Below are 229,571 nucleotides of genomic sequence, written 5' to 3'. Positions count from 1 at the left end.
GCTGCGCCCCCAGGCCGCCTGGCCCAGTCCTGGCCCGACCACCCAGACATCGGCCCGCGCCCCCAGGGCCCGCAACTGATTGGCCGACGCCACGCCGGCGGCCATCACCTCGGGTAGCCGGGCCTGGGCCGCCGCCAGGTGTTCGCCGCGGGTGGCCAGGCTCACCAGCCCGGCACCCGCCCGCAGCGCACTCTGCGCCGCCAGCAGGCCGGCCCCGGCAAAACCGCGGTCGCCGGCCACCACCAGCACATGGCCCAACTGGCCCTTGTGCACGCTGCGCGGGCGTGGCGGTAACCGCGGCACATTGCCCCCGGCCAGGCGCTGGGCGCTAAAGGGTTGCGCGGCAACCAGCTGCGCATCGACCTGCAGGTCAGCGAACTGCAACTCGCCCACCCAGTCGGCGGCAACCCCGGTGAACAGGCCCAGCTTCAGGCCGATCAGGGTCACCGTCAGCTGCGCCCGCACCGCCACGCCCAGCACCTGGCCGCTGTCGGCGCACAGCCCGGAAGGGATATCCACCGCCAGCACCGGCAGGTCGCTGGCGTTGAGCAGGGCAATGGCCTGGGCATAGGGTTCGCGCACCGCACCGCTAAGCCCCGTACCCAGCAACGCATCGACCACCACCCCGCTCAGCGCCGCGCACTCGCTCCAGGGTTGAATGCGCACGCCGGCCGCCAGCGCCTCGTCACGCGCCCGGGCCGCATCGCCCTGCAGCTGCGCCGGGTCGCCCACCGCCAGCACCTGCACCTGCCAGCCGGCACGCAGGGCCAGCGCCGCGACCAGGTAGCCGTCGCCGGCATTATTGCCGCGCCCGGCCAATACCGTAATCGCCCCCGCGGCCGGCCAGCGCCGGCGCAAGGCACGCCAGATGGCGTGGGCGGCGCGCGTCATCAGCTCGAAGCCGGGGGTGCCGGCGGCGATCAGCCGGGCATCCAGCGCGCGCACTTGCGCCGCGCTGTACAGGGCCAAAGGAAGATTGTCGGGAGAATGCGGCATGCGTGAGCTCCGTTGTCTGGCAGAATTATACGCACCCCAGCCCAGGTTGCCCGCCCAGTATGTCCAGCGCCTCACTCGATCTTGCCGCCCTCGCCCAGTCGATCAAGGACTGGGGCCGCGAGCTGGGCTTTCAGCAGGTCGGCATCGCCGATGTGCAACTGGGCGAGCACGAGGCGCACCTGCAACGCTGGCTGGACGCCGGCTACCAGGGTGAGATGGACTATATGGCCGCCCACGGCAGCAAGCGCTCGCACCCGGAGCAACTGGTACCCGGCACCCTGAGGGTGGTGTCGCTGCGCATGGACTACCTGCCCGGCGACACCCAGATGGCCCAGCGCCTCGCTCAGCCCGAGAAGGCCTATGTGTCGCGCTACGCCCTGGGCCGCGACTACCACAAGCTGATCCGCAAGCGCCTGCAGCAGCTGGCCGAGCGCATCCAGACGCAGATCGGCCCGTTCGGCTACCGCGCCTTCGTCGACAGCGCGCCGGTATTAGAGAAGGCCATCGCCGAACAGGCGGGCCTGGGCTGGATCGGCAAGAACACCCTGGTGCTCAACCGCAAGGCCGGCAGCTACTTCTTTCTCGGCGAGCTGTTCGTCGATTTGCCGCTGCCGGTGGACCCGCCCCATGCCAGCGAACATTGCGGGCGCTGCACGGCCTGCATGGACATCTGCCCCACCGCCGCCTTCGTCGGCCCCTATGTGCTGGATGCGCGGCGCTGCATCTCCTATCTGACCATCGAGCTCAAGGGCGCGATCCCCGAAGAGTTGCGCGCGCCGATCGGCAACCGGGTGTTCGGCTGCGACGATTGTCAGCTGGTCTGCCCCTGGAATCGCTTCGCCAAAGCCACCGAACAGGGCGACTTCCAGCCACGCCACAACCTGGACAACGCCGAACTGGCCGCCCTGTTTCGCTGGAGTGAAGAGGAATTTCTCAGCCGCACCGAAGGTTCGCCACTGCGACGTGCCGGCTATGAGCGCTGGCTGCGCAACCTCGCGGTAGGGCTGGGCAATGCTCCCTCGAGCATCCCGGTACTGGAGGCCCTGCAGGCGCGCCGCGAACACCCCTCGGCACTGGTACGCGAGCATGTCGAGTGGGCGCTGGCGCAGCATAAACGCCGGCGACCGCTCTAACCTGCAGCTTACGACCCGCCCCTCAAACCTTGAGGAAATGCTCGCGGTAATACTTGAGCTCGGCAATCGACTCGCGGATATCGTCCAGGGCCAGGTGCGTCCCCTTCTTCTGGAAACCTTCCTTGATCTGCGGTGCCCAGCGATCGGCGAGGATCTTCAAGGTCGAGACATCCAGGTAGCGGTAGTGGAAGTAGGCTTCCAGCGTTGGCATATAGCGATAGAGGAAGCGCCGGTCCTGACCGATGCTGTTGCCACAGATCGGCGACTGACCCTTGGGCACCCACTGCTCGAGAAAGGCGATGGTCTGCGCCTCGGCTTCGGCCGGACCGACCTTGCTCTCCCGTACGCGCCGGGTCAGGCCGCTCTCGCCATGGGTGCGGGTGCACCACTCGTCCATGCCGGCGAGCAGCTCATCGCTCTGGTGCACAGCAATCACCGGTCCCTCGGCGAGGATGTTCAGGTCGCTATCGGTGACGATGGTGGCCATCTCGATGATCACGTCCTTCTCGGGCTCCAGGCCGGTCATTTCCAGATCGATCCAGATCAAATTCTGCGGATTTTGCATCTACGGCTCCTCGGCTAAGGCGGCCAGTTTAGCAGCCTGGCATCTGCCACAAGAGTAATCGTGAATTGCGCCAGTCATGCAGCTCGACCTGCCGGTCGGCCGGCACCCCCGGCACCTCGAAGGTATTGCTGACCAAGTGGCTGCCCGCCGGCATCTGGGCCAAGGCCTTGGCCCATAGCCGGGGCATGGGTGCGGGCGAGAGAAAGCAATAGACCACATCGAACTGCGCCAGGTCGGTGCGCCAGAGATTCTCGTAGCGAATCAGGCAGTTGCTGCGCGGCAGGGCCCGCAACCAGGCGATGGCGAAGGACAGCGGCGCGGTTTCCACGCCGACGAACTGCGCCTGGGGAAACTGCCGCGCCAGACCGAGCAGATTGCCGGCAGGGCCGCAGCCGAGATCGATAAAGCGAAAATCCGCCGATTGCTGCGCCAGTATGGCCGCCAGCTGCCGACGGGTCTGCGCACCGGTCAGGTACAGCGGTACCCGCTCGCCGATGCTATTCCAGTTGAGCAGCAACAACAGGGCAAAACCGGCCAGAAACACCCAGGACGGCAGGGCCGCGCCACTGGCGAGTACCAGTCCCGGGACAAAGCCCAGGTTCAGCCAGCCCCACCAGCGCGACAACCCCAGGGCGCGCGCCAGGCCGGCGGCCAATAGCCCCTGCAGCAGTGCGGCCGGCAAGGCACCGGGTCGCCAGGCCGACAGCTGCGCGCCCAGATATAGCAGCACCGCGACGCTCAGGCACGCACCCAGTTGCGCCACCAGCGCCAGCACTAGCGGATACCGCCCAGCCAAGTGCCGCACCATCCACCTCTCCCGTCACAGCGCCATGATCGGCCGCAGTTTAGCTCCACGACGAGCCGAACGGGTCGCCCGTGCTAAACTCGCGAGCGCCTTAAGCGCACTTCAGCCTCGAAACACTCTCTCGGAAGCCCCATGGCCAAACGCCAACTCAACCGCCGGCAAAACTGGCGTATCGAAAAGATCCAGGGCGAGCGCGCCGCCCGCGCCGCCAAGCGCGAGTCCCAGGCCGTGCAGATTCTCGAAGGCGGCGACCTGGGCCCCGAGCAGACCGGCCTGGTCATCGCCCACTTCGGCGTCCAGATCGAAGTCGAGGCGCTGGATGGCGAACTGGCCGGCCAGGTGTTCCGCTGCCACCTGCGTGCCAACCTGCCGACCCTGGTCACCGGCGACCAGGTAGTATGGCGCGCGGGCAACCAGGGCATCGGCGTTATCGTCGCGCAGCTGCCGCGCAGCACCGAACTGTGCCGCCCGGATACCCGTGGCCAGCTCAAGCCGGTGGCGGCCAACGTCGACCTGATCGTGATCGTTTTCGCCCCGCTGCCCGAGCCCCACGCCAACCTGATCGACCGCTACCTGGTGGCGGCCGAACACGCTGGCATTCGCCCGCTGCTGCTGCTGAACAAGGCCGACCTGATCGACGAGCAGAACGCCGTGGCGCTCAACGCCATGCTCGCTGTCTACCGCCAGCTCGGCTACCCCTTACTGGAGGTTTCCGCTCATCAGGGCGACGGTATGGAGCAGTTGCAACAACAACTGGATGGGCACGTCAGCGTATTCGTCGGCCAGTCCGGGGTCGGCAAGTCTTCGCTGGTCAACAGCCTGCTGCCGGAAGTCGATACCCGGGTGGGACCGCTCTCCGAGCTGACCGGCAAGGGTACCCACACCACCACCACCGCGCGGCTGTTCCACTTTCCGCGCGGCGGCGAACTGATCGACTCCCCCGGGATTCGCGAATTCGGCCTGGTGCATGTCAGCCGCGAAGATGTCGAAGCCGGTTTTATCGAATTCAATGAGCTGATCGGTCAGTGCCGCTTTCGCGACTGCAAGCATGATCGCGAGCCCGGCTGCGCCCTGCTCAAGGCCCTGGAGGAAGGCCGCGTGCACCCCCAGCGCATGGCCAGCTACCGGCATATCCTGGCCAGCCTGCCGGAAACCGAGTACTGAGGACAGCACAAGGCCGCGAGCGATCGCGGCCTTGGCCATGCCTCGAGCGGGTTATCCGCCCTACTGATCGAAGCGCAGCACACCCTCCTCGAAGATATTCAAGCGCTCGCGCAACTGCTCCGACTGGATCGGCTCGTCCGCCGCGGGCGGCTGCGCCGCATCGGGTGCGCCTGGCGCGTCCGCTGCATCCCCAGCCGCATCGCCCTGCGCGCCCTCGATGGCACGCTGGGCCTTCTTCGTCAGCACCACGATATCGATGCGCCGATTGACCGGGTTCAAGGGATCGTCGCGATCGAACAACGCCGACGAGGCATAGCCGACCACCCGCGCCACCTGCGTTTCGTCGTAGCCGCCGGCGATCAGCACGCGCCGCGCCGCATTGGCGCGGTCGGCGGACAACTCCCAGTTGCCGAAATCGCCGCGCCCCACAAAGGGTTTGGCGTCGGTATGACCACTGATGCTGATCTTGTTCGGCACCGCCGCGATGGTGTCGGTCAGGGCCAGCAGGATGTCCTCGAAATAGGGCTGCAAACGCGCACTGCCCGACGCGAACATGGGCCGGTTCTCGGCATCCATGATCTGGATGCGCAGGCCGTCCTGGGTGATCTCGAACAGTATCTGGTCCTTGAAGCGCTGCAACTGCGGGTTCTCGTCGACCTTGTTCTGCAACTCCTGCAGCAACAGCTCGAGGCGCTCGCGCTCGACTTCTTCAGCTATCGACTCGGCCTGCTCCAGGTCGACTTCCGCGTCAGCCGCATCCACCGCGTCAGCGGGGTCCTGCTCTTGCTGATTGAGGGTGCGGTCGGGGGCCGGCGTCGGCGAGCCGCCGAGGTCGATCACATAGGGGCTGGCGCTTTCGGAAAAGCCGATAGGGTCCTTGAAATACCCCGAGATCAGCTTCTTCTGCTCCGGCGTGGCCACCGACATCAGCCACATCACCAGGAAGAACGCCATCATCGCCGTGGCGAAGTCGGCAAAAGCGATCTTCCAGGCACCGCCATGATGGCCACCGGCAACCTTCTTGACCCGCTTGACGATAATCGGCTGATTGTTTTCCATGCCTGGCTTTAGCTCCCGCGCATGGCCTGTTCAAGCTCGATAAAGCTCGGACGGTGCGCCGGATACAGCACCTTGCGCGCGAACTCCACCGCCAGCGAAGGCGGCATGCCGGAGGCCGAAGCCACCAGACCGGCCTTGATCGCCTCGTAGACGTTCAGCTCTTCCTTGGCATCGTGCTCCAGGGCACCCGCGAGGGGGCCGAAGAAACCGTAGGAAGCCAGAATTCCGAGAAAGGTACCGACCAGCGCGGTACCGACCTTCTGGCCGATTTGGGCGTTGTCCGCCTCCGCGAGAATCGACATGGTGATCACGATACCCAGTACCGCCGCGACGATACCCATGGCCGGCATACCGTCGGCCACCTTGGCCACGGCATGTGCCGGGTGCTCGAGGTCTTCCTTGAGGCTGGCGATCTCCATATCGAACAGCCCTTCCAGCTCGTGGGGGGCCATATTGCCGGACGACATGATGCGCAGGTAATCGCAGATAAAGGCGGTCATCCGCTCATCCTTGAGGATGCCCGGGTATTTGCTGAAAATCGGACTGGCCGCGGGGTCTTCGACATCCGCCTCGATGGCCATCATGCCTTCGCGGCGGCTCTTGTTGAGAATCTCGTAGATCAGTTTCAGCACATCCAGGTAGTAGCCATGGCTGAAGCGCGAGCTGAACATACTCAGCGACTTCTTCGACACATGGACAAAGGCACTACCCGGGTTGGCCTGGAGAAAGGCCCCCAAGGCCGCGCCACCGATGATCAAGACCTCGAAGGGGTGCACCAGGGCCATAAACTGGCCGCCGGAGAGCATAAAGCCGCCCAGCACACTGGCGAGCACAACGATGATGCCGATGATTTTTACCATAGAGAAAACATGCCAAAGCCAAGGGGAGACGGGGCCGAAAAAAACAACCCTTCTATTTATCGGAAGATTTGCGCGAGACTATAGCCAGTTAAGGTCAAAAGCCAGCTTGGCTCAACCCGAATGCCCATACCCCTACCGCCCCCGCGCACCCTCCCGAACTGGCTGAAGCTGCTGGATGGGCAGTCGTTGCCCGTGTCCAGCGAAAGCCAGCAACGCTTGCGCCGCGGCCTGGCCAACAACAACAGTTCGATACGCGAGATTGCCGAGCTGATGCAGCACTGCCCGGCGCTGGCGCTCAGCGTGCTGCGCGAGGCCAACCGCCAGGGCGCGACCAGCAAAGAGCCGACGGAAAGCCTGGAAGGAGCGATCAGCCGCCTGGGCCTGAAACGCACGGAAACCCTCCTGGAGCAGCAACCCGCCCTGGCCGAACAGCAGCTGCCCAAAGCCCTGCGGCAGATCCAGCTGATCAGCCTGCACGCCAGCCAGCAGGCCAACGGCCTGTTTGCCGGCCGCCTGGCGCGCCTGTGGCATGAGGTGCACTGGGGCAGCCTGCTGTTCCTGGCCCCCATCTGGGCACTGCTGACCGCTCACCCCGAGCTGTTCGAAGTCTGGGAACAGCGCGTACTGGTCAAGGGCGAACCGGCGACGCGGGTCGAACAGGACGTCCTCGGCGTCCCCCTGCTGCAACTCTGTCTGGCCCTGAGCGAGCGCTGGCGCTTGCCCGAGTGGATCACCCAGGGCTACCGCCTGCTGCTCAACGACCGCCGCCTGCTGGTCAAGGCCCTGCATATTGCCCGCAATAACCAACACCCCTTGCAACAGCAGCAATGCCTGGACGCGGACAGCAACCTGCAGCGCTGGCTGACCCACCCTGCCAACAGCATCCTGCTGGCCAACGGCCTGGCCCTGTCCGCCCATTACGCCTGGAACAGCCAGCACAGCCTACGCTGGCAACGCCTCGCCGGCCTGTTTCTCCAGCTGCCCCTGGCCGAGGTGCAGCAGGCCCTGCACCAGCAGGCCGTGAACAGCGCACGCCAGCACTCGCACGCAGGCCTTTGGCACCCGGCCGAAGCCCTACTCTGGCCTTGGCAGGCGCGCCACCTGCAGGCCGCCGTCGAGCCACCCAAGACGCCGCCGCCCAGCGCCTGGCGTCAGCACTGTGCCCAGTTACTGGCCCAGCCCAGCCCATTCAGCAACGTGCTGCAGCTCACCGCCTGCGCCAACCAGGCTCTGCAGGCCTGCGGCATGCAACGTGTGCTGGTACTCCTCAGCGACCGCAACCACAGCCGCCTGGTGGCGCAACAACACAGCGGCCTGGACCCGGCGGCCAGTCAACTGAGCCTCGACCCGCAACAGAGCCAGGTCTTGCGCCGACTGCTCAGCGCCCCGGCGCAGCTGCGCCTGAGCCCCGCCAACGTCGCGCAGTTCTCGGCACTGCTGCCCGGCTCGCTGAAAAGCCTGTTCCCCAGCGAACACCTGCTGATCCGCTCGATCGCCAGCAACAACCGCGTGGTCATGCTGGTGTTCGCCGACCAGAATGGTCGCCCCCTCGGCGACGCTCTGGTACAGGGCTTCGGCAAAACCGTGCAATGCATCGAGCGCGCCCTGGCCAGCTTTGCCAGCCGCACACGCTAGACACGCTAGAGTCCATTGACGTTTCGCAACAACAGCGCGCGCGGCGAAACGGCAACAGACCCTCGGCTTCCGCTACAATCCGTCCTTTTCCCGTCAAAAGAGGCCCGGCATGACCGCCTTCGCTGAGTTGCCCTTGCTGATCGAACCGGCCCAACTGGCCAGTCGCCTGGATGCACCCGAGCTGATTCTGGTCGACCTGACCAGCAGCGCACGCTACGCCGCCGGGCATATCCCTGGCGCACGCTTTGTCGACCCCAAGCGCACCCAGCTGGGCCAACCGCCGGCACCCGGCCTGCTGCCCGAACAGGCGCAGCTTGAGCAACTGTTCGGCGAACTGGAGCATAACCCCGATGCCGTCTACGTGGTGTATGACGATGAGGGTGGCGGCTGGGCCGGGCGCTTTATCTGGCTGCTGGACGTGATCGGCCACCCGCGTTACCACTACCTGGACGGCGGCCTGCATGCCTGGCTGGCGGAAGACCTGCCCCTCAGTACGGAACAACCCGCCGCCGTGCAGCAGGCGCTCAGCCTGACCCTGAGCGAGGAACCCACGGCCAGCCGCGAGTACCTGCAAAGCCGCCTCGGCGCTCCCGACCTGGCCATCTGGGATGCCCGTTCGGCCGCCGAATACCGGGGCGAGAAGGTACTGGCGCAGAGAGGCGGACATATCCCCGGCGCAGTCAACCTCGAATGGACCGCCTCCATGGACCAGGCCCGCGCCCTGCGTATCCGCCAGGACATGTCCGAGATTCTCAGTGCGCTGGGCATCAGCCCCGACAAGGAACTGATCACCCACTGCCAGACCCATCACCGCTCAGGCCTCACCTACCTGATCGCCAAGGCGCTGGGCTACCCGCGGGTCAAGGCCTATGCCGGCTCCTGGGGCGAGTGGGGCAACCATCCGGACACGCCGATCGAGCAATAAAGCGCTACCCGCTTTCCACTTAAAGGAACACCGATGAAAGACCGCCTGTTTATCCTCAGCCAGTACCTGCTGCCCCATCACCTGCTGTCGCGCCTGATCGGCTGTGCGGCCGAATGCCGGGCCGGCTGGTTCAAGAATCGACTGATCGGCTGGTTCGCCAAGCACTACCAGGTCAACATGGCCGAGGCGCAGGTCGAAGACCTGCAGGCCTTCGAACACTTCAACGCATTTTTCACCCGTGCCCTCAAGGAGGACGCGCGCCCTCTGGACCCGACCCCCGGCGCGGTGCTGTGCCCGGCCGACGGCGCGGTCAGCCAGCTGGGTAAGATCGAGCACGGGCGGATCTTCCAGGCCAAGGGCCACAGCTTCAGCCTGGTCGAACTGCTCGGTGGCGACAGCCCGCGTGCCGCCCCCTTTATGGGCGGCGAGTTTGCCACCATCTACCTGTCGCCCAAGGACTACCACCGCGTGCATATGCCACTGGCCGGCACCCTGCGCGAGATGGTCTATGTGCCGGGCCGCCTGTTCTCGGTCAACCAGAACACCGCAGAAAACGTCCCCGAACTCTTCGCCCGCAACGAACGCGTAGTCTGCCTGTTCGACACCGAGCGCGGCCCCATGGCCGTGGTGCTGGTCGGCGCGATGATAGTCGCCTCCATCGAAACCGTCTGGGCCGGCCTGGTCACCCCGCCCAAACGCGCCCTGAAAAGTTTCAGCTACGACGAGGCCGCCCGCGCGCCCATCGTCCTGGACAAGGGGGCCGAACTGGGCCGCTTCAAGCTCGGTTCCACGGCCATCGTCCTGTTCGGCCCGCAGCAGGTGCAGTGGGCCGAACAACTGGCGGCCAACAGCGGTGTGCAGATGGGCCAGCGCCTGGGCGGTGCCAGCGCCAGCTGACGCGCAGACGGTGAACCCCCGCCGGCATCCGGGGGTCCAACGCTCAGCCCGCAAACCCACAGGACATACGCCAATCCTGTGGCCGCGGGCCCTGCGCCCGACCTTCTGCTGGCTGCTACAGCGGCGAGATGCTGCTAGAGTCGGAACACCATGCATAAGAACGCCCGCCCTGGCGGCGCGCCGGAGTAGCCGAGCTAGATGGATAAACAGAATTCTCACCTGATGCTCCGCGTCACCACACCGGAAAAACAGAGTCTGTCATTCAGCAATGCCAGCCCGCGCGACCTGAAAACCTGGATCGCCGGCCTGCCCAAGGCCAATATCGGCGAGACCGCCCGCCAGCTGTACCAGGCACTGGTGGAGATCAACCAGCTGCTGACGCCCTCGGACAACCGCCTGCAACTCCTGGAGATCCTGCGCCCCGAAGTCTATTTCGTCTGCAAGCAACTGGAGCGCCACTTCCTCAACCAGGCCATCGTCCTCGACGAACGCCCGCGCAAGGTCGCCAACCTGTGCCAGGCGCTGCAAAACCACCTGGCCATCGGCTACAAGCTGATCGTCACCCGCCTCGTCAGCCAGACCGGCCGCGAGCGCAACCAGCTGCTCAATATTGCCCTGCAACGTGCCAGCCACAGCCTGTGCGGCCCGCTGATTCGCGCCAGCCAGCTGTACTGCCCGGTCCCCGAAGGCCTGTGGCTGGAACTGCACCAGCTCTACCAGATCGCCCGCCAGCGCGGCCTGCAGAAAAACCTGATCCGCGACCCGCTGGCCTCGCACGCCCAGGGTCTGAGCGTCGAGCAGAGCTATCTGGTCGCCCTGCTTCTGGGCTGCGCGCGCTGCAACCAGATGCGCCAGAATGCCATTGCCCGCCTTGCCGAAGTTCTCGAACCCTGGAGCACCCTGGTCACCCTGCAGGCCGGCGAGAGCCCATCCAGCCTGTTCGCCATCGCTCCCCAGCAAGACGGGCCGCCTCGTTACACCTCCCTGTTTCAAGACAAGGAACTGTCCAGCACCCTCGGCATAGACCCCAGCCACCTGGTCGACGCGATCAAGGAGCACCTGCTGCTGCCCGCGGAGAGCCTGGACAAGTCACGCCTCGTCGCCCCCGAAGGCTTCAGCCAGGACATGCTGCAACACCTGGCCGCCGCCTGGGGCGATATCGCCGAGCGCACCTTTCAGCGCAGCCAGGCCAGCGGCCAGCTGACGATCTGTATCGGCATGAGCGCCCTGCATTTCTTCCTCGCCGGACAGCGCCCCTTCCATGACGTACTGAAACTGCCGAGCCAGAAAACCGCCCCGGTGTTCAAGGTGGATAGCGGAGCGCCGGACATCTGGTCGAAGGCCTTCGATGTGCAGAAGGTCGGCGAGTGGGAGCAGCGCCTGCCCATGGAGGAAATCCAGTACAGCAAGCCGACGCAGGCACTGCAATCGAGCGAGAACAGCGACCCGGAAAGCTACCCCACCTATCCGCTGTCGATCGTCAATATCAGCCCAGGCGGCTACTGCCTGTCCTGGCCCAAGGACGTTCCCAACCAGCTCCAGGCCGGCGAACTGCTCGGCATCCAGGGCCTGCCGCAGCAAGGCTGGAGCGTGGCGGTGGTGCGCTGGATCCGCCAGGTACGCGGTGGCGGCACGCAGATGGGCATCGAACTGATCGCCCCGCACGCCCAGCCCTGCGGCCTGCAACTGCTGCGCAAGGCCGAACAGAACAGCCACTACCTGCGCGCCCTGCTGCTGCCGGAAATCAGCGCCATCTCGCGCCCGGCCAGCCTGATTACCGCCCGCCTGCCCTTCCAGGAAGGCAACAAGGTGCTGATCAATAGCAACGGTCAAGAGACGCACGCCATTCTCAGCCATCGGCAAACCAGCACCGGCAGTTTCAACCAGTTCGAATACCGCAGCGTCAAGCAACCGCCCAGCGACCACGGGAAGCCCGTCACAGCGGCGAAAAGCCACGACGCAGGCGGGGAGGAAGACTTTGACTCACTCTGGAAGTCGCTGTAGATTGCCCTCGCACCCCCTTTTGTCGCCTTTTCGCGCCCGTTCGGCGCAGACTTGATCTAAGCCATGGCCATCGAAAAAAAAACTATTCGGCTACTGATTCTCGAGGACTCGCAGAACGAGGCCGAGCGCCTGGTCAGCCTGTTCCGTAATTCGGGCCGGGCAACCCGCGTGCATCGCCTGAGTTCCAGCGATGACCTGCTCGACATCCTGCAGCAAACCTGGGACCTGCTGATCTGTGCCCCGAGCAGCGAACAGCTGCCGCCCAGCGAGGCCATCGGCTGCATTCGCCGCCTGGCCAAAGACATTCCGGTGATCCAGCTGCTGGCCGACAACGACTCCGACAGCGTCACCGAAGCCCTGCTGCTCGGGGCCCAGGACGCCTTGCCGCAAGGCGAGGATGAGCGCCTGGTGCTGGTGGCCAAGCGCGAGCTGAGCAACCTGGAGGAACGCCGCGCCCGCCGCGCCTCCGAAGTCGCCCTGCGCGAAGCGGAGAAACGCTGCCAGCTGCTGCTCGACAGCTCCGTCGATGCCATCACCTACGTGCACGACGGCATGCATATCTACGCCAACCGCGCCTACCTTGAGCTCTTCGCCTATGAAGATGCCGACGAGCTGGAAGGCATGCCGATGATCGATCTGATTGGCAGCAGCGATCAGGCCAGCTTCAAGGACTTCCTGAAAAACTACCAGGACGTCGAAGGCCACGACGAACTGGCTTGCACCGGAATCAAGGCCAACGGCCAGGGCTTCCCGGCGCAGATGAGCTTCTCCCCAGCTACCTACGATGGCGAACCCTGCATTCAGGTGGTGATTCGCGCGCAAAGCGGCAACGCCGAGCTGGAAGAGAAACTGCGCGAGATCAGCAGCCAGGACCTGGTGACCGGCCTGTTTAACCGCATCCACTTCCTCGAACTGATGGACTCGGCGGCAGAACGCGCGGTCAACGCCGGCCAGCCGGCCTGCCTGGCCTATATCCAGGTCGACCGCTACGCCACCCTGCTGGCCGATATCGGTCTGGCGGGCATTGACCTGCTGCTCACCGACCTGGCCAATCTGCTGCGCGCGCACTTCAACGGCGAGGCCCAGATCGCCCGCTTTGGCGACGACGTGTTTGCCGTGCTGCAGCCGGGCCAGGCACCGGAGAAGTGCCAGGAACACCTCGCTGCGCTGCTGAAGAAGGTCGAAGGCCATCTGTTCGATGTCAGCGGCCGCACCGTGCAGACCAGCCTGTCGATTGGCGTCGCCGGACTCAACGAGAAGACCGCCAAGGCCCAGGAAGTCGTCGACCGCGCCCACCGTTGCGCCGACGAACTGAAAGAAGGCAACGCGCTGAAACTATTCAACCCGGCCGACGAACTGGCGGCGGCCGCCAGCCGCGGCAATATCATCGCGATGATTCAGCAGGCCCTGGAAAACAACAGTTTCCGCCTGCTGTTCCAGCCGATCATCAGCCTGCGCGGCGACAGTTACGAACATTACGAGGCGCTGCTGCGCCTGGTCAGCCCGCAAGGCGAAGATATCCCTCCCCTAGAGCTGTTCGCCGCAGCCATGGGGGCCGGCATGGCGGAAAAGATCGATCGCTGGGTCATTCTCAACTCGATCAAGCTGCTGGCCGACCACCGCAGCAAAGGCCACAACACCCGCCTGTTCGTGCATCTGTCGAGCGCCAGCCTGCAGGACCAGACCCTGCTGCCCTGGCTCAGCGTCGCCCTGAAAGCCGCCCGCCTGCCGTCCGACTCGCTGGTCTTCCAGTTCAGCGAACCGGATGCCATCGCTTACCTGAAGCAGGCCAAGAGCCTGACCCAGGGTCTCAACGAACTGCATTGCAAGGTGGCCCTGAGCCAGTTCGGCTGCTCGCTCAACCCGTTCAACACCCTGAAGCACCTGCATATCGATTTCGTCAAGATCGACAGCTCCTTCTCCCAGGACCTGGGCAATGCAGAGAATCAGGAGGCGCTGAAAACCCTACTGGCCAGCCTGCACTCCCAGGCCAAGCTGACCATTGTGCCCTTCGTCGAGACGGCCAGCGTGCTGGCCACCCTCTGGCAGGCCGGGGTCAACTATATCCAGGGCCATTATCTGCAAGGCCCGAGCCAGTCGATGGATTACGACTTCTCGGCCGGCGACGAGTAAGGCCGCGCAGCTACAAAAAATGGCCGTGAGCCATTTTTGCCGTTGCCCAGCGACGCCCCCGAAGGGGTGGCCGCCAGGACAGCAGGCACAAAGAAGCCGCCCTCGGGCGGCTTCTTTGTGCCTGTACGCCTACTCCAGGCCGTCGCGGTCGCGAAAGCCGAGCAGGTACAGAATGCCGTCCAGGCCCAGGGTCGAAATCGCCTGCTTGGCCGACTGCTTGACCAATGGCTTGGCCCGGAACGCCACGCCCAGGCCGGCAATCGCCAGCATCGGCAGATCGTTGGCCCCATCACCCACGGCGATGGTCTGCTCCAGGCGCAGTCCTTCCTTGGCGGCCAGTTCGCGCAGCAGGTCGGCCTTGCGCTGGGCATCGACGATGGGCTCCACCGCCACGCCGGTGACCAGGCCATCGACTGTCTGCAGCTCGTTGGCGAACACATAGTCGATGCCAAGCTTGGCCTGCAGCTGCCTGGCAAAGTAGGTGAAGCCACCGGAGAGGATCGCGGTCTTGTAACCCAGGCGGCGCAGCTCGCTGAACAGGGTCTCCGCCCCCTCGGTCAGGCGCAAGGAGTCGCCGATATCGGCCAGCACGGTTTCCGGCAAGCCCTTGAGCAGCGCCAGGCGCTCGCGGAAGCTGGCGGCAAAATCCAGCTCGCCGCGCATGGCCCGCTCGGTGATTTCCGCCACCTGCTCGCCGACCCCGGCGGCCTTGGCCAGCTCGTCGATCACTTCCGCCTCGATCAGCGTGGAGTCCATGTCGAACACCGCCAGGCGGCGGTTGCGGCGGAACAACGAGTCGCGCTGGAAGGCGATATCGACGTTCAGCTCCTGGGCCACGCTGAGGAACTCGGCGCGCAGGGCGGCCGGATCGGCGGGCTCGCCACGCACCGAGAACTCGATGCAGCCCTTGCCCTGCTCGGCCGGCATATCCAGCGGCATACGCCCGGACAGGCGATCGATATGGTCGATATTGAGGTCATAGCGCGCGGTGATCGCGCTGACCCGCTGCAACTGCTCGGCGGTCACCTTGCGCGTCAGCAGGGTGACGATATGCCGGGCCTTGCCCTGGCCGCCGACCCACTGCTGATAGTCCGCCTCGGAGACCGGGGTGAAGCGCACCTGCTGATCGAGCTTGTAGGCGGTAAACAGAATGTCCTTGAGCACCGAGGAGGCGCGCTCGGTATCGGGAATTTCCACCAGAATGCCGAAGGACAGGGTGTCGTGGATAACAGCCTGGCCAATGTCGAGGATATTGACCCCGCCGTGGGCCAGCACCCCAGTGATGGCGGCGGTCAGGCCGGGACGGTCTTCACCGGTGATATTGATCAGGACGATTTCGCGCAAGGCGCACCCTCCGGGGCATGATGGATGGCTGACGGCCCGCTGAACACTCAGCAAACCGGGGAAAGGGCGCACATTCTACCCATTTTCGCCGCCAACGCAGCGCTTTGCCCGCCGCTGGGCGGCCGCTATACTGCGCGCCAACTCCAGTCGACAAGAGCCGAGCCCCGTGAACCGGCCCGCCCCCGTTAAACCCGATAATTTCTTCCTGTTGCTGTTCCAGGCCCTGCGTCAGCGGCGTATCCCCCTGGCGCTGCGCATCGTCAGCCATAGTTTGCTGCTGGTGGCCCTGGCCCTGGTGATCTACGGCTGGGTGATCGGCATGCAGTTCAAGCACGCCATGCAACAGCAGGCCGAAGCCCTGGGCACCAGCCTGATCACCCAGACGGCGACCTCGGCCACCGAGCTGCTGGTATCCAACGATATCCTCAGCCTCAACGTGCTGCTCAACAACCTGGTGAAAAACCCGCTGGTGGCCCACGCCGCCATCTACAGCGTGGACAACCGTATCCTCGCCGAGGCCGGCGCACGCCCAAGCAAAAGCATGCTGGGGGAGACCGAGGGGCTATATTCGACCCCCATCACCTTCCAGGAGGTGATCGCCGGGCAATTGCGCATCAGCCTGGATATGCAGCAATTCCAGCAGCCGATGACCATCAGCCTGCAGAGCATGGGCATTCTCAGCGTGATCCTGCTGGCCCTGACCCTGTCCTTGAGCATGCGCCTGGGCCGGCATATCTCCACCCCGCTGCTGCAACTGCGGGTCTGGCTACGCGACCCGGACGACCCCGCCCCTGGCGCGGGACGTCAGGACGAAATCGGCGACCTGGCGCGCCAGCTGCAAGCCCGCCTGGTCCCGGAAAAGCCAGAGCCTCAGGCCTTCGACGACGAGCCGTACGCGGACGACAGCGACGACTACCAGGACGAACCGTTCGACGAGGCCCCCGACTTCCAGGTGCCCGACCTGCGCGAGCAGGATTTCGACGAGCTCGATGAGCAGGAGCCCGTGTCTGCCGGGCCGAATGCGGACGGCGTGCTTGAGGAAGACGAAGACCCCTTTGCCGAGTTGCGTGTCGAGGACGAGGACGATTTCGACGAGGCCCCCGCCCCTGTCAGTGTCCCCGTTGCCAGCAACGAGCCGCAGCCCAGTGCCGTCCTGGCCATTCAGCTGGGTGCCCAGGAGCAACTGCGCCGCCTGCCACGGGCGCGCCTGCTGGAACTGCTGCAGCATTACCGCGACTGCCTGGACCAGGCCGCGTCACTCTATCAGGCCGAACTGCACACCCTCAGCGACGGCAGCAGCCTGATGCTGTTCCATCGCCAGGACAGCGGCGAAGACTACCTGACCCACGCCCTCTGCTGCGGCGAACTGATGCGCGCCCTGGGCCATGCCCTGCAGATCGAAGTGGCCGACAGCGGCATCACCCTGCAATTGCAGCTGGGCCTGACCCTGGGCGAAGACCTGCTCGAGCTGAGCCAGGGTGACCTGCTGCTCAGCGAAACCGCCCAGAATGCCCTGGCCCTGTCGCAGCACAGCCGCAACCTGCTACTGGTCGAGCGCAGCGTCGCCGACGACCCGCTGGTACGCCAGTGCGCGCGCATTCGCGCCATCGCCAGCCCACAAGGGGCGTGCTGTGTGGAGCGTCTACTGGAGCCCTACCCCTCGCTGCTGGAGCGGCAACTGGCGCGCATGCACGAGAGCCACTGAGCCGACGGGCCCGCCTGACGGCTGGCCCGACTCAAGCGCTCTTACTCAGAAACGAAAGACTTCGCCTTCGATACGCTGCGGCTCGGCCACCGGAATCTGCGGGGTCGGCGGTTGCGGCGCAGGCTTGGCCGGCTTGCGCTTGGGCGCAGGCTGTGCCGCCACCGGGGCCGGCACGGCGTACTCCTCGACGGCCAGAGCCAGTTGCTCGACCAACTGCTGCACCACCAGGCTCTGGGCCCGTACCTGATCGGCGATGGACCCCTGATGGGCCTCCTCCAGGCGTACCAGACGACCATCGAGCAGCTTGCCGTCGGCCGCCGAAAGACGCCATTGCGCCTCCAGCACCGCCGGGCGTAGCGGCCCCGAATCGAGCCGGGTAATCGACAGGGCAACCTTTACCTGGGGCTTGAAGCCCGGGGCCGCGGGGGCCGCGACCAGGCGCTGGCTATTGAGCCGCGAAGCCAGCTGGCGGAGTAACTGCTGATCCAGCTCGGCGGCCAGATTACCAGCCCAGCGGGCACTCTCGGCCGAGGTCAGGCTGCCGTCCTGCTGGCGCTGCAGCAGGGACTCGCGCTGCAGATAATCGGCGATCGAAACCGGCCCGAGCAGCACCGCCAGCCCCTGATTGGCCGTCGGCACACTCAGGTTGCCGCCATCGAGCTGGTACAACGCCGTTTGCTGGTAGCGCGCACAGCCCGCCAGGCCAAGCACCCCCGCCAGCAGCAGGACAACAGGAAAACGCATTACAGTCATGACCTACACCCAGCCGGCAAACGCGCCGGCATGTCTAAATAAAATGGCAGATGCGCATAAACGGATCGGCGCACCACACGGCCGCCTATCATCCGCCAAAGCGGCGCTCGACTCCAGTACGGTACATCAGGGCCCGGCGAGCCGCACTCCGGCAGCGGGCTCGCCTGACACTCAGGCCGGCACCTCGACCAGCAGGCTGTCGACGCGCTGGAAGCCGCGCGGCAGCTTGTTGCCACGCCGGCCGCGCTCGCCCTTGTAGTGCTCCAGGTCATCGGCCTTGAGCGACAGGGTGCGTTTGCCGGCCTGCAGCACCAGGGTCGCGCCCAGGGGCAGCACGGCCAGGTCGGTGAGGTATTCCTCGCGGGTCGCCACGCGCTCGCCGGGGATGCCGATGATCTTGTTGCCCTTGCCCTTGCCCAGCTGCGGCAGGTCGCGCACGGGGAACAGCAGCAGACGGCCTTCGGTGGTCACCGCCGCCAGCCAGTCGTCTTCACGATTGCCCAGGGGTTTGGGCGGCACCACCAGCGCGCCGGCGGGCAGGCTGAGCAAGGCCTTGCCAGCCTTGTTCTTGGCCTGCAGGTCTTCGCCCTTGACCACAAAGCCGTAGCCGGCATCGGAGGCAATCACATACAGGGCGCTGTCGTCCGGCAGCAGCACGCACTCGAAGGTGGCCCCCGGCGGCGGCTGCAGGCGTCCGGTCAGCGGCTCGCCCTGGCCACGGGCCGAGGGCAGCGAATGGGCGGCCAGCGAGTAGCTCCGTCCGCTGGAGTCGATAAACACCGCGTACTGGTTGGAACGGCCTGGCGCGCAGGTTTTGAAGCCGTCGCCAGCCTTGTAGGACAATCCAGTGGCGTCGATATCGTGACCCTTGGCGCAGCGCACCCAGCCCTTTTCCGAAATCACCACGGTGACCGGCTCGGTCGGCATCAGCTCGGTCTCGCTCAACGCGCGGGCTTCGGCGCGGGCGACGATCGGCGAGCGCCGGTCATCGCCATAGGTCTCGGCGTCCTTGATGATTTCGTCGCGCACCAGCTTCTTCAGCTTGGCCTCGCTGCCGAGCAGGGCCAGCAGCTTGGCGCGCTCCTTGGCCAGCTCGTCCTGCTCGCCGCGGATCTTCATTTCCTCGAGGCGGGCGAGCTGGCGCAGGCGGGTGTCGAGGATATAGTCGGCCTGAATATCGGTCAGGCCGAAGCGCGCCATCAGCACCGGCTTGGGCTGATCCTCGGTGCGGATGATATGGATCACTTCATCCAGATTGAGGAAGGCCACCAGCAAGCCTTCCAACAGGTGCAGGCGCTTCTCGACCTTGTCCAGGCGGAACTGCAGGCGGCGGCGCACGGTGTTGACCCGGTACTGCAGCCACTCGGTCAGCAGGGTGCGCAGGTCCTTGACCGAGGGCTTGCCGTCCAGGCCGATCACGTTGGTGTTGACCCGGTAACTGGACTCCAGCTCGGTGGTGGCGAACAGGTGCTGCATCAGCTCATCGGCATCGACCCGGTTGGAACGCGGAATGATGACGATGCGACAGGGGTGCTCATGGTCCGACTCGTCGCGCAGGTCGGCGACCATCGGCAGCTTCTTCGCCTGCATCTGTGCGGCGATCTGCTCCAGCACCTTGGCCCCGGAGACCTGATGCGGCAACGCGGTGACCACGATATCGCCGTCCTCGACGCGGTACACCGCGCGCATGCGCACCGAGCCCTTGCCGGTCTGGTAGATCTTCAGCAGATCGGCGCGGGGGGTGATGATTTCCGCCTCGGTCGGGTAATCCGGGCCGAGCACGTGCTCGCAGAGCTGCTCGACCGTGGCACTTGGCTGATCGAGCAGACGTACGCAGGCCGCGGCGACTTCGCGCAGGTTATGCGGCGGCACGTCGGTGGCCATGCCCACGGCGATGCCGGTGGTGCCGTTCAGCAGGATATTGGGCAGGCGCGCCGGCAGGGTGGCCGGTTCGTTGAGGGTGCCGTCGAAGTTCGGCACCCAGTCCACGGTGCCCTGACCCAGTTCGGTGAGCAGCACCTCGGAGTAGCGCGACAGGCGCGCCTCGGTGTAGCGCATGGCGGCGAATGACTTGGGATCATCCGGCGCACCCCAGTTGCCCTGACCGTCGACCAGGGTGTAGCGGTAGCTGAACGGCTGGGCCATCAGCACCATGGCTTCGTAGCAGGCGCTGTCGCCATGGGGGTGGAATTTGCCGAGCACGTCGCCGACGGTACGCGCCGACTTCTTGTGCTTGGAGTCGGCGTCCAGGCCCAGTTCGCTCATGGCGTAGACGATGCGCCGCTGCACGGGTTTCAAGCCGTCGCCGATATGCGGCAGGGCGCGATCCATGATCACGTACATGGAGTAGTTGAGGTAAGCCTGCTCGGTAAAGTCGGCAAGGGAACGGCGTTCCACGCCGTCCAGGCTCAAATCGAGGGATTCGCTCATGCGTGCCTCATTGCAAGGTGGATTGGCGCAGCATCAGGGTGCCGCCGCGCTGGGTAAATTCGAGTTGTTTCAGGGCACTCATGCCCAGCAATACGTCATCGCCGCCCATACCCGGAGCGATCAGGGCGTCCACGTCGGTCAAGAGGATATCGCCCAGCTGCAGGCGCTCGAGCCGGGTGCGATGGGCCGTGGCGCGGCCATTGGCGGTGCTGATAACGATCGCCGCGCCGGCCTGCAGGCCCAGGCGTTGCGCCACCTGAGTGGGAATCGCCACCTGGGTCGCACCGGTATCGAGGAGAAAGGTCACCGCTTCACCGTTGATCTTGCCGCCCGCCAGATAGTGGCCCTGACGACTGCTGGCCAAGTGCACCTCCACATAGCCCTTGCCATGCAGCGATTCGGGGCTGGCATTGGGGTTGCGCCGGCCCTCCTCCCAGTCGCCGAAGAACTTGGTCGCCAGCAGCAAGGCCGCGCCCCAGGCCAGCACCAGCATCACGCGCCCGGCGCGCTTGCCCGCAGGTTGTTCGCTCACGGCTTGCCGTCCCAGCCGCCTTCGGGGGCGGCGAAGCGCCAGACAATCGGCCTGGCCTCGCCATCGGCGCGGCTGAAGCGACCATTGTCGACGCCCAGCCAGGCCCCCTCGGCGTCGATCCACAGGGCCTCCGTCAGGCCATGGGACGGCGGATAGCGGCGCTCATCGGTCAGCGCAGCGGCGGCGAACGACCAGCAACTCTCGACCTCGCCATTGTTCAAGGTGCGCCGGCAGATGCGGTGGGCCTGACGCTCGAGGGTGAAGAGTTTTTCGTTGTAGAAGGCCAGCCCGGAAAAGTCCCGCGGCTCGCCGCCCAGCTCCCCCAGCTGCGCCGGCCCGGCCTCGCTGCCCGCCTCGCTGAACAGCACGCAACCGCCGGTACAGCGCCAGCCCAGACGCTGCCGGTGCACCACCAGCACGCCGCGGCGCATGCGCTCGGCTGCCAGCCACAGGCGCTCGCCGGCCGGATCAATGGCAACCCCTTCGAGCAGCGAGTTGTAATGCAACATCATGCCGCTGGCCCGCGCCTGACGCAGCAAACCGCTGGGCAAGGCCAGCCATTGCGGCTCGCCCACCAGGGGCAGCTGCAACACCGCGGCGCGGGCTTCGCTGACCAGGTAGCGATTGCCCATGGCATCGCAACTCAGGCCTTCAAAATCCAGCTTGCCGCCGCGCAGCATACCGGCCACCCAGCCGCGCATACGCAGCCCCCAGGGCATGCGCGCCTCGGGGGCCGACGGGGCGATAAACGACTCGGCTTCGGCGCGCATCAGCCCCGCCTCGGGCTCCAGCCGGTACAAGCGGTCGTCCTCGCGGTCCGATACCGCCCAGAGTCCGTCGTTGCACCAGGCCAGCCCGGAGAGGTTGCCGCCGGCAATGCCTGCGACCGGATACTCGTCGAGCAGTTGCAGCTCGTCCAGCTCAGGCTCCGCGGCCAGGGCTGAGGAACCGCAGAGCAACAGGGCGGCGCATAGCCGCCGCATCAGAGCAGCACCTCGGCCAGGTTGCCCTTGGACTCCAGCCAGGACTTGCGGTCGCCGGCGCGCTTCTTCGCCAGCAGCATGTCCATGATTTCCTGGGTGCCGGGGTAATCGTCCAGAGTCAGCTGCACCAGACGCCGGGTGTTGGGGTCCATGGTGGTTTCGCGCAGCTGCGGCGGGTTCATTTCGCCGAGGCCCTTGAAGCGGGTGACCTGCGGCTTGCCGCGACGCTTCTCGGCCACCAGGCGGTCGAGGATGCCGTCACGCTCGGCCTCGTCCAGGGCATAGAAAATCTCCTTGCCCAGATCGATGCGGTACAGCGGCGGCATGGCCACGTAGACATGCCCGGCATCCACCAGCGGGCGGAAATGCTGGACGAACAGGGCGCAGAGCAAGGTGGCGATATGCAGGCCGTCGGAGTCGGCGTCGGCGAGGATGCAGATCTTGCCGTAACGCAGCTGCGCCAGGTCGCTGGAGCCGGGGTCGATGCCGATGGCCACGGCGATGTTATGCACCTCCTGGCTGGCCAGCACTTCGCCGACATCCACTTCCCAGGTGTTGAGGATCTTGCCGCGCAGCGGCAGGATCGCCTGGAACTCCTTGTCCCGCGCCTGCTTGGCCGAGCCACCGGCGGAATCGCCCTCGACCAGGAACAGTTCGGAGCGCATCGGGTCCTGCCCTGCGCAGTCTGCCAGCTTGCCGGGCAGCGCCGGGCCCTGGGTGATGCGTTTGCGCTCAACCTTCTTGCCGGCCTTGAGGCGCCGGTTGGCGTTGCTGATCGCCAGTTCAGCGAGCTGCTGGCCCAGTTCGGGATGGGCGTTGAGCCACAGGCTAAAGGCATCTTTAACCACACCGGAGACGAAGGCGGCCGCCTCGCGAGACGACAGCCGTTCCTTGGTCTGTCCGGAGAACTGTGCATCCTGCATCTTCATCGAGAGGACGAAGGCGATGCGCTCCCAGATATCTTCCGGGGCCAGCTTGACCCCGCGCGGCAGCAGGCTGCGGAACTCGCAGAACTCGCGCATGGCGTCCAGCAGGCCCTGGCGCAGACCGTTGACATGGGTACCGCCCTGGGCCGTGGGAATCAGGTTGACGTAGCTTTCCTGCACCGTGTCGCCGCCCTCCGGCAGCCACAGCAGGGCCCAGTCCACCGCCTCCTTGTTGCCGCTGAAGCTGCCGACAAAGGCCTCGTTGGGCAGGCGCTCGAATTCGCTGACCGCGTCCATCAGGTAGGAACGCAGGCCGTCTTCGTACAGCCACTCGACCCGCTCGCCGCTGGCCTTGTCCTCGAAGCTGACGTTCAGCCCCGGACAGAGCACGGCCTTGGCCTTGAGTACGTGCTTGAGGCGGCTGACCGAGAACTTGAATGAGTCGAAATACTTGCCGTCCGGCCAGAAGTGCACGCTGGTTCCGGTATTGCGCTTACCCACCGTACCGACCACGGCCAGATCGCTGGCCTTGTGGCCGTCGGCGAAACTCATCTGGTATTCATTGCCGTCACGCTTGACCTTGACGATCACGCTGGTCGACAAGGCGTTGACCACGGAAATGCCGACGCCATGCAGACCGCCAGAGAACTGGTAGTTCTTGTTGCTGAACTTGCCGCCGGCGTGCAGTTTGGTGAGGATCAGCTCGACCCCGGGCACCCCCTCTTCGGGGTGAATGTCCACCGGCATGCCGCGCCCGTCGTCGAGCACTTCCAGGGAGTTGTCCTCGTGCAGGATCACCTGGATCGCGCGGGCGTGGCCGGCCAGGGCTTCGTCGACGCTGTTGTCGATGACTTCCTGGGCCAGGTGGTTGGGGCGGCTGGTGTCGGTGTACATGCCCGGGCGCTTGCGCACCGGGTCGAGGCCGGAAAGGACTTCGATGGCGTCTGCGTTGTAAGAGCTAGAACCTTGCTGGGCCATGGGGTCTCTTGTTCGTCAATTGAGAGCGGAAAAGTCGATATCCTGCCATAGCGGGCGAGGAATACCGGCGAAAGCGAAAAGCATCGGCAGGCGCTCGGCAAAGCCCTGAAAACCATGGTCGCCGCCGGCCTGGATGCGCAGCGCGCAGCCACGGTAGTAGCGCTGGGCCTGGCGGTAGTCGAGGGTTTCGTCGGCGGTCTGCAACCACACCTGGTAACGCGCGGGGTCCTGCAGCGCTGTCACATCAAGCTCGGCCAGCGCCGTCACGTGCTCGGCGGTCAGTTCCCAGGTCTCGTCGCTGTAATGATTCTTCTGCGGGCCCAGGTAGCCATCGAACAGCAGGTGCGGGCGTACCGCCGGATTGATCAGCAGCGCCCGCAGCCCATGCCGCTCGGCCAGGTGGGTGGCATAGTAGCCGCCCAGGGAACTGCCGACCAGCAGCGGCCGCCCCAACTCGGTGATCAATGCGTCGAGCTGGGCAAGCGCCTGGCGTGGGTGATGATGCAGGGCCGGGACACGCAACTGCCCGGCCAGGCCCAGCTGTGCCATGGCGCGCGACAACTGGCTGGCCTTGAGCGATGCCGGCGAGCTGTTAAGCCCGTGGATATAGAGGATGGTGTGAGTCATAGGGCGCGAGGCTACTAGGTCATAACGGCAAGCTGCAAGCGACAAGCCATAAGCCGGGAACAGTTGCTTTCCCTGGCCGCCTCAGGCGTGCAGCTTGCGGCAGAGCTCAATAGCCCTTGACGCTGTAATCGACTTCGAACGTGATGCCGGTGACCCGCGACACACCGGTATCCAGGCGACCGTCGTCGTACAGGCGCAGCCAGCGATAGCCGGGTGCCGTGCTGTCGACCTGGAACTCTTCGCTGCCGGGCGCGAACTGCACGCAGGTGGACGGCGAGGCGAGCAGGCGGATAGCGCCGCGCGCCTGGTCGAGTTCCTGGTGGATATGCCCCCAGAGCAATGCGCGCACCTGATCGAAGCGCTCCAGCACGGCGAACAGGGCCTCCGGGTTGCGCAGACCGATGGGCTCCATCCACCTGCAACCGATGGACACCGGGTGGTGATGCAGGCAGATCAGGTGATGGCGTTCCGGGGCCTCGCTCAAGGCGCGCTCGAGCAGACCCAGTTGCTGATCGCTGAGGTAGCCGGGCACGGCCCCCGGGATCGAGGAATCGAGCAGAATGACTCGCCAGTTACCCAGGTCGATCACCGGTTCGAGCAGATCGCTGCCGGCGCACACGGCCTGCATCGCCGGGACTTCGTCATGGTTGCCGGGAAACCAGCGCGCCGGCGCGGGGATGACCGCGGTCATGTCGCGAAAACGCTGGTAGGAGGCCTCGCTGCCGTCCTGCGACAGGTCGCCGCTGGCCAGCATCAGGTCGATCTGCGGCTGCTCCTGCAGCACCCGCTCGATCACCCGCTGCAGGCTGTCCTGGGTATCCATGCCCAGCAATCTACCCGCCGCTTCGGCAAATAGATGGCTGTCGGACAGCTGCACCAGCAGCACCGACGGATCAACAGTGGCAGTCATAACGGTAGGCTTGCTCGGCAAGACCGTCTCCTTGAGCGCAATGCGTGAATTATGCTGGCTAGCCCCGTCGGCGGTAAACCTGCGAAATGGGAATAGATCACAGAACGCCCGCAGTAATTCAAGCGCCCGCCTTAAGGCTAGCCCGTACGCCGCACCCGCGCGCGCTTGCGCGGCGACAACACAAGCCTAGCGAACCGGCTCCAGTTCATGGCCACAGGCCAGGCAGTGACTGAGCCACTCACCGAGAAACAGGTTGAGCTGGGTTTTCTCGTCGGGCTGGTGCATGTCCGCATTGGGGTAGGGGTAGATGCCACGAAAACGCCGGGCGCTCTGTGCGCCGATGACTTCGGCCATGCGCGCATCGTGATAGACCCGTACTTCCAGTTGCGGCACCGGTAGCCAGGCCAGGCTGTGCTCCTGGCGCACCCTGATGGTCGAGGTATAGGGGCAGCTTTCCAGCACTTCCAGGGCCAGCACGCCCAGTTGGTGCTCGCCCTGACTGAGGGCCACGCGGCGCGCCTGCGGCTGCTCGCGCATGGCCGGCAACAGTTGCATCAGACGCGCATAGTTGAGCTCGCAAGCCGCCTGCAGCTCGACCAGGTCGACCCGATAGCGCTCGCGCAGCAGGTTCATGACCACAGCCCCCGGACTTCGGCACGGTTCAGCGCCAGCCATTGCAGGGCGATAATGCTCGCGGCATTGTCGATACGCCCATCCTTGACCGCATCCAGGGCATCTTCCAGGGGCCAGACGTGCACCCGGATATCCTCGCCCTCTTCCGCCAGGCCATGCACACCGCCCGCGCCTTCACTGTCGCAGCGTCCGACAAACAGGTGCACGCGCTCGTCGGAACCGCCCGGCGAGGGGTAGTACTGGGTGATTGGCCACAGCGAGGTCAGCGGTAGGTTGGCCTCCTCGATGGCTTCGCGGCGCGCGACCTCTTCGGGCTCTTCGTCCTTGTCGATCAAGCCGGCGACCAGTTCCAGCAGCCAGGGATTGGTGCTTTTCTCCATCGCGCCGACGCGGAACTGTTCGATCAACACCACGCAATCGCGCTGCGGGTCGTAGGGCAACACGCATACGGCATCATGGCGCACGAAAAGCTCGCGGCTCAGCTCAGGCCCCATGCCACCGGCAAACTGACGATGGCGCAAACGCAGCCGATCGAGCTTGTAGAAGCCGCTAAAGCAGGCCTCGCGCTCGATCACTTCGACATCTTCTCGTTGCATAACGCCCCCTGATTAACAGAAACGGGCCCGAAGGCCCGTCCTGATTACACCCTATGCTGCACCGAAACATGGCGCAGCAAAAGCCCTATCAGACCTTGTGGTAGAGCTGCGCACCTTGCGCCTTAAACTCCGCCGCCTTGGCCTGCATGCCGGCCTCGGCATCCAGGTCGAGTGCGGCAATGCGTTGTTCCTCAGCATAGACCCGAACTTCCTGGGTGATCTTCATCGAGCAGAATTTCGGCCCGCACATGGAGCAGAAGTGTGCCACCTTGGCCGAGTCCTTGGGCAGCGTTTCGTCGTGATAGCTGCGCGCAGTGTCCGGGTCCAGGCCAAGGTTAAACTGATCTTCCCAGCGGAACTCGAAGCGCGCCTTGCTCAGTGCGTTGTCGCGAATCTGCGCGCCGGGGTGACCTTTGGCCAAATCCGCAGCATGGGCGGCGATCTTGTAGGTGATGATACCGGTCTTGACGTCATCCTTGTTCGGCAGACCCAGGTGCTCCTTGGGCGTGACATAGCAGAGCATGGCGCAGCCGAACCAACCGATCATCGCCGCACCGATGCCCGAGGTGATGTGGTCGTAGCCCGGGGCGATGTCGGTGGTCAGCGGACCGAGGGTGTAGAACGGGGCCTCGTCGCAGCACTCCAGCTGCTTGTCCATGTTCTCCTTGATCAGTTGCATCGGCACGTGGCCCGGGCCCTCGATCATGCACTGCACGTCGTGTTTCCAGGCGATCTTGGTCAACTCACCGAGGGTCTCCAGCTCGCCGAACTGCGCTTCGTCGTTGGCGTCGGCAATCGAGCCCGGGCGCAGGCCGTCGCCCAGCGAGAAACTGACGTCGTAGGCCTTCATGATTTCGCAGATGTCTTCGAAATGGGTGTAGAGGAAGTTCTCTTTATGGTGCGCCAGGCACCACTTGGCCATGATCGAACCACCGCGCGAGACGATGCCGGTGACCCGCTTGGCGGTCATCGGCACATAGCGCAGCAACACGCCGGCGTGGATGGTGAAGTAGTCGACGCCCTGCTCGGCCTGTTCGATCAGGGTGTCGCGGAACAGCTCCCAGGTCAGTTCTTCGGCCGCACCGCCGACCTTTTCCAGGGCCTGGTAGATCGGCACGGTGCCGATCGGCACCGGCGAGTTGCGGATGATCCACTCGCGGGTTTCGTGAATGTGCTTGCCGGTGGACAGGTCCATGACCGTGTCCGACCCCCAGCGAATGCCCCAGGTCAGCTTGGCCACTTCTTCCTCGATGGAAGAACCCAGGGCCGAGTTGCCGATATTGCCGTTGATCTTCACCAGGAAGTTACGGCCGATGATCATCGGCTCCAGCTCGGTGTGGTTGATGTTGGCCGGGATGATCGCGCGGCCACGGGCGATCTCGTCACGCACGAATTCCGGGGTGATGACCTTCGGTACGCTGGCACCGAAGCTGTGGCCGGCGTGTTGCTGATCGAGCAGGCCGGCGGCGCGAGCCACTTCCAGCTTCATGTTTTCGCGGATGGCGACGTATTCCATCTCGGCGGTGATGATGCCTTTGCGCGCGTAGTGCATCTGGCTGACGTTGGCCCCGGCCTTGGCCCGGCGCGGGTTGTTGACGTGGGCGAAACGCAGCTTGGTCAGCTCGGCATCGGCGAGGCGCTGCTGGCCGAAATTCGAGCTCAGGCCGGGCAGGCGCTCGGTGTCGCCACGCGCCTCGATCCACGGCGAACGTACATCGGCCAGGCCCTTGCGCACGTCGATAATGACGTTAGGGTCGGTGTACGGGCCGGAGGTGTCGTAGACCACCACGGGGGCGTTGATCTCGCCGCCAAAATCGGTGGGGGTGACGTCCAGACTGATTTCACGCATTGGCACCAGGATGTCCGGGCGCGAACCCTGCACATAGACTTTCTGCGACCGGGTGAAGGGTTGGATCGACTGTTGGTCGACCTGGGCGGACTCACTCAGGATCGGATTGAGGTTTTTTTCTTGTGTGCTCATCGGCGGCTCTCCAGGGCTGAATGTCGGAGCGAACCTGGCGGATGAGCGGCGTGAGGCGCACCTGGGGCGGTGCCAGAGGGCTCGCGAGGGCAGCGAGCACATCTTGTTCCCTACGCAGGCCTTAACCTGATCAGGTTCAACGGGATCCGGCAGCTGCCAATCTCAGCCCCGCAATTGGGGCACCCCGACAAGAACGCGGCCAGTCTAATCAACCGCGACCAATAAAACCAACCCGCGAGTCAATTTCTCATGACCCATGCGTCGGAAAGTGACGTGACACGGAAAACCCGGCGCTGCACGCCATGGCTTGTTGCAAACTACACTCGCTGCGCTTCAGACAAATCTTGACCCTCCAGGCAGCGCCCCTTAGCCTTGCCGATTACCGCCAAATTCAGGATCTCCCTAATGTTGCGCAGACTCTCTCTGGCTTTAGCCGTGGCCGCCGCCTCCAGCGGATTTGCCTGGGCCGAACAAGCCCCCGCATCGAGCAAAACCGACCTGGTCACGGTTTACCAGGAAGCCGCCGCCAACAATGCCGACCTGGCCGCTGCCCGCGCCGACTATGCAGCACGCCGCGAAGTGGTACCCCAGGCCCGCGCCGGCCTGCTGCCGAACCTGTCCGCCGGGGCCAACCTGAGCGACACCCGCACCGATGTGGACACCTCGCTCGGTTCGCAGTCCATCTCGCGCAGCGGCACGGTGTACCAAGCCAACCTCAGCCAGCCGCTGTTCCGTGCCGACCGCTGGTTCCAGCTGCAGGCCGCCGAAGCCACCGATGAGCAGGCCGCCCTGGAGCTCTCGGCCACCGAACAGGGCCTGATTCTGCAGAGCGCCGAAACCTACTTCGCGGTGCTGCGCGCCCAGGACAACCTGGCCTCGACCAAGGCCGAGGAAGCGGCGTTCAAGCGCCAGCTGGACCAGGCCAACGAGCGTTTCGATGTCGGCCTGTCGGATAAAACCGACGTGCTCGAAGCCCAGGCCGGTTTCGACACCGCTCGCGCCAACCGGATCATCGCCCTGCAGCAGGTGGAAGACGCCTTCCAGGCCCTGATCACCCTGACCAACCGCGACTTCGCCGCCCTGGAAGGCATCGAACACAGCCTGCCGATCCTCGCGCCGACGCCGAATGACGCCAAGGCCTGGGTCGACACCGCCGCGGCGCAGAACCTCAATCTGCAAGCCAGCAACTACGCGGTAAGCGCCGCCGAAGAAACCCTGCGCCAGCGTAAAGCCGGTCACGCACCGACCCTGGATGCGGTGGCCAGCTTCCAGAAGGGCGACAACGACAGCCTCGGCTTCAGCAACTCGGGCACCCCGCCGCGCTTTAGCGACGATGTCGAGCAGCGCTCCATTGGCCTGCAACTGAATATCCCGCTGTACAGCGGCGGCCTGACCAGCTCCCAGGTGCGCGAGGCCTACCAGCGGGTCAACCAGAGCGAACAGTTGCGCGAAAGCCTGCGCCGCCAGGTGGTGCAGAACACCCGTAACCTGCACCGCGCGATCAACACCGACGTGGAAACCGTGCAGGCACGCAAGCAGTCGATCATCTCCAGCCAGAGCGCTCTGGAAGCCACCGAAATCGGCTATCAGGTCGGTACCCGCAATATCGTCGACGTGCTGGATGCCCAGCGCCAGCTGTACAGCTCGGTGCGCATCTACAACAACGCCCGCTACGACTACATCATCAACAACCTGCGCCTCAAGCAGGCCGCCGGCACCCTTAGCCCGGCCGACCTGGAAGCCCTGGAGCAGTACCTGAAAGCGGACTACGACCCGGACCGCGACTTCCTCCCGCCGGACCTGGCCAAGGCCGCCGAAGCCCAGCTGCGCGGCAACCCGCAGTACTGAGCAGGCAAGACGAAAAAGCCCGCTGAATTCAGCGGGCTTTTTTATGGAACAACTCTTTGCAGGAGCGGGCCATGCCCGCGAAACCGCAATCGCGGGCATGGGTTGGGCACCCCCGCCGCTCCTACGCCCTCTACCGCTTGCTCTTTACCAGGCGCTCCAGCCCCGCCAGCAAGCGCGCCAGCGCGCCCTGATTGCGCTGCAGCACAGCCAGCCCCGCCTCGCGCATGGCCTGCGCCGCCTCGGGCGCGCGCCATAGCTGCTCGATCTGCTGCGCCAGGTCGTCGGCATCCGCCACTTCGCGCAACGCCCCGGCCTCGCGCAACTGCGCGGCAATCTCCAGGAAGTTGAACAGGTGCGGGCCGCTGAGTACCGGCTTGCCCAGGGCCGCTGGCTCCAGCAGGTTATGCCCGCCGTTGGCCACCAGGCTGCCGCCGACGAAGGCCAGATCGGCCAGGGCGTAGAGAAACAGCAGCTCGCCCATGGTGTCGCCCAGCAGCACCTGATCGCCCGCCGCCAGCGGCGCGCCACTGGAGCGCCGCTGCGTGCTAAAGCCCTGGCGCTGGCACAGCTCGAACACCGAGCCGAAGCGCTCGGGATGGCGCGGCACCAGGATCAACAGCGCGTCGGGGTTCAGCTTGAGTAGCTGGCGATGAGCGGCGAGGACGATCTCATCCTCGCCGGCATGGGTGCTGGCGGCTATCCACACCAGGCGCGACTCGGCCTGCCACCGCCCACGCAGTGCCGCCGCGCGGTCGAGCAGCTCAGGGTCGATACGCAGGTCGAACTTGATCGAACCGGTCACCTCGACACACTCGGGCCGCGCGCCCAGGCTGCGAAAACGCTCGGCCTCGGCGGCGGTCTGCACCGCAATCAGGCTCAGCTCGGCGAGCATCGGCGCGGTCAGCTTGGCGAAACGCGCATAACCGCGGGCCGAGCGCTCGGACAACCGCGCATTGGCCAGCGCCACGGGAATCCCGCGCCGGGCGCACTGGTGGATATGGTTGGGCCACAGCTCGGTTTCCATGATCACCGCCAGCCGCGGTTGCACCCGGTCGAGAAAACGCGCCGCCGCCCAGGGCAGGTCGTAAGGCAGGTAGCAGTGTTGCACCCGGCCGGCGTATTCGGGGCCACCGAACAGGGCCTGGATGCGCTCGGAACCGGTCGGCGTCATGCAGCTGATGGTGATCGGCAGCTGCGGATAGCGCGCCAGCAGCTCACGCACCAGTGGCGCAGCGGCGATGCTCTCGCCCACCGACACCGCATGCAGCCAGATCCCGCCCGGCTTGAGGGTTGGCAGGCCAAGGGCGAAGCGCTCGCCAATACGCCGGGAATAAGCAGGTGCCCGCCAGGCACGCCAGGCCAGACGCCCGGCCACCAGCGGCAGACCGAGATGAAACAGCAAGGTGTAGAGGCTTCTATTCATGGGGGCGCAGCTTAGCAAGCTGCCCGTTCGAACGCAGCTACTCCAAGTTCACAGATGACTTACAAAAATCCAAAACATAAAAAACCGCCGTATCTCACGGCGGTCTTGGTGGTTGCTGCGGCAAACTCAGTCTGCCTGGCGTACTGGCGTTTGTGGTTCCACTGGCTGCGCTTTGATTTGCAACGGTGCCTGCACAGGTGGCCTCGGCTGCGCTTGAATGTTAGCCGGCGTAACCGGTGGCCGTGGGCTGCTTGGCTGCGCCTTGATTTGCAACGGTGCCTGCACGGGTGGCGTCGGTTGCGCTTGCACGTTAGCCGGCGCAACCGGTGGCTGTGGGCTGCTTGGCTGAGCCTTGATCTGCATCCCGGGCTTAGGGGTGTTCGGCGCATAGATGACTCCGCCCTGCCCCATTGGCACTGCAACTTTGGCTTTACAGGTATGCGACCAGTTCAGCCCCTGGAAGTTACCCGTCGGAACCCAGTTGAAAGCATTGCCATCCTGATCTCTGACGCGGAAGGACAAGCTGAATTTGCGCTGCACCTTGCTGTTCATGTTCTGTGGGCTTGCCGGCACATTAACCTTGAAGTTCTTCTGCACCCAGCCATCGGCCGCCTCATATTCGGATGGTGCCGACTCATAGACGGTCTGATTGTTCTCGATCACATGGAATACCACCCGCCCCTTGCCCACGCCTTTGTATTTCACCGAGAAGTCCAGATTGGCCGGGCAGTTCAGGTTGCTGTAGTTCAACGAGTTGGTGAGGATGTTGCCATCGGTAACCTTGAGGTTGATTTTGCCTTGCTGAAAGCCTGGTTTTGGCTTGGCCGGTGCCTGCAAGCCCAGAACTGGCGTCTCTTTCACGTTCGGATCGCCCTGGTACTGCACCATAAAGCTGACGTTTTTCTCACTGATTTCCCAGCCCATGGCGGCCTGGGTGTTATTGCCATAGCAACGCCCAGCCAGCGTCACCTTGCGCTTGACTTCAAACAGGCGGTCCTGCTTGAGGAAGTCGACCTCACTCATACCCTGATTCTTGGCCTTGGCCAGCTCATCCTTGACCACTTGCACCGGGTCAAAAATCTGTTTGCTGACTTGGGCCAGATTGATATCAAAGCGTAAACCCTGAGGATTCGCTTCAGTCACGGCCTGATTGCCGACATAGGTCGTTTCCGTAACGAGGACATTGCTGTCAACAAAAGCACCGTTGTCGGCAATGCTGTTATTCACATACCAGGGCGAGCCGAGATACAGCTTGGCCCCGCCAAAAGCCGTGTGCTTTTCGCAGCTCACATGCCCATCGCCAAGTTTCATGACTACCGATGGGGTCAGGGATTGATAGTTGCCGTTGCTGTATTTCACCTGAAACTTGGTTTCCTTGGCCTTGCTGCTGCTATAGCCAAAGGTCACCGACTTCACTTCCGGCGCGGCCTGGAGTGCCGCCAGTGGCAGCATGGCCAGCAAACCAATGCTGGCCATCTTCTTGGCGTTTACTTGCATATCCATTTGTCCATCCTCTTGAGTAGCGTACAGAAGCGCTGGCCGAAGCGATGACCGCGCCTTTCATCCTTCTGTCGTCAGTCACCCAGCAAGCGGTTCAAAGTTTTTTGCAATTACTCAGGAGCAAAGCACACACAAGCCTCATCGGCAGCCCGGCAGCTGCACCAAACCAGCACCATACCAGTGGTCCTCACCCGCCGGGCCGAGATCCTTGGTCCGCATCCGTAACTGCTCAAGCGAGCCATTCAGGGCCAAGGCGGCACTGACAAAAGGCGCGGCCAATGACGTGCCGCTGGCAAAGTAGCCCTGACCCTGCTCATCCAAGGTCCAGATATCCTCACCGGGGGCGACCAGACTCAGACCGGCCCCGAAGTTGGATTGGCGCAGGCGCTGCAAGCGAGCATCCACTGCCCCCACCGCGACCACGCCGGGATAGGCCGCCGGGTAACGCAAACTCTCGGCCCCATCATTCCCTGCCGCAGCGACAAACTGCATACGGGACTGCAGACGCTGAACAATGCTTTCCAGAAGGCGACTGTAACCACCGCCAAAACTGAGATTGACCACCTGCACCGGTGCCGGCAACGCCAGTAAGCGATCCAGCCCGCTCAACAACCAGTCGGTACGCGTATGCAAACCGACTTCGGCATCGTCACCAAACACCCCCAGCGCATATACGCTCGCGCCTGGGATTAACCCACGCACCTGTTGTTGGCCCACCAGCAAGGCGGCAATCCCATTGCCATGCCGATCAGCAGCCAGGCTGCGCGGACGAAAGGCTTCACTGACCACACTTTGATAGCTCAGTGCAGCCCCCGCGAACGCTGCCAGGTTCGGGTTAACCGGCCCATCCAGCATGGCCACCACCAACCCCGCGCTGCAATTGGCTGGCGATAGTTGCGTTTGCCCGACGGCGTGTTGCCCCCAGCGTTCCAGCGGATCGTCATTGCCGTCTTCAAGCGCGTCACTCAGGGGCAGGTAGCGTAAATTCAGCTCTTGCAGCCAATCCGGAAACTGTTGGCGCAAGCGCGTCTCCAGCTGTTGCAGATCGACACTGTCAGGAATTCGATAAACGCTGATCACCCGCCCCAGCTCACCCAGCTGCTGCCGGCGCAAGATGCTCAATGCAAAAGGCTGCAAGGCCTGCCGCTGACTCTGCGCCTCAGCCAGGTTACGACTGAAGACCAACCACTCACGTAAGGGTGCCTGCGCGTCAGTTGCCGGTTGTTTAATACCGCGCCATTGCTTGGGCGGCAGCGACTGATCAAGCAAGCGCCCCCTCTCATCACTCGCCCTGCGGATGGTTGGCGCACCGGAACCTGGCTCTCGTGGCGCGGGTAGCTTTTCGCTATCCGGCAGCCGCTCAGCAGGCACCGGTGAACCGGACAACCCAGTCGGATCAGTGTTACGTGGGCCTGGCTCGCGTTGCGCTGGCAGCTTTTCGCTACCCGGCAGCCGCTCGGCAGGTGCCGGCGCGCCGGGCAACCCTGCCGGATCAGTGGCGCGAAGGCTTGGCTCACGCACCACCGGCAGTACCACGCGCGCGGGTACCTGCTCGGCAGGCGGCGGTGTACCGGGCGCCCCCGTAGACTGCGTAGCGGCGTGCAGCGGCATCGCCACCTGTAGCGCCAGCCAGCAGCCCAACCAGCGCCGCCCCCTCACTAGCGCCCCTGACCGAGCAAGGCGGCGTACTGCACCACCGACTGCTGTTGCACATAGCTCAGCATGGCCTGAGCATCTGCAAAGCGGCGATTGGCCGGCACATAAACCTGCATGACACCCAGTGCCGAGGGTCCATCCACCAACACGCCGTCGATGTCCAACAGCAAGGCGCGCACGTGCTGCCACTGTGCGTGATCGACAAAGCGCACTTGCACTCTATAGCCACCGGTTAGCTGCTGCACCGCGCCGCCGCTTTGCAAGCGCCAATCGGACTCGAGACTGGTCGGCCGCGCCAGAATACCAATCTGCAAGGCCACGACCAACGCCGCAGCCGCCGCCAGCGAAGGCCGCCACCAGTCTCGCCGGGGCTTAGCCACTGCTGCCGACTGGGCCAGACTGCGCTGCAATCGCGCCCAGCCCAGTTCCGTGGGAACTGTGTGCTGACGATTATGCTCAGCCTCTTCTGTTCGCACCGCCTGCGCAAGTTTCCGCAAAGTCTCCAGCTCGTCACGAGCGCTCTCAGAACGCGCTAACAAGGCTTCGACCTGGGTCTTTTCGGCGGTTTCCAACTGTCCATTGAGGTACCACGGCAGTAACGCCAGCAGGGCCTCATCACTCTGTTCATTGCTCATTTAACACCTCCGCAACCTGTGCCACTAGGTCGGCTGCAGCCGGACTGCGGTTCACTATTTCGGGCTAGGAACAGAGCGTTATCCGCGTATTTCACGCGTCCATCCTCAGCAGCCGTCCCAGGCACTGCAACAATTGCTGCTTGGCGTGCAGCATGCGGGTTTTTACCGTCCCCAAGGGAATGCTCATTACCTCGGCGATATCGGGGTAGGCCATGTCTTCGAAGAACGTCAGGTACACCACCTGGCGATGGCTGTCCTTGAGCTTGTCCAGGCAGTGGCGCACCTGAGCGCCCTGCTGCTTTAGCTGCAAGCCTGCAAAATGCTCACAAAAGCTTTCAGCATCGGCTTCCAGCACGGCCTCATCAAATGGCTCGCTGGGGCGCTTGCGCCGGAGCAGATCGACCGACTTGTTGCGGGTAATACTGAACAACCAGGTGCGCACCTGCGACTGCCCAGCAAAACTGCCCGCCTTCTGCCACACCTCCAACATCACCAAGTTGAGCACGTCAGCAGCATCGGCGGCGTTGTTCAGGGTACGCAGGGAAAACTGATAAACCGCGCCATGGAAACGCTCATAGAACACGTGCAACGCCGCCTGATCGCCCCCAGCTATGCGTTGCAGCAATTGCTCATCGGTTTCTTCAGTCACGCCATATCCTCAGGGCTGATAGCGCACGCGCCATTCACGACTGCGACCAATCAAGCTGCCGCTCTGATCGTGGGCGGTCACCCGCCACAGGTAACTCTGCCCAGGTTCAAGCTTACTCAGCAGCCAGCTAGACCAGGTGGTTTCAGTCACCCCGGCTGGCAGCAACATACCGGCAATAAAGTTCGGTGCCTGATCGAGGTTATTGCCTTCACTAGCAGGTGCTGCGCTACTGGTAAACACCTGCAGTTGATAGACCACAGCACCTGGCACCGCGCGCCATTGAAATGGACTTGCCGCCGTCACTGTGCCGCTCTGGGGGCTGGCCTCTATTAATGCCTCGGACTCAGCGCTACCGAGCACTTGATACACCGTTTCCACTGTCAACGCCTCACTCGGGCAACCGGCATCCAGAACTAACTGATCCGCTGCAACCATCTCTCTATTAGTGACGCAAAAGCGCACCAGGTATTTGCCCGCGGCATTACTCGGCAACAGCGGGCTGGTCAGTACGGTCTGCTGCGCTGCACCCAAGTACTGGCTGACCAGGGTCAAGGTGCGGTACACCGGTGCCCCCTGGGTGCTGGCTGGCTCAGCCACCTGCCAGCGGCCCTGCAACTGCCCGTTGCCGCTGTAGCTAATCTGCACCTTGGCTTTCACCTCGTCGGCCGGCTGCACCACCTTGACCCGCTGGTTATCGACAAAACTAAGGTTCAAGCGCTGCACCAGTAGCTCACCCTCGTTGTTCTCGCGCGGCGCACGCAAGGCGCTGCTGGAAATATTCAGTACTACCTGTGCGCGTACGCTGGGGCCCGAACCATTGAAGTTACGCACCAGCAACAACCGACGCAGGCCACTATTAACCCAGCCCTGCACGCTGACTGCAGGCAAGTCGATAAACTCGCTGAACATGAACGGAGCGCCGCCTGCCTGCGACAAAAAACCACCCACAGTAGCCAGTACGGCACCGGTGGCGGGGTTAACGATCTGCGCCTCTCTAGATGAGACCCCGGCGCTGTAGCCTGGGGTGGCGGCAACCTGCCAGACCACACCAAAACTATTGCCTTGAGTGGCCAGCAACTGGCGCTGGGCCGGCTGCGCATTGGCCCTGGTCAGTGCAGCGCCAAGCACGGGCGTCGACTGCGGAGGTTGGCCTAGTTGTGGCGGCTGGCCCGGCTGTGGCGGTTGGCCTAGCTGTGGCGGCTGGCCCGGCTGTGGCGGCGAGCCTAGCTGTGGCGGCTGGCCCGGCTGTGGCGGCGAGCCTAGCTGTGGCGGCTGGCCCGGCTGTGGAGGCTGACCTAGCTGTGGCGGCTGGCCCGGCTGTGGAGGCTGGCCCGGCAGAGCTGCTTCAACTAAGGCCACAGGCACCAGTAAAACCAGCATCAAGGCGGTGAAAAACTTCGACATTCTTTGTCTGTCCATGATCATCTCCAGTAGCACGCCAACTGAAAAGCGCGCAGGAAAACTGTCACTGAGTGTGGGTATCCCAACGCAGGTCGAAACCGAGCAGAACCTGCCAGTCTTCCATGCCTTGATTGAAGAGTTTGCTGTCGAGCTTGGCGTAACTGGTTTTGACAAACCAATCGAGCCCCGGCTGCAGACCCTGCGGCTGGCTCACACTCCAGGTCAGCTGCAGGTTGGCGGTTTGCTGGCGCAGGTCATCGCCGAGGAAGTCCTCATTGCCGAAACGGCTGCTGTCATGCCCGCGAAAATACGAGGCATTCAGACGCCAGCGCTGCGGCACTATTTGCCAGGCCAGATCCAGCCCCTGGCCTGTGCTGCGGGAGATATTGTCGTCATCTGTTTGCTGCAGCTTGTTCCATTGCCAGTTGGTAGAGACGCTCAGCCCCTCCATGGGCATAAAGCCGACTTGCACGGTCGTGAAGCGGTTGCGCTGATCAGAAGGCGGCGTGTACACCAGAAAGCCCTGCTGTTCGACCGGATTGGAATAGTCCTGGGTGTCCTGCCAGGTCTGTTGCACCGACCAATTCCAGCGATTGTGGTAGAAGCTGACGCCGGCCAGACGCTCTAATGTCTCGTCGTTGAGGTCATAACCCACCACTTGGGCATCAGCGCGATCCTGGTGCCGACGCGTGCGGGTCAGGCCGGCATTCAACGAGGGTACGCCGAGCAATCGCCAAGGCAGCGCGCCGGCATCCACCATCGGGAAGTAATAGGCACTGAACCGCTGACGGTCGACCGCCTGGTTGGCCACATCAGCCCGGTCATCAAGATTATTGGTTTCCTGCGCGACCTCTGCCTCTAACTGCAGGCTGCCCAGATAGCCAAGCCAGTTGGCACGGTTGAGCTGTAAGTCGCCCGGCAAGCCGAGGTTACCCAGGGTGAAGAAATCCAGGCCGACCTGCTTGTTTTGCAAGGTCAGGGTCCACTGGTCGAAAGGGCCGGCGGGCAGCCAGCTACCGGAGTTGAACTGCGCCAGCAATTCGTGAGCGCTGTCGCTGCGTTCATCCTGGCCATAGCCAATACCATCGCTGTCGAAACTGGCACGGGCGTAGTCAGCATGCAGCCACACGCTGTTATCGCCCAAGCGGGAATCCACTGCCAGGTTCCAGGTGTCGCCGCCATAGCGAGCCTGCTCATCAGGCGTCCACATACCGGTACCACTGTCGGTGGTTTCACCCTTGATCAAGCCACTGCTCAGTTGCAGCAACTGCGGCGCATCCTGCCAAGGGCTCAGGGTCAAGAGTGCCCCGCTACTGCGCTCCTGGGAATTACTCGGGTAACCCAGGCGGCTGTTGTAACCCGTGATGGGCTCGCTTTGTAGCGCGAATACATCGAGCTTCAGTGGGCTACCTACATCATCGCCCACGCTCACCACGGCCCCACGCCGCTGGTAGGCGCTGAACAGTAGGTTTTCGCGGGCCAGGTTGTAAGTGCCCAACGCCAGCCCCTGACGCCCAAGGCCGGTGCCACGTGAGGCGGCAAGACGGTAATTGGGTAGCACCCACTGATCACCGTCAGGATTACTTTCACTAAGACTGTCGTACATCGCGTCCAACTCGGCATCCCAGCGCCACCCGGTACTTTCACCGCTACCGCGATAACTCAGCCCACCATTACTGGCCAATCGCGGAACACCGCGATAGTTACTCGGCTGTTTTTCGTCCAGGCGATAACCACTGCTGAACAAGGCGCTGACGCTCTGGCGCACCACCATCGCCGAAGCGCCGCGCACTGCCGCCGCAGACGTGTCATTAGCCGCAGCCCCTGGTGCCGCGCCTTGCTCGCCCGCGCCCACGCTACCTTCACCGTCAGCAACCTGTACGCGAGCCTCCAGCACGGTGGCGATATCGCCGTTGTCGTAAAAGATCATTGCCCGCAATGGATGCGTGCCAGCACTCAAAGGCACCGGCAGGGCCAGCTGACAGTCACCCGCCGTACAGCTGAGCAAGGCAGTGACGTCATAACCATCCAGCTCAACAGCTAACTGATCACCCGCAGCCAAAGGCTCACTGAGTGGCACACTGAAACTCAAATGGTTTTGCGCAGGCTCTAGGCTGAGCACCAACTCGGCTTGAACGTTGCCGGCAAGGGCACCGAGCAACAAAAAAGAAGCCCCCCGCCGAAGGCGCTGCTGGGTATATCGCAAAGTATTCATGGCGAAACCTATGGTTGGGTCGCGCGGCCAGGCTACCTTGCTTCCATGCATGCACGCTTCAATTGCTGAGACCAGGCCGGCACGCTGTGCTGCCCTTGCCCCGGATGCTCTTTTGCGCGGGTTACATAACGCTGCCGCAGCTCTATTGTTGTTATTGTTTCGCCACAGGTTAGCTGGGATCGCCCCGACTCGGACGGGTAAAGCCGACGCCCAACAAGCGCCTGGGTAAGCAAGTCCTGACCCTTTAAACCTGAAGCTGGCAAAGTGACCATAGCCAACCTTGCCTGCTGGCGCACGGCCACTAAGCAGATCGCCATCAGAACAGTGCGCTAGAGCACGCTCACACGTCGCAAACTGATCCGCTGCGCGGGGGGAGATCTGCCAGCACGGCAGCCAGGTGACGCTCATTTGTGCACACGCGACAAGACCACTGCCACACGATGCAACGTGAGTGCGCCGAAACGAAACAACCGGGCATACTCAACGCCAGTAGACAAACGCACTCTTTCTAAATCAAGGCGGCACATAAGGGACTCCAATTTGGGTAGCCTGTCACCCTCTGTCGGAGCTCGCCCCAGTAGCGGTTCACTTTATTTTCCCTAAGGTGCCTACATGCACCGCACACCCAGCGCTGGAGCACTTTTATGAGCGGTTATCTCTATCTCGCCATCGCCATCACCGCCGAAGTCATCGCCACTACCTCGATGAAGGCCCTGGACGGCTTCAGCAAACCCCTGCCGCTGCTGCTGGTCGTGGTCGGCTACGGCATCTCGTTCTGGATGCTCAGCCTGGTGGTGAAAACCATCCCGGTGGGCGTCGCCTATGCGGTCTGGGCGGGCCTGGGTATCGTCCTGGTGAGCATCGCCGCGGTGTTTCTCTACCAGCAGCGCCTGGACCTGCCGGCCATGCTCGGCATGGGCCTGATCGTCGCCGGGGTGGTGGTCATCCAGCTGTTCTCACAAAGCGTCGGGCATTGACGACAGGCTTGAGTGGCAAGCGGCCAGTAACCACAGCGGCCTCTATACGCCCTCGAACGTGCCGCGTATGGCTTAGCGCTGACCGCTTGCCGTTATACTGCGCGCCTGTTTTCCCGACGAGATCCACGCATGTCCCAGGCCCTGAGCACTGATGTCTTGATCGTTGGCGGCGGTATCGCCGGTCTCTGGCTGAATGCGCGCCTGCGCCGCCAGGGCTTTGCCACCCTGCTGGTGGAAAACGCCCGACTCGGCGGCGGGCAGAGCGTGAAATCCCAGGGGATCATCCACGGCGGGGCCAAATACGCCCTGCACGGCGCACTGTCCGGGGCCTCGGAGGCCATCGCCGATATGCCGCGGCGCTGGCGCGAAGCCCTCCAGGGCAATGGCGAGCTGGATCTGACCGGCGTGCGCCTGCTCTCCGATGCCCACTACCTGTGGTCCCCCGGCAGCCTGGCCGGCAATATCACCAGCTTCTTCGCCAGCAAGGCAGTGCGCGGTCGGGTCGATCAGGTCAAGGGCGAACAACTGCCGCCGGCCCTGCAACATCCCAAATTCAAGGGCAAGGTCTATCGCCTGGCCGAGCTGGTGCTGGATGTGCCGAGCCTGATCGCGCGCCTGGCCGAGCTGGCCGGCGATGGCCTGCTGGCCGCCGAATGCATCGGACCGCTGCGGGACAATGGCGAACTGGCCGGGCTGATTGTCGATGGCCGTGAGATCCGCGCCCAGCGCATCGTTCTCAGCGCCGGCCGCGGCAATGCCGAGCTGCTCGCGGCCCTGGGTCTGAGCCAGCCCGCCCAGCAGTTGCGCCCGCTGCATATGGTGCTGGTCAAGGGGCCGACCCTGAAACCGCTGTACGCCCACTGCCTGGGCGGCGGACCGAAGCCGCGGGTCACCGTCACCACCCATCCGGCCGCCGACGGCGAATGGGTCTGGTACCTGGGCGGCGACCTGGCCGAAGCCGAGGGCGTGGCCCGCGACGAAGCGGCGCAGATCGAGGCAGCCCGGCGCGAGCTGAGCGAGCTGCTGCCCTGGGTCGACCTGTCGGCCGCACACTGGTCCACCCTGCGGGTCGAGCGCGCCGAGCCGGCGCAATCGGGCCTGGTCCGCCCGGACAATGCCTTTCTCGACGAACAGGGCAGGCTGCTGGTCGGCTGGCCGACTAAACTGGCATTAGCCCCGGACTTTGCCGACCGCGTGCTCGCCGCCCTGGCCCGCGACGCCATCCAGCCCGCCAGCCACAGGCCGCTGCCCGCGCTGCCGCGTCCGGCCGTCGCCCCCGCCGCCTGGGAGGAACTGTTCTAATGCACGCACTGCATAGCCTGCACAACCTGCACCGCCCGCTGGGTGCCAGCGAACTGCTGGTTTCGCCACTGGGCCTGGGCACGGTCAAGCTCGGCCGCGACCAGGGGGTGAAATACCCCAATGGCTTCAGCATTCCCGACGATGCCGCGGCGCGGCAGCTGCTGGCCCTGGCCCATGACCTGGGCATCAACCTGATCGACACCGCCCCGGCCTATGGCAGCAGCGAAACCCGCCTCGGCCCCCTGCTGCGCGGCCAGCGCCAGCAGTGGGTGATCGTCAGCAAGGTCGGCGAAGAATTCGAGAACGGCCAGTCGCGCTTCGACTTCAGCCCCGAACACACGCGCTTTTCCGTGGAGCGCAGCCTCAATCGCCTGCAGACCGACTTTATCGACCTGGTGCTGGTTCACTCGGACGGCAACGATGTCGCCATCCTGCAGAACAGCGGCGTCTACGAAACCCTGGCCGAGCTCAAGCGCGAGGGCAAGATTCGCGCCTTCGGCCTCTCCGGCAAGACCGTAGACGGCGGTCTGCTGGCCCTGCAGCAGGGCGATATCGCCATGGTCACCTACAACCTCAGCGAGCAGGCCGAACTGCCGGTGCTCGACTACGCCGAGGCCCACGGCAAGGGCATCCTGATCAAGAAGGCCCTGGCCAGCGGCCATGCCCTGCAGGCCGGAGAAGACCCGGTGCGTGCCAGCTTCGAGCTGATCTTCGCCCACCCGGCGGTCAGCAGCGCGATTATCGGCACCATCAACCCCGAACACCTGACGCAAAACGTCGCCACCGCGGCGGCTGTGCTACAGGATATTGCCTAAGCTTTCACGCCTGCCCAACTATGCCAAGCTGTCCGGCCACAGCCACGCCAGCTAGGAGTTGCCATGCCGCGCGACCTGATCCGCAAGGACCCCAGCAGCTTCAAGACCCTGCAGCTGTTCGTCGAGGCCACGCCCGAGGGCCTGTGCTACCAGGGCCTGGGCAGACCGCTGAATTTCAGCCAGATGCTGGAAAAACGCCAGCCGGTGACGGTCGACGACAGCCAGCGCTTTGCCGTGGAACTGGCCAACCTGGGCGTCTCGGTGCGCCTGACCCTCAGCTGGCAGGGCCGCGACTACTGGCTGCTGGTGCGCCAACGGCGCGTCGATCGCGGCGATGTGGTGCTCAAGCTGATCTCCGGCTATGTGCCGGCCCACGAGCTCAATCTGCCGCTGCTCACCGCCATCCAGGAGGTGGCCGAAGAATGCCTGCTGGAGACTCCGGAAGGCTGGCTGGGCGGACGCTTCGGCAGCACCTGGCTGCCAACCCCCTACCAAGCCAGCCTGCGTTACCGGGAAACCACGCATTTCAGCCTGAGTCCGCTGTCCGGCGCGGCGCGCCCGGTGCAATGCGGCAACCTCAAGTTGCTGGAACGGCCGCGGGCCTACGTGCACCTGCCGACCGCCTCGCTGCAACTGGTATACGACCTGCACCTGCAACTGCCCAAGGAGATCCGCCAGCTGAGCCTGCTGCATGTCGATGAGCACCTGGAGGATGGCCAGCTGATCGCCCGCCTCGACCGCACGCGCCCCGACCTGTTTCTGCTGCCGCTGGTGCAGGGCCAGCCCAGCGCCGAACTCTTTACCCTCAGCCACGGCCAGCTGCGCCCGGCCAGCACCCGCGGCCTGTGGCTGGCGGAAAGCTTCGCGCCCCAGGACGGCTGGCTGGTACGCGACGAACGGATCAGCTGGAAGGACTGGCTTGGCCAGCAGAAGCTGCAGCCAGCCAAACGCACCGCCAAGGCCTAGCAGGCCTGGGAGGCATAAGCACGGCGGCTAGAAAAAAATGCCGCTCACTCGGTTTAAGTGAACGGCACAACCGTCAAGACGGGGCAAACAGGGACGGCTTGAAAAGGTGCATGGCGCGCCGGCTATTTCAACTCGCCGGAACTCTTGCCCAGCAATCGCCGCGCCACGATCAGCAACTGGATCTGCTGGGTGCCTTCGAAGATGTCGAGGATCTTCGAGTCCCGCGCCCACTTCTCCAGCAGTTCGTCCTCGCCGTAACCCAGGGCCCCGGCCAGTTCGACACACTTGAGGGTGATTTCATTGGCCACCCGCCCGGCCTTGGCCTTGGCGATTGACGCCTCCTTGGAGTTGGGCAGTTTGTTGTCGGCCATCCAGGCGGCTTTCAGGGTCAACAGGCGGGCGGCTTCCCACTCGGCCTCCAGGCGATAGAGGGTCGCCTCGGCGTGGCTGACGCCGAGCAGCGGCCTGCGGTAATCCAGCTTGCAGTGCTGCTTGAGCAGTTCGCGGGTACGGTCCAGCGAGGCCTTGGCCACGCCCACCGCCATGCCGGCCACCAGCGGGCGGGTATTGTCGAAGGTCTCCATGACCCCGGCGAACCCCTTCTGCACATCGATTTCCGGGTTGCCCAGCAGGTTGGCCGCCGGTACCCGGCAGTCGCTGAAGCTGATCGAAGCAGTGTCCGAGGCCTTGATCCCGAGCTTCTTCTCCAGCCGCGTCACCGCCATGCCCGGCGTGCCATGTTCGACCACGAAGGACTTGATCGCCGCCCGGCCCATGCCTTTGTCCAGGGTGGCCCAAACCACCACAGCAGCGGCGCGCTCGCCGGAGGTGACGAAGATCTTCTCGCCGTTGAGCACGTAGTGATCGCCATCCCTCACCGCCGTGGTGCGAATCGCCGCCGAGTCCGAACCGCAGCCCGGCTCGGTGATGGCCATGGCCGCCCAGGTGCCGCCGAAGCGTGCCAGCTGTTCGTCATTGGCCACCGCGGCGATGGCCGCATTGCCCAGGCCCTGGCGCGGCATGGCCAGGAGCAGGCCGACATCGCCCCAGCACAGCTCCATCACCCCCAGCAGCGCGGACATATTGCCGCCGTTCTTGATGCCTTCCTGCTGCTCACGGGCCGCGCCACGCTTGCTCGCCGAGGTGGCACCAATGGCATCCGGGGAACCGGCGTTCATGCCGTCGAGCAACGCGGCGAGCAGATCCAACTCCTTGGGGTAGGCATGCTCGGCCTTGTCGTACTTGCGCGAAATCGGTCGGAAATAATGCTCCGCCACCTGATGGGCCTGGGTGACCAGGCCCTGGAATTTCTTCGGGGTTTCCAGATTCATGCGTTGTGCCCCTTCAAAGTTGCAAGCCGCCGGCCATAATGCTCAGCGCTCTCAGATCGCGGTACCAGCGCTCGGCCGGATGCTCTTTGGTAAAACCGTGGCCGCCGAGCAGCTGCACGGCATCGGTGCCGATCTTCATCGCCTTCTCGCTACAGAGCAGGCGCGCCAGATAGGCCTCGCGCTGGAACGTCAGGCCCTGTTCGGCACGGGCACAGGCGCGCCAGACCATCAGGCGCATGGCGTCCACTTCCACCGCCATGTCCGCGACCATAAAGGCCACGCCCTGGCGGTGACTGATCGGCTCGCCGAAGGCCACCCGCTCATTGCAGTAGGGAATCACGTAGTCCAGCGCCGCCTGGGCCGTGCCGACGGCCAGGGCGCACCAGGCCAGAGCGGCGTGATCGAGAAAGCTCTGGTAGTCGAAGCCCTCGCCCGCCAGGCGCGCCTCCTGCGCCACCTTGACCTTGTTCAGGCGGATACGCGCAGTGCTGCCGGCTTTCAGGCCCATGGCCGGCTGCGGGCTGCGCTGCAGCCCCTTGGCTCCGGCCTCGACGATAAACAGCCCGGGACCATCGGCGGCCTGGGCCGCGACGATCAGCTGGCTGGCATCCAGGCCGCGCAGCACCAGACATTTCTCGCCACTGAGCAGATAGTGCTTACCGCGCTTGTGCGCGCGGGTCTGCAACTGCTGCGGGTCGAATAACGGCGTGGGTTCATTGACCGCGATGGCCATCAGCGGGGCCGGCTCATCACCGACGAAGGCCGGCAGCCAGCGCCCTTGTTGCGTGGCATTGCCCCAGCGGCGGATGCAGTTGGCCGCCGACAACGGCACCAGCAGGGCCGCGGCCAGGGACAGATCGCCCTTGCCCAGCGCCTCGGCGATCAGGGCATTGCTCAGGGTGGTGCGCTCCCCCGCCATGCCGCCCTGGGCCTCGCTCACCGCGTAATGGGTCAAGCCCAGCTCGTGGGCCTGGTTGAGCAAGGCCGCCGGCAGCGCCGCCTGTGCATCGGCGTCATGGGCCAGGGGCCGCAGCACTTCGCCGGCGAAGGCTTCGAGCATCTCCACCAGCATCTGCTGCTCGTCGGACAGCGACAGGTCGAACAGGCCATCCGCGGCAACTGGCCGCGGCGTACCGCCCGCCTTGTCGGCACGCTGCGCGGCGGCGCGAAAGCTCGCCCGGCTACCGCTGTAGATAAGCTTTTCGACGGGCTTGCGCAGTTTCAGACGATCCGGCCAGTCGGCCTGGGCGAATCGGTTCAACATGGCCAGGGCACGGCCCTGGATATTGGCAGTCATGGCATCTCGCTCCATACGGGGGATGCCAGGATAATGCGCGCCAGCACAGCGAGCGGCTATGACCGCCGCGCCACCTGGCTACGGCAGCAAAGCCAGCAGAGCAATCAGTCGAACAGCGTTTTGAACAGCGGCAGCAGCAGCCGATTACCGTATTCGCTGAGGTGATCGTCATCGTAGTACAGCGGTTTGCCATCACGGCTGCCATAGCAGCGCCGTGCGTCGCAGAGGTAGGGCAGCGGGTCGAGGATCTGCGCGCCGCACTGCTCACGGGCCTGGTCCTGCACGCTCCAGACAAAGGCATTGCGCTGGTGATAGGCCTCGAGGCTGATGGATGGCTCGCGGGACTTGCCGAGCAGCAGCGCCCGCCCCATGGCCAGCGGCACATTGATGCCCATTTCCGGGATGGGCCGCATCAGGTACAGGGGCCGAATGGCCGTGAGGCGACACGCCGTGGCCACATACTCCTGGCGGAACTCCTGCAGGAACTCGGCCGTGGTTTCATCGTATTTCTGCGAGAAATACACGCCGGGGGTGCCCAGGGGCTGTTCTTCATCCGGGTCGAGCCCGCCCCATACATGGAACGAGGTGCGCTCCACGCGCAACATCGGCACGCCCGGATACAGCGACTCCTGCTCGGCGACCATCCACTGGTTGAGCTGCAGGCAACCCGTGCGCTCCGGATCGATGTCCTTCGCCCCGATAAGCATCAGGCAGCCCGGCAGACCGCGAAAGAACAGGCCATCCTGCGCGGTCGGCAGGCTGTCAACGATGGCCGTGACCAGCGTATCGGCGTGACTGTCGCCCAGCAGCAACAGGCGTATGCGCTCCCCGCCGTAGCGGCAGGGCTCGCCCGTGTCCAGGCATTCCTTCTGGCGCGGATTGCGGTTCTGCCGCTGCGCCTCCAGTTCGATAACCGCCGCGGACAAGCGCTCGGGCACCCCGGTCTTGCGCACCAGTTGCCCCATCGTCGCCACCAGCAGCAGGCTGCAGCACAGCACCAGCACCTCCCACCGCGGAGCCCAGACGCGTCCGCCCTTGCGCACCGGCTCCTCGATCAGCACGTAGGAGAGATGCCCGAGCAGCACACTCAGCAGCACACCCGCCACCAGCCATTGCGGCTGCTCCAGCAGCCCCATATAGGCCAACCCCACCACCAGCGGCCAGTGCCACAGATAGATCGAGTACGAGCGACTGCCCAGCCATTGCGTCAGGGCCGTGCCGCTCAGCCACGAGCGCTCGCGGCCCGCCAGCAGCACGAGGCAGGTGCCGCCGACCGGCAACAGCGCCAGCCAGCCCGGCCAGAGCGCCTGCGCATCGACCAGCAGGAAGGTCGCGACGATCATCGCGAAACCTGACCACTCGGCCGCCTTGGCAACGGCAGCACGTGGGCGAAAGCGCTGGGCGAGGAAAAACAGCAAGCCGCCGGCCGCCATCTCCCAGGCCCGCGCCTGCAGTTGATAGAAGGCCCGGTCCGGCTCGTTCAGGGTCCAGACCAGACACACCAGCCATGAGGCGACAAACAGCGTGGCCAGGGCGATAAAGGCCGCGCGGCGGCCAGGGAACAGCTTCCACACCAGCAGCAACAACACCGGCAACACCATATAGAACTGCCATTCCACCGACAGCGACCAGGTATGCAGCAGCCACTTCTCATGGGACGCCGCGTCGAAGTAGCCCGATTCCTTGAAGTAGCGAATGTTGGAGATAAACAGCAGGCTGTCGCGTACATGCCGGCCCAGCTGCTGGTACTCGTCCAGCATCAACACACACCAGCCCACGGCCAGCACCACCAGGCATACCACGAGCAAGGCCGGGAAAATCCGTCGGGCTCTGGCCAGGTAAAAGCGCCACAGGGAAAAGCGCCGGTTTTCCAGACCCACGAAGACCAGCGAGGTCATCAGAAAGCCGGAAATGACGAAGAACACATCGACGCCGGCAAAGCCGCCAACCAGGCCCGGCACGGCAAAGTGATAAAGCACCACGGCCATGACGGCCCAGGCTCGCAAACCGTTGATGTCGCTACGAAACCCAGTGTTCATGCAGGACTTGTCCCTTGGCCTGGGCTGCCTGCGGGCCGAAGCCCGCCGAGCGATTAGGGATAAAAAGGCAAGTACCCGCCGAAGCAGCCAGTCTGTGGATATGGGTCAAGACGCCGGGCGGCTGGGGTGCAGCAGCGCCCTGCCATGCAGCCGCGCACCCGCAGAAGTGGGTGCGCAGAGGCATCACCGGGAGCGGTCGCGAATCTTTTCGACTATGGCCGTGGTCGAGCTGTTTTCCACCAGCCCCAGCACCCGCACTTCGCCGCCGTAGGCGGTGACGATCTCGGCCCCGACCACCTGCTCCAGGCCGTAGTCGCCGCCCTTGACCAGCACATCCGGCTTGACCGCGCGCAGCAGGTTTTCCGGGGTGTCTTCGCTGAAGCTCACCACCCAGTCCACCGCGCCGAGACCGGCCAGCACCGCCATGCGCCGGTCGACCGAGTTGATCGGCCGCCCCGGCCCTTTCAGCCGGCTGACCGAGGCGTCGTCGTTGACCGCCAGCACCAGACGGTCGCCCTGGGCCCGGGCCTGCTCCAGATAGGTCACGTGACCGGCATGCAGAATGTCGAAGCAGCCATTGGTAAAGACGATTTTCTCGCCATGGGCGCGTGCATCTTCGATGGCCAGTAGCAGTTGCTCCAGGCCCAGCACGCCACGCTCTGAACCGGCTTCGCGCTGAATTGCGCGGCGCAGCTCCGGTGCGCTGATGGCCGCCGTGCCGAGCTTGCCGACCACGATGCCGGCCGCCAGGTTGGCCAGGGCCACCGCCTGCGGCAGTTCTTCGCCCGCCGCCAGGCTGGCGGCCAGGGTGGAAATCACCGTGTCGCCGGCACCGGTGACGTCGAACACCTCACGGGCCCGGGCAGGCAGATGCAGCGCTGGCTGTTGCGGACGCAACAGGGTCATGCCGTGTTCGCCGCGGGTCACCAGCAGCGCGCCGAGCTCCAGCTCGGTCATCAGCGCCGCGCCCTTGGCCACCAGCTCGGCCTCATCGCGGCAATGCCCGACGATGGTTTCGAACTCGTGCAGGTTCGGGGTAATCAGGCTGGCTCCGCGGTAAATCGAGAAGTCCTTGCCCTTGGGGTCGGCCAGCACCGCAATGCCCTTGTCGCGCGCCAGTTGCACCAAAGCCTGGTGGTTCTGCAGCGCGCCCTTGCCGTAGTCGGACAGCACCAGCACCTTGATGCCGTCCAGCAGCGCCTCGACGCTGGCGGCCATGGCCGCGCTGTCGGTATTGAAAGGCTCCTCGAAATCCATGCGCAGCAATTGCTGATGGCGGCTCATGACCCGCAACTTGACGATGGTCGGCTGGCTCTCGATGGACTGAAAATGGGTCCTGACCCCCACGGCCTGCAGGCTGTTGCTCAGGCTCGTCGCGGCCTCATCGCGACCGGTCACGCCCACCAGCACGGCTGGCGCACCCAGGGCGGCGATGTTCAGCGCGACGTTGGCCGCGCCACCCGGACGGTCCTCGATCTGCTCGACCTTGACCACCGGCACCGGTGCCTCCGGGGAGATCCGCGAAGTGCCGCCATGCCAGTAACGATCGAGCATGACATCGCCCACCACCAGAACACTGGCCTGGTCGAAACGCGGCATGGACAATTTCATAAACACCCCGAAAACGGCAGAAAATCTGCGCAAATCATAACATTGGTCACGCCCGCCAAGCCCCCGGCAGCCAACGGCCACACAAGCCCTCGGACATTCAGGTCGCCGACTCCGGGACCGGCTGCAGCGCATCGACAAAGTCCTTCTCGTGCAGACGCGCGTAATAGCCATTGAGCGCCAGCAGCTCGGCATGGGTGCCGCGCTCGACGATCCGCCCCTTGTCCATCACCAGAATCAGGTCGGACTTCTCGATGGTGCTCAGGCGGTGGGCGATCACCAGGGTGGTACGCCCTTTCATCACTTCGTCCAGCGCGCCCTGGATATGCCGCTCGGACTCGGTATCGAGGGCCGAGGTGGCCTCGTCCAGAATCAACAGTGGCGCATCCTTGAGCAGGGCCCGCGCGATCGCCAGGCGCTGACGCTGGCCGCCGGACAGCAGCACGCCGTTTTCGCCCACCAGGGTGGCGTAGCCCTGCGGCATCTGTTCAATAAACTCGGCCGCGTAGGCCAGCTCCGAGGCCTTGCGCACATCGTCAAGCGGCGCGCCCGCCAGGTCGCCGTAGGCGATATTGTTGGCCACCGTATCGTTGAACAGGGTCACATGCTGGGTGACCAGGGCGATATGCCGCCGCAGGTCGCGCAATGTGTACTCCTCGACATCCACCCCGTCGAGCAGGATCTGCCCCTGATCATGGTGGTAGAAGCGCGGAATCAGGTTGGCCAGGGTCGACTTGCCGCTGCCGGAACGGCCGACCAGCGCCACCATCTGCCCGGGCTCGGCCACGAAGCTGATGTCGTCCAGTACCGGCTTGTCGGTGCCCTCGTACTGGAAGCTCAGGTTGACCACTTCCAGCCGCCCGCTGACGCGCTCGCGCTCCTGGGTGCCGCGATCGATCTCCGGGGCCTCGTCGAGTTGCTCGAAAATGCTTTCGGCACCGGCAATGCCCTTCTGCACCGTGGAGCTGACCTCGGACAACTGCCGGATCGGCTTGGGCAACAGCCCCGCCAGGGTGATATAGGCCACCAGATCGCCGGCCGAGGCATCCCCGCGCAACAGCAGTACCAGGAACATCAACACCGCCATGGCGCTGTAGATGACCAGCTGAAGGCTCGGGGTGTAGACCGCGTTGGTCTTTACCATTTTCAGTTGCTTGTGCCGGTTCTCGGTGCTGGCACTGCAGAAACGCTGCTGCTCGTAATCTTCGCCACCAAAGCTGCGCACCACCCGGTAACCGTGAATGGTTTCGGAGGCGACATGGGTCACGTCGCCCATCGCCAGCTGGATCTTCTTGCTCTGCTTGCGAAATTTCTTGCTCGCGCTGACGACCATCAGGCCGATGATGGGCAGAATCGCGACCATCACCAAAGTCAGCTGCCAGTTCATCCACAGCAGCGTGGCAAACAGGAAGATGACGGTCATGCCTTCGCGCACCACCACCTTGATCGCATCGGTGGCCGCCCCGGTGACCATGGTCACGTTATAGGTAATGCGGGAAATCAGATGGCCGGAGTTGTGGTTGTCAAAATAGCGATTGGGCAGGGTCAACAGGTTATTGAACAGCGCCACCCGCATATCATGCACCAGGCCCAAGGAAACCTTGGCGAGGAAATAGTTGCCGAGAAAGGAGCCGATACCCTGCATGAGCGCGATCAGCACGATCAGCATCGGCACGGCCTGTAACAGCTTCAACTGGCTCAACCAGGCGATGTCACGCAGGTACGGCACAGCGGCGAAGAAGCTCGCCTCGGGGTTGTTCAATCCGTCCACAAAGAACTTGAGGATATAGCCCAGCATCGGCTGCGTAGAGGCGAAAATCAGGAAGCCGAGAATACTGATGGCGAACAGCCCCCAGTAGGGCAGCACATAGCGCAGCAACCGTAAGTACACTTTCAGACTGGATTGCTGGGTAGAATTGGCCATTCGGCAAGCCTCATACGACTGGCTAGAGAGACAAAGATGCGGATTGTAACAGCGAACGAATTGCAAGGCTGGCTGAGTGCCGGCGATGTTCTGGAAAAAGACAGCAAAGGCCCCAAGGTAATCCGTCTGCCCGAAGGCGACATCGTCAAGATCTTCCGCAGCCGGCGTCTGCCGCTGATCGCCCGCCTACGCCCCGACTCGCGCCGTTTCGCCGAACGTGCGGAGCACCTGCAGCGCCTCGGTATCAAGACCCCCAGGATCCACGAGAGTTGCTGGATCGACCGCGACCAGGCCGTGAGCGCCTGCCTCTACCGCCCCCTGGAAGGCACGCCGCTGGACAAGCTGTTCCATAACTCACGCGCCCGCTTCGATGCCTTGTTGCCGCAACTGGGCCGCTATATCTATCGGCTGCATCAACGCGGCATCTATTTCCGCTCCCTGCATCTGGGCAACATCCTGTACACCCCGGACGACGATTTCGGTCTGATCGACTTTCTCGATATCCGCTTCAAGAATCGCCCCCTGCGCCCCACCCTGATTCGGCGCAACTTCGAGCACCTGCGCGGTTATCTGCTGCGTCGCAGTGTGCAGAACTTCCCCTGGGATGACCTGATGCGCTGCTATGACGAAGCCAGCAAGGCATCCAGCTGATTCAGATCGATGACCGGGACCAGATCCACCGGCAGCCGGCTGGTTTGCGAAAGGTTGAACACCTGAAACCCCGGACCGACGACCTGCTCAGCCAGTAACTGGAAGCTGGGCAAGATGTAATCCTCATAGTCTTCATCGAGCCGGGTCGGCAAAGCCGCCTCGCCCTGTTCATAAAAGCGCCCCGGCTGCGCGTTCATATCCACGCCGACCAGGAACACCTGCGAGAAGCCCAGGTGACAGGCCAGCTGCAGGGCCGCGAAGGGGATGGTCCTGCCGCCAAAATAGCCCTTGCTCATGTTGCGACTGAAACCCACACGGTTCGGCTTCTGCCGGAACAGGGAAAAGCGGCACGCCATATCCGGATCCTTGCGCACGCTCCAGGCATAACGGCGATCCGACAGCGCCCGTCCGTTCAGCGGGCGATTGCTGCGCTGCATCAGGTACACGGAGTGGCCATCGACCGCTTCGGGTGCCTCCTGCAGCAGCACCTCCAGCGCGCCGTAGCCCAGGGCCGCGTGCTGGGAGCGGGCGATGCCCTGGCTCACCAGCGGCTGGCGCAGGCGGACAAACCCGCGGTCGTCGCAGATATAGAACAAAGGGCTGAGGTCCGCCTCGACAAAGCGCATGATCGAGCCATTCATGGCAATCATCGGGATATGCCGGTAACGCTCCATCGGGAAGTCCGCTGCCGAAGGCCCGGATGCCACCACGAAGACCGCCCCGGAGCAGCTGCCACGGCAAGCGGCGAATGCCTGCCCATCATTCCAATACGCCTGCAGCTGTTGCTCCAGCGTCAGCTGTCGATCGACTCTACTCATACTTTGCCGCCATCCGAATCGTCCCTGCTCGCCCTTGTACGGCCAAGCCCATCACCAGAAATATCGGCAACCAGAGGCAGAACCACTCCTCGCGGGGTTTGACCCAGGGGCCGATACCATCAGTCAATAATGCGATACCCGCGAAACACAACAGCGCGCACAGCATACGCCCCTCGACATGCTCGCGTAGCCGCCATGCCGCGCTCAGCGCCAGGGCCTGCAACGCCAGCCAACCGGCGAGTCCGACCAACCCCAGGGTCACGGCGATATGCAGATAGATATTGTGCGCGTGCTCGAAGTAGCGGCCCGACGAAGGCACCCGCAACAGGTAGTCAGCGGTAATACCCAGACCCTGAAGCGGCCGCTGCTCGATCAGCCCAAGGGCCTGCACAAACAGCTCGGGGCGGTATGACAGGCCCCTTTGCAGCAGCAGCTCCGGCCAGACCAGCGCCGCCAGAACCGCGCCGCCGGCACAGCCCGCGCTGACCAGCAACAACCGGGCGCTACGGTGCCAAAGCGGAGCCAGCAGCAGGGTCAGCAATGCCGCCAGCCACGGCCCCTTGGACTGGCTGAGCGCGAGAAACACCACGAAACCGCAACAGCCGAACAGCCAGGCAGCCCCCTGCAGGGTGGCGGGCAGCTCCCGGCGCAGGTACAGCAGGACAATCCCCATGGCCCCGAACAGCTGGGCGGCCAGAATCGGATGATCGACGATGCCCGTACCGACCAGCCGGGTGCCCCAGGTATTGCCCGCCCAGCCGTAGAACCAGAACGCACTGAGCCACGCCAGCCCACCGACCGCCTGGCCGCTGAGGACAAGGCTCCTGCGCAGCAGCGCCGGCTCAAGAGCGGCCAGGGCAATCAGCGCATTGGCCGCCAGGAATATATAGAAGAATATCTTCAGCTCCCGGGTCTCGAACTGCGGTGCCCAAAGTGCGGAAGTGGCCGACCATGCCATCAGCACCAGCAGCGCCAGCGCCAGCGGCTGCAGCCACTGGCGGCGCACCTCGGCATGGACCAGCAGCGCCAGCAGCCCGGGTAGCCAGAACAACGCCATCAGGGCCTGATGGTAGAACTTGCTGCTGCCCATCAGCAGCATGCCAACCAGCCACCAGATCAGCCCGACGGCCAGCCACTTCACCAGCACGGCGCGCGTCCAGACACCCGTCACAGACGCACCCGCCAGCTCAGCGCGCCCCATAGCGGAGGCGGCTCCACAAGCGACGCAGGGTCTTGCGCGTCTTGAATTCCGGCCTGCGCACCACCGACTCGATATCGCTCATATCGAGCAAGCGTTGATAGGCCAGCACGGGACGCAGCAGAAAGCACTCGACCTGGGACTGCAGCACTTCGGAATAGTACCAATCGATCGGCAGGCCGGACTCCCCGCACTCGGCGAGGATGCGGTCGTAGAGCCGCGCGTTGACCACATAGGCATGCCCCAGGCGAATACGGCTGGCACGCTCCAGGTTCGCGGAATAACGACTGCGCTTGCCACCCTTCTTGAAGGTGCCCCCCAGGTACAGCATGTCCCAGGGCTGCGCCGCCAACTGCTCGGCCGCCCGCCGCAATACCGGCAAGGCGTAGGGTTCGAGTTCGCAATCGTCCTCGAGAATCAGCACATGGGGCCAGCCCTGCGCCTTGGCTTCACGAATGATGCCCAGGTGACTGAGCATGCAGCCCCAGGTCGCGCGCAGCTTGCCCTCGAGCCGCTCGCTGTCGCCGTCGACCCGCGTCAGAAACTCGCGCAGTGGCTTCAACGCCTCCTGCTCGACGACCTCCGCGCCCGGGCTTATCGCCGCAAACCGCTGCACACCCTCGATGCCCAGACGCTTAAACTGCCGCTGCATCGCATCCCAGCGATCGGCGCGCGTGTCCAGGTTGATCACACGGGCATGCTCGAAGAAGGGCCAACTCTCCAGCCTATCGTCCACCAAGCACTCCCTCACTCTTCTCGATACTCGGGCCAATAGATCCGCAAAGGCCGCAGGCAAGATAAACAACAGCGCTCGCCAGCGCCACACATCCCGGCGCACGCTCAGCCGGCCGCATCATTTGAACGTCCTGGCCTGCTCGACAATTTCAGCGAACATGTCCTTTGCCCGGCGCTGGCAGTCCAGCAGAAAGGCCTCCAGATGCTGCCGTTCGACAGCAGAAAAGCCGATTTCTTCGCGGGCAGCCAGCGCCGCGCCATAGGATTCCTGAATCCGCCCGGGCAACCCGGCTTCCAGCAACAGCGCCTGAATCTTGTGGGTGTTCGAGCCGATCGCATAAAAGGGCGTGCGCGTGACAAAACACAGGGTCACGCAGTGAAACCGCCCCGTGACCACACCGCCGGAGCTCGATAACCGCTTCAAGAATCGCGCCAGCCCCAGGGCACTGTAGCGCCACCGGAGCATATCGATCTGCTCGGGCGGCAGCGCCGCCGGGTAACGCCTGAAATGGCTCTGCAGCCACCCCCGACTGGACTGAAAAAGCTTGGCGATACTCTTGATGCAGTAATCGGGAAAGCCCTTGCCGACCTGGATAATCGGCAGGTTCTTGATACTCAGAAAACCGATATCGGCGCGACTGGCCCGGCATACCTCGGCCCAGGCCTCGAGCGTGCGCGTGCTGAACACGCTGTCACTGACCAGATAGCCCGAGCGCTGTTCGCGGGCGGCGGGCTGATGGCTATAGCTCAGGGTCAGATCCGGGACCACCTTGCACGCCACGCCCTGGGCCGCCAGCTCACGCTGGCTGAACTCATCGCGCAGATAGATGCCGGCAAAATCACCCGCATGGGCCAGTAGCTGCTCATTGCGCTGCCAGACACTGTTGATCAGGAAACAGGGCACGCCATGCTGCCGACAGTAGCTGGCCAGCTCGCCGAGCATCAGGGCCTGCGGAGCATCGTCATGCAGGGTGCCCTCACCATTGATCAGGCACAGATCGGCACGGCGGATGTCCGCTTTCAGCTGCTCGTTGTTGCGCCAGTCATGGCGCATCGGACAGGCACGACTGATGCTGATGCCGGCCTCCTTGGCAAGCGCGTAGATCTGCCGCACCACCAGCTGCGAACCATGATGCTTTTCATAGGAGGTATCGTTGAACAGCAAGGCATTGATCACTACCCGCACTCCGTAATCGTCGTATCCAGGCGCTGCCAGGCAAGTCCGTCCACACGCCGGCCATGCAGCGCGCAGAGAATCTGGCTACTCGCCTCGAGGCCGGCAAAGGCATTTTCCAGATGGAATTTCGAGAAGTCCTGGGCCCGGGCAATGGACGCCGCATAAGCGCCCTCGACCTCGCTCAGCCGCCGCGCCAGTTCGTCGACGCTGCGTACGGCCGGACCGAAATACTGCGCCTGAGCCAGTACATCCTGGTCATCGGTGCAATTCATATAGATCACCGGGCGCGCCGCCAGGCCGGCTTCGATAACCGCATTGGACATGATATTGACGACTATCGACGCCTGTTCCAGCGCCGCCGCCAGGGAGCAGTCGCCGGGCAGCAGGACAATATTGGGGCTGGCCTCGACCGCCTCCTGCCAGAACTGCGCGCGGCTGCGTGGGTGACGCTTGACCAGCACGCGATAGCCCGGGTTCTGCTTGGCCCAGTTCACCAGCAGGGCATAGGTGGCCAGGTAGTCGGGCTGCTTTTCCTTGTCCGGGCCCACGCCGAGCAGCAGCACGCTGCGCAGCTCGACCGCGGCCGGCGGCAGCTCGAAGGTGCGGTCGATCATATGCGAGCCGGCCAGAATCACCCGCGAGGAACCAAAGCGCAGTGCCCGCGCCTGCAGGGCCTGCAGCGAACTCTGACCGAACAGCAGGTAATAGTCGTAGTCGTTCATCCCCAGCCGCCGCGAGCTTTCCACCGTGCTGGCATGGGCCAGGTGCACCAGCAGACGCCCGCGGGTATTCAGGGCCAGACGCAAGAAGGGCGAACAGAAACTGCCGTTGCGATCATTGATCAGCAGCTGCGGAGCATGGCGCTGCACCAGCCATTCGGCATAGGCCGCATAACCGAAGTAACGCAGCGGCACGGGCTGTGCCGGGCGCGCCAGCATGCGCCCGGCGATGATATGGCGCGGGTCCTCCTGACCGGCTTCGACCAGGTGGTAGCCCCGGGCGCGCAGGGTCTCGATCAGGCGTTTTTTCCGCTGCAGCGGAATGACCTTGGGCGCGCCTTGCAGCAGCAGAAAATCGCAGGGCTCGGCAAGCACGTCGGCCGCGGGCAGGGCCAGGCGGGCACGAATGCCGAAGAGCAGATCCAGCAGCGCATCGCGGCCATAGCGCACAGCGGCACCGAGACGGCCATGCTGTTCACGCAACAGCAGCCAGCGATAGCGATCCAGCGCTCGCGCCTTGGCGGCCCAGGCTCCCGGGCCCGGCACGGCTGGCTTACTCTCGCCCATATGCGCCCTCCCCGAGGGCAGCAGCGACCAGCGGCAGGGTCCAGAACCGGCGCGTTATCGCCGCATCGGAGAAGCGCTCGAGCAGCGCCTGCTGCATCGCCGCCGCGCACGCCAGGCGCTGGGCTTCATCGAGCTGCGCCAGGTGGCACATGCCCTGGGCCAAGGCATCCGGGTCCGCCAGGGGAAACAGGATACCCAGGCCCTCGACCACTTCACGGGCCCCGCCACAGGCGGTGGCGAGCAGGGGCACACCGGCGGCCATGGCCTCCAGCAGCACCATGCCGAACGGCTCGTGGTCGGAGCTCAGGGCAAATGCATCAAAGGCCTTGAAGTAGCGCCTGGCCTCTGCGACCTGGCCGAGAAACACGACCTGGCGCGCCACCCCTAGCTCGCGTGCCAGCTCCTTGAGGGCGTCCTCCAGGCGGCCGCTGCCGAGTATGGCCAGCAGACTACCGGCTGGCAGCTGCGGCAGCGCCCGGGCGAAGCCACGAATCAGCGTGGCCTGATCCTTGTCCGGGTGCAGGCGCCCGACATTGCCCACCACCCAGGCCTGCGCGGGCAAACCCAGCGCCTCGCGGGCCTGTGCGCGGTCGAGCTGCAGCGCCTGCAACTGCTCGACGTCGATGCGGTTGTAGAGGGCCTCGATGCGCGTCGCCGGCCAGGCCGGCAAGCAGCGGCGAATATCGTCGCGCACCGACTCGGACACCGCCAGCAGGCTCAAACGGCGACGAAAGATCTGGGCGAACAGCCGCCGCGGCCAGCGCTGATAGACGCCGAAGGCGTGGTTTACCCCGATAACCGGCAAGCCCGTTGCCAGGCAGGCGATATAGGCCGGCTTGAAGCGGTGGGCAATGCACAGGCGGAAGTCCCGGGTGCGCACGAGCGCACGCAGATCCCGCATCGCGCGCAACTTGAGGCCACGCACGTCCCTGGAGCTGTAATCGAGAAACAGCACCTCATCGGAGGCGCAGCCCGCCACGACCGCAGGGTCCGGTGCGCCGGTGAGAAACACCGTGCACACCCTGTAGCGCGTCCCGGCAAACAGACTGGCGTACTGCCGGGCACAGTCCAGAAACGGCCCGTCATAGCCGTGGCAAAACTGCAGCACCCACTGGGGCTGAGCGTTACCGGTCTCAGATGTTCTCATACCAATCCTTGCCGTCCTTGACCACGAGGATGTCTTCCATGATCAGGTACTGCAGGTCAGAGCCGTAGAACATGTTCAGCGCGTCGGTGGGCGAGCAGATCATCGGCTCGCCGCGGCGGTTCAGCGAGGTGTTCAGCGACACGCCGTTGCCGGTGAGCTTTTCCAGCTCGAGCATCATGTCGTAGTAGCGCGGGTTGTATTCGCGCTTGAGCACCTGGGCACGGGAGGTACCATCCTCGTGCACCACTTCGCCGACGCGGCTCTTCCACTCTTCATTGACTTCGAAGGTGAAGGTCATAAAGGGGCTCGGGTGGTCGACCTTGAGCATCTGCGGGCCGACGCTGTCGAGCATCGACGGGCAGAAGGGGCGCCAGCGCTCGCGGAACTTGATCTGCTCGTTGATCCGGTCGGCTACGCCTGGCACGCTCGGGCAACCGATGATCGAACGGCCGCCGAGGGCCCGCGGACCGAACTCCATGCGGCCCTGGAACCAGGCCACTGGGTTGGCGTCGACCATGATCTTGGCGATGCGCTGCGGCATATTGTCGATCTGTTTGAACACTGGCTTGCTCGGGTGGCGGGCGCAGGCGGCGATCACGTCTTCGTTGGAGTAGGACGGGCCGAGGTAAACGTGCTCCATCTTCTCCACCGGCACACCGCGCTGATGCGAGATGTAAGCGGCCGCACCCACCGCGGTACCGGCGTCGCCGGAAGCAGGCTGGACGAACAGTTCCTTGACGTCGTCGCGGGCGATGATCTTCTGGTTCAGTTTGACGTTCAGCGCGCAGCCGCCGGCGAAGGCGATCTTGCCGGTCTCGCGGATGATGTCACCCAGGTAGTGCTCCATCATCTGCAGCGCCAGCTTCTCGAACAGCGCCTGCATGCTGGCGGCGTAATGGATATAGGGGTCGTCGGCGATATCGCCCTGACGCTTGGGGCCCAGCCACTCGATCAACTTCTTGGAGAAGTAGAAGCCCTTGCCGTTTTCTTTATAACGGCGCAGGCCGATGACGTTGGCGTAGTCGGTGTTGATCACCAACTCACCGTTCTCGAACTTGGCCAGACGCGAAAAGTCGTACTTGCTGGCGTCGCCATAGGGTGCCATGCCCATCACCTTGAACTCGCCGTCGAGCATCTCGAAGCCGAGGAATTCGGTGATCGCGCCGTACAGACCGCCGAGCGAATCCGGATCGAAGAATTCCTTGATCTTGTGGATCTTGCCGTTCTCGCCGTAGCCGAAGAAGGTGGTGGCGTACTCGCCCTTGCCGTCGATGCCGAGGATCGCGGTCTTTTCCTTGAAGCCCGAGCAGTGATAGGCGCTGGCGGCGTGAGCCAGGTGGTGTTCGACCGGCTCGATCTTGATCTTCTTCAGGTCGAAGCCGAGCTGCTGCAGGCACCATTGGATATGTTTGTAGTAGCGCTTGTAGCGGCGATTGCCCATCAGGATCGCGTCGAGGGCGCGGTCCGGTGCGTACCAGTAGCGCTTGGCGTACTGCCAGCGGGCCTTCTCGAAGATGCTGATCGGCGCGAACGGAATGGCCACCACGTCGACGTCGGAGGGCTTGATCCCGGCCTGCTCCAGACAGAACTTGGCCGATTCATAGGGCATGCGGTTCTTCGCGTGCTTGTCGCGCACGAAGCGCTCTTCTTCGACGGCCGCGATCAGCTTGCCGTCGATATACAGGGCGGCGGATGGATCATGACTGAGGGCGCCGGAAAGGCCGAGAATCGTCAGTGCCACTGGTTTTGCCTCTTTTAGTCTGCTGAGCCGACGGCGGGCGTCAGCGGTATACGTTGGTCGAGCAGCTTGAACAGCTGTGAATCAGCCGGCCAGTTGCGCAAAAAACGGGCGCGGTCGCGGGCATAGGCCCGGGCGAAACTGCGTGCGCTGCGGTGCTGCTGCATGGCGTCGAGGTCGATCAACGACCAACGGCCCTGGCCTTCATCCCGCTGGTTAATCCAAAGCAGGTTGCTCCCCTTGAAATCGCCGTGGCTGATGCGCTCGCGCAGCAAGGCGGCGAACAGGCGATCCAGCGCCAACAGGTCGGCTTCAGGGGGCGATTCGTCCCCATCTTTATCCAGATAGGGCTGAAAACGCGCGATTATATCCTGCCCGCCGCAGTATTCGGTAATCAGGTAGGCGCGCCCGCGCAGCCAGCACCAGCGCCGCTCCAGCACGGCCAATGGCTGCGGGGTGGCGATACCCAGCAAGTGCAGGCGGTTGCCCTCGACCCAGCTGTGCCAGGCGCGGCTGGGACGCCAGAAGCGCTTCAGCCAGTGGCCGAGGTTTTTCACGTTGTAGCGCTTGACCACCAGCTCACGCTCGCCCTGGCGAACCTGGGCCACCGTGGCGGAGCCGCCCAACTTCAGGGCACGCCCCCGGGTCAGCAGCGCATCGGCCTGGTTCAGCAGCGGCGCGAGCTCATCGAGGCAGTCGCGGCGCACCACGCGCAAGCCGAACGCGCCGATCCTTGCACTGAACAGGCTGCAATCGCGGGCGATCTTGCGCATATAGTCGCGCAAACGCCAGCGCCGCACCTTGGCCACCTCGGCCAGCAGCGCTTCCAGCGGCAACGCATGCTCGCCATTGGCCAGCAGGTAATGCACCAGCAGCTCCTCGATAAAGGGCTGAACCTCGGCAGGCAGCTGGGCGAAGAACATGCCGAGGTTTTCCAGCACCCGCGCCCGTGACAGCGGTTTGCCGGCGACTTCGACGCACACCCCACCGCCATCGATAATCGACACCCGGCCGGCATGGCGCAGCAGATTGTCCAGATGCAGGTCGGCCTGCCACAGGCCCCTGGCGTGCATCTGCGCAATCGCGCCGAGGGCCTCGCCCAGCACGGCCTGCTGCGCCGCGTCCAGGAGCGGCCGACTGGCCACCACCTGCCAGGCATCCCACAGGCTCTGCGCACCCTCGAGGTAGTCGAACAGCAACCAGCCGCCCTGCCCCGCCTGCCAGCCCTGCGCCAGCAGCGCGGGGGTCGGCAGGCCTTGCTCGGCGAGCAGACGCGCGCCCTGCAGTTCGCGCTGGAAATGCCGCTCGGCCTTGCCGCCGACCAGCAGCTTGGCCAGCACTGGACGACCGCACCACTGGGCCAGGGCGACATAACGCTGTCCCGGCAGCACCCGCAGCAGGCGCTGCAACTCCAGCGCCTCGCCAGCCAGCTCGAGGCGTAGCGGCAGCTTGGGTGCGCGGCCGGTCTCGGCCAGTTGAGCAAGCTCCATCAGCGCGCCTCCTTGTGCCGCCGGCGCGCGCCCAGCTGCTGCCACCAGCCCTCCAGCTCGCCCGCAGCGCCCAGGTAGGCCAGCAGCAGCGCGCGCACTTCGGCCTCGTTCCAGACGCTGGCCCGACGCAGCAACGGCTCCAGATCCTTGATCCGGTCGCGCCGTCCGAACAGCAGGGGACGGGTCTTTTCCAGGTCGATCAGCTGCGCGGCGAAACCCGCGCCGTCGGCCTTGAGGAAAATATGCTTGGGGTAGAAACAGCCGTGCATCTGCCCGGCAGCGTGCAGCTGCTGCGCCAGCTCGCCGCAGGCGCGCAGGATGGCCTGGCGCGTCGCCGCGGGGGTAGAATTCCAGCCCTGCAGCCAGTGTTCGAGGTCGCGCCAGCCGTCCAGCGCACGGGTCAGCAGAATGGCGCGGCGCTCGCCGGGCACGCGCCGCTCGGCGAAGAAGGCCGCTTGCAGCGCGGGAATGCCCAGCCGGCGATAGGCCTGGATATTGCGAAATTCGCGGGCAAAGGTCGGCTCGCCGAAAGGGTGCAGCAGGCTGCGGGTCAGGTGGTTGCTCTGGCGCTTGAGGTAGAAGGCCGCCCCGCCCAGCTCCAGGCGATACACGCTGCTCCAGCCGCCGCGTTCGGTATTGGGTTCGTCGACCGCCTCCAGCTGCAAGGCCCATAGCGCCTCGAAGCTGGCCAGCCCCTGGCTTTCGAGAACGGCCCGATCCGCAGCCGCGACAAAATCACTCATTCCCGCCCCTCGAAGAATTTGACGATGCGGCGCACCTTGCACTTGTCCGCAGCACTCAGGCGCTCGCGGTCACGATATTGCAGATAGAAACGCAGGCGCTGGGTACGGCTCAGGTGGTACTTGGCCACCTTGTCCAGGCAGGCCAGGTCCTTGACCATGCGATAGCGCAGCAACGGCCCCCACCAGAATGCCCCGGTCGGGCAGTCGATAAAGAACAGCTCGGCCTGATCGTTGACCAGCAGATTGCGCCACTTCAAATCGTTGTGGGTGAAGTGATGCTCATGCAGGGTGCGGGTGGCCTGGGCCAGCTGCACACTGACCCGCGCCACCCAGCTGCGGTCGGCCAGGCGCTCGTCCTTGCGCCGCGCCAGCAGCGCCATATCCTCGGTGCGCGGCAGCTCGCGGGTGATCAGCGCGCCACGCACAAAGGCCCCGCCCTTGCGCTCCAGGCCATAGGCGACGATGGGCGCGGTAGGGATGCCCCACTTGGCAAAATACTTGAGGTTCTGCCATTCGGCCTTGACCCGCGGCCGGCCGATATAGCGGCGCAAGCCCTTGCCCGCGCCCCAGTAGCGCTTGACGTAATAGCACACGCCATCACGCTCGATACGCACCACCTCCGACAGCGGGTCGCGGGTCAGGCGCTGCCCCTCGAGGGCAAACACCCGCTGCAGATCGGCCAGCTCAGCGACCAGCTCCGGGGGACAGATATCGGTAACCCGCCACTCACTCATTGCCCGGCACCCGGCGCATATTTGCGGGCGTAACGCTCAAGCAGACGCTGCGCCTTGCTTTCCAGCCAGGCCAGCAGCTGCGCCTCTTCGCCGAGAATCTGGCGCAACGGCTGCGGGCCCTTCAGCGCGGCAAAATAGCCGCGCAGAAAGCGCAGCCGGTCGCGCCGGGTCAGGCCGATATTCAGCACCGAGAAGTACAGCGCGGCCAGGTCCTTGTTGCGCCAGCGCAGCGGCGTCGCGCTGCGCACCTGGGCGCGGTGCAGGTCGATCACCGACAGGCGCAGATCGTCCGCGCTCACCGGCTTATCGGTGTGCAAGAGAAAGTGACAGATATAGCAGTCGCGATGATTGACCCCGGCGCGGTGCATGGTGCCGAGCATGCTCGCCACCTCAGCGATCAGCGCCCACTTCAGCCGCGGCTCGGGAGGCTCGTGGGCCCAGTTCAGACTCAGCTGCTCGAGGTCGGCGGTCGGGGCCAGCTCCTCGGTGACGATAAAGGAATGCTGCGCCGCCGGATTGCGCCCACGCTCGCCATAGGCCACCGCAGTCATGGTCGCCACCCCGGCCGCGGTCAGGCGCTCGATGGCCTGCCACTCCTGGCGTGCGCCGAGCACCGGCAACCTGGCGCTGAGCAGGTTCTTGACGATCTCGCCCCAGCCGATACCACGGTGGATCTTGACGAAATAACCGCGCCCGGCCACTTCCGTGCGCAGGGTGCGGCGACCTTCCAGCTCGCGGTAGACCTGGCCCTGCAGGGCCTCGACCGCGACAAAGGGGTCCTTGCCGGCCCACAGGCTTTTAAAGGGTTCGGCCAACAACAATTTCATAAATGGGTCGCCAGTATCACGTCAGCTGCCTTCTGCGGCATGGAATACAGATCGGCGCGAGCGGCGTAGGCCAAGCCGTTGCGCGACCAGAACGCCCGACGCTGGTCGTCGGCGAGCATATCGGCCAGCAGATGATTGAGCCGCGCCTGCTCGAAGGGGCTGGCCAGCACCCGCCCGGCATCCGCATCGGCGATGTAATGGGCATAGCCACAGACATCGCTGACCAGCACCGGCAGGCCGGCAACCAGGGCTTCCAGCAGCACGGTGCCGGTGTTTTCGTTGTAGGCCGGGTGAATCAGTAGGTCGGCCCCTAGGAGAAAACGCGGGATATCGCTGCGGCCCTTGAGAATCTCAACCTTATCGGCAACGCCGAGGGCCTTGGCCTGCAGCTTGAATGCGCGCGGATCGTCCTGGCCGATGGCGATCAGCCGGGTGCGCTGCCTGAGTTCCTGCGGCAGGGCGGCCAGGGCCTTGAGGCTGCGGTCCAGGCCCTTGGTCTTGAACCCGGAGCCGATCTGTACCAGCAGCAGCTCGTTATCGCCCAGCTTGAACTCGGCGCGGAATTCGGTGCGAATCTCGGCGGCGTTGGCCGGCGCGCGACGATCCAGGGCGATGCCCGGCGGCAGCAGGTGAAAGCGCTGCAGCGGGGTGCGGTAATGCTTGATAAACAGCGGCTGCTGCACCTCGGAAATCATCAGGATTTCGGTCTTCGACTCGGGGGCGAACACCGCCCGCTCGTAGTCGGCGAAATGCTTGTAGCGCCCCCACTGGCGGTAGAGCGGGTTGCGCAGGGTCTGCGCCTTGTCCTCGAAACAGCCGTCGGCGGCGTAGTAGACATCCAGCCCGGGCATCTTGTTGAAGCCCACCACCCGATCCACCGGGCGCTTGGCCAGGTCGGCCGCGATCCAGGCGCTGAGTTTTTCGTTGCGCTTGTGATTGAACAGCGCCTTGACCGGCACCACCACCACCTCGAAGCCCGCGGGCACCTCGCCTTCCCAGATCGGCGTGTAGACGCGGACGGCATGGCCGCGCGCCTGGCACTCCAGGGCGATGCGCATAAAGTCGCGCTGCAGGCCGCCGAAGGGGAAGTATTTGTAGAGGATAAAAGCCAGTTGCATCAGACAGTTTCCTTACCCAGCGGCTGGGCCAGCAACAGGGCCTGCAATTGCGTGGCGACGCGCTCGGCATCGAGGCCGTCGAAACAGGGTTTGTGCCGGTCGCCCGAGCCCGCATCCGGCCCGCTGGCGCACAGGTGAATCTGCGAGCGGCCGTAGGCACCGACGCGGCCAGGCCGGGTCGGGCCGTACAGGGAGATGCTCGGCACATCCAGGGCCGCGGCCAGATGGCCGAGGCCGGTGTCCACCGCCACGCAGGCACGGGCCCCGGCGATCACCTTGGCCACGCCGGCCAGATTGAGTTTGGGCAGCACTGCAGCGTTTGCAATGCCGGCGACGATACGCTCGGCACGGGCTTTCTCGCTTTCATTGCCCCAGGGCAGGCGCACGGCCCAGCCCTGCTCGCTCATGCGCGCGGCCAGCGCGCGCCAGTCGGCTTCCGGCCAGTGCTTGCTGGCCCAGGTGGTGCCGTGCAGAAACAGCAGATAGGGCTGCGCCTGGGCATCGGCCAGTTGCGCCCGACTCAAGCCGTAGTCGCCCAGCCCTGCGGGCAAGGCATAACCCAGGGCCTGGGCAAACAATTGACGGGTACGCTCCAGGGCATGCTGGTCCTTGGCCACGGCGTAGCGCCGATCATAGAAGCGGCTGGCCAGGGGCTCGCGCGCCGAATCGCGATCCAGCCCGGCCACCGGGGCCTTGACATAGCGGGTCAGCCAGGCGCTTTTCAGCAGCCCCTGGGCGTCGATCACCAGATCGTATTGGGTTTCGCCCAGGCGCTGCTTGAAGCGCTTCCATTCACCGTTCTTGAGGGTCTGCCACAGGTGCTTGCGCCAGCGGCGGATCGCCACCGGGATGACCTGGCCCACGGCCGGGTGCCAGGCGGGAATCTCGGCGAAGCCCTCCTCCACCACCCAGTCGAACTGGATACCGGGAATCGCCCGGGCGGCATCGGTCAGGGCCGGCAGGCTGTGAATCACATCACCCAGCGAAGAGGTCTTGATCAGCAGTACCCGCACTATTCGACCTCGATCGGATCGGCCACCAGGCGATCCAGCGCCTCGAGCACCGGGCGCGGCTTGAGCTGACGCAGGCAGTCGTAGTGACCGAAGCGGCAAGTGCGGTCGAAACAGGGGCTGCACTCGATACCCAGGCGCACGATCTCCACCTGCTCGGCCAACGGCGGGGTGAACTGCGGCGAGGTGGAACCGTAGACCGCCACCAGCGGCCGGTTCAGCGCCGCGGCCACATGCATCAGACCGGAGTCGTTGGAGACCACGGCAGCGGCGCAGGACAGCAGGTCGATGGCTTCGGCCAGACTGGTGTCGCCGGCCAGATTCACCGCCTCTTCGCGCAAACCGGGAATCAGTCGTGAGCGGATCTCTTCGCCGACCGGATGATCGTTTTTCGAACCGAACAGCCACACCTGCCAACCGAGGCGGATCTTCGCTTCGGCGACCTGGGCGTAGTGCTCACTGGGCCAGCGCTTGGCCTCGCCGAACTCGGCCCCCGGGCACAGCGCCAGCACCGGCCGGTCCAGACTCAGGCCGAACTTGGCCAGCGCCGCGGCGCGACTGGCTTCCTCTATGCGCAGACTCGGCCGCGGATAAGGTTGCGGCAAGTCGGTGCCAGGCTCGAAGGCCAGAGCCATAAAGCGCTCGATCATCAGCGGGTAGCGCTCTTTATCCAGCGTGCGCACATCGTTGAGCAGGCCGTAGCGCATCTCGCCCTTCCAGCCGGTGCGCGTGGGGATACCGGCGAAAAAGGGTACCAAGGCCGATTTCAGCGAGTTGGGCAGCAGAATCGCCTGGTCGTACTGGCCGGCCAGGGACTTGCCGATCTTGCGCCGGGTGGCCAGTTGCAACACGCCATGGCCCAGGGGAAAGCTCAGGGCCTGACGCACCTCGGGCATGCGCTCGAGAATCGGCCGACTCCAGTCCGGGGCCAGCACATCGATCTCGCACTCGGGATGACGCTGTTTGAGACACTGCAGCAGCGTCTGCGCCATCACCATATCGCCCACCCAACTGGGGCCTACGATCAGTATTTTCATGCGGTTTCCAGAAACGACCAAGGAGGCTTTCGCCTCCCGGACAGACTCAACGCTTAAACCGACAGCGCCACCTTGACAGGTATCGCCATGCTCAACCCATCGTACGAAACGCCAATCTAGTGTGAAGCGTCACGAGCGACGGCTAGGGCCGTTCCCGCTCCAGGCGGGAATCGGCATTCCCCACATCCATGTGGGTCACAAGGAGCAACGCCGCATAGCGCGCGCAGCCCGCAGTAGCTTCACTTAACCAGGGTGCGCCATTCGGCGTGGTCGCTGGTTTTACCCGTTACCAGGTCGAAGTAGGCGGTCTGCAGCGTCTCGGTCACCGGACCGCGACGGCCTGCGCCGATCTGCCGGCCATCGACTTCGCGGATCGGCGTGACTTCGGCGGCGGTGCCGGTGAAGAAGGCCTCGTCGGCGATATACACCTCGTCGCGGGTGATGCGCTTCTCGACCACCTCGATGCCGTGCTCGGCAGCCAGGGTCAGGATAGTGTTACGGGTGATGCCGTTCAGGCAGGAGGTCACTTCCGGGGTGTAGATCACGCCGTTCTTGACCAGGAAGATGTTCTCCCCCGAGCCCTCGGCCACATAGCCTTCCGGATCCAGCAGCATGGCCTCGTCGGCACCGCCGGAGATGGCTTCCTGCAGGGCCAGCATGGAGTTGATGTAGTTGCCGTTGGCCTTGGCCCGGGTCATCGAGATATTGACGTGATGACGGGTAAAGGAGCTGGTGCGCACCTTGATGCCGACCTGCAGGGCTTCGTCGCCCATATAGGCACCCCAGTTCCAGGCCGCGACTATTACCTGCACCTTCAGGCCGCTGGCGCGCAGGCCCATGGCTTCAGATCCGTAGAACACCATGGGGCGGATGTAGGCGCTTTCCAGGTTGTTCTCACGCACGGCGGCACGGGTGGCCTCGTTGATTTCGTCTTTGCTGTACGGAATCTTCATGCCCATGATGTGGGCCGAATCGAACAGGCGGTCGGTGTGCGCTTGCAGGCGGAAGATCGCCGTACCCTGCGGGGTGTTGTAGGCGCGCACGCCTTCAAATACGCCCATGCCGTAGTGCAGGGTGTGGGTCAGTACGTGGGTGGTCGCGTTGCGCCACGGCACCAGCTCGCCGTCATACCAGATCACGCCATCACGATCGGCCATCGACATAGTTGCCTGCTCCTCAAGTTCGATTGGTACAGCCTATGCCGGGCACCTAGCACGCCCGGCCGGATCAATTCAGTTCAAGCCCAGCTCCCGCCAGATGCGCATCACGCTGCGCCGCTCGTCCGGGAACTGATCACCGCTCACCACCCCGGGCTGCTTCTGCAGCGCCTGGCGGTGGGCCGCCGAGCGGTAGGCCTTGTATATATCCTGGAGCAACCGGGCATCTTCGCCCGGCAGCATGCCGACTCGCTCCAGCCCTTCCAGAATGCGGATGTTATCGGTGAACTCCAGCAGTTCCGGGTACTGACGCGACCAGGCCAGGGCCGCGTATTGCACCATAAATTCAATATCGACGATACCTCCAGCGTCCTGCTTGAGATCGAAGGGGGCCGTGGCCTCGAAGGCGTTCGCCGCCGTGCCGGCCGCAGTGGCCTTGCTGCCGAGGTTGTCGCGCATCTTCGCGCGCATCTCGCCGACCTCGCCGCGCAACTTGCCCAGGTCGCGCTCGCGCCCCAGCACCTGGGCGCGCACCGCCTCGAAGGCCTTGCCCACCCGCGGGCAGCCAACCAGCACCCGAGCGCGCACCAGGGCCTGGTGCTCCCAGGTCCAGGCCTCGTTTTCCTGGTAGCGCTCGAAGGCACCCAGCGAGCTGACCAGCAGCCCCGCCGCACCCGAGGGGCGCAGACGCATATCCACCTCGTAGAGCTGGCCGGAGTTGGTCTGGGTGGTCAGCAGGTGAATGATCCGCTGGCCCAGGCGATTGAAGAACTGCGCGCCGTCGATGGGCTTGACCCCATCGGTTTCCGCATGCGGATCGCCGTCATGGATAAACACCAGGTCCAGATCCGAGCCATGACCCAGCTCGATGCCACCGACCTTGCCGTAACCGACTATGACGAAATCCGGATCGCAGACACTGCCGTCGGCACGCCGCGGCGCGCCGTACTTGCTCACGGTATGCCGCCAGGCCAGGACCAGCACCTGATCGAGAATCGCCTCGGCCAGCCAGGTCAGGTAGTCGCTGACCTTCATCAGCGGCAGGCTGCCGGCGATTTCCGAGGCGGCCACGCGCAGGCGGTGGGCCAGCTTGAAATGCCGCAGCGCCTCCATCTGCTGCTCCAGGTCGTCCTCGGGGATGCGCATCAGCCGCTCGCGCAGCTCTGCGGCCAGCTCTGGTGCCAGCGGCGGCTTGAACAACCGGCCTTCGTTAAGCAGTTCGTCGAGCAATAAAGGGAAGCGGGTGATCTGCTCGGCGATCCACGGGCTGGCCGCACACAGGGTCAGCAGGCGCTGCAGGGCACCGGGGTTTTCCGTCAGCAGCACCAGATAGGCCGAACGCCGCGCCACCGCCTCGACCAGCGGCAGCACCCGTTCCAGCACCAGATCCGGATTTTCATGCTCCACCGCCTGCGCCAGCAGACGCGGCACGAAGGCATCCAGGCGTTCGCGGCCGAGGCGCTGCATAGCCCGCACCTGATTGCCATTGCGCAGCCCCGCCAGGCGCTGCCAGGCCGCCTGGGCATCGACGAAGCCGGCCTCGGCCAGTTGGCGACAGGCGGCGGCCTCGTCCTGCACGTCCCCCCACAGCGGCAGCCATTCGCCGCCGACAGACTCATCCTCGGCGATTTCTGCATCTTCATCGGGATCGGCGATCACCTGACGGAAATGCCAGTCGACCCGGCCGCGCCAGTGCATCAGACGCTCATGAAACGCCTGCCAGCTGTCGAACCCCATGATAAAGGCCACCCGCGCGCGGTCCTGGTCATTGTCCGGGAGCATCTGCGTCTGCCGGTCGTCGATGGCCTGCAGCGCATGTTCGGCGTAACGCAGAAAGGCATAACCGTCGCGCAGCTCGTCGGTCACCGCCGCCGGCAGATAGCCCTGATCGCGCAGGGTATCGAGCACCGCGAACAACGAGCGCTGCTGCAGGCTGAGGTCGCGCCCGCCGTGAATCAGCTGGAAGGCCTGAGCGATAAACTCCACCTCGCGAATGCCGCCGGCACCCAGCTTGATATTCTCGGCCATGCCCTTGCGCCGCACCTCCTGCTGGATCAGCTGCTTCATGCCGCGCAGCGCCTCGATCGCGGAGAAATCCAGGTAACGCCGGTAGACGAAGGGCCGCAGCATCTCCAGCAGCTGCGCCCCGGCGAGCTGATCGCCACCGACCACCCGCGCCTTGATCATGGCGTAGCGTTCCCAGTCGCGCCCCTGGTCCTGGTAGTACTGCTCCAGGGCATTGAAACTGAACACCAGCGAACCGCTTGATCCGTAGGGGCGCAAACGCATATCGGTGCGAAATACGAAACCGTCGACGGTAATCACGTCCAGCGCCTTGATCAGGCGCTGACCGAGACGGATAAAGAATTCCTGATTGTCCAGCGAACGCTTGACCCCTTCGGTCTCGCCGCCCTCCGGGTAGCCGAAGATCAGGTCGATATCCGAGGACAGATTGAGCTCATGGGCCCCCAGCTTGCCCATGCCGAGAATCACCATATGCTGCGGCGTACCACTACGCCGGCCGATGGGCGTGCCGAACTGCGCGCAATGCTTGGGATAGAGCCAGTGATAGGCCAGGTCGATGCAGATGTCGGCCATTTCCGAGAGGTCGCGGCAGGTCTCGATCAGGTCGGCCTGGCGGCTGAGATCGCGCCAGATGATGCGCAGCTGCTGACGGTTACGAAAGCGCCGCAAGCGCCGCCCGAGGTCCTCTTCATCGGCACATTCGGCCAGCTGCGCGGCCAGCTGAGCGCGCATTTCACCGGCCTTCAGCGCGCGTTCCAGCTCGCCGCTGGCGGCCAGCTCCAGCAGCATCTGCGGATCGCGCAGCGCCTGCTGCACGACGAAATCGCTGGCCGCCCCGACCCGCCGCAACAGCACCCGACGCTCGACCGACCAGGCGGCAAACTGCCCCCGGGCCTCGCCCGACAAGGCGTCGACGGCCTGCTGCAAGGATTGCTCGGCACGCAGCGCCAGGGGCTCGAGGGCGGCAGGTAAAGAGGCCAGCACGGGCAGGCTCATGGTCTATCCTTTTTGGCGAGCTGACAGTGAACCCCGCAATCCGGCAAATACCTCGCGCTAGAGCGGGGCGGGCAGTGTCAGCGAAAATAATTGTAGTTTTACTACCAAAGATTGTATCCAAAAGGCTGAAATCGACGTCGGAATGTAGTAAAACTACACGCAGCCGGTCCTACCCCCGGTCAATCCAAGAATTCACGCGGCCACTCACGAAGTCGGCCACGAAACCTGGCCTCCGATTCTGGAAGCCTTTCCGCCCTGGAGCAAGCCATGCAAGACCTCGATCCCGTCGAAACCCAGGAATGGCTGGACGCCCTTGAGTCCGTCCTCGAACACGAGGGTGAAGACCGCGCGCACTATCTGATGACCCGTATGGGCGAACTGGCCACCCGCAGTGGTTCGCAACTGCCCTATGCGATCACCACGCCATACCGCAACACCATCCCGCTCACCCACGAAGCACGCATGCCTGGCGACCTGTTCATGGAACGCCGCATTCGCTCGCTGGTGCGCTGGAATGCCCTGGCCATGGTGATGCGCACCAACCTGAAAGATTCAGACCTGGGCGGCCATATTTCCAGTTTCGCCTCCTCGGCGACCCTGTACGACATCGGCTTCAACTACTTCTTCCAGGCTCCCACCGAGGAGCACGGCGGCGACCTGATCTTCTTCCAGGGCCACGCTTCGCCCGGCGTTTACGCCCGCGCCTTTATGGAAGGCCGCATCAGCGAAGAGCAGATGAACAACTTCCGCCAGGAAGTCGATGGCCAAGGCCTGTCGTCCTATCCGCACCCCTGGCTGATGCCCGACTTCTGGCAGTTCCCCACCGTGTCGATGGGCCTGGGCCCGATCCAGGCGATCTACCAGGCACGCTTTATGAAGTACCTGGAAGCGCGCGGCTTTATTCCGGCCGGCAAGCAGAAGGTCTGGTGCTTTATGGGCGACGGCGAGTGCGACGAGCCGGAATCCCTCGGAGCCATCTCCCTGGCCGGCCGCGAGAAGCTGGACAACCTGATCTTCGTCATCAACTGCAACCTGCAGCGCCTCGACGGCCCGGTACGTGGCAACGGCAAGATCATCCAGGAACTCGAAGGCGTGTTCCGTGGCGGTGGCTGGAACGTCAACAAGGTGGTCTGGGGCCGCTTCTGGGACCCGCTGCTGGCCAAGGACGTCGACGGTATCCTGCAGCGCCGGATGGACGAGGTAATCGACGGCGAGTACCAGAACTACAAGGCCAAGGACGGCGCGTTCGTCCGTGAGCACTTCTTCAACAGCCCCGAGCTGAAAGAGATGGTCAAGGACCTCTCCGACGACGAGATCTGGAAGCTCAACCGTGGCGGGCACGACCCCTACAAGGTCTATGCGGCCTACCACCAGGCGGTCAACCACAAAGAGCAGCCGACCGTGATCCTGGCCAAGACCGTCAAGGGTTATGGCACCGGTGCGGGCGAAGCGAAAAACACCGCGCACAACACCAAGAAGGTCGATGTCGACAGCCTCAAACTGTTCCGCGACCGCTTCGACATCCCGGTCAAGGACGAGGAGCTGGAAAACCTGCCGTTCCTCAAGCCGGAGCCCGGCAGCGCCGAGGCCCGCTACCTGAGCGAGCGCCGCGCCGCATTGGGCGGTTTCGTGCCGCAGCGCCGGGCCAAGAGCTTCAGCATCCCGACCCCGCCACTGGAGACCCTCAAGGCCATCCTCGACGGCTCGGGCGACCGTGAAATTTCCACCACCATGGCCTTCGTGCGCATCCTCGCGCAGCTGGTCAAGGACAAGGACATCGGCTCGCGCATCGTCCCGATCATCCCGGACGAAGCCCGTACCTTCGGCATGGAAGGCATGTTCCGCCAGCTCGGCATCTACTCCTCGGTCGGCCAGCTGTATGAGCCGGTGGACAAGGACCAGGTGATGTTCTACCGCGAGGACAAGAAGGGCCAGATCCTCGAGGAAGGCATCAACGAAGCCGGTGCCATGAGTTCGTTTATTGCCGCAGGTACTTCGTACAGCAGCCATAACCAGCCGATGCTGCCGTTCTACATCTTCTACTCGATGTTCGGTTTCCAGCGTATCGGCGACCTGGCCTGGGCCGCCGGCGACAGCCGCACCCGCGGCTTCCTGATCGGCGGTACCGCCGGGCGCACCACGCTCAACGGCGAAGGCCTGCAGCACGAGGACGGTCACAGCCACATGCTGGCCGCGACCATCCCCAACTGCCGCACCTATGATCCGACCTACGGCTACGAGCTGGCGGTGATCATCCAGGACGGCATGAAGAAGATGACCGAGCAGCAACAGGACGTCTTCTACTACATCACCGTGATGAACGAGTCCTACCAGCAGCCGGCCATGCCGGCCGGTGTCGAGGACGGCATCATCAGGGGCATGTACCTGCTCGAGGAAGACAAGAAGGAAGCCGCCCATCACGTGCAACTGCTCGGCAGCGGCACCATCCTGCGCGAAGTGCGCGAGGCGGCGAAGATCCTCCGCGACGAGTACAACATCGGGGCCGACGTGTGGAGCGTGACCAGCTTCAACGAGCTGCGCCGCGACGGCCTGGCCGTGGAGCGCAACAACCGCCTGCACCCGGAGCAGAAGCCCAAGCAGACCTATGTGGAAGAGTGCCTGAGCGGCCGCCAGGGTCCGGTCATCGCCAGCACCGACTATATGAAGCTGTTCGCCGAACAGATTCGCCAGTGGGTCCCGAGCAAGGAATTCAAGGTGCTCGGCACCGACGGCTTCGGCCGCAGCGACAGCCGCAAGAAGCTGCGCCACTTCTTCGAAGTGGACCGCAACTGGGTGGTCCTGGCCGCGCTGGAAGCCCTCGCCGACCGCGGTGATATCGAACCCAAAGTGGTGGCCGAGGCCATCGCCAAGTTCGGCATCAACCCGGAAAAACTCAACCCACTGGACTGCTAAGGAGCGAAACGATGAGTGAATTGATTCGCGTACCCGACATCGGTGGTGGTGAGGGTGAAGTTATCGAGCTGATGGTCAAAGTCGGCGACCGCATCGAAGCCGATCAGAGCCTGCTGACCCTGGAGTCGGACAAGGCCAGCATGGAGATTCCCGCGCCGAAAGCCGGGCTGGTGAAGAGCCTGAAAGTGAAGCTGGGCGACACGTTGAAAGAAGGCGACGAACTGCTCGAGCTGGAAGTCGAAGGGGCTGCCGAAGCAGCACCTGCGGCTCCTGCTGCGGCACCGGCCGAAGCGCCTAAAGCGCCTGACGCTCCCGCAGCGGCCGCCGCACCTGCGCCAGCCGCACCGGCCAGCAGCAGCGTGCAGGACGTGCATGTGCCGGATATCGGCTCGGACGGCAAGGCCAGGGTCATCGAAGTACTGGTCAAGGTCGGCGATACGGTCGAAGTCGACCAGTCGCTGATCACCCTGGAGTCGGACAAGGCCAGCATGGAAATCCCCTCGCCGGCTGCCGGCGTGGTGGAAAGCATCAGCGTCAAGCTGGAAGACGAAGTCGGCACTGGCGACTTTATCCTCAAGCTGAAAGTGACCGGAGCCGCTGCGGCTCCAGCCGCCGCAGCACCGGCCGCCGCACCTGCAGCCGCCAGCGATATGCACAAGGTTCCGGCCGGCGCGCATCCGGCGGTTGCCGCCGAAGTCAGCGCCATCGCCTCCCTGGCGGCAGCCGCGGCCAAGGTCGCCGGTGCCCCGGCTCGCCGCGGCAGCAAGGTGCATGCAGGCCCGGCGGTACGCCTGCTGGCCCGCGAGTTCGGCGTCGAACTGGATGCCGTGCCTGGCACCGGCCCGAAAGGCCGCGTACTCAAGGAAGACGTGCAGCTGTACGTCAAAGCGATGATGCAGAAGGCCAAGGCCGCCCCGGAAGCCGGCGCAACCGGCGGGGCCGGCATTCCGCCGATCCCGGTGGTGGACTTCAGCAAGTTCGGTGAAATCGAAGAAGTGGCGATGACCCGCCTGATGCAGGTCGGTGCCAACAACCTGCACCGCAGCTGGCTCAACGTACCGCACGTGACCCAGTTCGATTCGGCCGATATCACCGAGCTGGAAGCCTTCCGCGTCGCCCAGAAAGCCGTGGCGGAAAAAGCCGGGGTCAAGCTCACCGTGCTGCCGCTGCTGCTCAAGGCCTGCGCTTTCCTGCTCAAGGAACTGCCGGACTTCAACAGCTCGCTGGCTCCGAGCGGCAAGGCGATCATCCGCAAGAAATACGTGCACATCGGCTTTGCCGTGGACACCCCGGACGGCCTGCTGGTACCGGTGATCAAGAACGTCGACCAGAAGAGCCTGTTGCAGCTGGCTGCAGAAGCCGCCGCACTGGCGGAGAAGGCGCGCAGCAAGAAGCTGTCGGCCGACGATATGCAGGGTGCCTGCTTCACCATCTCCAGCCTCGGCCATATTGGCGGCACCGGCTTTACGCCGATCGTCAACGCGCCGGAAGTGGCGATCCTCGGTGTGAGCAAGGCGACCATCCAGCCGGTCTGGGATGGCAAGGCGTTCCAGCCCAAGCTGATGCTGCCGCTGTCGCTGTCCTACGACCACCGGGTGATCAACGGTGCCGCCGCGGCGCGCTTCACCAAGCGCCTGGGCGACGTGCTGGCGGACATCCGCACCATGCTGCTGTAACGCATCAATTTTCGAGCAGCCACGCTCGTTATCCTCGACCCCGCCATTTGGCGGGGTTTTTTTTGTGCTCAGCACATCCATGTGCTTCACCCCTTCGGGGCTTGCGCGCAAAAGCGCTCCCGGCGTTTTTGTGGCTTGCCATCCATGGCCGCCACCTCCGGCCGTCGCTGCGCGACGTTAAAAATGGCTCCCGGTCATTTTTGGCCTTTTGCGCCGCCACGCATGACATACGACACTTTTTGAGAGGAGTAGCCCGGCCTGCAAGCTCAGCAATGGGTAGGGTGCGCCGTGCGCATCAAGGAAGGTCGCGCACTCTTGGTGCGCACAGCGCACCCTACAACAGCAAGGCGCTTGGCCTTCAGCCCTTCTGCAGATTGCGGATCAGAAAGCTCAGGGCCTTGGCCAGTTCGGCCGCGCCCTTGTGGTCGCGCACGATACTCAGCAACGGGCTGCCGTCCTGGGGGTTGTGCAGCACGCAGCGGATACCGCTGGCCGGGCAGTCGTAGCGCACATAGGGATCGACGCCGAACAGGGCAATGCGCTGGTTGCGCACTGCGACGTCGGTGCCGTTCTCGCTGCGCACCTCCTCGCGCAGCAGCAACTCGCCGGGGCCCGCCACGCTCAGCTGATACAGACGATCCTCACGCTGCGCCTGGCCGACCTGGTAGGCGGCGCGCAGGGCATAGGTTTTCAGCAGGTCATTGCTATGGGCGAGCAGCGCCTGACGCTCATCCTGGGTCAGATACAGACGCTTCAGCTCGGCCAGGTAGTTGCTCTGCTCGGCGCTGCTCAAACCGCCGCTGGGTTCGCCAGCAAATACCGGCGAGACCGCCACACAACCACCGAGCAATACCGCGCAGATTAGTTTTCTTGTCAGTCGCAATTGCATGATGCACCCTTAGCAGGCCGTTGAAAAATGTAGGCGAGGCAGCCGAGACAAGGCAAAAACAGGCGAGGAAGCGGAGTTTACGAGCTGTAAATGAGCATTCCGAGCCTGTTTTTAACGCCGTGTCGGCAACGTAGGTAGTTTTTCAACGGCCTGCTAGCCGACGCTATATGTGGAGGGAAGTCTGACCCTCGCCCCGCTCAGCATACTGGAAGCCCGCCACTGAATGAAAAGCCATCCAGATGCCGCCAGCCGTTTAGCGGCCGAGGTTGTGACACAGTTGCCAGTGCCATCGCGCCTCGGCATGCTGCGTTTCGAGCGCTTGAATGAAGCCAGCTGGACACTGCTGTACCTCGATCCTGCCTGCGAGCAGCAACTGGGCCTGCCCGCCCAGCAGCTCTGCACCCTGCTCGACTCGCCCTATGCCAGCCTGATGGAGCCCGCGGCCCGCCATCGGCTGCACGACAGCATCGCCCAGCAAATCGCCAGCCAGAACCACTACAGCGTGCAGTACAACCTGCACAGCCCCAAGGGCACCCTGACCCTGCTGGAGCAGGGCGAGGCCTTCAAGCAGCACGGGCGGCATCTGCTGCGCGGCTACCTGCTGATACTCAACCCGAACCAGGAGGCACTACCCGCGGTGCCATCCGGCGACGCGCAACCACCGGCCGAGCAGCGGCACCGCTCCCAGGCCAAGCAGAACCTGATCGTGCGCCTGGCCCGTCACCACTACGGCGACGACGACCCGCTGCGCGAGGCCGCCGAGCTGATCAGCAAGAGCGCCTGCGATGCCTATGGCGTGGCCCGCGCCGGGATCTGGCACCTGGACGGCCAGCGCTTGCAGCCCATGGCCCTGTACCAGCGCGATCTGGGCGGCTGTATCGAGCAGGAGGCCATCGATGCCAGCTCCTACCCCGACTACCTGAGCGCTCTGCACAGCGGTCGCGTGCTGGATGCCCACGACGCCGCACACGACCCCCGCACCCGCGAGCTGAACCAAGACTATCTACAGCCGCTGACGATCACCGCCATGCTCGACGCCAGCATCCGCGTCGACGGCGAAGTGGTCGCCGTGCTGTGCCTGGAGCACACAGGCTCCAGGCGCAGCTGGCAGCCCGACGAAATCGCCTTTATCGGCGAGCTGGCCGACCAGTACGCCCAGGTGTTGAGCAACCAGCAGCGGCGTACGGCCACCAGCACCCTGTACCTGTTCCAGCGTGCCGTCGAACAGAGCTCCAGCGCCTTTATCCTGCTCGACCGCGACGGCCTGGTGGAGTACGTCAACCCCAGCTTTACCGCCATCACCCTGTACAGCAGCGCCGAGGTGCAGGGCCGCCGACTGTCGGAGATGCCCGCCCTGGAGAACCTCGGCGAGCTGCTGTTCGATGCCCGCTCCGGCCTGGCCGAGCACAACAGCTGGCAGGGCGAATTCAAGAGCCGCCGGAAGAACCTCGACCCCTACTGGGGTCACCTGTCGTTGTCCAAGGTGTATGCCGATGACGGCCAGCTGACCCACTACATCGGCATCTACGAAGACGTCACCGAGAGCAAGCAGGCGCAGCAGCATATCGAACGCCTGGCCTTCCGCGACAATCTCACCGGCCTGGGCAATCGCTACGCCTTTATCCGCGAACTGGAACGCCACTTTGCCGACAGCCCGGCCAAGCCGGTCAGCCTGCTGCTGGTGGATATCGACAACTTCAAGCGAATCAACGACAGCCTCGGCCACCAGACCGGCGACAAGCTGCTGATCAGCCTGGCTCGCCGCCTGCGCAACAGCCTGGCCGCGGGCAGCGTGCTGGCGCGCTTTGCCAGCAACGAATTCGCGGTGCTGCTCGAAGCCGGCCCTGCCGACAGCCTGCTGATCGCCCAGCGCCTGCTCAAGACCCTGGACAAGCCCCTGTTCGTCGACAACCAGCTGATCAGCGTCACCGGTTCCATCGGCCTGGCCTGTGCCCCCGAGCACGGCGACGACCCGCAAACCCTGACCAAGCACAGCGGCCTGGCGCTGCACAAGGCCAAGGCCAACGGCAAGAACCAGCTGCAGCTGTTCACCGAAGAACTGAATGCCGAGGCGCACTACAAGCTGTTCGTCGAGAACAACCTGCGCCGCGCGCTGATGCAGAACGAACTGGAAGTCTTCTACCAGCCCAAGCTGTGCCTGAAGAGCGGCCAGTTGCTGGGCATGGAGGCATTGCTGCGCTGGCACCACCCGGACAAGGGCATGATCAGCCCGGACAGGTTTATCGGCGTGGCGGAAGAAACCGGCATGATCATCCCCATCGGCAAATGGGTGGTGCGCCAGGCCTGCCGCATGAGCAAGCAGCTCGGCGCGATCGGCCTGGATAATCTGCAGATGGCCATCAACCTGTCGCCCAAGCAGTTTTCCGACCCCGACCTGGTGGGCGAAGTCGCCGCCATCCTGCATGAGGAACAGCTCGACCCCAGGCTGCTCGAGCTCGAGCTGACCGAAAGCCTGCTGCTGGAGGCCACCGACGACACCCGCCACCAGCTCAGCCGCCTGAAGAGCCTGGGCCTGACCCTGGCCATGGACGACTTCGGGACCGGCTATTCGTCGCTCAGCTACCTGAAGAAATTCCCCATCGACGTGATCAAGATCGACCGCAGCTTTATCAAGGACATCCCGGACAACCAGGACGACATGGAAATCACCTCGGCGGTGATCGCCATGGCCCACAACCTCAAGCTCAAGGTGGTGGCCGAAGGCATCGAGACGGCGGCGCAGCTCAATTTCCTGCGCCGCCAGCGCTGCGATATCGGCCAGGGCTACCTGTTCGACCGGCCGATTGCCGGCCGCGAACTGCTGGAACGACTCAAGCGCTATCCAAACCGGGGCTAAGCGGTCTGTAACAAGCCCGGCCCGTAACGGTCTATGACACACATGCATCTGCTGAGGAAATCGCTCATGGTTCTGCGCTCGCAAATTCTCGCCCACAAACTCGAACTGCCCAGCGCCGAACAGGCTCTGCCCGGCCGCGATACGCCCCTGGCGGTGCCGAGCGCGCATTATGTCAATGGCAACCCCTTGCAGCCGCCGTTCCCCGCCGGCCTGCAGCAGGCGGTCTTCGCCCTGGGCTGCTTCTGGGGGGCCGAACGGCGCTTCTGGCAGCAGCCGGGCGTGTGGACCACGGCGGTCGGCTATGCCGGCGGCCATACGCCGAATCCGACCTATGAGGAAACCTGCTCCGGCCTGACCGGCCACACCGAAGCGGTGCTGGTGGTGTTCGACCCGCAGCTCATCAGCTACGAGGCGCTGCTCAAGGTGTTCTGGGAAGCGCACAACCCGACCCAGGGCATGCGCCAGGGCAACGACAGCGGCAGCCAGTACCGCTCGGCGATCTACTGCCATAGCGACGAGCAACTGGCCGCGGCCCTGGCCAGCCAGGCGCGCTTCCAGGGCGAGCTGGAAAAGGCCGGCTTCGGCCCCATCACCACGGAAATCCGCGAGGCCCCGCCCTTCTACTACGCCGAGGCCTATCACCAGCAGTACCTGGCGAAAAACCCCGGCGGCTATTGCGGTCTGGGCGGCACGGGGGTGTGCCTGCCGGCCTGAGCCGGCGAGTATCGGTAAGATGGCTGCCAGTTCACAGGCAAACCGCTAGACTGCCATCCATTAGCCATCATTGCCGATACCCGCATGCCTGCAGCCGCTGCCTACATCTCCCCCGACCAGCTGTGTATCGGCCTGTATATCCAGCTCGAACTGGCCTGGTGGGAACACAACTTTGCCTTCAGCAACTTCAAGATCAAGGATCAGGGACAGATCACGGCCTTACGTGCCCTGGGCCTGGAGCGCCTACGCTATGACCCGGCGCGCAGCGACTGCGCGCCGCTGGACGCCAGCCCGGCCCTGGTTGCGGCCGAGCCCGTCGCCACACCGACACTCAGCCCGCAACAACAGGCCAGCCAGGCCCGCGCGGACAAGCTCAAGGCCCTGCGCAAGCGCCTGGCCGAAGTGGACCGCACGTTCGTCCAGGCCAGCCAGCAGGTCAAGACCCTCAACCAGACCCTGCGCAGCCGCCCGGAAGATGCCATCCAGCAGGCCGGCGAGATTGTCGGCGCGATGGTCGAGACCCTGCTCGGCGGCAGCGGCGTGGTGCTGCACAGCATCAACAGCAAGGCCGCCGAAGACAGCTACCTGCATGCGCTGAACGTCACGGTGCTGGTCCTGCTGCTCGGCCGCCAACTCGGCCTGGACAGCGAGGCCTGCCATATCCTAGGCCTCGGCGCGCTGCTGCACGATATCGGCAAGCTGGAAGTGCCGAGCAAGGTGCTGCTGAAAAGCGAGCCGCTGACCCGCCCGGAACAGCAACTGCTGCAACTGCATTGCGAATTCGGCCTGCGTATGGGCCAGAAGCTGATGCTCGACGACGAGGTGCTGCGCATCATCCATGAGCACCACGAGTACTGCGACGGCAGTGGCTACCCGCGCCAGCTGCGCGAGGCCGCCATCGGCCGACTGAGCCGCCTGGTGTGCATCGCCAACCAGTTCGACAACCTGTGCAACCCGCTCAACCCCCGCGATGGCCTCAGCCCCCACGAGGCCCTGGCGCTGATGTTCAAGCAATACAGTGCGCGCTTCGATGCGGTGGCGCTCAAGGCCTTTATCCGGGTGATGGGCGTCTACCCGCCCGGCAGCCTGGTGCAGCTGGACGACCAGCGCTACGGCCTGGTGCTCGGCATCAACCCGAACCAGCCGCTCAAACCCACGCTGATTGTCTACGATGCCGCCGTGCCCAAGGGCGAGGCGCTGATCCTCGATCTGACGCAGGAGCCGCGCCTGGGCATCGCCGCCAGCCTGCGCCCGGCGCAACTGCCGCGCGAGGCGCTGGAGTACCTCAATCCGCGTCAGCAGCTAAGCTATTTTGTCGAGCCAGGCGAAGGGCGCTAGCGGCAGCACTGACCCGCCCCGATTGGCGATATCAAATAGCCTTGATAGAGTGCGCGCCCACCCAAAATGGATGCCCTCGATCATGGATGCCCAGCCCTACCAGGCCCCTCAAGCCGACCTGACCATTGCCAGCGTCTTTTGCCGCCAGTGCGGCAGCAAGATTGCCGCCGATGCCAAACAGTGCCCAAGCTGCCTGGCCAGCCAGAACCTCAACCCGAAAAGCCGAATCACCGCCGGCGTATTGGCGCTGTTTTTGGGCGGCCTCGGCATTCACCGTTTCTACCTGGGGCAATGGTGGGGAGTGGTCTATTTGCTGTTCTGGGGAACGGGAATTCCGTCTGTCGTTTCCCTGATTGAAAGCATCGTGTTTTTCTGCAGCACCGAGAGCACCTGGCAGCGCAAGTATGGCAACGTCAAAGGCGGCTCTAGCGCGGTGATAGCGATAGTCGGCGTGGTCATATTCGTTGCCGTGGTCGGCATCCTCGCAGCCATCGCTATTCCCCAGTACCAGCACTATGTCGAACGCGCCAAGCAGTTGCAGCTTGAGCAACAACGTTAACGACGATGCTGCCATAAGTGGTGCGACGGGTATCGCCAGGCGATACCCGTCCTACTCAGCTCGCAGGCCGGCTTCTCCTCGATCAGCCAATCCATACACCAGCCTTCCTGGCTGGGCCAACCGCGGCAGGATCTGCTGAGCTCATCTTCCAGGCCAGGCTTGCCCCGCGCCGGCTCCGCCGCTCTTCAGGTCTGCGCGGCAGCAGCGCTCACCTGCGTCGCGCTCAGTTGAAACTCCTCACCGGCATAATAGGCGCGCACCTTGGGATCCATGATCGCCCGCCACAGCGGTGGAATCAGTGCCAGCACGACCATGCCGGCGTAACCGCTGGGCATTTGCGGGCTGTCATCGTGGTGGCGCAGCACCTGGTAAGGTCGCTTGGCGAAGGCATGGTGGTCGGAATGTCGCTGCAGGTGGAACAGCACCAGATTGGTGAAGACGAAATTGCTGTTCCACGAGTGCCGATGGTTGGTCCGCTCGTATCGGCCATCCTCCAGCTTGCGCCGGTGCAACCCGTAGTGCTCCACGTAGTTAATGATCTCCAGCAGGGTCACCGCGACAAAGGCCTGGCCAAGGAAGAACACCGCTCCCAGCCAACCCAGAGCCAAGGTGAAGCCGACGAGAAACAGCCCGCTCAAGGCGTACCACCAGATCAGCTCGTTCTGCCAGCAGAACGCCGGCAGGCCTTTGCGCCTGAGACTCTCGGCCTCCAGCGTCCAGGCGTTGAGGAAGTTGTGCTTGTAGGCGTGCGGCAGGAACTGGAAGAGCGACTGGCCGAAACGCGCCGAAGAGGCGTCCTCCGGCGTGGAGACCTTCACGTGATGGCCACGGATGTGCTCGACCTTGAAGCCGGCATAGCACACAGCGGCCAGAATCAGTCCACCGGCACCCTGCTCCAGGGCCGAATCCTTGTGCACCAGCTCGTGGGCGACGACGATGCCGACAGCCCCCATCACCGTCCCGACCGAAAGCAGCCAACCCAGCTTGCCGAACCAGCCCCAGGCCTCGTAGGTCGCAAACACCTGGCCCGCCCAGAGCAAGCTAACGACCAGCACAGGGGCCGTCGCCAGGGTCAACAGCACATAGTAGCCCTGCTTGCTCAGGATCGGCGCCTGCCGCTCCTCGTCCGGGTTTGCCGGATCGCGGCCGAAGAAGGCATCGAGAATCGGCCCCAAGCCGAAAACCGTGAACACCAGGAAGAAGGCCCACAGCGACGGGGCTGCGCTATCCAGCGAGAGCCAGTAGCTGAGCGGCAGGCCAGCGACCAGCAGCAGCCACAGCCAGTAAGCGTATTTCTTGATGGCCAGCATGGTATCTGGCGAGAATCGTTCGAACATCGCAGTCTCCGCATAATTATTGTCTGACAATCCTACAAACAGACAGTAAACAGAGACCCACCGCGAGGGCAGCACGGCTTTAGTATGGCGGCCGTCGACCGGCCGCAGAAGTTGCGGGCACGCTTGACCCAGATCAACGTCTTACCGGCCCACGCGACGAAACCACTGGCGTAATACCCGACGCTGCCGCCTCTATTCGGTCTCGCCCTCTGCCGGGTAATGAAGAAGGAAACCCTAGGCGTGGGGCGCTTTTTCCTCGATCAGCCAATCCATGCGCCAACCGCCCTGGCTCTGCCCGAGCAGCTCGGCGAGCCAGGGCAGAATCTGCTTGAGCTCATCTTCCAGGCCCCAGGGCGGATTGCTGATCACCAGGCCGGAGCCATTCAGCCGCGCCGCGTCATCGGTGGGATGCACGTAGAGTTCGACGCGCAGCAACTTGGGTGCCTTGCTCTTCTGCAGGTCGCTGTAGAAGCGCCGCAGCTGGTGCAGATCCTTGATCGGGTACCAGATCGCCACCACCGCCTGACGCATGCGGCCGATGGCTTCGCCCAGGGACTGGGCGCAGCGCTCCATCTCGTCGACCTGCTCGAACGGCGGATCGATCAACAGCAGCGCGCGCTTCTCGCGGGTCGGCAGCAGGGCGCGCGGCACATACCAGCCCTCGCCCAGGTGCACGGCGACGCGGCGGTCGCCGGTCATGTTTTCCTTGAGCAGGCGACCGTCTTCCGGGTGCTTCTCGTTGAGGTGCAGGCGGTCCTGTTCGCGGGTCAGCAGGCGCGCCAGCTCGGGGGAACCCGGGTAATGGCGCAGCTCACCATCGGGGTTCATCGCGCGGATCACTTCCAGATAGTCGAGCAGCGGGTCCGGCACGTCCGTGGCCTGCCACAAACGGGCGATGCCTTCGAGCCACTCGCCGGTGCGGCTGGCCTGATCGCCGCGCAGGTCATACAGGCCGACGCCGGCATGGCTGTCGAGGTAGGCGAACGGTGCCTCCTTGCGCGACAGCAAGGCGATCAGGCGGCTCAAGACATAGTGTTTCAGTACATCGGCATGGTTGCCGGCGTGGAAGGCGTGACGGTAGTTCATGTGCGGGCTCCTGTGGCCGGCCAGTTTACTCGGTTGCCGCGTCGCTTAAGCGACCGATTGCAACGGCTGTACGCGTAACAACTCAAGCAAATGCTCCAGCGCCGGGTGTGCCGGCGCATCGCCGCGGCGCACCAGCAAGGTCGGTGCCGTCGCCAGATCCGCCTCGATGGCGCGCGTGCTCACCAAACGGCCACGCGGATGCAGCTGCAACAGGCTGCGCGGCAACAGGCCGATCCCCATCCCGGCGGCGATACCGCCGAGTATCGCGTCGATCGAGCCGTAACTCTGGCGCGTCGCGACCTGCAGCGCATGGCGCTCGCTCCAGCGCTCCAGGCGCTCGCGGTAATGGCAGCCATTGGGGAAACCGAGCAAGGTCACCGGCCCCTGCAGCAGCGTCTCGGCGCTGCTGGCGGGCATCACCAGCATCAGCTCCTCGCGCCAGATCACCTCGGCATCCAGCAGCGGATGCTCGAAGGGGCCACCAATCAGCGCGGCGTCCAGGTGCCCGGCCAGGACCTGCTCGACCAGGTGGCGACTGGTGCCGGTCAGCAGACTGACATCGACCCGCGGCGCATCCCGGTGAAAGGCCGCCAGCACCTCGGGCAGGCGCACGGCCGCGGTGGTTTCCATCGAGCCCAGGCGCAATTCGCCGGCCCAGACATCCTCCTGCACGCAGCGCCAGGCCTGCTGACACAGCTGTTCGAGCTGCTCGGCATGCGGCAGCAGGCGCTCGCCGGCGGGCGTCAGGCGCAGGCGCTGGGCTTGCCGCTGGAACAATACCGCGCCCAGCTGGGTTTCCAACTGGCGCAGCCGCGCCGAGACATTCGACGGCACGCAATGCAGCTGCGCCGCCGCCGCGCTCAGTGAGCCGGCACGACTGAGCGCAAGAAAATGCCGCAACAACTGCGGGTTGAGACGTTCCCAAGGCGACATGACAGCCCTCACAATCACTAAAAGTGAAAAACATGCTCAGTATTTTTCATTACCAGTCACGCAAACACAACGACTAAGGTGCCAAGCCTCGATCAAGGCGTAGCCCCATGCCCTCAGCCCAGCCCCGTCATATCCTCCTCGCCCTGCTGGCCGGTGCCAGTGCGCTGATGGTGGTGCATGGGCTTGGCCGTTTCGCCTTCACCCCCTTGCTGCCACACCTGATCGCCGACGGCCTGCTCAGCCTGGAACAGGGGGCGCGCCTGGCGACCTGGAACTACATCGGTTACCTGCTCGGCGCCCTGCTCGCCCTGGCCCTGCACGCGCCGGCGAAGATGCGCGTGGCGCTGCCTGTGGCGCTATTGCTGAACGCCGCGCTGACCCTCGCCCAGGGATTTACCGAGGACTATTCCAGCCTGCTCTGGCTACGCCTGGCCAACGGCATCAGCAACGGCCTGGTGTTCGTCCAGGCACCCGCACTGGTCCTGGAATGGCTGGCGCAGCAGCAACGCACGCGCCTCAGCGGCCTGGTCTACCTCGGCCTGGGCGGCGGGTTGCTGCTCTCCAGCGGCGTGGCGGATTGGCCGGCCGCAAGACTTGAGGGTGCCGCACGCTGGTGGCCAGTGGCCGCGCTGGCCTTGCCGCTGGCCGCACTGAGCGCCTGCCTGCTCGCGCGCCTGACCCTGCAACCCCAGCCGGCTGCGATCCAGCGCCCCGCGTCGGCACTGCTCGATCGCGCCAGCACACCGCTGTTTCTCGCCTACGCCGGTGCCGGTCTCGGCTACATCCTGCCGATGACCTTTCTGCCGGCCCTGGCCCGCGAGCAGCTGCCGGCCGACGCCCCCCTGCTGAGCGGTGCCTGGCGCTGGACGGCCCTGGCCTGCCTGGCCTCAATTGCGCTGTGGAACGCCCTGGGCAGCCACCTCGGAGATCGCCGTGCTCTACTCTGCTCCTACCTGCTACAGGCAATCGGCTGTGCTGCGCCATTGCTCATGCCCGGTACCATCGGCTTACTACTGTGCGCGGTGCTGGTCGGCGGTACGTTCATGGGCAGTGTTCTGCTAACCCAGCGACTGGCGCGCACCCTGCAGCCACACCAAGGCATACGCCTATCTGCCGCGCTGATCGCCCTGTATGGCGGCGCGCAACTGGCCGGGCCATGGCTCGCGGGCCTGTGGCTGGGACATGGCGGCAATCTGGAGCAAAGCTTCGCCTTCGGCACGCTGGCCATTCTCTGGGCACTGGTCTGGAGCTGGTTTATCCCCTCACATTCGACTCGCCACACGGGAGCTTAAACAGATGGACCTCAATTCCCTGCTGAATATCGACCTTCCCCTCATTCAGGCACCGATGGCCGGTGTGCAGCTGCATGGCCTGGCGGCCGCCGTATCGAATGCCGGCGCGCTCGGCTCGCTGCCCTGCGCCATGCTCGACGCGGCCGGGTTGCGCAAGGAGCTGCAGGCGCTGGGCGGTAAAACCAGCAAAGCCTACAACCTCAATTTCTTCTGCCACACCCCGCCACCTGTTGATAGCGCGCGTGAAGCAGCCTGGCGCGAGGCCCTGAGTCCTTACTACGCCGAGTTCGGCATCGACCCGGCGACTATCGCCAGCGGCCCCGGTCGCCTGCCGTTTAGCGCCGAGATGGCCGATGTGCTGGAGGACTATCGCCCGGCGGTGGTGAGCTTTCACTTCGGCCTGCCCTCGGCCGAGCTACTGGCGCGGGTCAAGGCCTGCGGGGCGAAGGTGCTGAGCTCGGCGACCACGGTGGAGGAAGCGCTCTGGCTCGAAGCCAGGGGTGCCGATGCAATCATCGCCCAAGGCCTGGAAGCCGGCGGCCATCGCGGCATGTTTCTCACCGATCAGCTGAGCAGCCAGCTCGGCACCTTTGCCCTGTTGCCGCAGATCGTCCAGGCCGTGCAGCTGCCAGTGATCGCCGCCGGCGGTATCGCCGATGCACGGGGCGTGCGCGCCGCCATGGCCCTCGGCGCGGCCGGGGTGCAGATTGGCACCGCCTATCTGTGCTGCGACGAGGCCAGCACCAGCGCCATCCACCGCGCCGCCCTGCACAGCCCGGCGGCGCAGCACACGGCCCTGACCAACCTGTTTAGCGGCCGACCGGCGCGGGGTATCGTCAATCGGGTGATGCGCGAACTGGGTCCGCTTAGCTCGCTCGCGCCGGCCTTCCCCCTGGCCACGGCGGCCATTGCGCCGCTGCGCGGCCAGGCGGAAAGCCAGGGCAATGGTGACTTCTCGCCGCTCTGGGCCGGGCAGAATGTCAGCGGCTGCAAGGCCATCGGCGCAGCCGAGCTGACCCGCGAGCTGGCTCAGGGTTTTATCCAATAAGCCCGACCTTGGTCGCCCAACCTCGCAGGGTGGATGACGTCTTTTTCATCCACCCTCGCGATCTGCGGGATGGAGAAAGCGCCATCCCCCCGACCCGGCCGCCCCGGCCTAACGGCCCGTTATCACGCTTATTGATAGTGCTGGGAGACCGACCTGGGGCTGCTTAGACTCGCACCATCCTAACCGGAGGTATCCCCATGTCCGAGTCCCTGCTCAGCGCCCGCAACCTGGCCTTCGAACTTTACGAAGTACTCGACGCCGAAGGCCTGACCCAGCGCGAGCGCTTCGCCGAGCACAGCCGCGAAACCTTCGATGCGGCCATCGACACCGCCCGCAGCATCGCGGAAAACCTGTTTGCCCCGCACAACCGCAAGAACGACGAACACGAGCCCGAGTACGTCAACGGCGCGGCGGTGCTGATCCCCGAGGTCAAGCCGGCGGTGGATGCCTTCCTCGAAGCCGGTTTTCTCAATGCCACCCGCGAGTTCGACGTCGGCGGTATGCAGCTGCCCAATCTGCTGTCGCAGGCCTGCTTCGCCCACTTCCAGTCGGCCAACGCGGCGACCACTTCCTATCCGTTCCTGACCATGGGCGCGGCCAACCTGATCGAGACCTTCGGCAGCGATGAGCAGAAGCAGCGCTTCCTGCAGCCGATGATCGACGGCCGCTTCTTCGGCACCATGGCCCTGACCGAGCCGCATGCCGGCTCCTCCCTGTCGGATCTGCGTACCCGCGCCGAACCGGCCGGTGATGGCACTTACCGGCTCAAGGGCAACAAGATCTTTATCTCCGGCGGCGACCACCCGTTGAGCGAGAACATCGTGCATATGGTGCTGGCCAAGCTGCCGGACGCCCCGCCCGGGGTGAAAGGCATCAGCCTGTTTATCGTGCCCAAGTTTCTGGTTAACGCTGACGGCAGCCTGGGCAAGCGCAACGACGTGGTCCTGGCCGGGTTGTTCCACAAGATGGGCTGGCGTGGCACCACCTCCACCGCGCTGAACTTCGGCGATAACGGCGACTGCGTCGGCTACCTGGTGGGCAAGCCGCACCAAGGCCTGAGCTATATGTTCCAGATGATGAACGAGGCGCGCATCGGCGTCGGCATGGGTGCGGTGATGCTCGGCTACGCCGGCTACCTGTACTCGCTCGACTATGCCCGCCAGCGCCCGCAAGGCCGTCTGCCCGATGGCAAGGACCCGACCTCGAGCCAGGTGGCGATCATCGAGCACGCCGATGTGCGGCGCATGCTGCTGACCCAGAAAGCCTATGTGGAAGGCGCTTTCGACCTCGGCCTGTACGCGGCGCGGCTGTTCGACGATACCCAGACCCTGGCCACCGAAGAGGAACGCAAGACCGCCCTGGAGTTGCTCGACCTGCTCACGCCGATCGTCAAATCCTGGCCCTCGGAGTTCTGCCTCAAGGCCAACGAACTGGCCATCCAGATTCTCGGCGGCCACGGCTACACCCGCGATTACCCGGTGGAACAGTACTACCGCGACAACCGCCTCAACCCGATCCACGAAGGCACCCACGGCATCCAGTCCCTCGACCTGCTCGGGCGCAAGGTGTCGATGAACGGCGGCGCGGCGCTCAAGCAGCTGCTCAAGCTGATCCACGGCAGCTGCCAGCGCGCCGAAGCGCATGCCTCGCTGACCGCATTGCGCCAGCCGCTGGAGCAACTGCTGGCGCGCCTGCAAACCGTGACCCTGGCCCTGCTGGGCGACCTGATGAGCGGCCAGGTCAATCAGGGCCTGGCCAACTCGGCGCTGTACCTCAAGGTGTTCGGCCATACAGTGATCGGCTGGCGCTGGCTGGAACAGGCGATCCGCGCCGAAGAAGGCCTGGCCCGCGGTAACCCCGCGGATGCCGACTTCTATCAGGGCAAGCTGCAGGCCGCGCGCTACTTCCTGACCTGGGAAGTGCCGAGCTGCCACCACGACCTGACCATCCTCGAAGCCCGCGACGATACCTGTCTCGGCATGCAGGACGCCTGGTTCTAGCCGGCACCACATACCCGTAGGGTGTGCCATGCGCACCAGCGCTTCTGGGCGAGGCCTTAGTGCGCACGGCGCACCCTACGGAGCAGGCCACGGCCACCAGGCCGCCAGCGAAAACAGCGCCTAACTGGCTGATTTATCTGGCAAGAATTCGCCCCGCCGAAGCGGGGCGTTTTTTTGACAGCCTGGCGAAGCCACGGGTTAGAATCCGGCATGACCTCTGCATAGCAGCGGCACCCCGCCCATTTGCCCGGAGCCACACTTGGACGCCACCGCCATCAACAACCTGTTCTTGATCGGGGCAATGCTGGTGGCCATGAGCATTCTGGTCAGCGCCTTCGGCTCGCGTTTCGGCATCCCCATTCTGGTGATCTTCCTCGCCGTCGGCATGCTCGCCGGTACCGACGGCCCCGGCGGCATCGTCTTCGACAACTACCCCCTGGCCTATCTGGTGGGCAACCTGGCCCTGGCCATCATCCTCCTCGACGGCGGCATGCGTACCCGGGTGTCGAGCTTTCGCGTGGCCTTGTGGCCGTCCTTGTCCCTGGCCACGGTCGGCGTACTGATCACCGCCGGGCTGACCGGCATGGCCGCCGCCTGGCTGTTCGAGCTGAGCTGGATGGAAGGCCTGCTGATCGGGGCCATCGTCGGTTCCACCGATGCCGCCGCGGTATTCAGCCTGCTCGGCGGGCGCGGCCTCAACGAACGGGTCAGCGCCACCCTGGAAATCGAGTCGGGCAGCAACGACCCGATGGCGGTGTTCCTCACCGTTACCCTGATCGCCATCCTCGCCAGTGGCCAGAATGGCCTGGACTGGGCACTGCTGCTGCAACTGCTGCAACAGTTCGGCATCGGCGCGCTGTTCGGCCTCTGCGGCGGCTGGCTGCTGCTCAAGCTGGTCAACCGCATGGACCTGCCGGGCGGCCTGTATCCGCTGCTGGTGGTCAGTGGCGGGCTGATCATCTTCGCCATCACCAACAGCGTGGGCGGCAGCGGTATTCTGGCCATCTACCTGTGCGGCCTGCTGCTGGGCTACAAGCCGATCCGCTCGCGCCACGGCATCCTGCATATGCTCGACGGCCTGGCCTGGCTGGCGCAGATCGGCATGTTCCTGGTCCTCGGCCTGCTGGTCACCCCCCATGAGCTGCTGCCGATTGCCCTGCCGGCTCTGGGCCTGGCGCTGTGGATGATCCTGTTCGCCCGCCCGCTGTCGATCTTCCTCGGCCTGCTGCCGTTCAAGGGCTTCCATGACCGCGAGCGCGCCTTTATCGCCTGGGTCGGCCTGCGTGGCGCGGTGCCGATCATCCTCGCGGTATTCCCCTTGATGGCCGGCCTGCCGAACGCCCAGCTGTTCTTCAACGTGGCCTTCTTTATCGTCCTGGTCTCCCTGTTGCTGCAAGGTACCAGCCTGCCCTGGGCGGCCAAATTGCTGCGCGTCACCGTACCGCCGGAGCCGGCCCCGGTGTCGCGCGCCGGCCTCGACGTGCATCCGACCAGTCAGTGGGAGCTGTTTATCTACCGCCTGGGCGCGGAAAAATGGTGCATCGGCGCGGCCCTGCGCGAGCTGAAGATGCCCGACGGCACGCGCATCGCCGCACTTTTTCGCGGCAAGGAACTGCTCCATCCCTCCGGCAGCACTACCCTGGAAGCCGGTGACCTGCTCTGCGTGGTCGGCCACGAGCACGATCTGCCGGCCCTCGGCAAATTGTTCAGCCAGGCCCCCAAGCGCGGCCAGGACCTGCGTTTCTTCGGCGATTTCGTCCTCGAAGGCGATGCCGAGCTGGCGGCAGTCGCCGCGCTCTATGGCCTGAAACTGGACGGCCTGGACGGCCAGCAAGCCCTGGGGCGCTTTATCGCCCACGAGATCGGCGGCGAGCCGGTAATCGGCGACCAGGTCGAATGGCAAGGCCTGACCTGGACCGTGGCGGCGATGGAAGGGAACAAGGTACGCAAGGTCGGCGTCAGATTCCCCGAAGGTAGTCGCCCAGGACCCGGGCTGTTCCTCTAAACTCAGTGTCTTTCGAGCCCTACGATCGCCACCATGCCCTCTTTACGCGCCTACCTTGTCATCGCCCTGCTCGGGCTGTCGCTCAGTGCTCCCTGGCTGCAAGCCGCCGAGTCGCCAAAAAGTGCCGAGATCCAGCGCAGCCTGGACAACCTGGCCGAGCGCAAGCTGCCGGAGGCCGAACAGCAGGCGCTCAAGCAGACCCTGGAAAAAACCCTGGACTGGCTGAGCGAACAGGCCGACAGCCAGCAGCGCCTGAGCGACCTCAAGCAGCAGCTCGAACAGGCCCCGCGCCTGATTGGCGAGGCCCAGCGCGAGCTCGAGCGCCTCAAGGCCAGCCAGCCCCCCCAAGTCAGCCAGCGCCATGCCAATAGCCAGGTGGCGCAACTCGAACAGCTGCTGGGCGAGCGCAACGCCCAGCTCAGCGAGTGGCAGAAGCAGATCATCGACGCCAACAGCCTGGTCATCACCGCGCAAACCCGCCCGGAGCGTGCCCAGGCCGAGATCAGCAACAACCAGACCCGTAGCCAGGAAATCAACAACCTCCTGAAAAACGGTCGGGACGGCAGCAAGCCGCTGAGCGCCGAGCGCCGCGACCTGCTCAGCGCCGAGCTGGCCATGCTGGACGCCAAGACCCAGTTGCGCCGCCAGGAGCTGGCCGGCAACAGCGCCCTGCAGGACCTCGGCAACAGCCGCCGCGCCCTGCTCGAGGAACGCATCCGCCGGGTCGAACAGGAACTGCTCGACCTGCAGACCTTGATCAATGAAAAACGTCGTGCGCTGTCCGCCCAGACCGTCGAGGAACAATCCCGCGAGGCCGAGAAGACCGGCTCAAGCACCCTGCTGGCGCGGGAGCGCGCCTACAACCTGAAACTTTCCGACTACCTGCTGCGCGCCACCGAGCGCCTCAACCAGCTGACCCGGGAAAACCTAAAGACCAAACAGCAGCTCGACAGCCTCAACCAGAGCGATCAAGCCCTGGAGGAGCAAATCAGCGTGCTACAGGGCAGCCTGCTGCTGTCGCGCATCCTCTATCAGCAGCAGCAGGCGCTGCCGACCCTGAAGATCGACAGCAAGCTGCCCGACCAGATCGCCGACCTGCGCCTGTACCAGTTCGAGCTCAACCAGCAGCGCGAAAGCCTCAGCAACCCCAGCGCCCATGTCGACCAGCTGCTGGCCCAGCAGAGCGATATCGAAGAGGTGCAGAACCAGCGCGCCGATCTGCTGGACATCTTCGCCACTCGCCGCGAACTGATTGACCGCCTCAATCGCGAACTGAATACCCTGCTCAACGAATCGATCACCCTGCAACTGAACCAGAAGCAGCTGCAAAGCACCGCCCAGACCCTGCGCACCACCCTCGACGAACAGATGTTCTGGATCCCCAGCAACAAACCCCTGGACCTGGAATGGTTCAAGTCGGTACCGAGCCTGCTCGAACGCCAGCTTACTGAAATGCCCTGGGGGGCCACCCTGCGCCAGCTCGGAGCGGGCCTGGTCGAACGGCCGCTGCTGTTCCTGCCGCTGCTGCTACTGATCGCCGTACTGCTGTGGCGGCGCGGCTACCTGTACCGCAAGCTCGGCGAGTACCATCAGGACATCGGCCACTTCAAGCGTGACAGCCAGTTGCACACGCCCATGGCGATTCTTCTCAACCTGCTGCTGGCGCTGCCCGGCACCCTGTTCCTGGTCCTGTGCGGCTTCGCCCTGCAGATGGACGCCCGCGGGCAGAACGCCAACCTGGCGACCGCCTTCTTCCAGATGGCCCAGGCCTGGCTGGTGTTCTATACGGTGTACCGCATGCTCGCCGACGGTGGCGTGGCCGAACTGCACTTCCGCTGGGGGCGCAGCCAGGTCGCCTTCCTGCATCGGCAGATTCGCCGCCTGGGCCTGGTGGTCATGGCCCTGGTGGCGATAGTCACCATCGCAGGGCGTCAACCGGCCAGCCTCGGTGACGACGTGATCGGCCTGGCGGTGGTGCTCAGCTGCTATGCCCTGATGGCCTGGCTGCTGCACAAGCTGCTGCTCAGCGGCCCGGCCCGCGAGCATGCCTCGGCCTTCCGCATGCTGATCGGCATTGCCATGAGCTTGCTGCCCCTGGCGCTGATCGTCGCCGTGGGCTTCGGTTACTACTACACGGCACTGAAACTCAGCGACCGCCTGATCAACACCCTCTACCTGCTGATGATCTGGCTGATCATCGAAGCCGCCTTCGTCCGCGGCCTGAGCGTGGCCGCCCGGCGTCTGGCCTACCAGCGCGCCATGACCAAGCGCCAGGCGCAGAGCAAGGACAGCGGCGAAGGCCAGGAAACCGTGGTCGAGGAGCCGACCCTGGATATCGAACAGGTCAACCAGCAGTCGTTGCGACTGATCCGCCTGGCCCTGCTTGGCAGCTTTATCGTCGGTCTGTACTGGGTCTGGGCCGACCTGATCTCGGTGTTTTCCTACCTGGACAATTTCGCCCTCTACGAATACAGCAGCGGCACTGGCGATGCCGCCACCCTGGTGCCGATCAGCCTCAGCGACGTGCTCGGTGCGCTGCTTATCGTCGGCATCACCGTGGCCCTGGCGCGCAACCTGCCGGGTCTGCTCGAAGTGCTGGTGCTCTCCCGGCTGAAACTGGCCCAGGGCAGCGCCTACGCCACCACCACCCTGCTCTCTTACGCGATTGTCGGCATCGGCTTCGTCATCACCCTGTCGACCCTGGGGGTCAGCTGGGACAAGCTGCAATGGCTGGTGGCGGCACTGTCGGTGGGTCTGGGCTTCGGCCTGCAGGAGATCTTCGCCAACTTTATCTCCGGTCTGATCATCCTGTTCGAGCGCCCGGTGCGCATCGGCGACGTGGTGACCATCGGCAACCTGTCCGGCACGGTGAGCAAGATCCGCATCCGCGCCACCACCATTACCGACTTCGACCGCAAGGAAATCATCGTCCCGAACAAGACCTTCGTCACCGACCAGCTGGTCAACTGGTCGTTGAACGATACGGTTACCCGGGTGATCATCAAGATCGGCGTGGCCTACGAGACCGACCTGGCGCTGGCGCGCAAGCTGATGCTGCAGGCCGCCATGGAAAACCCGCGGGTGCTGCGCGACCCCGAGCCGCTGCTGTTCTTCCTGACCATCAGCGCCAGCACCTTCGACTACGAGCTGCGCTTCCATGTGCGCGAACTGGGCGACCGCAATGCCTCCACCGATGAAATCCTCACCCGCATCGCCCTGAGTTTCCGCGAGCACAATGTCGAGATGGCCTTCAACCAGGTCGAGGTCATGGTCAAGAACCTGCAGGGTCTGGAACTCAACCTGGGTACCGGCAAGACCACCCAGGTCGAACAGCCCAGCAGCGAACAGGACCCGATCACGCCGACCACGCCCACGCCCGATCCCCAGTAAACATCGCGCCTGGCCGGGGGTCTACCGTTGGCACTGCGCGCGCAACGGTGCCGCCGACCACCCGCCGCCGAGCCCTGGCTCGGTGGCGTCACTGCCTGGAGTCCTGCCTTGAAGTCGTTGACCGAGCTGACCTTCGATAATCGCTTCGCCCGTCTCGGCGATGCCTTTTCCACCGAGGTGCTACCCGAACCTATCGCCGAGCCGCGCCTGGTGGTCGCCAGCTCGGCGGCCATGGCCCTGCTCGATCTCGATCCGGCCGAGGCCGACAGCGAAGTGTTCGCCCAGCTGTTCTCCGGGCACAAGCTGTGGGACGCGGCCGAACCGCGGGCCATGGTCTATTCCGGGCACCAGTTCGGCGGTTACAACCCGCGCCTGGGCGACGGCCGCGGCCTGCTGCTGGGCGAGGTGGTCAACGACGCCGGGCAGCACTGGGACCTGCACCTGAAGGGTGCCGGGCAGACCCCCTACTCGCGCATGGGCGACGGCCGTGCGGTGCTGCGCAGCTCGATCCGCGAGTTTCTCGCCAGCGAACACCTGCATGCCCTCGGCATCCCCACCTCGCGGGCGCTGTGCGTGACCGGCTCGAGCACCCCGGTATGGCGCGAGAAGCAGGAAAGTGCGGCCATGCTGCTGCGCCTGGCCCCCAGCCATGTGCGTTTCGGCCACTTCGAATACTTCTACTACACCCAGCAGCATGAGCAGCTCAGGCAGCTCGGCGAGCATGTCCTCACCTGTCATTTCCCGGATTGCCTGGAGCAACCCGAGCCCTACCTGGCGCTGTTCCGTCAGGTGGTCGAGCGCAATGCCGAACTGATCGCCCACTGGCAGGCCTATGGCTTCTGCCACGGGGTCATGAACAGCGACAATATGTCGATTCTCGGCATCACCTTCGACTATGGCCCCTATGCCTTCCTCGATGATTTCGACGCCAAGCATATCTGCAACCACTCCGACGACACGGGGCGCTACAGCTTCAGCAACCAGGTGCCCATCGCCCAGTGGAACCTCGCCGCCCTCGGCCAGGCCCTGACCCCGCTGGTGGAGGTGGAGGCCCTGCGCGCAACCCTCGGCCTGTTCCTGCCGCTGTACCAGGCCCATTACCTGGACCTGATGCGCAAGCGCCTGGGCCTGCTCAGCGCCGATGACGACGACGAAGCCCTGGTGCAGCGCCTGCTGCAACTGCTGCAGAGCAGCGCGGTGGATTACAGCCTGTTCTTCCGCGAACTCGGCGATAGCGCGCCGGCACAGGCCGTGGCGCGCCTGCGTGACGACTTCACCGACCTGGCCGGTTTCGATGCCTGGGCCGCCGACTACCTGGCACGCAGCGCCCGCGAGGGCGACGACCAGGCACAACGGCGCACCCGCATGCATGCCGCCAACCCCAGGTACATCCTGCGCAACTACCTGGCCCAGCAGGTCATCGAGGCCGCCGAACAGGGCGACTATGGCCCTGTGCGCGAACTGCATCAGGTGCTCAGCCGGCCCTTCGACGAGCAACCCGGTTTCGAGCGCTACGCCCAGCGCCCACCGGAGTGGGGCAAGCATCTGGAAATCAGCTGTTCGTCCTGAACAGAGCAGTAGGGTGGGTGACGCCTTTTTATCCACCAACTGCCCCGGTGGATGGATAGAGCGCCATCCACCCTACAAACCACCCAACATCCACTCCAAGCCCATCGCCACATGCAACTCGGTGCTGTCGAGCAGCGGCAGCGGCGCGTCCAGGCCATCGAGCAGCAAGCCAATTTCGGTGCAGCCAAGAATGGCCACCTCGGCCCCCTGCTCCTGCAACGCGCGCAAGCAGTCCAGATAGAACGCCTGCGCCTGGGGCAGAAACCGGCCCTGGCACAGTTCGGCGAAGATCACCCGGTCGATTTCCGCCATCTGCGTCGCGTCCGGGGTGATCACCTCAATCGCGAAGCGCTCGGCCAGGCGCTGGCGGTAGAAATCCTCCTGCATGGTAAAGCGCGTACCGAGCAGGGCCGCGCGGCGCACGCCCTGGCGTTGCAGGGCCTGGCCGACGGCATCGCCGATATGCAGCAGGGGGATATCGACCGCCGCCTCGATGGCCCCGGCCACCTTGTGCATGGTGTTGGTCGCCAGCAGCAGGGCCGTCGACCCGCCGCGCTCAAGGCCCCGGGCCGCCTGCGCCAGGATCTGCCCGGCAGCCGGCCAGTCGCCCTGCTGCTGCAGCGCGGCGATCTCGGCGAAATCCAGCGAATGCACCACCAGGGGCGCGGAGTGCAGACCGCCCAGACGCTGGCGCACGCCCTGATTGAGCAGGCGGTAATAGCTGGCCGTGGACTCCCAGCTCATACCGCCCAGAATGCCTAGTTGTCGCATATCACCTCCCACTCGATAAAGCCTTGAGCCTAATCCGCCACCGACCCGGCGCACAGGCACAGTGCGCGGTAGAGCCGGCGGTACAGCCTTTTCTATTAAATCGAAAAGGCATATAAACCTTTCCAAACATTCTTAGACTCTCTAAGCAGCAAGCCTTATCTTCTCCGCCTTGTGTGGCCGCCCCGTCTGATCTGGCGTGCCCGACACCTCAGATTCGCACGTTAAGGACATTCATGTTCTGGGACTCGCTGCCCCTGCCTCTGCTCTTCGTGGCCGCCCTGCTGGTCTGGCTGCTCTATTCCTTCGTGCGCGAGAAGTGGAGCCCGGACATAGTCGCGGCGATTGCCGTGGCCGCCCTGCTGATCAGCCAGCTGCTCAGCCCCGGCGAAGTGCTCAGCGTGCTGTCCAACTCGGCACCGGTGACCATCGCCTGCATGTTCGTGCTGTCCGCCGCCCTGGAGCGCACCGGCTGCATCGACGCCCTGGGCAACTGGCTGGGCAATCTGGTGGGCACCAGCCCGGTTCGCGTACTCACCGGCCTGACCCTCACCGCCCTGGTGATTTCCGCCTGCCTGAACAACACCCCGGTGGTGGCCATCCTCACCCCGGTGGCCATCGCCCTGGCCCGGCGCGCCGGCACCCTGCCGTCCAAGCTGCTGATCCCGCTGTCCTACGCCACCATCCTCGGCGGCACCCTGACCATGATCGGCACCTCGACCAACATCCTGGTCGACGGCGTGGCGCGCAAGGCCGGCCTCGCGCCCTTCGGCATCTTCGAGATCACCGGCGCGGGCCTGATCCTGGCCACGGTGGGCATGCTCTACCTGCTGACCATCGGCCGCCACCTGCTGCCCGAGCGCGAGACCCTGTCCAAGCAGCTGCGCCCGGACCTGGACCGCACCTTTATGACCGAGTTGCTGGTGCCCCACGACTCGCCGGTGATCGGCAAGACCCTGCACGAGGCCAACCTCAACGGCGGCAGCGGCCTGCAGGTGCTCAAGCTGTTCCGCGAGGACCTGGAGCTGACCGAGCCCACCGCCACCACCCTGCTGGTCAGCGGCGACCGTCTGGTGCTGCACGGCCAGGTCAAGAATGTGGTGGAACTGCGCGAGAGCGGCCACCTGACCTTCAACCGCAGCGACGCCTTCGAGACCATCAGCAGCCATGACGTGGTGCTGGCCGAGGCCATAGTCGGGCGCAACTCGCGCTACAGCCACCGCCCCATGCGCGACCTCGACCTCACCGCACGCTACGGCATCGCGGTGCTCGCCGTGCACCGCCAGGACGAGAATATCCAGGGCAACCTGGACGATTTCGAACTGCAGTTCGGCGACGTGATGCTGGTGGAAGGCACGCCGGCGCAGATCAAGCGCTTCGCCGACAACGGCGAGCTGATCAGCCTCAACGCCGTGCAGGAACGCGCCTTCCGCCGCGACAAGGCCCCGATCGCGATCATCGCCACGCTCTCGGTCATGCTCCTCGCCGCCTTCGGCCTGATGCCCATCGAGGGGCTGGCGATCATCGGCGCAGTCACCGTGCTGGCGACCCGCTGCCTGGATGTCGAGGACGCCTACAAGGCGGTGGACTGGAAGATTCTCAGCCTGATCTTCGGCATGCTGGCCATCAGCATCGCCATGGACAAGGTCGGCCTGGTCAGCCTGCTGGTGCAGAACGTGATGGACTGGCTGCCCTGGGCCGGGCCGCTGCTGATGCTGAGCTTTATCTACCTGTTTACCTCGATCCTCACCGAGATGCTGTCGAACAACGCGGTGGCGGTGCTGGTCACCCCGATTGCCATCGGCATGGCCCAGCACCTGGGGGTCGATCCGCGCGCCTTCGTGGTGGCGGTGATGTTCGCCGCCAGCGCCAGCTTCGCCACCCCCATCGGCTACCAGACCAACACCTTCGTCTACAACGCCGGCGGTTACCGCTTTACCGACTTTATGAAGGTCGGCATCCCGCTCAACCTGCTGCTCTGGGTGGTGGCCAGCTTTGTGATTCCCTGGTTCTTCCCGCTGACCCCGGTGTAGCGGCAAAAGCCGTGAACATATAGCACTCAACCAGGGCCCGTTTCATTGCTCCAGCGCATTGACCGGGCCTGGCTGCTTTGTCCATGCTGCGCATCTTTCAATCTGCCCTGAAGGAACGTGCGCATGAAACTGGAAACCCTGGCCATCCACGCCGGCTACAGCCCCGATCCGACCACCAAGGCGGTGGCGGTGCCGATCTATCAGACCAGTTCCTTTGCCTTCGACGACACCCAGCACGGTGCCGACCTGTTCGACCTCAAAGTCACCGGCAATATCTATTCGCGCATTATGAACCCGACCAACGCCGTGCTCGAAGAGCGCGTGGCAGCGCTGGAAGGCGGCGTCGGCGCGCTGGCCGTGGCCTCGGGCATGGCCGCCATCACCTACGCGATCCAGACTGTGGCCGAGGTCGGCGACAACATCGTCTCGGTGGCCAAACTCTACGGCGGCACTTACAACCTGCTGGCCCACACCTTGCCGCGCTTCGGCATCCAGACCCGCTTCGCCGCCCATGACGACATCGCCGCCCTCGAAGCGCTGATCGACGAGCGCACCAAGGCGGTGTTCTGCGAATCCATCGGCAACCCGGCCGGCAATATCGTCGACCTGGCGGCGCTGGCCGCTGCCGCGCACCGCCATGGCGTGCCGCTGATCGTCGACAACACCGTGGCCACGCCGATCCTCTGCCGCCCCTTCGAACATGGTGCCGACATCGTCGTGCACTCGCTGACCAAATACATCGGCGGTCACGGCACCAGCATCGGCGGCATCGTCGTGGATTCCGGCACGTTCCCCTGGGCCGACAACAAGGCGCGCTTCCCCCTGCTCAACACGCCGGACCCGTCCTACCACGGCGTGACCTACACCGAAGCCTTCGGCCCTGCCGCCTTTATCGGCCGCTGCCGCGTAGTGCCGCTGCGCAACACGGGTGCGGCGCTATCGCCGTTCAATGCCTTCCTCATCCTGCAGGGGCTGGAAACCCTGGCCCTGCGCATGGAACGCCACTGCGAGAACGCGCTGAAGGTCGCCCATTACCTGCAAAACCACCCACAGGTGGCCTGGGTCAAATACGCCGGCCTGCCGGATCATCCCGAGCATGACCTGGCCGTGCGCTACTGCGCCGGCAAGCCGGCGTCGATCCTCTCCTTCGGCATCGTCGGCGGTCAGGAAGCCGGCGCGCGCTTTATCGATGCGCTCAAGCTGGTGGTGCGCCTGGTGAATATCGGCGACGCCAAATCACTGGCCTGCCACCCGGCCTCGACCACCCACCGCCAGCTCAACGACGAAGAGCTGGAACGCGCCGGCGTACCGCGCGACATGGTGCGCCTGTCGATCGGCATCGAGCACAGCGACGACATCCTCGCCGATCTGACCCAGGCCTTGGACGCCGCCGCAGGCTGATCACCCTTGATATCCGCGCAAGCGACTCCAGATAAGGGATAACCGCCTCTGGAGTCGTCCATGTCCAATCCCCTGCTGATCCCCTGCCCGCAGTGCAACGGCCTCAATCGCATCCCCAGCGAACGCCTGAGCGATGCGCCACGCTGCGGCCGCTGCAAGGCCGAGGTGCTGCCCGGCAAGCCCTTCGAACTGACCCAGGCCAGCTTCGCTGCACAGAACAAGGGCGACCTGCCGCTGCTGATCGATATCTGGGCCAGCTGGTGCGGCCCGTGCCGCAGCTTTGCGCCGATCTACGAGCAGGCTGCCGGCCAGCTGCAAGGCCACTGCCGCCTGGCCAAGCTGGACAGCGAAGCCAACCCGCAGCTGTCCGCGGAAATGGGCATTCGTTCTATCCCCAGCCTGATCCTGCTCAAGGGTGGCGTCGAAGTCGCTCGGCAAAGCGGTGCGCTGCCCTTGCCGCAACTGCTCGGCTGGCTGCGTCAGCAGGGCATCTGACAGGCCGCACTGAGCGGATCGGTCAATCCCGCACCGCCGCCGCGGTCATTACCCTGCCAACGACCAACCATTAGGCTGGCTGCACGACAATAAGTGTGGAGCCAAGCATGTCGATGCCTATCGAACTGGTACGCCAGCTCACCGAAGAACAGATCGCCTTTGTCCAGCGCAGCGGCCTCAAGGCCGAGGCACTGGAACCCGGCCACGTGCGCCTGCGCATGCCGCTGGCCGGCAACCAGAACCATATCGGCAGCATGTACGCCGGCGCACTGTTCACCCTGGCCGAGATCCCCGGCGGCGCGCTGTTTCTTACCAGCTTCGATGCCCAGCGCTTTTACCCCATCGTCAAGGAGCTCAATCTGCGTTTTCGCCGCCCGGCAACCGGCGATATTCGGGTCGAGGCGCGGCTCGCCGCCGAGGAAATCCAGCGTCTGCAAAAACAGGTCACAGAACAGGGCAAAGCCGAGTATCGTTTGGAGTTGCAGCTGACCGATGACGGTGGTGAAGTAGTTGCCGAGAGTAGCGGGCTGTATCAATTACGCGCACGCTGAACCTTGGCCTTGCTCTGGGTCAAATGTGCAGCTATTACTCGAGGTCACAATAAATTTGCCGACAGGTATCGGCAGGAGAGAGCCGACCATGCCCACGCACATTCTTATCGCCCATGATCTACGCGACACTGCCGATATGGCCCTGTGCCGTGCCGCCCAACTAGCCAGGCAGTTCAACGCCAGGCTGACCGTGCTGCATGTGCTCGACCCGAGCAAGAGCAGCCAGGAGCACGACCAGGCCAAGCAGGCCCTGGATCGCAGCCTGACCCAATACGCCCCGCCCACCACCAAATTGCTGATCCGCAGCGGGCAAAAACCCTCGGAAGTGGTGCTGCAGCAACTGGCCGAAGGCGCTTACGACCTGCTGGTACTCGGCGCGCATCATCAGCGCCATGACTTCTTCTCCGGCACCAGCCTCGACCGCATCGCGCGCCATTGCCCGGTGCCCCTGCTGCTGGTGGCCCGCAACGACTTCCAGCCCTACCGGCGCGCCCTCTCGGCCATCGACTTCTCCCTGTGCGCCTGCAGCGCCCTGGGCCAGGCCTACCGCCTGCTGCCGGAAACCGCCGAGCTGCACGCCCTGCATGTGTTCGAGCCGGACAAGGGCACCCAGCAGCAGGTCGAAGCACAACTGGCCACGCAGAAGGCTCTGATCGACCAGTTGCTTCAGGACGAACAGCAGAACCTGCCGGCCAAAGGCCCGACCCTCAGCCACTCGGTACAACAGGGCGGCATCCTGCGTTGCCTGCAGTCGCACCTGAAAACCCAGGAGACCGAACTGCTGGTACTCGGTAGCCATGGCCGCAGCGCGCTGTCGCAAGCCCTGCTCGGCAGCCTGGCGCAGCACTTTCTGCACAAGGCCCCCTGCGACATCCTCGTGGTGCGCTAGGGTCGTCGCGCAGACACTAAAAAAGCTGCCTCGGCAGCTTTTTTAGTGTCCCGTCCCGTCAGCTGGCGTTAAGCAGATCATGCAGCGCGACAAACTGCTGGGTCAGCTTGTGGTTGCGGTCCAGGTGAATCAGCGGCATGCAGGCCTGGTGCGACTCGCGCATCCGTACCGAACTCATCAGGTTGACCGGCAGTACCGGCAAGCCCTCGCCGATCAGCTCGTCGAGCAGTTGCTGCGGCAACGTGGCCCGCGGCTGGAACTGGTTGACCACTATGCCCTCGACCTCCAGGCCTTCGTTGTGGTCTTCCCGAAGCTCCTCGATCTCGCGCAGCAGGCCATACAGCGCCTGGCGTGAGAAGCTGTCGCAATCGAAGGGAATCAACACACGATCGGCGGCAATCAACGCCGAAACCGTATAAAAATTCAGAGCCGGCGGGGTATCCAGGTAAATCCGCTCGTAATCCTCGCCCAGCTCTTCCAGCAGCTTGCGCAGTTTGTTGATCTTGTGTTTCTGCTCCAGCTTCGGCTGCAGGTCAGCCAGCTCGGCGGTGGCGGTGACCACGTGGAGGTTGTCGAAAGGCGTCTCGTAGATGTCCACAGTGCCCTTCTTGGCGAACGGACCGCTGCTCAGGGTGCCCTTGAAGAACTCGGCGATACCCATGGGGATGTCGTCGCCACTCAGGCCGGTCAGGTAATGGGTGGAGTTGGCCTGGGTATCCAGATCGACCAACAGGGTGCGATAGCCCTGGGAGGCGCTCACCGCCGCCAGGTTGCACGCAATGCTGGATTTACCCACCCCGCCCTTCTGATTGAAGATCACCCGCCGCATGAAACACCCCCTGAGCACCGAAATGGTGGTGAATTCTATGCAAAGTACATGACAAGGGGGAGATTTTCGGCAAACAAGCCGACACCTCCGGTCAGACCGCCACACAGCCGATTTGCTTAGGGCCGCCGCGGACAGGATAATGCCGGCACCTCGCCATGCGCATTGCCAATGCCCCCGCTGGCATGCCTGACGACAACAGACATGACACCCAATACAGGGCCGGAAAGAGCCTCCCTCGTGACCGAATTCAGGATCGAAAAATGGCGTGCCTGGGCCCCCGGCCTGGACAGCATGGACGACTGGTGCGCCTGGCATCGGACCCCGTCTCGCCTGCCTGATAGCGATGCACAGCCCGACGTAGGCTTTCTCCCGGCCATGCAGCGCCGCCGCCTGAGCCGCCTGGCTCGCATGGCCTTCCATGTCGCCTGGCCTCTGGCGGAAGCACAGGGCCCGATGCCCATGGTCTTCGCCTGCCGCCACGGCGAAACCCCGCGCACCCTGGCCATTCTCACCGACCTGGCCCACGGCGAACCGCTGTCGCCGACCCAGTTCAGCCTCTCGGTGCATAACGCGATTATCGGCCTGTGGTCGATCCAGCGTGGCGACACTAGCGAGATGACCGCCCTGGCCGCCGCCGGCGATGGCCTGGAACATGCCGTGCTGGAAGCCTGTGGACTGCTCGCCGAAGGGGCACCGGCGGTGCTGCTGGTCATCTGCGAGGAAACCCCGCCCGCGCTGTACGCCCCCTATATCGACGATGTGCCCTTTCCCTACGCGGTCGCCCTGCTGCTGACGGCGGGCAGCGACTGGCAACTGCAGCTGCGCAGCGCCACCGGTGTGGCCAGCGAGTGGCCCCATGCGATCAATCTGGTACGCGCCCTGTGCAGCGGGCAGACCTCCCTGCAACATCACTGGAAGAGCCGGCAATGGATATGGTCTCGCAACAAGGCCTGAGCCGTTACAGCGCGCCCTATGTCTGGCGGCTGATGGCCACGGCCTTGAGCTTCAGCCTGTTCGGCCTCGGCGGCGTACTACTGCGCGTGCTGATCTTCCCCCTGCTCGCCCTGCTGCCGGGCGACGCCCTGGCCCGGCGCACCCGCGCCCGCGCGGTGGTGAGCAAGACCTTCTACCTGTTCGTGCGTTTTATGTACCGCAGCGGCGTGCTGACCTATGAGGTCGAGGGCATCGAACGCCTCGGTCGCCCCGGGCAACTTGTGATCGCCAACCACCCCTCGCTGATCGATGTGGTGGTGCTGATCGCCTTTATTCGCGACGCCAACTGCGTGGTCAAACAGAGCCTGTGGGACAATCCCTCGATGCGCGGGCCGATCCGCGCCGCCGGCTATATCAGCAACAGCGGCAGCATGGACATGCTCGACGAGGCGGCCGCTGCCCTGCACAGCGGCCAGACCCTGGTGATCTTCCCCGAAGGCACGCGCACCATGCCGGGGCACAGCCCGCAGTTTCACCGCGGCGCGGCGGCCATCGCCATTCGCGGCGCGCGCGTGGTCACCCCGGTGGCGATCAGTGTCAGCCCCACCACCCTGACCAAGGCCGAGCCCTGGTACAGCATTCCGTCGCGGCGCTTCCACTTGCGCCTGCGCGTAGGCGAGGATATCGACCCGCAACACTTCCACACCCTGGGGCCCGCTCCAGTTGCCTCGCGCAAACTCAACGATGCCCTGCATCAACACTTTATTAAGGAGCTCGCCAAAGATGAGCGATTTGCAGCTGGAAATTAAGCACCTGATCATCGACGCCCTCGGCCTCGAGGATATGGCCGCAGAAGACATCGCCGCCGACCTGACCCTGTTCGGCGAAGGCCTGGGCCTGGACTCGGTGGATGCCCTGGAACTCGGCCTGGCGATACAGAAGCGTTTCGGCATCAAGATCGACGCCGAAGCCAAAGACACCCGCAAGCACTTTGCCAACGTAGCCAGCCTGGCGGCATTCGTGTCATCGCAACAGCCCGCCTGAGGAAGCCACCGATGCAAACCCGTGAAGATATTTTCGCCACCCTGCAGGGCGCCCTGGTCGAGTTGTTCGAACTGGAAGCCGAGCGCGTCACCCTGGACGCCAACCTCTACCAGGACCTGGAGATCGACAGCATCGATGCGGTCGACCTGATCGACCACATCAAGCGCCAGACCGGCAAGAAGCTCGCCGCCGAAGAGTTCAAGGCGGTACGCACCGTCGGCGACGTGGTCGAGGCGGTGCTGCAGCTGGTCAATACGCCCGCTGCCGAATAATGAGTCGCCTACTGGGCCTGCTCCTGCTGCTGGCGGGGCTGCTCTACCCCTTTGCCGTGTACTACGGCATGGAGCACCTGTCGCCACGCCTGTTCGCAGCGCTGCTCGGTGGCCTGTGGCTGGCCCGCGCCCTGAGCCAGCGCGGCAAGCCCGGCAACCGCTGGATGGCTGGCGCAGCCATGGCCTTCTGCCTGCTGCTGGGCCTGGCCGGTGAGCCCGCACTGCTGCGCTGGTACCCGGTGCTGCTCAACGCCCTGTTACTGGCGCTGTTCGGCCTCAGTCTGAAGTTCGGCCCGCCGCTGATCGAGCGCCTGGCGCGTCTGAGCGAACCGCAGCTGCCGGAGGTGGCGATACGCTACACGCGCCTGGTCACCACGGTCTGGGCCGGGTTCTTTCTGGCCAACGGCCTGGTGGTGGTGGCGCTGAATGTCTGGGCCCCGCTGAGCTGGTGGACCCTGTACACCGGGCTGATTTCCTATGGCCTGATGGGCCTGTTGTTTGCCGGCGAATGGCTGGTGCGCCAGCGTGTAAGGAGACATGAATGAACTGGCTGCCCCTCGAGCACCTGCTGCTCGACGCCCACCCAGGTCGCGCAGTAACTGCAGACATGGATCATCCCCAGCTGCGCCAGCACGCCCTGCTACTGGCGGCTGAGCTGCAAAGCCGTGGCGTAAAGCGCCTGGCCCTGTACCTCGACGATGCCGCTGAACTGGCGATCGCCCTGCTGGCCGCCTGGCGCGCCGGTATTACCGTGCTGCTGCCGGCCGACGCCCAACCGCAGACCCGCCAGCGCATGAGTACGCAGTGCGACCTATGGCTGGACAGTTCGGGCGTCGCTACGTCGGGCGTCGCTACGCTCGGCGGCCTGCTTAACGCAGACAGCGCTGCGCTGCCGCCCACCCCGCTCGATCTCGACCAGTGCCGACTGACCCTGTGCACCTCCGGCTCCAGCGGCGAGGCCAAGCTGATCGACAAATCCCTGCGCCAGCTGGCCAATGAAGTGACGGCCCTGGAACAGCTGTGGGGCGCGCAACTGGGCCAGGCGACCATACTCGGCAGCGTCGCCACCCAGCATATCTACGGCCTGCTGTTTCGCGTGCTCTGGCCGCTGTGCGCCGGCCGCGTCTTTCTGCGCCGCGCCCAGCCGTTTCCCGAAGACCTGCAGCGCGAAAGCCTGGCCTACGGCACTGACTTCGCCTGGGTCGCCAGCCCGGCTCTACTGAAAAGAATGGGCAATAACCTCAACTGGCCGGCGCTGAGGGCGGTGCGCCAGGTATTTTCCTCCGGCGGCGCGCTGCCGGCTGAAACCGCCGCCGAACTGCAAGGCCTGCTCGGCCAATGGCCCACGGAAATCTACGGCAGCTCGGAAACCGGCGGCATCGCCTGGCGTCAGGGCGTTGATCTGTGGACCCCCTTTGCCGGCGTCGAACTGGGACAGAACGCCGAAGGGGCGCTGCACCTGACCTCGCCCTACCTGCCGGCCGGCCACCGCGAGCAAACCGCCGATGCGGTGGAACTGCAGGCCGATGGCCGCTTCGCCCTGCGCGGGCGCCTGGACCGGATTATCAAACTGGAAGAAAAGCGCATCTCCCTGCCCATGCTCGAACAGGCGCTGAGTGGCCACGAATGGCTGAGCGATGCGCGCCTGGGCGTGGTCCAACAAGGCCGCGCCTACCTCGGCGCGCTGGTGGCCCTGAGCCCGGCCGGTCTGCATGCGCTGCGCAACCAGGGGCGCAAGACCGTCACCGAAACCCTGCGTCGCCATCTGGCCGGCCATTGCGAAGCCATCGCCCTGCCCCGACGCTGGCGCTTGCTCGCTCAGCTGCCCTACAACAGCCAGGGCAAGCTGGCTCAGGCCGAAGTCGAGGCGCGGCTGGCCGAACCACGGCCAACCCAGGTGGAACCGCTGTCGGCTGTCGAGCAGGACGGCGAATGGCAGCTGCAGCTGGAGGTGCCGCTGGATCTCGCGCACTTCACCGGCCACTTTCCGCAAACCCCGATACTCCCGGGCGTGGTCCAGGTCGACTGGGCGCAGCAACTGGCGCGCCGCCTGATCGAGGATCTGCCGCCACGCTTCGGCGGCATGGAAGTGCTGAAATTCCAGCAACTGGTGCGCCCCGGCGATCGGCTGCAGCTGAGCCTGCGTTTCGACGCGGCGCGCGGCAAGCTGTACTTCGCCTACCGCAATGGCGAAGCCGCCTGCTCCTCCGGACGGATTCTGCTGGGGGCTGCCAGTGTCTAAACACACCCCGGAAAGCGTTGGCGAGGAAGCCAGCGCAAGGCAAGAGCAGGCGAAGAAGCGGAGTTTACAAGCGCTAAATGAGCATTCTGAGCCTGCTCTTAACGCAGCGATGGCAACGCAGGTAGCTTTCCATAAGCCCTGCGCGGTAATCCCGGTCTACAACCACGAACACGCGCTGCCCGTGGTGGTCGCCGCGCTGCACGCGGCCGGCCTACCCTGCGTACTGGTGGACGATGCCTCCAGTCCGACCTGCGCGGCGGTGATGGATCAGCTTGCCAAGCAACCCGACACTCATCTGCTGCGCCTGGCGGTCAATCAGGGCAAGGGCGGCGCGGTAATGGCCGGTTTGCGCGAGGCCTCACGACTGGGTTTCAGCCATGCACTGCAGGTGGATGCCGACGGCCAGCATGACCTCAGCGATCTCCCCCATTTCATCGAAGCCTCGCAAGCCGCGCCCCAGGCGCTGATCTGCGGCTACCCGCAGTACGACGAGAGCGTGCCGAAAGGCCGCCTCTACGCGCGCTACCTGACCCACGTATGGGTGTGGATCAACACCCTGTCGCTGAGCATCCGCGACTCCATGTGCGGCTTCCGGGTGTACCCGCTGCCGGCCACCCTGGCGCTGATCGAGGCGGTAACCATCGGCAAGCGCATGGATTTCGACACCGAGATTCTGGTGCGCCTGGCCTGGCGCAATCAGCCGATGCACTGGCTGCCGACCCGCGTGCACTATCCGCTGGACGGCCTCTCGCACTTTCGCCTGTGGCACGACAACGCGCTGATCTCGAAGATGCACGCCACGCTGTTCTTCGGCATGCTGCTGCGCGCCCCGCAGATCCTCTGGCGCAGGTGGCGCGCATGAGTGGCCAGCAGCACTGGGCCGGGCAGCGCGAGCGCGGCAGTTTTATCCTGATGAAATTTACCGCGCTGCTGGCGCGCCTGCTCGGCCGCCGCCTGATCAGCCCGCTGCTGTACCTGATCGTGCTGTATTTCTACCTGTTCGGTGCCAAGGCGCGGCGCAGCATCCGCCAGTACCAGCGCAACCTGGCCAACTGGAGCGGCCGCGCAGAGTTGCAACCGACCCGGCACAGCGTGTTCCGCCACTTTATAAGCTTCGCCGACGCCCTGCTCGACAAGCTCGATGTATGGAATGGCAAGCTCGGCCTGGAGCAGGTCAGCCTGATCGACCCCAGCCACGCCTGCATCCAGCTGCACCGGCAAGGCCGCGGGCAGATGCTGGTGGCCGCGCACCTGGGCAATCTGGAAGTCTGCCGCGCCCTGGCCGAACTCGGCGAGCAGGTGACGATGAATGTACTGGTGCACACCAAACACGCCGAACAGTTCAACCGCCTGCTCGGCGAGGCCGGTGCCACCCACCTGCGTCTGATTCAAGTCAGTGAACTGGACGCGGCGATCATGCTGCAATTGTCCGAGCGCCTGGAACGCGGCGAATGGCTGGCGATTGCCGGCGACCGCGTGCCACTCAAGGGCAGCCGCAAGGTCAGCGTGAACTTTCTCGGTAAGCCCGCCGCCTTCCCGCAAGGCCCATGGTTGCTGGCCGGGCTGCTGCAATGTCCGGTCAATCTGATTCACTGCCTGAAAATCGATGAACGCTATCAGGTGATCATCGAACCCTTCGCCGAGCGCCTGCACTGGAAGCGCAGCGAACGGGACGAGGTGATCCGCCACTGGACCCAGCGCTACGCCGACCAGCTCGCGCAACGCTGCCTGGATGCCCCCCTGCAATGGTTCAATTTCTACCCGTTCTGGAATGAAGATGACGACTGATCCAATCGTGTTTGGCGAACAGCCCCTCTGCATCGAACAGGTTGTCGCCCTAGCCAGCCGCAGCGCCCCGGCGCAGCTGCAAAGCGATGCCGCCTACCGCGAAAAAATCGCCAAGGGCGCGCGCTTTCTCGACAGCCTGCTGGACAAGGAAGGCGTGATCTACGGCGTCACCACCGGCTACGGCGACTCCTGCGTGGTGGCCGTGCCGCTGCACCAGGTCGAGGCGCTGCCGCGTCATCTGTACACCTTCCATGGCTGCGGCCTGGGCAAGCTGCTGGATGAGCCCGCCACCCGCGCGGTGCTGGCCGCGCGCCTGCAGTCGCTGTGCCAGGGTGTCTCCGGGGTACGGGTGGAGCTGCTCGAACGCCTGCAGGCGTTTCTCGAGTTTGATGTGCTGCCGCTGATTCCGGAAGAAGGCTCGGTCGGTGCCAGCGGCGACCTGACGCCGCTGTCCTATGTCGCCGCCACCCTCAGCGGTGAGCGCGAAGTGATGTTCAAGGGTGAACGCCGCAGCGCAGCCGAGGTGCACAAGGAACTCGGCTGGACGCCGCTGACCCTGCGCCCCAAGGAAGCCCTGGCGCTGATGAACGGCACCGCGGTAATGACCGCCCTGGCCTGCCAGGCCTATTCGCGCGCCGACTACCTGCTCAAGCTGGCCACGCGCATCACCGCGCTTAACGTGGTGGCGCTGGAGGGCAACCCGGAGCACTTCGACGAGCGCCTGTTCGCCGCCAAGCCGCACCCGGGGCAGATGCAAGTCGCCGCCTGGTTGCGTCAAGACCTGGCCATCGACGCGCCAACCGCGCCGCTGCACCGCCTGCAGGACCGCTACTCGCTGCGCTGCGCGCCGCATGTGCTCGGCGTGCTGGCCGACAGCCTGGGCCTGCTGCGCCAATTTATCGAGATCGAACTGAACAGCGCCAACGACAACCCGCTGATCGATGCCGAAGCCGAGCGCGTGCTGCACGGCGGGCACTTCTACGGCGGGCATATCGCCTTCGCCATGGACAGCCTGAAAAACCTGGTGGGCAACGTCGCCGACCTGCTCGATCGCCAGCTCGCCCTGCTGGTCGATACGCGCTACAACCACGGCCTGCCGAGCAACCTGTCCGGCGCGCCGAGCGTCAGCGCGATGATCAACCACGGTTTCAAGGCCGTGCAGATCGGCACCAGCGCCTGGACCGCCGAAGCGCTGAAAAACACCATGCCGGCCAGCGTGTTCTCGCGCTCCACCGAGTGCCACAACCAGGACAAGGTGAGCATGGGCACCATCGCCGCCCGCGATGCCCTGCGCAGCCTGGAGCTGACCGAGCAGGTCGCCGCCGCCACCCTGCTGGCCGCCAACCAGGGCGTATGGCTGCGTGAGCGCGACGGCAAGATCGACATTCCCGCGCCGATCACCGCCATGCGTGAACAGCTGGCCGTGGACTTCCACCCGGTGATCGAAGACCGCGCCCTGGAAGCCGAACTGCGCCTGTGCCTGGTGCGCATCCGCGAGCAGCACTGGAGGCTCTATGCGTAGCAAAGGTGTATTGCAGGCCGAGATCGAGTTGCAGGTCCCCTTCTTCGACGTCGATATGATGGAAGTGGTCTGGCACGGCCACTACGTCAAATACTTCGAACAGGCGCGCTGCGCCCTGCTCGACAAGCTCGGCCACAACTACGTGCAGATGCGCGACGCCGGCTACGCCTGGCCGGTGATCGACCTGCAGCTGCGCTATATCCGCGGCGCGCAGTTCGGCCAAAAAATCATCGTGCGCGCCGACTTGGTGGAGTGGGAGAACCGCCTGAAGATCAACTACCTGATCACTGACGCCGCCAGCGGCGAGCGCATGACCCGTGGCAGCAGCGTGCAAGTGGCGGTGGAAATCGCCACCCGCGAAATGCAGTTTGCTTCACCCAAGGTGTTGATCGAGGCGGTTGAGAAGGTGTTGGCGTGAACAGTCTTTGGGCCGGATTGAACCGCGCGCTCAACCCCGTAGGTTGGGTTGAGCTTTGCGATACCCAACGCGGTGTTTTGGGAGCAGTGTTTGCTAACCGGTTTCGTCCTGTCGGACGAATTCTTGACTCGCTACGCTCGCCCTTCGGGTCAGCCTGTGGCTGTTACTCCGCTTCGCTGCGTATCTCTTTGCGCGCGCAAAGAGAAAGTAACCAAAGAGAAAGCGCGCCCCACATCCGGGTCTCGCTGCGCTCGACTTCCCTCGCTCCATCCCTGCTCCAGGGGCACGCTGCGAAGGGCCATCCCTGGCCCATCGCAGCTCTCGCGACATCCATGCCGCTCACCCCCTTACGCAGGGATTCCACTCGGCCTCCTCAGGGGACCCCAAGTCCTGGCCCGTCTGGTTTCGTTCGAGCGTTAGTTACGCGTTGGCACAACTTCGTAGCCCGGATGAAATCCGGGGAGCGTTCTCCAACCTTGCACCGCTCCCGGGTTGCATCCGGGCTACAGCTGGCGCTGCTGCTTCTGGCATCCGATGCTTATGCCTTCGACCTCGACCAGCTCAGCGCCCAGCTGGCCAAGCCTGCGGTGGTGCGCGGCCCGCTGATTCAGGAAAAGCACCTGCGCGCCCTGCCGCAGCCGCTGACCAGTCACGGTCAGTTCGTGTTGAGCCGCGACCTTGGCCTGCTCTGGCAGCTGCAAAGCCCGCTCAAGCAGGATTACCGCATCGACAGTCAGGGCATCGCCAAACGCACGCCCAGCGGCTGGCAACAGCAGCCCGGCCAGGATGTCGCTGCCCAGCAAAGCCGGCTGTTTCTCGCCGTACTCAAGGGCGACCACAGCGGCCTGGCGCGGGATTTCGAGCTGCAACTAAGTGGTACGGCTGAGGCCTGGCAACTGCGCCTCACACCCCGTTCGCAGCTGCTTAAGCAGATTTTCAGCCGCATCCAGATCGACGGCGGCGCGCTGGTGCAGCGCATCGAGCTGCATGAAACCCAGGGCGACCACAGCGTGCTGCGCCTGCCCGAGAGCCAGGCCGGCGAGGGCTTGACTGAGCAGGAGCAACGCGACTTTGCCCAGTGAACGCTGGCTGCCGCGCGGTTTTCTGCTGCTGCTTGCGGCCCTGCTGGCGCTCGCCGCCTGGCAGTGGCGCAATGGCCCACCGGTAGCGGCGGATATGCTCGCGCTATTACCCGCAGGCAGCGGCGACGCTCTGGTGCAACAGGCCGAGCAACGTATGCAGGAGCCGCTCAATCGCGACCTGTTGCTACTGATCGGTCATCCGCAACGCGAGCAGGCGATTGCCCTCGCGCAGCAGGTGGGCGAGCAGTGGCGCGGCAGCGGGCGTTTCGCCCAGGTGCAGTGGAACCTCGACAGCGACCTCGCCGCGCTGCGCGATTACCTGCGCAACAACCGTCTGGCCCTGTTGCCGGCGGCGGATCGCCAGCTGTTGCTGGAGCAACCGCAGCAGTTGATCGAACAACGCGCCGCCCAGCTGTTCGACACCTTCGCCGGCTTTAGCCTGCTGCCCATCGAGCAGGACTGGCTGGGCCTGGGCCTGCGCGCGCAACAGGCGCTGAACCCCGGCAGCCGTATTCAGGCCGACCTGAGCAGTGGCGCCTTGCTGCTGGAAGAACCCGGCATGACCTGGGCCCTGCTGCGCGCCAGCGCCCGGGGTAGCGCCTTCGATATGCAGGAGCCTCCGCTGATTGCCGCCCAGGTCGCCGCTACCCGCGCGCAGATCGAAACCGCCGGCGGACAACTGCTGGCGGCCGGCGGCGTGTTGTACGCCGCTGCCGGGCAGGTCAAGGCCACCCGCGAAATCAGCCTGATTGGCGGCGGTGCCACTCTCGGCACCCTACTGCTTCTGCTGCTGGCCTTCCGCCGCGTGCGGGTGCTGGTCAGCCTGTTGCCGATAGCCATGGCCCTACTGGCCGGCTGCACCGCCTGCGTGTTGGTGTTCGGCCAGATCAACGCCCTGACCCTGGTGCTGGGTGCCAGCCTGGTCGGGGTCGCCGCCGACTATCCGCAGCATTACTTAAGCAAGAGCTGGAGCGCCGCCGCGGGCGCGGACGGCTGGAGCAGCTGGGGCGCATTGCGCGCCACCTTGCCGGGCCTGAGCCTGAGCCTGGGCACCAACCTGATCGGCTACCTGGCACTGGCCTTTACCCCGTTTCCAGCCCTGACCCAGGTCGCGCTGTTTTCCGCCGCCGGGCTGATCGCCGCCTACCTGTGCTCGGTCTGTCTGCTGCCGGCCTGGCTGCGCGGCCTACGGCTAAGCCCATCGCCGCAGCTGCTGAGTTTTAGCCAGCGCCTGCTGGCCGGACGGGCACGCCTGTTGGCCAGGGTCGGCAGCACACCACTGCTGGTGCTATTGCTGCTGTTCTGCGCCGGTGGCCTGTGGCAGCTGCATACCCAGAACGATCTGCGCCAATGGTTGGGACAGGAGCCAAAACTGCTGGCCGAGGCCCAGCGCATCGCCGAGCTGACCGGGCAGCAGCCCACCAGCCAGTTCTTTCTGGTGCGCGCCGCTAACCCGCAGCAGCTGCTGGAACGCCAGGCGGCGCTGAGTCAACGCCTGGATCAGGCGGTGCAGAACGGTCAGTTGCGTGACTACCGCGCCCTCAGCCAACTGGTCGCCCCCGACAGCCAGTTGCAGCAACTGCGCACTGCACTGGGCGAACTGCCGCAGCACTGGCAGCAGCTGCTCGACCTGGGTATCCCGCCAGCTGCGCTGCATAACGAATTGCTGGAACTGCAACAGGACAACCAGGCCAGCCTTGAACAAGCCCTGTCCAGTCCCCTGGGCGAGGCCTGGCGACCGCTATGGCTGGGCGCTCATAGCAAAGACGGGGCCGCTGGCGTGGCCGGGCTGGTCAGCCTGCAGGGGCTTAGCAACAGCAGCGAACTCAAGCCGCTGGTCGAGGGTCTGCCGGGGGTGCAGCTGGTTGATCGGATCAGCGAACTCAACGCGCTGTTCAGCGCCACCCAGCTTAGCGCCGCAGAACTGAAGCTTATCTCCAGCGTGGCGATCCTGTTACTGCTGTGCCTGCCCTTCGGCCTCGGCGGCGCGCTGCGGGTGGTCTGCCTGCCGCTATTGGCGGCACTGGCGGCGCTGGCCTGCCTGGGTTGGCTGGGCCAGCCGCTGACCCTGTTCAGCCTGTTCGGCCTGCTCTTGATCACCGCCATCGGCGTCGATTACGCCATCCTGATGCGCGAGAACATCGGCGGCCCGGCCGTCAGCCTGCTCGGCACCCTGCTCTCGGCACTGACCAGCTGGCTGTCGTTCGGCCTGCTGCTGATCAGCGACACCCCGGCGATCGCCAACTTCGGTCTGGCAATCAGCCTCGGCCTGCTGTTCTGCTTTCTGCTCGCGCCCTGGGCCGGCACTCGGCAGATCAGTACAAACCAGACACACAGTGCATGAACACCCCGAACCATTACCGGTCATTAATGAGGCATAAGCCGCGATGAAGTCTCTTGAAGTCGAAAAGCGTCAGGTCGTAGTCATCGGTGCCGGCCCGTCCGGGGCGATTGCCGCGGCGCTGCTCAAGCGCAGCGGTCATGACGTGCTGGTGCTGGAGCGCCAGCGCTTCCCGCGCTTCTCGATTGGCGAGAGCCTGCTGTCGCATTGCCTGGACTTCGTCGAAGAAGCCGGGATGCTCGACGCGGTGCGCGCGGCGGGTTTTCAGACCAAGCATGGTGCGGCCTTTAGCTGGGGCGAGCGCTATACCGAGTTCGACTTCCGCGACACCTTCACCAAGGGTCAGGGTTCGACCTATCAGGTGTTGCGCGCCGACTTCGACAAGCTGCTGGCCGACCAGGCCGAACTGCAGGGTGTGGAAATCCGCTATGAAGAGGAAATCTTCGCCGTCGACTTCAGCGGCGTGCGCAGCGGCGTGCGCAGCGGCGACTGCCCACGCCTGAGCGTGCGTCGCCTGGCAGACGGCCATGAGTACCAGGTCGAATGCACCTTCGTCCTCGATGGCAGTGGCTACGGCCGCGTACTGCCGCGCCTGCTCGACCTCGACACGCCGTCGAGTTTCCCGGTGCGCCAGGCGCTGTTTACCCACGTCGAAGACCGCAGCGAAGGCACTGGCTTCGACCGCGAGAAGATTCTCATCACCACCCACCCGACCCTGCGCGATGTGTGGTTCTGGACCATCCCGTTCAGCAACGGCCGCTGCTCGGTCGGCGTGGTGGCCGAGGCCAGCCGCTATGCGGGCCGCCCAGAGGATCTGGACGCCTGCCTCAAGCAATTCGTCGAAGAAGCCCCGTCACTGCACAAGGTGCTGAAAAACGCCGTATGGGACACCCCGGCGCGGCGCATTGGCGGCTACTCGGCCAACGTCAAAACCCTGCACGGCCCGGGCTTTGCCCTGCTGGGCAATGCGGCGGAATTTCTCGACCCGGTGTTCAGCTCCGGGGTGACCATCGCCATGCGCTCGGCGAGCATGGCCGCCGGCGTCCTGCATCGTCAGCTAAGCGGCGAGACGGTGGACTGGGAGCAGGACTTTGCCATCCCGCTTAAGCGCGGCGTCGACACCTTCCGTGTGTATGTCGAGGGTTGGTACGACGGCAGCTTCCAGGACGTGATCTATTTCGAAAAGGCCCAGCCGGAAATCCGCCGGATGATCAGCTCGATCCTCGCCGGCTACGCCTGGGATGAGAAGAACCCCTACGTCGCCGAACCGCGCCGCCGCCTGCGGGTGCTGGCTGAACTCTGCGCCAATAACTAAATAAGGACATTTATGAGCAACCCGGCCGCCACCTACGTCGAGGAAACCCGCTTCGGCTTCTGGTTTCTGCAGAGCCATGTCTGGCAGCACCATGTGCTGCGCGTGGCGATCAATGACCTGCGCGGCCTGTTCGCTGGTCCGCCGCCAGAGGCACCGGTGCTGCTGGATGCAGGCTGCGGTCAGGGCAAATCCTTCGGCCTGCTGGCAGAGGCCTTCAAGCCGGCGCGGATGATCGGCCTGGACGCCGACCCGCACAGCCTCGATTGCTCGCGCGCCGAGGCGGAACGCCTGGGTCTGGACGTGCAGCTGATCGCCAGCGACTGCGCGGCCATCGACCTGGCGGATGCCAGCGTCGACCTGCTGTTCTGCCACCAGACCTTCCATCATCTGGTCGAGCAGGAGCAGGCCCTGGCCGAGTTCTGCCGCGTGCTCAAGCCGGGCGGCTATCTGCTGTTTGCCGAGTCGACCCAGTTCTATATCGACACCTGGGTGATCCGCTGGCTGTTTCGCCACCCGATGCACGTGCAGAAAAGCGCGGAAGGCTATCTGGCCATGCTGCGCGACCAGGGTTTGCAGTTTGGCGAGCAGAACATCTCCTACCCCTATCTGTGGTGGAGCCGCGCCAAGGACTTCGGCCTACTGGAGCGCTGGGGGCTGGCAAAGCCCAAGCCGGTCGGCCAACGCAATGAAACTCTGGTCAATGTGGTGGCGCGCAAGCCGCTGGAGCCTGTCAGCTGATGCGTGCGACCCGGCCATTCCTGGGGCTGCTGCTCGGCCTGTGCCTGTTGCTCGTGGCCTGCGCCGCACATACGCCGCTGCCCGCACAGTCGCCGGTTCTGGCCGCACCGCTGCCGCTGGCCCTGCAGGTGCAGCGCAGCCAGGCCGAGAGCCAGCAAACCTGGTGGCTGGTGCTGCAACGTGAGCAGGACGCGCTGCGCGCCTCACTGTTCGACCCCCTCGGCGTCCCCCTGGCGCGGCAGCTGCTGCGCGCCGGCCAGTGGCAGAATGACGGCCTGCTGCCGCCCAACGGCGAAGCCCGTGAGTTGTTCGCCGCGCTGCTGTTTGCCCTCACGCCCAGCGCGCAACTGGCCCGGCACTACCCGGCCGACAGCTGGCAACTGGACGCCGATGGCACACGCCGGCTTAACCCGCAGTGGCGAATCAGTTACCGTGCGCCGCTGGATTTCACCCTGTACCGCTCGCCCGCCCTGACCTATCAGGTCAGCGCCCTCCCCGACGATAAGGCTCCCTGATGGCCGTATACCTCTCTGCACTGGGCCTCAACTGCGCCCTCGGCCAAGGCAAACAGGCGGTGGCAACGGCGCTGTTTGCCGGCGACAGCAGCGGCATGCGCGCGCAAAGCGGCTGGGTGGCCGAGCGCGCGCTGACCGTCGGCGCAGTGCCCGGTGACCTGCCTGAGTTACCCGGTCTGCCGGGCCATCCGCCAAGCCGCAACAATCAGTTGCTGCTGGCTGCCGCCCTGGAGATAGAAGACGAGATTCGCGCCGCCATCGCCCGCTTTGGCAGCGAACGTATCGCCGTGATCCTCGGTACCAGCACCTCGGGTATCGAAGAAGCCAGCCAGAGCATCGCTGAATACCTGAAACAGGGCCAACTGCCGGGGCACTATGACTACGCCCAGCAGGAGCTGGCCGCACCGGCGAACTTTCTCAGTGACTGGCTGGGCCTGAGTGGGCCGTGCTTCTGCATTTCCACCGCCTGCACCTCGGGCGCGCGGGCACTGCTCAGCGCGCAACGCCTGCTCAACCTGGGGGTGTGCGATGCGGTGCTCTGTGGCGGCGTGGACAGCCTGTGTCGCCTGACCCTCAACGGCTTTTCCGCCCTGGAAGCGGTTGCCGCCGAACGCTGCCAGCCGTTTTCCGTCAATCGCCACGGCATCAATATCGGCGAGGGCGCGGCGCTGTTCTTAATGACTAAAGAGCCAATGACTAGAGAGCCGCTCAGCGGCGCAGCCGCGCCCCGGTGTGCCGTAGCAATCACCCTGCTGGGCGGCGGGGCCAGCAGCGACGCCCACCATATTTCCGCACCGCAGCCCGACGGCCTCGGTGCCCAGACGGCCATGGGCAAAGCCCTGGCAGCCGCTGGCATCCGTGCTGCTCAGGTCGATTACCTGAACCTGCACGGCACCGCCACCAGCCACAACGACGCCATGGAAAGCCGGGCGGTGCAGGCGATCTTCCCCCACGGCGTGCCCTGCTCATCCAGCAAACCCATGGTCGGCCACTGCCTCGGCGCGGCCGGCGCGCTGGAGGCGGCCTTCTGCTGGCTGACCTTGAGCGAATACAACCCGCAGCAGCTGCTGCCACCGCATCTCTGGGATGGCCAGGTCGACCCGGCGCTGCCGGCGTTAAATCTGGTCGCGCCCGGTACGCAGCTGAGCAAGAGCCGCCCACGCCGACTGATGAGCAACTCCTTCGCCTTTGGCGGCAACAATATCAGCCTGCTCCTCGGCGAAGAGTCGAGTGAAGAGCGGAGCGCAGCGCCAGGAGAACAGCCATGAGTCAATGGCCGATCGCCGAACTGATCCCCCACGCCGGTGACATGATCCTGATCGATCAGGTGCTGCGCTTTGGCGACGAGGACATCGAAACCCAGCTGCGCGTGCGCGACGGCGGCCTGTTCAGCCTGGACGACGGTAGCCTGCCGGCCTGGCTCGGCGTCGAGCTGATGGCCCAGAGCATCGCCGCCTACGCCGGCTGCCAGGCGCGCCTGCGCGGTGAGCCGGTGGAGCTGGGCTTTCTCCTCGGCACGCGCAAGTACGAGTGCAACGTCGAACGCTTCCCGGCGGGAGCCGAGCTGCATATCCACGCCACCCGCTCGCTACAGGACGACAACGGCATGGGCGTGTTCGAATGCCACCTGCGCGGCCCCGGCATCGACGCCTGTGCGCGCCTCAACGTATTCCGCCCGCCCCAGGTGGCCAGCTATCTTCAGGAAGAATTTGAGGAATCCCAGTCATGAACGAAACAACGGCCATAAGCGAAACCATTCTGGTCACCGGCTCCAGCCGTGGCATCGGCCGTGCGATTGCCCTGCGTCTGGCCAAGGGCGGCTATGACATCGTGCTGCATTGCCGCGCCCGCCGCGAGGAAGCCGAAGCGGTGCAGGCGCAGATTATTCAGCTGGGCCAGCAGGCGCGCATCCTCCAGTTCGATGTCTCCGACCGCGCCGCCTGCCGCGCCGCGCTGGAGGCCGATGTGGCGCAGCACGGCGCGTATTACGGCGTGGTGTGCAATGCCGGCCTGACCCGTGACGGTGCCTTTCCGGCGCTGAGCGAAGAGGACTGGGACATCGTCATGCGCACCAATCTGGACGGTTTCTATAACGTCCTGCATCCGCTGACCATGCCCATGGTGCGGCGACGCAAGGCCGGGCGCATCGTCTGCATCACCTCGGTGTCCGGGCTGATCGGCAATCGCGGCCAGGTCAATTACAGCGCCTCCAAGGCCGGTATCATCGGTGCGGCCAAGGCCTTGGCGATCGAGCTGGGCAAGCGCAAGATCACGGTCAACTGCGTCGCCCCGGGGCTGATCGACACCGAGATACTGGATGCCGATGTGCCCATCGAGGAAATCCTCAAGATGGTCCCGGCCGCTCGCATGGGTACCCCGGAAGAAGTGGCCGGCGCGGTGAATTTTCTGATGTCCGAGGAGGCGGCCTACATTACCCGCCAGGTCCTCGCGGTGAACGGTGGGCTGTGCTGATGAACGGATGCAAACGGGTTGTAGTGACCGGCATGGGCGGCGTGACCTCCCTGGGCAGCGACTGGCCGACGATCGAGGCGGTTTTCAAGGCCGGCAAGAGCGGTATCCGCTATATGCATGAGTGGGACAGGTTCAGCGAGCTGAACACCCGCCTCGGCGGCCCGGTGGATGACTTCGTCCAGCCCAAGCACTGGAACCGCAAGCAGACCCGCAGCATGGGCCGGGTCTCCAAGCTCGTGGTGTACGCCGCCGAACGCGCGCTGGAACATGCCGGCCTGCTTGGTGATCCGTGCATTCAGGACGGACGCATGGGCGTGGCCTGCGGCTCCTCCACCGGCAGCACCGACGAGATCAAGGCCTTCGGCAATATGCTGCTCAATTCGGTGGCGGACGGCCTGAATGCCAACTCCTATATCCGCATGATGCCGCACACCACGGCGGCCAATATCAGCATCTTCTTCGGCCTCAAGGGCCGCCTGATCCCCACCTCCAGTGCCTGCACCAGCGGCAGCCAGGGCATCGGCTACGCCTACGAGGCGATCAAGTTCGGCCGCCTGCCGATGATGCTCGCCGGCGGCGCGGAAGAACTCTGTCCGACCGAAGCCATGGTCTTCGATGCGCTGTACGCCACCAGCCTGAAAAACGACACCCCGCACCTGTCGCCGCGCCCTTATGACGCCGGCCGCGACGGCCTGGTGATCGGCGAAGGGGCCGGCATTCTGGTCCTCGAAGAGCTGGAACACGCACTGGCCCGTGGCGCGACCATCCATGCCGAAATCGTCGGTTTTGGCTGCAATGCCGACGGCCAGCACGCCACCAAACCGGTACAGGCGACCATGCGCGGGGCAATGCAGCTGGCGCTGCAGGATGCCGGTCTAGAACCCTCCGCCATCGGCTACGTCAACGGCCACGGCACCGCCACCGAGCAGGGCGATGTGGCCGAAACCCTGGCCACCCAGGAGCTGTTCGGCAGCCAGATGCCGATTAGCTCGCAGAAGAGCTACTTCGGCCATACCCTCGGGGCTTGCGGCGCGCTGGAGTCCTGGTTCAGCATCGAAATGATGAACGCGGACAGCTATGTGCCGACCCTGAATCTGGACACGGTCGATCCGGCCTGCGGCGAGTTGGACTACCTGCGCGGCGAATTCCGCCAGATGAGCCACCAATACGTGATGAACAACAACTTCGCCTTTGGTGGGGTGAATACTTCGCTGATCTTCAAGCGCTGGGCTTGAACACGAGCCGGATTACACTGATTTTTTGCGCAACACCCTGACCAGAAACTCACAAGAAAGGAGTCACCCGATGAAAGCCAAGAACTGGATCCTTGCTGCCGCCTGCCTGAGCCTGTTGCCGGCCGTTAGCCAGGCCCGTGATACCACCCACTTTCTGCCGTTCGACGCGGTTGTGCAGGAAGCCCTGAGTGCCGGCCGCCTGGACGGCAGCGTGAAGTTCTACCTGGCGGGCAACAAGCCGGCCGGTTCGGTCAGCGTGGTCAAATCCGGCGTCACCACCAGCCAGAAGACCAACGCCTTCAACAAGAGCGACGAAGGTGCCTGCAGCTGGGCGCTGCAATCGGCCTTGATCCGTCTGCAGAACGCGGCCAAGGCTGCCGGTGCCAACGCCGTGGTCGACCTGGCCAGCAACTACAAGAACGTCGAATACAAGGACAGCCAGAAGTACGAATGCCACGCCGGCGCGATCATGGCGGGCGTAGCGCTCAAGGGTAACCTGGCCAATGTCAAATAAGCCGGCGCTGGTCGGTCTACTTGGCGCGCTGACCCTACTTGGCAGCCTGCCCGCGCTGGCCGAAGTGGATGGCCAGCCGCTGTATCGCCAGCACTGCGCCAAATGCCACGCCGTAGACGGCCGCGCCAACACCCTGCGCGGCTGGCTGTACTTTGCCCAGAACCTGAGCAAGGCCAAGTGGCAGGACAGCAACAGCGACAGCGATATCCTCGATGCCATTGCCAATGGCCCTGGGGCCATGCCCGGCTACGCCGACACACTCAGCGAAACCGAACAGCTGGCGCTGGTAAAGGCCGTGCGCGATTTGCGTAAGCCCTGAGAACCTGCCACGGCTCTGCTGCGCGTCGGCGATACGGCGTTAAAAATGTCCTCGGCAAGCCGCCTGCGGCTAACGCGCTTTAGCGCGACCCAAAGGGCGAGTGAAACGAGTCATGCTCATTTACACCAGTAAACTCCGCTTCCTCGGTCATTTTGACCAGCCGAAGGCTGTTACTAACGTAGCGCCTTGTCTCGCTCTAGCTCGCGAGATCCGAGTCAGGTTCTAAGAACCGCAGACAAAACAAAGGCCGCATTAGCGGCCTTTGTTTTATGCAGAGTTTATTGGTGGTACTGCCCAGACAACTCATGCACCGCTTCGAAGAACGCACCAGCGTGAGCCGGATCGACTTCCGGGGTGATGCCGTGGCCGAGGTTAAACACCTGGCCGCTGCCATGGCCATAGGCAGCGAGGATGCGCCCGACTTCGGCGCGGATCGCCGCCGGGTTGGCGTACAGCACGCTCGGGTCCATATTGCCCTGCAGCGCCACCCTGCTGCCGACGCGGGCGCGGGCGCTGCCGATATCGCAGGTCCAGTCCAGGCCGAGGGCTTCGGCACCGGTCTCGGCCATGGACTCCAACCACAAACCGCCGCCCTTGGTGAACAGGATCACCGGCACGCGGCGGCCGTCGTGTTCGCGGATCAGGCCGTCGATGATCTTCTGCATATAGGCCAGGGAGAACTCCTGATAAGCCGCCGCCGACAGCGAACCGCCCCAGGAATCGAAAATCTGCACCGCCTGCGCGCCCGCCTTGATCTGCCCATTGAGGTAGGCGGTGACCGACTGCGCCAGCTTGTCGAGCAGCGCGTGCATAGCCTGCGGGTTGTCGTAGAGCATCGCCTTGGACTTGCGGAAGTCCTTGCTTGAGCCGCCTTCGACCATATAGGTGGCCAGGGTCCAGGGGCTGCCGGTGAAACCGATCAGCGGCACCCGGCCATTCAGCTCGCGGCGGATGGTACGCACCGCGTCCATCACATAACCCAGATCCTGCTCCGGATCGGGGATCGGCAGCGCTTCGATATCGGCCATGCTGCTGATAACTTTCTTAAAGCGCGGACCTTCGCCGGTCTCGAAGTACAGGCCCTGGCCCATGGCATCGGGGATGGTCAGGATGTCGGAGAACAGAATCGCCGCATCCAGCTGCGGGTAGCGATCCAGCGGCTGGATGGTGACCTCGCAGGCCAGCTCCGGGTTCTTCATCAGCTTGACGAAGTTGCCGGCCTTGGCGCGGGTGGCGCGGTATTCCGGCAGGTAACGACCGGCCTGGCGCATCATCCACACCGGGGTGACGTCGACAGGCTGCTTGAGCAGGGCACGAAGGAAGCGGTCGTTCTTCAGGGCGGTCATAACAATTCCCGAGACATGGAAGGCAGCAAAAAAGTGCGGGTATTTTCGCAGAGCGCAAAACAAAAGGCACGGCGAGTGCCGTGCCTTTTGTCTATAGGGTCAATTTGTCGCGGCCGTAGGATGGGGCGGGCGCGTAGGTTAGCCGAAGGCGTTACCCATCAAAACAGCGATGGGTATCGCCAAGCTCAACCCATCCTACGCGGGCTCATCAGACCTGCAGGTAGTCCAGGATACCTTCGGCGGCATTACGGCCCTCGAAGATCGCCGTTACCACCAGATCGGAACCGCGGACCATATCGCCACCGGCGAAGATCTTCGGGTTGCTGGTCTGGTGCTTGAACTGGCTCTGCTCCGGCGCCACTACACGACCCTGGCTATCAGTCTCGATGGTGAAATCGCTGAACCAGGCAGCCGGGCTCGGGCGGAAACCGAAGGCGATCAGCACGGCTTCCGCCGGGATGATTTCCTCGGAACCGGGAATCGGCTCGGGGCTGCGACGACCACGGGCATCCGGTGCGCCGAGACGGGTCTCGACAACCTTCACGCCTTCGACCTTGTCTTCCCCCACGATCGCAATAGGCTGACGGTTAAAGAGGAACTTGACCCCTTCTTCCTTGGCGTTCTTCACTTCCTTGCGCGAGCCCGGCATGTTTTCTTCGTCGCGGCGATAGGCGCAGGTGACCGACTTGGCCCCCTGACGGATCGAGGTGCGGTTGCAGTCCATCGCGGTGTCGCCGCCGCCGAGGACGACGATGCGCTTGCCCTTCATGTCGATAAAGTCTTCCGCGTTTTTCTCGAAACCGAGGTTGCGGTTGACGTTGGCGATCAGGAAATCCAGCGCATCGGTGACGCCCGGCAGGTCTTCGCCGGGGAAGCCGCCCTTCATATAGGTGTAGGTGCCCATGCCCATAAACACGGCATCGTACTCATCCAGCAGCTGCTGCATGGTGATGTCTGTGCCGATCTCGGTGTTCAGACGGAACTCGATGCCCATGCCGGTGAAGACTTCGCGGCGATTGCTCAGCACGCTCTTCTCCAGCTTGAACTCGGGGATGCCGAAGGTCAGCAGGCCGCCGATTTCCGGGTTCTTGTCGAACACCACCGGGGTCACGCCGTTGCGCACCAGTACGTCGGCGCAGCCCAGACCCGCCGGGCCGGCACCAATCACCGCGACGCGCTTGCCGGTTGGCACCACGCGCGACATATCCGGACGCCAGCCCATGGCAAACGCCGTGTCGGTGATGTACTTCTCCACCGAACCGATGGTCACCGCGCCGAAGCCGTCGTTGAGGGTGCAGGCACCCTCGCACAGACGGTCCTGCGGGCACACGCGGCCGCAGACTTCCGGCAGGGTGTTGGTCTGGTGCGACAGTTCGGCGGCGGCGAGGATATTGCCCTCGGACACCAGCTTGAGCCAGTTGGGAATGAAGTTGTGCACCGGGCACTTCCATTCGCAATAGGGGTTACCGCAGCCCAGGCAACGATGCGCCTGGTCGGCCGCTTGCGCAGGCTTGAAGTTGTCGTAAATCTCGACGAACTCTTTCTTACGCTGACGCAACAGTTTCTTCTTCGGGTCTTTGCGCCCGACTTCGATGAACTGGAAGTCGTTATTCAGACGTTCAGTCATTGCAATACCTCATCAAACCACTTCAGGCGCATTCTTATTGCGGGTTGGCACGGGTGCTGGAGAGCAACGACTTCAGGCTTGCCGCCTTCGGTTTGACCAGCCAGAACTTGCGCAGGTAGTCGTCGAGGTTTTCCAGCAGGTTGGTGCCCCACTCACTCGATGTTTCCTGGACGTACTCGGCGAGTACGCGCTGCAGGTGGCTACGATAAGCCTCCATCGATTCGTTGTTGATCCGCTGGATCTCCACCAGTTCGTGGTTTACGCGGTCGTAGAAGCTGTTGTCCAGGTCGAGCACGTAGGCGAAGCCGCCGGTCATGCCGGAACCGAAGTTGTAGCCGGTCTTGCCTAGCACGCAGACAAAGCCGCCGGTCATGTATTCGCAGCAATGGTCGCCCGTGCCTTCCACTACGGTATGGGCACCGGAGTTACGCACGGCGAAACGCTCGCCCGCGGTACCGGCGGCGAACAGCTTGCCGCCGGTGGCACCGTACAGGCAGGTGTTGCCGATGATGGCGCTGTCCTGGGTCTTGAACGGGCTGCCCTTAGGTGGGGTGATCACCAGCTTGCCGCCGGTCATGCCCTTGCCGACATAGTCGTTGGCGTCGCCTTCCAGGTACAGGTTCAAACCACCGGCGTTCCACACGCCGAAGCTCTGGCCCGCAGTGCCCTTGAAGCGGAAGGTGATCGGTGCCTTGGCCATGCCCTGGTTGCCATGCGCACGGGCAATTTCGCCGGAGACACGGGCACCAATGGAACGGTCGCAGTTGCAGATATCCAGCTCAAACTCGGCGCCGCTGGCGGCATCGATGGCCGACTTGGCCAGCTCGACCATCTTCTCGGCCAGCAGGCCTTGGTCGAATGGCGGGTTGCGGTCAACCAGGCAGAACTGCGGCTTGTCGGCCGGAATGTGGTCGCTGCCGAGCAGCGGCGTCAGGTCCAGATGCTCCTGCTTGGCGGTTTCGCCCGGCAGCATTTCCAGCAGATCGGTACGCCCGATCAACTCTTCCAGGCTGCGTACACCCAGCTTGGCCAGCCACTCGCGGGTTTCTTCGGCGACGTAGGTGAAGAAGTTCATCACCATTTCGACGGTGCCGATGAAATGATCCTTGCGCAGCTTGTCGTTCTGAGTCGCGACGCCGGTGGCGCAGTTGTTCAGGTGACAGATACGCAGGTATTTGCAGCCCAAGGCGATCATCGGCGCAGTACCGAAGCCGAAGCTCTCGGCCCCGAGAATGGCGGCCTTGATCACGTCCAGGCCGGTCTTCAGGCCGCCGTCGGTTTGCACCCGCACCTTGCCGCGCAGGTCGTTGCCGCGCAGGGTCTGGTGAGTTTCGGCCAGGCCTAGTTCCCACGGCGCGCCGGCGTACTTGATCGAGGTCAGCGGCGATGCACCGGTACCCCCGTCGTAACCGGAGATGGTGATCAGGTCGGCATAGGCCTTGGCCACACCGGCGGCGATGGTGCCGACCCCGGCTTCCGCGACCAGCTTGACCGACACCAGGGCGGCCGGGTTGACCTGCTTGAGGTCATAGATCAGCTGCGCCAGGTCTTCGATGGAGTAGATGTCGTGGTGCGGCGGTGGCGAAATCAGGGTCACGCCCGGCACTGCGTAACGCAGCTTGGCGATCAGACCGTTGACCTTGCCGCCGGGCAGTTGGCCGCCCTCACCGGGCTTGGCACCCTGGGCCACCTTGATCTGCAGCACTTCGGCGTTGACCAGATACTCAGGTGTGACACCGAAGCGGCCGGTGGCCACCTGCTTGATCTTCGAGCTGCGCACGGTGCCGTAACGGGCCGGGTCTTCACCGCCCTCACCGGAGTTGGAGCGCGCGCCCAGACGGTTCATCGCCTCGGCGATGGCTTCGTGAGCCTCGGGCGACAACGCGCCGAGGGAAATCCCGGCGGAGTCGAAGCGCTTGAGAATCTCGCCCAGCGGCTCGACCTGATCCAGCGCCAATGGCAGCTCGGCCAGCTTCAGTTGCAGCAGGTCGCGCAGCATCGACACCGGTCGGGTGTCGACCAGGGTGGTGTATTCCTTGAATTTCTCGTAGCTGCCCTGCTGCACGGCAGCCTGCAGGGTGCTGACCACATCCGGGTTGTAGGCGTGGTACTCGCCGCCGTAGACGAACTTGAGCAGGCCGCCCTGCTGGATCGACTTGCGCGCGTTCCAGGCCTCAAACGCCAGTAGCTTCTGCTCGTTTTCGATATCGACGAAGCGCGCGCCCTTGATGCGGCTGGCCACACCACGGAAGCACAGTTCGGTGACGTCATCGGCCAGGCCGACCGCTTCGAACAGCTGCGCACCGCGATAAGAAGCGACGGTGGAGATGCCCATCTTCGACAGGATCTTCAGCAGGCCCTTGGAGATGCCCTTGCGGTAGTGCTTGAACACTTCATACAGATCGCCGAGCACTTCGCCGGTACGAATCAGGTCGCCCAGCACTTCGTAGGCGAGGAACGGATAGACCGCCGAAGCGCCGAAGCCGAGCAGCACCGCATAGTGGTGCGGATCGCGGGCAGTGGCCGTCTCGACCAGGATGTTGCAGTCGCAACGCAGGCCTTTTTCGGTCAGGCGGTGGTGAATCGCACCGGTGACCAGGGCGGCGTGGGCCGGCAGCTTGCCCGGGGCGATATGCCGGTCAGACAGTACCAGCAGCACCTTGCCGGCGCGCACGGCTTCTTCGGCCTGATCGGCCATATTGCGCACGGCCGCTTCCAGACCGAGCGACTCGTCGTAGTTCATGTCGATCAGCTGGCGCTCGAAGCCCGGGCGATCCAGGTTCATCAAGGCGCGCCACTTGGCCGGAGAAATCACCGGGCTGCTGAGAATCACCCGCGCAGCGTGTTCTGGCGACTCGGTGAAGATATTGCGCTCGGCACCGAGGCAGATCTCCAGCGACATGACGATGGCTTCGCGCAGCGGGTCGATCGGCGGGTTGGTGACCTGGGCGAACTGCTGACGGAAGTAGTCGTACGGCGAGCGCACGCGCTGGCTGAGCACGGCCATCGGCGTGTCGTCACCCATGGAACCGACCGCTTCCTGGCCCTGTTCGCCGAGCGGACGCAGCACCTGGTCACGCTCTTCGAAGGTGACCTGGTACATCTTCATGTACTGCTTGAGCTGGTCCTGGTCGTAGAACGCCGAACCATGGTCGTTGTCTTCCATGGTCGCCTGAATACGGGTGGCGCTCTTGCGCATCCACTGCTTGTAGGGATGACGCGACTTCAGGCGGTTGTCGATATCGTCGCTGCCGAGGATCTGCCCGGTTTCGGTGTCCACCGCGAGAATCTGTCCCGGGCCGACGCGGCCCTTGGCCAAGACGTCCTCGGGTGCGTAGTTCCACACGCCGATTTCCGAGGCCAGGGTGATATAGCCATTCTTGGTGGTGACCCAACGCGCCGGACGCAGACCGTTACGGTCGAGCAGGCACACGGCATGGCGGCCATCGGTGAGTACCACACCGGCCGGACCATCCCAGGGCTCCATATGCATGGAGTTGTATTCGTAGAACGCACGCAGATCGGCGTCCATGGTTTCGACGTTCTGCCAGGCCGGCGGAATGATCATGCGCACGCCGCGGAACAGGTCGATGCCGCCGGTGACCATCAGCTCGAGCATGTTGTCCATGCTCGAGGAGTCGGAACCTACGCGGTTGACCAGCGGGCCGAGCTCTTCGAGATCGAAGATCTGGTCGTTGGCAAACTTCAGGCGACGCGCCTGCGCCCAGTTGCGGTTACCGGTGATGGTGTTGATTTCACCGTTGTGCGCGAGGAAGCGGAACGGCTGCGCCAGCGGCCACTTCGGCAGGGTGTTGGTGGAGAAGCGCTGATGGAACACGCAAATGGCGGTCTGCAGGCGCTCGTCACCCAGGTCCGGGTAGAACTGCTGCAGGTCGGCCGGCATCATCAGGCCTTTATAGATGATGGTCTTGTGCGAAAAGCTGCAGATGTAGTGATCGCTGTCGGCGGCATTGCTCACCGAGGAGCGACGACGGGCGCTGAACAGCTTGATCGCGAACTCCTGGTCGGACAGACCTTCGCCACCGATAAACACCTGCTCGATCTGCGGCAGACGCTCAAGGGCCAGGCGGCCGAGCACGCTGGTGTCGATCGGCACCTTGCGCCAGCCGACCAGGCTCAGGCCGGCGGCCAGGATCTCGCGATTCATATTCTCGCGGGCCGCTTCGGCTTTTACCGGGTCCTGATTAAAGAACACCATACCCACGGCGTACTGTTTGGGCAGCTCGACGGCAAAATGCTGCTGGGCCATGGCCCGCAGGAAAGCATCGGGTTTCTGGATCAGCAGACCACAACCGTCGCCGGTCTTGCCGTCGGCGTTGATCCCGCCGCGGTGGGTCATGCATGTCAGGGCTTCGATCGCTGTCTGCAGCAGGTGATGGCTAGCCTCACCCTGCATATGGGCGATCAGGCCGAAGCCGCAGTTATCCTTGAACTCATCAGGACGGTACAAACCTGCTTTCATAGGGACTCTCACCAGACGGCCTATTTCAAGGCAATTACTTTCTAATTCAACCACTTACCATGCGCGCAGGACTAAGCCCCAGCTTTGCGCAGGCGAAAGGGTGGTCATTGTACATACCCACCCAGATCGTCACAAATCTTAGTGACGAAGCAGTGAAAGCTTATGTCGCTAAAACGAAGGAATAGACCGAAAGGTCGTGTTAACGACCAGCCAGTCAGAACGGCACGCGACGCCTCGGCTAGCGCGCCTGAGCAATCTCCTGCTGAATACCGGCGAAGTTGCGCGGCCACGGCTTGCCGGCCTGCACCTTGACCGGCAAGCCGCGCAACGCCGCCTGCGCCGCATCACGGCTCGCAAAGCTGCCATAGGTCACCACATAGAGCGGCTGCCCCTGATGCTGCTTGCGGAAATAGCGGTACTCGGCTCCATGCTCACGAACAAAGGCCTGCGCACCACCCTCGGAGCGCGAACCCAGTATCTGCAGGGTAAAACGCGAACCGGCCTGCGTAGCGTACCAGCCACTCCCAGCCGCAGACTGCGCAGCGACCACAGGGGCAGCCGGCTTGGCGGGTGCCGGTACCGGAGCCGGAGCCGGCTTAACAGGCTCCGGCACCACCACGGGGGCCGCAACGGCTGCCGGCGTAGGCGTAATGGGAACGATAGGCGCAGGTGCGGGCAGGTCGACGACACTTTCGCCACCCGCACCATCACCCTCCTCCGCACCGCTCAAGCCCGCGGCCTGGGCCAGGGGCTGACGAATCACCGGCTGCGCCTCGCCCACCAGGGGCAAAGGCATCGGCTGACTGGCTCCTTCGAACTGAATGGAAGGTGCCGCCTTGTCCGGCACCACCGCCCCGGCTGCAGGCGCAGAAGTCGCCGCCTGATCGAGCGGCAGCTGCGCGATAACCGGCACATTCTCCTCAGCCGTCTCGCGCCCCTGCATCATCCAGGCCGCCAGCACCCCGAGGCTCACGACCAGCAAGGCCAACACATGCTTCTTCGGCAAATTCCAGGCAAAGCCTTTACGGCCAGCAGCCTGGCGGTCCGCCAGCATGGCCTCAATCAAGGTCTCGCGCGCCACCCGGTTAATCGCCCCTGGCCAGCCACCGGACTGCTCATGGATAGTGGCAACCTGCTCGTCCGAGAGGATCTCGATGCCCTGCCCGGCCCCATCCAGCCGCAGCGCCAGGTACTCACGCGTCTCGTCTTCGCTGTATGGCTGCAACTCGATGACATGAAAGCATTCTTCTCCGGCCGCCAGCTGCTCGAGACGCGAGAGAATCCCCGACTCGGCAAACAGAAACACATGGGGACGCCCCTCCGCATTGCCCGCAGCCAGACTCAGCAGACTGCTCAGCGCGGCATCGCTGAGGTCCTGCGCATCATCGACCAGCGCATAGACTTCCTGCCCGGTAAGCGCCAACTGGCCGACCTGAGCCAGAATCGAAGGCAGATCGCCACGCTGCACCTGCAAACCCTGGGCGAGCAGGCGCAGAATACTGGCAGGATCGGATGCACCCTTGGCGGAAACCACGACACTCTGCACCGCCTGCTTATTGGTACTGGCCACCAGTGCCTGACGCAGCAAGGTTTTGCCACCCCCCTCGGGACCACTGACCACCAGCAGCAGCTGGCTGTAGCGCGCCAGGTGGTGCAACTGCCCGAGAACCGGCTTGCGCTGCGCAGGATAGAACTTGAAACCCGGCACCCGCGCCGCAAAGGGATCGTGAGTGAAGTGGTAATGATCGAGAAACGCCTCGTCAGCATGCAAACTGGTCATGGTGCACTCATTAATTTTTAAGCCGATCCAGCTGCGCCGCATAGTCTGCGCGCAACGTGGCATTCAACACTTCTGGGGCAAACTCGGCGGTCACAACCGCCTCTCCCAGACCTCGCAACAAAACCAGGCGCAACTGGCCGTCCAGCACTTTCTTGTCGACGGCCATATGTTCCATAAAGTCCTCCGGGGTCATTTCCAGAGGCGGAACGACCGGCAGCCCGGCCACCACGAACAGGCGCACCGCACGATCGCGCTCGGCGGCGGAAATCCAGCCCAGACGCTCGGACATATCCAACGCCATCACGGTTCCGGCCGCCACGGCCTCGCCATGCAGCCAGGTGCCATAGCCTTGATGGGTCTCGATGGCATGGCCAAAGGTATGCCCCAGGTTCAAGGTGGCGCGCACGCCAGACTCACGCTCATCGGCCGCAACCACTCGCGCCTTGGCCGCACAGGAGCGGGCGATGGCAGCCGTCAGCGCCTCCTGGTCGAGGCCGCGCAATGCTGCCATATGCTCTTCCAGCCAGGATAGAAATGGCTCATCACAGATCAACCCATACTTGATCACCTCGGCCAGACCTGCGGACAGCTCGCGAGCCGGCAAGGTCGCCAGGCTGGCGGTATCGATCAGAACTGCCTGCGGCTGGTAAAACGCCCCCACCATATTCTTGCCCAGCGGATGATTGATCCCGGTCTTGCCGCCTACCGACGAATCGACCTGCGACAACAAGGTGGTAGGTACCTGAATAAAATTGACGCCGCGCTGGTAACAGGCTGCGGCAAAGCCGGCCATATCCCCGATCACACCACCACCCAGGGCGATGACGGTCGTGCGCCGATCATGCCGCGCGCCCAGCAATCCGTCGAACACCAGCTGCAGGGTTTCCCAGGTCTTGAAGGCCTCGCCATCCGGCAAGACCACAGACGTCACGCTATAGCCCGCCAGCGCCTGCTCTAGAGGCGCCAGATAAAGAGGGGCAACCGTTTCATTGGTGACAATGGCCACCTGCCGGCCAGCGATATGCGCCGCCAACAAATCCGTACGGCGCAGCAAGTCGCTCCCGATATAAATGGGGTAGGTACGCTCGCCGAGCTCGACATGAAGAGTTTGCATAAAGCCCCCAGATTGCAAAGGGCCCTAGGATAGCGCAGTTCAGCCTACGCTTTAACGGGGAGGAAGCGCTTCGATGCGCTCCAGTATCTCTTGAACGACCATACGGGGTGGGCGCTCATCGGTTTCCACTACCACATCTGCAATTTCGCGATAAAGGGGATCACGAATAGCCAGCAGATCGGCCAGCACTTTTCCAGGATTCGGCGAACGCAGCAAAGGTCGGTTGCGATCACGCGACGTGCGATCGACCTGCTGCTCGACCGACGCATGCAAATACACCACACGACCACCGCCGCGCAGCGCCGCACGATTCTCCGCGCGCATCACCGCGCCACCGCCGGTGGCCAGCACCATGCCATCCACCTCACACAACTCGGCAATCACAGCCTGCTCACGATCACGAAAACCCTGCTCACCCTCAACATCGAAGATCCAGGGAATATCCGCACCCGTGCGCTGCTCGATTTCCTTATCCGAGTCCTTGAACGGTAACCGCAGCTCTTTGGCAAGCAAACGCCCGATGGTGCTTTTACCAGCACCCATCGGGCCAACGAGAATCAAATTACGCACTTAATCAACGGCTCACCGCAACGGCTTGGTTGTTCATGATGCGTGGGGTGAGGAAAATCAGCAACTCGGATTTCGAGTCCCGTACGGTATCACGGCGAAACAGACGCCCCAAATAAGGGACATCGCCCAAGAACGGCACCTTATCCACACCTTTAGTTCGAGTATTAGAGAACACACCACCAATCACAATGGTCTCACCATCGGCGACCAGCACCTTGGCATTGACTTCATTCTTGTTAATCGGGGGCACGCCATTGAGCGAGTTCGCGAAATCCGGAGCATCCTTGGTGACCTTGACCTCCATGATGATACGGTTATCTGGCGTAATTTGCGGAGTGACCTCCAAAGACAGCGCAGCCTCTTTAAAAGAAGTAGAGGTTGCCCCGCTGGAACTGGCCTCTTGATAAGGAATTTCCGCACCTTTGAGTATCTTCGCGGTCTCTTTATCCGAGGTCACCACTTTCGGCTGGGAGACCACCTCGCCATTACCCGTCTTTTCCATGGCACTTAGCTGGAGGTCAAGAATTGCATTATTGGTGATAAGGCCAATACCAATACCGGAACTACTGTTGATAGCCCCCATATCGACAAACGGGACAGGACTCCCGCCGCCCTCAGTCACAGGAAGAGTACAGTTACCCGCAAAAGGGCCACAGCTCAGGCCATCTTCATCCTCAATACCGATGTTGCCATCCTTACCCCAGCTGCGCCAATTGCCTGACCGAACCGCACCGCCCCAACGCACCCCGAGACTCTTGTCAAAATCAACACTGGCCTCAACGATTCGCGCCTCGATCATCACCTGACGAACCGCCACATCCAACTGCGCAACAATACGACGCAGCTCATCCAGGCGATCCTGAGTCTGGTAGGCGATAATACTGTTGGTCCGGTCATCGACTGTGATCGACCCGCGCTCATCACCAGCGCCGTCGGCACTGGTGACCGACTGGAACAACTTGGCCATATCGGAGGCCTTGGCATAATTGACCTGAATCAGTTCGCGACGCAGCGGAGCCAGCTCGGCAATCTGCTTCTGCGACTCCAACTCCTGCCGCTCACGCGCGGCAATTTCATCCGCCGGCGCGACCAACAACACGTTGCCGATTTTGCGCTTATCCAGCCCCTTGGTTTTCAGCACCAAATCCAGGGCCTGATCCCAGGGCACATTCTGCAGGCGCAACGTAATATTGCCGGCAACCGTATCGCTGGCCACCAGATTCAAATCGGTAAAGTCGGCAATCAGCTGCAGCACCGAACGAACGTCGATATCCTGAAAATTCAGCGAAAGCTTCTCACCGGTATAGGCAAACCGCTCAGCCTTCCTCGCCTCGACATCATCCTGAGTCAGAGGTTTGATACTCAGGGTCAGCTTGTTATCGGTCTGGTACGCCAGGTAGTCATAGAGCCCCGTAGGCTCGATAACGATACTGGCCTTGTCGGCCGAACCGCTGGCGCTGACAAACTGTACCGGCGTGGCAAAATCCTTCACATCCAGACGTACGCGCAGGGGCTCAGGGAGCTGGGTCTTGGCAAAATCCAGACGAATCTTGCCGCCCTGATCCTGAATATCAGGGCTCACCGAAGCATCCGACAAGGTAATGACGACATTGCCCTCACCCTGATCGCCGCGCTGGAAATCGATATTGCTGATTGCCCGACCTTGCGGAGCATAAACCTTGGCCGGCGCAGCGGTAGCAACGGGGGCAGACTGCACAGCGGCGGTCGCCGTACGCGCACCCTCGCCTACAACCACATAGAGATGATTACCTTCAACACGGGTGCTGTAAGGAGCCAGATTGGTCAAATTGATGATCAACCGAGTACGGTCCTTGGCCTCTACGACAGTAACGCTTCGCGCATTGCCCACGCCCAACTCACGATTCTTTGCACCCAGCTTGTTGGAAACGCCCGGCAAATCCAGAGCGATACGCGCTGGCTGCTCGATGGTATAGCCACGCGGGGCCAATACCGGCTCATCGAAAGTCAACTTCAGCTCGACCTTATCGCCAGGCAACGCCGCAACATCAAGCTTTTGCAGATCCGCCGCCAAGAGCGATGGCGACAACAACCCTGCTAACAGGGAAAGACCTAAACGCGAAAGGGAGCTGTTCATTATCAGGTTCCGTTGGGCAGACCGGTTATTTTTCTTCATATTCACTCCGCTCTTATTAAGAGCGCTCCTTAAGGGAGAGGCTGCGCGGTCGTTCCAGCCAGCCACCTTCACCATCTGGAACGATTTCAACCACATCGATTTTCGACTCATCAATGGCCAGAATGCGCCCATGATTACGCCCCAAGTAGTCACCCACCTTGACCCGATGGACACCACCGGCACCGCTGACCAAGGCAAATACACCGCCGTCATTTGCGAGCGTGCCGACCATTTGAAAGACCTCTATATTAAAGTCTTCAAGAAATTGCTTAGGTCGTAATTCATCGGGTTTTACATCCTGCGAACCCTTCTGCCGCCGAGTCATATCTATTTTTACAGGTGGCTGAAAAGGGCTACGCAGTGAAGCCGCAGCATAAGTAAAACTCTCATAGGGCTGAAATGTTGGCAGTGGCTCAATAGCACCTTTGGGACGCGCACGCACCTCATCCATATAGACCTGAAGATCGGAGAAATCATGACTTGCGCCACAGCCACTCAACCCCAGCGCAGCACAGAAGAACAACAAATTCGAGAACTTCATTTTTCCAGCCCCTTATCATTGTAGCGATAAGTCTTGGCCAAGATACTCATACGCAAGGTCGAACTGCTGTCCGCAGCGGATGGCAATAACTCAAAGTCATGCAGCGTCACAATACGCGGCAAGCTCGCAACGCCACTAACAAAAGTCGCCAGATCGTGATAACTACCAACCACTTTGATTTGAATCGGCAACTCAATATAAAACTGCTGAGCCACCTCGGGCAGCAACTTGATCTCTTCGAATTCCAAGCCACTGCCCAACCCGGTCCGGGTTATATCTTCCAGCAGCCCCGGAACTTCGGTATCACTGGGCAACTGCTTGAGCATGGAACCAAAGGAAACTTCCATTTCCGCCATCTGCTCTTTGTAGGCTTCAAGGTTGGCAGCCTGGAAAGCCTTGGCAGAAAATTGCTCCTTTAGTGAGACCTCCTCCGCCTGCCTACGCTCAAGATTTTCCTGCAATTCCTTCAGATGAAAGTTATACCCCAGGGCCAGAACAACTATCAGCAGGAGCAGACTGGCAATAAATTTTATTGCCGCAGGCCACGAGCCAACGTTATTAAAATCCAGCTCACTCAGGTTTATTTGACGCAGACCTTCCAACGAATCATTCAGGCTCATTACTTGACCTCCTGCGCATCAAGCGCTGGCTGCGTCTGCTGCACACTCAGCTTGAACACGTTAGCCTGATCCACAGCTCCAGCCGTGACCGACTTGACCTCGGTCAGGTTCGGTTGAGTCAGCCATTCCGACGCATCAAGATTGCGCATCAAGCTGGAAACCCGATTATTCGACTCTGCCGCACCGACGATGGCGATATCTTTGGCCGTCATTTTAACGCCACTAAAATAGACACCATCGGGAAGAGTCCGAACCAGCTGGTCGAATACGCGGCCGATAATAGGCCTGTTGCCCTGAAGATCCTGAATGATCTTCATCCGCTCCAAGAGCTGCTGGCGACGGGTCTTCAGCTCGCTGATTTCCTTGATGCGCGCATCCAGCACGGCAATTTCCTTGCGCACAAATTCATTGCGGGCGTCCTGCTGCTCAATTGCGCCGCTCAGATACTGGTCGCCAAGGAAGACTACGCCGGCAGCGACCACAAGAACGCCGGCCAGCGTGACCAGAAAGCGCTGCTTGCGCTCTTCACGCAGTTGCTCGCGCCACGGGAGAAGGTTAATCCGCGCCATTAGTCGAAACTCCTCATTGCCAGACCACAGGCGATCATCAATGCCGGCGCATCACTGGCCAGGGCACCCGCATTGACCTTGCCGCTCAGCGCCATATCGGCAAAGGGGTTGGCCACCAGGGTCTGCGTGCCAATCTTTTGCTGGATCAGGCGATCGAGGTCGGGAATGGAAGCCGTGCCGCCGGCGAGCAGGATGTAATCGACATCATTGAACTGGCCCGCGGCAAAGAAAAACTGCAAGGAACGCGCGACCTGCTGGACTACAGCCTCTTTGAACGGCTGCAAAACTTCGCTGTCGTAGTCATCCGGGAGACCGCCTTGTTTTTTTGCAAGACCGGCTTCCTCCACCGACAGGCCATAGCGACGCTGAATCTCTTCGGTAAGCTGCTTGCCGCCAAACAACTGCTCGCGGGTGTAGATGGTCCGCCCGTTGTGCAGAACGCTGAGGGTGGTCATGGTCGCGCCAATATCGACCACGGCTACGGTCAGCTCATCGCGACCGCCGCCCATTTGCTCGACGAGCAAGCCATAGGCACGCTCCAAGGCATAGGCTTCGACGTCTACCACTCTGGCTGTCAGCCCGGCCAGCGCCAGGGCGGCTTCGCGCACCTCGACATTCTCCTTGCGACACGCCGCCAGCAGCACTTCGACGCGATCCGCATTGCGCGGGGATGGCCCCTGCACTTCGAAGTCGATCGCCACCTCTTCAAGCGGGTAGGGAATATATTGGTCGGCTTCGATCGTCAGCTGATTTTCCAGCTCGTCGTCGGAAAGCCCGGCCTCCATCTCGATGGTTTTGGTAATCACCGCAGAACCCGCGACGGCCACAGCGACCGTTTTCACGCCGCTTTTGGCTTTCGCCAGGACGCGTGAAAGGGCCTGCCCGACGCCCTCGAGCTCGGCGATGTTTTTCTCGACCACAGCATTGGGCGGGAGCGGCTCGACAGCGTAAGCCTCTACCTTGTAGCGGCTTCCTGAGCGACTCAATTCGAGGAGCTTGACGGAGGTCGAACTGATATCGATCCCGAGTAGCGTATTCGCTTTCTTATTGAAGAGCCCTAGCACGACCGATTTCCTATTGGCATCCGCGACTTACGGACTATTTATGTTTTTTCACATTAAATAACAGTCTTGACAGAAGCGCAAATGGCTACCCGGCAAAAAAACCGCTTATAATGTGATCAGTTTTTCTCTTTTAACCTTGAGTTTCGCTTAACTCGTTCTTTTATCTGGAAATCCAAAAATCTTGATGCGTCTTCTGCGATTTTTCTGCTGGTCTTGCGTCGCTGCTTTTTGTGGCCTGCTACTCAGTTTCAGCGGCGCGTTTCTTTATCTTAGCCCTAGCCTTCCCTCCGTCGAATCGTTACGCAGTATCCAGCTGCAGATTCCTCTGCGGGTATACAGCAGTGACGCCAAGCTGATCGCCGAATTCGGCGAAATGCGCCGCTCCCCCATTGCTTTCGCCGATATACCCGAGGATTTCATCAGCGCCTTGCTGGCGGCCGAAGACGATAATTTTGCCAATCATTATGGCGTCGACCTGACCAGCCTGATGCGCGCTGCAACGCAAATTCTGAAAAGCGGTCAGATCCAGAGTGGCGGCAGCACCATCACCATGCAGGTGGCGAAGAATTTCTTCCTCACCAGCGAGCGCAGCTTCTCGCGCAAGATCAATGAAATTCTCCTGGCCCTGCAGATAGAGCGAGAGCTGAGCAAGAACGAAATCCTCGAGCTCTACGTCAACAAGATCTACCTGGGCAACCGCGCCTACGGCATCGAGGCGGCGTCCCACGTCTATTACGGCAAACCCATTCGCGAAATCAGCCTGGCGCAAATGGCCATGATTGCCGGCCTGCCCAAAGCCCCGTCGCGCTTCAACCCCCTGGTCAATCCGTCGCGCTCCATGGAGCGGCGCGACTGGATTCTCGGGCGCATGTACAGCCTCGGGCGCATCGATCAACAGCGCTATGAAGAGGCGCTGGCCGAACCCATCAATGCCAGCTACCACGTCCCAAGGCCCGAACTGGATGCACCCTACGTGGCGGAAATGGCCCGCGCCGAGATGGTCGGCCGCTACGGCAGCGATGCCTATACCGAAGGCTTCAACGTTACCACCACGGTGCCCAGCGACCTGCAACAGGCCGCCAACCACGCCGTCCGCGAAGGGCTGATCGACTACGATCAACGCCACGGCTATCGCGGACCGGAAAACCGCCTGCCGGGCATGCCTCGGGAAAGCTGGCTGACTGCGCTGAACAAGCTCAGCGCCCTGGGTGGCCTCGAGCCGGCAATTGTGACCGCGGTCGAGAACAGCGGCATCCTCGTACTGACCCGTTCCGGCGAAGAAACGGCAGTGGCCTGGGACAGCATGAAATGGGCACGCCCCTTCCTCCATACCAACAGCATCGGCCCGCGCCCCCAGCGCCCAGAAGACGTTGTGCAGGTCGGCGACCTGATTCGCGTGCAACGCCAGGCAGACAACAGCCTGCGCTTCGTGCAACTGCCCGCCGTGCAAAGCGCACTGGTATCCCTCGATCCACACGACGGGGCCATCCGCGCACTGGTTGGCGGCTTCTCCTTCGAGCAGAGCAACTACAACCGCGCCGCCCAAGCCAAACGCCAGCCAGGCTCCAGCTTCAAGCCATTTGTCTACAGTGCCGCACTGGATAAAGGCTATACCGCCGCCACCCTGGTCAACGATGCGCCTATCGTCTTTGCCGACGATGCCTTGGCGCAGGTATGGCGGCCGAAGAATGACAACAATACCTTCCTCGGCCCGATCCGCCTGCGCGAAGCCTTGTACCGCTCACGCAACCTGGTTTCCATTCGCTTACTGCAAGATCTCGGCATCGACAGCACCCTGCGCTATATCGAACGCTTCGGTTTCGAGAAGAAGGACCTCCCGCCCAACCTCTCCCTGGCCCTGGGTACGGCGAGCCTGACCCCTATGGAAATCGCCGAAGGCTGGAGCGTGTTCGCCAGCGGCGGCTATAAAACCGAGCCCTACCTGATCGAGCGCATAGAAGATCGCGCCGGGCAGCTATTGTTTGTTGCCAACCCGGCACAAACCCCCGACAGCGCGGACAAGGACGCCCAGCAGGCCGACGGACTGCAAGTCACTAACCAGGCCGAGCCCATCATCGCCGAACGGATCATCGACGAGCGCACCGCCTATATCATGACCAGCATGCTCCAGGATGTGATCAAGCGCGGTACAGGACGCCGCGCCCTGGCACTCGGCCGCAACGACCTTGCAGGCAAGACCGGCACCACCAACGAATCCAAAGACAGCTGGTTCTCGGGCTACAACGCCGACTACATCACCACCGTCTGGGCCGGCTTCGACCAGCCCGAAAGCCTCGGCCGCAACGAATATGGCGGCACCGTAGCCCTGCCCATCTGGATGAACTACATGGCGGCGGCACTGAAAGACAGGCCCAGCCATCTGCCGGTGGAACCCGAAGGCATGCTGACCCTGCGCATCGACCCGCACAGCGGCCGCATCGCCAGCCCGGGCACACAGGACGCCTACTACGAGCTGTTCAAGAGCGAAGACTCGCCGCCCTCCATGGGCGAGTTCGAGATGGGCCTGGGCATTCCCGGCAGCCCGCTACCGGCTGACGAAGCGGCCCCCTTCGATTTGTTCTAGCCTCTGCGCCCACCCTGCCCAACGGCCTACGCCACGGGCAGGGTGCGCCACGGGACGATAGCCCCGTCACACGCAAGCGCCGCCGTTCCCTGCATGCAACAGCGTACCGACACGCAATAAAAAACCCGCCGAAGCGGGTTTTTTATTGCGTGTCGGCTTAGCCGTTGAACACGTCATCCACCGATTGCAGCGGGTAATGCTTCGGATACGGCAGAGTCGCCACGCCGCTTTCGATGGCGGCCTTGGCCACCGCGTCGCAGACGACGGTGATCAGGCGTGGGTCCATCGGCTTCGGAATGATGTACTCGCGGCCGAACGACAGGGCAATGCCGCCGTAGGCGTCGCAGACTTCCTGCGGTACCGGCAGCTTGGCCAGGTCACGCAGCGCCAGAGCAGCGGCGATCTTCATTTCCTCGTTGATGCGGGTCGCGCGAACGTCCAGGGCACCGCGGAAGATGAAGGGGAAGCCCAGTACGTTGTTGACCTGGTTCGGGTAGTCGGAACGACCGGTGGCCATGATCACGTCATCACGCACTTCATGGGCCAGTTCCGGCTTGATTTCCGGATCCGGGTTGGAGCAGGCGAAGACGATCGGGGTCGACGCCATGCGCTTGAGGTCTTCAGGAGCCAGCAGGTTGGCACCCGACAGGCCGACGAATACGTCAGCGCCATCCAGCGCATCGGACAGGGTGCGCTTGTCGGTTTCGCTGGCGAACACCGCCTTGTACTGGTTCAGATCGTCGCGGCCGGCGTGGATCACGCCCTTGCGGTCGATCATAAAGATGTTCTCGACCTTGGCACCCATGCTCACCAGCAGCTTCATGCAGGAGATGGCAGCAGCACCGGCCCCCAGGCAGACGATCTTGGCTTCCGGCAGGGTCTTGCCGGCAATTTCCAGGGCGTTGAGCATGCCAGCGGCCGTCACGATGGCGGTGCCGTGCTGGTCATCGTGGAACACCGGAATGTCGCACTGTTCGATCAGCGTGCGTTCGATTTCAAAGCACTCGGGTGCCTTGATGTCTTCCAGGTTGATGCCACCGAAGGTGATCGAGATGCGACGTACGGTGTCGATAAAGGCCTGCGGGCTCTCGGACTCGACTTCGATGTCGAATACGTCGATACCGGCAAAGCGCTTGAACAGCACACCCTTGCCTTCCATTACCGGCTTGGAGGCCAGTGGACCGAGGTCGCCAAGACCCAGGATCGCGGTGCCATCGGAAATAACTGCCACCAGGTTACCCTTACCGGTGTAGCGGTACGCCAGCTCCGGATCACGCGCGATTTCACGCACAGGCTCAGCGACACCCGGGCTGTAGGCCAGCGACAGGTCGCGAGCAGTGGCGGTGGGTTTGGTTAGCTCGACACTCAGCTTACCCGGACGGGGATGGGCGTGATATTCGAGAGCGGCAGTTTTCAGATCAGACATGGTGGCATTTCCGCTTTGGGCTGTTGAACAGGCAGGCGGCCGAGGATACGCAAGTTGTATACAGCTGCACAAGACTGACAAGCCCGCCAGTGTCCAGCGACTTAGCGTACGACTTTAAGCCAATCCCCCGGCTTCGGCTCGCCGTCAGGATAGAGATTATTCAGCAAACGCAGGGTCGCCAGGGCGTCGCCCGGCAGCTTGCTGCCCTTGGCCAGCGCCTCGATGGTCTGCCCCGACCTGGCCTTGACCCTGTGCAGGCGCAGCGGCTGCGCCTGCTGGTACTCGGCCCGGGTCATCGGTCGGAAGCTTTTGATCACGCTTAGAAACTGCTCATCCTGGCTTGCCAGCGCGGCACGACCACGCACCGCGGCGACAAACAGATAAGCCCCTGCGCCATGCTGGATAACCGCCACGCGCTTGGCCGCATTGCCCGGAATCACCGCGCTATAGCCCTTGAGGCCGGCCTGCTGCAACTCGACAGTGGCCATCAGGCGCTGGCTGCCGACGCGCTGGCGCAGCAGCTCAGCCGGCGTCAGTTTCTGCGGATTATCCTCCAGGGTCATGGCAATAAACGCCTGTTGATCGGCGGTGTGACCGATCAGCGCATCCGGGCGATTGAGCAGACCCCAGCCTTCGGGAAACGCCAGGGTGAAGTTCAGGCTTGCATGGTAGAAACGCTGGCCACGGCGCACGCCGGTTTCGGCGGAATCACCAAAGGGCAAACCTTCCAAGTGCCTGAGAAAGGCCTCGCGATTGACCTCCTGCTGGCCGGTCGCCAAGGCCTGCGCCGGGCCCAGCACCTGCTGCAAACGCCGGTCGTTATCCGGGTGGGTATCGAACAGACCGTGATAACCGCCGGCCGGCTGCGCCTCACCGCGCCTGGCGGCCTGATCGCGACTGAAAACCTCCTGATTCTTCAACACCCTGACCACTTCGATCATCGCCTGCGGATCGTAGCCGCTACGGGCCAGATACTGCGCGCCCAGGCCGTCGGCCTCCAGCTCCATATCGCGGCCATAACCACGGACAAAGGCGCTGCCCAGCACATTGGTGACATCGGCTGCGGCCCCTACGCCGGTACCGATCGCCACGGCCTGGCCCAGCACGCCCCAGGCGGTGGACTGGCTTTGCTGCTGCACGCTGTGCCGGGCGGTCACATGAGCGATCTCATGGCCCAGAACGGCGGCCAACTCGGCTTCCGAATTGAGGTAGGCGAGCAGCCCGCGGTGGATATAGATATAACCGCCTGGCAAGGCGAAGGCGTTGATATCCGGGCTGTCGACCACGGTGAACCGATAGGCCAACTGGTTGCGGTGGCTGCTTCTCGCCACTCGCTCGCCGACCTGCTGGACATAGGCCTGCAGCTTCTCGTCGGCGTAACGCGGGTTCTGCTTGAGGATCTGCTGGTTATAGCGCCGCCCGAGATCCAACTCCTGCTGCTCGCTCATCATCACGAAATTGTTGCGTCCGGTCGCCGGATTGACCGCACAACCGGCCAGCTGCATCAACAGCACCAGCACAGCCAATAGCCGCAGATTCACGGCAGCACCTCCAGCATCGCCGCATGGGTCAAGGGCAGCATCCAGCGCGCCTGCCCCGCTGACAAGCCGCCGCGCCGCGAGCGGTCGATCAACCAGCCCCGGGCCTCGACCCTGCGCCCGGCCAAGCCCTGCAATTGGCGCAGGTCAAAGCCATCCAGGGCCTGGGCGGCCACATGCAGCACCGTCGAATCACCCAGCTCCAGCCACACACCACCACGATTGCGCTCGACACGCTCGACCCTGGCCCGAACCAAGGTAAAGCCGCCGCGCTGCAATTGCCCAGGGCTCCGAATCGGCGGGTTGCGCCAGAGCCCCAGCTGCGCCTGACGCGCGCCGCGTTCTGCGCTCTGCTGACAGTCCACCAGGGCCAGGTTGGGTGCAATGGCCACCATATAGCCGAGCCCTTCGGCCAACAACTGCGCCTCCAGGTTGCGCCCGCGACTGTCGTAGACATGGGCCAGGGTGCGCCCGTAGTGATCCCTGGTCTGCTGGCCGAGCTGCAGCGAGACGCGCCCATCGCCGGCCGCCACCAGAGCCTGCAGGCGCTTGCGCGCGACTTCGGCGAAGGGTTCGGCGGAGCGCCCCTGGCGTCCCAGCTCAGGCGTATTCAGGCCGATCAAGCGAACACTGCGCCCATCGACCAGGCGCAAGGTGTCGCCGTCCACCACCCGCTGAACCTGGACGCTGGGCAAGTTGCCGGGGGCTGGACAGAACGCCAGCGCGGCACCCGAATAAAAGCCGAAAACGAAAAAGGCGCCCACAAGGGACGCCTTTTTCAGTAGCGCGGGGCAACCCATGCGGGTCTCCGTCGCTGTGCGCAAGCTTACTGCTTGGCACCGAACATGCCGAAACGCTGCTTGAAGCGATCAACACGGCCGCCGGTATCCAGCATTTTCTGCTTGCCGGTGTAGAACGGGTGGCACTCGTTACACACGTCCAGGGCCAGCGGCTTGGTCAGGGTGGAGCGAGTTTCGATCACGTTGCCACAGCTGCAGGTAGCGGTGAGGGCTTCGTAAGTAGGATGGATATCGGCTTTCATGGTATTTCCTCGGGCTGACGTGCCGCCACTCGACACTATTGTCGGGTACCGCACGGAATTAGGCCGGCGATGATACCAGAGCACCGCGGCGACGCAAGCCGCGGCAGTCACCGACCGTCGCCCGGCTGCATGCTAAGATCGCGCCCTTCCAGCTGGAGCCTTTGCGTGCCCGACGCCATTCTGCGCCTCGCCCTGCCCTCGCCGCTGCGCCGCCTGTTCGACTACCGTGCCCCGCCCGGTGTGCCACGCAGCGCCCTGCAGCCTGGCGCGCGGCTGCGCGTGCCCTTTGGCCGGCGGGAAATGATCGGCATCCTTATAGAGGTGACGGACCACAGCGAGGTGCCAGCGGACAAGCTCAAACCCGCCTTGCAGCTGCTCGACGCCCAGTCGCCGCTGCCGCCCGCGCTGTTCAAGCTGTGTCTGTGGACCGCCCAGTATTACCAACACAGCCTCGGTGACACCCTCAGCTGGGCGCTGCCGGTACTGCTGCGCCAGGGCGAGCCGGCGGAAGTGCGCCAGGAACGCTTCTGGTCCATCGCTGCGGGCGCACAGCTGGACGATCCACGCCTGAGCCGCGCGCCACGCCAGCGCGACGCCCTGAAAACCCTCGCCCAGCATCCCCACGGCGTTGCTCACCCGCTACTGAGCAAACTGCAGCTGAACAAGGACAGTCTCGACCTGCTGCAGGAAAAGGGCCTGGTACAGGTCGAAGTACGCCGCCATGCGCCGAGTGCGCGCCACGCCAGCTGGCTTGCCCAGCCGGAACTGCCGCTGAATGCCGAACAGCGCGCCGCCAGCGAGGCGATCCGCTCGGGCCTCGGCAGTTTCAACGCCTTTCTCCTGGCCGGGGTGACCGGCAGCGGCAAGACCGAGGTGTATCTGCAGCTGATCCGCGAGACCCTGGAGGCCGGCAAGCAGGCCCTGGTGCTGATCCCGGAGATCAACCTCGGGCCGCAGACCCTGGTGCGCTTCGAGCAACGCTTCAACGCCCGTATCGCCCTGCTGCACTCGGCGGTCAATGATCGCGAGCGCCTGGACGCCTGGCTGGCGGCCCGCGATGGCGAGGCGGACATCATCATCGGCACCCGCTCGGCGCTGTTCACCCCCATGCAGCGCCCGGGCCTGATCATCATCGACGAGGAGCACGACGCCTCCTACAAGCAGCAGGAAGGCCTGCGCTACCACGCCCGCGATCTGGCCGTGGTCCGCGCCCACCAGGAAAACATCCCGATCGTGCTTGGCTCGGCCACCCCCTCGTTGGAGAGCCTGCACAACGCCCACAGCGGCCGCTACGCCCTGCTGCACCTGCGCGAACGCGCCGGCGGTGCCAAGCAGCCGCGCTTTCTGCGCCTGGATGTAAAAAGCCGGCCGCTGGACTCCGGCATCTCCGGGCCCATGCAGCAGGCCATCGCCCAGACCCTGCAGGCCGGCCAGCAGGTACTGGTGTTCCTCAACCGCCGCGGCTTTGCCCCGACCCTGCTCTGTCACGACTGCGGCTGGCTGTCGGAATGCCCGCGCTGCGATGCGCGCATGACCGTGCACCAGCGCTCGCGCGAGCTGCGCTGCCACCACTGCGGTCATGTCGAGCGCCAGCCGAGCAACTGCCCGAAATGCAACAACGTCGACCTGCGCCCGGTCGGGGCCGGCACCGAGCGCGCCGAAGAACGCCTGGAAATTCTCTTTCCCGGCGTACCGGTACTGCGCGTCGACCGCGACAGCACCTCGCGCAAGGAAGCCATGACCAGCCTGTTCAACACCGTGCAGCGCGGCGAACCGTGCATCCTGGTCGGCACCCAGATGCTCGCCAAGGGCCACCATTTCCCCCGCGTCACCCTGGTGGCGATCCTGGATGCCGACGGCGGCCTGTTCTCTGCGGATTTTCGCGCCAGCGAGCGCATGGCCCAGCTGATCGTTCAGGTCGCCGGCCGCGCCGGTCGCGCCGAAGAGCCGGGCAAGGTGATTATCCAGAGCCACCTGGCCGACCATCCTCTACTGGTGCAGCTGACCGAGCAGGGCTACTTCGCCTTCGCCGAGCAGGCCCTGAGCGAGCGCCGCGGTGCCGGCCTGCCGCCGTTCTGTCACCTCGCCCTGCTGCGCGCCGAAGCGCACAAGCCGGGCCAGGCCGAAGGCTTTCTCGACGATGCCTGCACGGAAGCCGAGCTGTTATTGAACGAACTGCAACTCAGCGGTATCGAACTGCTCGGCCCGGTACCCGCGCCCATGGAGCGCCGCGCCGGCCGTTACCGCGCCCAGCTGCTGGTCCAGGCTAACGCCCGCGCGCCGCTGCACCGCCTGCTCAACAGCTGGATGCTGGCCCTGGAGCAGATGCCCAGCGGCCGCGCGGTGCGCTGGTCGCTGGATGTGGACCCCATCGATCTGTTTTAAGGTAGGGTGCGCCATGCGCGTCAGGCCTCACCCCAGCTAAATACTGCCCAGAGCGCACCCTGCTTGTGGCCTGCCGCCTGCCGCTGCTTTTATAATGCGCAGTTTTCGACCAATGCCCACGGGCGACCCGAGAGACCATGAAAGACACTATTCGCCACCTGATCCAGCAAGCCCTGTCCCGCCTCACCGCCGACGGCGTGCTGCCCGAGGGCCTGACTCCGGCCATTCAGGTGGAGAACACCCGAGACAAGAGCCACGGCGACTTCGCCAGCAATATCGCCATGATGCTGGCCAAACCGGCCGGCCTGAAACCGCGTGACCTGGCCGAGAAGCTGATCGCCGCTCTGCCTAGCGAGGCCGCCATCAGCAAGGTCGAGATCGCCGGCCCGGGCTTTCTCAACTTCTACCAGGACACCCAGGCCCTGGCCGCGCGCCTGGACGCCCTGCTGGCCGACGCCAAGCTCGGCGTATGCAAGGCCGGCCCTGCGCAGCGCGTGGTGGTCGATCTGTCCGCGCCCAACCTGGCCAAGGAGATGCACGTCGGCCATCTGCGCTCGACCATCATCGGCGACGGCGTGGCGCGGGTGCTGGAGTTCCTCGGCGACGAGGTGATCCGGCAGAACCACGTGGGCGACTGGGGCACCCAGTTCGGCATGCTGCTGGCCTACATGCAGGAAAACCCGGCCGCCGCCGAAAGCGAGCTGGCCGACCTGGAAGGCTTCTACCGCGCGGCAAAGAAGCGCTTCGACGATTCCCCTGAGTTCGCCGAGCGGGCCCGTGAGCTGGTGGTGCAGCTGCAGGCCGGCGATGCCGAATGCCTGCGCCTGTGGCACCGTTTCAACGACATCTCCCTGAGCCACTGCCAGGCGCTGTACGACCGCCTCGGGGTGAAGCTCTCCATGGCCGACGTCAAGGGCGAGAGCGCCTACAACGACGACCTGGCCAAGGTGGTTGCCGACCTCAAGACCAAGGGCCTGCTCAGCGAAAGCGACGGTGCCCAGTGCGTGTTTATGGACGAGTTCAAGAACGCTGATGACAACCCGCTGCCGCTGATCGTGCAGAAGGCTGGCGGCGGTTACCTCTACGCCACCACCGACCTGGCTGCCACCCGCTATCGTGCCAACGTACTCAAAGCCGACCGCGCGCTGTACTTCGTCGATCAGCGTCAGGCCCTGCACTTTCAGATGGTCTTCACTGCTGCGCGCCTGGCAGGTTTCGTCCCTGAAACGATGCAACTGGAACACATGGGTTTCGGCACCATGAACGGTGCCGACGGCCGCCCATTCAAGACCCGCGACGGCGGCACCGTGAAGCTGGTCGACCTGCTCGATGAGGCCGAAGAGCGTGCCTACGCCCTGGTCAAGGACAAGAACCCCACGCTTCCCGAAGCCGAACTGCGCCAGATCGCCCGCGCCGTGGGCATCGGTGCGGTGAAATACGCCGACCTGTCCAAGCACCGCACCAGCGACTACCGCTTCAACTTCGAGCTGATGCTGAGCTTCGAGGGCAACACCGCGCCTTACCTGCTGTACGCCTACACCCGTGTGGCCAGCGTATTCCGCAAGCTGGGCAAGGGCTTCGAGCAGATTGAGGGCAGCCTCGAGCTGCAGGCCGCCCACGAAATCGAACTGGGCGGCAAGCTCGCGCAATTCAACGAAGTACTCGCCAGCGTTGCCGACAAGGGCGAGCCGCACCTGCTCTGCGCCTATTTGTATGACCTGGCCGGGCTGTTCTCCAGCTTCTACGAGAACTGCCCGATCCTCTCCGCCGAGGACGAAGGTGTGCGCAACAGCCGCCTGCGCCTGGCCGCGCTGACCGCTCGCACGCTCAAGCAGGGCCTGGAACTGCTCGGCCTGGACACCCTGGAGCGCATGTAGGTGGCGGCGAAGAAAAAAGCCGCACCCAAGCGCGGTGCCAGCCGCTATCAGGCCCCGGCGAAGAAGCCGGTGCCGGGCTGGTTCTGGCTGGTCTGCGGCCTGGTGATCGGCGGCTTTATGGTGTTTCTGTTCAGCCTCGAACCGGGTCGCGACGACATCAAGCGCAGCAAGGTCGAACAGGCGCGCGCCACCCAGGCCAGCAAAGCGGCGGCCAGCAAGCCGGCCACCCACGAGCCAGCCAAGCCCAAGTACGACTTCTACACCCTGCTGCCGGAGTCGGAAGTGATACTGCCGCCGCAGCCCATCGAGCCACCCGCACCACCGGCGCAGAAACCGGTCACCCCTGAGGAAGCAGCGAAGATCGATGCCGCCCGCGCCGAGGCCGCGCTCAACGGCCAGGTGCCGCCACCGCCACCGGTGGTCGCCAAAGGCCCGGTCAGCTCGCAGTTCTTCCTCCAGGCCGGCTCGTTCCGCCGCAAGGACGACGCCGACGGCCTGCGCGCGCAAATCATCCTGCTCGGACAGAATGTGCAGGTGGAGTCCGGTACGGTGCGTGAGGAAACCTGGCACCGCGTGCTGGTCGGCCCCTTCGCCACCCGCGAGCAGCTCGGCCAGGCGCAGAAGTCCCTGGCCGCCAGCGGCTTCAGCAATCTGTTGTTACAGCAGCGCCAGGCGCAATAAACCACGCGATTTCAGGCTCTCGGGCACCGTCTGACGACTATTTGTCGGACGGCGCGCGCCCAGGGCTTGAAGCGGGCCACCGCTGCCCCCACTTCACTCAGCATTGGGCACTTTCGCCCCGCTGCGTGGAGACTCTCCCCTTGACCACCATCGTTTCAGTGCGCCGCAACGGCAAAGTCGTCATGGGCGGCGACGGCCAGGTGTCCCTCGGCAATACCGTGATGAAAGGCAACGCGAAAAAAGTGCGCCGCCTGTACCACGGCCAAGTGCTGGCCGGTTTTGCCGGCGCCACCGCCGACGCCTTTACCCTGTTCGAGCGCTTTGAAGGCCAGCTGGAGAAACACCAAGGCAACCTGGTGCGCGCCGCTGTCGAGCTCGCCAAAGACTGGCGCACCGACCGTTCGTTGAGCCGCCTGGAAGCCATGCTGGCCGTGGCCAACAAAGACGCCTCCTTGATCATCACCGGCAACGGTGATGTGGTTGAGCCCGAACACGGCCTGATCGCCATGGGTTCCGGCGGCGGCTTCGCCCAAGCCGCGGCCATGGCCCTGTTGCAGAAAACCGACTTGAGCGCCCGTGAAATCACCGAAACCGCGCTGAACATTGCCGGCTCCATCTGTGTCTTCACCAATCAAAACCTGACTATTGAAGAGGAAGACTGCGCCGAGTAAGGCGCGGTCTTTTCTGGAGTACGCCGCATGTCCATGACGCCCCGCGAGATCGTTCACGAACTCAACCGCCATATCATCGGTCAGGACGACGCCAAGCGCGCTGTGGCAATCGCCCTGCGCAACCGCTGGCGGCGCATGCAGCTGCCGGTTGAGCTGCGCGCCGAAGTCACACCGAAGAACATCCTGATGATCGGCCCAACCGGCGTCGGCAAAACCGAAATCGCCCGACGTCTGGCCAAACTGGCCAACGCACCCTTTATCAAAGTGGAAGCGACCAAATTCACCGAGGTCGGTTATGTCGGCCGCGATGTCGAGTCGATCATCCGTGACCTCGCCGATGCGGCGATCAAAATGCTGCGCGAGCAGGAGATGATCAAGGTCCGTCACCGCGCCGAAGATGCTGCTGAGGAGCGCATCCTTGATGCCCTGCTGCCACCGGCCCGCACGGGTTTCAACGAGGAAGCCGCGCCGGGCAGTGATTCCAACACCCGCCAGCTGTTCCGCAAGCGTCTGCGCGAAGGCCAGCTGGACGACAAGGACATTGAGATCGAAGTGGCCGATGCACCGGCCGGCATCGAAATCATGACCCCGCCGGGCATGGAGGAGATGACCAACCAGCTGCAGAGCCTGTTTTCCAACATGGGCAAGGGCAAGAAGAAGAGCCGCAAGCTCAAGGTGAAAGAAGCACTCAAGCTGGTGCGCGACGAAGAAGCCGCGCGCCTGGTCAACGAGGAAGAACTCAAGGCTCAGGCCCTGGAAGCGGTGGAACAGAACGGTATCGTGTTTATCGACGAGATCGACAAGGTCGCCAAGCGCGGCAACACCAGCGGTGCCGATGTGTCCCGCGAAGGTGTACAGCGCGACCTGCTGCCACTGATCGAAGGCTGCACGGTGAACACCAAGCTGGGCATGGTCAAAACCGACCACATCCTGTTTATCGCCTCGGGGGCCTTCCACCTGAGCAAGCCGAGTGACCTGGTGCCCGAGCTGCAAGGCCGCCTGCCGATTCGCGTCGAGTTGAAAGCCCTGACCCCAGAAGACTTCGAACGCATCCTCACCGAGCCGCACGCCTCGCTGACCGAGCAATACGCCGCACTGCTGAATACCGAAGGCCTGGGTATCCAGTTCGTCGCCGAAGGCATTAAGCGCATCGCCGAGATTGCCTATCAGGTCAACGAAAAGACCGAGAACATCGGCGCGCGCCGCCTGCACACCCTGCTCGAACGTCTGCTCGAGGAAGTCTCCTTCAGCGCAGGCGACCTGGCCGGCCAGCAGAACGGCACGCCGATCGTCATCGACGCGGCCTACGTCAACAGCCACCTCGGCGAACTGGCGCAGGACGAAGACCTCTCGCGCTATATCCTCTAACAGCAGCCTGTAGGAGCGAGGGGGACGCCTAGTCCTTGCTGGCGATTTAACATGATCGCGAGCAAGCTCGCTCCTACATTCCCTGCGGAACCCGCCCATGCGTATTCCTACCGCGATAAAACTGCACAAAGCCTCGAAAACCCTGGAGCTGCACTACGGCCCCGACGAGCGTTACAGCCTGCCGGCGGAGTTTCTCCGGGTGCACTCGCCCTCGGCCGAAGTCCAGGGCCACGGCAAGCCCATCCTGCAGGCGGGCAAACTGCATGTCGGCCTGAGCAAGATCGAACCCGCCGGCAACTACGCCCTCAAGCTGAGTTTCGACGACGGCCACGACAGCGGCCTGTTTACCTGGGATTACCTCGAGCAACTGGCCACCGCACAGGAACGCCTGTGGGCCGACTACCTGGCCGCGCTTGCCGCCGCCGGCAAGTCCCGCGACCCCAACGAAAGCGTGGTCAAGCTGATGCTCTGAAGCGCAGGCGCGACGGGCCGTCAGGAATGGCCCGGGCGCTTCAGTTTTATACCCTCACGACGCCTGCCGGGCGACAATCCGTCGCACCCCGGCAGCCCGCCTAAACCCTTGTGCCTAGCCGGTTAGAGCGCATTTTCTAATCCTTCCCGGCATACTCCCCACGCATTCGGTCCATATCGCGACCAGCTTGCACAATTTCACAAACTCGGGTAACCAAGTAGCTGGAAGTTTCCTTGCGCCCGGGCATCTCGGGTGCAGAGAAGACTGCGGAGCTGATCCGCCCTCGGCAACCCGGGCAATACCTGGTTCATGGAACCGGCTAAAAGTCTCGCGAGCTAGAGTCATGCAAGGCAAAAACTAGTGAGGAAGCGGAGTGTACTTTTGTACATGAGCATTCCGAGTCTGTTTTTAACGCAGCAGGACCGACGCGCAGCTGACTTAGAGCAGGTTCTAGCCCTGTGTCACCGTGCACAGCAGTACGCCGGTATTTCGTCTCAGGACAATGGAGCGTTGTAGATGACTGACAAGAACAATGATGACCTGAAGCGCCAGGCCTCCGAGAACACTCTCGGCCTTAACCCGGTGATCGGCATCAGCGGTAAAGACCTGCTGACTTCAGCCCGCCTGGTATTGCGCCAGGCCATCAAACAGCCCTTCCACAGCGCCAAGCATGTCGCCCATTTCGGCATGGAACTGAAGAATGTGATGTTCGGCCAGTCCGAACTCAAGCCCGCAGACGGCGACCGCCGCTTTGCCGATCCGGCCTGGAGCCAGAACCCGCTGTACAAGCGCTACCTGCAGACTTACCTGGCCTGGCGCAAGGAACTGCATGACTGGGTCGAGCACAGCAACCTGTCCGAGCAGGATGCCAGCCGCGGCCACTTCGTGATCAACCTGATGACCGAAGCCATGGCCCCGACCAACACCGTGGCCAACCCGGCGGCGGTCAAGCGCTTCTTCGAAACCGGCGGCAAGAGTCTGCTCGACGGCTTGTCGCACCTGGCCAAGGACATCGTCAACAACGGCGGCATGCCCAGCCAGGTCAACATGAATGCCTTCGAGGTCGGCAAGAACCTGGCCACCACCGACGGCGCAGTGATCTTCCGCAACGAAGTGCTGGAACTGATCCAGTACAAGCCGATCACCGAGCAGGTCCAGCAGCGTCCGCTGCTGGTGGTGCCGCCGCAGATCAACAAGTTCTATATCTTCGACCTGTCGCAGGAAAAAAGCGTGGCCCGCTTCCTGTTGCGCAACGGCATCCAGACCTTCGTGGTGAGCTGGCGCAACCCGACCAAGGCCCACCGCGAGTGGGGCCTGTCGAGCTATATCGAAGCGCTGAAGGAAGCCATCGACGTGGTTACCGCCGTCACCGGCAGCAAGGACATCAACATGCTCGGGGCTTGCTCCGGCGGCCTCACCACCACCTCCCTGCTGGGCCACTACGCCGCCCTCGGCGAGCACAAGGTGCATGCCCTGACCCTGCTGGTCAGCGTGCTGGACAACCGCCTGGAAACCGATGTGGCGCTGTTCGCCGACGAGAAAAGCCTGGAAGCCGCCAAGCGCCGCTCCTATCAGGCCGGAGTGCTGGAAGGCAGCGACATGGCCAAGGTGTTCGCCTGGATGCGCCCCAACGACCTGATCTGGAATTACTGGGTCAACAACTACCTGCTGGGCAACGAGCCGCCTGTATTCGACATCCTCTACTGGAACAACGACACCACCCGCCTGCCGGCTGCCCTGCATGGCGAGTTTATCGAGATGTTCAAGTCCAACCCGCTGATCCGCCCCGGGGCCCTGGAAGTCTGCGGCACGCCAATCGATCTCAAGCAGGTCACCTGCGACCTGTTCTGCGTCGCCGGCACCACCGACCACATCACCCCCTGGGAGTCCTGCTACAAGTCGGCCAACCTGTTCGGCGGCAAGGTCGAATTCGTACTGTCCAACAGCGGGCATATCCAGAGCATTCTCAACCCGCCTGGCAACCCCAAGGCGCGTTATATGACCAATAGCGAAATGCCGCTCAACCCCAAAGCCTGGCAGGCCAGCTCGACCAAGCATGCCGACTCCTGGTGGCTGCACTGGCAGTCCTGGCTGGCCGAGCGCTCCGGCGAGCAGAAAAAGGCTCCCGGGCAACTGGGCAACAAGAAATATGCCGCGGGCGAAGCCGCCCCCGGCACCTACGTGCACGAACGCTAATCGACTGCGCACTGCGCAACGCTGCCCGCGGCACTGGAGGTGCCGCTCGCCAGCCTGGGCCCATCGGCCCGCGCGTGGCGAACCAGGCTCTGCCCTGGCGGTTCTGGGAATGACCTGGACGGTCTGACCCAGTGTTTTTATTGATAGGGCTTTTGCGTATGTCGTTACCCTTTGTATTCCGTACCATCGAACTGGACGGCCAGACCATTCGTACCGCCGTTCGCCCGGGCAACGGCCAGATGACTCCCTTGCTGATCTTCAACGGCATCGGTGCCAACCTGGAGCTGGTCATGCCCTTCGTCCGCGCCCTCGACCCGGGCCTGGAGGTGATCGCCTTCGATGTGCCCGGTGTCGGCGGTTCCTCCACGCCCAGCACGCCCTACCGCTTCCCCGGCCTGGCCAAGCTGGCGGCGCGCATGCTCGACTACCTCGACTACGGCCAGGTCAATGCCATCGGCGTGTCCTGGGGCGGAGCCCTGGCGCAGCAATTCGCCCACGACTACCCGGAGCGCTGCAAGAAGCTGATCCTCGCCGCCACCTCGGCCGGCGCGGTGATGATTCCCGGCAAACCCAAGGTGCTCTGGTGCATGGCCAGCCCGCGGCGTTATGTGCAGCCGTCCTATGGCGTGCAGATCGCTCCGGAAATCTATGGCGGGGCCTTCCGCCGCGACCCTAAACTGGCCCTGGCGCATGCCAGTAAAGTCCGTTCGGGCGGCAAGATGGGTTACTACTGGCAGCTGTTCGCAGGGCTGGGCTGGACCAGCATCCACTGGCTGCACAAGATCCGCCAGCCGACCCTGGTGATGGCCGGCGACGACGACCCGCTGATCCCGCTGGTGAATATGCGCCTGCTGGCCTGGCGCATCCCCAACTCCGAACTGCACGTGATCGACGATGGCCACCTGTTCCTGGTGACCCGCGCCGAAGCTGTCGCACCGATCATCATGAAATTTCTCGAGGAAGAACGGCAACGCGCGATCATGCACCCGCACCCCGCCCCCGCCCGCAGCCATTGACCGTCGCCCCCGGACAAGACGCCGGATCGAAGTCCGGCACAGCGGTGGTGCGCGCAGGCAACCCTTGACCCGTTTTCGAGCACGCGGTATTACCTGAAACTTGGTGCGACGTAGTCTGGGATGCCCCTTCGCGCCCATTGGTATAAGCCTTGCTGCTTATCTGTAAACCTTGAAGTCTCACGGTTTGACGACGGAGTGTTGCCCAATGCGAGACCAGCCGACCAGAAAGACCCTGCCTGCCTCCTACCGCCCGATGAATGCGCAAAACGCCGTCGCTGGACTGCGCGGGCGTGATGTCCTGTCCACGTTGCGTGGCCTAGCCCTGCAGGGTCTCAAGCAACCCGTACACAGCGCCCGCCACGTGCTGGCCCTGGGCGGTCAACTGGGCCGGGTCCTGCTCGGCGACACCCCCTACCAGGTCAACCCCCAGGACGCCCGTTTTGCCGACCCGACCTGGCACCACAACCCCCTCTACAGGCGCAGCCTGCAGGCCTATCTGGCCTGCCAGAAACAGCTCAACCACTGGATAGACGAGAGCAGCATGAGCGCCGACGACCGCTCCCGCGCGCGCTTTATCGCCACCCTGCTCGGCGATGCCCTGTCCCCCTCCAACAGCCCGCTCAACCCGCAGGCGCTCAAGGAATTCTTCGACACCGGCGGCAGCAGTCTGGTCAAGGGCCTCGGCCACCTGTTCGACGACCTGGTGAACAATGACGGCATGCCCAGCCAGGTCAGCAAGCAGGCCTTCGAAGTTGGCCGCAACCTGGCCACCACCAGCGGTGCCGTGGTGTTTCGCAACGAGCTGCTGGAACTGATCCAATACAAGCCGATGAGCGAGAAGCAGTACGCCAAACCCCTGCTGATCGTGCCGCCGCAGATCAACAAGTTCTATATCTTCGACCTTGCCAGCAACAAGAGCTTCGTCCAGTACGCCCTGAAGAACGGCCTGCAGACCTTCGTCATCAGCTGGCGCAACCCCGACCCGCGCCATCGCGAATGGGGCCTGTCGAGCTATGTGCAGGCGGTCGAGGAGGCCATCGATGCCTGCCGGGCGATCACCAGCAGCAAGAACGTCAACCTGCTCGGGGCCTGCGCCGGCGGCCTGACCATCGCTGCCCTGCAAGGCCACCTGCAGGCCAAGCGCCAGCTGCGCAAGGTCGCCAGCGCCACCTACCTGGTCAGCCTGCTGGACAGCCAGATCGACAGCCCGGCCATGCTGTTTGCCGACGAGCAGACCCTGGAGGCGGCCAAGCGTCGCTCCTACCAGCAGGGCGTGCTGGACGGCCGCGACATGGCCAAGGTATTCGCCTGGATGCGCCCCAACGACCTGATCTGGAACTACTGGATCAACAACTACCTGCTCGGCAAACAGCCACCGGCCTTCGACATCCTCTACTGGAACAATGACAACACCCGCCTGCCGGCGGCCCTGCATGGCGACCTGATCGACTTCTTCAAGCACAACCCGCTCATCCGCGCCCAGGGCCTGGAAATCTGCGGTACCCCGGTTGACCTGCAGAAGGTCACGGTGGACAGTTTCAGCGTGGCCGGGATCAACGACCACATCACCCCCTGGGACGCGGTCTACCGTTCGACCCTGCTGCTCGGCGGCGACCGGCGCTTTATCCTGTCCAACAGCGGGCATATCCAGAGCATCCTCAACCCGCCGGGCAACCCCAAGGCCAACTTCTTCGAGAACGGCAAACTGACCGGCGACCCGCGCGCCTGGTATCACGATGCCAAACATGTGCAGGGCAGTTGGTGGCCCGAATGGCTGAGCTGGATTCAGGCCCACTCCGGGGAAACCCGCGAGACCCTCACGGCCCTGGGCAACCCGCACTACCCGGCCATGGAGGATGCACCCGGTACCTATGTGCATGTGCGCTAACCACAACGGCCGCCAGTTGGCGGCCGTAGCTATCCCCCCGCGGCCAGAATAAGAAGACCCGATGAAGACCCGCGACCGTATCCTCGAATGTGCCCTGCTGCTGTTCAATCAGAAGGGCGAACCCAACGTCTCCACCCTGGAGATCGCCAATGAACTGGGCATCAGCCCGGGCAACCTGTATTACCACTTCCACGGCAAGGAACCGCTGATCCTTGGCCTGTTCGAGCGCTTCCAGGGCGAGCTGGCTCCATTGCTCTCGCCGCCGGAAGACGTGCAGCTGGACGTGGAAGACTACTGGCTGTTCCTGCACCTGATCGTCGAGCGCCTGGCCCACTACCGCTTCCTGTTCCAGGACCTGTCCAACCTGACCAGCCGCCTGCCCAAGCTGGAGCGCGGCATGCGCCACTGGCTCAATAGCCTGAAACGCGCCCTGGCCGAACTGCTCGCACGCCTGCAGGCCGCAGGCCAGTTGCTCAGCGACACCCAGGCCCTCGGGCAGCTGGTGGAGCAGATCACCATGACCCTGCTGTTCTCCCTCGACTACCAGCGCATCCTCGGCCGCGAAGGCGAAAGCCGTCTGGTGGTCTATCAGGTGATGATGCTGGCCGCGCCGCATTTGGCGAGCGACTCGCGCTTCGCCGCCGAGCAACTGGCCCAGCGTTACCTGCTCGACTGAAACGGGGCCGCTGCGCCACAAACGCAAACGCCCGGCACTAGGCCGGGCGTTTGCGATAACTGCCGAGGGTCTTACGACTGGCTGGCAGGTGTTACCGGTGCAGCGGCTGCAGGTGCCGATACAGGTGCAGCGGCCGGAGCAGGTGCGGCGGCGACGGCCGGAGCCGGAGCAGCAGGCTTGGCCGCTACAGGCTTGGCTGCTGCCTTGACTGCAGGCTTGGCGGCAGGTTTGGCTGCTGCCTTGACCGCAGGCTTGGCGGCCGGTTTCGCTGCTGCCTTGACCGCAGGCTTGGCGGCCGGTTTCGCTGCTGCCTTGGCCGCAGGCTTGGCGGCCGGTTTGGCTGCTGCCTTGGCCGCAGGCTTGGCGGCAGCTTTGGCCACAGGCTTGGCTGCAACCTTCTTGGCCGCAGGCTTGACCGACTTGACCGATACACCGGTCAGTTGCTCGATCTGCTTGGTCAGGCTTTCGACCTTGGCGTTGAGCGCCTTCACTTCATTGCGGCTCGGTACGCCGAGGCGCGAAATGGCGTTGTTCAATCGCTTGTCGAAGGCCTCTTCCAACTCGCCCCACTTGCCCAGCGCCTTGTCCTTGACCTCGTCGACTCGCGACTTGGCCGTGTCCACTTTCGAACCCACGGTGGACTTCACGGCACCCACTTGCTTGTCGACTTCGGTCTTGGCCAGCTTCTCGGCTTTTTCGCCGTCCTTGACCAGCGTGTCGAACAGCTTGTTGCCGTCCTTGCTGACCTTGGAGTAGGCACCCAAACCAGCCAACCAGATCTGACGCGAGTATTTTTCTACTTCGCCGATCCAGGAAGTGGTTTGCTTTTCGGTTTTCTTTTTGACAGCCATCCTGCTCTCCTTATTTGGTACGCGCGACGTGCTCGAGCAACGCGCTCAGCTCATCCAGCTTAGCAGAGAGTGCTTCAACATCCTGCTTGGACGGGATGCCGATGCGGTTCAGGGCGCTGGCTACACGGTTGTCGAAAGCCTTCTCGATCTTGTCGAGTTGCCCTTCAACTTTGCCTTTCACGCTGCTGACGTTGTTGGTGACAGTGCTCTTGACGCTGTCGATCTGGCTGTTGGCCGCTTCAACCTGTTCGTTGACCAGCTTTTTGCCTTGCTTTTCAACACCTTCGCCGTTCTTGACGAGTTCCTTGAAATACTCGGCACCCTCTTGGCCGGCTTTGGCGTAGGCACCCAGGCCAGCCAGCCAGATCTTGCGGGCATAGACTTTAACGTCGCTCAGCACGGTGGCGGCTTCTTCGACTTCGACTTCGACTTTCTTCTTGACGGCAACTTTCGACATGGTGCACCTCACTCTAAGTGTTTCGAGGAAACGCCCACGGGATGCAGGCTTAGCTGCAAGGTATCGATGAAAATTAGAAACCGCATACTAAGCGTAAGAAAAACTGCCGGGAGCCATTTTTTAACGCCGCACAGCGAAGGCCCGCAGGGTGGCCGCCATGGATCGCTGGCCACACATAATTGCGCAGAACATTTTCAAACAGAACGTCAGGCCTGCAGATTCTTGTCCAGCACCTCTTCGATCTCCCGTTTGATGCTGCCGCTCATGGCCGACAGCAACAGCCCCAGGTTGAGCTGCACACGCACGCTGTCCTCGGCCACGTCGATGCGCCCATCGGCACCGCTGCGTTTGAACTCCAGACTGTCGCCATTCCAGCGATAGCGCACGTCGTATTCGCGGGCCAGGCGCTCGGCCAGCTCCTCGGCCTTCTCCCGGGCGACTTCGCGCCCCAGGCAATGGGCGCGCTCGATATTGATTTTGGCCATGGCCTTTCTCCTCGCCAGTTAACTGCGACCTTAGGTCGCTGCGACTATAGCAAGGCTGCGCGTGGCAAGCTGCAGGCACATCGGCCTGTCGCCGTCCGAGCCCTCGCAAAGGTTTACTCGAAGCGTGTGGCGTGAAGCCCATGGCGACCTTTTAGGTTTAGAATGGCCGCCACTTTGATTCCGCCTCTCTGTTAAGGGAAAGGGCAAGATGAACGACCCGCGCAAGAGCAACGACAGCGAACCCACCACCCACTTCGGCTTCCAGAACGTGCCGGAAAGCCAGAAGGCGGAAAAAGTCGCCGAAGTCTTTCACTCGGTAGCGGCCAAGTACGACCTGATGAACGATGTGCTGTCCGGCGGCCTGCATCGCCTGTGGAAGCGTTTCACCATCGAACTTTCCGGTGTGCGCCCGGGCAATCGGGTGCTGGATATCGCCGGCGGCACGGGCGACCTGACCCGCAAGTTCTCCGCCCTGGTCGGCCCGACCGGCGAGGTGGTGCTGGCCGATATCAACGAGTCGATGCTGCGCGTCGGCCGCGACCGCCTGCTGGACAGGGGCGTGGCCGGCAACGTCAGCTTCGTCCAGGCCGACGCCGAGAAGCTGCCCTTCCCGGATAACCATTTCGATGTGGTCACCATCGCCTTCGGCCTGCGTAACGTGACGCACAAGGAAGACGCCCTGCGCTCCATGCTGCGCGTGCTCAAGCCCGGCGGCCGCCTGCTGGTGCTGGAGTTCTCCAAGCCGTCCAGCGAGTTGCTGTCGAAGTTCTACGACGCCTATTCCTTCAAGTTCATGCCGCTGGCCGGCAAGCTGATCAGCAACGACGCCGAGAGCTACCGCTACCTGGCCGAGTCGATCCGCATGCACCCGGATCAGGACACCCTCAAGGCGATGATGGTCGAGGCCGGCTTCGAGCGCGTGACCTACCACAATATGACCGGCGGCATCGTCGCCCTGCACCGCGGCATCAAACCCTGATGCTACTCACGGGGCTGTATGCCGGGGTCGAACGCGGCCTCAATCGGGTACTGGCCATGGACAGTACCGCACTGCCACGCCTGGCCCGCCTGAGCGGCCGGGTGATCGCCGTGGAGTGTGCCGCGCCGAACCTGCAGCTGTTTATTCTGCCCAGCGCCACTGGCTTGCAACTGGCCGCGCAGTGGGAAGGCCCGGCCGACTGCCGCCTGCGCGCCCCCGCCGCCAGCCTGGTGCGCCTGGCCACCAGCAAGGACAAGACCCGCATCCTGCACAGCCCGGAGGTCAGCCTGGAGGGCGACAGCACAGCCCTGCTGGAGCTGTCCGGCATCCTCCAGGACCTGGAACTGGACTGGGAATACGAGCTGGCGCGCTGGCTCGGCCCGGTGGGCAGCCAGCTGCTCGGCGGCCATCTGCGCAGTCGGGTGAACTGGGGCAGTCAGGCCCTCGACAGCCTGCGCCTGAACCTGGCCGACTACCTCAGCGAAGAATCCCGCAGCCTGGTGGGCCAGCGCGAAGCCGATGCGCGCTTCGCCGAGCTGGATAACCTCAAGCTGGCCCTCGACCGTCTCGACGCGCGCATCGAGCGCCTCGCCCAACCGCATAAGCCCCAGTCATGACGCTGCTTGCCGTTCGCCGCCTGTTCCGTATCCAGCGGGTCATCATCCGCTACCAACTCGACGACCTGCTGCTGGCCCTGCCGGTGCCCTTCTGGCTGCGCATGCTCAGCGCCCTGCTGCCCTGGCGCTGGCTGCCGCGGCGCAATCTGCATCTGAGCCGCGGCGCGCGCCTGCGCCTGGCCCTGGAAGAACTGGGACCGATCTTTATCAAGTTCGGCCAGCTGCTTTCCACCCGCCGCGACCTGCTGCCGGCGGATATCGCCGACGAGCTGGCCAAGCTGCAGGATCAGGTGCCGCCCTTCGACCCGGCCCACTCGCTGGCGCTGATCGAGGCGCAACTGGGGGCCAAGGTCGGCGAGGTGTTTGCCCGCTTCGACGCCCAGCCGCTGGCTTCCGCCTCGGTCGCCCAGGTGCACGGGGCGCAACTGAAAAGCGGCGAGGAAGTGGTGGTCAAGGTAATTCGCCCGGGCCTCAAACCGGTGATCGGACAGGACATCGCCTGGCTGTTCCTGCTCGCCAGGCTGGCCGAGAAGGCCTCGGCCGACGCCCGACGCCTGCGCCCGATGGAGATTGTCAGCGACTACGAGAAGACCATCTACGACGAACTCGACCTGCTCCGCGAAGCGGCCAACGCCAGCCAGCTGCGGCGTAACTTCGACGGTTCGCCGCTGCTCTACGTGCCGCAGGTGTACTGGGACCTGTGCCGACCCAAAGTGCTGGTGATGGAACGCATCTACGGCATCCAGGTCACCGACCTGGCTACCCTGGCCGACCAGCGCACCGACATGAAGCTGTTGGCCGAGCGCGGCGTGGAAATCTTCTTCACCCAGGTGTTCCGCGACAGCTTCTTCCACGCCGATATGCATCCCGGCAATATCTTCGTCAGCACCCGCACGCCGTGGAACCCGCAGTACATCGCCATCGACTGCGGCATCATCGGCAGCCTCACCGACGAGGACCAGGACTACCTGGCGCGCAACCTGATCGCCTTCTTCAAGCGCGATTATCGCCGCGTGGCGCAGCTGCATATCGACTCCGGCTGGGTGCCAGCAGAAACCAAGGTCAACGATTTCGAGGCGGCGATCCGCACCGTGTGCGAGCCGATCTTCGAGAAGCCGCTCAAGGACATCTCCTTCGGCCAGCTGCTGCTGCGCCTGTTCCAGACCGCACGGCGCTTCAATATGGAAGTGCAGCCGCAGCTGGTACTGCTGCAGAAGACCCTGCTCAATATCGAAGGCCTGGGCCGCCAGCTGTACCCGGACCTGGACCTGTGGAGCACCGCCCAGCCCTTCCTCGAACGCTGGATGCGCGAGCGCATCAGCCCGCTGCACCTGCTGCGCAACCTGCAACAGCAGGCCGAACAAGTGCCGCACCTGTCGCAGATCGCCCGCGATACTCTGGAGCGACTCAACCAGCAACCAGTCGCACGTACGGCCGAGCCCAGTCTTAGCCGCCAATGGCCGGCTCGCCTGCTCGGTGCCGTGCTGATCGGCGGCGCGGTGAGTCAGGGCCTGGCCCTCAGCCTGCTGCTCTGGCCGAGCTGGGCGATGCTCGCCGGCGGCGTCTACCTGGTGCTGCGCCGATAGCCACACCGGTTACGCACTGGCACACTAACCCCATAACCTAAGCAGCCCGGTGGGCGGAAATAGCGATGACTGACTGGCTCGACGAAATCAACTGGAACGCCGACGGCCTGGTACCGGCCATCGCCCAGGACCACCAGAGCGGCCGCGTGCTGATGATGGCCTGGATGAACCGCGAAGCCCTGGCCCTGACCGCCGCCGAGCAGCGCGCCATCTACTGGTCACGTTCGCGTGGCAAACTGTGGCGCAAGGGCGAAGAGTCCGGCCATGTGCAGAAGCTTCACGAACTGCGCCTGGACTGCGACGCCGACGTGGTCATCCTGATGGTCGAGCAACTGGGCGGTATCGCCTGCCACACCGGACGTGAAAGCTGCTTCTACCGCGTCTATGCAAACGCCGAGTGGAAAACCGTCGATGCGGTGCTCAAAGACCCGCATGCCATCTACAACCCGGGGCACAAACATGAGTGACACGGCCATGACCGACACCCTGAGCCGCCTGGCCGAAGTGCTGGAGTCGCGCAAGGGCGCGGCCGCCGACAGCTCCTATGTCGCCAGCCTGTACCACAAGGGCCTGAACAAGATTCTGGAAAAGGTCGGCGAGGAATCGGTGGAAACCATTCTCGCCGCCAAGGATGCTGCGGTCAGCGGCGATTGCAGCGATGTGATTTACGAAACCGCCGACCTCTGGTTCCACAGCCTGGTCATGCTCGCCGCCCTCGGCCAGCACCCCCAGGCCGTGCTTGATGAACTGGATCGACGCTTCGGCCTGTCCGGGCATGCGGAAAAAGCCGCACGCCCGCAAAACTGATCAACTACTTACGGAGTACGCGTTATGGGATTCGGTGGCATTAGCATCTGGCAACTGGTGATCATCCTGTTGATCGTGGTCATGCTGTTCGGCACCAAGCGCCTCAAGGGCCTGGGTTCCGACCTGGGCGATGCGATCAAGGGCTTCAAGAAGTCCATGGGCAACGAAGAAGGCGACAAGCCGGCGGTGGACGAACCCAAGGGGCAGACCATCGACGCCCAGGCGCGCAAGGTCGAAGAACCGGCGAAAAAAGACTAAGCCATGTTCGATATCGGCTTTACCGAGCTGCTGCTGATCGGCGTGGTCGCCCTGATCGTATTGGGGCCTGATCGCCTGCCGGGCGCAGTGCGCACCGCCGGCCTGTGGATCGGCCGGATCAAGCGCAGCTTTAGCGCGATCAAGGCCGAGGTCGAGCGCGAAATCGGTGCAGACGAAATCCGTCGGCAACTGCATAACGAGCAGATCCTCGACCTCGAGCGCGAAATGAACGCGATGAAGCAGACCCTCAACGCGCCCCTCGCCAGCCTGACCGAGCCGAGCCCGGACAGCGTGGCCGCGCCGGCAGCCGAGAGCAGCAGCACCAAGGATAAGGGCCCGTCAGCATGAGCCGGCTACCCGACAGCGATCAGGAAATGCCCCTGGTCTCGCACCTGACCGAACTGCGCACGCGCCTGTTGCGTATTGTCGCGGCGGTATTCACGCTGTTTGCCGGGCTGTTCTATTTCTCCCAGGACATCTACGCCCTGGTCGCCGCACCGCTGCGCGCCTATCTGCCCGAAGGCGCGACCATGATCGCCACCGGGGTGGCCTCGCCGTTTCTCACCCCGTTCAAACTGACGCTGATGGTCGCGTTGTTCCTGGCGATCCCGATCATCCTGCATCAGATCTGGGGCTTTATCGCGCCGGGGCTGTACAAGCACGAAAAGCGCATCGCCATACCCCTGCTGATTTCCAGCATCCTGCTGTTCTACGGCGGCATGGCCTTCGCCTACTTCGTGGTGTTCCCGATCATGTTCGGCTTCTTCGCCAGCGTGACCCCGGAAGGCGTGGCGATGATGACCGATATCGGCCAGTACCTGGATTTCGTCCTCACCCTGTTCTTCGCCTTCGGTGTCGCGTTCGAGATCCCGATTGCCACCTTTCTGCTGATCTGGGTGGGCGTTGTCGACGTCGCCAGCCTGCGCAAGAGCCGGCCCTACGTGGTTGTCGGCTGCTTTGCCGTGGGCATGGTGCTGACCCCGCCCGACGTGTTCTCCCAGACCCTGCTGGCCGTGCCCATGTGGCTGCTGTTCGAAGCCGGCCTGCTGTGCGGCAGCCTGATCAAGCGCCGCGGCGAACACGGCGACGAAGACCCCACGCCGGAACCCCACGACCAGCCGCCAGCCGCACAACCGTGAACCTGCTGCTCCTGGAAGACGGCGACTTTATCGCCGCCGACCGCGTGCTGCTGAGCGGCCGCCGCCTCAAGCACCTGCATGAGGTGCACCGCGCCGAAGCCGGCGACAGCCTGCGCGTCGGTCGCCTGAATGGCCTGATGGGCAGCGGCCAGCTGCTGCGCCTGGACGCCGAGCAGGCCGAACTGGCGGTGCAATTCGACCAGCCGCCGCCCGACAAACTGCCACTGACCCTGCTGCTGGCCCTGCCTCGACCGAAGATGCTGCGCCGCGTGCTGCAAACCGTCAGCGCCATGGGCGTGCCTAGGCTGATTCTGCTGAACAGCTACCGGGTGGAAAAAAGCTTCTGGCAGACCCCCTTCCTCGAACCGACAGCCATTCGCGAACAGCTGATCCTCGGCCTGGAGCAGGCTCGCGACACCCTGCTGCCCGAGGTGATCATCGAGAAGCGCTTTAAGCCCTTTGTCGAAGACCGGCTACCCGCCATCGCGGCCGGTACCCTGGGCCTGGTCGGCCATCCCGGCGACTTCCCGGCCTGCCCGCGGGCAGTCGAACAGCCAGTGACCCTGGCCATCGGCCCGGAAGGCGGCTGGATTCCCTACGAGGTGGAAAAGCTTGCCGAAGCCGGCCTGCAACCGGTGCAACTGGGCGCGCGGATTCTGCGGGTGGAAACAGCCGTTACCGCACTGCTGGCACGCCTGTTTTAGCCAGGGCTGTGGCGTTGTAGGAGCGGCGGGGGGGCACCTAGCCCATGCCCGCGAGAAAGCGCTACCTGGAAAATCGCTCGCACGCATGGCGTGCTCCTACAGGTTCTCTCCAGCCTGCAGGGCATGCCAATGCGCCGGCAGTAGCTGGCCCTTAAGCGCAGGTGCCTCTTCCAGCTGAACATCCCGCGGATCAAGCGGCTCACCACAATCCGAACACACCAGCACGCCATGCATAGGCCTGCCGCAACTGCGGTGGATATGCCGAATCGGCGCGCCTTCCGGGCCGCTCATATGGCGGTCGCCCCAATGCACCAGAGCCAGAATCGCCGGGTACAGGTCGCGGCCCTTGGCCGTCAGGCGGTATTCCTCGCGCATGGGGCGCTGCTGATAGGCCACCTTGTCCAGCACCCCGGCCTCCACCAGCTTCTTCAGCCGTTCGGCCAGCACATGGCGGGTAATGCCCAGGCGCTTTTCGAACTCGTCGAAACGACGAATACCGAGAAAACTCTCGCGCAGCACCAGCAGGGTCCAGCGGTCGCCCACCACCGACAGGGTGCGGGCCAGGGAGCAGGGTTGCTGCTCCAGTTCTTCCCAACGCATCAGGCAATCTCCAACCGCGATGGCGCAGAATAACTTGACAGGTTCCAAAATGGAACTGACTATCGACATGGGTTCCAAAACAGAACTTACGGAGACTGCAATGACCGAACGTAAAGCAATCCTGGTGGTAGGAGCCGGTGACGCCACCGGCGCTGCCATCGCCAAACGCTTCGCCCGCGAGGGCTATGTGGCCTGCGTGGCACGCCGTAATGCCGACAAGCTGAGCCCGCTGGTGGCCGAGATCGAGGCCACGGGTGGCAGCGCACGGGCCTATGGCTGCGACGCACGGGTGGAGGAACAGGTGATCGAGCTGTTCGCCAGCATCGAACGCGAGGTCGGCCCGCTGCATGCGGTGGTGTTCAATATCGGTGCCAACGTGCAGTTTTCCATCAGCGAAACCACCGAGCGGGTCTACCGCAAGGTCTGGGAAATGGCCGCCCTGGCCGGTTTTCTCACCGGTCGCGAAGCGGCCAAGGTCATGCTGCCCCGCGGGCAAGGCACGATCATCTTTACCGGGGCCACCGCCTCGCTGCGCGGCCGGGCCAACTTCTCCGCCTTCGCCAGCGCCAAGTTCGCCCTGCGCGCCCTGGCCCAGAGCATGGCCCGCGAACTCGGCCCCCAGGGCATCCATGTCGCCCACCCGATTATCGACGGGGCCATCGACACCGCCTTTATCCGCGACACCTTCCCCGAGCTGTATCAACGCAAGGAGCAGGACGGCATCCTCAACCCCGAGCATATCGCCGAGACCTACTGGCAGATCCACTGCCAGCCGCGCGACTGCTGGGTGCATGAGATGGATCTGCGGCCCTGGACGGAAACCTTCTAAGCCTATCCCAAGCACCTACAAACACGCTGCATAACGGCTAAGCAACAGGACACTTCATGAACAAGACCCTTGAATTCTTTTTCGATTTCGGCAGCCCGACCAGTTATCTGGCCTGGACCCAGCTTCCCAGGATTGCCCGCGAGGCGGGGGCACAGATCGCCTGGCGACCGATGCTGCTCGGCGGCGTGTTCAAGGCCACGGGCAACCAGTCGCCGGTGAATATCCCGGCCAAGGGTCGCTATATGCTGCAGGACCTGGCGCGCTTTGCCAGCCGCTACGGCGTGCCGATGACCTTCAACCCGCATTTCCCAATCAACACCCTGACGCTGATGCGCGGCGCAGCCGGTTACCAGGACGACGAGCGCTTCGAACGCTATGTACACACCATCTTCGAGGCGCTGTGGGTACAGCAGAAGAACCTCGGCAAGCCTGAAGTGGTTGCCGAGGTGCTTAGCGCCGCCGGCTTCGACCCCGCCGAGTTCGAACTGCTGGTGAGCGATGAAAGGGTCAAGGAACGCCTGAAGAGCACCACCGAAGAGGCCATCAAGCGCGGCGTGTTCGGCGCACCGACCTTCTTTGTCGGCAGCGAGATGCACTTCGGTCAGGATCACCTGGACTTCGTCGCCGAAGCGCTGCGCCGCTGAAACGCCCAAGGGTCTGTTGCCGTTTCGTCGCGGCCGTGAACGAAACGGCAACAGACCCTAAAGCAGGCTGATGAACAGGCGTGTCACCTGCTCGGTCAATTCATCTGCGCCCTGCCCTGCTCCCAGGGTCTCGCTCAGTTGCTGCTCCTGCAGCAGATGAGCAAGGCCATGTACCAGGCTCCATGCCGCCAGGGTCGCGATCTGCTGAGTGTGTTGTGGCGCAGCCACCTGCACCGCCGCGGCCAGGCGTGCATGCAAGGCCGCCGAGGCCTGCTGCAACTCGGGATAGCGGCGCTTGTCCAGGGTGACACTGAACATCAGCGCGAAATGTCCCGGCTGCGCCAAGGCGAAACGCACATAGCACTGGCCCAGCTCGGCCAGCCCGCCAGACTGCCGGTCCATCTCCTGCCCCAGCTGTACGAACCCCTGGGTTGCCAGAGACGCCAGCAGGCTGTCGCGGTCGGCAAAGTGCCGGTAGGGCGCGTTATGCGAGACGCCCGCTCGACGTGCGACTTCGCGCAGGCTGATGGATGCCAGCCCGCCTTCAGCCAACAACTCGGTCGCGGCGAGCACTAGCGCACTGCGCAGCTCACCATGGTGATAGGGCTGCTCCTGCTTGCGTGTTGACACTAGCAACATCCTCTTCTATGTTGACAACGCCCACATTATGCCGCGAGCTCGGTTAGCCTTACCAGCCGGCACATAAGGAGGACTCATGCTATTCATTGCCCTGTTGCTCAGCCTGACTGTAATGGCCACATTGGCTCACCGCTGCGGCGCGCCTGGCCATGGCCGTGGCGCTGCTGATGGCGGGCACCGACCACCTGCTGACGCCCGAGCGCTACCTGGCCATGATGCCGGGCTACCTGCCCTACCCCTTGCAACTGGTGCTCTTCACTGGTCTGTGCGAACTGGCAGGTGCGATCGGCCTGCTGCTGCCGCGCTGCAGACGCTATGCCGCCATTGCCCTGGCGATTTATTTCGTCTGCGTTTTCCCGGCCAATATCAAGAACGCCCTGGATGGACTGCAGGTTGAAGGGCTGCCAGCGGCGACCTGGTACTACTGGCTGCGCCTGCCTTGCCAACCACTGATCATCCTCTGGGCGCTGTACGCCGGCGAGCTGATTGGTCAAGCCAAAACCGATACTGCGGCGCACGGCAGGCAACCCACGCAAGACGCCAGAAGCTGAAGCTCACGCAAAACAGGCACCAGCGGACAACGCGGGCTCAGCTTTCCAGCAGAAAGGTCACCGGCCCGTCATTGACCAGGTGCACCTGCATATCGGCACCGAACTGGCCGGTGGCGACCTGCGGATGCCTGGCGCGCGCCTGGGTCACCAGCAGGTCGAACAGCTCCACACCCAGGGCCGGCGGCGCAGCAGTGGAAAACCCAGGACGCAGGCCGCTCTTGGTGTCGGCGGCCAGGGTGAATTGCGAAACCAGCAGCAGGCCGCCGCCCACGTCGCTGAGCGACAGATTCATCTTGCCCGCCGCGTCGCCGAACACCCGGTAATTGAGCAGCTTGTGCAGGATCTTTTCGACGCTGGCCGGGGTGTCCTGGGGCTCGACGCCGACCAGTACCAGCAGGCCCTGATCGATGGAGCCGACCACCTCGCCCGCCACTTCCACCCGCGCACCGCGTACGCGCTGAATCAGTGCCTTCATGCTTCGTCCGGGGCCAGGTTGAGCAGGCGATGGGCCAGCTCGTCCGCGGCCCGAACCAGGGCATCGGTGATCCCGGTTTCAGCCGCCGAATGACCGGCATCGCGGATGATCTGCAGCTCGCTGTTGGGCCAGGCCTGGTGCAGCGCCCAGGCGTTGTCCAGCGGGCAGATCACGTCGTAGCGACCGTGCACTATGACCCCGGGCAGATGGGCGATCTTCGACATATCGCGCAGCAGCTGATCGGGTTCGAGGAAGGCATTGTTGACGAAGTAATGGCATTCGATGCGGGCAATCGACAGGGCGCGGTGACTGTCGCTAAAGCGGTCGACCACCTGCGGGTTGGGCCGCAGGGTGGCGGTGCGGCCCTCCCAGGTCGACCAGGCCTTGGCTGCATGCATCTGGGCGATCTGGTCGGGCCCGGTCAGGCGCTTGTAGAAGGCCTGCATCAGATTGCCGCGCTCATCCACGGGGATAGGCGCGATGTAGTCCTCCCAGAAGTCGGGGAACAGGCGGCTGGCCCCTTCCTGGTAGAACCAGTCGAACTCCTGCGGCCGGCAGAGGAAGATGCCGCGCAGGATCAGCCCATGCACCCGCTGCGGATGGGCCTGGGCGTAGGCCAGGGCCAGGGTCGAACCCCAGGAGCCGCCGAACAGCACCCACTTGTCGATACCCAGATGCTCGCGGATCTGCTCCATGTCGGCGATCAGCGCCTGGGTGCTGTTGTTTTCCAGGTTGGCGTGGGGCGTGGAACGGCCGCAGCCGCGCTGGTCGAAGGTGACGATACGGTACAGGTTGGGATCGAAATAACGGCGGCTGGCGGCATCGCAACCGGCCCCCGGACCGCCATGGATAAACACCACAGGCAGACCATCCGGCGAACCGCTTTCGTCGACATAGAGCACGTGCGGTTCCTGCACCGCCAGTTCATGACGGGCATGGGGTTTAATTTCCGGATACAAGGTCTGCATGGCATGCTCCTGAATTGATGCGTAGCGTCACTGCTTCGCGCAGGTCATCCGCCTGTCGCAACCATTTAACGCTCTGCCGGGCATCATAACCATGAAAAAGGAGTTCAGCATGCCAACAAGGCTAATTGCCCTGGCTTTCCTGGTGTTTTGCACCCTGCTCGCCGGCTGCGGCGGCAAGGACGACCCGCAGGCGGCACTGGAAGCCGCGGTGCAACAGCTGCAGGACAACCTGCAAGCGAAGAAAAACAGCGCCGTGCTCGACCAGCTGCACCCGCAGTTCTCGGCCCAGGGCGAGTTCGACCGCGAGTGGGCGCAGCGCACCATGTTGCTGCTGTTTATGCGCCACAAGAACATCAAGGTGCTGGCCCTGAGCAAGAACAGCTACCTCGACGCGACCTACCGCGAAAAAGGCCACACCGAGGCCCAGGTTGGCCTGACCGGTGCCGAAGGCCTGATCCCCGACAGCGCGCGCCACTACAGCGTGAAGCTGGAATGGTGGCTGGAAGACGATGAGTGGAAGCTGGCGCGGCTAAGCTGGGAGTAGCCGCCTGGCAGCTCAGCAATCGGTGCGCACAGCGCACCCTACAACAGAGCTTGGCGTAGGACTTAGAAAACCCAGGGAATAAACATCCTGCTGCGCTGCATATAGTCGCGGTACGCCTCGCCAAACTGCTGCAGGCACTCGGCCTCATCGCGCTTGGCGGTCAGCCACAACGCCAGACTGGCCAACAGCGCCAGGAACAGACTCAGGCCATTGGGCTGTTTGCAGGCCACGCCCCAGGCCAGCAACAGCAGCGAGGCGTACAGCGGATGACGGATCAGACGGAAGATGCCGCTGGTCACCAGCTGCGAGGTGCGCTCGAAGGCGAACAGCTCGGCGTCCGTACGCTGCCCATCGGGGCGGCCCATGCGCCGTAGCTGATAGAGGCCGGCAAACAACAGCAGCAATGAGCCGAATAGCAGCAGCCAGGACAGGCGCTGATGCAGGGCATAACGCTCGATAAACCAGACCGGCGCGTTGAACACCAGTAAGGCCAGAATCGCCTCCCAGGCGAAGAACCGGTAGAAACCGTGGGACTTTGGACGGCGCAATGCCTGCCAGGACAGCGCCAGCAGCATCAGCGTGCCCAGCACAAAAGCCAACCCCTGCAACCACGCCATAAAGCCCTCTCCACCCCCGCCCGTTAGCAGGCCGTTGAAAAACTACCTGTGTGGGCAATCCTGCGTTAAAAACGGCCTCGGAATGCTCATTTACAACCAGTAAACTCCGCTTCCTCGGCCGTTTTTGCCTTGTCTTGCCTGCCTCGCCTACGTTTTTAAACGGCCTGTTAGTCCGTCAAGGCCAGGCGCTGCCTGACCTGTAGCCCTCTGTTACACTGCCGGCCTGTTTGTCTCGGCCGCCCGCCATGGATCGCTCCCAACTGCACCGCCTGCTGCCCCACCAAGGCCCGGCCCTCTGGCTGGATGGCCTGCTGGCGCATGACAGCCTGAGCATTCAGGGCCTGAGTGCCTGGCACCATCTGGATGCCTTTGGCAGTGACGCCTCGCCCTGCCTGCTGTTCGAAGCGGCCGCGCAGTTGTGCGCCGCGCATGGTGCCTTATACGGCGATGCCAGTGCCATTGAAATGGCCCTGGTCGGCAAGCTCTCGCAGCTGCAGCTGCACCATGAACCGGCGCAGCGCAGCGGTGCAGTGCAGATCAGCGCCCAGCAGGAGGCGCTGAGCCCGGCCGGGGCACTCTATGCCTTCAGTATCCACAGCGAGCAACGCCTGCTGCTCGACGGCAAGCTGCTGCTGGTGTTGATCCATGCTTGAACTGCGCCACGTTTCCCACAGCTACCCGGGCAGCGGCCGCGCCGCGCTGCAGGGCATCGACCTGCAGCTGCAGGCCGGCGAATGCCTCGGCCTGCTCGGCAGCAACGGCGCGGGCAAGACCACCCTGCTGTCCCTGCTGAGCGGCGTGCTGGCGTTGCAACAGGGCGAGCTGCGCTGGGAGGGTCAGCCCCGGCTCGGTCTGGTGCCGCAGCAGCTGGCCTTCTACGCCGGGCTCAAGGTGGCTGAGAATCTCGAACTGTTTGCCGATCTGTATCGCCTGCGCGGCGCAGAACGCCGCCAGCGCCTGCAGCAGTGCATCGATATCTGCGCCCTGCAAGACAAACTGGCGCGGCGCAGCGAACAACTCTCCGGCGGCGAACAACGGCGTTTGAACTTCGCCATCGGCCTGCTGCAACCGGCCGAGCTCTATCTGTTCGATGAAGCCACCGTGGGCGTCGACGCCGCCAGTCGCCAGCACTTGCTGGCCGCCGTCGAGCAGCTGACCGCCGAGGGCAAGGCGGTGATCTACACCAGCCATTATCTGGAAGAAGTCGAGCGGGTGGCCCAGCGCATCCTGCTGCTGCACGAAGGCCAGGTGCGCCTGGATCTGGACAAGAGCCAGTTGCTCGGCGGCGACCACGGCCTGCTGCTGGAATGGCCGGACGCGGCACCAGTCGGCCTGAGCGAACTGCTCGCGCGCCTGCAACTCACGGCCGAAACCCTGCCCAAGGGCCTGCGTATCGCAGCCCTGAATGGCCAACAGCTGCTGGCCATCACCGAATTTGTCGCCGCCCAGGAGGGCCTGCCCAATCTGCTGCGCTTTGGCCGGCCGTCGCTGGAACAGCTCTACCTGCGCCTTAACGGAGGCCGGCTATGAGGCTCTGGGCCCTGGCGCGCAAGGAAGTGCTGTTGCTGCTGCGCGACCCTCACGCGCTGGCCGTGCTGTTTATTATGCCGACCCTGTTTCTGCTGCTGATGGCCGGGGCCATGTCCAGCTATATGCAGGACAAACCACCGGCGCTGCGCCTGATTATCGAAGCGTCGCACGACGACGCCAGCCAGTTCTTTCGCGACGCCTTGCAGGCGCAGTTGGCGGACAGTCAGTTGCTCGAGGAAAGCAGCGAACGTCTGGCCCGCGTGCGCCTGCCCGCCGACTTCGCCGACACGCTGCTGGACAGCCCGCACCAGGGTCCGAGCCTGAGCTTCCCGGCGCAGTTCGATAAACTCTCGCGCCAGCGCCTGCACAGCGCGGTGAGCATCGCCCTGGCGCAAACCCGGCTGCTGGCCTACCTGGAAGACAGCGGCGTGGTCGATGCCGAGCTGGACCGCGCCGAGCGCCTGCAGCTGGTGCAGCAGCGCACCCAGAGCCGGATCGACGAGCAGGAACAGTTGGCCAGCGGCGACCTCAGCGGCCGCGCCAACGCCACCCAGCTGAGCGTGCCGGCCTGGCTGATCTTCGGCATGTTCTTCGTCGTCCTGCCCATGGCCGGCGGCTTTCAGCGCGAGCAGCAGAGCGGCACCTTGCTGCGCCTGCGCTGCCTGGGGCTGAACCTCGGCACCCTGGTGTTAAGCAAGCTGCTGCCGTACCTGGCGATCAATCTGCTGCAGTTCGTTCTGTTGCTCGGCATCGGCGTCTACGGCCTGCCACTGCTTGGCCTACCCGGCCTGAGTTTGCCCGGTAGCGCCGTGGCCTATCCGCTGCTGGCACTCTGCATCGCCCTGGCCACCTGCAGCCTGGGTCTGCTGCTGGCCGCCCTGGCGCGCAGCAGCGAACAGGCGCTGCTGCTCGGCGGCGGCATCAATATCCTGCTGGCCGCGATTGGCGGAATCATGGTGCCGAAGAGCGTCATGCCGGTAGCCATGGCTCAGCTTGCGGAAATCTCACCCATGAGCTGGGCGCTGGATGCCTTTCTCACCCTGCTGGTGGGCCACGGCTCACTGGCCGACGTCGCCCCCTACTGCGCGCGCCTGCTGCTGTTTGCAGCGCTGTGTGGCATGGCCGGGCTGCTTCTGTTCACCCGACGAGTACAGCGCACGCAATGGACCACTCACTATTAGAACAACAACTCAAACAACTGCTGATCCGCGAGTGCGACAAGGAAGACGATATCGACTGGCAGAGCATCGGCGATGACGAGCCGCTGTTCGGCGCGAAAAGCCGCATCGCCATGGACAGCCTGGATGCCCTGCAAGTCTCCCTGGCGCTGCAGCAGCACTACGGCGTGCGCATCGAGGGTGCCAAGGACGGCCGCCGTATACTTGGCAGCATCGCCAGCATCGCCGCCTATATCCGAGGCGATTCGGTGGCTGGCGAGCTAGAGCCAGGCAAGGCGAAAGCGGGCGAGAAAGCGCAGTTTACGAGCGCTAAATGAGCATTTTGAGCCCGCTTTCAACGCCGCATGGCCGACGCGCAGCCGCCAACGAAGCGTTTCGGAGGCAGCAGCAGTGACCCCGATCTACCTGCAACGCGCCGCCCTGCACTGCGCCCTGGGCGATAACCTGCATAGCGCCGCCCGCGCCCTGCAGGCAGGCCAGCCGCCCCTGGGCGAAGCCTTTGTACTGCATGAAGTGCACGAGCCGCGCAGCTATCTGTACGCCGCTAAAACCGGCGAAAGCCTGATCGAGCGTCTGGATCGCCTGCTGGGCGAAACCCTCGGCACCCAGCTCCAGGGCCTGGATGACTGCCTGCTGATAGTCGCCAGCACCAGTCTGGATATCAGCGAGCTGGAAGCCCTGACCAGCCAGCAACAGGGCTTTAACCCCGAGGACGCCCCCCCCCTCGACCGGCTGGCCGCCGAGCTGCGCCAGCGCTGGGGTTTTGCCGCCGCCTTTACCCTGAATACCGCCTGCACCAGCGCCGCCAACGGCCTGCTCTATGGCGCCCGGCTTATCACCGCCGGCCAGTACGCGCGCGCCCTGGTGCTGAGCTTCGAGACGCCAAGCGCCATCGCCATGCAGGGTTTTGGCACACTGCTGCTGACCAGCCCCAGCGGCCAGTACCGGCCCTTCCACCCCGAACGCGACGGCCTGCTGCTGGGCGAAGCCTATGCCGCCGTACTGCTCGGCCGCGAACCCGGCGACGCCCCGCTGGCGCGCCTGCTCGGCGGTTTCAGCGCCTGCGACACCAGCAGCCTGACCACCACCCGCGAAGATGGCAGCCATATTCACTGGGTCATGCAACAGGCACTGAACAGCGCCGGCTGCAGCGCCGAGCAGATCGACCTGGTGAAACTGCACGGCACCGCCACCAGCGCCAACGATGAAGCCGAAAGCAACGGCATGCGCCTGCTCTACGGCAAGCAGATGCCGGCGCTCAGCCTGCTCAAGCCCTGGCTCGGCCATACCCTGGGGGCCTGTGGCCTGAGTGAAAGCCTGCTGCTGCTCAAAGCGCTGCAGAACGGCCCGCTGCCGGGTGTGAACTACGCCGGCGAAGCCATGCTGCCATTAAGCGCAGAAGCGCAGGCACTGGCGGCCGACAGCCTGCTGCTGGCGAACTTCTTCGGTTTTGGCGGTAATAACGCCAGCCTGATTCTGCAAGGCTGCGTACAGGGAGAAAGCGCATGCCGGTAATCGCCGCCAGTGAAATTGGCGGCCTGGCCGCCAGTAGCGATAAAGAATTGAAAGCGGCCCTGGGCCAGTGGCTGGACAGCCCGCCCCGGCGTATCGACCGGCTGATCCTGCAATGCCTGCTGGCCGCCGCGCCGTTGAAAGCGCAGATACGCAGCAACTGCGGCCTGTATCTGGCCTCCGCCCACCCGGCGCGGGCCACCATGGGCGCGCTGCTGGAGGCGGTGTGCGTGCAACACAAGCAGCCGAAACCCTTCGAGTTCGTCAACAGCGTCAGTAATGCCGCCGGCTTCCACATCGCCCAGCAACTGGGCATCGACGGGCCGAATCTGTTTATCGGCGCAGGGGAACAGGTCTGGGCGCAGTTGCAGGCCCTGGCCAATCTGGATTTGCAGGATGGTTTGATCGAGCAGGCATTGTTGCTGGTCTGCGATGAGCACGGGGATTTCTGCGTGCAGGCGCTGCTGCTGGAGGGACCAACGACTGGCGTCTATGCCAACAGCTTTGCCGAGCTATGCGCAGACGCCGAGGTGCAGCGGATCAATCTGTAGGGTGGATGACGCCGTTTTCATCCACCATCGGCGTTGGACGGTGGATCGATACAGCGCGATCCGCCCTACCGCTTGCTCCAGGCCGCCAGCTCCTGCATCAGTGCGCGTTCCTGCAGGGCAATGCCACGCAGGCTCTCGGCGATGGGGGCGAAGTTCGGCGTCTCGCCCTTGTTGCGGCTGGCGCGTACGCAGGCCGAGGCGAACTGGCGCCAGTCGTCACCGATGGCGGTGAGTTGCGCCGAGGCTTCCTGCAGATTGCGGTCGCCCAGTTTCTCGCCGGCCTCCTGCAGAAAGCTCGCGTACATAAAGCGGAAACCCGCGCCGCCGGTGCCGATCTCTTCCTGCATACGCACTATATGGGTCAGGTACAGACGGTTGTACTTGGCCTGGGTCGGGTCGAGCTTTTCGATCTGTTTGGCCAAATGCTGGATACCGCGAATACCAATCCACGGCAGCGGCATGCCGTCGAGAATCCGCGTGGTCGATAGCACGCTCTGGCGGATCAGACGGTTCCAGTCCTGCTCCAGCGGCACCTCATCGAGCCAGTACATCAGCCCCTTGGCGGCCAGCGCGCCCTTGGCGAAGCGCGCCTTCTGCAAGTCTTCGGCGGCGCAGCGCACCGGTTCTTCGAATACCGGGTCGCTGATCAGGTAGTCATTGCCCTCGCGGCCATAGGCCAGCAGGTTGTGCGCATTGAAGTGAAAGCGCATCTCCGGCGGAAAGTACGGCAACCAGAATACCGAGCTTTGCAGCCCGGCCAGACGGCCACTGTCCAACGCCGCATCCAGCTCGCGGCGACCCTGCTCGGGATTGCCGAAGGTACGGGTATGCAGACGCGCGCCCAGGCGTTTACTGAGGGTCTTGATCAGGTGCCTGGGCGGCATGCGGTAGGCAATCAGTGGCATGCCACTGAGCTTGACGATCGGCAGGTAGGCAAACGCCAGGCCCGAGGCCAGACCAAAGGCCATGGGTTCGCTCATCGGCAGACCGGCATGGGTCAGCAGGCTGGCCATCACCCCGCTTTCGCAGTGGGCGCTCTGCTGATGCTGAAAGGGCTGCTGAAAACTGCTCATGCCGCATCCTTCTGATAGGCGATCAATTGTGCGACAGGCAGGCCAAAGGCCTCGGCGTAACGGACCAGAATGGCCGCCGACAGCTTCTGGTAAAGCGCCGGGCGAAAGTGCCGGCGAATGCGCCATTGCCATAGCCCGGTAATCTGCGCCAACGCCGGTTCATCCAGGCGATAGCGGTACATCAGGCACTTCAGTGGCGACAGCTCTCCACGCCGCCAGCCCGCTTCGGCCTCGGCTGCCTGCTCCTGCAGCTCGGCCACGGCCAGCTGGGTGGCGAAGGCCTCCGGCTCCCAACCATCGCTCTGCGCGCCCTGGTAATGGCCGCTGGCATCCACGGCGTAGACCAGCTTGCTGTGACCGCCGTAGGTGGAACTCTGATCCTGGGGAACTTCATCGAGCTTCATGCGTTATCACCCTCCTGGCCCACCACTGTCAGCTGCATAAAGGCGCTGGAGAAGCGCCCACTTTCCGGCACATAGCAGAGCAGGCGCTGGCCGCTGCGCAGGCTGCCCGAATTGAACAGCTCTTCGAGCATGATAAAGATCGACGCCGCGCCGGTATTGCCCTTGCGGGTCAGGTTGGTAAACCAGCGCTCCTGCGGAATCGGCAGACCCGCATTGGCCAGGCCCACGGCCAGGCGCTCGCGGAAGAACTCCGAGGAATAGTGCGGAAGGAAGTAATCGACCGCATCGGCCTGCAATTCGCGCCGCGCCATGATGCGTTTAAGCGTCTCTTCCACGGTGTATTTGACGATATTGTCGTTGAGCAGTTTGACGTCCTGCTTGATCGCCATCAGCGAGCGGCGATTGCGTTCGGCACCGTCATAGCGGCTCCAGCCCTGCAGCTGGCCCTCGACCATTTCCGCCCCGGCGTACATGCACGGCGGCATCTGGTCGGCGAAGGAGTAGATGTCGATCCAGTCGATGCGCAGGCTCGGGCCCCGGGTATTGGGCTGGCCTTGCAGCAGCACCGCACCGGCACCGTCAGAGAGCATCCAGCGCAGAAAGTCCTTCTCGAAGGCGATTTCCGGATGGCTTTCCAGCTCGTCGAGGCGGCTCTCGTATTCGGCGCTGAAGTTGCTCGCCTGCATCAGGGTCGAGGCCACCTCCGAGCCGCAGGCCACGGCGTTGCGGCTTTCGCCACTGGCCACGCTCATCCAGGCGTACTTCAGCGCGGTCATACCGCACAGGCAGATACCCGCGGTGGACACCACTTCGCACGGTGGGTTGCCCAGCTCGCCCTGGACCATCACCGCATGGCCAGGCATGACCTGATCCGGCGAGGCGCTGCCGGCCACCAGGCAGTCGAGATCCTCCAGCCGGAAATCGCCACCCAGCAGGCCGCGAATCGCCGCCGCGCTGACCTGGGCATTGTTCATGCTCGGCGCGCCGGTCTGCGGGTCGATCACATAGTGACGCTGCTGGATGCCATTGCTGCGCAAAATCAGCTTGCGCGCCCGCGACGGCTTGCCGCCAACCAGGCCCAGGCGCGCTTCCATCTGCTCGTTATCGACCGGCGCATGGGGCAGAAAGGCGCTGATGCGATTGATAAATACGGGTTGTACCACGGGACTTCCTCGGGTCACTTCACTCGCCTGACGGGCCGGCAAAGTAGGCCTTTTCACGCTGAGTGCGCTCCTTGAACAGAGGGGCCAGCAGTTTCTTGAGCAAGGCACTGAGCGGCACTACGGTGACGATCAGGCACAACAGAAACAGGATATAGACCACCAGCCCGGCCGCGCGCCGCCGACTCTGCTGCGGGCCGAGGGCCGCCAGCAGGCGGCTCCACAACTGGAAGCTGCGATTGCCGACCTTCTCGCTGGCGATCAGTTTTTCATCGATACGCACCGCGCCAAGCCCGGTCAGCATGGGTTGCTCGATCGGCAGGCTATCGGCCGTCAAGCGCTGCGCCATGGCCTGGCCAAAACGACTGGCGGCGGCCATTTCCGCCTCATCGATACCTGCCCGCGGCACCCAGCTGTAGGGCTTCTGCCGCCCGGTAAACAGCCACAAGGGCGTTGCCAGAAAGCTCGCCGCGGTGCCGCAGGCATCAGTCAGGGCGATATTGTCCAGCAGCCGCGCACCCAGCTCAGTGAGCCGAGCCTTGAGCTTCTCCTGAGCCATCAGCCACATATTGCGGCAGCCGATCAGGGTCACCACAGACGTGCCCTTGAGCAACTGCGCCGCCTGCGGCGAGGCGAGAAAGGCGGTCATCGGCTGCGAGGGCGAGAGGAACCACACCTGGTAGGCCAGGATCACCAGGTCATAGCGCTTGCTCGCATCCACCGCCAACGGCAACAGCGGCTGCGGGCGCATCAGCACGGTCTCCGGAAAAATCCGGAAAAAGTCGAGAAACGGCCAGGGAAAGGGGTAAGGTTGCGCGGGTTGCAGCTGGAGAAAATCCAGCTGAATGTCGGCGTGCTCCTGCAGCGGCCCACAGACCGACTGCGCCAACCTGTCTAGCTGGCCGGTTTGCGAATAATGAACGATCAATACCTGACGCATCGCCAGCCACTTCCTGCGAAATGCCCGGATTATGCCACAGAGATTTCTTCAAACCGTAAAGAAGACCGGCTATCAAACCGGGCTGATGCTGCTACTGGGCTGCCCGCTGGCCCAGGCTGGCGACATCCGGGTCAAACTAGAGGGCAGTCACGCCAGCGGCGACCTCTACCTGGCACTGGTCGCCGTCGAGCCGCACTGGCCCGAACAGCCGTTGCTACAGGTGCGCAGCAGTGCGGCCGTGGTGCGGCTGGAGGATATCGCCCCGGGGCGCTACGCCATCCAGCTGTTTCAGGACAGCAACGGCAATGGCCGGCTCGACCGCAGCCGGCGCGGCATTCCCCTCGAGCCCGTCGGTTTTTCCGGCAACCCGCCACTGCTCAATGGCAAGCCTGTGCCCCTGGATTGCCTGTTCGCACATGGCGAGGCGCACACCCAGCTGAGCATCCGCCTGCATAGCCCCAAAGCCAGGCCCTAGAAAAACGCGACCGGCTAGCGCTCGATCTGCTGATCGCTGCTGCGCCAGATCAAGCGCTCGGTGTCATAACCACGACTCTGTGCCTCACCGAGCAGCAGCTCGCGGGTCTGGGCGCTAACGTCCGGGCTGCGTGACAGCAGCCAGAGGTACTTGCGGTTGGGGTGACCGACCAGGGCATTCTGGTAGTCGTCGTCCAGGTAGAGCACCCAGTACTCGCCCTTGGTCAGCCCCGGCAGCAGACGGCTGGCCCAGTTATCGAAACGGACCCAGAGCTTGTTGCTCTGCCCGGCCAACTGCGGCACCGCCTGCCCTTGTGCCTGTTGCCACTCGCCCGTGGTGGTGCGGCAGCGATTGCTGACGGCGAGGCTGCCGTCCTCCTGCAGACCGTAGGTTGCCTCGGACTGCGCACAGTGACGCTGGAAGAACATCGGCAGTCGCGCCAGTTCGTACCAGGTGCCCTGATAACGCTCCAGATCCACCCGTTCCACGGTTTTCGGCGGCACCACGCCGGTGCCCGAATTGGCACAGCCCGCCAGCACGGCGAGGGCCAGCGCGGCCACCAGCAGACGCATCATTTGAGGCCCTTGCCGGAAAACATCATGACCTTCTCGCCGGCGTACTGGACGCTGATAAAGCGCTGGTCATCGCCCCAGGTGCAACTCGACATGCCCAATGCGCCCGCGCACTCGCTCGGGCTACCCAGCAGGCTCTCCACCTCGGCCTTGCTCATGCCGGGTTTGAGTTTCGAGTAATTATCCTGGTTGACCTTGCTACAGGCAGCCAGCACGACACAGCAGCACAGCAAAGCGAAATGACGCAACGACATGGCACAGACTCCAGAGGGGAAAGAACAGCAAGCTTGGCACAGCGAAACCCGAGGTGCCTGCTTGGAACTCAGAAACGCGAGCCGGGTTCCAGCAGAAAGGCAGATTCCTCGGCGCTGCTGGTGCGCCCGAGAATCTGATTGCGATGGGAGAAACGGCCGAAGCGGGCAATCACCCGCTGGTGGCGCTCGGCATAGTCCAGGTAGCCGGCAAATAGCTCGCGTTCGGCGGTTGCGGCCTGTTCAAACAATACCTGAAACAGCTGCACTGCCTGATTCTGTAGCGCCAGGTCTTCGGCATGCTCCGGCACCAGGTAGACAAACACCCGCTGGATAGGCGCAAGCTGCTGGTCCCAGCCCCTGGCCATGCCCTGCTGCACCAACCTGCGGGCCAGCGCATCACCGGCAAAGGCCCGCGGACTATCGCGAAAGATCATCCGCGGCAGCTGATCGAGCAGCAGGATGTTGGCCAGCCACCCCCGGGCATCCTGCTGCCAGTCGGGCAGTGCGTCGGCCAGGGCCTGCTCGACCCAGGCACCGAAGCGCTCGCGGGCCTCATGGTCCTGGCTGTCCTGCTTGCCGAACCAGAGTTTGCCACGGGCAGCCGCGACCTCGCCGGCGGTTGCCGCCGCACCGCAGCCGGCCGCACCGAACCACCAGTCGAGCAAGGGTTGCCAGGGTTGCTGCATGGTTCAGTCCCGGTGGTAGGCCGTGATGCGCAACACTTCTTCCTTGGAACCGAGGAAGACCGCCACCCGCTGGTGCAGGGAAGTCGGCTGGATATCGAGAATGCGCTGGGTGCCATTGGTGGCCACGCCGCCGGCCTGCTCGATGATCATCGCCATCGGGTTGGCTTCGTACATCAAACGCAGCTTGCCGGGCTTTTCCGGTTCGCGGCTGTCACGCGGGTACATGAATACGCCGCCACGGGTGAGGATGCGATGCACATCGGCGACCATCGCGGCGACCCAACGCATGTTGTAGTTCTTGCCCAGCGGCCCGGTCTCGCCCGCCAGCAACTCGCCGACGTAACGCTGCACCGGCGCTTCCCAGTGGCGCTGGTTGGACATGTTGATGGCGAATTCCTTGGTCGCTTCCGGCACCTTGATATGGTCGTGGGTGAGCACGAAGCTGCCCAGTTCGCGGTCCAGGGTAAAGCCCTTGACGCCATCACCCAGGGTCAGCATCAGCATGGTCTGCGGGCCGTAGATCGCGTAACCGGCGGCGACCTGCTGGGTGCCCGGCTGGAGGAAGGCTTCCTCGCCGAGGTCGCCCTCTTCGCCATTGCGATCCGGGCAGCGCAGCACCGAGAAGATGGTGCCTACCGAGACATTGACGTCGATGTTGCTGGAGCCATCCAGCGGGTCGAAAACCAGCAGGTAGGCCCCTTTCGGGTACTTGCCGGGAATCTGATAGGCGTTGTCCATTTCTTCCGACGCCATGCCGGCCAGGTGGCCGCCCCACTCGTTGGCCTCCAGCAGAATCTCGTTGGACAGCACATCGAGCTTCTTCTGCACTTCGCCCTGCACGTTCTCGGTTTCCATGCTGCCCAGCACGCCGCCCAGGGCACCCTTGGACACCTGATGGCTGATCGCTTTGCAGGCACGCGCCACCACCTCGATAAGGAAGCGCAGATCGGCCGGGGTGTTATGGCTGCGGGTCTGCTCGATCAGGTAGCGGCTGAGGGTAACGCGGGACATGGAAGGCTCCGGAAGGAAAGAAATCGCGCGCAGTTTACTCCTTTAAGAGCGGCAGCGCCTCCCGCTGCCGCCCGTTGGTCGCTACCAGTTCCAGGTCAGCGCCAGGTTGACGCCCTGCTGCTTGTCGTCCTCGCCCTTGCGCAGGCTATAGGCCCCGCGCAATGCCAGATCCGCGCTCAGCTGCTGGCTGAAGCCCAGGCTCAGGCGGTCCAGACGATCATCCGGCTGATAGCCCTGCAGGGTGAAATCGAGGCTCGGCAGGCTGTTGAGGGCGACATTGAGCTTGGCTGCATCGTCCTCGTATTCCTTCTCGCGGGCGATTTCCGCAAACACCTGGGTGCTCGCGCCGAGCATCCAGTTGCCCTGGAAACCGAAGCCCAGGCGCTTGGAGGTACGGGTCTGGTCGGCGAAGGTCAGTGCGGTCGAACGGGCTCCCTCTTCGGCATAGCCGTCCACCTCGACCCGCGCATAGTCGGCGCTGAGGAAGGGACTCAGGTGCCAGTGACTGCCTGGCTGAGCGATGTCGTAGCCCAGCCGCCCGCTCAATGCCCACAACTGGCCTTCGCTGTCGCCCTTCTCGCTGGACTGGGTCACGCCGAGGTCGAATTTGCGCTTGAGGTCCTGATAATCCAGGTAGCCGGCACTGGCGGAAAGATCACCCCACCAGCGGTTGTGCTGATACTGGGCAAAGGCGGTGGCCAGATAGCTGCGCATGTCATAGTCGGAATCGGCCCTGCCGGCCTGCAGTTCCTGCTCGTACACTCCGAGGGAAACGCCCACCCGCCAGGCCTCGTCGAGCCGGTAGTTGGTGCCCAGATCGAGGCTGTAGCCATTGCCGTCGGCCCCCGCAGACGCGCGCTGGGAGTCGAAGTCCAGACGCTGCCCCGAAGCGGACACCATCGCCCGCCACTGGCCAACGGCTTGCCAGGCTTCCCAGTCGGCCAGCAGCTGCGTACGCAGCTGATCCTGGTGCGCGCGCAAGGTGCCGTGGGCCATTTCCGGCAGCAGGGTCAGCTCCCAGGGCGCAGCCAGCAGCGAATAGGAATAGTCGGCGAAGATCTGCTGCACCGCCGTGGTCGGATGCACGCTGTCGTTGAACAGCAGTTTGCTCGGGTCCGGCGTAGCGCTGTTGATACCCCAGGTGGCATTGACGTTGGCACAGCCGTCGAAACAGCTGCCAATCAGATTCTGGCTGGTATCGAAGCCGTACGCGGCGGCGTTCTGCAGCACTTCGCTGAACAGCAGCGGCACATTCAGCGGGATGATCTGCGCGTCGATGGCCTCAAGCCGGCGCACCAGTTCGACGTTGAAGTCCTGGCCGATCTGCGAAATAACCGGAGCCAGCCCCGTGCCCGAGATGGCCGGCGTGCTGCCGACATCCGGCAACAGGGACACCATGATGTAACGGGCACCCGCCGCCTGCAGGGCCTCGACGCCGTCGGCCAGGCGACCCGCGGAAACCTGAGCCCCATCGGTAAAGATGGTGCCCTGGAGAAAGTCGTTACCGCCGCCGTTGACGTAGAACAGCATATTGGGATCGAGGCTCAGGCCGCGATTAGCCAGATCCAGCAGATAGCCATCGCGCGTGCGACTGCCGACCACCGAGCCACCGGCCGCGGTAATCGAGTCGAGGATCTGGTCGGTGCGATAACCCCCTACGGCCCAGTTGGAACCATCAGGCAACCCGGCGTCGGCCAGGACCGAAGAAGTCGATGGGGTCTGCGGCCCTAGCCCCAGCAGTTCGCCCAACAACATGGGCGAGGTCGAACCGAAGATTTCTCCACTGCCGCTCTGGTAAGTCGGACCCACGCGGTTGGTGAAGCGCCGGGTCGCGCCATCCGGGCCACCCGGGTCGGAAAACTGCCCGGCATCACTGAGGCTGTCGCCAAACACCACCAGCCCGGAATAGGGCGAGGCCAGTACAAGAGAGGGGGATGCTGCGAGCAGGCATGCAGCTGCTAATGGCGTTAAGAGTCGCTTCATGGGCCACCTGGAAATTTATTGTTATTGGACCTTACTGCCACAGAATGTAGTCAGTTTTGCCAACCAATGCACGGGCTAGCGCCAGCCTCACCCATTTGGGTGAGGTCAGGGCTGCGCGAGTTGCCTGGCGAGCACGCCAAAACCTAACGCGACAGCACGCACACCCGGTTGCGCCCTTCGTGTTTGGCCTGGTACAGCGCCGCATCGGCCACCTGGAGCAACTCGTCGAGCGCCAGCCCCTGCTCGGGCCAGAGCGCCAGGCCGGCGGAAAGGGTGACGTAGCGGGCACCACCACGGGTGGGCAAGGGATGGGCGGCCAGGCTGCGGCAGATGGCGTCCAGGCGCTGACGCGCCTCCTGGCCATCGGCGCGGGGCAGGATCAGCAGGAATTCCTCGCCACCGATGCGGAACAGCGCATCGGAGCTGCGCAGGTTTTCCAGCAGGTGCTGCGCCACACCCTTGAGCACGTCATCGCCTTCCAGATGACCGTATTCATCGTTGAGTAGCTTGAAGTGATCCAGGTCGATCAGGGCCAGGGAGATCGGCGTGCGCTCGCGCTGGGCCAGGGCCAGCTCGCGGGCGAAGAACTCGTCCAGGTAGCGGCGGTTGTACAGACCGGTCAGCGGGTCGCACAGGGCTTGCTCGCGCAGCTGCTCATGCAGGTCGGAAATGGTTCGCAGGCGCTCTTCACTGACGGCCAGGGCCTCGGCCAGCTTCAACTCACTGAGATGCCGCTGGGTGACATCACGCAGGTAAAGCATCTGGCCCAACACCAGGGTGCCCCGGTGGGTCGTGCGCTCGATGGCACGGATGCGCACCTCGAAGTAGCGCGCCGAACTGGCCAGGGCCAGCAGTTGCTCCTGCTCCGCCTTGGGCTGGCCAACCAGCAGCGTCTGCAGATCCGCGCCCAGCACCGGCCAGTCCGCCAGCGACCGGCCCTGCCAGCTACCCTGCAGGCCAGCGAGCTTCAGCGCTGCCGGGTTGGCCTCGATCACCCGCAGCTGGGCATCGACCACCAGCACCGGGTCGAACAGTGCATCGAGCAGCAGGTGACGGGCGATGGGCAGCAGGTCGAACAGACGCACGCCGACGATCAGCCAGGCGAAGGCCAGCAGGGTAAAGGCAAAACTGAAGGGCGTCGGGTCGAAGCCGAACAGCATCCAGCCGAACACCACATAGCCGATATTGGCGATCCAGGGGATCACCGTGACCACCGCGAACGCCATGAAATGGCGGCGGTGCACGCCGTAGCTGACCAGCGCCGCGCGCAGCACCACGCCCATGCTGAAGGCCATAAACAGGTAGAGATAGGCCGCCGCGGCATAGAACAGCGGGCCATGCTGGTAGCGGATAGGGGCACCCGGAGCATCGCTCAGCGGCGCGGTGCCCGGGCCGTAGAACAGGCCATGCCAGGGGTTGCTCAGGGCCATCAGCCAGATCAGTAGGGGCACCACGGCCAGCCCCAGGGTCGTGCGCAGCGACAATGGCTGGCGCACGCTGTTGACGTACTGCCAGAGGAACATCGCCCAGAAGGTCGGCATCGCGAGAATCCCGGGCCAGGCCATGCTGGCCCAGAACACCTTGCACTGCGAGCCCTGCGCGGCCATTTCCAGGCCGGCTGCGACCATCCACCAGATGCTGGCCAGGTGCAGCACGATAAAGGTTTCCCGCCCGGGGAAGTAGCGTTGGCGCTTGACCCAACGCGCCAGCAGCAGCACGCCGCAACACACGCAGATCGTCAGCAGCACCGGCGCACTCAGCGCCCAGGCGGAATCACCGCAGGCGTTCATCGCTTGCGCGCTGCAATGGATAACGCTCCGATACGCCAGCAGCACAGAGCTGCCACCCCCCCAGAAACGCTTGCGGAAAGACTCCGCGCTGTAGTCGAGATAGCGATATGCAAGGGCCTCCCTGACCTCAAACCTCGATCAATTCAAGCCGCCAACGATACTGTAAAAGCCAGGCCCCATCATGGGTTTATTTATGAGGCAGGCAGCATCGATATTCATTCACCCGCAGGCCGGCGCAGCAGACTGATGGCCATCAATCCCAGCATGCCCACGCCCAGCAGCAGCACCGCCCAGAGCCCCCAGCGCTTCCAGTCGCCGCCGGCTGCCGAGGCGGACTGCAGCGGCGTTGTCAGGGTGGACTCTGCCATCAGTTCGGCACGCCCCAGCTGCTGCAGACGCTGTGGCTGATACGCGGGAATCAGGGTGGTCAGCGGCAGGGCCGCCGACTGAACCCCAGCCCGGCCCAGCGCCAGATGATAGGGCGCACTGCCGCGCTGCAGAAACACCAGCTGGCTGGCGCGCACGGCCACCTGCAAGGTCGGCGGCTCGGCTCCCAGCCCACCGCCACGCGGATCCACCTGCAGGCGCAGCTGCTGCACCGGCCAGCCCGGCAACTGCAGTTCATCCTGGCGGATCTCCGCGCCATTTTCCGGCAAGCGATAGAGCAGGCCCTGGGCCAGCGCTCGCCAGGCTCCCTTGCCCTCGCTGCGCCCCGCCACGCGGATAGGGGCCAGGCTGTTGGCCTGGCTGAGTTCGACCTTGAGCCGCTCCAGCGGCAGGGCCAGGGGTAATTGCCACTGATACTCGCCATCCGCGCTGCGCCTGGCCTGCAGCGGCTGCGACCACACCAGCGGAGCCGGGGCCTGCTCGCTGCGCTGGCTGTGCAGAACCGCCGAAGTCAGCTGCGGGGCCTGTTGCGGGTTCTGCCAGAGCAGGCGCAGGTAGCGCGCCCTACGGCCCGGCAGCTCGACCTGGCGCTGCTCGATGCGCTCGCCGTCGAAGGACAGGCGCGCCAACTGCCCCGTCCCCCAGGGTTGCCAGGTTTGCAGGTCATCGCTGGCCTCGATGCTGAAGCGCTGAAAGCCCTCCTGGCCGCCGGCCCAGTCCAGCTGCAGCCGCACCAGGTTCTCATCTATGGCGCTGGCGTCGAGCACCCAGCCGCGCAGCTGCGCCGGTTTCTGCGCAGCGTCCGCCGGCTCCAGCAGCTCTATCAGCGTGCCGCTGGTGCCGCGCTGCACCCGCAGGTTCGGTACGCCAGTGGCGTCGCCCTGCTCGGCATGCAGGGCAAACCAGCGCACCGCCTGTTCGCGCCGGCTGTCGTGCGCCTCGCTCTGCCCCGGAACCAGGGCATAGGCCAGGGCCTGGCCCTCGGCATTGAACACCCGCAGGTCGCGCAGATCGCCGAAGCGGGCGGCGAAATGCAGGGCCATGGGCACCTCCAGGCGGTACCAGGGACCTTCCCCGGACAGCGCAAGGGGCAACTGCACGGCGTAATCCTCAAGGCGCTCCTGAGCCTGGGCCAATGGGCTGAGCAACAGAGCGGCGAGCAGCCCCCAGCCCAGGTAACGCGATTTGACCCTATTCATGCCTGCTCCCGGACTTGCTCGACTTCGGCCTCGGCCTTGCGCGCGGGCAACGGCGCGAAATAGCCGACCACCAACAGCAACACCCCCACCCCGATAAAGGACACGATGCGCTCCAGGCCGCCACGATTGCCCAGCTCGACAAACAACAACTTGGCCACCACCACGGCGATCAGCGCCGCGCCGATCAGCCACAGCTCACGCTGTGCGCGGCGGTTGCCGAGCACCATCAGCGGCAAGGCGATCAGGGTCCAGACGATCGACAGCCCGGCCTGCACCAGCATCGAATCAAGCAGCGCATCCAGGCGATAGGGCACACCTCCCCAATGGTGGGCCGTGCGCATCACCATGGCGGTGAGCAAGGCGAACAGCGAGGCCCCTGCCAGCAGCTGGGTCAGGCCGCGACTGCGCGCGGCGTCCATACCCAGCGCCGGCAAGCCCGTACGCGCCCAGGCAAAGGCAGCGCCGAGGGCGAACAGCAGGCCCAGCTCCAGCGGGTTGAGCAGCGGCAGGTAGGCCAGCGGCTCGGCCTCCCCGGCGCTCGCCACGTTGGCCAGCCAGAACCAGCCGAGCATCAGCAGCGCCAGGGGGGCTGCCGCCAGCACACGGTATTCCCGCGGATAGGCCGCCAGCGGCCAGGGCCACTGACGCGGCAGGGACATCAGCCATAAATAGCCGCTGGGCAGCAGCGCCCAACCCAGCCAGCGCCAGGCGTTGTAATGCTCCGACAGGGCAAAGAACAGGTAGCGCAACTCCAGCGCCAGCACCCCCAGCAGCAACCAGCAGCCCAGCACATGGGCGGCGCTCAGGGCTCCTCCCGGCAGCTGCGCGGCCAGCCGCCGCAGCGACCAGAAGTGCACGGCGAACAGCAGCGCCCAGCCCAGCCAGCCGAAATGCGCCGCCGGCTGATAGTGCAGGTGCCAGGCATGCAGCAGCACCACGCCGGCCAGGGGGATCAGCAGGCAGCACAACAGCGCCAGCTCCGGCCAACGCGCCCGCGGGGCGATCAGGCTGGCCGCCGCCACGCTCAGGGCGGCGACGCCGAGCAGAGCCGCCGCCTGCCAGTCCGGCTCGAGAAAACGCAGCACTTCGCTGCTGAGGGCCAGGGCCCACCAGGCCGCGCCCCATACCAGCAGCAACTGGGCCAGGCCGAGCAGGCTGAAATTGCCCAGGGCAGCGGGCGCTTCGCGGCGCGCCAGTTGCTGCAGACGCCAGGCCCCGACCAGGGCGGCAGTGCCCAGCACCAGCGGCGTCCAGAAATCCACATGGCCCAGCGGGCGCAACCCCTCGCTACCCAGCTGGCCATACAGCAGCGGACTGACACCAAGAAACACCAGGCCCGCCAGGCCCTGCAGCAGCAAGCCGAAGACAAAGCTGGCGCGCTGCTGCAGGTGCAGGCTGAGCCAGATGATCAGCAACCCGCTGCCGCCCCATACCGCGCTGGCCGTGGCCCAGGGCAGGACGAACAGCACCGCCAGGTTGAGAAACACCAGCCCCACCAGCAGCACCAGGGAAAGGCCGCGCAGCAGGCGGCGGTCGGCGCTGACCCGGGGATCGCGCGCCGCCAGCAACATGCCGGCGATCAGGCCCAGGCCGATCAAGGATGAGGTCAGCAGGCCCTGCCAGCCGGCGGCGAAACCGCCACCGCCGGTCAGCGCGTCGCCGGCCATCTGCAGCATAAACACCAGGCCGCCGAGCAGCTGCACGGCGAAGGCGCTGAACAGGAAGCTGCGCGCCGGCAAACGCAGGCCCACCAGCAGGGTCAGCAAACCGGCCACGGCCCAGCTGATGGCCGTGCCCTGAGCGGCAAACAGCAAGGGCGCAATCAGGTAGAGGCCGGCCAGGCCGCTGCAGGCCAACAGCGGCAAGCCGCGCCGCTCCCAGCTGCTGCTCGCCTCGGGCGGGCTGCGGCGCAACTGCCAGTAGCTGAACAACAGCGCCACGCCGAGCATCAGCGCGCCCAGCGGCGCGCCCTCGAGCAGGGTCCGATGGCCACCCTCCAGGCCCATGACAAAGGCCACGGCCGCACCGAATTGCAGCAGCAGGGCGAAGGCCCGTGCCAGCCCGCGCCGCTGACGCAGCCCCAGCCAGTAGATGCCCGCGCCCTCCACCGCCCAGGCCGCCGACGTCCAGCGCGCGTCCAGGCCCAGGGGAATCGCCAGGCTGCCGAACACCACACCCAGGGCCAGGCAGGTTTCCACCAGCAGCGTCGCACGCGCCCCCGTGCGGCCCACCAGCAGCCGTGCCAGCAGCAGGTAGAACAGGCCCAGAGCCAGGGCGCTGAAGGCCGCGGCGAACTCGATATGCTGCACCAGGGCGAACTGCAGGCCGAAGCCCACCAGCGGCGGGCCGAACAGCACGGTGGCATCGATATAGTCGCCCTGGCGCGCCGCCCAGCGCAGCAGCTGATCGCGCGCCTGCGGCGCATCCGCCGCCTCGCGCAGCTTGCGTCGGGCAAACAGCAGGCCGATGGCTACATACATCAGGAAGAACAGCAGCAGGAACGGCTGGGTGCTCCACAGCAGCTCGGGGTTGTAGGAGCGGATGCCCCAGGCGAAGCCGATGCCGAAGGTGCCGACAAAACCGATCAGGTTGAGCAAGCGCCAGGCCTTGAACCAGGCAATGGCGAAGATCCCGGCGTTGAGCAGGGCGAAGTAGCTGAACAGCGCCACATGGTCGCCGCTGCCGGTAGACGTCAGGATCGGCGCGGCGAAACCGCCCAGGGCCGCCGCCGCGGCCAGACCCAGGGCATTCTGCTGCACCGCCAGAATCGCCGAGAACACAGTGACCAGCACCAGCAGGCCCAGGGCCAGCCCCGGGTCGAGCAACGGATGCAGGCGCATGGCGGCAAACACGGTCAGGTACAGTACGGCGATCCCGGTACCCTGCAGCATCAGCGCATAGTTCGGATTGCGCAGGCGCAGCCACCAGCCCAGGCCCAACAGGGCCAGCGCACTGGCGGCCACCCCGGCATAGCGCACCTGCACCGGCACCACCATGCCCTCGGTGGCATAGCGCAACAGAAAGGCCAGGCCGAGAAACAGCAGCACCACCCCCACACGCAGCACGGTATTGCCGCCCAGCAGCCAGTTCTTCGCCGCCCTGAAACCGCGCTCGACCAAGCTCGGCTGACGTGGCGCGGCGGGTTTCCGAGGCTTGGCGGTGCGCTTCGGCTCGGCTGTCTGAGGGGCCGGTTCGGCGGGTTTATCCGGTTCGGCCAGCTCGATGTCCAGGGTCCAGTCCAGCTCCGCCTCGGCGGGTGCTGCACTGGCCGGCTGCGCCTGGGCGGGCTGCGTCGGCACGGGTTCGGCAGCAGCGGCTGGCTCGGCAGTCGGCGGCGGCACCTCGCTGGTCGTGGCAGCCTGCTGCTCCAGCTTCAACAGGCGCTCATAGAGAGCGGCCGTGCCCTGTTCGAAGCGCTGGGCAAAGGTCTTGAGCTGGGCCTGCAGCGCCGCATTCTCGCGCGCCAGCCCGTGCAACCTGAGCGCCTGACCTAGCCCCAGGCCAAGCAGCGCACCGAGCAGCGAGGCGGTCAGCGTTTCATCCGCCACAGCCCCGAGCACCAAGCCGACCAGCATCAAGATCCATTGCATGCAGTGCATTCCCAATCAGCTAAACCCGAACATTCCCTGCCCTCGCAGCGGGCGCGAACTGGCAGCAGTATAGGAGCCCGCCCCACGCATACCCAGAGAGACGAATGCCGCACGCATCACAGCACAGTTAGAAAGTGCCCGAGGGGGGCCTGGCCTGGATGGCAGCCATAAACAATGCCCTCGCGCCAGCCGCACAGAATATGACCAGCCGGCAGATAGTCATTCACAAATGCGCCAGGCTCGCTATCATCGCCCGCCGCCTAACCGACGCACGCCTGCCCCCGATGAAAAACAACCTGATCGCCGCCGCCGAACTCGACCGCCTGGACACCTGGGCCAAATACACCGCCGATATGTGCCACAGCTGCATGTCCAGCTGCTGCACCCTGCCGGTGGAGGTGCGCCTGAACGACCTGATCCGCATCGGCGTGGTGGACGAATTCGAGCGCAGCGAGCCGGCCAAGAACATTGCCAAGCGCCTGCAGAAGGAGGGCCTGGTGGAACGCTTCCACCAGAAGTCGGGGATCTTCACCCTGACCCGCATGAGCAACAACGACTGCTACTACCTGGACCGCAAGACCCGCCTGTGCACCATCTACGACAAGCGCCCGGACACCTGCCGCAACCACCCCAAGATCGGCCCGCGGCCGGGTTACTGCGCCTACAAGCCGAAAAGCTAAGGCGACTCGATCACAACAGCCTCGCGGCAATGCGACACATACAAGGCGGGCGCAACTCTCGCTAGACTGGCCGGCCAGGCCAGCCGCACAAGATAGCCGCGCATGAATTCGCCCCAACCGCATACGCCCAGCAGCCAGCATGGCCTGCGCTTCCACCCGGAACGCGAGGCCCTGTTCAACGAGTTGCACACCCGCCCCTTTCCGGTCCTGTCGACGCCTTCGCGCCTGACGCAACTGGTGCTGCTGCCCGACACCCAGCAGGCGGACGCCGAATACCAGCACCTGCTGCGCCTGTGCGAACGCCACGCGGTGCTGCCGCCGGCACCGCACTCCTCCTGCTATTACCAGGACTTCGGCGGCTTCGAACTGCGCTGGGAACGCCATACCGAATTCTCCACCTACACCCTGGTGAGCAAGCAGGTACAAGGTGCGCCCTTTAGCCAGGATGCCCTGGCGCTGCTGCCGGAACACTGGCTGCAGCAGCTGCCCGGGCAACTGCTCAGCTGCAACCACCTGGAAATCATCGCCGCCCCGGAAACGCAGCCGAGCCCGGACGAGATGCGCATGCACTTCGAAGGCCAGCGCCTGATCAGTTCCAGCGTCAGCGACGGCCAGGCACGCCTGTGGAGCGCCTATCGCATCCACAGCGATGGCAGCGGCCGCCTGCTGATCCACAACCGCGGCCTCAACCCCTGCCAGAGCGGGCGCCTGGTGCGCACCCTGCTGGAGATGGAAACCTACCGCATGATGCTGCTTCTGGCCCTGCCCCAGGCCAAGGCCATCGCCCCGCAGATCAAGGAGATGGAACAGCAGCTGGCCGCGGCCATCCAGCAGATCAACCAAATCGGCGACCTCGGCGACGAACGCCGCCTGCTCGGCGAGCTGGGCAGCCTGGCGGCCCGGGTCGAGCAGCTGATCGCCGCGCACAACTTCCGTTTCTCCGCCAGCCGCGCCTATTACGAGCTGATCATCAATCGCCTGGGCGAGTTGCGCGAACAGGAATGTCCCGGCCTGCAGACCTTCAGCGAGTTTCTCCAGCGCCGCCTGACCCCGGCCTGGCGCACCAGCGAGGCCGCCGAACAAGACCTCGACGACCTAGCGCGACGCATCGACAGGGCCAGCGAGCTGCTGCGCACCCGTATCGACCTGACCATCGAAACCCAGAACCAGCAGCTGATGCAGGCCATGGACAAGCGCAGCCACCTGCAGCTGCGCCTGCAACAGACGGTGGAAGGCCTGTCGGTGGCGGCCATCAGCTATTACCTGGTGGGCCTGTGCAAATACCTGGCAGAATCGGCCAAGGCCCTCGGCCTGATCGACAGCAGCACCCTGGCCACCGGCATCGCCGTGCCCGTGTGCGTGACCGCGGTATGGCTGGGCATGCGCCGGCTCAAGCGCAGCCTGCACCTGCCCGGCGAATCCGGCTAGCCGGCCATGATGGCCCCCAGCGGCACCACGGAACCCAGCATGATCCAGGCCGACGACTTCCCCGATGACGCCCAGCAGAGCGAGCGCACCCGCGCCACGGTGATGCGCTACCACTTAAGCTGGAAGGACCGCGACCTCGATGCGGTGATGGCGCTGTATCACCCGGATATCCAGTACCACGACTTCTTCCAGCAGCGCTGCATGGGCTTTGCCGAACTGCGCGAGTACGTGCGCAACAACCTGCCGCGCCAGCCCGGCGAGGCGCTGGAGCACAGCGACCGCATCCGTATCGACGGCCACACCGCGTTTATCCAGTACCGCATCCGCCTGCAGGGCAGTGACGGCCTGCTGGCGTTTCACACCGGCGAGGCGATCACCGTGCGCGATGGCCTGATCTGGCGTATCCATGAGTACGCCACGCTGATGCGCGAAGAACGCGAGCCGGCCTCTGCCGGCGACTCACGCCCGGCGCTCAGCCGCCTCGGCCTCAGCGCCCGCCAGCTGGGCCTGTTGGCGCAGGATCTGGAAGAGTTTATGCAGCGCGACCAGGCCTACCTCGACCCACAGCTCAGCCTGCAGCAGGTCGCCGCCGCCACCGGCTACAGCCGCAACCAGATCTCCCACCTGCTCAACCAGGTGCTCGGTCAGAGCTTCTACCGCTATATCAACCACAAGCGCCTGCAGCACCTGCTCGCCAGGCTGGACGCCGGCAACGACCTGCAGCGCATCGACGACCTGGCCTTCGCCGCCGGCTTCAATTCGCTGTCGGCCTTCTACAGCTGCTTCCGCCGGTATACCGGGCTGTCGCCCAAGGCCTACCTCAAGCAGATTTCCTTGCGGGCCCGCACACACGACAAGCCCTGATCCGCCTCACTAATCTCTGCGCATCCCATTACCTGCCGGAGATCGACGATGAGCCCATGGCGCTCCCTCAGCCTGTGGATGGATCAGCTGGACGAACCGCTGACCGCCCGCCCGGCGCTGACCGCCGACCTGCACGCCGACGTGGCGATCATCGGCGCGGGCTACACCGGACTGTGGACCGCCTATTACCTCAAGCGCCAGGCCCCGCAACTGCGCATCGTTATCCTCGAAGGCGAGATTGCAGGCTTCGGCGCATCCGGGCGCAACGGCGGCTGGCTGATGGGCAACCTGCTCGGCGAGGATCGCCTGCTCGCCGAGCAGCCCAGCGCCGCGCGCCGGAACGCCTATGCGCTGCTGCACGGAATTCCCGATGAAGTCGCCAGCGTGCTGGCCCGCGAAGGCATCGCCTGCGATTACCGCAAGGGCGGCGTGCTCTATTGTGCCGCGCGCTACCCCGAGCAGCTGACCAGCCTGCAGCAGCATCTGCTCGAACTGCGCGCCCTGGGCCTGGGCGAGGACGCCTACCGCTGGTTAAGCGCCAACGAACTGCGCCAGCAACTCAGGCTGAACAATGCCTACGGCGCGATCCACGCCAGCCACTGCGCCACCATTCAGCCAGCCAAGCTGGTGCGCGGCCTGGCCCGCTGCGTGCAAGCCATGGGCGTGGAACTGTACGAACAGAGCCGAGTAATCGACTGGCAAACCGGCCAGGTGCGCACCGCCAGCGGCAGCGTGCGCGCCGACTGGATAGTCCCGGCCGTGGAAGGCTACGCCGCCAGCCTGCCGCCCCTGGGCAAGCATCAGTTGCCGGTGCAGAGCCTGCTGGTGGCCACCGAGCCGCTGCCCAAGGACGTCTGGGCCGACATCGGCCTGGAGCGCGGCCAGGCTTTTAGCGAAAGCAGCCGCCAGGTCACCTACGGCCAGCGCAGCGCCGACGACCGCCTGGTGTTCGGTGCCCGCGGCGGCTACCGCTTCGGCGGCCAGTTGCGTACCGATTTCAATCTCAGCGAGGACGAACGCGGCCTGCGCCGCTACCTGTTCGGCGAACTCTTCCCGCAGCTCAAGCAGGTGCGCATCAGCCACGCCTGGGGCGGCAACCTGGGCATGGCGCGGCGCTTTCGTCCGCACATGCTGGTGGACCGCAAAAACGGCATCGCCCTGTCCGGCGGTTACGGCGGTGAAGGCGTGGGCGCAAGCAACCTCGGCGGACGCACCCTGGCCGACCTGATTCTGAACCAGCACAGCGAGCTGACCCGCCAGCCCTGGGTGCTCGGCGACCAGCCACTCAACCGCCTGCCGCGCTGGGAGCCGGAACCGCTGCGCTGGCTGGGCTACAACGCGATCATCCAGAGCTTTGCCTTTGAGGACCGCGTGCTGGCCAACCCGCACAGCCCACCCTGGCGTCGGCAACTGGCCGCTGGCCTGGCCGGCACCATGGAAAAATTCATGCGCTAACGGAGAGACACATGAGCATCGAACACTTCAGCAACACCGCCCAACAGACCCTGGCCGACGTCAGCCTGGTCGCCGTGCCGCTCGGCGAGCCGGTGGCGATCACCAGCAGCCTGGGCATCGAACAGGCCGACGGCGTCGCCGCCGGCATCTGGGAATGCACGCCGGGGCGCTGGCGGCGGCAGATCGCCCAGCAGGAGTTCTGCCACTTTATCGCCGGGCGCTGCACCTTCACCCCGGACGGCGGCGAGCCCATGCAGATCCAGGCCGGCGATGCCCTGCTGCTACCGGCCAATACCTTCGGCATCTGGGATATCCAGGAGACCGTGCGCAAGAGCTTCGTCCTGCTCAAGTAACCCTGCTAAACGCCCTCGCTTTAACTGCCACTTCGACAACACCGATAAAAACGATGAGGTACTCCCATGCTGAAAAAACTGCTTCCCCTGCTGCTGCTCAGCAGCGTCAGCCAGGCCGCGGAAACCGTGCGCATCTACAACTGGACCGATTACATCGCCCCCGACACCCTCAAGCAGTTCGAGCAAGGCAGCGGCATCAGCAGCCACTACGACGTCTACGACAGCAACGAAACCCTGGATGCCAAACTCATGGCCGGGCGCTCGGGCTATGACGTGGTGTTCCCGTCCAACCACTATATGGCGCGGCAGATCCAGGGCGGCGCGCTGAAGAAGCTCGACAAGAGCCGCCTGCCCGGCTGGAGCAACCTCAATCCGATCCTGATGAAAGCCCTGGAAACCAACGACCCCGGCAACCAGTACGGTTTTCCCTACCTGTGGGGCAGCACCGGGATCGGCTATAACGTCGCCAAGGTGCGCGAAGTGCTCGGCGAGGATGTGCCACTCGACTCCTGGGACCTGATCTTCAAGCCAGAACACCTGGCCAAGCTCAGCCAGTGCGGTGTGGCGATTCTCGATAACGGCCCCGAGATGCTGCCCATCGCCCTGCACTACTTGGGGCTACCGCATCACAGCAAGAACCCAGAAGACTACAAGAAGGCCGAAGCCCTGCTGATGGAGATGCGCAAGAACGTCAGCTACTTCCACTCATCGAAATACGTCGGCGATCTGGCCAATGGCGATATCTGCCTCGCGGTGGGCTTTTCCGGCGACATCATGCAGGCCGGCAACCGCGCCAGCGAAGCGGGCAATGGCATCGCCATCCACTACGTGATCCCCAAGGAAGGCACACCGATCTGGTTCGACATGGTGAGCATGCCGGTCGACAGCAACAACGAGCAGGCCGCCTACGCCTTTATGAATTACCTGCTGCAACCCGAGGTGATCGCGCAGATCACCAACCATGTGCAATATGCCAACGGCAACAGCGCCGCCGACGCCCTGATCGAGCCCAGGCTGAAAGCCGATGCCACCGTCTACCCGCCGCAGGAGGCAATGGACAACCTCTACGCCCTGGAGGCCATGCCATTGAAGATCGATCGCGTGCGCACGCGCCTCTGGAGCAAGGTCAAGAGCGGGATCTGACGCTGCCACAACACTGAATCCAAACCAATAAAAAGCCCCCGCAGGCTCTCGCCGGCGGGGGCTTTTCAGTCAGCTAGAACTGGATCAGTTCTTGGCTTTCTTGGCAGCGCGGGTGCGCTCGCCTTCGTCGAGGATCTTCTTGCGCAGACGGATCGACTTAGGTGTGACTTCGCACAGCTCGTCGTCCTGGATGAATTCCAGAGCCTGTTCCAGGGTGAACTTCACCGGTGGAACCAGAGCAATGGTTTCGTCCTTGCCGGAAGCACGCATGTTGTCGAGCTTCTTGCCTTTGGTTGGGTTCACACCCATGTCGTTGTCACGGCTGTTCAGACCGACGATCTGACCGTTGTAGATTTCCTGGCCGTGCTCGACGAACAGCTTGCCGCGCGCCTGCAGAGTTTCCAGGGAGTAGGTCAGCGCCTTGCCGGTTTCTACCGATACCAGAACACCGTTCTGACGGCCGGACATGTCACCGGACTTCATGGTGTCGTAGCGATCGAAGATCGAGGTCAGGATGCCAGCACCGTTGGTCAGGGTCAGGAACTGGTTACGGAAACCGATCAGACCACGAGCAGGGATGTTGTATTCCAGACGCACACGGCCCTTGCCATCCGGCACCATGTTGGTCAGGTCGCCCTTACGCAGGCCCATCTCTTCCATGACCTTGCCCTGGGATTCTTCCGGGGTGTCGATGGTGACGTTCTCGAAGGGTTCCTGCTTGACGCCGTCAACCTGACGGATGATCACTTCCGGACGACCCACACCCATTTCGAAGCCTTCGCGACGCATGGTTTCGATCAGTACCGAGAGGTGCAGCTCACCACGGCCGGAGACCTTGAACTTGTCGGCGCTGTCGCCTTCTTCGACACGCAGGGCCACGTTGTACAGCAGCTCCTTGTCCAGACGCTCCTTGATGTTGCGGCTGGTGACGAACTTGCCTTCCTTACCGCAGAACGGCGAATCGTTGACCTGGAAGGTCATGGATACGGTCGGCTCGTCGACGGTCAGCGGCTTCATCGCCTCGACATGGTTGATGTCGCACAGGGTGTCGGAGATGAACAGCGAGTCCATACCGCTGACGCAGACGATGTCGCCAGCAGTGGCCTCTTCGACGTCGATGCGGTGCAGGCCGTGGTGACCCATCAGCTTGAGGATACGACCGTTGCGCTTCTTGCCGTCGGCGTCGATGGCGATCACCGGGGTGTTCGGCTTGACGCGACCACGGGCGATACGGCCAACGCCGATAATGCCGAGGAAGCTGTTGTAGTCCAGTGCGGAAATTTGCATCTGGAACGGACCGTCGATATCAACCTGGGGGGACGGCACGTTGTCGACGATGGACTGGTACAGCGGGGTCATGTCTTCGGCCATGTCGGTGTGATCCAGACCGGCAATGCCGTTCAGGGCCGAGGCGTAAACGACCTGGAAGTCCAACTGCTCTTCGGTGGCACCGAGGTTGTCGAACAGGTCGAAGATCTGGTCCAGAACCCAGTCCGGACGTGCGCCTGGACGGTCAACTTTGTTGATTACCACGATTGGACGCAGGCCGGCTTCGAAGGCCTTCTTGGTCACGAAACGGGTTTGCGGCATCGGGCCGTCTTGGGCGTCGACCAGCAGCAGTACGGAGTCAACCATCGACATCACGCGCTCAACTTCACCGCCGAAGTCGGCGTGGCCGGGGGTGTCGACGATGTTGATGTGGTAGCCGTTCCAGTTGATCGCGGTGTTCTTGGCGAGAATGGTAATGCCGCGCTCTTTTTCCTGGTCGTTGCTGTCCATCACGCGCTCGTCGTTGAGCTCGCCGCGCTCGAGGGTGCCGGACTGACGCAGGAGTTTGTCTACCAGGGTGGTCTTACCATGGTCAACGTGGGCAATGATGGCGATGTTGCGTAGATTTTCGATCACTTGTGTATCTCGATCAGAGGATTCGGTGTGCCGCTTAGTCTAGGCGGCGGATATTAACTAATTGCGATTTCTGCCAGGCGGCGTACCAGCACTGTGGCTGTTACGCCGCCTGTGGGTCGGGAGGGCGATGGCGGATGCTGCCGCCATTCAACCCGGGCGTCTTATGCCGGACGATAAACGCGCACATTGGCATGCCCCTCGCTGAGCAGATGGTGGGCATGCAAACGGCTCATCACGCCTTTGTCGCAATACAGCAGGTATTGGCGATTGGCATCCAGCTCTTTGAAGCGGCTGTTCAGGGCATAGAACGGCAGCGTTTGCACTTCGATACCGGGCAGCTCGAGAGGCTGCTCTTCGGCGTTATCCGGGTGACGGATGTCGATGATGACATGACTGGCCAGGGCTTCGCTGACTTCCTCGACCTTGACGTCCTTGCCCAGCTCATCGATCACCTTGTCGATCGGCAGCAGGGTCGCCCGCTCCAGGGCGCGCTCGAGGACGGCCATATCGAACTGGCGCTCCTCGTGTTCGATCCGGTCCTTCTTCGCCCGGGTGGTCGGGTTCACCGAGATCACGCCGCAGTACTCGGGCATGTGCTTGGCGAACTCGGCGGTGCCGATCTGGTTGGCGGTGTTGATGATGTCCTGCTTGTGGCTGGCGATCAGCGGGCGCAGCACCAGCATGTCGGTGGCCGAATCGATCACCGAGAGGTTGGGCAGGGTCTGACTGGACACCTGGGAAATCGCCTCGCCGGTAACCAGGGCATTGATCTGCAACTGCTCGGCCATCCGTGTGGAGGCGCGTAGCATCATGCGCTTCAAGATCACGCCCATCTGGCTGTTGTCGACCTTGCCGAGAATCTCGCCGAGCACTTCCTCGAACGGCACGCTGATAAACAGCACGCGCTGCGAGCTGCCGAATTTCTGCCAGAGGTAATGCGCCACTTCCATCACGCCCAGCTCGTGGGCACGGCCACCGAGGTTGAAGAAGCAGAAGTGGGTGACCAGGCCGCGACGCATCATTTGATAAGCGGCGACTGTGGAATCGAAGCCGCCGCTCATCAGCACCAGGGTCTGCTCCAGCGAACCCAGCGGGTAACCGCCCAGGCCTTCGTGCTGGTTATGAATGACGAACAGGCGCTGGTCGCGGATTTCCATGCGCACTTCGACTTGCGGCTGCTTCAGGTCGATCCCGGCCGCGCCGCACTGCTGGCGCAGCTGGCTGCCCACATAGCGCTCGATATCCATGGAGCTGAAGGCATGCTTGCCGGCGCGCTTGCAGCGTACGGCGAAGATCTTTCCCGGCAGCTGCTCGGCGAAGTGCAGCTTGCATTTTTCCAGCACATCGTCGAAATCGCCCAGGGGATATTCATCGACCTGGAGGAAATGGGTGATGCCCGGGGTGCAGCGCAAGCGCTCGATCATCGCCTGCAGGGTCTTCGGCTCACTGACCTGGGTTTCGACTTCCAGGTTGTCCCACACGCCACTGACCAGCACCTGCGGATCGAGCTCACGCAAAACCGAACGAATATTCTTCGCCAGCTGCCGGATAAAATGCTTACGCACCGGCCGGCTCTTGATGGTGATTTCCGGGAAGACTTTAACGATCAGTTTCATGAAAACGAGTAGCGCCGCAGCGGCCAAAAAAACAGGGGCGCGGATTATAGCGGAAATTGCTCAAGCTTTGATCAAAAACCTACAACACTTAACAAGCCGCACCATTTAAGTGCGCGCAACAAATACGCCGCCCCATACTGGTGCAAATATTTCCCTGCCGTACAGTCACAGCCCCCGCCAGCCCTGAGTTTCAGGGCATGCACCCATTCCTGTGCACTGGCATGCAATTTGCTCCCTTGTGAGGCAGGTTGCCCTGGAGGACTATCCCGCCGGGCTGCACCGTACTATTGAGGGCTCATCATTCCGAGCCTTGGCCATCTGGAGGACAGCATGTCGAAGTCGATTCAACTGATTAAAGAACACGACGTGAAGTGGGTTGACCTGCGCTTCACCGACACCAAGGGCAAACAGCACCACGTGACCATGCCGGCCCGTGACGCCCTGGACGACGAATTTTTCGAGCACGGCAAAATGTTCGACGGCTCCTCCATTCATGGCTGGAAAGGCATCGAAGCCTCCGACATGATCCTGATGCCGGTCGACGATACCGCCGTTCTCGACCCGTTCACCGAAGAGCCGACCCTGATCCTGGTCTGCGACATCGTCGAGCCGAGCACCATGCAGGGCTACGACCGCGACCCGCGCTCGATCGCCAAGCGCGCCGAAGAATTCCTGAAAAGCACCGGCATCGGCGACACCGTATTCGTCGGCCCGGAGCCCGAGTTCTTCATCTTCGACGAAGTGAAGTTCAAGTCCGACATCTCCGGCTCGATGTTCAAGATCTTCTCCGAGCAGGGTTCCTGGAACACCGACGCCGACATCGAAGGCGGCAACAAGGGCCACCGCCCAGCCGTCAAAGGCGGGTACTTCCCGGTTCCGCCGTGCGACCACGACCACGAAATCCGTACTGCCATGTGTAATGCCATGGAAGAAATGGGCCTGGTCATCGAAGTGCACCACCACGAAGTGGCGACTGCCGGCCAGAACGAAATCGGCGTGAAGTTCAACACCCTGGTAGCCAAGGCTGACGAAGTTCAGACCCTGAAGTACTGCGTACACAACGTGGCCGATGCCTATGGCAAGACCGCTACCTTTATGCCTAAGCCGCTGTACGGCGACAACGGCTCGGGTATGCACGTACACATGTCCATCAGCAAAGATGGCAAGAACACCTTCTCCGGCGAAGGCTATGCCGGTCTGTCCGATACCGCCCTGTACTTCATCGGCGGCATCATCAAGCACGGCAAGGCGCTGAACGGCTTCACCAACCCGTCGACCAACTCCTACAAGCGTCTGGTCCCGGGCTTCGAAGCCCCGGTCATGCTGGCCTACTCGGCCCGCAACCGTTCCGCCTCGATCCGTATTCCGTACGTGTCCAGCCCGAAAGCCCGCCGCATCGAGGCGCGCTTCCCGGATCCGGCTGCCAACCCCTACCTGGCCTTCGCCGCGCTGCTGATGGCCGGCCTGGACGGCATCCAGAACAAGATCCACCCTGGCGATGCAGCCGACAAGAACCTGTACGACCTGCCGCCGGAAGAAGGCAAGCTGATCCCGCAGGTGTGCGGCAGCCTGAAAGAAGCCCTGGAAGAGCTGGACAAGGGCCGCGCGTTCCTGACCAAGGGCGGCGTGTTCTCCGACGACTTTATCGATGCCTACATCGAGCTGAAGTCCGAAGAAGAAATCAAGGTTCGCACCTTCGTCCACCCGCTGGAATACGACCTGTACTACAGCGTCTAATCCCGCACGCAAGACAAGAGGCCACCTTCGGGTGGCCTTTTTGCGTTTTGCCGTCGCCACATCCGGCCGCCCGCCTCGACCTTTTGTCCCAGCCTTTGCTGCACTGGCGCACGCCCGGCCATCAGCGCCCTTGCCAGCGCGCGCAGCCGGTGCAAGTCTTAGCACACACCCACCAGGAGAGTTCGGCCATGCGCCCTCTGCTCATCTGCCTGTTACTCGGCCTGGCCTTGCCGGCCAGCGCGCAGATCTACAAATACACCGACGCCAAGGGCAACACCGTGTTCACCGATCAGCCGCCGGAAGGCCAGGCCACGGAGAGCGTGCAACTGCCGCAGACCAATAGCGTAAACATGCAGGTACCCAGCCTGCCGCCGGTCGACAGTAACTCCAACGAAGCCCCGGCAGCGCCCTACAGCTTGCTGCAGGTTAGCGGCGTGCCCAGCGACGAAGCCATGCGCGCCAACAACGGCACCTTCAGCGTCAGCATCCAGATCGAACCGCGCCTGGCCGCCGGCCATCGCCTGCGCCTGCTGCTCGACGGCCAACCCTATGGCCAGGCGAGCAATGTGCCGATGCTGCAGCTGACCAATGTCGACCGCGGCGAGCACAGCCTGGCCGTGGAAGTACTCAGCGGCGAGCAATCGATCCAGCAGAGCGCGCCGATCGACTTCACCGTGCAACGGGTCAATACCAGCAGCCCGGCCCTGCGCCCACCACCGCCGCCGCCGGCCAAACCCAAGGCGACCCCCTGACCATGCGCACCCTGCTGCTCTGCTGCCTGCTGCTGCTCGGCCTGCCCGTCGCGGCCCAGGTTTATACCTATATAGATGCCGAGGGTAATCGGGTCTTTACCGACAAACCCAAGTCGGGCGATGCCCAGCGCATCGAGCTGAACCCGGGCAACTCGATGCCGGCGCTCGTCCCGCCCGCAGCGCCGAGCACCCCCGCCACGCAACCGAGCCAGCACTACCAGGTACTGAGGATTCTGGTACCGCAGCCAGATGCCACCGTACGCGACAATGCCGGCAACCTGATTGTCAGCGTCAACAGCGAACCGGCGCTGTTTCCCGGACACCGCTATCGCCTGCTGATGGACGGCAGCGAAGTGGGCCAGGTCGGACGCAGCCCGGTCTTCCCCCTGGAGAATATCGACCGCGGCACTCACCAACTGGCGGTGGAAATCATCGACCAGCAGGGCCGTATCATCGAACGCACCCCCAGCCAGCCCTTCCACCTGCAGCGCATTTCCCTGGCCCAGAAGCGCAGGGTCAATCCGTGCCAGAAAGGCGACTACGGCGTGCGCCCGGAATGCCCACTCGAGGACAAGCCAGCGGAAAAGAAAGACATTCCGCTGATCCCCTTTATCTGAGTTGCGCCATCACAGCACAACACCGATAGCCCCCAAACATTAGCCGCGCACCAGCATGGTGCAGCAAAGCCAGGCTATTTCTATACTGTCCCTGTTTTGGGTCGCCCACTGCGCCCCCTCTGCGCCGAAAAGCAGCCATAAGCCGAGGCATAGCGCCTAAACACGCTTCTTTTCGGGGCTTTGGTTTGCTTCTTGCATTTTCCCGCAGCATTGGCCGCCGCTTTGCGGCCCGCAGCGAAACGTCGGCAGACCTTACCTATGATCATCAACGACGCATTGCACCGCCTGTTACTCGACAACCTGACCACCGCTACCCTGCTGCTTAACGCCGAATTGCGCCTTGAGTACATGAACCCGGCGGCGGAGATGCTCCTGGCCGTCAGCGGCCAGCGCAGCCACGGGCAATTTATCAGCGAACTCTTTACCGAATCGACGGAAGCCCTGAGCGCCCTGCGTCAGGCCGTCGAACACGCCCACCCGTTCAATAAGCGCGAAGCCGTGCTGACCTCGGTCAGCGGCCAGACCCTGACCGTCGACTATGCCGTAACCCCACTGTTCAACCGCGGCGAGACCCTGCTGCTGCTGGAAGTGCATCCGCGCGACCGCCTGCTGCGCATCACCAAGGAAGAGGCGCAACTGTCCAAGCAGGAAACCACCAAGCTGCTGGTGCGCGGCCTGGCCCACGAGATCAAGAACCCCCTCGGCGGCATTCGCGGCGCGGCGCAACTGCTGGCCCGCGAGTTGCCTGAGGAAAGCCTCAAGGATTACACCAATGTGATCATCGAGGAGGCCGACCGCCTGCGTAATCTGGTCGACCGCATGCTCGGCTCGAACAAGCTGCCGTCGCTGGCGATGACCAACGTGCACGAAGTGCTGGAGCGGGTCGGCAGCCTGGTGGAGGCGGAAAGCCAGGGCAGCATCACCCTGGTACGCGACTACGACCCGAGCATCCCCGACGTACTGATCGACCGCGAACAGATGATCCAGGCGGTGCTCAATATCGTGCGCAACGCCATGCAGGCCATAGGCGGGCAGAACGAACTGCGCCTGGGCCGCATCACCCTGCGCACCCGTACCCTGCGCCAGTTCACCATCGGCCATATCCGCCATCGCCTGGTGACCAAGATCGAGATCATCGACAACGGCCCGGGTATCCCGGCCGAACTGCAGGAAACCATCTTCTATCCCATGGTCAGCGGGCGTGCCGACGGCACCGGCCTGGGCCTGGCGATTACCCAGAACATCATTAGTCAGCACCAAGGTCTGATCGAGTGCGAGAGCCATCCCGGCCATACCGTATTCTCGATCTTCCTGCCGCTGGAACAAGGAGTAACTCCGTCATGAGTCGCAGTGAAACCGTCTGGATAGTCGATGACGACCGTTCCATCCGCTGGGTCCTGGAAAAAGCCCTGCAACAGGAAGGCATGACCACGCAAAGCTTCGACAGCGCCGACGGCGTGCTCAGCCGCCTGGTGCGCCAGCAACCGGACGTGATCATCTCGGATATCCGTATGCCCGGCTCCAGCGGCCTGGAACTGCTGGCGCGCATCCGCGAACTGCACCCGCGCCTGCCGGTGATCATCATGACCGCCCATTCCGACCTCGACAGCGCGGTGGCCAGCTACCAGGGCGGTGCCTTCGAGTACCTGCCCAAGCCCTTCGATGTCGACGAAGCCGTGTCCCTGGTCAAGCGCGCCAACATGCATGCCCAGGAACAGCAGGGTCTGGCCGCGCCGGTGGAGCTGGCGCGCACCCCGGAGATCATCGGCGAAGCGCCGGCCATGCAGGAGGTGTTCCGCGCCATCGGCCGCCTCAGCCATTCCAATATCACCGTGCTGATCAACGGCGAGTCCGGCACCGGCAAGGAGCTGGTGGCCCACGCCCTGCACCGCCACAGCCCTCGCGCCGCCTCGCCCTTTATCGCCCTGAATATGGCGGCGATTCCCAAGGACCTGATGGAGTCCGAGCTGTTCGGCCACGAGAAAGGGGCCTTTACCGGCGCGGCCAACCTGCGGCGCGGGCGCTTCGAGCAGGCCGACGGCGGCACCCTGTTTCTCGACGAGATCGGCGATATGCCCGCCGACACCCAGACCCGCCTGCTGCGCGTACTGGCCGACGGCGAGTTCTACCGGGTTGGTGGCCATACCCCGGTCAAGGTCGATGTGCGCATCATCGCCGCCACCCATCAGAACCTGGAAACCCTGGTGCAGGCCGGCAAGTTCCGCGAAGACCTGTTCCACCGCCTCAACGTGATTCGCATCCATATCCCGCGCCTGGCCGACCGCCGCGAGGACATCCCGACCCTGGCCCGCCACTTCCTCAGCCGCGCCGCGCTGGAGCTGGCGGTCGAACCGAAACTGCTGAAGAACGAAACCGAAGACTATCTGCAGCAGCTGCCCTGGCCGGGCAACGTGCGCCAGCTGGAGAACACCTGCCGCTGGATCACCGTGATGGCCTCCGGGCGCGAAGTGCATGTCGACGACCTGCCGCCGGAGCTGCTCAGCCAGCCCCAGGACAGTGCACCGATCAGCAACTGGGAACAGGGCCTGCGCCACTGGGCCGACCAGGCCCTGGGCCGTGGCCAGTCGAACCTGCTCGACAGCGCCGTACCGGCCTTCGAGCGGATCATGATCGAGACCGCCCTCAAGCACACCGCCGGCCGCCGTCGCGACGCCGCCGTGCTACTGGGCTGGGGCCGCAACACCCTGACCCGCAAGATCAAGGAACTGGGCATGAATATCGGCGGCGACGACGAGGAAGGCGACGACTAAGCCGCGCTCACAAAGGCTACAGCGCCCCACCTCAACACAGCACCGGGACATGGCCAGGTACCGGCTGTGTACCTGTTACCTGTTTCATTCGGCTTTTGCAGGGTGGATGGCGCTTTATCCATCCCCACTTATGCAGGGGTTATGGATGAAAAAGCCACCCTGCCTTGGCTGTAAAAGGGCTGATCGCGGAAAAGTCCGCCCCTGCATAGCTACTGCGCCCCTAGGCGTGAGAAACCGATGATCGCTGTCGCGGATTAGCTGCGTAGTCGATGCTCACGCCAGTCTTTGCGCCCAGCTAAAGGCCTTGCACCCATTACGTATTGCATGGGGTGCTTGGGGACGAGGACACTACCTGCGCAGGCCACAATGGGCAGGGTGTGCTGCGCGCGGCCCCGCGCGCCCTACGAAGTCAGGCCCTTCACACTCAAGCGCCGACGCCTGGACGCAACACAGCACGGGACATAGCCCAGCTAAACGCCTGCGGAATATGCGCCCAGACAATGCACCCTCTGCGCTCCCTGCACCGCCAAGGTTCACCCGGCGACTCGCCGAAATATCCGTAAAAATGGATGGAGCCCAGTGTTTTCAAGGCCTGCAGACGTCGTAATAAAACTGGCACACAGTCTGCATAGACTCTAGCAATCCCAGTTTCGGGGACCTTGGTACAGGCAGGCCGGGGATTCCCCTCTTTTATTCATGCGCCAGGCTGACCGTCAGCCGCCAGCGCCCGTCCACCTCCTCAGCGCGCCATTCGCCGCGCAGTGGACGGGCCGCCACCACACGCAACAGCAGATCCTTACTTTCCCGCTGCAAACGCCAATTGGCCAGCCGCCCCTGCACCTGCAGCTGGCCTTGCTGTTCCCGGCCAAAACTCTGCAGACGCAGGTTGAATACCCCCGCCGCATGTTCTTCGCGAGGCCTTGGTTCGACGTTGAACCACAGATCGAGCGCCCCCTCGCGCACCTCCACCTGTTTGAGCCAGAGCGGCTCAGGCTGGAACAGCCGGCCGATCATCAGGCCGAGCAACAGGCCGAACAGCGCCAGCGAGGCGATCACGCGCGCCCACGGACGCGGCCGCGGGTCTGTAGAATGCTGCTGGTCTTCACACTCGGAGCCGCGCATGTTTCACGTGATCCTCTTTCAACCGGAAATTCCACCGAATACCGGCAACATTATCAGGCTCTGCGCCAACAGCGGCTGCCACCTGCACCTGATCGAGCCCCTGGGTTTCGAGCTGGACGACAAGCGCCTGCGCCGCGCCGGCCTGGATTACCACGAATACGCCACGCTCAAGCGCCATGCCGACCTTCCCAGCTGCCTGGAAAGCCTCGGCCAGCCGCGCGTGTTTGCCTTTACCACCAAGGGCTCGCAGCCCTTCCACCAGGTCAGCTACCAGCCCGGCGACGCCTTTCTGTTCGGCCCGGAAAGCCGCGGCCTGCCCCAGGAAATACGCGACAGCCTGCCGCCCGAACAGCGCCTGCGCCTGCCCATGCGCGAGGGCTGCCGCAGCCTGAATCTATCCAACACCGTCGCCGTGGCGGTCTACGAGGCCTGGCGTCAGCAGGGTTTTGCCGAATAGAAAACCCCATCGCGCGCTGATGGCCGCGCTCACACAGCAGCCATAAAAAAACGCCCCGTAGGGCGTTTCTTATCCAGCAGTTCAAGCTTAGTGGGCCGGAGCGGCCTCGGCAGCCTGCTGCTGAATACGCTGCAGCTCTTGCGCATAGAGTGCGTCGAAGTTCACCGGGGCCAGCATCAGCGCCGGGAAGGAACCGCGCACCACCAGGCTGTCGAGGGTTTCGCGAGCGTAGGGGAAGAGGATGTTCGGGCAGAACGCGCCCAGGGTGTGGCTCATGGAGGCGGCATCCAGACCCTTGATCAGGAAGATACCGGCCTGCTGCACTTCGGCGATAAAGGCGGTTTCTTCACCGTTCTTCACGGTGACCGAGAGGGTCAGCACCACTTCATGGAAGTCGCCATCCAGGGGCTTCTGCCGGGTATTGAGGTCCATGGCCACGCTCGGCGTCCACTCCTGACGGAAGATTTCCGGGCTTTTCGGCGCTTCGAAGGACAGGTCGCGCACGTAGATACGTTGCAGGGAGAACTGTGGGTTCTGTTCGCCCTGAGCGGCGCCGTTGCTAGCTTGTTCAGTCATGGCAAAGCCTTCTTGTTTATCGTTTGGATAGTGGGTTAAGCCTGCAGCAGCGCGTCGAGCTTGCCGGCGCGCTCCAGGGCATAAAGATCGTCGCAGCCACCCACATGGGTGGCACCGATCCAGATCTGCGGCACCGAGGTCTGCCGCGCCTTGCGGGTCATCTCGGCGCGCACATCAGGCTGGCCATCGACCCTGATCTCGTCGAAAGCCACACCCTTGTTCGCCAGCAACTGCTTGGCGCGAATGCAGTAGGGGCACCAGTCGCTGGAATACATCACTACGGCCGGCATATCACTTCACCAGCGGCAGGTTGTCGCCACGCCAGCTGGCGACCCCGCCCGACAGCTTGGCCGCATTGAAGCCGGCCTTTTTCAGGTCGCGGCAGACGGCACCGGCATGCTGGCCCATGGCATCGACCACGACCAGGGTCTTGGCCTTGTGCTTCTCCAGCTCGGCGATGCGGCCGGTGAGCTTTTCATAGGGAATATGCAGTGCGCCGACGATATGCCCGGCGGAGAAGTCCTTCTGCCCGCGCACGTCGAGTACCAGGCCCTGCTCGTTGTTGATCAGCGCGGTCAGCTCGCGGCTGCTCAGGCTCTGGCCACCTTTGCGGGCCTCGGTGAAGGCCAGCAGCGCCAGCAGGCTGACGAACATTGCGCTCAGAACATAGTGGGTGGTGACAAATTCAATCAGGTTGGCAAGCATTGCGCGGTTCCGGGACGGTAAAATGTGGGCCAGTATACACAGCCCCACAGGTCGGCCAAACCCCCGCCCGGCAGTGACGCACAGAGCACTTGGTCGTAAAATGCCCGGCCTTGTTTAAAGTGAAAGTCGCGCAGCGACGACCTCCCTATGCCCTTCTCCCTCTGGGAGAAGGTGGCGCGAAGCGCCGGATGAGGGACGGGCATGCTGCGAAGGTTTTCATTATTCGGGGTGCCTCTCGCGGCATGCCCATTCCCGCCCATCGACCCAGAGCGAACCAGTTTTATGAGCGCCACGCCCAAACCCCTGGTACTGATCATCCTCGATGGCTTCGGCCATAGCGACAGCCCTGAAGCCAACGCCATCATGGCCGCCAACACGCCGGTCTATGATCATTTGCGCGCGACCCGCCCCCACGGCCTGATCTCAGGCTCAGGCATGGATGTGGGCCTGCCGGACGGGCAGATGGGCAATTCCGAGGTCGGGCACATGAACCTCGGGGCCGGCCGCGTGGTGTACCAGGACTTCACCCGGGTGACCAAGGCCATCCGCGACGGCGAATTCTTCGACAACCCGGTGATCACCGCCGCGGTGGACAAGGCCGTGGCCACCGGCAAGGCCGTGCATATCCTCGGTCTGCTCTCCGATGGCGGCGTGCACAGCCACCAGGACCACCTGGTGGCCATGGCCGAACTGGCCGCCCAGCGCGGCGCGGAGAAGATCTACCTGCACGCCTTTCTCGACGGCCGCGACACCCCGCCGCGCAGCGCGCAGAGCGCCATCGAACTGCTCGACGCCGCCTTCGCCAAGCTGGGCAAGGGCCGTATCGCCAGCCTGATCGGCCGTTACTTCGCCATGGACCGCGACAACCGCTGGGACCGCGTCGAGCAGGCCTACCACCTGATCGTCGAGGGCCAGGGCCAGTTCAACGCCAGCACTGCCGTGGAAGGCCTGCAGGCCGCCTACGCCCGTGACGAGAGCGACGAGTTCGTCAAGGCCACCAGCATCGGCGCACCGGTCAAGGTCGAAGATGGCGACGCCGTGGTGTTTATGAATTTCCGCGCCGACCGTGCCCGCGAACTGACCCGCTGCTTCGTCGAACCCGATTTCAAGGAGTTCGCCCGCGCACGGGTGCCGCAACTGGCCGACTTCGTCATGCTCACCCAGTACGCCGCCAGCATCCCGGCCCCCAGCGCCTTCAAGCCGGAGGCCCTGACCAATGTGCTGGGCGAATACCTGGCGAACAACGGCAAGACCCAGCTGCGCATCGCCGAGACCGAGAAGTACGCCCACGTCACCTTCTTCTTCTCCGGCGGCCGCGAGGAGCCCTTCGCTGGCGAGGAACGCATTCTGATTCCCTCGCCGAACGTCGCCACCTACGACCTGCAACCCGAAATGAGCGCGCCGGAGGTGACCGACCGGATCGTCGACGCCATCGAGAACCAGCGCTATGACGTGATAGTGGTCAACTACGCCAACGGCGATATGGTTGGCCATACCGGCGTGTTCGCCGCGGCGGTGAAGGCCGTCGAGTGCCTGGACAGCTGCGTCGGCCGTATCGTCGCGGCGCTGGACAAGGTCGGCGGCGAAGCCCTGATCACCGCCGATCACGGCAACGTCGAGCAGATGGAAGACGACAGCACCGGCCAGGCTCACACCGCCCACACCTGCGAGCCGGTGCCGTTTATCTATGTCGGCAAGCGCCCCGCGCGTATCCGCGAAGGCGGCGTCCTGGCCGACGTGGCACCGACCCTGTTGACCCTGATGGGCCTGCCGATCCCGCAGGAAATGACCGGCACCAGCATTATCGAACTGGACTGAAGCATCACGCGGCACTGGTCGCCCCCAGCGGGCCGACCAGCGCCGTGGTTTGGCGCTTATGACTTGCAGCTTACCGCTGTTTTTTTATAGCCATGCCCGCCATGGCGGCCACCCTACGGGCCGTCGCTGCGCGACGTTAACAATGGCTCCCGGCCATTTTTTAGGCATACTAGGCGCGTCTCCGTCCCAGGTGCCGCCCGCCCCATGTTTCGCGCCCTTACCCTGATTTTCCTGACCCTGCTGTTTGCGCCGGCCTTCGCCGACGAGAAAGCCGACGCCCAGAAGCAACTGGAAGCCGCCCGCGCCGATGTCGCCGAGCTGAAGAAACTGCTGGAGAAACTGCAGCAGGAAAAAACCGGTGTGCAGCACGACCTGAAAAAGACCGAAAGCGAGCTGGGCTCGCTGGAAAAACAGGTCAAGGACCTGCAGGACGACCTGAACCAGACCCAGGAAGAAATCCAGCGCCTCGACAACGAGAAAAAAAAACTCGAGGGCGCGCGCCTTGAGCAACAGCGGCTGATCGGCATCCAGGCCCGCGCCGCCTACCAGAGCGGCCGCCAGGAATACGTCAAACTGCTGCTCAACCAACAGAATCCGGAAAAATTCTCGCGCACCCTGAGCTATTACGACTACCTCAGCGAAGCCCGCATGGAGCAGCTCAACGGTTTCAACGAAACCTTGCGGCAACTGGCCAATGTCGAGCTGGACATCGCCAACCAGCAGGCCCAGCTGCGGGAACAGAAAAGCGCCCTGGACAGCCAGCACGAAAAACTCGCGGTGGTGCGCAAGGAGCGCCAGCAGGCCCTGGCCAAGCTGAACAGCGAGTTTTCCGCCCGCGACCGCAAACTCAAGGCCCGCGAGCGCGACCAGGCGCAATTCGCCCGGGTGCTGAAAACTATCGAAGAAACCCTCGCCCGCCAGGCCCGTGAGGCCGAAGCCGCGCGCCAGCGCGCCCTGCTCGCCGCCCGCGAACAGCCCCGCACAACTGCACCTACGGCGGCCGCCAGCGGCCCGCTGGTGAGTTCGGGAGCCAGCGTTGGCGGGCCGTTTGCCAAGGCCCGGGGCAAACTGCCATGGCCCGTGGATGGCCGCCTGGTGGCGCGCTACGGCACTCCGCGCGGCGGCGACGCGCGCACCAAGTGGGACGGCGTGCTGATCGGTGCCTCCGCCGGCAGCCAGGTGCGCGCCGTGCATGGCGGGCGCGTGGTCTTCGCCGACTGGTTGCGCGGCGCAGGGCTTCTGGTCATTCTCGACCATGGCAACGGTTACCTGAGCCTGTACGGGCACAACCAGAGTTTGCTTAAAGACGCCGGCGATATGGTCGCCGCGGGGGAAGCCATCGCCACGGTCGGCAACAGTGGCGGGCAGAAAACCCCGGCACTGTATTTCGCGATTCGCCAGCAGGGCCGCCCCAGCGATCCTGCCCAATGGTGCCGCACACAGGGATAGTCGGCCGTCGCCAGACGCCGCGTTTACCGTTTCAGGACAGGAGTAAGTTCGACATGCCGCATTTGTTCCGCCTCACCGCCCTCGCACTGGCTGCCAGCCTGCTGGGCCATGCCTCGCTGGCCCTGGCCGGCTCAGGGCCCAGCCCAGCCACCGCGAACGACAGCGCGCCCCTGCCCCTGGACGATCTGCGCACCTTCGCCGAGGTTATGGACCGGATCAAATCGGCCTATGTCGAACCGGTAAGCGACAAGACCCTGCTGGAAAATGCCATCAAGGGCATGCTCAGCAACCTCGACCCACACTCCGCCTACCTGGAGCCGGACGCCTTCCGCGACCTGCAGGAGAGCACCAGCGGCGAGTTCGGCGGCCTCGGCATCGAGGTCGGCACCGAAGACGGCTTTATCAAGGTGGTCTCGCCCATTGACGACACGCCGGCCTCGGCCGCGGGCATCCTGCCCGGCGACCTGATCATCAAGATCGACGGCAAGCCGACCAAGGGCCTGTCGCTGATGGAAGCGGTAGATCAGATGCGCGGCAAGGCCGGCAGCAAGATCACCCTCAGCCTGGTGCGCGAAGGCGGCAAGCCTTTCGACGTGGAACTGACCCGTGCGGTGATCAAGGTCAGGAGCGTCAAGAGTCAGTTGCTCGACGACGGCTATGGCTATGTGCGCATCACCCAGTTCCAGGTCAACAGCGGCGAGGATGTCGGCAAGGCGCTGAACAAGCTGCGCAAGGACAATGGCAAGAAGCTCCGCGGCCTGGTCCTGGACCTGCGCAACAACCCCGGCGGCGTGCTGCAGGCCGCGGTCGAGGTGTCCGACCATTTCCTCAAGAAGGGCCTGATCGTCTACACCGAAGGGCGTATCGCCAACTCCGAACTGCGCTTCTCCGCCGACCCTAGCGACGCCAGCGAAGGCGTACCGCTGGTGGTGCTGATCAATGGCGGCAGCGCCTCGGCCTCGGAAATCGTCGCCGGAGCCCTGCAGGACCACAAGCGCGGCGTACTGATGGGCACCGACAGCTTCGGCAAGGGCTCAGTGCAGACCGTGCTGCCGCTGAACAACGACCGCGCACTCAAGCTCACCACCGCGCTCTACTACACCCCCAACGGCCGCTCGATCCAGGCCCAGGGCATCGTCCCGGACATCGAGGTGGAACGCGCCAAGCTGACCCGCGAGCAGGGTGAGGCCGGCGTCAAGGAAGCCGATCTGCAAGGCCACCTGGGCAACGGCAATGGCGGCGCGGACAAGCCGAGCAAGAGCAAGGCCGGCACCCCGGCACGGCCCCAGGACGACGACTACCAGCTGAGCCAGGCCCTCAACCTGCTCAAGGGTCTGAGCGTTACCCGCGGCGACTGAGCCCACCCCAGGCCGTAGGAGCGGGCCATACCCGCGAAACCGCAAGCGCGGCCATGGGCCGCGCCTACAGGTCGCGCTCACGCCTCAACAAGCGCGCAACAAACAAAAAGCCCGACCTTGCTCACGCAAGGCCGGGCTTTTTTATACGCCGACTAACGGCTACAGGTAGTTATTGGTCATCTCTTCGATAAAACCTTCGGCACGCAACTCATCCAGCGCCTTCTGCAGGCGCTCGATCACCTCGTCCGGGGTGTCCCGGTTCAGCGCTAAGTAGAGCTGAGCCTGATTCATTTTCAGCACCACACGCAGGCCAGTGATACCTTCCTGGCGTGCCATATAGCGCCCGGCCGGATCATCGGTAGCCCACAGGTCTATCTGCCCCTTGGCCAGCTTGCGCGCATTCTCCTGGTCGCGCAGGGCAATCACCAACGGAATGTTCTGACTTTCCAGGGACTGTGTCACTGCATTGTTCTTGTAGGCACCGATCTTGTACTTGGCCGCCTCCTGCAATGAAGCAACGTTGATGGTGCTATCAGGAGCGGCAACCAATACCCATGAGGTATCACCCAGCGGCCCCACCCATTTGAATGAAGACTCACGCTCGGCAGTTCGAGTCGTGGAGAACAGCCCGTAGTTGGGCTTATCCAGGGTCAGGCGGTACAGGCGATCCCAGGGGAAGCGCAAGCTCAGGCTGTAATCGATATTGGCGCGCTTGAACATCGCCCGCACCACTTCGGCGCTGATGCCGTCGATGCCGTCGTCGCGGGCAAAGTTCTTGTCATCCACCGACATATTGAAGGGCGGGAAGTTTTCCGTCAGCAGCACCACTTTGTAGTCGGCCGGCAATTCGGCGTGGGCGGCGCAGGCGCTGAGGACAAGGCCGAACAGCAGACTGGTTTTTATCGTTTTCAACATGGGTCTTCCCGCTCGCAAAAATTGTGATTATGGCTAGCGGCATCCCTGCTCGGGCGAATGCCCGGCGACTTAGCGTCAACCATCCTGGCCGCGAGCCGACTTGTGGCCGCCCCGCCGGTTCTCGTATTACAGGTAATTGTTCAAGATGTCGTCGACAAAACCTTCACTGCGCATCTTGTCCAGTTCGCCCTGCAGCTTCTGTACCACGTCATCCGGCACCTCCTTGTTGAGGGCCAGAAAGAGCTCCGCGCTGTCGAAACGCAGAATGGTTTTCAGCCCGCTGACGCCTTCCTGCTTGGCCAGGTAACGGCCCGCCGGGTCACCACTGGCCCACAGGTCGATCTGTCCGGCCATCAGCTTCTTGACGTTTTCCTGGTCACGCAGGACGGTGATCGGCTCCAGGCCCTTCTCCACCAGGTGCTCGGCAATCGCATCGCCCTTGTAGGCACCGACCCTGTACTGCCTGGCCTCGTCGAGGCTGCTCAGGCTGATCGTGCTGTCGCTCTTGCCGAGCAAGACCCAGTCATCCGGGCCGATAGGGCCGACCCACTTGAACAGTTTTTCCCGCTCGGGCAACCGGGCGGTGACGAACACGCCATAGCCGGGTTTTTCCAGGGCCAGCTTGTAGATCCGCTCCCAGGGAAAACGCAGGGTCATGTTGTACTGAATCTCGGCACGTTTGAACATTTCGCGAATGATATCCACGGCAATGCCGTCGATATTGTCTTCCTGGGCGAAGTTCTTGCCGTTGATTGCCATGTTGTAGGGCGGGAAATTCTCCGTCAGCAGCACCATCCTGTAGTTGTCGGGAACTTCGGCCTGGGCGCTGGCGGCCAACAACCAGCCGGCTCCCAACAGCGCAATCGACAAAGATCTGAACATAGCAACTCTCTTTCCATTAAGTCCGGACTGGGGCGCAGCATAACCAGCAGCGTGCGCCAGGCCTAGGCTTTGCAACCTGAAAACGACCGATTGGTCGCGAGCGGATATACGCGGTCGGACCCGCTGTCCGCTATGGCACAGCCAGGAGTGCGGGCGCAAAGACCTCGCCACGGCGCGACCGCATACTCTAACCAAGTGGGCGGCAAGCTGCTGTCGACCCGTACTCATGCTGAGCCGGGCCCGCCCGCTCAGCGTACGACGATGCCGCGACTGGCCAGGTAGGCCTTGGCTTCCGGCACGGTGTATTCGCCGAAGTGGAAAATGCTCGCGGCCAGCACCGCTGCGGCCTTGCCTTCGAGAATGCCGGCGGCCAGGTGCTCGAGATTGCCGACGCCGCCGGAAGCGATCACCGGGATGCCAACCGCCTCGCTGATGGCGCGGGTCACACCGAGATCATAGCCGCTCTTTACGCCGTCCTGATCCATGCTGGTCAGGAGGATTTCGCCGGCACCGAGGTCTTCCATCTTCTTCGCCCAGAGCACCGCATCCAGGCCGGTGGGCTTGCGCCCGCCATGGGTGAAGATTTCCCAGCGCGGGGTTTCGCCCGGCTTGGAGACCTTCTTCGCATCGATGGCCACCACGATGCACTGCGAGCCGAAACGCGAGGCGGCCTCGCCGACGAACTCCGGAGTGAACACCGCTGCGGTGTTGATCGAGACCTTGTCCGCGCCGGCATTGAGCAGGTTACGAATGTCCTGCACGCTGCGCACGCCACCGCCCACGGTCAGCGGGATAAACACCTGGCTGGCCATGCGCTCGACCGTGTGCAGGGTGGTGTCGCGGCCGTCACTGCTGGCGGTGATGTCGAGGAAGGTAATCTCGTCGGCACCCTGCTCGTCGTAACGCCGGGCGATCTCCACCGGGTCGCCGGCGTCGCGGATATTCTCGAACTGCACGCCCTTGACCACGCGGCCGTTGTCCACGTCGAGGCAGGGGATAATGCGTTTTGCCAGAGCCATAAGAAGTATTCCCGTAGTGTGTCGCGGGGCCGCCGAGGCCGCGCGCACCGCCAAAACCGTGCGGGTCGCCCCGCGTCAGCCCTTGAAGTTATCGCAGAAGGCCTGGGCCTCGGCCACATCCAGGGTGCCTTCGTAGATCGCCCGGCCGGTGATGGCGCCGATAATGCCGGGCGAGCGCGCCAGCAGCAGCTTCTCGATATCGCCGAGGTTGTGGATACCGCCCGAGGCGATCACCGGAATCCGGCTGGCGGCGGCCAGGGCCGCGGTGGCCTCGACGTTGCAGCCCTGCATCATGCCGTCTTTGGCGATATCGGTATAAACGATGGCCGACACGCCATCGGCCTCGAAGCGCCTGGCCAGGTCGGTGGCCTGCACCGTGCTGACTTCGGCCCAGCCGTCGGTGGCGACGAAACCGTCCTTGGCATCCAGGCCGACGATGATCTTGCCCGGGAAAGCCTTGCAGGCGTCGGTGACGAATTGTGGATCTTTCACCGCCTTGGTGCCGATGATCACGTAGCTGACGCCGGCACGCACGTAGTGCTCGATGGTCTCCAGGGTGCGGATGCCGCCACCGATCTGGATCGGCAGGGTCGGGTAGCGCTTGGCGATGGCGGTGACCACCTCGCCGTTGACCGGCTGGCCTTCGAAGGCACCGTTGAGGTCGACCAGGTGCAGGCGGCGGCAGCCACCCTCGACCCACTTGGCGGCCATGCTCACCGGGTCATCGGAGAACACCGTGGAATCTTCCATGCGGCCCTGGCGCAGACGCACGCAAGCGCCGTCCTTCAGATCGATAGCGGGGATAATCAGCATCGGTTGAACCTGCTCAAGTCGTGTGAATTCTGTGGGTCAGCTCTTTTCCAGCGCCCAGAGGTCGCTTTCGATGCTCTCGAACCGTTCTTTCAGGTGAGTCTGCACATCGAAAATCGCCCGATTGTAGTAGTGCGGCGCAATCTCGCGGGCGAATAGCTCGAGGATTTCCGCCGCCTCGAACGAGCCCAGCGCCAGCTCGAAGCGTTCGTCCATAAAGCACTTCAGGGCGCTGGTCGCCTCACGCTCCTGCTCGGCTGTGAGGGTAAGAATCGGCGGCTTCTGCTTGGCCCGGCTCATTTACCAGCGACCATCCCAGGCGGCGAAGTTCTGCAGCAGTTGCAGGCCATGGGTATGGCTCTTCTCCGGGTGGAACTGCACGGCGAAGCGCGACCCGTCGGCCAGGGCCGCGGCGAAATCCTTGCCGTAATGACCGCGCCCGACCACCTGCTGCGGCTTGCCGGCTTCGATGTAGTAGCTGTGCACGAAGTAGAAGCGCGCCAGATCGGGAATGTCGTGCCACAGCGGGTGCTTGACCGTCTGCGCCACTTCATTCCAGCCCATATGCGGCACCTTCAGCGGCTCGCCGTCTTCGACCATGTCCTTGCCGAAGAAGCGCACCTGGCCGGGAAACAGGCCGATGCAGTCGACCCCGTCGTTCTCTTCGCTGCGTTCGAGCAAGGCCTGCATGCCCACGCAGATGCCGAGAAACGGCCGGTCCTGGCTGACTTCACGCACCAGGCTGTCGAAGCCCAGGCGCTTGATCTCGGCCATGCAGTCGCGGATCGCGCCGACCCCGGGGAACACCACCCGGTCGGCCTCGCGAATCACCTGGGCATCGCTGGTCACCAGCACCTTGCCGGCACCCACATGCTCGAGGGCCTTGGCCACCGAGTGCAGGTTGCCCATGCCGTAGTCGATTACTGCGACCGTTTGCATCAAAGCACGCCTTTAGTGGAGGGCATCTGCCCGGCCATGCGCGGATCCAGCTCGACGGCCATGCGCAGGGCGCGGCCGAAGGCCTTGAATACCGTTTCGATCTGGTGGTGAGTGTTGGTGCCACGCAGGTTGTCGATATGCAGGCTGACCAGGGCGTGATTGACGAAGCCCTGGAAGAACTCCTGGAACAGATCGACGTCGAAGCCGCCCACCACCGCGCGGGTGAAGGGCACGTGCATCTGCAGACCGGGACGACCGGAGAAGTCGATCACCACGCGCGACAACGCCTCGTCCAGCGGCACATAGGAGTGGCCGTAACGGGTCATGCCCTTCTTGTCGCCGATGGCCTGGGTAAAGGCCTGGCCGAGGGTGATGCCGACGTCTTCGACGGTGTGGTGGTCGTCGATATGCAGGTCGCCCTGGCACTGGATATCCAGGTCGATCAGGCCGTGACGGGCAATCTGATCGAGCATGTGTTCGAGGAACGGCACGCCAATATCGAACTTGGCCTTGCCGGTACCATCCAGGTTGATCGAGACCTTGATCTGGGTCTCCAGGGTGTTGCGTTCGACGGAAGCCGTACGTTCGGCCATCACCAGCTCCAGAAATTGCTCGCGGAAAAAGGCTGCCATTATAGGGGCAAAGCTGGCCTGGCGATACGCACCCCGCCGGCTGGACTGCATCTTGCAGACGTCCGGATATTTGCCATCCCGAGGCGGCGATCATGCATGAGCGGAAAATGCCGGCCACCCTGCGCTTTATGCTGGCGGCCCGGCGCAGCGAGCTGCTCGGCCTGGAGGACCTGGCGCAGACCTGCGAGCTGGTCACCCGCATCAGTCAGCTGGTGCATGCCCTGCAAAAAGAGCGCGGCTACTCCAACCTTTACCTGAGCGGCAACGCCCCGCACCAGCGCCTGCAGCTGGACGGCCTGAGCCAGGCCGCCGACAGCCTGGAACGCCAGGTGCGCGACGACCTCGAGCGCATCGACCAGCACGGTCTCGGCTCGGCCGACAAGACCCGCCTGTTTACCCGCATCGCCTATGCCCTGCACAGCCTCGACGAGCTGCCGGCCCTGCGGCGCAAGATTCGCGAGCACCGGATCAGCATGCAGGACGCCACCGCCGCCCTGGTCCGGCTGATCGGCGGCCTGCTGGCGGTGGTCTTCGAGGCCGCCGACACTGCGGTCGACCCCGCCATCACCCGCAGCCTGGTGGCATTGTTCAACTTTATGCAGGGCAAGGAGCTCGCCGGCCAGGAGCGCGCCCTCGGCGTCGCCGGCTTCGCCAGCGGCTACTTCACCGCAGAGATGCTCGAACGCCTGGAACACCTGCTGGAGTGCCAGGAGCGCAGCTTTGCCACCTTTGCCCGCTTCGCCAGCCCGGCCGCCCTGGAGCTCTGGCAGTGCCTCTGCGCCAGCCCCAGCAACGCCCAGGCCTGTCGCCTGCGCGAGATCGCCCGGCGCACCCACCTCGACGCCCGGGTCGACTGCCAGCTCGGCGAGCTCTGGTTCGAACTGCACACCGCCCGTATCGACGCGATGAAAAGCGTGGAAACCTGCCTGGAGCAGGATCTGCTGCAACGCTGCCAGCAGAGCATGCAGCGCATCCGCAGCGACCTGCACAGCCACCGCCGCCTGCTCGACGGCCTCAGCGACATGCATGCCGCCGCCGAGCAGGCCCGGCTGTTCAGCGTGCACAGCAGTGACCTCGACAGCCCGGCCGAGGAAGGCCCGGGGGCCAACCTGGCGCGCTCGACCCTGGACCTGCTGCAGAGCCAGACCCAGCGCCTGCAGGGCATGCACGACGAACTGCGCGAAGCGCGCCAGGCCCTGGACGAGCGCAAGCTGGTGGAACGCGCCAAGCAGCTGCTGATCAAGCAGCAGGGCTGCAGCGAGAGCGAAGCCTACGCCCGGTTGCGCCAGGCGGCGATGAACCAGGGCCTGCGCCTGGACGAGGTGGCCCAGCGCCTGCTGGCGCTCAATGCCGAACCCCAGGCAGCCAAAGCCCGGCAAAAGCACTGAACTCAGGCACGCGCCAGCAGCCGCGCACTGCGAACGTGCATCGCCATACGCCGCACAGGCCGAGCACCGCTGCGCCCGGCCCGGACAAACGAACCCCGCGCCTGCCCGCGCCGACAACGCAAGCCATTGATCTGCCAGGCCAACCGCCCCGAGCGGAGCAGCGCCGAACGCCTTAGCGGCATCCTGGCACGGCTTTCGCAACGAGCAGAACAAGCCCGGCAGCCTGCCGAGCGCCACATTCTCATCCGGACAACGATGTCCACGCCCGCCGGCTCAGCCGGTCGGCGTGACATCGTTTTTTTTCGCCCAGAGGAAACCGCACCATGACCGACAAGCCGAGCAATGACGACAGCAACAGCGCACTCATGGCCTCGCGCCGGCGCTTCCTGAAACAGTCGATAGTCGCCGCCAGCGGCATAGCCCTGCTCGGCGGCATGCCGCTGGGCCTGTCGTCCAGCGCCTGGGCCGCCGGCACGGATGTGGAGACCAGCAAGGCCAAACTCGGCTTTATCGCCCTGACCGATGCCGCGCCCCTGTTCGTCGCCGCCGAGAAGGGCTTCTTCGCCAAATACGGCATGACCGAAGTCGAGGTGCTCAAGCAATCGTCCTGGGGCACCACCCGCGACAACCTGGTGCTGGGTTCGGCGAAGAACGGCATCGACGGCGGTCATATCCTCACCCCCATGCCCTACCTGATCAGCGCCGGCATCGTCACCCCGAACAATCAGCCGGTGCCGATCTCCATCCTCGCCCGCCTCAACCTGGCCGGCCAGTGCATCTCGGTGGGCGAGGAATATCGCGACCTGAAAATCGGCGTCGACAGCACCCCGTTCAAGGCCGCCCTGGACGCCAAGAAGGCCAGCGGCAAGAAAGTCAGCGCGGCCATGACCTTCCCCGGCGGCACCCACGACCTGTGGATGCGCTACTGGCTGGCGGCCGGCGGCATCGACCCGAACAGCGACATCAACACCATCGTGGTGCCGCCGGCGCAGATGGTCGCCAATATGAAGGTCGGCAGCATGGACACCTTCTGCGTGTGCGAGCCGTGGAACGCCCAGCTGATCAACCAGAAAATCGGCTACACCGCCAACACCACCGGCGAGCTGTGGCACAACCACCCGGAAAAAGCCTTCGCCCTGCGCAGCGATTACGTCGCCGCCAACCCCAACGCGGCCAAGGCCCTGACCATGGCGATCATGGAAGCGCAGATGTTCTGCGAGAAGCCGGAGAACAAGGAAGAAGTGGCGAAGATCTGCTCGCAGCGGCGCTGGATCGGCGCGCCTTACGCCGACGTGGTCGACCGCATGAAGGGCAACTTCGCCTACGGCACCGGCAAGGTGGTGGAGAACAGCCCGGAGCAGATGCGCTACTGGGACGATTTCGCTTCCTACCCGTTCCAGAGTCACGACCTCTGGTTCCTCACCGAGAACAAGCGCTGGGGCTACCTGCCGGCCGATTTCGACAGCCACGCGCTGATCGCCAAGGTCAACCGCGAGGACATCTGGCGCGCCGCTGCGGCCGCCATGAACCTGCCGGCCGAGCAGATCCCGAGCTCTACCTCGCGCGGCATCGAGACCTTCTTCGACGGCAAGGTGTTCGACCCCGAAAACCCGCAAGCCTACCTGGACAGCCTGACCATCAAGGCCATGGCCTGATCGCCATGCACCGCCTGCGAGGAGACAAGCCATGAACGCCAACGTCAAACTCCAGCCACCTGTCGCCACGCCGCCCCCGAGCGCCGCGCCGTCCTGGCTGAGCAAAAGCGCCACGCGCCTGCAGCAGACCCTGACCCAACAACTGCTGCCGCCGCTGGTAATCCTGCTGGCGCTGGGTCTGCTCTGGGAGATGCTCTGCGCGGGTGCCGGTGCCGCCCTGCCGCCCCCCACCCAGGTAATCAGTGAGACCTGGGAGCTGATCGTCGACCCCTTCTACGACAACGGCGGCAATGACGTCGGCCTGGCCTGGCAACTGCTGGCCAGCCTCAAGCGGGTCGCGGTGGGTTATCTGCTGGCGGTGGCGGCGGGCGTCGCCCTCGGTGTGCTGATCGGCCAGTCGGACTGGGCCATGCGCGGTCTCGACCCGTTGTTCCAGGTGCTGCGCACCGTGCCGCCGCTGGCCTGGCTGCCGCTGTCCCTGGCCGGCTTCCAGGACAGCCATCCGTCGGCGATCTTCGTGATCTTCATCACCGCGATCTGGCCGATCATCATCAACACCTCGGTGGGCATCCGCAATATTCCCCAGGACTACCGCAACGTCGCCCAGGTCATCCAGCTCAACGCCTGGGAGTACTTTCGCATCATCATGCTGCCGGCCGCCGCGCCCTATATCTTCACCGGCCTGCGCATCGGCGTCGGCCTGTCCTGGCTGGCGATCATCGCCGCGGAGATGCTCATCGGCGGGGTCGGCATCGGCTTCTTCATCTGGGATGCCTGGAACGCCTCGCGCATCAGCGACATCATTCTCGCCCTGGTCTATATCGGCGTGGTCGGTTTCTTCCTCGACCGCCTGGTGGCCTACGTCGGCCAGCGCATCACCCGCGGCCTTCCCGCCGCCTGAGGATTCGGACATGAGCTACCTCTCCATCGAACAACTGGACAAAAGCTTCGTGCGCGGCAACCTGGCCTCCCAGGTGCTGAAGAACATCAACCTGCGCATCGACAAGGGCGAATTCATCTCGATCATCGGCCACTCCGGCTGCGGCAAATCGACGGTGCTGAATATCGTCGCCGGCCTGCTCGACCCCAGCCTCGGCGTGGTCATCCTCGACGGCAAGGAAGTCAGCGGGCCCGGACCGGACCGTGGCATGGTGTTTCAGAACCACTCGCTGCTGCCCTGGCTGACGGTGTTCGAAAACGTCGAGGTGGCGGTCAACAAGGTGTTCAAGCGCAGCATGAGCAAGGCCGAGCGCCGCGAGTGGATCGAGCACAACCTCAAGCTGGTGAGCATGGGCCATGCCCTGGACAAGTACCCTCAGGAGATTTCCGGCGGCATGAAGCAGCGCGTCGGCATCGCCCGCGCCCTGGCGATGAAGCCCAAGGTGCTGCTGCTCGACGAACCCTTCGGAGCCCTCGACGCCCTCACCCGCGCCCACCTGCAGGACGAGGTGATGCGCATCCAGGCGGACCTGGGCAACACCATGATGATGATCACCCACGATGTCGACGAGGCGGTGCTGCTCTCCGACCGCATCGTGATGATGACCAACGGCCCCTCGGCCACCATCGGCGAAATCCTCAGCGTCGAGCTGCCGCGCCCGCGCGACCGCATCGCCCTGGCCGACGACCACGAGTACAACCGCTGCCGCCGCGCGGTGCTGAGCTTTCTTCACGACCGTCATCGGCTGCAGTAAACGACGGCTTTAGCCGCGAGACTCGCGAAAGAATTATCAAAGGCTAACCCTGCGCCAAACGGCGCGGCCGCGCATGCCACCTCACAGGTTCTTGTTATGCTCCCCGCCTAACCCATCAACCCGCAGCACCGAAAACGCCATGGACAGTATCGATACCCTGATTATCGGCGCAGGGGCCCTCGGCCTGGCCTGTGCCGCGCGCCTGGCCAGGCCGGGCCAGAGCACCCTGATAGTCGAGGCAGAAAGCCTGATCGGCAGCCACAGCTCCAGCCGCAACTCCGAGGTGATCCACGCCGGCCTGTATTACCCGCCCGGCTCGCTCAAGGCCGAGTTGTGCCTGGAAGGCCGCGAACGCCTGTATACCTGGTGCCGCACGCACCAGGTGGCGCACCGGCAACTGGGCAAGCTGCTGGTGGCGGTGGAGAGCGCGGAAATTGCCAGGCTCGAACAGCTCCACGAAAACGCCGAGGCCTGCGGTGTGCACGACCTGCAGCGCCTCACTCAGGCCCAGCTGCAAGAGCTGGAGCCGGCGGTACGCGGCAGCTGCGCCCTGCTCTCGCCGAGCACTGGAATTATCGACAGCCACGCCTACCTGCAGTCGCTGCTGGCCGCCGCGGAAAACCGCGGCGCGCAACTGGTCCTGCACACCCGGGTCGAACATCTACGGCATGACGGCGAGGGCTGGGTAGCCTCGGGCAACAGCAGCGGCGAGCCGTTCCAGCTGCGGGCGCAGCTAGTGGTCAATGCCGGCGGCCTGTTCGCCCAGCAGCTGGCTAACCAGACCGAGGGGCTGCAGGATGTGCCGCCGCTGCACCTGTGTCAGGGCCGCTATTTCAGCTACAGCGGTCGCACGCCCTTCCACCATCTGATCTACCCCATGCCGGAGGCCAACACTGCCGGCCTGGGCATCCACGCCACCCTGGATCTGGGCGGCCAAGTGCGCTTCGGCCCGGACACCCGCTACCTCACGCAAATCGACTACCGGGTCGACGAGAACCTGCGCGAACCCTTCGCCAACGCCATCCGTCGCTACTTCCCGGAGCTCGACAGCGCGCGCCTGGTCCCCGGCTACAGCGGCATCCGGGCGAAACTCGCAGGCCCCGGGGAACCGCCCGCCGACTTCCTGATCCAAACGGTCAATGACCACGGCCTGCAAGGCCTGGTCAATCTGTTCGGCATCGAATCGCCCGGGCTCACCGCCAGCCTGGCCATCGCCGAGCGCGTTGCCGTGTCGCTGTAAAAGCCGCTTGCAAAATCGCCGCACAAACGGAACTGTCGGCGGCCCAGGTAAAGACGCTGGCGCTATACTCGCCGGCTCGGATTGCTGCTCTTCACTATCAAGCTTCGAAACAAGGATTCGCCCATGAAAGCGCTCGGCAAAATACTCGGCCTGTTTTTCCTCGGGTTGTTGCTGATCATCGTGGCGCTGGGCTTCGCCCTGACCCACCTGTTCGATCCCAACGACTACAAAGACGAAATCAGCCAGCTGGCCCGCGACAAGGCCAACCTGGAGCTGACCCTCAATGGCGATATCGGCTGGAGCCTGTTCCCCTGGCTCGGCCTGGAGCTGACCGAAGCCACCCTGGCCAGCCCCAGCACCCCCGATCAGCCATTTGCCGACCTGCGCCTGCTCGGCCTGTCGGTGCGCGTGCTGCCGCTGCTGCGCCGCGAAGTGCAGATGAGCGATATCCGCATCGACGGCCTCAACCTCAACCTGCAACGCGACGCAAAGGGCCGCAGCAACTGGGAAGATATCGGCAAACCAGCGCCAACTGCTGCCAGCACAACCACCGCCAGCAGCACTGGCAGTGCGCCCGCCGCGCCGGGCGAGTCCACCGCCGAGCAGCCCGCCAGCCCCGCACCGAGTGCCCAGCCGATCAAGCTGGATATCGACAGCCTGATCGTCAACGGCGCGCGCATCGACTATCACGACGTACAGAAGGGCCAGCAATTCAGTGCCGAAAGCATCCAGCTGACCACCGGGGCCATCCGCGAAGGGGCCAATATCCCGCTCAAACTCAGCGCCTTCTTCGGCACCAATCAACCGGTGATCCGCGCCCGCAGCGAACTGCAGGGCGAGCTGCGCTTCGACCGCGCCCTCAAGCGCTATCAGCTGGAAGACGCCAAACTGTCCGGCGAAGTCTCCGGCGAACCCCTCGACGGCCAGACTCTGACCTACGCGCTCCAGGGCCAGCTGCTGGTCGACCTGGCCGCCCAGGTCGCCGAATGGAACAGCCTGAAATTCTCCGGCAACCAGCTGCGCGCCCTCGGCGAGCTCAAGGTCCGCGACCTGGACAAGACCCCCAAACTCAGTGGCGGCCTGTCCATCGCCCCGCTCAACCTGCGCGAATTCCTCGCCACCATCGGCCAGAAATTGCCGCCGATGAAGGACGACAAAAGCCTCGGCCAGTTCGAGCTGGTCACCCGCCTGACGGGCACCGACAACAGCCTGAACTTCGAAGAGCTGCAGGTGAAGCTGGATGACAGCAGCTTTACCGGCAAGCTCGCCATCGCCGATTTCACCAAGCAGGCCCTGCGCGTGCAGCTCAAGGGCGACCGCCTGGACCTCGACCGCTACCTGCCGGCCCCCAGCAAGGACAGCCAGGACGCCAGCGCCGCGCGCAAGGCCGAGGTCAAGGAAAGCGTGGCCAAGGCCGGGCACAACGGCAGCACGCCACTGCCCGACGCGCCGACCCAGCAGGCCTGGAGCCGCGAGCCGATGCTGCCGATCGAACTGCTGCGCAAGCTCGACCTGCAGCTGAGCCTTGGCCTCGACCAGCTCACCGCCCAGCAGCAGGCCTTCACCAAGGTCAACCTCAAGGCCAACGGCCGAGCCGGCCTGCTGACCCTGGAAGAACTACGCGGTAACCTCGGCAGCGGCAACTTCGACGCCAGGGCGAGCCTCGATGTGCGCCCAGCCACGCCCCTGCTCAAGGTGCAGAAGAGCCTGACCCGCATCACCGTCGAACCCTTCCTGAAAAAGCCCGAGCAGCCCTCGCCGCTCAAGGGCCTGCTCGACTTCAAGGCCGACCTGAGCACCAGTGGCAACAGCCAGCAGGCCTGGATCGACGGCCTCAACGGCAGCGCCAGCTTTATCCTGAATGACGGCGTGCTGGTCGACGCCAACCTCGAACAGCAGCTGTGCCGCGGTATCGCCACCCTCAACCGCAAGGTGCTGAACAGCGAGCCACGCAGCAAGGACACCCCCTTTGACAGCCTGCAGGGCACCCTCAGCCTGCGCAACGGCGTGGCCCACAACCCGGACCTGAAAGTCCGCCTGCCGGGTCTGGCGCTCAGCGGCAATGGCGACCTCGACCTGCGCATCCTCGGCCTGGACTACCGCGCCGGCATCAGCCTGCTCGGCGACCAGCGCGAGATGCCCGACCCGGCCTGCCAGGTCAACGAACGCTACGTCGGCATCGAGTGGCCGCTGCGCTGCCGCGGCCCGCTGGAAATGGGAGCCAAGGCCTGCCGCCTGGATCAGGACGGCATGGGCAAGGTGGCAGCCAAGCTGGCCGGCAACAAGATCAACGAGAAGCTCGAGGAAAAACTCGGCGACAAGGTCAGCCCCGAGCTGAAAGACGCGCTCAAGGGCCTGTTCAACCGATGAGCCCCGAGCAGTTTGCAGGCAGCGTACTGAACTGGTACGACAGCCACGGACGCAAGGACCTGCCCTGGCAACAGGGCATCACGCCTTACCGCGTGTGGGTTTCGGAAATCATGCTGCA

At 64.1% G+C, this 229,571-nt stretch carries 203 protein-coding genes and 1 riboswitch (2 of these 204 running past the window's edge); of the genes, 105 read left to right on the top strand and 98 right to left on the bottom strand.

Annotated features, from left to right (window positions below):
* Positions 1-996: the 5' portion of an NAD(P)H-hydrate dehydratase gene (locus tag AACY13_RS02235; protein ID WP_339458994.1), read on the bottom strand. The gene continues 504 nt to the left of window position 1, outside the view; 996 of the gene's 1,500 nt are visible here — the first part of the coding sequence; it begins with the start codon at positions 994-996; the stop codon falls past the left edge of the window.
* A 59-nt stretch (positions 997-1,055) separates the two neighbouring features.
* Here AACY13_RS02235 and queG point away from each other — a divergent pair, with 59 nt between their 5' ends.
* Complete coding sequence (gene queG / locus AACY13_RS02230; RefSeq protein WP_339458992.1) at positions 1,056-2,129, top strand: tRNA epoxyqueuosine(34) reductase QueG; 1,074 nt, start codon at positions 1,056-1,058, stop codon at positions 2,127-2,129.
* A gap of 22 nt (positions 2,130-2,151) precedes the next feature.
* Here queG and orn read toward each other — a convergent pair whose 3' ends face one another.
* Entirely contained in the window at positions 2,152-2,694 is a 543-nt protein-coding gene (gene orn / locus AACY13_RS02225) for an oligoribonuclease (RefSeq protein ID WP_339458991.1), read from the bottom strand.
* 28 nt (positions 2,695-2,722) lie between these two features.
* Positions 2,723-3,502: a class I SAM-dependent methyltransferase gene (locus AACY13_RS02220; RefSeq protein WP_339458989.1), complete on the bottom strand. Its 780-nt coding sequence runs from the start codon at positions 3,500-3,502 to the stop codon at positions 2,723-2,725.
* A 129-nt stretch (positions 3,503-3,631) separates the two neighbouring features.
* Here AACY13_RS02220 and rsgA point away from each other — a divergent pair, with 129 nt between their 5' ends.
* Complete coding sequence (gene rsgA / locus AACY13_RS02215) at positions 3,632-4,663, top strand: small ribosomal subunit biogenesis GTPase RsgA (protein ID WP_339458986.1); 1,032 nt, start codon at positions 3,632-3,634, stop codon at positions 4,661-4,663.
* A gap of 60 nt (positions 4,664-4,723) precedes the next feature.
* Here rsgA and motB read toward each other — a convergent pair whose 3' ends face one another.
* Both motB and motA read right to left on the bottom strand, forming a co-directional pair.
* Positions 4,724-5,722 (bottom strand): flagellar motor protein MotB, encoded by a 999-nt coding sequence (motB, locus tag AACY13_RS02210; protein WP_339458985.1) that lies wholly within the window; start codon positions 5,720-5,722, stop codon positions 4,724-4,726.
* A gap of 8 nt (positions 5,723-5,730) precedes the next feature.
* Positions 5,731-6,582 carry a flagellar motor stator protein MotA gene (gene motA / locus AACY13_RS02205; RefSeq protein WP_339458982.1) on the bottom strand — a complete coding sequence of 284 codons (852 nt, stop codon included), beginning with the start codon at positions 6,580-6,582 and terminating at the stop codon, positions 5,731-5,733.
* Between the two features lie 120 nt (positions 6,583-6,702).
* Here motA and AACY13_RS02200 point away from each other — a divergent pair, with 120 nt between their 5' ends.
* The 5 genes from AACY13_RS02200 to AACY13_RS02180 all read left to right on the top strand — a co-directional run bounded on the left by AACY13_RS02200 (position 6,703) and on the right by AACY13_RS02180 (position 14,176).
* Positions 6,703-8,217 carry an HDOD domain-containing protein gene (locus AACY13_RS02200; RefSeq protein WP_339458980.1) on the top strand — a complete coding sequence of 505 codons (1,515 nt, stop codon included), beginning with the start codon at positions 6,703-6,705 and terminating at the stop codon, positions 8,215-8,217.
* Between the two features lie 109 nt (positions 8,218-8,326).
* Entirely contained in the window at positions 8,327-9,142 is an 816-nt protein-coding gene (locus AACY13_RS02195) for a rhodanese-like domain-containing protein (RefSeq protein WP_339458977.1), read from the top strand.
* A 33-nt stretch (positions 9,143-9,175) separates the two neighbouring features.
* Complete coding sequence (gene asd, locus AACY13_RS02190; RefSeq protein ID WP_339458974.1) at positions 9,176-10,039, top strand: archaetidylserine decarboxylase; 864 nt, start codon at positions 9,176-9,178, stop codon at positions 10,037-10,039.
* Between the two features lie 198 nt (positions 10,040-10,237).
* Complete coding sequence (locus AACY13_RS02185) at positions 10,238-12,043, top strand: molecular chaperone (RefSeq protein WP_339458973.1); 1,806 nt, start codon at positions 10,238-10,240, stop codon at positions 12,041-12,043.
* 63 nt (positions 12,044-12,106) lie between these two features.
* The gene (locus AACY13_RS02180) at positions 12,107-14,176 is read left to right on the top strand and encodes an EAL domain-containing response regulator (protein ID WP_339458970.1); all 2,070 of its coding nucleotides are present in this window, start codon (positions 12,107-12,109) and stop codon (positions 14,174-14,176) included.
* A 129-nt stretch (positions 14,177-14,305) separates the two neighbouring features.
* Here the strand turns inward: AACY13_RS02180 and serB are convergent, their stop codons facing one another.
* Entirely contained in the window at positions 14,306-15,520 is a 1,215-nt protein-coding gene (serB, locus tag AACY13_RS02175; RefSeq protein WP_339458968.1) for a phosphoserine phosphatase SerB, read from the bottom strand.
* Between the two features lie 166 nt (positions 15,521-15,686).
* Between serB and AACY13_RS02170 the strand changes: the two genes are divergently transcribed.
* Positions 15,687-17,225: an AhpA/YtjB family protein gene (locus AACY13_RS02170; protein ID WP_339458965.1), complete on the top strand. Its 1,539-nt coding sequence runs from the start codon at positions 15,687-15,689 to the stop codon at positions 17,223-17,225.
* A gap of 45 nt (positions 17,226-17,270) precedes the next feature.
* Here AACY13_RS02170 and AACY13_RS02165 read toward each other — a convergent pair whose 3' ends face one another.
* The 10 genes from AACY13_RS02165 to thiC all read right to left on the bottom strand — a co-directional run bounded on the left by AACY13_RS02165 (position 17,271) and on the right by thiC (position 28,574).
* A complete protein-coding gene (locus AACY13_RS02165) occupies positions 17,271-17,978 on the bottom strand; it encodes a PqiC family protein (RefSeq protein WP_339458963.1) in 708 nt (235 codons plus the stop codon).
* Between the two features lie 171 nt (positions 17,979-18,149).
* On the bottom strand, positions 18,150-20,408 hold the full coding sequence (gene parC, locus AACY13_RS02160) for a DNA topoisomerase IV subunit A (protein WP_339458961.1): 2,259 nt from the start codon (positions 20,406-20,408) through the stop codon (positions 18,150-18,152).
* Positions 20,409-20,415: 7 nt separating this feature from the next.
* Positions 20,416-20,940 (bottom strand): retropepsin-like aspartic protease family protein, encoded by a 525-nt coding sequence (locus AACY13_RS02155; RefSeq protein WP_339458958.1) that lies wholly within the window; start codon positions 20,938-20,940, stop codon positions 20,416-20,418.
* Positions 20,937-21,923, bottom strand: a complete 987-nt coding sequence (locus tag AACY13_RS02150) for an esterase-like activity of phytase family protein (RefSeq protein WP_339458956.1) — start codon at positions 21,921-21,923, stop codon at positions 20,937-20,939. The genes AACY13_RS02155 and AACY13_RS02150 overlap by 4 nt, the downstream gene beginning before the upstream one ends.
* The gene (gene parE / locus AACY13_RS02145; RefSeq protein ID WP_339458953.1) at positions 21,923-23,827 is read right to left on the bottom strand and encodes a DNA topoisomerase IV subunit B; all 1,905 of its coding nucleotides are present in this window, start codon (positions 23,825-23,827) and stop codon (positions 21,923-21,925) included. Before parE ends, AACY13_RS02150 begins: the two co-directional genes overlap by 1 nt.
* A 15-nt stretch (positions 23,828-23,842) precedes the next feature.
* A complete protein-coding gene (locus AACY13_RS02140; protein WP_339458951.1) occupies positions 23,843-24,454 on the bottom strand; it encodes a YqiA/YcfP family alpha/beta fold hydrolase in 612 nt (203 codons plus the stop codon).
* 106 nt (positions 24,455-24,560) lie between these two features.
* On the bottom strand, positions 24,561-25,364 hold the full coding sequence (gene cpdA, locus AACY13_RS02135; RefSeq protein WP_339458949.1) for a 3',5'-cyclic-AMP phosphodiesterase: 804 nt from the start codon (positions 25,362-25,364) through the stop codon (positions 24,561-24,563).
* A gap of 186 nt (positions 25,365-25,550) precedes the next feature.
* On the bottom strand, positions 25,551-26,003 hold the full coding sequence (locus AACY13_RS02130; protein WP_339458947.1) for a DUF1249 domain-containing protein: 453 nt from the start codon (positions 26,001-26,003) through the stop codon (positions 25,551-25,553).
* Positions 25,994-26,593, bottom strand: coding sequence for an NUDIX domain-containing protein (locus AACY13_RS02125; RefSeq protein WP_339458945.1), 600 nt, complete (start codon positions 26,591-26,593; stop codon positions 25,994-25,996). Before AACY13_RS02125 ends, AACY13_RS02130 begins: the two co-directional genes overlap by 10 nt.
* Before the next feature lie 88 nt (positions 26,594-26,681).
* A complete protein-coding gene (gene thiC / locus AACY13_RS02120; protein ID WP_339458942.1) occupies positions 26,682-28,574 on the bottom strand; it encodes a phosphomethylpyrimidine synthase ThiC in 1,893 nt (630 codons plus the stop codon).
* A gap of 90 nt (positions 28,575-28,664) precedes the next feature.
* Positions 28,665-28,771: riboswitch (TPP riboswitch) on the bottom strand.
* Positions 28,772-28,979: 208 nt separating this feature from the next.
* Here thiC and AACY13_RS02115 point away from each other — a divergent pair.
* Positions 28,980-30,422 (top strand): TolC family outer membrane protein, encoded by a 1,443-nt coding sequence (locus AACY13_RS02115; protein WP_339458939.1) that lies wholly within the window; start codon positions 28,980-28,982, stop codon positions 30,420-30,422.
* A gap of 130 nt (positions 30,423-30,552) precedes the next feature.
* On the opposite strand, the gene waaA is transcribed toward AACY13_RS02115, so the two are convergent.
* From waaA to AACY13_RS02080, 7 genes are all read right to left on the bottom strand, one after another.
* Entirely contained in the window at positions 30,553-31,845 is a 1,293-nt protein-coding gene (gene waaA, locus AACY13_RS02110) for a lipid IV(A) 3-deoxy-D-manno-octulosonic acid transferase (protein WP_339458936.1), read from the bottom strand.
* A 126-nt stretch (positions 31,846-31,971) separates the two neighbouring features.
* Positions 31,972-33,348: a hypothetical protein gene (locus AACY13_RS02105; RefSeq protein WP_339458934.1), complete on the bottom strand. Its 1,377-nt coding sequence runs from the start codon at positions 33,346-33,348 to the stop codon at positions 31,972-31,974.
* Between the two features lie 135 nt (positions 33,349-33,483).
* On the bottom strand, positions 33,484-34,614 hold the full coding sequence (locus tag AACY13_RS02100) for a S8 family serine peptidase (RefSeq protein ID WP_339458932.1): 1,131 nt from the start codon (positions 34,612-34,614) through the stop codon (positions 33,484-33,486).
* A gap of 389 nt (positions 34,615-35,003) precedes the next feature.
* Positions 35,004-35,636: an anti-sigma factor family protein gene (locus tag AACY13_RS02095; protein WP_339458930.1), complete on the bottom strand. Its 633-nt coding sequence runs from the start codon at positions 35,634-35,636 to the stop codon at positions 35,004-35,006.
* Positions 35,637-35,727: 91 nt separating this feature from the next.
* Positions 35,728-36,285, bottom strand: coding sequence for a sigma-70 family RNA polymerase sigma factor (locus tag AACY13_RS02090; protein ID WP_339458928.1), 558 nt, complete (start codon positions 36,283-36,285; stop codon positions 35,728-35,730).
* A 9-nt stretch (positions 36,286-36,294) separates the two neighbouring features.
* Positions 36,295-37,413 (bottom strand): hypothetical protein, encoded by a 1,119-nt coding sequence (locus tag AACY13_RS02085; protein WP_339458925.1) that lies wholly within the window; start codon positions 37,411-37,413, stop codon positions 36,295-36,297.
* A gap of 337 nt (positions 37,414-37,750) precedes the next feature.
* Positions 37,751-40,309 carry a hypothetical protein gene (locus tag AACY13_RS02080; protein WP_339458924.1) on the bottom strand — a complete coding sequence of 853 codons (2,559 nt, stop codon included), beginning with the start codon at positions 40,307-40,309 and terminating at the stop codon, positions 37,751-37,753.
* Between the two features lie 236 nt (positions 40,310-40,545).
* Between AACY13_RS02080 and AACY13_RS02075 the strand changes: the two genes are divergently transcribed.
* The 4 genes from AACY13_RS02075 (at position 40,546) to AACY13_RS02060 (ending at position 43,961) form a co-directional block, all read left to right on the top strand.
* On the top strand, positions 40,546-40,878 hold the full coding sequence (locus AACY13_RS02075; protein ID WP_339458921.1) for a DMT family transporter: 333 nt from the start codon (positions 40,546-40,548) through the stop codon (positions 40,876-40,878).
* A gap of 129 nt (positions 40,879-41,007) precedes the next feature.
* The gene (locus AACY13_RS02070; RefSeq protein ID WP_339458919.1) at positions 41,008-42,180 is read left to right on the top strand and encodes an NAD(P)/FAD-dependent oxidoreductase; all 1,173 of its coding nucleotides are present in this window, start codon (positions 41,008-41,010) and stop codon (positions 42,178-42,180) included.
* Positions 42,180-42,995 carry an aldo/keto reductase gene (locus AACY13_RS02065; RefSeq protein WP_339458917.1) on the top strand — a complete coding sequence of 272 codons (816 nt, stop codon included), beginning with the start codon at positions 42,180-42,182 and terminating at the stop codon, positions 42,993-42,995. Before AACY13_RS02070 ends, AACY13_RS02065 begins: the two co-directional genes overlap by 1 nt.
* 63 nt (positions 42,996-43,058) lie before the next feature.
* Positions 43,059-43,961, top strand: coding sequence for a metal ABC transporter ATPase (locus tag AACY13_RS02060; RefSeq protein WP_339458914.1), 903 nt, complete (start codon positions 43,059-43,061; stop codon positions 43,959-43,961).
* 122 nt (positions 43,962-44,083) lie between these two features.
* Here the strand turns inward: AACY13_RS02060 and AACY13_RS02055 are convergent, their stop codons facing one another.
* From AACY13_RS02055 to msbA, 5 genes are all read right to left on the bottom strand, one after another.
* Positions 44,084-45,292 (bottom strand): acyl-CoA dehydrogenase family protein, encoded by a 1,209-nt coding sequence (locus AACY13_RS02055; protein WP_339458912.1) that lies wholly within the window; start codon positions 45,290-45,292, stop codon positions 44,084-44,086.
* A gap of 13 nt (positions 45,293-45,305) precedes the next feature.
* Positions 45,306-46,589: an acyl-CoA dehydrogenase family protein gene (locus AACY13_RS02050; protein ID WP_339458911.1), complete on the bottom strand. Its 1,284-nt coding sequence runs from the start codon at positions 46,587-46,589 to the stop codon at positions 45,306-45,308.
* A gap of 104 nt (positions 46,590-46,693) precedes the next feature.
* Complete coding sequence (locus AACY13_RS02045) at positions 46,694-48,628, bottom strand: acyltransferase family protein (protein WP_339458910.1); 1,935 nt, start codon at positions 48,626-48,628, stop codon at positions 46,694-46,696.
* Between the two features lie 183 nt (positions 48,629-48,811).
* Positions 48,812-50,239 (bottom strand): bifunctional D-glycero-beta-D-manno-heptose-7-phosphate kinase/D-glycero-beta-D-manno-heptose 1-phosphate adenylyltransferase HldE, encoded by a 1,428-nt coding sequence (gene hldE, locus AACY13_RS02040; protein ID WP_339458907.1) that lies wholly within the window; start codon positions 50,237-50,239, stop codon positions 48,812-48,814.
* A 97-nt stretch (positions 50,240-50,336) separates the two neighbouring features.
* Complete coding sequence (msbA, locus tag AACY13_RS02035) at positions 50,337-52,160, bottom strand: lipid A export permease/ATP-binding protein MsbA (RefSeq protein WP_339458905.1); 1,824 nt, start codon at positions 52,158-52,160, stop codon at positions 50,337-50,339.
* 36 nt (positions 52,161-52,196) lie between these two features.
* Between msbA and AACY13_RS02030 the strand changes: the two genes are divergently transcribed.
* Positions 52,197-52,811, top strand: a complete 615-nt coding sequence (locus AACY13_RS02030) for a lipopolysaccharide kinase InaA family protein (RefSeq protein ID WP_339458902.1) — start codon at positions 52,197-52,199, stop codon at positions 52,809-52,811.
* Here AACY13_RS02030 and AACY13_RS02025 read toward each other — a convergent pair.
* The 16 genes from AACY13_RS02025 to glnE form a co-directional block, all read right to left on the bottom strand.
* A complete protein-coding gene (locus AACY13_RS02025; RefSeq protein WP_339458899.1) occupies positions 52,781-53,629 on the bottom strand; it encodes a lipopolysaccharide core biosynthesis protein in 849 nt (282 codons plus the stop codon). The two genes, AACY13_RS02030 and AACY13_RS02025, sit on opposite strands and share 31 nt — an antisense overlap.
* Positions 53,622-54,776, bottom strand: coding sequence for an O-antigen ligase family protein (locus tag AACY13_RS02020; protein WP_339458897.1), 1,155 nt, complete (start codon positions 54,774-54,776; stop codon positions 53,622-53,624). Before AACY13_RS02020 ends, AACY13_RS02025 begins: the two co-directional genes overlap by 8 nt.
* Before the next feature lie 40 nt (positions 54,777-54,816).
* Positions 54,817-55,563: a glycosyltransferase family 25 protein gene (locus AACY13_RS02015; protein ID WP_339458894.1), complete on the bottom strand. Its 747-nt coding sequence runs from the start codon at positions 55,561-55,563 to the stop codon at positions 54,817-54,819.
* Between the two features lie 117 nt (positions 55,564-55,680).
* A complete protein-coding gene (locus tag AACY13_RS02010; RefSeq protein WP_339458892.1) occupies positions 55,681-56,739 on the bottom strand; it encodes a polysaccharide pyruvyl transferase family protein in 1,059 nt (352 codons plus the stop codon).
* The gene (locus tag AACY13_RS02005; protein ID WP_339458888.1) at positions 56,739-58,025 is read right to left on the bottom strand and encodes a capsule biosynthesis protein; all 1,287 of its coding nucleotides are present in this window, start codon (positions 58,023-58,025) and stop codon (positions 56,739-56,741) included. The genes AACY13_RS02010 and AACY13_RS02005 overlap by 1 nt, the downstream gene beginning before the upstream one ends.
* Positions 58,012-59,172, bottom strand: coding sequence for a glycosyltransferase (locus AACY13_RS02000; protein ID WP_339458886.1), 1,161 nt, complete (start codon positions 59,170-59,172; stop codon positions 58,012-58,014). Before AACY13_RS02000 ends, AACY13_RS02005 begins: the two co-directional genes overlap by 14 nt.
* On the bottom strand, positions 59,159-60,913 hold the full coding sequence (locus AACY13_RS01995) for a carbamoyltransferase family protein (RefSeq protein WP_339458884.1): 1,755 nt from the start codon (positions 60,911-60,913) through the stop codon (positions 59,159-59,161). Before AACY13_RS01995 ends, AACY13_RS02000 begins: the two co-directional genes overlap by 14 nt.
* 14 nt (positions 60,914-60,927) lie before the next feature.
* The gene (locus tag AACY13_RS01990) at positions 60,928-62,400 is read right to left on the bottom strand and encodes a lipopolysaccharide kinase InaA family protein (protein ID WP_339458882.1); all 1,473 of its coding nucleotides are present in this window, start codon (positions 62,398-62,400) and stop codon (positions 60,928-60,930) included.
* Positions 62,400-63,143, bottom strand: a complete 744-nt coding sequence (locus tag AACY13_RS01985; RefSeq protein ID WP_339458881.1) for a lipopolysaccharide kinase InaA family protein — start codon at positions 63,141-63,143, stop codon at positions 62,400-62,402. The genes AACY13_RS01990 and AACY13_RS01985 overlap by 1 nt, the downstream gene beginning before the upstream one ends.
* On the bottom strand, positions 63,140-63,877 hold the full coding sequence (locus AACY13_RS01980) for a lipopolysaccharide kinase InaA family protein (RefSeq protein WP_339458879.1): 738 nt from the start codon (positions 63,875-63,877) through the stop codon (positions 63,140-63,142). The genes AACY13_RS01985 and AACY13_RS01980 overlap by 4 nt, the downstream gene beginning before the upstream one ends.
* Entirely contained in the window at positions 63,874-64,704 is an 831-nt protein-coding gene (rfaP, locus tag AACY13_RS01975) for a lipopolysaccharide core heptose(I) kinase RfaP (protein ID WP_339458876.1), read from the bottom strand. The genes AACY13_RS01980 and rfaP overlap by 4 nt, the downstream gene beginning before the upstream one ends.
* Entirely contained in the window at positions 64,701-65,822 is a 1,122-nt protein-coding gene (locus AACY13_RS01970; protein WP_339458874.1) for a glycosyltransferase family 4 protein, read from the bottom strand. Before AACY13_RS01970 ends, rfaP begins: the two co-directional genes overlap by 4 nt.
* Positions 65,822-66,835, bottom strand: a complete 1,014-nt coding sequence (gene waaC, locus AACY13_RS01965; RefSeq protein WP_339458873.1) for a lipopolysaccharide heptosyltransferase I — start codon at positions 66,833-66,835, stop codon at positions 65,822-65,824. Before waaC ends, AACY13_RS01970 begins: the two co-directional genes overlap by 1 nt.
* Complete coding sequence (waaF, locus tag AACY13_RS01960) at positions 66,835-67,869, bottom strand: lipopolysaccharide heptosyltransferase II (RefSeq protein WP_339458871.1); 1,035 nt, start codon at positions 67,867-67,869, stop codon at positions 66,835-66,837. Before waaF ends, waaC begins: the two co-directional genes overlap by 1 nt.
* 239 nt (positions 67,870-68,108) lie before the next feature.
* The gene (ilvE, locus tag AACY13_RS01955; protein WP_339458868.1) at positions 68,109-69,032 is read right to left on the bottom strand and encodes a branched-chain-amino-acid transaminase; all 924 of its coding nucleotides are present in this window, start codon (positions 69,030-69,032) and stop codon (positions 68,109-68,111) included.
* A 69-nt stretch (positions 69,033-69,101) separates the two neighbouring features.
* Entirely contained in the window at positions 69,102-72,047 is a 2,946-nt protein-coding gene (glnE, locus tag AACY13_RS01950; protein WP_339458867.1) for a bifunctional [glutamate--ammonia ligase]-adenylyl-L-tyrosine phosphorylase/[glutamate--ammonia-ligase] adenylyltransferase, read from the bottom strand.
* Positions 72,048-72,314: 267 nt separating this feature from the next.
* Between glnE and aceE the strand changes: the two genes are divergently transcribed.
* Together aceE and aceF are read left to right on the top strand one after the other, a co-directional pair.
* Positions 72,315-74,960, top strand: coding sequence for a pyruvate dehydrogenase (acetyl-transferring), homodimeric type (aceE, locus tag AACY13_RS01945; RefSeq protein WP_339458866.1), 2,646 nt, complete (start codon positions 72,315-72,317; stop codon positions 74,958-74,960).
* Positions 74,961-74,971: 11 nt separating this feature from the next.
* Positions 74,972-76,636 carry a dihydrolipoyllysine-residue acetyltransferase gene (gene aceF / locus AACY13_RS01940; RefSeq protein WP_339458865.1) on the top strand — a complete coding sequence of 555 codons (1,665 nt, stop codon included), beginning with the start codon at positions 74,972-74,974 and terminating at the stop codon, positions 76,634-76,636.
* A gap of 358 nt (positions 76,637-76,994) precedes the next feature.
* Here the strand turns inward: aceF and AACY13_RS01935 are convergent, their stop codons facing one another.
* Positions 76,995-77,525, bottom strand: a complete 531-nt coding sequence (locus tag AACY13_RS01935; protein WP_339458864.1) for a hypothetical protein — start codon at positions 77,523-77,525, stop codon at positions 76,995-76,997.
* Positions 77,526-77,748: 223 nt separating this feature from the next.
* Here AACY13_RS01935 and AACY13_RS01930 point away from each other — a divergent pair, with 223 nt between their 5' ends.
* The 4 genes from AACY13_RS01930 to AACY13_RS01915 all read left to right on the top strand — a co-directional run bounded on the left by AACY13_RS01930 (position 77,749) and on the right by AACY13_RS01915 (position 82,993).
* A complete protein-coding gene (locus AACY13_RS01930; RefSeq protein ID WP_339458862.1) occupies positions 77,749-80,382 on the top strand; it encodes a putative bifunctional diguanylate cyclase/phosphodiesterase in 2,634 nt (877 codons plus the stop codon).
* 66 nt (positions 80,383-80,448) lie between these two features.
* Positions 80,449-81,096, top strand: a complete 648-nt coding sequence (gene msrA, locus AACY13_RS01925) for a peptide-methionine (S)-S-oxide reductase MsrA (RefSeq protein WP_339458860.1) — start codon at positions 80,449-80,451, stop codon at positions 81,094-81,096.
* A gap of 84 nt (positions 81,097-81,180) precedes the next feature.
* On the top strand, positions 81,181-82,434 hold the full coding sequence (locus AACY13_RS01920; RefSeq protein WP_339458858.1) for an HD-GYP domain-containing protein: 1,254 nt from the start codon (positions 81,181-81,183) through the stop codon (positions 82,432-82,434).
* Between the two features lie 82 nt (positions 82,435-82,516).
* Positions 82,517-82,993 (top strand): NINE protein, encoded by a 477-nt coding sequence (locus tag AACY13_RS01915; protein WP_339458856.1) that lies wholly within the window; start codon positions 82,517-82,519, stop codon positions 82,991-82,993.
* A 185-nt stretch (positions 82,994-83,178) separates the two neighbouring features.
* Here AACY13_RS01915 and AACY13_RS01910 read toward each other — a convergent pair whose 3' ends face one another.
* From AACY13_RS01910 to AACY13_RS01900, 3 genes are all read right to left on the bottom strand, one after another.
* Positions 83,179-84,330, bottom strand: a complete 1,152-nt coding sequence (locus tag AACY13_RS01910; RefSeq protein WP_339458854.1) for an alkane 1-monooxygenase — start codon at positions 84,328-84,330, stop codon at positions 83,179-83,181.
* A 234-nt stretch (positions 84,331-84,564) separates the two neighbouring features.
* Positions 84,565-85,416, bottom strand: a complete 852-nt coding sequence (locus AACY13_RS01905) for a 23S rRNA (adenine(2030)-N(6))-methyltransferase RlmJ (RefSeq protein WP_339458852.1) — start codon at positions 85,414-85,416, stop codon at positions 84,565-84,567.
* A gap of 45 nt (positions 85,417-85,461) precedes the next feature.
* Positions 85,462-86,349: a LysR substrate-binding domain-containing protein gene (locus AACY13_RS01900; RefSeq protein ID WP_339458849.1), complete on the bottom strand. Its 888-nt coding sequence runs from the start codon at positions 86,347-86,349 to the stop codon at positions 85,462-85,464.
* A gap of 107 nt (positions 86,350-86,456) precedes the next feature.
* Between AACY13_RS01900 and AACY13_RS01895 the strand changes: the two genes are divergently transcribed.
* The 6 genes from AACY13_RS01895 to selO all read left to right on the top strand — a co-directional run bounded on the left by AACY13_RS01895 (position 86,457) and on the right by selO (position 97,653).
* Positions 86,457-87,641, top strand: coding sequence for a YbfB/YjiJ family MFS transporter (locus AACY13_RS01895; protein WP_339458847.1), 1,185 nt, complete (start codon positions 86,457-86,459; stop codon positions 87,639-87,641).
* A gap of 4 nt (positions 87,642-87,645) precedes the next feature.
* The gene (locus AACY13_RS01890) at positions 87,646-88,689 is read left to right on the top strand and encodes an NAD(P)H-dependent flavin oxidoreductase (RefSeq protein ID WP_339458845.1); all 1,044 of its coding nucleotides are present in this window, start codon (positions 87,646-87,648) and stop codon (positions 88,687-88,689) included.
* A gap of 197 nt (positions 88,690-88,886) precedes the next feature.
* Positions 88,887-90,689 carry an acyl-CoA dehydrogenase gene (locus AACY13_RS01885; protein ID WP_339458844.1) on the top strand — a complete coding sequence of 601 codons (1,803 nt, stop codon included), beginning with the start codon at positions 88,887-88,889 and terminating at the stop codon, positions 90,687-90,689.
* Between the two features lie 259 nt (positions 90,690-90,948).
* Positions 90,949-92,694, top strand: a complete 1,746-nt coding sequence (locus AACY13_RS01880; protein ID WP_339458842.1) for a potassium/proton antiporter — start codon at positions 90,949-90,951, stop codon at positions 92,692-92,694.
* 33 nt (positions 92,695-92,727) lie between these two features.
* A complete protein-coding gene (gene mscK, locus AACY13_RS01875; protein ID WP_339458841.1) occupies positions 92,728-96,084 on the top strand; it encodes a mechanosensitive channel MscK in 3,357 nt (1,118 codons plus the stop codon).
* A gap of 108 nt (positions 96,085-96,192) precedes the next feature.
* On the top strand, positions 96,193-97,653 hold the full coding sequence (gene selO / locus AACY13_RS01870) for a protein adenylyltransferase SelO (RefSeq protein ID WP_339458840.1): 1,461 nt from the start codon (positions 96,193-96,195) through the stop codon (positions 97,651-97,653).
* Between the two features lie 72 nt (positions 97,654-97,725).
* On the opposite strand, the gene AACY13_RS01865 is transcribed toward selO, so the two are convergent.
* Positions 97,726-98,424, bottom strand: a complete 699-nt coding sequence (locus AACY13_RS01865; protein WP_339458839.1) for an aspartate/glutamate racemase family protein — start codon at positions 98,422-98,424, stop codon at positions 97,726-97,728.
* A gap of 233 nt (positions 98,425-98,657) precedes the next feature.
* On the opposite strand from AACY13_RS01865, the gene AACY13_RS01860 reads away from it, so the two are divergent.
* From AACY13_RS01860 to AACY13_RS01840, 5 genes are all read left to right on the top strand, one after another.
* Entirely contained in the window at positions 98,658-100,454 is a 1,797-nt protein-coding gene (locus AACY13_RS01860) for an SLC13 family permease (RefSeq protein WP_339458838.1), read from the top strand.
* Between the two features lie 123 nt (positions 100,455-100,577).
* Complete coding sequence (locus tag AACY13_RS01855) at positions 100,578-101,855, top strand: bifunctional O-acetylhomoserine aminocarboxypropyltransferase/cysteine synthase (protein WP_339458836.1); 1,278 nt, start codon at positions 100,578-100,580, stop codon at positions 101,853-101,855.
* 60 nt (positions 101,856-101,915) lie between these two features.
* Positions 101,916-102,350: a thioredoxin TrxC gene (trxC, locus tag AACY13_RS01850; RefSeq protein ID WP_339458835.1), complete on the top strand. Its 435-nt coding sequence runs from the start codon at positions 101,916-101,918 to the stop codon at positions 102,348-102,350.
* Positions 102,351-102,457: 107 nt separating this feature from the next.
* Positions 102,458-102,901, top strand: coding sequence for a YiiD C-terminal domain-containing protein (locus AACY13_RS01845; protein WP_339458834.1), 444 nt, complete (start codon positions 102,458-102,460; stop codon positions 102,899-102,901).
* Positions 102,902-102,989: 88 nt separating this feature from the next.
* A complete protein-coding gene (locus AACY13_RS01840) occupies positions 102,990-103,790 on the top strand; it encodes a universal stress protein (RefSeq protein ID WP_339458833.1) in 801 nt (266 codons plus the stop codon).
* Positions 103,791-103,848: 58 nt separating this feature from the next.
* Here AACY13_RS01840 and AACY13_RS01835 read toward each other — a convergent pair whose 3' ends face one another.
* The gene (locus AACY13_RS01835; RefSeq protein ID WP_339458831.1) at positions 103,849-104,619 is read right to left on the bottom strand and encodes a ParA family protein; all 771 of its coding nucleotides are present in this window, start codon (positions 104,617-104,619) and stop codon (positions 103,849-103,851) included.
* A gap of 291 nt (positions 104,620-104,910) precedes the next feature.
* Between AACY13_RS01835 and AACY13_RS01830 the strand changes: the two genes are divergently transcribed.
* From AACY13_RS01830 to AACY13_RS01730, 21 genes are all read left to right on the top strand, one after another.
* Positions 104,911-105,573, top strand: a complete 663-nt coding sequence (locus tag AACY13_RS01830; RefSeq protein ID WP_445262529.1) for a beta-ketoacyl synthase chain length factor — start codon at positions 104,911-104,913, stop codon at positions 105,571-105,573.
* The gene (locus AACY13_RS01825; RefSeq protein ID WP_339458828.1) at positions 105,546-106,361 is read left to right on the top strand and encodes a lysophospholipid acyltransferase family protein; all 816 of its coding nucleotides are present in this window, start codon (positions 105,546-105,548) and stop codon (positions 106,359-106,361) included. The genes AACY13_RS01830 and AACY13_RS01825 overlap by 28 nt, the downstream gene beginning before the upstream one ends.
* A complete protein-coding gene (locus AACY13_RS01820; protein ID WP_339458827.1) occupies positions 106,336-106,596 on the top strand; it encodes a phosphopantetheine-binding protein in 261 nt (86 codons plus the stop codon). Before AACY13_RS01825 ends, AACY13_RS01820 begins: the two co-directional genes overlap by 26 nt.
* Positions 106,597-106,607: 11 nt before the next feature.
* Positions 106,608-106,868, top strand: a complete 261-nt coding sequence (locus AACY13_RS01815) for an acyl carrier protein (RefSeq protein ID WP_339458826.1) — start codon at positions 106,608-106,610, stop codon at positions 106,866-106,868.
* Positions 106,868-107,413: a hypothetical protein gene (locus AACY13_RS01810; RefSeq protein WP_339458825.1), complete on the top strand. Its 546-nt coding sequence runs from the start codon at positions 106,868-106,870 to the stop codon at positions 107,411-107,413. The genes AACY13_RS01815 and AACY13_RS01810 overlap by 1 nt, the downstream gene beginning before the upstream one ends.
* Positions 107,410-109,110 (top strand): acyl-CoA synthetase family protein, encoded by a 1,701-nt coding sequence (locus tag AACY13_RS01805; protein WP_339458823.1) that lies wholly within the window; start codon positions 107,410-107,412, stop codon positions 109,108-109,110. The genes AACY13_RS01810 and AACY13_RS01805 overlap by 4 nt, the downstream gene beginning before the upstream one ends.
* A 109-nt stretch (positions 109,111-109,219) precedes the next feature.
* Positions 109,220-109,972: a glycosyltransferase family 2 protein gene (locus AACY13_RS01800; protein ID WP_339458821.1), complete on the top strand. Its 753-nt coding sequence runs from the start codon at positions 109,220-109,222 to the stop codon at positions 109,970-109,972.
* Entirely contained in the window at positions 109,969-110,898 is a 930-nt protein-coding gene (locus tag AACY13_RS01795; protein WP_339458818.1) for an LpxL/LpxP family acyltransferase, read from the top strand. The genes AACY13_RS01800 and AACY13_RS01795 overlap by 4 nt, the downstream gene beginning before the upstream one ends.
* Positions 110,888-112,420, top strand: coding sequence for an HAL/PAL/TAL family ammonia-lyase (locus tag AACY13_RS01790; RefSeq protein ID WP_339458817.1), 1,533 nt, complete (start codon positions 110,888-110,890; stop codon positions 112,418-112,420). Before AACY13_RS01795 ends, AACY13_RS01790 begins: the two co-directional genes overlap by 11 nt.
* A complete protein-coding gene (locus AACY13_RS01785) occupies positions 112,413-112,838 on the top strand; it encodes an acyl-CoA thioesterase (RefSeq protein ID WP_339458816.1) in 426 nt (141 codons plus the stop codon). Before AACY13_RS01790 ends, AACY13_RS01785 begins: the two co-directional genes overlap by 8 nt.
* Positions 112,839-113,287: 449 nt before the next feature.
* Positions 113,288-113,920, top strand: coding sequence for an outer membrane lipoprotein carrier protein LolA (locus AACY13_RS01780; RefSeq protein ID WP_339458814.1), 633 nt, complete (start codon positions 113,288-113,290; stop codon positions 113,918-113,920).
* Positions 113,910-116,264 carry an MMPL family transporter gene (locus AACY13_RS01775; protein WP_339458813.1) on the top strand — a complete coding sequence of 785 codons (2,355 nt, stop codon included), beginning with the start codon at positions 113,910-113,912 and terminating at the stop codon, positions 116,262-116,264. The genes AACY13_RS01780 and AACY13_RS01775 overlap by 11 nt, the downstream gene beginning before the upstream one ends.
* A 43-nt stretch (positions 116,265-116,307) precedes the next feature.
* On the top strand, positions 116,308-117,576 hold the full coding sequence (locus AACY13_RS01770) for an NAD(P)/FAD-dependent oxidoreductase (protein WP_339458811.1): 1,269 nt from the start codon (positions 116,308-116,310) through the stop codon (positions 117,574-117,576).
* Between the two features lie 12 nt (positions 117,577-117,588).
* The gene (locus AACY13_RS01765; protein ID WP_339458808.1) at positions 117,589-118,314 is read left to right on the top strand and encodes a class I SAM-dependent methyltransferase; all 726 of its coding nucleotides are present in this window, start codon (positions 117,589-117,591) and stop codon (positions 118,312-118,314) included.
* A complete protein-coding gene (locus tag AACY13_RS01760; protein ID WP_339458807.1) occupies positions 118,314-118,829 on the top strand; it encodes a DUF3261 domain-containing protein in 516 nt (171 codons plus the stop codon). Before AACY13_RS01765 ends, AACY13_RS01760 begins: the two co-directional genes overlap by 1 nt.
* Complete coding sequence (locus tag AACY13_RS01755) at positions 118,829-120,097, top strand: beta-ketoacyl-[acyl-carrier-protein] synthase family protein (RefSeq protein WP_339458806.1); 1,269 nt, start codon at positions 118,829-118,831, stop codon at positions 120,095-120,097. The genes AACY13_RS01760 and AACY13_RS01755 overlap by 1 nt, the downstream gene beginning before the upstream one ends.
* Positions 120,094-120,558, top strand: a complete 465-nt coding sequence (locus AACY13_RS01750) for a hotdog family protein (RefSeq protein ID WP_339458804.1) — start codon at positions 120,094-120,096, stop codon at positions 120,556-120,558. The genes AACY13_RS01755 and AACY13_RS01750 overlap by 4 nt, the downstream gene beginning before the upstream one ends.
* A 14-nt stretch (positions 120,559-120,572) precedes the next feature.
* Positions 120,573-121,301: a 3-oxoacyl-ACP reductase FabG gene (fabG, locus tag AACY13_RS01745; RefSeq protein ID WP_339459978.1), complete on the top strand. Its 729-nt coding sequence runs from the start codon at positions 120,573-120,575 to the stop codon at positions 121,299-121,301.
* Positions 121,301-122,536, top strand: a complete 1,236-nt coding sequence (locus AACY13_RS01740; RefSeq protein ID WP_339458802.1) for a beta-ketoacyl-ACP synthase — start codon at positions 121,301-121,303, stop codon at positions 122,534-122,536. The genes fabG and AACY13_RS01740 overlap by 1 nt, the downstream gene beginning before the upstream one ends.
* Positions 122,537-122,606: 70 nt before the next feature.
* Entirely contained in the window at positions 122,607-123,050 is a 444-nt protein-coding gene (locus AACY13_RS01735) for an excinuclease (protein WP_339458801.1), read from the top strand.
* Entirely contained in the window at positions 123,040-123,369 is a 330-nt protein-coding gene (locus AACY13_RS01730; protein WP_339458799.1) for a c-type cytochrome, read from the top strand. Before AACY13_RS01735 ends, AACY13_RS01730 begins: the two co-directional genes overlap by 11 nt.
* Positions 123,370-123,647: 278 nt before the next feature.
* Here the strand turns inward: AACY13_RS01730 and hemE are convergent, their stop codons facing one another.
* From hemE to AACY13_RS01675, 11 genes are all read right to left on the bottom strand, one after another.
* The gene (gene hemE, locus AACY13_RS01725; protein WP_339458796.1) at positions 123,648-124,715 is read right to left on the bottom strand and encodes a uroporphyrinogen decarboxylase; all 1,068 of its coding nucleotides are present in this window, start codon (positions 124,713-124,715) and stop codon (positions 123,648-123,650) included.
* 208 nt (positions 124,716-124,923) lie between these two features.
* Entirely contained in the window at positions 124,924-126,342 is a 1,419-nt protein-coding gene (locus tag AACY13_RS01720; protein ID WP_339458794.1) for an FAD-dependent oxidoreductase, read from the bottom strand.
* A 34-nt stretch (positions 126,343-126,376) separates the two neighbouring features.
* Positions 126,377-130,825: a glutamate synthase large subunit gene (gltB, locus tag AACY13_RS01715; protein WP_339458792.1), complete on the bottom strand. Its 4,449-nt coding sequence runs from the start codon at positions 130,823-130,825 to the stop codon at positions 126,377-126,379.
* A 238-nt stretch (positions 130,826-131,063) separates the two neighbouring features.
* Positions 131,064-132,605 carry an SPOR domain-containing protein gene (locus tag AACY13_RS01710; protein ID WP_339458789.1) on the bottom strand — a complete coding sequence of 514 codons (1,542 nt, stop codon included), beginning with the start codon at positions 132,603-132,605 and terminating at the stop codon, positions 131,064-131,066.
* 10 nt (positions 132,606-132,615) lie between these two features.
* Positions 132,616-133,719, bottom strand: coding sequence for a 3-dehydroquinate synthase (gene aroB / locus AACY13_RS01705; protein WP_339458788.1), 1,104 nt, complete (start codon positions 133,717-133,719; stop codon positions 132,616-132,618).
* 51 nt (positions 133,720-133,770) lie between these two features.
* The gene (gene aroK / locus AACY13_RS01700; protein ID WP_339458786.1) at positions 133,771-134,289 is read right to left on the bottom strand and encodes a shikimate kinase AroK; all 519 of its coding nucleotides are present in this window, start codon (positions 134,287-134,289) and stop codon (positions 133,771-133,773) included.
* Between the two features lie 4 nt (positions 134,290-134,293).
* Positions 134,294-136,405, bottom strand: coding sequence for a type IV pilus secretin PilQ (pilQ, locus tag AACY13_RS01695; RefSeq protein ID WP_339458784.1), 2,112 nt, complete (start codon positions 136,403-136,405; stop codon positions 134,294-134,296).
* A gap of 55 nt (positions 136,406-136,460) precedes the next feature.
* Entirely contained in the window at positions 136,461-136,985 is a 525-nt protein-coding gene (gene pilP, locus AACY13_RS01690; protein ID WP_339458782.1) for a type 4a pilus biogenesis lipoprotein PilP, read from the bottom strand.
* Positions 136,982-137,605: a type 4a pilus biogenesis protein PilO gene (gene pilO, locus AACY13_RS01685; RefSeq protein ID WP_339458781.1), complete on the bottom strand. Its 624-nt coding sequence runs from the start codon at positions 137,603-137,605 to the stop codon at positions 136,982-136,984. Before pilO ends, pilP begins: the two co-directional genes overlap by 4 nt.
* The gene (locus AACY13_RS01680) at positions 137,605-138,174 is read right to left on the bottom strand and encodes a PilN domain-containing protein (RefSeq protein ID WP_339458779.1); all 570 of its coding nucleotides are present in this window, start codon (positions 138,172-138,174) and stop codon (positions 137,605-137,607) included. Before AACY13_RS01680 ends, pilO begins: the two co-directional genes overlap by 1 nt.
* Positions 138,174-139,238, bottom strand: coding sequence for a pilus assembly protein PilM (locus AACY13_RS01675; RefSeq protein WP_339458777.1), 1,065 nt, complete (start codon positions 139,236-139,238; stop codon positions 138,174-138,176). Before AACY13_RS01675 ends, AACY13_RS01680 begins: the two co-directional genes overlap by 1 nt.
* A 184-nt stretch (positions 139,239-139,422) precedes the next feature.
* Here AACY13_RS01675 and AACY13_RS01670 point away from each other — a divergent pair, with 184 nt between their 5' ends.
* The gene (locus tag AACY13_RS01670) at positions 139,423-141,822 is read left to right on the top strand and encodes a penicillin-binding protein 1A (protein WP_445262513.1); all 2,400 of its coding nucleotides are present in this window, start codon (positions 139,423-139,425) and stop codon (positions 141,820-141,822) included.
* Positions 141,823-141,979: 157 nt separating this feature from the next.
* Here AACY13_RS01670 and AACY13_RS01665 read toward each other — a convergent pair whose 3' ends face one another.
* The 4 genes from AACY13_RS01665 to rpmE all read right to left on the bottom strand — a co-directional run bounded on the left by AACY13_RS01665 (position 141,980) and on the right by rpmE (position 145,828).
* Entirely contained in the window at positions 141,980-143,248 is a 1,269-nt protein-coding gene (locus AACY13_RS01665) for a malic enzyme-like NAD(P)-binding protein (RefSeq protein WP_339458772.1), read from the bottom strand.
* Positions 143,249-143,349: 101 nt separating this feature from the next.
* Positions 143,350-144,753: a M48 family metalloprotease gene (locus tag AACY13_RS01660; RefSeq protein WP_445262528.1), complete on the bottom strand. Its 1,404-nt coding sequence runs from the start codon at positions 144,751-144,753 to the stop codon at positions 143,350-143,352.
* 32 nt (positions 144,754-144,785) lie between these two features.
* A complete protein-coding gene (locus tag AACY13_RS01655; RefSeq protein ID WP_339458769.1) occupies positions 144,786-145,586 on the bottom strand; it encodes a thermonuclease family protein in 801 nt (266 codons plus the stop codon).
* 26 nt (positions 145,587-145,612) lie between these two features.
* Positions 145,613-145,828, bottom strand: coding sequence for a 50S ribosomal protein L31 (rpmE, locus tag AACY13_RS01650; protein ID WP_339458767.1), 216 nt, complete (start codon positions 145,826-145,828; stop codon positions 145,613-145,615).
* A gap of 165 nt (positions 145,829-145,993) precedes the next feature.
* Here rpmE and AACY13_RS01645 point away from each other — a divergent pair, with 165 nt between their 5' ends.
* The 10 genes from AACY13_RS01645 (at position 145,994) to AACY13_RS01600 (ending at position 159,058) form a co-directional block, all read left to right on the top strand.
* The gene (locus AACY13_RS01645) at positions 145,994-148,213 is read left to right on the top strand and encodes a primosomal protein N' (protein WP_339458765.1); all 2,220 of its coding nucleotides are present in this window, start codon (positions 145,994-145,996) and stop codon (positions 148,211-148,213) included.
* A gap of 137 nt (positions 148,214-148,350) precedes the next feature.
* Positions 148,351-150,090, top strand: coding sequence for an arginine--tRNA ligase (argS, locus tag AACY13_RS01640; protein ID WP_339458763.1), 1,740 nt, complete (start codon positions 148,351-148,353; stop codon positions 150,088-150,090).
* Positions 150,091-150,771 (top strand): SPOR domain-containing protein, encoded by a 681-nt coding sequence (locus AACY13_RS01635; protein WP_339458761.1) that lies wholly within the window; start codon positions 150,091-150,093, stop codon positions 150,769-150,771. It begins immediately after the preceding gene.
* A 140-nt stretch (positions 150,772-150,911) separates the two neighbouring features.
* Positions 150,912-151,442 carry an ATP-dependent protease subunit HslV gene (gene hslV, locus AACY13_RS01630; RefSeq protein ID WP_324521893.1) on the top strand — a complete coding sequence of 177 codons (531 nt, stop codon included), beginning with the start codon at positions 150,912-150,914 and terminating at the stop codon, positions 151,440-151,442.
* A gap of 27 nt (positions 151,443-151,469) precedes the next feature.
* Positions 151,470-152,810, top strand: a complete 1,341-nt coding sequence (gene hslU, locus AACY13_RS01625) for an HslU--HslV peptidase ATPase subunit (protein WP_339458751.1) — start codon at positions 151,470-151,472, stop codon at positions 152,808-152,810.
* A gap of 97 nt (positions 152,811-152,907) precedes the next feature.
* Positions 152,908-153,282 carry a DUF971 domain-containing protein gene (locus AACY13_RS01620; protein ID WP_339458748.1) on the top strand — a complete coding sequence of 125 codons (375 nt, stop codon included), beginning with the start codon at positions 152,908-152,910 and terminating at the stop codon, positions 153,280-153,282.
* Positions 153,283-153,798: 516 nt separating this feature from the next.
* Entirely contained in the window at positions 153,799-155,478 is a 1,680-nt protein-coding gene (phaC, locus tag AACY13_RS01615; RefSeq protein ID WP_339458745.1) for a class II poly(R)-hydroxyalkanoic acid synthase, read from the top strand.
* A gap of 158 nt (positions 155,479-155,636) precedes the next feature.
* Positions 155,637-156,494: a poly(3-hydroxyalkanoate) depolymerase gene (gene phaZ / locus AACY13_RS01610; RefSeq protein WP_339458743.1), complete on the top strand. Its 858-nt coding sequence runs from the start codon at positions 155,637-155,639 to the stop codon at positions 156,492-156,494.
* Between the two features lie 205 nt (positions 156,495-156,699).
* Complete coding sequence (phaC, locus tag AACY13_RS01605; protein ID WP_339458740.1) at positions 156,700-158,382, top strand: class II poly(R)-hydroxyalkanoic acid synthase; 1,683 nt, start codon at positions 156,700-156,702, stop codon at positions 158,380-158,382.
* 61 nt (positions 158,383-158,443) lie between these two features.
* Entirely contained in the window at positions 158,444-159,058 is a 615-nt protein-coding gene (locus AACY13_RS01600) for a TetR/AcrR family transcriptional regulator (protein ID WP_339458737.1), read from the top strand.
* A gap of 71 nt (positions 159,059-159,129) precedes the next feature.
* Here the strand turns inward: AACY13_RS01600 and AACY13_RS01595 are convergent, their stop codons facing one another.
* From AACY13_RS01595 to AACY13_RS01585, 3 genes are all read right to left on the bottom strand, one after another.
* Positions 159,130-159,909: a phasin family protein gene (locus AACY13_RS01595; protein WP_339458735.1), complete on the bottom strand. Its 780-nt coding sequence runs from the start codon at positions 159,907-159,909 to the stop codon at positions 159,130-159,132.
* Positions 159,910-159,919: 10 nt separating this feature from the next.
* Positions 159,920-160,366, bottom strand: a complete 447-nt coding sequence (locus AACY13_RS01590) for a phasin family protein (protein WP_339458732.1) — start codon at positions 160,364-160,366, stop codon at positions 159,920-159,922.
* 206 nt (positions 160,367-160,572) lie between these two features.
* Positions 160,573-160,851, bottom strand: a complete 279-nt coding sequence (locus tag AACY13_RS01585) for a polyhydroxyalkanoic acid system family protein (RefSeq protein WP_339458731.1) — start codon at positions 160,849-160,851, stop codon at positions 160,573-160,575.
* A 208-nt stretch (positions 160,852-161,059) separates the two neighbouring features.
* Between AACY13_RS01585 and ubiE the strand changes: the two genes are divergently transcribed.
* The 9 genes from ubiE (at position 161,060) to AACY13_RS01540 (ending at position 166,941) form a co-directional block, all read left to right on the top strand.
* Positions 161,060-161,830 (top strand): bifunctional demethylmenaquinone methyltransferase/2-methoxy-6-polyprenyl-1,4-benzoquinol methylase UbiE, encoded by a 771-nt coding sequence (ubiE, locus tag AACY13_RS01580; protein WP_339458728.1) that lies wholly within the window; start codon positions 161,060-161,062, stop codon positions 161,828-161,830.
* Positions 161,830-162,447 carry a ubiquinone biosynthesis accessory factor UbiJ gene (locus tag AACY13_RS01575; protein ID WP_339458726.1) on the top strand — a complete coding sequence of 206 codons (618 nt, stop codon included), beginning with the start codon at positions 161,830-161,832 and terminating at the stop codon, positions 162,445-162,447. Before ubiE ends, AACY13_RS01575 begins: the two co-directional genes overlap by 1 nt.
* Entirely contained in the window at positions 162,444-164,033 is a 1,590-nt protein-coding gene (ubiB, locus tag AACY13_RS01570) for a ubiquinone biosynthesis regulatory protein kinase UbiB (RefSeq protein WP_339458724.1), read from the top strand. The genes AACY13_RS01575 and ubiB overlap by 4 nt, the downstream gene beginning before the upstream one ends.
* Before the next feature lie 65 nt (positions 164,034-164,098).
* The gene (gene hisI / locus AACY13_RS01565; RefSeq protein WP_339458722.1) at positions 164,099-164,500 is read left to right on the top strand and encodes a phosphoribosyl-AMP cyclohydrolase; all 402 of its coding nucleotides are present in this window, start codon (positions 164,099-164,101) and stop codon (positions 164,498-164,500) included.
* Between the two features lie 7 nt (positions 164,501-164,507).
* Positions 164,508-164,840 carry a phosphoribosyl-ATP diphosphatase gene (locus tag AACY13_RS01560; protein WP_274087686.1) on the top strand — a complete coding sequence of 111 codons (333 nt, stop codon included), beginning with the start codon at positions 164,508-164,510 and terminating at the stop codon, positions 164,838-164,840.
* Between the two features lie 24 nt (positions 164,841-164,864).
* Positions 164,865-165,098, top strand: coding sequence for a twin-arginine translocase TatA/TatE family subunit (tatA, locus tag AACY13_RS01555; RefSeq protein WP_339458720.1), 234 nt, complete (start codon positions 164,865-164,867; stop codon positions 165,096-165,098).
* A gap of 3 nt (positions 165,099-165,101) precedes the next feature.
* The gene (gene tatB, locus AACY13_RS01550) at positions 165,102-165,446 is read left to right on the top strand and encodes a Sec-independent protein translocase protein TatB (RefSeq protein WP_339458719.1); all 345 of its coding nucleotides are present in this window, start codon (positions 165,102-165,104) and stop codon (positions 165,444-165,446) included.
* Positions 165,443-166,237, top strand: a complete 795-nt coding sequence (gene tatC, locus AACY13_RS01545) for a twin-arginine translocase subunit TatC (RefSeq protein ID WP_339458717.1) — start codon at positions 165,443-165,445, stop codon at positions 166,235-166,237. Before tatB ends, tatC begins: the two co-directional genes overlap by 4 nt.
* Complete coding sequence (locus AACY13_RS01540) at positions 166,234-166,941, top strand: 16S rRNA (uracil(1498)-N(3))-methyltransferase (RefSeq protein WP_339458715.1); 708 nt, start codon at positions 166,234-166,236, stop codon at positions 166,939-166,941. Before tatC ends, AACY13_RS01540 begins: the two co-directional genes overlap by 4 nt.
* A gap of 96 nt (positions 166,942-167,037) precedes the next feature.
* Here AACY13_RS01540 and AACY13_RS01535 read toward each other — a convergent pair whose 3' ends face one another.
* The gene (locus AACY13_RS01535) at positions 167,038-167,541 is read right to left on the bottom strand and encodes a winged helix-turn-helix transcriptional regulator (protein ID WP_339458713.1); all 504 of its coding nucleotides are present in this window, start codon (positions 167,539-167,541) and stop codon (positions 167,038-167,040) included.
* Positions 167,542-167,641: 100 nt separating this feature from the next.
* Between AACY13_RS01535 and AACY13_RS01530 the strand changes: the two genes are divergently transcribed.
* Together AACY13_RS01530 and AACY13_RS01525 are read left to right on the top strand one after the other, a co-directional pair.
* Positions 167,642-168,370: an SDR family oxidoreductase gene (locus AACY13_RS01530; protein ID WP_339458711.1), complete on the top strand. Its 729-nt coding sequence runs from the start codon at positions 167,642-167,644 to the stop codon at positions 168,368-168,370.
* Positions 168,371-168,426: 56 nt separating this feature from the next.
* Positions 168,427-169,014, top strand: coding sequence for a 2-hydroxychromene-2-carboxylate isomerase (locus AACY13_RS01525; protein WP_339458709.1), 588 nt, complete (start codon positions 168,427-168,429; stop codon positions 169,012-169,014).
* A gap of 57 nt (positions 169,015-169,071) precedes the next feature.
* Here AACY13_RS01525 and AACY13_RS01520 read toward each other — a convergent pair whose 3' ends face one another.
* Positions 169,072-169,644, bottom strand: a complete 573-nt coding sequence (locus tag AACY13_RS01520) for a TetR/AcrR family transcriptional regulator (RefSeq protein ID WP_339458706.1) — start codon at positions 169,642-169,644, stop codon at positions 169,072-169,074.
* 152 nt (positions 169,645-169,796) lie between these two features.
* Here AACY13_RS01520 and AACY13_RS01515 point away from each other — a divergent pair, with 152 nt between their 5' ends.
* Positions 169,797-170,204, top strand: coding sequence for a DoxX family protein (locus AACY13_RS01515; protein WP_339459975.1), 408 nt, complete (start codon positions 169,797-169,799; stop codon positions 170,202-170,204).
* A gap of 37 nt (positions 170,205-170,241) precedes the next feature.
* Here the strand turns inward: AACY13_RS01515 and dtd are convergent, their stop codons facing one another.
* Positions 170,242-170,679, bottom strand: a complete 438-nt coding sequence (gene dtd / locus AACY13_RS01510; RefSeq protein ID WP_339458704.1) for a D-aminoacyl-tRNA deacylase — start codon at positions 170,677-170,679, stop codon at positions 170,242-170,244.
* A complete protein-coding gene (pip, locus tag AACY13_RS01505; protein WP_339458702.1) occupies positions 170,676-171,647 on the bottom strand; it encodes a prolyl aminopeptidase in 972 nt (323 codons plus the stop codon). The genes dtd and pip overlap by 4 nt, the downstream gene beginning before the upstream one ends.
* Before the next feature lie 109 nt (positions 171,648-171,756).
* On the opposite strand from pip, the gene AACY13_RS01500 reads away from it, so the two are divergent.
* Positions 171,757-172,191 (top strand): hypothetical protein, encoded by a 435-nt coding sequence (locus AACY13_RS01500; RefSeq protein ID WP_339458700.1) that lies wholly within the window; start codon positions 171,757-171,759, stop codon positions 172,189-172,191.
* Positions 172,192-172,253: 62 nt separating this feature from the next.
* Here the strand turns inward: AACY13_RS01500 and AACY13_RS01495 are convergent, their stop codons facing one another.
* Positions 172,254-172,808 carry a methyltransferase family protein gene (locus tag AACY13_RS01495; RefSeq protein WP_339458697.1) on the bottom strand — a complete coding sequence of 185 codons (555 nt, stop codon included), beginning with the start codon at positions 172,806-172,808 and terminating at the stop codon, positions 172,254-172,256.
* Positions 172,809-173,053: 245 nt separating this feature from the next.
* Here AACY13_RS01495 and AACY13_RS01490 point away from each other — a divergent pair, with 245 nt between their 5' ends.
* The 6 genes from AACY13_RS01490 to AACY13_RS01465 all read left to right on the top strand — a co-directional run bounded on the left by AACY13_RS01490 (position 173,054) and on the right by AACY13_RS01465 (position 177,579).
* Positions 173,054-173,461 carry a beta-hydroxyacyl-ACP dehydratase gene (locus tag AACY13_RS01490; RefSeq protein ID WP_339458694.1) on the top strand — a complete coding sequence of 136 codons (408 nt, stop codon included), beginning with the start codon at positions 173,054-173,056 and terminating at the stop codon, positions 173,459-173,461.
* Positions 173,454-174,338, top strand: coding sequence for an ABC transporter ATP-binding protein (locus tag AACY13_RS01485; protein WP_339458691.1), 885 nt, complete (start codon positions 173,454-173,456; stop codon positions 174,336-174,338). Before AACY13_RS01490 ends, AACY13_RS01485 begins: the two co-directional genes overlap by 8 nt.
* Positions 174,335-175,519, top strand: coding sequence for an ABC transporter permease (locus tag AACY13_RS01480; protein WP_339458689.1), 1,185 nt, complete (start codon positions 174,335-174,337; stop codon positions 175,517-175,519). Before AACY13_RS01485 ends, AACY13_RS01480 begins: the two co-directional genes overlap by 4 nt.
* Positions 175,501-175,833: an acyl carrier protein gene (locus AACY13_RS01475; protein WP_339458686.1), complete on the top strand. Its 333-nt coding sequence runs from the start codon at positions 175,501-175,503 to the stop codon at positions 175,831-175,833. Before AACY13_RS01480 ends, AACY13_RS01475 begins: the two co-directional genes overlap by 19 nt.
* Positions 175,834-175,906: 73 nt before the next feature.
* Complete coding sequence (locus tag AACY13_RS01470) at positions 175,907-177,031, top strand: beta-ketoacyl synthase N-terminal-like domain-containing protein (protein ID WP_339458683.1); 1,125 nt, start codon at positions 175,907-175,909, stop codon at positions 177,029-177,031.
* Positions 177,022-177,579, top strand: a complete 558-nt coding sequence (locus AACY13_RS01465) for a hypothetical protein (protein WP_339458681.1) — start codon at positions 177,022-177,024, stop codon at positions 177,577-177,579. Before AACY13_RS01470 ends, AACY13_RS01465 begins: the two co-directional genes overlap by 10 nt.
* A gap of 65 nt (positions 177,580-177,644) precedes the next feature.
* Here AACY13_RS01465 and AACY13_RS01460 read toward each other — a convergent pair whose 3' ends face one another.
* The 4 genes from AACY13_RS01460 to AACY13_RS01445 are packed head-to-tail and all read right to left on the bottom strand — an operon-like array spanning position 177,645 to position 181,156.
* Positions 177,645-178,652: a BtrH N-terminal domain-containing protein gene (locus AACY13_RS01460; RefSeq protein ID WP_339458679.1), complete on the bottom strand. Its 1,008-nt coding sequence runs from the start codon at positions 178,650-178,652 to the stop codon at positions 177,645-177,647.
* The gene (locus tag AACY13_RS01455; protein WP_339458675.1) at positions 178,649-179,056 is read right to left on the bottom strand and encodes a hypothetical protein; all 408 of its coding nucleotides are present in this window, start codon (positions 179,054-179,056) and stop codon (positions 178,649-178,651) included. Before AACY13_RS01455 ends, AACY13_RS01460 begins: the two co-directional genes overlap by 4 nt.
* On the bottom strand, positions 179,053-180,219 hold the full coding sequence (locus tag AACY13_RS01450; RefSeq protein ID WP_339458672.1) for a beta-ketoacyl-ACP synthase III: 1,167 nt from the start codon (positions 180,217-180,219) through the stop codon (positions 179,053-179,055). The genes AACY13_RS01455 and AACY13_RS01450 overlap by 4 nt, the downstream gene beginning before the upstream one ends.
* Positions 180,220-180,238: 19 nt before the next feature.
* Positions 180,239-181,156: a dialkylrecorsinol condensing enzyme gene (locus AACY13_RS01445; RefSeq protein ID WP_339458670.1), complete on the bottom strand. Its 918-nt coding sequence runs from the start codon at positions 181,154-181,156 to the stop codon at positions 180,239-180,241.
* A gap of 31 nt (positions 181,157-181,187) precedes the next feature.
* Here AACY13_RS01445 and AACY13_RS01440 point away from each other — a divergent pair, with 31 nt between their 5' ends.
* Positions 181,188-181,631: a DUF2141 domain-containing protein gene (locus tag AACY13_RS01440; RefSeq protein WP_339458668.1), complete on the top strand. Its 444-nt coding sequence runs from the start codon at positions 181,188-181,190 to the stop codon at positions 181,629-181,631.
* A gap of 14 nt (positions 181,632-181,645) precedes the next feature.
* Here the strand turns inward: AACY13_RS01440 and AACY13_RS01435 are convergent, their stop codons facing one another.
* From AACY13_RS01435 to AACY13_RS01400, 8 genes are all read right to left on the bottom strand, one after another.
* The gene (locus tag AACY13_RS01435; protein WP_339458667.1) at positions 181,646-182,206 is read right to left on the bottom strand and encodes a lipocalin family protein; all 561 of its coding nucleotides are present in this window, start codon (positions 182,204-182,206) and stop codon (positions 181,646-181,648) included.
* Entirely contained in the window at positions 182,203-182,457 is a 255-nt protein-coding gene (bamE, locus tag AACY13_RS01430; RefSeq protein ID WP_339458664.1) for an outer membrane protein assembly factor BamE domain-containing protein, read from the bottom strand. The genes AACY13_RS01435 and bamE overlap by 4 nt, the downstream gene beginning before the upstream one ends.
* Positions 182,458-182,525: 68 nt before the next feature.
* Positions 182,526-183,143 carry a DUF924 family protein gene (locus AACY13_RS01425; RefSeq protein WP_339458662.1) on the bottom strand — a complete coding sequence of 206 codons (618 nt, stop codon included), beginning with the start codon at positions 183,141-183,143 and terminating at the stop codon, positions 182,526-182,528.
* 3 nt (positions 183,144-183,146) lie between these two features.
* Positions 183,147-184,154 (bottom strand): class 1 fructose-bisphosphatase, encoded by a 1,008-nt coding sequence (locus AACY13_RS01420; RefSeq protein WP_339458659.1) that lies wholly within the window; start codon positions 184,152-184,154, stop codon positions 183,147-183,149.
* An 81-nt stretch (positions 184,155-184,235) separates the two neighbouring features.
* Positions 184,236-186,137, bottom strand: coding sequence for an esterase EstP (gene estP / locus AACY13_RS01415; protein WP_339458657.1), 1,902 nt, complete (start codon positions 186,135-186,137; stop codon positions 184,236-184,238).
* A gap of 143 nt (positions 186,138-186,280) precedes the next feature.
* The gene (locus AACY13_RS01410; RefSeq protein WP_339458656.1) at positions 186,281-187,927 is read right to left on the bottom strand and encodes a histidine kinase N-terminal 7TM domain-containing diguanylate cyclase; all 1,647 of its coding nucleotides are present in this window, start codon (positions 187,925-187,927) and stop codon (positions 186,281-186,283) included.
* Between the two features lie 215 nt (positions 187,928-188,142).
* Positions 188,143-189,513: a DUF3999 domain-containing protein gene (locus tag AACY13_RS01405; RefSeq protein ID WP_339458654.1), complete on the bottom strand. Its 1,371-nt coding sequence runs from the start codon at positions 189,511-189,513 to the stop codon at positions 188,143-188,145.
* On the bottom strand, positions 189,510-193,103 hold the full coding sequence (locus tag AACY13_RS01400) for a DUF2339 domain-containing protein (RefSeq protein ID WP_339458652.1): 3,594 nt from the start codon (positions 193,101-193,103) through the stop codon (positions 189,510-189,512). Before AACY13_RS01400 ends, AACY13_RS01405 begins: the two co-directional genes overlap by 4 nt.
* A 284-nt stretch (positions 193,104-193,387) precedes the next feature.
* Between AACY13_RS01400 and AACY13_RS01395 the strand changes: the two genes are divergently transcribed.
* From AACY13_RS01395 to AACY13_RS01370, 6 genes are all read left to right on the top strand, one after another.
* Positions 193,388-193,783 carry a YkgJ family cysteine cluster protein gene (locus AACY13_RS01395; protein ID WP_339458650.1) on the top strand — a complete coding sequence of 132 codons (396 nt, stop codon included), beginning with the start codon at positions 193,388-193,390 and terminating at the stop codon, positions 193,781-193,783.
* Between the two features lie 102 nt (positions 193,784-193,885).
* On the top strand, positions 193,886-195,211 hold the full coding sequence (locus tag AACY13_RS01390; RefSeq protein ID WP_339458647.1) for a DUF3422 family protein: 1,326 nt from the start codon (positions 193,886-193,888) through the stop codon (positions 195,209-195,211).
* 42 nt (positions 195,212-195,253) lie between these two features.
* A complete protein-coding gene (locus AACY13_RS01385; RefSeq protein WP_445262527.1) occupies positions 195,254-196,075 on the top strand; it encodes a helix-turn-helix domain-containing protein in 822 nt (273 codons plus the stop codon).
* A gap of 48 nt (positions 196,076-196,123) precedes the next feature.
* Positions 196,124-197,530: an NAD(P)/FAD-dependent oxidoreductase gene (locus AACY13_RS01380; protein ID WP_339458643.1), complete on the top strand. Its 1,407-nt coding sequence runs from the start codon at positions 196,124-196,126 to the stop codon at positions 197,528-197,530.
* A gap of 11 nt (positions 197,531-197,541) precedes the next feature.
* Positions 197,542-197,883: a cupin domain-containing protein gene (locus tag AACY13_RS01375; protein WP_339458642.1), complete on the top strand. Its 342-nt coding sequence runs from the start codon at positions 197,542-197,544 to the stop codon at positions 197,881-197,883.
* A 66-nt stretch (positions 197,884-197,949) separates the two neighbouring features.
* Positions 197,950-199,026, top strand: coding sequence for a polyamine ABC transporter substrate-binding protein (locus tag AACY13_RS01370; protein WP_339458639.1), 1,077 nt, complete (start codon positions 197,950-197,952; stop codon positions 199,024-199,026).
* A gap of 84 nt (positions 199,027-199,110) precedes the next feature.
* Here AACY13_RS01370 and typA read toward each other — a convergent pair whose 3' ends face one another.
* Positions 199,111-200,931, bottom strand: coding sequence for a translational GTPase TypA (gene typA / locus AACY13_RS01365; protein ID WP_339458636.1), 1,821 nt, complete (start codon positions 200,929-200,931; stop codon positions 199,111-199,113).
* A 161-nt stretch (positions 200,932-201,092) separates the two neighbouring features.
* Complete coding sequence (gene thiI / locus AACY13_RS01360) at positions 201,093-202,547, bottom strand: tRNA uracil 4-sulfurtransferase ThiI (RefSeq protein ID WP_339458633.1); 1,455 nt, start codon at positions 202,545-202,547, stop codon at positions 201,093-201,095.
* A 330-nt stretch (positions 202,548-202,877) separates the two neighbouring features.
* On the opposite strand from thiI, the gene glnA reads away from it, so the two are divergent.
* The 5 genes from glnA (at position 202,878) to ntrC (ending at position 208,424) form a co-directional block, all read left to right on the top strand.
* Positions 202,878-204,284 (top strand): glutamate--ammonia ligase, encoded by a 1,407-nt coding sequence (gene glnA / locus AACY13_RS01355; protein ID WP_339458631.1) that lies wholly within the window; start codon positions 202,878-202,880, stop codon positions 204,282-204,284.
* A gap of 188 nt (positions 204,285-204,472) precedes the next feature.
* On the top strand, positions 204,473-205,036 hold the full coding sequence (locus AACY13_RS01350; protein WP_339458629.1) for a DUF4124 domain-containing protein: 564 nt from the start codon (positions 204,473-204,475) through the stop codon (positions 205,034-205,036).
* Between the two features lie 2 nt (positions 205,037-205,038).
* The gene (locus AACY13_RS01345; protein ID WP_339458626.1) at positions 205,039-205,653 is read left to right on the top strand and encodes a DUF4124 domain-containing protein; all 615 of its coding nucleotides are present in this window, start codon (positions 205,039-205,041) and stop codon (positions 205,651-205,653) included.
* A 258-nt stretch (positions 205,654-205,911) separates the two neighbouring features.
* The gene (glnL, locus tag AACY13_RS01340; protein ID WP_445262512.1) at positions 205,912-206,997 is read left to right on the top strand and encodes a nitrogen regulation protein NR(II); all 1,086 of its coding nucleotides are present in this window, start codon (positions 205,912-205,914) and stop codon (positions 206,995-206,997) included.
* Entirely contained in the window at positions 206,994-208,424 is a 1,431-nt protein-coding gene (gene ntrC / locus AACY13_RS01335; protein ID WP_339458624.1) for a nitrogen regulation protein NR(I), read from the top strand. The genes glnL and ntrC overlap by 4 nt, the downstream gene beginning before the upstream one ends.
* A gap of 690 nt (positions 208,425-209,114) precedes the next feature.
* On the opposite strand, the gene AACY13_RS01330 is transcribed toward ntrC, so the two are convergent.
* The gene (locus AACY13_RS01330; protein WP_339458622.1) at positions 209,115-209,546 is read right to left on the bottom strand and encodes a hypothetical protein; all 432 of its coding nucleotides are present in this window, start codon (positions 209,544-209,546) and stop codon (positions 209,115-209,117) included.
* Between AACY13_RS01330 and trmL the strand changes: the two genes are divergently transcribed.
* The gene (trmL, locus tag AACY13_RS01325; protein WP_339458620.1) at positions 209,545-210,003 is read left to right on the top strand and encodes a tRNA (uridine(34)/cytosine(34)/5-carboxymethylaminomethyluridine(34)-2'-O)-methyltransferase TrmL; all 459 of its coding nucleotides are present in this window, start codon (positions 209,545-209,547) and stop codon (positions 210,001-210,003) included. The two genes, AACY13_RS01330 and trmL, sit on opposite strands and share 2 nt — an antisense overlap.
* Positions 210,004-210,090: 87 nt before the next feature.
* Here trmL and secB read toward each other — a convergent pair whose 3' ends face one another.
* Genes secB through AACY13_RS01310 form a run of 3 tightly spaced genes read right to left on the bottom strand, consistent with a single transcriptional unit; the run spans position 210,091 to position 211,284 of the window.
* On the bottom strand, positions 210,091-210,579 hold the full coding sequence (secB, locus tag AACY13_RS01320; protein WP_339458618.1) for a protein-export chaperone SecB: 489 nt from the start codon (positions 210,577-210,579) through the stop codon (positions 210,091-210,093).
* Between the two features lie 35 nt (positions 210,580-210,614).
* Positions 210,615-210,869, bottom strand: coding sequence for a glutaredoxin 3 (gene grxC / locus AACY13_RS01315; protein WP_339458616.1), 255 nt, complete (start codon positions 210,867-210,869; stop codon positions 210,615-210,617).
* A gap of 1 nt (position 210,870) precedes the next feature.
* On the bottom strand, positions 210,871-211,284 hold the full coding sequence (locus tag AACY13_RS01310) for a rhodanese-like domain-containing protein (protein WP_339458614.1): 414 nt from the start codon (positions 211,282-211,284) through the stop codon (positions 210,871-210,873).
* Between the two features lie 282 nt (positions 211,285-211,566).
* Between AACY13_RS01310 and gpmI the strand changes: the two genes are divergently transcribed.
* From gpmI to AACY13_RS01295, 3 genes are all read left to right on the top strand, one after another.
* Entirely contained in the window at positions 211,567-213,102 is a 1,536-nt protein-coding gene (gene gpmI, locus AACY13_RS01305; protein WP_339458611.1) for a 2,3-bisphosphoglycerate-independent phosphoglycerate mutase, read from the top strand.
* Positions 213,103-213,306: 204 nt separating this feature from the next.
* A complete protein-coding gene (locus AACY13_RS01300) occupies positions 213,307-214,551 on the top strand; it encodes a murein hydrolase activator EnvC family protein (RefSeq protein ID WP_339458608.1) in 1,245 nt (414 codons plus the stop codon).
* 53 nt (positions 214,552-214,604) lie between these two features.
* Complete coding sequence (locus AACY13_RS01295) at positions 214,605-215,909, top strand: S41 family peptidase (RefSeq protein ID WP_339458605.1); 1,305 nt, start codon at positions 214,605-214,607, stop codon at positions 215,907-215,909.
* 159 nt (positions 215,910-216,068) lie between these two features.
* Here the strand turns inward: AACY13_RS01295 and AACY13_RS01290 are convergent, their stop codons facing one another.
* The 7 genes from AACY13_RS01290 to hisB form a co-directional block, all read right to left on the bottom strand.
* Positions 216,069-216,824 (bottom strand): substrate-binding periplasmic protein, encoded by a 756-nt coding sequence (locus tag AACY13_RS01290; protein WP_339458602.1) that lies wholly within the window; start codon positions 216,822-216,824, stop codon positions 216,069-216,071.
* Positions 216,825-216,950: 126 nt separating this feature from the next.
* On the bottom strand, positions 216,951-217,706 hold the full coding sequence (locus AACY13_RS01285; protein WP_339458600.1) for a substrate-binding periplasmic protein: 756 nt from the start codon (positions 217,704-217,706) through the stop codon (positions 216,951-216,953).
* 248 nt (positions 217,707-217,954) lie between these two features.
* Complete coding sequence (gene hisF / locus AACY13_RS01280) at positions 217,955-218,725, bottom strand: imidazole glycerol phosphate synthase subunit HisF (protein WP_339458599.1); 771 nt, start codon at positions 218,723-218,725, stop codon at positions 217,955-217,957.
* A gap of 75 nt (positions 218,726-218,800) precedes the next feature.
* The gene (hisA, locus tag AACY13_RS01275) at positions 218,801-219,538 is read right to left on the bottom strand and encodes a 1-(5-phosphoribosyl)-5-[(5-phosphoribosylamino)methylideneamino]imidazole-4-carboxamide isomerase (protein WP_339458598.1); all 738 of its coding nucleotides are present in this window, start codon (positions 219,536-219,538) and stop codon (positions 218,801-218,803) included.
* 36 nt (positions 219,539-219,574) lie between these two features.
* Positions 219,575-219,835 (bottom strand): DUF2164 domain-containing protein, encoded by a 261-nt coding sequence (locus AACY13_RS01270; RefSeq protein WP_339458596.1) that lies wholly within the window; start codon positions 219,833-219,835, stop codon positions 219,575-219,577.
* Positions 219,836-220,474, bottom strand: a complete 639-nt coding sequence (gene hisH, locus AACY13_RS01265; RefSeq protein WP_339458594.1) for an imidazole glycerol phosphate synthase subunit HisH — start codon at positions 220,472-220,474, stop codon at positions 219,836-219,838.
* A complete protein-coding gene (gene hisB / locus AACY13_RS01260; protein WP_339458591.1) occupies positions 220,474-221,067 on the bottom strand; it encodes an imidazoleglycerol-phosphate dehydratase HisB in 594 nt (197 codons plus the stop codon). Before hisB ends, hisH begins: the two co-directional genes overlap by 1 nt.
* 131 nt (positions 221,068-221,198) lie before the next feature.
* Between hisB and AACY13_RS01255 the strand changes: the two genes are divergently transcribed.
* The 7 genes from AACY13_RS01255 to mutY all read left to right on the top strand — a co-directional run.
* Positions 221,199-222,494: a nitrate- and nitrite sensing domain-containing protein gene (locus tag AACY13_RS01255; protein ID WP_339458590.1), complete on the top strand. Its 1,296-nt coding sequence runs from the start codon at positions 221,199-221,201 to the stop codon at positions 222,492-222,494.
* A gap of 323 nt (positions 222,495-222,817) precedes the next feature.
* Entirely contained in the window at positions 222,818-224,149 is a 1,332-nt protein-coding gene (locus tag AACY13_RS01250) for a CmpA/NrtA family ABC transporter substrate-binding protein (protein WP_339458589.1), read from the top strand.
* Positions 224,150-224,180: 31 nt separating this feature from the next.
* Positions 224,181-225,050, top strand: a complete 870-nt coding sequence (ntrB, locus tag AACY13_RS01245) for a nitrate ABC transporter permease (protein ID WP_339458588.1) — start codon at positions 224,181-224,183, stop codon at positions 225,048-225,050.
* Between the two features lie 10 nt (positions 225,051-225,060).
* On the top strand, positions 225,061-225,843 hold the full coding sequence (locus AACY13_RS01240; RefSeq protein ID WP_339458586.1) for an ABC transporter ATP-binding protein: 783 nt from the start codon (positions 225,061-225,063) through the stop codon (positions 225,841-225,843).
* Positions 225,844-225,982: 139 nt separating this feature from the next.
* Positions 225,983-227,083, top strand: coding sequence for an NAD(P)/FAD-dependent oxidoreductase (locus tag AACY13_RS01235; protein ID WP_339458584.1), 1,101 nt, complete (start codon positions 225,983-225,985; stop codon positions 227,081-227,083).
* Positions 227,084-227,206: 123 nt separating this feature from the next.
* On the top strand, positions 227,207-229,453 hold the full coding sequence (locus AACY13_RS01230; protein WP_339458582.1) for an AsmA family protein: 2,247 nt from the start codon (positions 227,207-227,209) through the stop codon (positions 229,451-229,453).
* A protein-coding gene (gene mutY, locus AACY13_RS01225) for an A/G-specific adenine glycosylase (protein ID WP_339458581.1) crosses the window boundary here: on the top strand, positions 229,450-229,571 show its start. It continues 946 nt past the right edge of the window; only the first 122 of its 1,068 coding nucleotides appear in the window; the start codon lies at positions 229,450-229,452; its stop codon lies beyond the right edge, outside the window. The genes AACY13_RS01230 and mutY overlap by 4 nt, the downstream gene beginning before the upstream one ends.

Source organism: Pseudomonas sp. EA_105y_Pfl2_R69, assembly GCF_963970915.1.
GTDB lineage: Bacteria > Pseudomonadota > Gammaproteobacteria > Pseudomonadales > Pseudomonadaceae > Aquipseudomonas.
Note: the sequence above shows the minus strand (reverse complement) of the source record. Positions and strands in the feature narration are given on the sequence as shown.

Bases quoted from the DNA above. Each gene is read 5' to 3' on its own strand.
- AACY13_RS01755 (WP_339458806.1), top strand. From the start codon at position 118,829: ATGGCCGTATACCTCTCTGCACTGGGCCTCAACTGCGCCCTCGGCCAA.
- AACY13_RS02065 (WP_339458917.1), top strand. From the start codon at position 42,180: ATGCACGCACTGCATAGCCTGCACAACCTGCACCGCCCGCTGGGTGCC.
- AACY13_RS01230 (WP_339458582.1), top strand. From the start codon at position 227,207: ATGAAAGCGCTCGGCAAAATACTCGGCCTGTTTTTCCTCGGGTTGTTG.
- bamE (WP_339458664.1), bottom strand. From the start codon at position 182,457: ATGTCGTTGCGTCATTTCGCTTTGCTGTGCTGCTGTGTCGTGCTGGCT.
- AACY13_RS01490 (WP_339458694.1), top strand. From the start codon at position 173,054: ATGGATCGCTCCCAACTGCACCGCCTGCTGCCCCACCAAGGCCCGGCC.
- AACY13_RS01805 (WP_339458823.1), top strand. From the start codon at position 107,410: ATGAACTGGCTGCCCCTCGAGCACCTGCTGCTCGACGCCCACCCAGGT.
- pilP (WP_339458782.1), bottom strand. From the start codon at position 136,985: ATGAAGTTCTCGAATTTGTTGTTCTTCTGTGCTGCGCTGGGGTTGAGT.
- AACY13_RS01770 (WP_339458811.1), top strand. From the start codon at position 116,308: ATGAAGTCTCTTGAAGTCGAAAAGCGTCAGGTCGTAGTCATCGGTGCC.
- AACY13_RS01665 (WP_339458772.1), bottom strand. From the start codon at position 143,248: ATGTCTGATCTGAAAACTGCCGCTCTCGAATATCACGCCCATCCCCGT.
- pilO (WP_339458781.1), bottom strand. From the start codon at position 137,605: ATGAGCCTGAATGATTCGTTGGAAGGTCTGCGTCAAATAAACCTGAGT.
- AACY13_RS01885 (WP_339458844.1), top strand. From the start codon at position 88,887: ATGTCCGAGTCCCTGCTCAGCGCCCGCAACCTGGCCTTCGAACTTTAC.
- aroB (WP_339458788.1), bottom strand. From the start codon at position 133,719: ATGCAAACTCTTCATGTCGAGCTCGGCGAGCGTACCTACCCCATTTAT.
- waaF (WP_339458871.1), bottom strand. From the start codon at position 67,869: ATGAAAATACTGATCGTAGGCCCCAGTTGGGTGGGCGATATGGTGATG.
- AACY13_RS01930 (WP_339458862.1), top strand. From the start codon at position 77,749: ATGAAAAGCCATCCAGATGCCGCCAGCCGTTTAGCGGCCGAGGTTGTG.
- rpmE (WP_339458767.1), bottom strand. From the start codon at position 145,828: ATGAAAGCCGATATCCATCCTACTTACGAAGCCCTCACCGCTACCTGC.
- AACY13_RS02070 (WP_339458919.1), top strand. From the start codon at position 41,008: ATGTCCCAGGCCCTGAGCACTGATGTCTTGATCGTTGGCGGCGGTATC.
- AACY13_RS02115 (WP_339458939.1), top strand. From the start codon at position 28,980: ATGTTGCGCAGACTCTCTCTGGCTTTAGCCGTGGCCGCCGCCTCCAGC.
- trxC (WP_339458835.1), top strand. From the start codon at position 101,916: ATGTCCAATCCCCTGCTGATCCCCTGCCCGCAGTGCAACGGCCTCAAT.
- AACY13_RS02125 (WP_339458945.1), bottom strand. From the start codon at position 26,593: ATGCAACGAGAAGATGTCGAAGTGATCGAGCGCGAGGCCTGCTTTAGC.
- AACY13_RS01455 (WP_339458675.1), bottom strand. From the start codon at position 179,056: ATGAAGCTCGATGAAGTTCCCCAGGATCAGAGTTCCACCTACGGCGGT.
- hslU (WP_339458751.1), top strand. From the start codon at position 151,470: ATGTCCATGACGCCCCGCGAGATCGTTCACGAACTCAACCGCCATATC.
- dtd (WP_339458704.1), bottom strand. From the start codon at position 170,679: ATGAAGGCACTGATTCAGCGCGTACGCGGTGCGCGGGTGGAAGTGGCG.
- hisB (WP_339458591.1), bottom strand. From the start codon at position 221,067: ATGGCCGAACGTACGGCTTCCGTCGAACGCAACACCCTGGAGACCCAG.
- mscK (WP_339458841.1), top strand. From the start codon at position 92,728: ATGCCCTCTTTACGCGCCTACCTTGTCATCGCCCTGCTCGGGCTGTCG.
- AACY13_RS01390 (WP_339458647.1), top strand. From the start codon at position 193,886: ATGAATTCGCCCCAACCGCATACGCCCAGCAGCCAGCATGGCCTGCGC.
- AACY13_RS01990 (WP_339458882.1), bottom strand. From the start codon at position 62,400: ATGGAGCTTGCTCAACTGGCCGAGACCGGCCGCGCACCCAAGCTGCCG.
- AACY13_RS01480 (WP_339458689.1), top strand. From the start codon at position 174,335: ATGAGGCTCTGGGCCCTGGCGCGCAAGGAAGTGCTGTTGCTGCTGCGC.
- phaC (WP_339458740.1), top strand. From the start codon at position 156,700: ATGCGAGACCAGCCGACCAGAAAGACCCTGCCTGCCTCCTACCGCCCG.
- AACY13_RS02045 (WP_339458910.1), bottom strand. From the start codon at position 48,628: ATGAACACTGGGTTTCGTAGCGACATCAACGGTTTGCGAGCCTGGGCC.
- AACY13_RS01460 (WP_339458679.1), bottom strand. From the start codon at position 178,652: ATGAGCAGTTTTCAGCAGCCCTTTCAGCATCAGCAGAGCGCCCACTGC.
- AACY13_RS01710 (WP_339458789.1), bottom strand. From the start codon at position 132,605: ATGACCAGTTTGCATGCTGACGAGGCGTTTCTCGATCATTACCACTTC.
- AACY13_RS01370 (WP_339458639.1), top strand. From the start codon at position 197,950: ATGCTGAAAAAACTGCTTCCCCTGCTGCTGCTCAGCAGCGTCAGCCAG.
- AACY13_RS01525 (WP_339458709.1), top strand. From the start codon at position 168,427: ATGAACAAGACCCTTGAATTCTTTTTCGATTTCGGCAGCCCGACCAGT.
- pip (WP_339458702.1), bottom strand. From the start codon at position 171,647: ATGCAGACCTTGTATCCGGAAATTAAACCCCATGCCCGTCATGAACTG.
- argS (WP_339458763.1), top strand. From the start codon at position 148,351: ATGAAAGACACTATTCGCCACCTGATCCAGCAAGCCCTGTCCCGCCTC.
- AACY13_RS01670 (WP_445262513.1), top strand. From the start codon at position 139,423: ATGCGTCTTCTGCGATTTTTCTGCTGGTCTTGCGTCGCTGCTTTTTGT.
- AACY13_RS01290 (WP_339458602.1), bottom strand. From the start codon at position 216,824: ATGTTGAAAACGATAAAAACCAGTCTGCTGTTCGGCCTTGTCCTCAGC.
- AACY13_RS01820 (WP_339458827.1), top strand. From the start codon at position 106,336: ATGAGCGATTTGCAGCTGGAAATTAAGCACCTGATCATCGACGCCCTC.
- AACY13_RS01855 (WP_339458836.1), top strand. From the start codon at position 100,578: ATGAAACTGGAAACCCTGGCCATCCACGCCGGCTACAGCCCCGATCCG.
- AACY13_RS01860 (WP_339458838.1), top strand. From the start codon at position 98,658: ATGTTCTGGGACTCGCTGCCCCTGCCTCTGCTCTTCGTGGCCGCCCTG.
- AACY13_RS02005 (WP_339458888.1), bottom strand. From the start codon at position 58,025: ATGGGCGAGAGTAAGCCAGCCGTGCCGGGCCCGGGAGCCTGGGCCGCC.
- AACY13_RS02180 (WP_339458970.1), top strand. From the start codon at position 12,107: ATGGCCATCGAAAAAAAAACTATTCGGCTACTGATTCTCGAGGACTCG.
- AACY13_RS01560 (WP_274087686.1), top strand. From the start codon at position 164,508: ATGACCGACACCCTGAGCCGCCTGGCCGAAGTGCTGGAGTCGCGCAAG.
- grxC (WP_339458616.1), bottom strand. From the start codon at position 210,869: ATGCCGGCCGTAGTGATGTATTCCAGCGACTGGTGCCCCTACTGCATT.
- hisI (WP_339458722.1), top strand. From the start codon at position 164,099: ATGACTGACTGGCTCGACGAAATCAACTGGAACGCCGACGGCCTGGTA.
- AACY13_RS02000 (WP_339458886.1), bottom strand. From the start codon at position 59,172: ATGAGAACATCTGAGACCGGTAACGCTCAGCCCCAGTGGGTGCTGCAG.
- AACY13_RS01330 (WP_339458622.1), bottom strand. From the start codon at position 209,546: ATGCGCGGCTCCGAGTGTGAAGACCAGCAGCATTCTACAGACCCGCGG.
- phaC (WP_339458745.1), top strand. From the start codon at position 153,799: ATGACTGACAAGAACAATGATGACCTGAAGCGCCAGGCCTCCGAGAAC.
- msrA (WP_339458860.1), top strand. From the start codon at position 80,449: ATGGTTCTGCGCTCGCAAATTCTCGCCCACAAACTCGAACTGCCCAGC.
- AACY13_RS01410 (WP_339458656.1), bottom strand. From the start codon at position 187,927: ATGAACGCCTGCGGTGATTCCGCCTGGGCGCTGAGTGCGCCGGTGCTG.
- AACY13_RS01730 (WP_339458799.1), top strand. From the start codon at position 123,040: ATGTCAAATAAGCCGGCGCTGGTCGGTCTACTTGGCGCGCTGACCCTA.
- AACY13_RS01375 (WP_339458642.1), top strand. From the start codon at position 197,542: ATGAGCATCGAACACTTCAGCAACACCGCCCAACAGACCCTGGCCGAC.
- AACY13_RS01905 (WP_339458852.1), bottom strand. From the start codon at position 85,416: ATGAACTACCGTCACGCCTTCCACGCCGGCAACCATGCCGATGTACTG.
- hisH (WP_339458594.1), bottom strand. From the start codon at position 220,474: ATGCAAACGGTCGCAGTAATCGACTACGGCATGGGCAACCTGCACTCG.
- thiI (WP_339458633.1), bottom strand. From the start codon at position 202,547: ATGAAACTGATCGTTAAAGTCTTCCCGGAAATCACCATCAAGAGCCGG.
- AACY13_RS01810 (WP_339458825.1), top strand. From the start codon at position 106,868: ATGAGTCGCCTACTGGGCCTGCTCCTGCTGCTGGCGGGGCTGCTCTAC.
- AACY13_RS02165 (WP_339458963.1), bottom strand. From the start codon at position 17,978: ATGACTGTAATGCGTTTTCCTGTTGTCCTGCTGCTGGCGGGGGTGCTT.
- AACY13_RS01380 (WP_339458643.1), top strand. From the start codon at position 196,124: ATGAGCCCATGGCGCTCCCTCAGCCTGTGGATGGATCAGCTGGACGAA.
- AACY13_RS01900 (WP_339458849.1), bottom strand. From the start codon at position 86,349: ATGTCGCCTTGGGAACGTCTCAACCCGCAGTTGTTGCGGCATTTTCTT.
- ubiB (WP_339458724.1), top strand. From the start codon at position 162,444: ATGACGCTGCTTGCCGTTCGCCGCCTGTTCCGTATCCAGCGGGTCATC.
- AACY13_RS02150 (WP_339458956.1), bottom strand. From the start codon at position 21,923: ATGCGGCGGCTATGCGCCGCCCTGTTGCTCTGCGGTTCCTCAGCCCTG.
- AACY13_RS02095 (WP_339458930.1), bottom strand. From the start codon at position 35,636: ATGAGCAATGAACAGAGTGATGAGGCCCTGCTGGCGTTACTGCCGTGG.
- AACY13_RS01270 (WP_339458596.1), bottom strand. From the start codon at position 219,835: ATGAGCCGGGCCAAGCAGAAGCCGCCGATTCTTACCCTCACAGCCGAG.
- tatB (WP_339458719.1), top strand. From the start codon at position 165,102: ATGTTCGATATCGGCTTTACCGAGCTGCTGCTGATCGGCGTGGTCGCC.
- parE (WP_339458953.1), bottom strand. From the start codon at position 23,827: ATGGCCCAGCAAGGTTCTAGCTCTTACAACGCAGACGCCATCGAAGTC.
- AACY13_RS01395 (WP_339458650.1), top strand. From the start codon at position 193,388: ATGAAAAACAACCTGATCGCCGCCGCCGAACTCGACCGCCTGGACACC.
- asd (WP_339458974.1), top strand. From the start codon at position 9,176: ATGAAAGACCGCCTGTTTATCCTCAGCCAGTACCTGCTGCCCCATCAC.
- AACY13_RS01720 (WP_339458794.1), bottom strand. From the start codon at position 126,342: ATGACTGAACGTCTGAATAACGACTTCCAGTTCATCGAAGTCGGGCGC.
- AACY13_RS01255 (WP_339458590.1), top strand. From the start codon at position 221,199: ATGCATGAGCGGAAAATGCCGGCCACCCTGCGCTTTATGCTGGCGGCC.
- AACY13_RS01590 (WP_339458732.1), bottom strand. From the start codon at position 160,366: ATGTCGAAAGTTGCCGTCAAGAAGAAAGTCGAAGTCGAAGTCGAAGAA.
- AACY13_RS01595 (WP_339458735.1), bottom strand. From the start codon at position 159,909: ATGGCTGTCAAAAAGAAAACCGAAAAGCAAACCACTTCCTGGATCGGC.
- AACY13_RS01825 (WP_339458828.1), top strand. From the start codon at position 105,546: ATGGATATGGTCTCGCAACAAGGCCTGAGCCGTTACAGCGCGCCCTAT.
- rsgA (WP_339458986.1), top strand. From the start codon at position 3,632: ATGGCCAAACGCCAACTCAACCGCCGGCAAAACTGGCGTATCGAAAAG.
- AACY13_RS01760 (WP_339458807.1), top strand. From the start codon at position 118,314: ATGCGTGCGACCCGGCCATTCCTGGGGCTGCTGCTCGGCCTGTGCCTG.
- AACY13_RS01495 (WP_339458697.1), bottom strand. From the start codon at position 172,808: ATGGCGTGGTTGCAGGGGTTGGCTTTTGTGCTGGGCACGCTGATGCTG.
- motA (WP_339458982.1), bottom strand. From the start codon at position 6,582: ATGGTAAAAATCATCGGCATCATCGTTGTGCTCGCCAGTGTGCTGGGC.
- pilQ (WP_339458784.1), bottom strand. From the start codon at position 136,405: ATGAACAGCTCCCTTTCGCGTTTAGGTCTTTCCCTGTTAGCAGGGTTG.
- glnA (WP_339458631.1), top strand. From the start codon at position 202,878: ATGTCGAAGTCGATTCAACTGATTAAAGAACACGACGTGAAGTGGGTT.
- AACY13_RS01865 (WP_339458839.1), bottom strand. From the start codon at position 98,424: ATGCGACAACTAGGCATTCTGGGCGGTATGAGCTGGGAGTCCACGGCC.
- AACY13_RS01750 (WP_339458804.1), top strand. From the start codon at position 120,094: ATGAGTCAATGGCCGATCGCCGAACTGATCCCCCACGCCGGTGACATG.
- AACY13_RS02200 (WP_339458980.1), top strand. From the start codon at position 6,703: ATGCCCATACCCCTACCGCCCCCGCGCACCCTCCCGAACTGGCTGAAG.
- ntrC (WP_339458624.1), top strand. From the start codon at position 206,994: ATGAGTCGCAGTGAAACCGTCTGGATAGTCGATGACGACCGTTCCATC.
- AACY13_RS02220 (WP_339458989.1), bottom strand. From the start codon at position 3,502: ATGGTGCGGCACTTGGCTGGGCGGTATCCGCTAGTGCTGGCGCTGGTG.
- AACY13_RS01790 (WP_339458817.1), top strand. From the start codon at position 110,888: ATGACGACTGATCCAATCGTGTTTGGCGAACAGCCCCTCTGCATCGAA.
- AACY13_RS01440 (WP_339458668.1), top strand. From the start codon at position 181,188: ATGCCACAGAGATTTCTTCAAACCGTAAAGAAGACCGGCTATCAAACC.
- AACY13_RS01840 (WP_339458833.1), top strand. From the start codon at position 102,990: ATGCCCACGCACATTCTTATCGCCCATGATCTACGCGACACTGCCGAT.
- AACY13_RS01250 (WP_339458589.1), top strand. From the start codon at position 222,818: ATGACCGACAAGCCGAGCAATGACGACAGCAACAGCGCACTCATGGCC.
- AACY13_RS02140 (WP_339458951.1), bottom strand. From the start codon at position 24,454: ATGACTCACACCATCCTCTATATCCACGGGCTTAACAGCTCGCCGGCA.
- AACY13_RS01835 (WP_339458831.1), bottom strand. From the start codon at position 104,619: ATGCGGCGGGTGATCTTCAATCAGAAGGGCGGGGTGGGTAAATCCAGC.
- ilvE (WP_339458868.1), bottom strand. From the start codon at position 69,032: ATGTCGATGGCCGATCGTGATGGCGTGATCTGGTATGACGGCGAGCTG.
- AACY13_RS01780 (WP_339458814.1), top strand. From the start codon at position 113,288: ATGAAATCCGGGGAGCGTTCTCCAACCTTGCACCGCTCCCGGGTTGCA.
- AACY13_RS02050 (WP_339458911.1), bottom strand. From the start codon at position 46,589: ATGACTGCCAATATCCAGGGCCGTGCCCTGGCCATGTTGAACCGATTC.
- hldE (WP_339458907.1), bottom strand. From the start codon at position 50,239: ATGAAATTGTCCATGCCGCGTTTCGACCAGGCCAGTGTTCTGGTGGTG.
- AACY13_RS02030 (WP_339458902.1), top strand. From the start codon at position 52,197: ATGCGGATTGTAACAGCGAACGAATTGCAAGGCTGGCTGAGTGCCGGC.
- hisF (WP_339458599.1), bottom strand. From the start codon at position 218,725: ATGGCTCTGGCAAAACGCATTATCCCCTGCCTCGACGTGGACAACGGC.
- AACY13_RS02105 (WP_339458934.1), bottom strand. From the start codon at position 33,348: ATGGATATGCAAGTAAACGCCAAGAAGATGGCCAGCATTGGTTTGCTG.
- AACY13_RS01530 (WP_339458711.1), top strand. From the start codon at position 167,642: ATGACCGAACGTAAAGCAATCCTGGTGGTAGGAGCCGGTGACGCCACC.
- AACY13_RS01535 (WP_339458713.1), bottom strand. From the start codon at position 167,541: ATGCGTTGGGAAGAACTGGAGCAGCAACCCTGCTCCCTGGCCCGCACC.
- tatA (WP_339458720.1), top strand. From the start codon at position 164,865: ATGGGATTCGGTGGCATTAGCATCTGGCAACTGGTGATCATCCTGTTG.
- AACY13_RS01765 (WP_339458808.1), top strand. From the start codon at position 117,589: ATGAGCAACCCGGCCGCCACCTACGTCGAGGAAACCCGCTTCGGCTTC.
- estP (WP_339458657.1), bottom strand. From the start codon at position 186,137: ATGAAGCGACTCTTAACGCCATTAGCAGCTGCATGCCTGCTCGCAGCA.
- AACY13_RS01970 (WP_339458874.1), bottom strand. From the start codon at position 65,822: ATGCAACTGGCTTTTATCCTCTACAAATACTTCCCCTTCGGCGGCCTG.
- cpdA (WP_339458949.1), bottom strand. From the start codon at position 25,364: ATGACTGCCACTGTTGATCCGTCGGTGCTGCTGGTGCAGCTGTCCGAC.
- AACY13_RS01620 (WP_339458748.1), top strand. From the start codon at position 152,908: ATGCGTATTCCTACCGCGATAAAACTGCACAAAGCCTCGAAAACCCTG.
- AACY13_RS01985 (WP_339458881.1), bottom strand. From the start codon at position 63,143: ATGAGTGATTTTGTCGCGGCTGCGGATCGGGCCGTTCTCGAAAGCCAG.
- aceF (WP_339458865.1), top strand. From the start codon at position 74,972: ATGAGTGAATTGATTCGCGTACCCGACATCGGTGGTGGTGAGGGTGAA.
- AACY13_RS01425 (WP_339458662.1), bottom strand. From the start codon at position 183,143: ATGCAGCAACCCTGGCAACCCTTGCTCGACTGGTGGTTCGGTGCGGCC.
- ntrB (WP_339458588.1), top strand. From the start codon at position 224,181: ATGAACGCCAACGTCAAACTCCAGCCACCTGTCGCCACGCCGCCCCCG.
- AACY13_RS01285 (WP_339458600.1), bottom strand. From the start codon at position 217,706: ATGTTCAGATCTTTGTCGATTGCGCTGTTGGGAGCCGGCTGGTTGTTG.
- thiC (WP_339458942.1), bottom strand. From the start codon at position 28,574: ATGAGCACACAAGAAAAAAACCTCAATCCGATCCTGAGTGAGTCCGCC.
- AACY13_RS01800 (WP_339458821.1), top strand. From the start codon at position 109,220: ATGGCAACGCAGGTAGCTTTCCATAAGCCCTGCGCGGTAATCCCGGTC.
- gltB (WP_339458792.1), bottom strand. From the start codon at position 130,825: ATGAAAGCAGGTTTGTACCGTCCTGATGAGTTCAAGGATAACTGCGGC.
- AACY13_RS01585 (WP_339458731.1), bottom strand. From the start codon at position 160,851: ATGGCCAAAATCAATATCGAGCGCGCCCATTGCCTGGGGCGCGAAGTC.
- queG (WP_339458992.1), top strand. From the start codon at position 1,056: ATGTCCAGCGCCTCACTCGATCTTGCCGCCCTCGCCCAGTCGATCAAG.
- AACY13_RS01405 (WP_339458654.1), bottom strand. From the start codon at position 189,513: ATGAATAGGGTCAAATCGCGTTACCTGGGCTGGGGGCTGCTCGCCGCT.
- AACY13_RS01350 (WP_339458629.1), top strand. From the start codon at position 204,473: ATGCGCCCTCTGCTCATCTGCCTGTTACTCGGCCTGGCCTTGCCGGCC.
- rfaP (WP_339458876.1), bottom strand. From the start codon at position 64,704: ATGAAATTGTTGTTGGCCGAACCCTTTAAAAGCCTGTGGGCCGGCAAG.
- glnE (WP_339458867.1), bottom strand. From the start codon at position 72,047: ATGAGCCTGCCCGTGCTGGCCTCTTTACCTGCCGCCCTCGAGCCCCTG.
- AACY13_RS01890 (WP_339458845.1), top strand. From the start codon at position 87,646: ATGGACCTCAATTCCCTGCTGAATATCGACCTTCCCCTCATTCAGGCA.
- trmL (WP_339458620.1), top strand. From the start codon at position 209,545: ATGTTTCACGTGATCCTCTTTCAACCGGAAATTCCACCGAATACCGGC.
- gpmI (WP_339458611.1), top strand. From the start codon at position 211,567: ATGAGCGCCACGCCCAAACCCCTGGTACTGATCATCCTCGATGGCTTC.
- motB (WP_339458985.1), bottom strand. From the start codon at position 5,722: ATGGAAAACAATCAGCCGATTATCGTCAAGCGGGTCAAGAAGGTTGCC.
- AACY13_RS01680 (WP_339458779.1), bottom strand. From the start codon at position 138,174: ATGGCGCGGATTAACCTTCTCCCGTGGCGCGAGCAACTGCGTGAAGAG.
- glnL (WP_445262512.1), top strand. From the start codon at position 205,912: ATGATCATCAACGACGCATTGCACCGCCTGTTACTCGACAACCTGACC.
- AACY13_RS02075 (WP_339458921.1), top strand. From the start codon at position 40,546: ATGAGCGGTTATCTCTATCTCGCCATCGCCATCACCGCCGAAGTCATC.
- AACY13_RS01345 (WP_339458626.1), top strand. From the start codon at position 205,039: ATGCGCACCCTGCTGCTCTGCTGCCTGCTGCTGCTCGGCCTGCCCGTC.
- ubiE (WP_339458728.1), top strand. From the start codon at position 161,060: ATGAACGACCCGCGCAAGAGCAACGACAGCGAACCCACCACCCACTTC.
- AACY13_RS01300 (WP_339458608.1), top strand. From the start codon at position 213,307: ATGTTTCGCGCCCTTACCCTGATTTTCCTGACCCTGCTGTTTGCGCCG.
- waaA (WP_339458936.1), bottom strand. From the start codon at position 31,845: ATGAATAGAAGCCTCTACACCTTGCTGTTTCATCTCGGTCTGCCGCTG.
- AACY13_RS01445 (WP_339458670.1), bottom strand. From the start codon at position 181,156: ATGCGTCAGGTATTGATCGTTCATTATTCGCAAACCGGCCAGCTAGAC.
- AACY13_RS01895 (WP_339458847.1), top strand. From the start codon at position 86,457: ATGCCCTCAGCCCAGCCCCGTCATATCCTCCTCGCCCTGCTGGCCGGT.
- AACY13_RS01915 (WP_339458856.1), top strand. From the start codon at position 82,517: ATGGATGCCCAGCCCTACCAGGCCCCTCAAGCCGACCTGACCATTGCC.
- msbA (WP_339458905.1), bottom strand. From the start codon at position 52,160: ATGGCCAATTCTACCCAGCAATCCAGTCTGAAAGTGTACTTACGGTTG.
- AACY13_RS01920 (WP_339458858.1), top strand. From the start codon at position 81,181: ATGCCTGCAGCCGCTGCCTACATCTCCCCCGACCAGCTGTGTATCGGC.
- AACY13_RS01935 (WP_339458864.1), bottom strand. From the start codon at position 77,525: ATGCAATTGCGACTGACAAGAAAACTAATCTGCGCGGTATTGCTCGGT.
- AACY13_RS02195 (WP_339458977.1), top strand. From the start codon at position 8,327: ATGACCGCCTTCGCTGAGTTGCCCTTGCTGATCGAACCGGCCCAACTG.
- AACY13_RS02025 (WP_339458899.1), bottom strand. From the start codon at position 53,629: ATGAGTAGAGTCGATCGACAGCTGACGCTGGAGCAACAGCTGCAGGCG.
- AACY13_RS01295 (WP_339458605.1), top strand. From the start codon at position 214,605: ATGCCGCATTTGTTCCGCCTCACCGCCCTCGCACTGGCTGCCAGCCTG.
- AACY13_RS01795 (WP_339458818.1), top strand. From the start codon at position 109,969: ATGAGTGGCCAGCAGCACTGGGCCGGGCAGCGCGAGCGCGGCAGTTTT.
- AACY13_RS01575 (WP_339458726.1), top strand. From the start codon at position 161,830: ATGCTACTCACGGGGCTGTATGCCGGGGTCGAACGCGGCCTCAATCGG.
- AACY13_RS01400 (WP_339458652.1), bottom strand. From the start codon at position 193,103: ATGCAATGGATCTTGATGCTGGTCGGCTTGGTGCTCGGGGCTGTGGCG.
- hisA (WP_339458598.1), bottom strand. From the start codon at position 219,538: ATGCTGATTATCCCCGCTATCGATCTGAAGGACGGCGCTTGCGTGCGT.
- AACY13_RS01785 (WP_339458816.1), top strand. From the start codon at position 112,413: ATGCGTAGCAAAGGTGTATTGCAGGCCGAGATCGAGTTGCAGGTCCCC.
- AACY13_RS01845 (WP_339458834.1), top strand. From the start codon at position 102,458: ATGTCGATGCCTATCGAACTGGTACGCCAGCTCACCGAAGAACAGATC.
- AACY13_RS01600 (WP_339458737.1), top strand. From the start codon at position 158,444: ATGAAGACCCGCGACCGTATCCTCGAATGTGCCCTGCTGCTGTTCAAT.
- AACY13_RS01910 (WP_339458854.1), bottom strand. From the start codon at position 84,330: ATGTTCGAACGATTCTCGCCAGATACCATGCTGGCCATCAAGAAATAC.
- AACY13_RS01660 (WP_445262528.1), bottom strand. From the start codon at position 144,753: ATGCAGCTGGCCGGTTGTGCGGTCAATCCGGCGACCGGACGCAACAAT.
- hemE (WP_339458796.1), bottom strand. From the start codon at position 124,715: ATGACCGCCCTGAAGAACGACCGCTTCCTTCGTGCCCTGCTCAAGCAG.
- AACY13_RS01465 (WP_339458681.1), top strand. From the start codon at position 177,022: ATGCCGGTAATCGCCGCCAGTGAAATTGGCGGCCTGGCCGCCAGTAGC.
- AACY13_RS01815 (WP_339458826.1), top strand. From the start codon at position 106,608: ATGCAAACCCGTGAAGATATTTTCGCCACCCTGCAGGGCGCCCTGGTC.
- AACY13_RS01420 (WP_339458659.1), bottom strand. From the start codon at position 184,154: ATGTCCCGCGTTACCCTCAGCCGCTACCTGATCGAGCAGACCCGCAGC.
- AACY13_RS02080 (WP_339458924.1), bottom strand. From the start codon at position 40,309: ATGAGCGTCACCTGGCTGCCGTGCTGGCAGATCTCCCCCCGCGCAGCG.
- AACY13_RS01475 (WP_339458686.1), top strand. From the start codon at position 175,501: ATGGACCACTCACTATTAGAACAACAACTCAAACAACTGCTGATCCGC.
- AACY13_RS02060 (WP_339458914.1), top strand. From the start codon at position 43,059: ATGCCGCGCGACCTGATCCGCAAGGACCCCAGCAGCTTCAAGACCCTG.
- AACY13_RS01980 (WP_339458879.1), bottom strand. From the start codon at position 63,877: ATGAGTGAGTGGCGGGTTACCGATATCTGTCCCCCGGAGCTGGTCGCT.
- AACY13_RS01740 (WP_339458802.1), top strand. From the start codon at position 121,301: ATGAACGGATGCAAACGGGTTGTAGTGACCGGCATGGGCGGCGTGACC.
- AACY13_RS01485 (WP_339458691.1), top strand. From the start codon at position 173,454: ATGCTTGAACTGCGCCACGTTTCCCACAGCTACCCGGGCAGCGGCCGC.
- tatC (WP_339458717.1), top strand. From the start codon at position 165,443: ATGAGCCGGCTACCCGACAGCGATCAGGAAATGCCCCTGGTCTCGCAC.
- AACY13_RS01500 (WP_339458700.1), top strand. From the start codon at position 171,757: ATGCCAACAAGGCTAATTGCCCTGGCTTTCCTGGTGTTTTGCACCCTG.
- AACY13_RS01235 (WP_339458584.1), top strand. From the start codon at position 225,983: ATGGACAGTATCGATACCCTGATTATCGGCGCAGGGGCCCTCGGCCTG.
- parC (WP_339458961.1), bottom strand. From the start codon at position 20,408: ATGAGCGAATCCCTCGATTTGAGCCTGGACGGCGTGGAACGCCGTTCC.
- AACY13_RS01435 (WP_339458667.1), bottom strand. From the start codon at position 182,206: ATGATGCGTCTGCTGGTGGCCGCGCTGGCCCTCGCCGTGCTGGCGGGC.
- AACY13_RS01310 (WP_339458614.1), bottom strand. From the start codon at position 211,284: ATGCTTGCCAACCTGATTGAATTTGTCACCACCCACTATGTTCTGAGC.
- secB (WP_339458618.1), bottom strand. From the start codon at position 210,579: ATGACTGAACAAGCTAGCAACGGCGCCGCTCAGGGCGAACAGAACCCA.
- AACY13_RS01830 (WP_445262529.1), top strand. From the start codon at position 104,911: ATGGACGACTGGTGCGCCTGGCATCGGACCCCGTCTCGCCTGCCTGAT.
- AACY13_RS01240 (WP_339458586.1), top strand. From the start codon at position 225,061: ATGAGCTACCTCTCCATCGAACAACTGGACAAAAGCTTCGTGCGCGGC.
- AACY13_RS02185 (WP_339458973.1), top strand. From the start codon at position 10,238: ATGGATAAACAGAATTCTCACCTGATGCTCCGCGTCACCACACCGGAA.
- AACY13_RS01655 (WP_339458769.1), bottom strand. From the start codon at position 145,586: ATGGGTTGCCCCGCGCTACTGAAAAAGGCGTCCCTTGTGGGCGCCTTT.
- aceE (WP_339458866.1), top strand. From the start codon at position 72,315: ATGCAAGACCTCGATCCCGTCGAAACCCAGGAATGGCTGGACGCCCTT.
- AACY13_RS01735 (WP_339458801.1), top strand. From the start codon at position 122,607: ATGAAAGCCAAGAACTGGATCCTTGCTGCCGCCTGCCTGAGCCTGTTG.
- AACY13_RS02055 (WP_339458912.1), bottom strand. From the start codon at position 45,292: ATGAATCTGGAAACCCCGAAGAAATTCCAGGGCCTGGTCACCCAGGCC.
- phaZ (WP_339458743.1), top strand. From the start codon at position 155,637: ATGTCGTTACCCTTTGTATTCCGTACCATCGAACTGGACGGCCAGACC.
- orn (WP_339458991.1), bottom strand. From the start codon at position 2,694: ATGCAAAATCCGCAGAATTTGATCTGGATCGATCTGGAAATGACCGGC.